Raw genomic sequence first — 161,589 nt, 5'->3', positions numbered from 1 at the left:
GGCAGCGGCCGCCGCACCGCGCTGGTGACTCCGTCGCTGGCACGGGCGGCGGCCGTCCGTTCACTCGACGGGCGGCCGTATCCGGTAGTGCGCTGCACGAGCGGTCGCCCGATCGGATCCACGATCGATTCGAGATCGCTGATCGTCTTGTAGGAACCGTTGTCCGCACCGGCCATCCGGCTGATCGTCTCCTCCATCAGCGTGCCGCCGATGTCGTTGACCCCGCCCTGCAGCACCGCGCGGCAGGTCTGCTCGCCGAGCTTGACCCAGGAGCACTGGATGTTGTCGATCAGGCCGTGCAGCAGCAGTCGCGCCAGGGCGTGCACCGCCCGGTTCTCCCGCGCGGTCGGGCCCGGCCGCGCCAGCCCGGCGAGGTAGATGGGCGAACTCTGGTGGATGAACGGGAGCAGCACGAATTCGGTGAACCCGCGTTTTCCGGTCTTCTCCAGGGCGCGGCGCTGCAGATCGGCGATCAGCTTGATGTGCCCGACCCAGTGTTCGGGGGTGTCCACGTGCCCGTACATCATCGTGGATGTCGTCGGGATACCCAGCTCGTGCGCGGTGGAGATGACCTCGATCCAGCTGGAGGCGGGCAGTTTGCCCTTGGTGAGCACCCAGCGGATGTCATCGTCCAGGATCTCCGCGGCGGTCCCGGGTAGCGAGTCCACGCCCGCCTCCTTGACTCGGCCGAGCCAGTCCCGGACGGACAAGTTGGTGCGCGAGGCACCGTTCACCACCTCCATCGGGCTGTACGCGTGCAGGTGGATGTCCGGGCGGCGGCGCTTGACCTCCTCGGCGAGGTCGAAGTACGCGGTGCCGGGCATGTCCGGGTGAATACCGCCCTGCATGCAGATCTCGGTCGCGCCCGCTTCCCACGCCTCGTCCACCCGGTCCCCCACCTGCGCAAGAGAAAGGGTGAACGCGTCGGCATCGGTACGCCGCTGAGCGAACGCACAGAACCGGCAACCGGTGTAGCAGACGTTGGTGAAGTTGATGTTGCGGGTCACCACGAAGGTGACGTCGTCCCCGCAGGTCTCGGCGCGCAATCCGTCCGCGAGCCCGGCAAGGGCCTCGAGTTCGTCCCCGTCCGCGTGCAGCAGGGCCAGCGCGTCGGCATCGGAGAGCCCGGCAGGGTCCTTCTCGGCGCGCCGCAGGGCTTCCGCGATCTCGCCGTCCATCCGGCTCGGCGCCGTGGCCGGCTTGACCTTGCCACGCAACTGTTCCCAGTCCCCGTAAACCGAATCGAAATCACTGCGCCGGTCGCTGCTGCGGCCCTGCGAGTCGACCTCGACGTGCAGTTCGGTGCGCCCGTACTCGGCGAGCCCACCGTCCGGTTCCTGCCACGGAATCCCGACCGGCGCGGCGTTCTCGCGCACCAGGCCGGTTTCCGGATCGGCGAGGGCATCCACGTGCCCGCGCAGCCGGGGATCCAGCCAGGGCTCGCCGAGGCGCACGTACTCCGGATAGATCGGCAGCCGTTCGCTCATCGTGTACCCGGCGGCCTCGGTGTGCTTGGTCAGCTCCTCGATCTGCGGCCAGGCCAGTTCCGGGTTGACGTGATCCGGGGTGACCGGGGAAACCCCGCCCCAGTCGTCGATTCCCGCGCGCAGCATCAACTCGTACTGCCTGCCGATCAGGTTCGGCGGGGCCTGAATGCGCATCTTCGGGCCGAGCACGAGCCGGGCGACCGCGATGGCCGCGGCCAGTTCCTCGAGTTCGGCATCCGGTACCGCGCGCATCTTGGTGTCCGGCTTCGCGCGGAAGTTCTGCATGATGACTTCCTGGATCCCGCCGTATTCACGGGATATCCGGCGGATCGCGAAGATCGACTCGGCGCGCTCGGTATGCGTCTCCCCGATCCCGATCAGCAGTCCGGTGGTGAACGGCACCGAGGTGCGGCCCGCGTCCTCGAGCACGCGCAGCCGGACATCCGGATCCTTGTCCGGGGAGCCGAAGTGCGGCCCGCCCTTCTCGGTGAACAGTCGGCGCGCGGTGGTCTCGAGCATCATCCCCATCGAGGCGGCGACCGGTTTGAGGCGCTGGAAATCCTGCCAGCCGAGCACTCCCGGGTTCAGATGCGGCAACAGGCCGGTTTCCTCCAGCACCCGGATCGACATGGCCCGCACATAGGAGAGCGTGTCGTCATAGCCGTGCGCATCCAGCCATTCCCGGGCCGCGCTCCACCGGTCCTCCGGACGGTCGCCGAGGGTGAACAGGGCCTCGGTGCACCCGGTGGCCGCGCCCTTGCGGGCGATGTCGAGCACCTCGTCCGGGGAAAGGTACGGGGATTCCAGCCGTCCCGGAACGGTGACGAACGTGCAGTAACCACACCGATCCCGGCACAACCTCGTCAGCGGGATGAACACCGAGCGGCTGTAGGTGATCACCTTCGGGCGGTCCAGCTCGGCGAGGCCCGCATCCCGCACCCGGCTCGCGTGCTCGGTGAGCGTCTCGAGTTCGGGCCCGCGCGCGTGCAGCAGCACCGCGGCCTCGTCCACGTCGATCGTCTTGCCGTCCCTGGCCCTGGCCAGCGCCCTGCGCACCGCGGACGCGTTCGGTTCCACCATGCCCACGACGCTAGGCCGCGGTGACCGCCCGCTTCCACCACCCGGCCGGGAGATCGTCCGCGGCGCGAGTGTTTGTGCTGCTCGCGGCTTGCCAATCGGGTGTTCCGCGCGTATTACCTAAAGTGTGTCCTCGATCATCGGCAAGCACATCGGCGGGCGCACCTACTACTATCTGGTGCGCTCCGAACGGGTGGACGGCAAACCCCGGATCACCGAGCAGCGCTACCTCGGCACGGGCGAGGACATCGCGGAGGCGGTGGCCGGGTCCGCGGGTGCCCCGCGTTCCACCCGGCATCTGCGGTTCGGGGATGTCGCCGCGACCTGGTCCACCCTGGGGAGGCTCGGTTTCGTGGACACCGTGGAGAAACTGGCCCCCGGACGCGGGATGGCGCTGGCGCTCGCGGTGCTGCACCGGGCCACCGCCCCCGGCCTCTCCCTGGAACAGTGGTGGCGGGATTCCGCGGCTGCCCGGTTCGTCCGGCCCCGGGTTCGGGCGGATTCGGTCAGCGACGCCGAATTCTGGCGGCTGGCGCGGCGCCTGTCCGCGAACCGGCTGGCCGCCATCGAACAGGCGCACGCCGCGCGGTTGCTGGAACACCTCGGCGCCGGGGAACCGGTGACCCTCGCGGTGGATGTGCCGAACTTCGACCTCGCCCTGCTCGTCACCAGGGACGGCGCGATTCCGCTTGTCTCGTACACCGAGGGGACGCAGGCGCGGCGCGGCGAACCGTTCGAGCAGACCGCGGCCCTGCTCGCCGGGCGACTCGGGGTGCGCAACCATCCGACGGTGGTGTTCGACGCCGAGCAGCGCGCCGGTCTGCACGGGCGTTTCCTCGGCGCGCTGCCGATCGGCGAGTATCCCGGGCTGCGCACCAGGCCCGCTTCCGCGCGGACTCCGGTGGATCCTTCCCGGTTCGCCGGTCTCACCGCGCTGGACACCAGGGAACTGGTCGACGGGGGCAACCGGCGCGTCGTGCTCACCCATTCCGAACGGCTGCACGCCGCCCAGTCCCGTGCCTTCGAGAAGTCCCTGCGCACCGCGACCCGCAGGCTGGACGGTCTGCGCGGACGCCCGCGTGAGCACATCCGCGCCGAGCTCGCCCGGATCACCCGGGATCGCTGGGTGGACCGGGTACTCAGCACCGCCGTCTCCGGGGATTCCGTCGAATGGCGCATCGACGAGTTCACCCGTGCCCGGGTGGACGAGGACTACTTCGGCAAGCAGCTGCTGGTCACCTCGCACGAGGACTGGTCGGTGGCCGAACTGGTCACCGCCTACCGCGCGCGCTATCACCTGGACGGCACCTTCCGGATGCTCCAGGGCCCGGCGAACCCGCCCTGGCGCTGGACCCCGCATCGCAGCGCCGTGCACGAACTCATCGGGGTGCTCGCCGCCGGTGTCGTGCACCTCATGCGGCACGAAGCGGCCGAGCACGGCATCGACCTCTCCGCCCGCGAACTGCTGGAAACCCTGGGCGGTATCGGGGAAACCGTGCTGAAATACCGCTCCACGGGCGGCCGTCCGCGCACCGAGCGGCTGCTCACCGAACTGGACGAGACCGCGCGCTCGCTGTTCGAGTTGTTCGAGCTCGACCGCTATGCGCCACGGCGGCCGTAGTGGCTACTCGCGCGCGGGCGACAGGTACAGGAATTCGGTGACCTTGGCGAGGGTGAGCACGACGCGAACGGGTGCCGGCACCGCGGCACGGTCGGGCTCCACGGTGAGCGCGGGCTCGGTCAGCCGGTGCCTCCGGCGACGGGTGACCAGTTCGCACTCCCCGGCGGCGAGCACATTGCGCACCCAGTCGGTGCGGGATCCGTAGGTCAGCGCCACCACGAATCCCGGGTGCCCGTCGCGACGGCGGAACACGCAGATCGGGTTGTGGTACTCCCGCCCGGAACGCCGTCCGCGGTGGTAGATCACCCCGAAGGCGGGACACCACGGCGCGAGGCGGCCTAGGATGGGGTTGGTGACGGTCCGGTTGAACCGGGCGAGCCGGGTGGACAGGGGCATCGCGGGCTCCCTTCGGAGGATCGATGGTCCGGTCAGGCGTGCGTGCGCTCGGCCGGTTCGGGGGTCCAGGGACGCAGCCGGGGCCGGAAGGCGGGCACCGCGCGCCGGTACTCCTCGTATTCGGCACCGAATCGGCGGGCCAGGGTCGGTTCCTCGTACCAGTGCACGAACGCCGCGGGGGCCGTGGCCGCCGCGGCCGCATAGATCAGCAGCCGGAAATTCCCGAACAGCAGCGCCTGGCCGAGGATGGCCAGCAGCAGCCCCACGTACATCGGATTGCGCACGTACCGGTTGAACCCCGTCACCACCAGGCGCTCGGTCGGGGCGGCCGGGATCGGGGTGCCCTCGGCCTTGACGAACTCGGCGAACGCCGAGGTCGCCGGGACCAGTCCGGCCGCGATCAGCACCGCGCCGGTGACCCGGGCGGCGCCCCAGCCCGGCAGCGGGCGACGGAACCGCCACCGGGTGATCAGCCAGGGGATCAGGCCGACGACGGTCCCCGGGGCCGCGATGTAGAACGCTCCGCTCAACAGCGCCGCCTTCGACTTCTGCATCAGCTTCCTCCTCGGGTGTTCCCGGACGGCGCCACCGCGCGCACGAACAGCTCGGCGAGCTCCACGCAGGCCTGGTCGAGCTCGGGACCTTCGGCTGCCGGACCGCTGCCGAGCAGCCGTCCGGACACCAGATACAACAGGATCGGTCCCAGAAGCTGGCTCAGCAGCGGCAGCAGTGGCCGCCTGCCGATCCGTCCCGCGCGCATCTCCTCCCGCAGCCAGTCGCCGATGCCCGCCATGGCCCGGGGGAAGTACTGCTCGATGAGCCGGCCCGCCGCCCCGTCCGGGCGGCTCAGCGCGTCGGCGAGCAGCGCGGGCGCCACCCGTGGCTGCCGGGTCAGACCGGTCACGAACGCCCGGTAGACCGCGCACACCGTCTGCCGCAGGTCTTCGCCGGAGCGCGCCAGAATGGCCTCGATGTCGAACAGCGGGGTGTAGCTCTCGTAGACTTCCGCGAGCAGGCCGTCCCGCCCGCGGAAGGTGACGTGCAGGCTGTGCACCGAACACTCGGCGGCCCGCGCCACCGCCTCCAGAGTGGTCGCGGCCAGGCCCTGTTCACCGATCAGCACGGCGGCGGCCCGGATCGCCCGCTCCCGCACGGGCTCGCGTCCCCCAGGATCCACTCCCGCGGCGCGCACCGCCGCGTCCAGTGCCCGGCGGGATCCACCAAGGCGGCGCACCAGCGTGCTCCGGGAGATCCCCGCCTCGGCGGCCACCGCGGGCAGCGAAACCTCGGCGACGTCCTGACCGCTCGCTTCGGCCGCGCGGATCGCCGCTCGCACGAGCTCGGCGGGCACCACATCGACATCTGACATGGTTACCAATGTAACCGCAACCCGAGTGTCACGCCAGTTCGATCCGCGCGGGCCGGATGCCGCCGTTGCTCAGCCGGTCAGCGTCGCGGCGAGCTCGGTGAGCAGGTCCGCCCGGTGCTCCTCCAGGTAGAAGTGGTCCCCCTGGTACTCCCGCAGCGCGAACGGGCCCGTGGTGTACTCCGCCCAGCCGCGCACCGAGTCCAGGCGCGTGCGGTCGTCCTCGGTACCGAGCAGCGCGGTGATCGGGCAGGAGAGCTTTCCGGAGTGCCCGTCCACATACCCCTCGGCGAGCTGCAGATCGCTGCGCAGCGCGGGCACCACGAGCTCCCGGATCTCCGGATCGGCGAGGATCTCGCTCGCCGAACCACCGAGCGAGGTGATGTTGCGGACCAGCACCTCGTCGTCGGGATCCAGCAGCGTGGGGAATCCCGAGCGCAGATGCGGGGCGTTCGCACCGGAGAGGAACAGGTGGGCGATCCCGCCGACGGTCTGCGCCGTCTCGTACGCGATGAAGGCCCCCATGCTGTGCCCGAACAGGGCGATCGGCTTGTCCCGCAGGGCTTCCAGTTCACCCGCGAGCTCGGCGACCATCAACGGGGCGTCCTCGACCAGCGGCTCGGTGAACCGCTCGGCCCTTCCCGGATACGCGACCGCGTGCACCTCGACGGACTCGCTGATCTCCTGCTGCCACGCCCGGAAGAACGGCGCGGAACCGCCCGCGTGCGGGAAGCACACCAGCCGGAGCTCGGCGCCGGGGCGCGGGAAATAGCACCGCAGCCAGGTCGAACGACGCGCGGTCCCCTGCTCGCTCACGAATCCTCCTCGCTGGCGCTCGTCAGGCCCGCGAGCGGCGCTGCTGTGCCCAATGGTTCGCTCGCAAGCTCGCTCGCCACGCCCTCCTCGCTGGCGCTCGTCAAGCCCGCGAGCGGCGCTGCTGTACCCAATGGTTCGCTCGCAAGCTCGCTCACGAATCCTCCATCGCCTGGATCAGGCTGTTCGGCCGCATGTCCGTCCAGTTGCGTTCGACGTACTCGAGGCAGGCGTCCCTGGTGTCCTCGCCGTGCACCACGGTCCAGCCCTCGGGCACATCCACGAAGTTCGGCCACAGGGAGTGCTGGCCTTCCTCGTTGACCAGAACGTAGTAGCTGCCGTCGGGGTCCTCGAACGGGTTGGTCATGCTCTTCCCTTCCTCTGCGCCAGCCGCGCGCCGATCACGGCGAGCGGTCCCTGCTCGGTCATCTCCGCATGCGTGCAGTCGACCTCGCACACCTCGATGTCCCCCGCGACGTACGGCTTCCAGTCCGTATGACTCGCCGGTACCTCCCCGGCCCGCCGTGCCGCGGCGAACAGCAGCATGTCCCCGTCATAGTACGGAGGCTCATGCGTGCGCGCGATGTGATTGAGATTCAGGTACGCGGCGTACATCCGCTCGATGTGCTCGGCCCGCAGCCCGGCGAACACCCCGCCCGCCCCGGTGAGCATCCGGGCCGCGCCCGCCGCGTCCAGCCCATCCCCGGCGGGGGTGAACCCCAGGTCCCTGGCGAGCCGCGCGATACCCACATCCGGATCACCGAGGGCCGCACCGTGGGCACGCATCGGGTAGGCGTCCATCAGCGCCAGCAGTTCCACCCGCTCGCCGAGCTCCCGCAACCGGGCGGCGATCGCGTGCGCGAGCAGTCCACCGACCGACCAGCCGAGCAAGCGGTACGGACCGGGTGCGAGCGCGCGCATCCGCTCCGCGTAGTCGTGCGCCGCCTCGGTGAGGGTGCCCGGCAACGGCTCCTGTTCGGCGATACCGCGCGCCTGCAGGCCGTACACCGGACCGTCGACGTGCCCGAGCAGTCCGCTGTAACACCAGGAGAGGGCCACCGCGGGATGCACGCAGAACAGCGGCTCCCCCGCCCCCTCGGTGCGCAGTTCCAGCACCGGCTCCAGCGGCGGTTCGGTCTCGCCCTGCTCGTCGAGCCGCGCGGCGAGCCGGGCCACGGTGGAGGCCTCGAACAGGGCGCGGATGGGTACCTCGATCCCCAGTTCGGTGCGGGCGCGGGCGGCGAGCCTGGTCGCGAGCAGCGAGGTGCCACCGAGCTCGAAGAACCCTTCCTCGGCGCCGACCTCCTCGATGCCCAGCAGTTCGGCGAACAACGCGGCCAGCCGGTGTTCGAGCGGGCTGCGCGGTGCCCTGCCCTTCGCCGCCGCACGCCCCGGTGCGGGCAGCCGTTCGCGATCCAGCTTGCCCTGCACGGTGCGCGGCAGCCGGTCCAACTCCACGAACGCCGCGGGCACCATGTAGTACGGCAGGCGCCGTTCGAGGTCACCGCGCAGCCGCTCGCTTCCCGGCATCCGGTCCACCGGAACCACGTAGCCGATCAGCTGCCCGCCGTGGGCACCCTCGTGTACCACGCAGGCCGCCCCGGCCACCCCGTCCTGTTCGGCGAGCACGGCCTCGATCTCGCCGAGTTCGATCCGGTGCCCGCGCAGCTTCACCTGGCCGTCCGCGCGCCCCAGGTACTCCAGCCGGCCCGCATCGTCGCGGCGCACCAGATCGCCGGTGCGGTACATCCGCCCGCCGGACGGACAGGCCACGAACCGGCTCGCGGTCAGGCCCGGGCGGCCCAGGTAGCCGCGGGCGATCCCGGCCCGCGCACCGGTCAGGTAGAGCTCCCCGGTCACGCCGTCGGGCACCGGTCGCAGCGCGCCGTCGAGCACGAGTGTTCCGGTCCCTGGAATGGGCTCGCCCAGATGCACCGGATCCCGCTCCGCGAGCGTGGCGGTGAGGCTGAACACCGTGGTCTCGGTCGGCCCGTACACGTTGAGCAGGCGGCGCCCGATCGCCCAGCGGCGCACCGCGTCGGCGCCGAGCGGCTCCCCGCCGAGCAGCAGGGTGCCGATGCCGAGTTCCGTGGCGGGCAGGCTGCTCAGCGCGGACGGGGTGAGGAAGGCCGCGTCCACCCGTTCCCGTTCGAGCAGTTCGGCCAGCCCCGGACCGCCGTAGAGCTCCGGCCCCGCGATCACCATGGTCGATCCGGTATGCGCGGCGAGCAGCAGTTCGAGCACCGAAGCGTCGAAGCTGGGCGAGGCGAACGCAAGGGTGCGGGATCCGGCACGAATCCCGGCGTGCTCCCGGATGTGCTCGGCGAGGGCGGCGAGCCCGGAATGCGTGACCAGCACGCCCTTGGGCATTCCGGTCGAGCCCGAGGTGTAGATGGCGTAGGCGGTGTTTTCCGGGCGTGCCACGGAAACCGGAGCTTCCGGCCGGGCGGGGAACACCGGGCCGAGCCAGGTGCCGTCCAGCCCGGCGGCGAGTGCGCCCTCGCTGATCCCGAGCACCGGCTGCGCCTCGGCGAGAATGCCGCGCACCCGTTCACGGGGCAGTTCCGGATCGATGGGCAGCACGGCGGCGCCCGCCTTGGCGATCGCCCACACCGCGGTCAGCTGCGCGGTTCCGCGTGGCAGCAGCACCGCGACCAGATCCTCCGGACCGGCTCCCCGCGCGGCGATTTCGTGCGCGAGCCCGTTCGCCCGCGCGTCCAGCTCCGCGTACCGCAGTTCGGTGCCGTTCTCGCGTACCGCGGGCACTTCCGGATTCCGCCGCGCCGCCGCGCTCAGCAGCTCGCCGAGCGTGCGCGGCTCCGCACCCGCGCGCGGCGGTGTGTGCGCCCGTTCGTGTTCGGCCGGGGTGAGAATGTCCAGGCGGGCCAAGGGGTCTCCCGGCCGGTTCGCCACCGCGTGCAGCAGCCGCTCGAGCCGATCGAACAGCGCATGGGCCGCCGCCTCCGGCACCACGTCCGGCCGATGATCCAGCCGTAGCCACAGCCGCTCCCCGACAGCCGCGACGAGGGTGACCGGATAGTGTGCGGCATCGGTGAGTTCCACCGCGCCCACCCGCAGTTCGCCGAGCGAGCCGGTGACGTTCGGCGCCGGGTAGTTCTCGAAAGCGGTGATCGTGTCGAACAGCCGCTCGGCGCCCGCCACCTGCTGGATGTCGGCCAGTCCGAGGAAATCCTTACCGAGCAGGCTGTTCCGCTCCCGGTGCACCCTGGCGAGCAGCGCGGTGAAGCTCTCCGCCTCGCGGATCCGCACCCGCATCGGGACAGTGTTGACGAACAGCCCGACCATGCGTTCCACCCCGGCCAGTTCCGCGGGCCGGCCGGAGTTCACCGAGCCGAACACCACATCCGTGCGGCCGGTGAGCCTGCCGAGCAGCACCGCCCAGCCCGTCTGCAGCACGGTCGCCATGGTCACCCCGCTGCGCCGGGCGAGCTCGGTGAACGGGGCCGCGTCCAGGGTCCGGGTCAGCTGCCGCGGCCGCTGCGTCCCGGAACCGGGGGCCAGCAGGGTCGGTCCGTCGAGCCCCGCGAGATGCTCCCGCCAGGCCGCACGCGCCGCCGCCGTGTCCTGATTCGCATACCAGGCAAGGAATTCCTTGTACGAAGGTGCAGGCGGCAGCCGGTCCGCGCCGAGGTAGTGCGCGAAGAACTCCTCGGCGAGCACCGGCATGGACCAGCCGTCCACCAGCAAGTGGTGGCAGGTGAGCACGAGCGCGTACCCGGGCCCGGTGCGGGCGAGCACGAACCGCAGTAGCGGCCCGTTACCGAGCGCGAATCCGGTCTCCCGCTCGGTCTCCGCGAGCGCGGTGAGGTCCGCGGTCTCGGTTTCCCGCCACGGGGCACGGCATTCGCGTGCGATCAGCTGCACCGGCTGGCCGGTCTTGCGGCGGCGGAAACTCGCCCGCAGCCCGGGATGTCTGGCCAGCACCGCGTCCGCGGCCGCGCGCATGGCGGGCGGGTCCACCCTCCCCTCCAGATGCACCACCAGCTGCGAGGTGTACACGTCCGCGCCGGGTGCGCTGTCCTCGGCGTGGAAGAACATTCCCTCCTGCAGCGGGGAAAGCGGCCAGATGTCCGCCAGCTTGCCGGTCATCGCGCTCGCTCCCTGGGCGAGCTCGGCGCGTCACGCGGGTGCTGTGTCGATGGTTCGCTCGCAAACTCGCTCATTGTTCCCCCTCGAGCACGTCCTCGAACTCCTCGATCTCGTCCTGGTCCATGGACAGCAACGTGATGTCCGAAGGGGTGTGCCCGCCGCGCACTCCCTCGGCGGCGTGTTCGGCGATCCCGCGCAGCGCCGCGCTCCACAGCCGCGTCAGCTCCTCGATCGCAGTGCGGTCGAAGTGCTCGCTCGCGTACCAGACGCTTGCCAGCAGCCGTGGGCCATCGGAACCTTCGTGCACCACCGCGTCGATCTGGATCCCGTGCGGGGCAGGCATTTCCGGATCGAGCCCGGACACCAGTGCGTCCGCTTCCCCGGCGAGCGACCAGCTTCCGCCCGTTCCCGGATCGACCCTGCCGAGGTAGTTGAACCCGAGCTGCGGGCTCGGTGCTTCGGCAAGCTCGGCCGCGGTCACCGGGTTCAGGTAGCGCAGCAGCCCGTAGCCGATCCCGTCCCCGGGCATCGCGCGCACCTGCTCCTTGACGTTCTTGAGCGCCCGCGAAACCAGCTCCCCGCCGTCCAGCACCTCCTGCCACGGTGGTTCGCCCGCGTTCAGCCGCACCGGATGGGTCGTGGTGAACCAGCCGACCGTGCGAGACAGGTCCAGCCCTTCGGCGAGTTCGCCACGCCCGTGCCCTTCGAGTTCCACGAGCACCTCACCCGCGCAGTCGTGCCACTGTCCCACCGCCAGGGCGAGCGCGGTCAGCAGCACATCGCTGGGTTTCGCGTGGTATGCCGCGGGAATCCGGTCCAGCAGCGGCGCGGTGTGCTCGGCTTCGAGCGCCACCTCGATCCTGCGCAGTCCGGCGGCGCTGCCCCGCGGACCGGCGAGCGGATCACCGCCGCGCAGTACCTCCCGCCAGCCGTCCAGTTCGGCGAGTCGTTCCGGGCTGGCCGCGGCCACGGCGAGCTGTTTTCCCCAGCGGCGCAGGGAAGTCCGCACCGGCGCGAGCGGACGGCCCTCCAGCGCGGCGAGCAGATCGGGAAGCAGGATCCGCCAGGACACCGCGTCCACCAGCAGATGGTGCGCGAGCAACAGCAGCCGTCCCTCCCGCGGCCCGGCGTCGATCCACACCGCCCGCAGCAGCGGACCGTCCAACCGCAGGGAATCCGCCGCGGCACGGGACTGTTCGGCCACCAGTTCCCGGAGCTCGCGTCCCTCGGCCGACACGGTGGACATCAGCGCGGCCGGTTCCACGCTTCCCGGTTCGGGGATCTCGTAGCCGCCCGCCTCGGTCCGGCGCATCCGCAGCGCGTCGTGCCGGTCGAGCACCACGCCGAGTGCCGCGGTCAGCCGTGCCGGATCGGTGCCCGCGGGCCCGCGCAGGAGCATCGACTGGTGGAATCCGCTCGGCTCGCCGAGTTCGGTGAACCACCGCATGATCGGGGTCGGCGTGAGCGCGCCGATACCCGCTCCCTCGGGCTCCCGGTTTTCCTCGCTGGTGCGGGCCAGGGCCGCGAGCGAGCGCGGATCCTGGGCGGTGAACACGTCCCGCGGGCTGATCACCAGGCCTGCTTCCCGTGCCCGTGCGACCAATTGGATCACCAGGATCGAGTCGCCGCCGAGATCGAAGAAGCCGTCGTCCACCCCGACCCGGTCCAGGCCGAGCACCTCGGCGAAGGCGGTCGTCATGGCCTGTTCCCGCGCGCCAGCCGGTGCGGTGCCGGTGCCCCGGAACTCGGGCGCGGGCAGGGCGTTCTCGTCGATCTTGCCGTTCGCGGTCAGCGGCAGCTCGGGCAGCCGCATGATCGCGGCGGGCACCATGTACTCGGGAAGGCTGCGTGCCAGATGTGCCCGCAGATCCGCCTCGCCGTCGCCGACCACATAGCCGACCAGGCGCGCCGGTCCATCCGGTCCGGCGGCACGCAGCACGACGGTCGCCGCGCGCACCTCCGGATGGCCACCGAGTACGGCCTCGATCTCGCCGAGTTCGATCCGGAACCCGCGCAGTTTCACCTGCCGGTCCGCCCGCCCGGCATAGTCGAGCTGGCCGTCCGGCCGGATCCGCACCAGGTCCCCGGTGCGATACATCCGTCTGCCGTCCGGGCAGGCCAGGAACCGTTCCGCGGTGCGGCCGGGGTTCCCGAGATAGCCGCGGGCCAGGCTTGGCCCCGCCACGTAAAGCTCTCCGGTCACCCCGGGCGGGACCGGGCACAGGTACCGGTCGAGTACGTACACCCGGGTTCCGGGTACCGGGTGCCCGACCGGCGGGCGCCGCGCCGCATCCGCCGGTCCGCCAAGGGGTTCCGAGACGGAGACGGCCACGGTGGTCTCGGTCGGCCCGTAACCGTTGAGCATCCGGCGCCCGGGTGACCAGTCCGCGACGACCGCGGGCGGGCAGGCCTCACCGGCCACGACCAGGGTTCGCAGGCCGGGGAGTTCGGCCTCGATGGCGGGCAGCGCGGCGGGCGGTAGCGTGGCGTGACTGACCCGCTGCTCGGTGATCAGCGCGGCGAGCACCGGCCCGGGAAGCAGCCGCTCGGCCGGAGCGAGCACCAGGGTGGCCCCGTGCAGCAGCGCGGCGAACTCCCAGAACATCGCGTCGAAGCTCGGCGAGGCGAACTGCAGCACCCGCGAGTCGCCCTCGATGCGGAGCTGCTCGCGCTGCACCGCGACCAGCCCGGCGATCCCGGTTCCGGTGATCACCACGCCCTTCGGGCGCCCGGTCGATCCGGAGGTGTAGATCAGGTAGGCGGGGGCGTCGATCCGGGCGCGGCGTCGTGGGGCGTGCTCCGGCTGCCCGGTGGCCGCATCCGGGGACAGCACCCGGATTCCGGCGGGAAGCAGTCCTTCGGTCGCGGGCTCGGCGATCGCCAGGCTCGGCCGGGCATCGGCGCACATATAGGCCAGCCGATCGGCGGGATAGTCCGGATCGAGCGGCAAATAGGCGCCACCGGCCTTGGCGACCGCGAGCATCGCGGTGATCAGCTCCGGGCCGCGCCGCAGGCACAGCGCCACATAGTGTTCCGGGCCGATACCGGACTCGGCGAGCAGGTGCGCGAGCCGGTTCGCCCGGGCGTCCAGTTCGGCATAGGACACCGATTCGCCGGTCGTGGCGAGGGCTTCCCGGTCCGGATGCGCGGCGACCGCCCGCTCGAACAGTTCGGCGATCCCGAGTTCCGGCAGCACCGTGCCCGTGGCCACGGGTTCGCGCTCCCGTTCGGTGCGCACATCGATCTCGTGCAGCCGGACGTGCGGCCGCGCGGTGACGGTGGCGAGCACGATGCCCAGCCGGGTGGCCATGGCCTGCACGGTCGGCTCGTCGAAGAGGTCGCACGCGTATTCGAACACCCCGCGCAGTCCCCCGGATTCGGCCAGATTGACCGCGAGGTCGAAGCGGGCGCTGGCGAACTCGAGTGGCTCGAGGCGCGCGGTGATCCCGTCCGCGTGCAGCTCGGGAAGTTCGGTCTGGCTCAGGGCGAGCATCACCTGCGCCAGGGGCGGGCGGCCGAGCGAGCGCTGCGGGGCGAGCTCCTCCACGAGCCGTTCGAACGGGACCGCCGCCTGGTCGAAGTCGGCGAGGTCGGCCGCGCGGACCCGGTCCAGCAGCTCCGCGAAACTCGGATCCCCGGACACATCCGTACGCAACACCACAGTGTTCACGAACATCCCGACGAGCTCGTCCAGCGCCGCATCCTCACGCCCCGCGATCGGCGAACCCAGCGGAATATCCGAACCCGCACCCAACTTCGCCAACAACACCGCAAGCCCCGCCTGAACCACCATGAACGTCGACACCCGATGCTCACGCGCCAGCGCACGGACTCCCGCGTAGGTGTCGCTATCCAGTTCGAACGGCACACTGGCGCCCGCATAGCTCGGGTTCGCCGGGCGGGAGCGGTCCGCCGGAAGTTCGAGCTCCGCCGGGGCACCCGCGAGCCGGTTGCGCCAATAGCCGAGCTGAGCTTCCAGTGCTTCCTCGGTGAGCTGTTCTCGTTGCCACAGCGCGTAATCCACGTACTGCACCGGCAGCGCGGCTTGTTCCGGCTCCCTGCCACGGGCCCGGGCACCGTATGCGGCGAGCAGGTCGCGGGCGAGTGGGCCGAGCGAGGTGCCGTCGGCCGCGATGTGGTGCACCACGAGCAGCAGCACGTGTTCCCGCTCGCCGGCGGGCAGCAGCCGGGCGCGCAGCGGCGGGTCCACGGCCAGATCGAACGGTTCGTTCGCCGCGGCGAGTAGTTCGTCCTTTGTGGACACCAAGGGCAGTTCCCGGCGCGCCTGCCGGGGATCCAGCACGAGCTGGTACGGCTCGCCCGCGTACTCACCGAACACCGTGCGCAGGCTCTCGTGCCTGGCCAGCACATCGTCCAGGGCGGCGCGCAACGCCTCGGGGTCGAGTTCTCCGGTCAACGCCAGGGCGAACGGCATGTTGTAGGTCGCCGAGGCGCCCTGCAAGCGGTCGAGCAACCAGAGCCGGTACTGGGCGGCGGACAGCGGCGGGCGGCTCGGCCGGTCCATCCGCCGCAGCGGGGCGAGGTGCCGGGTACCGGTGCGCGCGGCGAGTTCGGCCACGGTGGGTGCCTCGAACACCTCGCGCACCCCGATCCCCCCGCCGATCCGCGCGGCGACCCGCATCGCGAGCACCGAATTCCCGCCGAGCGCGAAGAAATCGTCGTGCACCCCGACCTTGGGCACACCGAGCAGCCCGGCGAAGGTCTCGGCGATCAGGCCCTCCCGCGCGGTGCGTGGCCCCTCGTCCCCGGAGCGCACCTCGGGCGCGGGAAGGGCTGCCCGGTCGATCTTCGCGTTCGGTGTGCGCGGCAGTTCGTCCAGGGCAACGACAACGGCGGGAACCAGCTGCCCGGGCAGGCGGACAGCGAGATCCGCCCGTACCGCCCCGGGATCCGCGGTGCCGACGAAATACCCGACGAGCCGGTTCGCGCGCACCGCTGCGACCGCCTCGGTCACCCCCGGGTATGCCCGCATCGCCGTCTCGACCTCGCCGAGCTCGATGCGGAATCCGCGCAGCTTCACCTGATCATCCGTGCGGCCGAGGTAGTCGAGCTGGCCCGATCGGGTCCAGCGCACCAGATCCCCGGTCCGGTACATCCGCTCGCCCCATGGACAGGCCACGAAGCGCTGCGCGGTCAGTCCGGGCCGCTCGTGGTAGCCGAGCGCGAGGCCCGCGCCGGCGAGGTAGAGCTCACCGGCAACCCCGGGTGGTACCGGCCGCAGTGCCGCGTCCAGGACATAGGCCCGGGTGTTCGCGATCGGTTCGCCGATCAGCGGGCGCGAACCGTCCACAGTGGACATCGTGGACCAGATGGTGGTCTCGGTCGGCCCGTACAGGTTCGTCACCCGGGAACAGCGCGCGTACAGGTGGGCGGCGAGATCTTCGGGCAGCGCCTCGCCGCCGACAAGGGCGTGCACCCCGCCCAGTTCCGCGTCCAGGAGTTCCCGCCACAGGGTCGGGGTCGCCTGCGCCACGGTCACGTTCTTCGTGGCGAGCCGTTCGACGGCGTTCGCCGCCTCGGCGAGGATCACCGTGCCCGAAGTACACAGTGGACCGAACAGCTCGAGCACCGAGATGTCGAAGCTCACCGTGGTGACCGCGAGCATCCGCGCCCCGGCGCACAACGGCAGCCGTTCGGTCATCGCGTCCAGGAAGTTCACCACGGATCGGTGCGCGACGGGCACGCCTTTGGGCCGCCCCGTGGATCCCGAGGTGTACAGCACGTAGGCGGGCGCCCCGGGCTGCCCGGCGATCTCCGGGACCGGCAGCCCCGGTTCCCGGTCCTCCACGAGTATCCGCGGTGTGTCGCCGGGTAGCTCCACTCCCGCAGTGCTGACCACCGCCGCTGGATGCTGGTCGGCGAGCAGGTACTCGATCCGCTCGGCCGGGAAGGCGGGATCGACCGGGAGATAGGCCGCACCGCCCCGGTGCACCGCGAGCAGCGTTATCACGAGTTCCCGGCACCGGGGCAACGCGACCGCGACCACATCGCCCTGCCGCACCCCGTCGCGCCCGAGCCGGCCCGCGAGTTCAGCCACCTCCTCGTCGAGTTCCCGGTAGGTCAGCGAGATTTCCCGGCCGTCCAGCCCGGGCGCATCCAGCGCCTCGGCCTCCGGGGTGGCCGCAACGCTGGCGGCGAACAACTCGGCGAGCGTGCTGTCACGCACCGGTGTCCCGGTCGCGTTCCACGCGTGCAGGATCGTGTCCCGTTCGGTCTCGTCCAGCACGTCGAGCGCGCCGATGGACCGGCCGGGCTCGGTGACCGCCGCGGTGAGCAATCGGCGCAGCCTGGTCAGCAGATCGTCCACAGTGGACTCGTCGAACAGGTCGGCAGAGTATTCGCAGACTCCCGTTATTCCCCCGCCGCCTTCGCGTTCGCCGAGCACGAAGTGCAGATCGAACTTCGCGGTCGTCGCCGGGGCGGGCAGGCCGGTGACCTCGAGGCCGGGCAGCTCGAACCGCGGCGCCGGGTTGTTCTGGTAGGAGATGGCCACCTGGAAAAGCGGATGCCTGGCGAGCGCCCGTTCCGGGTTCAGCTCCTCGACGAGCCGTTCGAACGGGAGCCGCGCATTGCCGTAGTCGGCGAGGTCGGCCGCGCGGACCCGGTCCAGCAGCTCCGCGAAACTCGGATCCCCGGACACATCCGTACGCAACACCACAGTGTTCACGAATACCCCGACGAGCTCGTCCAGCGCCGCATCCTCACGCCCCGCGATCGGCGAACCCAGCGGAATATCCGAACCCGCACCCAACTTCGCCAACAACACCGCAAGCCCCGCCTGAACCACCATGAACGTCGACACCCGATGCTCACGCGCCAGCACGCCGATCCGCGCGTGCACGTCCGGGGGCAGCTCGAACGGAAGGCTCGCACCCGCGTAGCTCGGAGCGGCCGGGCGTGGCCGGTCCGTGGGCAAGGCCAGTTCGACGGGGAGCCCGGCCAGGCGTTCCCGCCAGTACTCCAGCTGTGTCCGGACGACCTCACCCTCGAGCAGTTCCCGTTGCCACAGCGCATAATCCGCGTACTGCACGGCGAGCGGCGCCCAGCCGGGCCGTTCCCCGGCGCAGCGGGCCCGGTAGGCGGTGACCAGGTCACCGGCGAGCGGGGCGAGCGAGCCTCCGTCCGCGGCGATGTGCGCGAGAACGACCGCCAGCACGTGCTCCCGCGCGCCGAGCCGGACCAGTCGCGCCCGGATCGGTGGTTCGGCGCTCAGGTCGAAGCCGTGCGCCACGAAGCCGGTCAGTTCTGTCATGAGGTCGGTCGCGTCCACCGGTTCGCCGTCCAGGACCGGTTGCGCGGGAAGGATTCGCTGGTACGGTTCCCCTTCGGCCCGCTCCGGGTACACGGTGCGCAGAATCTCGTGGCGGGCGACGACATCCTCCAGCGCCGTGGCAAGTGCCCCGGTGTCGAGATCCCCGTCCAGACGGAGCACGAGCGGCATGTTGTAGGCGGCACCGCCCCGTTCGAACCGGTTGAGGAACCAGAACCGGTGCTGTGCGGTGGAAAGCGGCAGGTGTTCGGGGCGCGGTCCCGCGGTGAGCGGGGGCAGGGTGTGTTCGCCCGCACCGGTGACCCGCGCGGCGAGCCCGGCCACGGTCGGTGTCTCGAACACCGCCCGCACCCCGAGTTCGGCGTTCAGCGCGAGCCGTACCTTCGCGATCACCCGCATGGCGAGCAGCGAATCCCCACCTAGTTCGAAGAAGCTGTCCTCCGCGCCGACCTCGGGAACCCCGAGGACTTCGGCGAAGACTCCGGCGAGCACCGCCTCGGCCGGGCTGTGCGGAACGCGGCCCCGCTGCCCGCCGTAGTCCGGAGCGGGCAGCGCCGCGCGATCGAGTTTCCCGCTGGGGTTGAGCGGAAGTTCGGCGAGCACCACCATCGCCGAAGGCACCAGGTACCAGGGAAGCACATCCGCGAGCCGGGCCTGCACGGTCCGCGGATCGGGTTCGGCACCGGCTTCCGGGACCAGGTATCCGATGAGCCGCTTCTCGGTCTTCCCTTCGGCGATCACCACGGCCTCCGCCACACCGGGCTGGGCGCGCATAGCGGCGGCGATCTCCCCCGGTTCGATGCGGAACCCGCGCACCTTGACCTGTTCGTCGGCGCGGCCGAGGTATTCCAGCTGTCCGGATTCGGTCCACCGCACCACATCCCCGGTGCGATACATCCGGTCGCCCCAGGGGCAGGCCACGAACCGTTCCGCGGTGAGCGCGGGCCGTTCGTGGTAGCCGAGCGCGAGTCCGTTGCCCGCCAGGTACAGCTCTCCCGGGACACCGGGTGGAACCGGCCGCAGGCCCCGGTCGAGTACATAGGCATGGGCTCCGGAGACCGGCCGCCCGATCGGCGCGTGCCCGGACGGGTTCCCGTCGTCGAACCAGGCGCTCGCGTACACACAGGCCTCGGTCGGCCCGTAGATGTTGGCCAGGCGCGCTCCCGGTGCCGCCGCGCGCAGCCGCAGTACGAGTTCGGCGGGCAGGGCTTCACCGGCGAGGGCAAGGGTTTCCACCGGGAACCGCTCGGCTTTCGTCAGTACTCCGGACACCGCCGAGGGAACCGCGCACACCAGGCTCGCGGGGTGGGTGCGTTCGGCGAGTGCGAGCGCATCGGCCACCAGTTCGATGCCGCCACCGAGACAGAGCGGAACGAGCGTGTCGAACACCGAGACGTCGAAGTTCAGCGAGGTCGAGGCCAGCACCTCGGCGAACACCTCCGGTTCGAACGCCTCGGCGGCCCAGGAGACGAGATTGGCCACCGCCGCATGCGGTACGAGTACGCCCTTGGGGCGGCCGGTCGATCCCGAGGTGTAGATCAGGTAGGCGGGGTGCTCCGGGCGCAGCGGCCGCACCCGATCGGCATCGGTGACCGGTTCCACCGATCCGGTCCGGTCGGGGTGCAGTACCGGGATGTCCGGCCGGTGCGGCGATTCCCGTCCGGTGATCAGTGCCGCCGGGCGCGCGTCCTTGAGCAGATACGCCACCCGTTCGGCCGGATACCCCGGATCGATGGGCAGATAGGCGGCTCCTGCCTTCAGGATCCCGAGCAGCGCCACCAGCAGTTCCGGTTCCCGGCCCAGGGCGAGTGCCACCCGATCGCCGGGCCCGATACCCCGCGCGATCAGCGCCCACGCGAGCCCGTTCGAGCGTGCGTCGAGTTCGCCGTAGCTCAGTTCCCCGGACCCGCCGCGCACCGCGATCCGCCCGGTGTGCTCGGCCGCCGAACTGGCGAACAGCGCGGGTACCGTGGCGGTCGCCGGTTCCCTCGAGGGTCCGGCGAATTCCTCCAGCAGCCGGGCACGTTCGCCCTCCCCGAGGAGGTCCATGGCACCCACCGGCGAATCGGCGCGCACGTTCTCCAGCAGCGTCACGAACCGGTCGAGCAGTCGGTTCGCCCACCCCGGGGAGAACACCGAACGCCGGTATTCGAACCGCACTGTCATCGGATCCCCGGGAACCACCGCGAACACGAGCGGATAGTGCGTCGCGTCCACGTGGCGCACCCCCGCGACGCGCAGCTCCCCGGTCTGGTCCACAGTGGACGGATCGAAGGGGTAGTTCTCGAACACGGTGAGCGTATCGAAGAGCTGCTGGGTTCCCGCGGCCTGCTGGATCTCGGCGAGGCCGAGGTGCTCGCTGCCCAGCACCGAGGAATGCCCCGTATGACAGGAGGCGACCAGCTCACCGAAGGAGCCGCGTTCGGGCACCCGCACCCGGACCGGGATGGTGTTCACGAACAGCCCGATCATGCTCTCCACGCCCGCGAGCTCGGCCGGGCGCCCGGAGACCACAGTGCCGAACACGATGTCCGAGCCTCCGGTGAGCCGGGCCAGCAGCACCGCCCAGGCCGACTGCACGACCGCGTTGACGGTGGCGCCCGCGCCCTGGGCGATCGCGCGCAGCCGCGCATTCGCTTCGGCGCTGAGTTTCGCGCTGACCTCGGCGGGAAGTTCGGCGCCGCCCTCGGGCTCCGGACCGGCCACCAGGGTCGGTCCGGCGAGACCGGTCAGATACTCGCGCCACACCTGGAGAGCCATGGTGCGGTCGCTCTGCTTGAGCCAGGCCAGGAACTGCTTGTACGAGGGCGGTTGCGGGAGCGTGCCGCCGGAGTACAGGCCGAGCAGTTCCGCGCACAGCAAGGGAGTGGACCAGCCGTCGAGCAGGATGTGGTGATGGGTCAGGATCAGCCGCGCCCGCCCGGGAGCGGTGTGTGCGAGCACGAACCGCAGCAGCGGTGGCCGGGAGAGGTCGAACGGCGTGCCGCGCTCCGCCTCGGCGAGGGCGTCCGGGTCCGCGGTGTCGAGCTCCCGCCACGGTGTGCGCACCTCGCGGGCGATCACCTGCACCGGCTTGTCCAGACTCTCGTGCAGGAAACCGGCGCGCAGATTCGGGTGCCTGCGCAACAGTTCCCCGGCCGCTTCCTCCATGGCCGCGGTGTCCAGCGGTCCTTCGATATCGATCGCGATCTGCGTGGTGTACACGTCGGACCCGTACGCCGCGTGGAAGTACAGTCCTTCCTGAAGCGGGGAGAGCGGCCAGATGTCCTCGATCTGGGAGCGTTTCACAAATCCCTCCATACCGCTTCGAGCGCGTCGATTTCCGTCTGGTCAAGGGAAACGAGCGAGAGATCCGATGGGGTGTGCCCGCCACCGGAACCGGTTCCGGTGTATTCGGCGATCGCGGTCAGCGCCTCGCACCACCGATCGAGCAGGTCCGCCGCATCCCGCTCGGTGATGGTTCCGGCCTGCCAGGCGAGGGTGGCACGCAGTTCCCCGTCCACGGCCGCGATGTCGACGGCCAGGTCGTGTCCGGGGGGTGGCTGTGTGGCCAGTACCTCGTTCTCCTCGGCGAGACCCCAATCCCCTTCGGCGCCGGGTGCCTCGGCGCGCCCGAGGTAGTTGACGAGCACCCGCGCCGCGCTCAGCTCGCCGAGCCGCCGCGCGCCTTCCTCGGTCAGATAACGCAGCATTCCGTAACCGATGCCGTTGTCCGGTGCGGCGCGCAGCGCTTCCTTCACCGTCTTCACCGCGGTGTCGATCCCGTCCGTCCGGGCGCGCACCTCGGACCAGTCGAATCCGTCGAGATCGAGCGCGACCGGGTGCATGCTGGTGAACCAGCCGACGGTGCGGGACAGGTCCAGCCCATCGGCGATCTCCTCCCGGCCGTGTCCCTCCACATCGAACAGCACCCGGCCGCGCGCGGTCGTGCCGAGCCCGCATTCCCGCAGTGCCATCGTCAGGGCGGCGAACAGGATGTCCTCGGTTCCGGCGTGGAAGGCCAGCGGGATCTCGTCCAGCAGTGCCACGCTGAGCTCTCGGTCCACCCGGCGGCGCAGCTGACCGTGCCCGTCCCGGGTGCCGCGCATCGGTTGCGGTACCTCGGCGAGCACCTGCTCCCAGTGCTCCAGCTCGCCGATCCGTTCCGCGGCCTCGGTGCGCAGTTCCCGGGCCCACCGCCGGACCGAGGTGCCGACCTCGGCGAGCTCCGCACCGCCCAGTGCGGCGATCAGGTCGGGGACGAGGATCCGCCAGGACACCCCGTCCACGGCGAAGTGATGGGCGACCAGCAGCAGCCGCGCCCCTTCCGCCCCCGCGTCGAACCAGATCGCGCGCAGCAGCCCGGCCTGGCTCGGGGACAGGGCCGCCGCGGCGGTGTCCGCATTCGCCCGCACCGCGGCACGCAATCCGGCTTCGTCCATGGCGGACGCGTCCACGGTACGCAGGTTCGGGCCCACTGCCCCCGGTTCGAGCACGGTTGCGGCGAACCCGGCGCCGGTCCTGGTGACCCGCATGCGCAGCGCGTCGTGCCGGTCCAGCAGTGCGGTGAGCGCTGCCGTGATCCGCTCCGCACCGAGCCCGCCCGGAACCCGCAGCACGATCGCCTGGTGGAACCGCTCGGTATCGGTGTCCTGCGCGGCGAGCCAGCACATGATCGGGGTCGCGGGAACCTCGCCCAGATTCGCGCCCTCGGGTTCGTGCCGGATGACCGCGCCGGTCCGGGCAACCCCTGCCAGCTCGCGCGGCGCGGGATTGGTGAACACATCCTTCGGGGTCACCGTGTACCCGTGAGCGCGAAGTTTCGCCACCACCTGTATGGCCACGATGGAATCGCCGCCGAGTTCGAAGAAACCGTCCCCGGCCCCCACGGTCTCGCGGCCCAGTATCTCGGCGTACACCGCGCAGATGATCTCCTCGGCTGTGGTCGAGGGCGCGGTATAGGGACCGCTTGCCGTGAACTCCGGGTGCGGCAGGGCTTTGCGATCCAGCTTCCCGCTCGGGGTCAGCGGGAACTCGTCCAGCACGGTGAACACCGCGGGCACCATGTACTCCGGCAGTACCGAACGCAGCCCCTCGCGCAGCCTGCCCGCCTCGAACCCCGCCCCGGGCACCACATAGCCGGCCAGCACGGTCTCCCCCGCGGGCGAAGTGGTCGCCGCCGTCACCGCCTGGGCTACGCCCTCCTGCGCGGCCAGCACCGCGTCGATCTCGCCCAGCTCGATCCGCTGGCCGCGCACCTTCACCTGGAAGTCCGCGCGCCCCACATAGACGAGTTCCCCCGAACGGTTCCACCGGACCATGTCCCCGGTCCGGTACATCCGTTCCCCGGCACCGAAGGGACAGGCCACGAACCGCTCCGCGGACAATCCGGCCCGGCCGGAGTATCCCCGGGCCAACTGCACCCCGGCCAGATACAGCTCGCCCGCGACACCGGGTGCGACCGGACGCAGGAACTCGTCCAGCACGAAAACCCGCGTGTTCCACACCGGACGGCCGATCGGCACCACCGGATCGCCGCCACCGACGCCGAACCAGGTCACATCCACCGCGGCCTCGGTCGGACCGTACAGATTGAACAGACCGATCCCCGGCCACCGGTCCAGCGCCGCGTCCGCGACCGAGGCGGGCATCGCCTCCCCGGAGCAGAACACCAGCCGCGGCGAACCGACGGTTCCCGCGCCGTCCAGGAAGACCCGCAGCATGGACGGCACGAAGTGCGCCACCGTCACCCCTTCGCGGGCGAACCACTCGCCGAGATACTCGGCGTCCCGGTGCCCGCCGGGTGCCGCCAGCACCACCGAGGCACCGGTACTCAGTGCCCAGAACAGTTCCCACACCGAGACGTCGAACGAGATCGAGGTCTTCACCGCGACCCGGTCCGTTTCCCGGAGCGGGAATTCGGCCTGCATCCACCGCAACCGGTTCACCACGGCGGCATGCGAGACCACGACTCCCTTCGGGCGGCCCGTGGAACCCGAGGTGTAGATCACGTACGCCGCACAGTCCTCCGGTACCGCGAGCCCCAGCGGGGTGTCCGGGTAGCCGGACAGCTCGGTTTCGTCCAGCACGATCACCGGCACCGTTTCCGGCAGCACGCCCGCCAGCTCCCGGTCGGTCAGCACGCACACCGGCGCGGAATCCTCGGCCATGAACGCCAATCGCTCCGCGGGAAGCTCCGGATCGAGCGGGACATAAGCGCCGCCCGCCTGGTGCACCGCGTAGATCGCCACCATCAGCTCCGGCGACCGCGGCAGCAGCACCCCGACCCGGCCGTCCGGTCCGGCACCGCGTTCCCGCAGCAACCGGGCCAGTCGGCGCACCCTTGCGGCGAAGGCACCGTAGCTGAGTTCCGTGCCCGCGGACCGCAGCGCCACCGCGTCCGGTGTGCGCGATACCTGTGCCTCGAACAGTTCCGGCAGGGCTCCGTGGACGCCGGTGACCTCCGTGGCGTTCCACTCCCGCAGCACCTTGCTCCGCTCGTCCTCCTCGAGCAGCCCGAACTCGGTGACCGGCCGATCCGGTTCGACACCGAGCAGGGCGAGCAGCCGGGTGAACCGCTTGGTCAGCTCCGCGGCGGTCGCGTCCTCGAACAGGTCGATGGCGTATTCGAGCGCCCCGCTCATGCCACCCTGTTCGGTCTCCGTGAGCGACCACAGCAGATCCACCTTCGCGGTCCGGGTGTCGACCGGTTCCATCCGTGCCTCGAGCCCGGGAAGGGACAGCTGCGGCCGGTCGAAGTTCTGGAACGCCAGCATCACCTGGAAAAGCGGATTCCTAGCCATGGTCCGCTGCGCGGTGAGCTCGTCGACGAGGTGCTCGAACGGCACATCCGCGTGCGCGAAGGCCGCGATGTCCGTCTCCCGCACCCGGGCCAGCAGCTCACCGAAGGTGGGTTGCCCGGACACATCGGTGCGCAGCACCAGGGTGTTCATGAAGACACCGACCAGTTCGTCGAGCGCCGGATCCGGGCGGCCGGCCACCGGGGAACCGATCGGCACATCGCGCCCACAGCCCAGGCCCGACAAGAGCACCGCGAGCCCGGCCTGGACCACCATGAACAGGCTGACCCCGTGCTCGGCGGCGAGTTCGGTGAGCCGGGCATGCGTCGCGCCGTCGACCTCGAAGGGGACCGTGGCACCGCGGTAGCTCGGAGTTGCCGGGCGCGGCCGGTCGGCGGGCAGCGGCAGTTCCTCCGGCAGACCGGCCAGCTGCTTGCGCCAGAACCCGACCTCACGATCCAGGAACTCCCGGTTCTCCAGCAGATTCCGCTGCCATACGGCGAAATCGGCGTACTGCACGGGAAGCGGTGCCCACTCGGGTTCCCGGGATTCCAGCCGCGCGGCGTACGCGGTCATCACATCCCTGGCCAGCGGGGCGAGCGAGGAACCGTCGGCGGCGATGTGGTGCAGCACGAGCACCAGCACGTGTTCGGTTTCGGAGACCTGGAACAGGCGCGCCCGGATCGGCAGATCCACGGCGAGGTCGAATTCCTCGCGGGCGAACTCCCGGGCCGCGGTGCCGATTTCGACATCCTTCGCGCCCGGCATCGCCACCGTGCCGAGTGGCACGGTGACCGCCGAGGCACCGAGCACGACCTGGCGTGGTTTGCCGTCGTGCTCGCGGATTACCGTGCGCAGCACCTCATGCCTGCCGACCACATCCCCCAACGCCACACCGAGAACACCCCCATCCAACACACCACACAACCGCAAACCAACCACAATATGATAAACCGACCGCTCCCCCTCCAACCTCGACAAAAACCACAACCGCCGCTGACCCGCAGACAACGGCAACACCCCAGAACGACCAACACCCACCACCGCGGGAAGCACACCCGAACCCTTGGCCTCCAGAGCGGCAGCCGCGACTCCGCGGGCGGTCGGAGTTTCGAACAGGACCCGGATCGGCACCTCCGCGTCCAGTACGGTGCGCAGCCGCGCCACGATCCGGGTCGCGGAGAGCGAATTCCCGCCATGCTCGAAGAAGCTGTCGGTCACGCCGATATCGTGCAGGCCCAGCACATCCGCGAAAATCGAGCAGACGATCTCCTCGATCGGTGAGCGCGCCTCGGCCGATGCCTCGTGCGGTGCCTCGAATCGCGGTTCCGGCAGGGCCTTGCGATCGAGTTTCCCGCTCGGCGTCAGGGGGAACTCGTCCACGACGGTGAGCACCGCGGGAACCATGTACTCGGGAAGCGTAGCCCGCAGCCGCTCACGCAATCGCGCGGGCTCCACCGTGGTGTCCGGTGCCGCGACCAGGTATCCGGCGAGAACGGTCTCGCCACCCGGGCCCGCCGCGGTGGTCACCACGGTCTGCGCGACACCGTCCAGGCTTGCGAGGGCCAGTTCGATCTCCGCGAGCTCGATCCGCTGACCACGCACCTTCACCTGGAAATCGGTGCGGCCCAGATAGACCAGCGCACCGGAACGATCCCACCGCACCAGGTCACCGGTCCGGTACATCCGCTCCCCCGCCCCGAACGGGCAAGCCACGAACCGCTCCGCGGTCAGTCCGGGACGCCCGGTGTAACCGCGGGCGAGCTGCACCCCGGACAGGTACAGCTCGCCCGCGATCCCGGGTGGAACCGGGCGCAGAAACCGGTCCAGCACATAGAGCCGGGTGTTCCACAGCGGCCGCCCGATCGGGATGACCGGCTCTCCGCCGTCGACGCGATGCGCGGTCACATCCACGGCTGCCTCGGTCGGACCGTACAGATTGTGCAGCGCCACATCCGGGAATGCAGCCCGGAACTCCCGCGCCACGGCGGCGAGTAGTTCCTCGCCCGAACAGAACACCGAGCGCAGCCCACCCGTGCGTCCCCCGGCGGACAGGAAGGCACCGAGCATCGAGGGCACGAAATGCGCGACCGTGATCTTCTCGCGTTCGAACAATCCGCTCAGGTACTCGGGATCGCGGTGCCCGCCCGGTTCAGCGACCGTGAGCGAACTCCCGGCCAGCAGCGGCCAGAACAGTTCCCACACCGACACGTCAAAGGAAATGGGCGTCTTCTGCAGTACCCGGTCGGCGGCCGTCAACTCGTACGTGTCCTGCATCCACGCCAACCGGTTGACCACGGCGGCATGCGAGACCACCACACCTTTCGGGCGGCCGGTGGACCCGGATGTGTACAACACATAGGCCGCGTGATCCGGGTGCGGTTCCCGGTCCAGTGGCCCGTCCGGTATCCCGGCCAACTCTGCCTCGTCCGCGAGCACGGTGGTGACTCCGTCCGGCACCAGCGAGACCAGCGCGCGCGTCGTGACCACGCACACCGGTGCGGAATCGGCGATCAGGAACTCGAGCCGGTCCGCGGGAAGCTCCGGATCGAGCGGGACATAGGCGCTGCCCGCCTGGTGCACCGCGTATATCGCCACCATCAGTTCCAGTGAGCGCGGTAGCAGCACGCCGACCCGCGCCTCCGGTCCGGCGCCGAGCCCGCCAAGGTAGCGCCCGAGCCTGCGCGCCCGCGAACCGAATTCCCGGTAGGACAGCGCCGTTTCCGCGAAGCGCACCGCCTCGGCCTCCGGTGAACGCAGCACCTGTGCGTCGAACAGATCCGGCAGGGTTCCCGAGGCGGCCGCGGTTTCGGTGGCGTTCCACTCGTGCAGCACGAGTTCGCGCTCCGCCGCGGAGAGCACTTCGATCTCGGCGACCGCGATGTCCGGATCGGCGACCACGGCTTCCAGTACGCGCACGAAGCGCTCGGCAAGTTCCCGTGCCGTGGTCTCCTCGAACAGATCGGTGGAGTACTCGAGCGCCCCGGAAAGGCCACCGTCGGCGGCCTCGGCGAGGGAGAACAGCAGGTCGAACTTCGCGGTCCCGGTGTCCACCGGTTCGGCGGTGACCCGCAGCCCTTCCAGATCCAGTCGCGGTGGCGCGAAGTTCTGGAAGGCCAGCATCACCTGGAAAAGCGGGTGCCGAGCCATGGACCGCTGGGGGGCGAACTCGTCGACCAGGTGCTCGAACGGCACATCCGCGTGCGCGAACGCGTCCACATCGGTGCGGCGAACCCGGTCCAGCAGTTCGGTGAAACTCGGCCTCCCGGACAGATCCGTACGCAGCACCAGCGTGTTCAGGAAGACGCCGACCAGATCGTCCAGCACCGGATCGGGCCGTGCACCCGCGGGTGCTCCGATCGGCACATCCTCGGTACCGCCCAGCTTCGACAGCAGGACCGCCAAACCCGCCTGTACCACCATGAACACGCTGACCCCTCGCCAGCGGGCCAGCTCCGCGATCCCGGCGTGCAGTGCGGCGGGAAGCTCGATGGGCACGATCGCGCCGCGATAGCTCGGGTTCGCCGGGCGCGGCCGGTCGGCGGGCAGCGGCAGTTCCTCCGGAAGCTCGGCGAGCTGTTCGCGCCAGTACCCGATCTGACGCTCCACGAGATCCGCCCGCTCGAGCAGATCCCGCTGCCACACCGCGAAATCCCCGTACTGCACGGGAAGCGGTGCCCAGTCCGGTTCCCGGGAACGCAGCCGCGCCGCGTACGCGGTCATCACATCCCCGGCCAGTGGGGCGAGCGACCAGCCGTCCGCGGCGATGTGGTGCAGCACGAGCACAAGCACATGCTCGGTTTCGGAGAGCCGGAACAACCGCCCCCGGATCGGGATGTCGTTTGCCAGGTCGAATTCCTCCCTGGCGAATTCCCGCGCCGCCGGTTCGACGGAGTCGGCTGTGTGTTCCTCGACAGGGAGTGTGATCTCCGGCGGATCGAGCACGATCTGGCCCGGCACTCCGTCCTGTTCGCGGATTACCGTGCGCAGCACCTCATGCCTGCCGACCACATCCCCCAACGCCACACCGAGAACACCCCCATCCAACACACCACACAACCGCAAACCAACCACAATATGATAAACCGACCGCTCCCCCTCCAACCTCGACAAAAACCACAACCGCCGCTGACCCGCAGACAACGGCAACACCCCAGAACGACCAACACCCACCACCGCAGGAAGCACACCCGAACCCTTGGCCTTCTCCTCGACCACCGCGGCGGCGGCACCGGCGGGGTCTGGGCGCTCGAACAGGGCGCGCACCGGGAGATCGACACCGAGCGCACTGCGCAACCGGGCCAGCACCCGGGTCGCGGACAGCGAATTCCCGCCCAGTTCGAAGAAGTTCTCATTGCTGCCGACCCGGGCGACGCCGAGCACCGTGGCGAACACCGAGGACACGATCTCCTCGATCGGCCCGCGCGGCGGCTGCCAGTCCTGACCGGTTCCCGTCTCCGGTTCCGGAAGCGCGGCCCGATCGAGTTTCCCGTTTCCCGTCAACGGAAAACGGTCGAGCACCACGATCTTGGCGGGAACCAGGTGCGCCGGGAGCCGCCCGGCGACCGACCTGCGCAGCGCGTCCGCGTCGAGCGGGGTCCCCGCGGCGACCACATAGCCGACCAGCCGCGCGGCCTCGGTTCCCGCGTACCGCACCACCGCTGCCGCGCCCGCGACGTTCCGTTCCGCCGCCAGCGCGCTCTCCACCTCGCCGAGCTCGATACGGAATCCCCGTATCTTCACCTGGAAATCGCCGCGTCCCAGGTATTCCAGCCCGCCATCCAAACGGCGGCGGGCGAGGTCACCGGTGCGGTACATCCGCTGCCCGGGGGCGAACGGATCGGCCACGAACCGGCTCGCGCTCAGCCCGGCCTGTCCGTGATACCCACGCGCGAGGCCCGCGCCGACGACGTACATCTCCCCGCGCACCCCGTCCGGCACCGGACGCAGTCGGTCGTCGAGCAGGCGGATCCGCAGATCGCCGAGCGCCTCACCGATCAGCGAGCCGGTGCCCGGTACCGCCATCGCGGATCCGAGCTCCAGGTAGCTCACGTGCACCGTGGTCTCGGTGATGCCGTACATGTTCACCAGCACCGGGGCGGTCTCCCGGTGCCGGGCGTACCAGTCCGCGAGCCGCGGGATGTCCAGCGCTTCCCCGCCGAAGATCACGTACCGCAGCGCGAGCTCGGAGTGCGCGCGCTCCTGATCGGCCGCCGCCAGCTGATAGAACGCCGAAGGTGTCTGGCTGAGCACCGTGACCCGTTCGCGCTCGAGCAGCCGCAGCATCGCCTCCGGGGAACGGGAGGTCTCGTAGTCCACCACCACGAGCGCGCCACCGCTGCCGAGCGGCCCCCACAGCTCCCAGACGGAGAAATCGAAGGCGTAGGAGTGGAACAGCGTCCAGGTGTCCCGCTCGTCGAAGGCGCACCGGGCGGCGCAGGCGCGCAGCAGCCTCGCCACATTGGCGTGCGTGACGACCACGCCCTTGGGCGCACCGGTGGACCCCGAGGTGTGGATCAGGTACGCCGGATGCGCCGCCAGCAACCGGTTTCGGCGTTCGGTCGGCTCGATGTTCCGTTCCTCGGCGCGGTCATCGAGCACCACAACCGTGCCGTCGAGTTCGCCCGGCCGATCGGTCACCGTGGCCACCGGTCCGGCGTCCGCCAGCAGGAAGGCGATGCGTTCGCGCGGGTAGCCCGGATCGATCGGCAGATAGGCCGCCCCGGCCTTGAGCACACCCAGTACGCCGATCACCAGTTCCGCCGAGCGCGGCAACAGCAGGGCCACGAAACGCTCCGGACCGGCTCCGGCCGCGATCAGCCTGCGCGCCAGGGCGTTCGCCCGCGCGTTGAGTTCGCGGTAGCTCAGCCGCCGTCCCTCGGCGATCACGGCGGTCCGGTCCGGATGGGCGCGCACCGCCTGCTCGAAGAGCTCAACCAGTGTCCCGGTCGGGGCCGATTCCGCGAGCGGGCGCTCGATCGCGGCGCGTTCGGCCTCGGTGAGCAGCACCCGCGAATCGGGCGGTGTCCCCGGATCGGCAAGGACCGCATGCAACAACCGCAGGAACCGCTCACCGAACGCACGGGCACTGTCCGGTTCGAACAGTTCGCGCGCGTACTCGAGGGTGGCCGTCAGCCCATCGGACTCGGTTCCGGCGCGGAATCCGAGCGAGAGGTCGAACTTGGCCGTCCCGGAATCCAGCCGCCGGATCGTGGTGCTCGCCCCGGCGAACCGGATCCGCGGGTCTTCCTCGTGCTGGAAGCTGAGCGCCACTTGGAACAGCGGATGCCGTCCGACCGCGCGATCCGGGTTGAGTTCCTCGACGAGCCGCTCGAACGGGATGTCGGCATGGGCGAACGCTTCGAGGTCCGTGTGCCGCAGACGGTCCAGCAGTTCGAGGAAGCTCGGGTCACCGCTGGTGTCGGCGCGCAGTACGACCGTGTTGACGAACACTCCGATCAACCGCTCGAGTGCCGGATCCGCGCGGCCGGCCACCGGTGTTCCGATCGGGATGTCCTCGCCCGCGCCGAGCCGGGTCAGCAGCAGCGCGAGCGCACCGTGCAGCACCATGAACGGCGTGGTCCCGGTGCGCCGAGCCAGGTCCCGCACCTGCCGGTGGGTCGGCGCGTCTACGGTGAATTCGAGCGACCCGCCCGCCCCTGTCGGGTTCGGCCCGCGCTGATGATCGGCGGGCAGCTCCAGTTCGGCCGGGATCCCGCGCAGCTTCTCCGTCCAGTAGTCGCGCTGGCGCTCCAGTACCGCTCCGGTGAGCCGTTCCTGCTGACCCAGCGCATAGTCCGCGTACTGCACCGGAAGCGGGGACCACTGCGGTGTGTGCCCGGAAAGCCGTGCCGCGTAGGCGTATTCCAGGTCCGCGGCGAGTGGGCGCAGCGACCAGCCGTCCGCGGCGATGTGGTGCAGCACCACGGCGAGTACGTGTTCCCGCTCGCTGATCCGCAACAGCCTGGCGCGCACCGGTGGTTCCGTGGCGATATCGATGGCCTCGCGGGCGAATTCGGCGAGCTGACCCTCCACTTCGGACTGTTCGATGTGGACCACGTCCGGCCTGGCGCCCTCGGTGAGGATCTCCTGATACGGGCGGCCGTCGATCTCCGGGAACACCGTACGCAGGCTCTCGTGCCGCTGCGCGACATCCGCGAACGCGGCGAGCAGTGCGTCGAGGTCCACGGACCCGGTCAGCTGCACGGCGAACGGCATGTTGTAGGTACTCGCCGGTTCCATCCGGTTCAGGAACCACAGCCGGTACTGGGCGTCGGAAACCGGGATCCGTTCCGGGCGTGGCATCCGGCGCACCCCGGAATCGTCGGCCGCCCCCGCGTCGGCACAGGCCGCGGCGAGCCCGGCCGCGGTGGGAGTCTCGAACAGTTGCCGCACACCCAGGTCCGCGCCCAGTTCGGCGCGTGCCCTGGCGATCACCCTGGTCGCGGAGAGCGAGTCGCCGCCGATGTCGAAGAACCTCTCGGCCGGTCCCACCTCGGAGCGCCCCAGCACATCCGCGATGATGCCGCACAGGGTCGCTTCGATCCCGTCCCTCGGTTCGCGCGCGCCCGAGCCCGACTCTCGCGGCGGAGCGGGAAGCGCCGACCGATCGAGTTTCCCGCTCGCGCCGAGCGGGAAAGCCTCGACCACCAGGATCACCGCGGGAACCATGTAGTCCGGGAGCAGACCGGCCAGATAGCGCCGCAACAGGTCCGGATCGGCACCCACACCGGTCGCCGGGGTCACGTAGCCGACCAGCCGCTTCTCCCCCGGCCCGTCCTCGCGGGCGAGCACCGCCGCCTCGGTGACGCTCGGATGCTCGGCGAGCGACGATTCGATCTCCCCGGTCTCGATGCGGAAACCCCGCACCTTCACCTGGAAATCCGCCCTGCCGAGGTAGACGAGATCACCGGATTCGTTCCACCGCACCACATCCCCGGTGCGGTACATCCGCTCTCCCGGAGCACCGAACGGGCAGGCGACGAACCGTTCCGCGGAACGCCCCGCGCGGTTGAGGTAGCCACGGGCCAGTCCGGCGCCCGCGAGGTACAGCTCACCGGCCACTCCGGGCGGGACCGGGCGGCACCCGCGATCGAGTACATAGGCGCGCACGTTCGCCAGCGGGGCACCGATCGGGGCGGCCGCGTCCGCGCGACCGTCATCGAACCATGCGGTGGCGTACACGCAGGCCTCGGTCGGCCCGTAGATGTTCGCCAGCGCGGCGTCCGGGGCGAGCTCACGCAGCCTGCGCACCAGCCGCGGCGGGACTGCCTCCCCGGCGAGCGCGATCCGTTCGATTCCCTCCAGCGCACCGGAATCGGCGACCGCGGCGAGCGCAGAGGGAACCGCGCACAGCAGGCTCGCCCACCGCGGCCGGTCGGCCAGTTCGAGCACATCCTCGAGCACTTCGATACCGCCGCCGACCAGCAGCGGGATCAACGTGTCGAACACGGAGACGTCGAAGGTCAGCGGGGTCGTGGCGAGCACGTTCCGGAAGGCATCGGCGCCGAGCCGGTCCAGTGCCCAGTCGGCCAGGTTCGACACGTTGGCGTGGCTGACGAGCACTCCCTTGGGACGGCCGGTGGACCCCGAGGTGTAGATGACGTAGGCGGCATTGTCCGCTCGCGGGGCCGGGTCACCGAGGTCCGCGGCCGAGTACCGGTCGAGACCGCCGAGCTCGATCCTGGGCAGTGTGTCCCCGATCAGTTCGGCGCACTCCTCGTCGGTGATCGCGCACACCGGGGCGGCGTCCTTGAGCACCACCCGCGCCCGTTCCGGCGGGGAATGCCGGTCCAGCGGGACATAGGCCGCGCCGGTCTTGCTCACCCCGAGCAGTGCGACGACCGCGTCCGCCGAACGGCCCAGCGCCACCGCGACCCGCTGCTCCGCGCCCACCCCTTGTTCGATCAGCGCCCGGGCGAGCCGATTGGCCCGCGCGTTCAACTCGGCATAGCTCAGGCTGCCCGCGGCGGAGGTCACCGCCACCGCGTCCGGGTTCGCCCGCACCGCACGCGCGAACCGGTCCGGAATGGTGCGCGGGTTCCCCAACCGGGCCGTCTTGTTCCACCCGTGCAGCACCCGGTGGCGCTCGTCCTCGTCCAGCACGTCGATCGCCGAGACCCTGGCGTGCTCCCCCGCGTTCGCGAACACTCGCAGGAACCGCAGGAAGCGTTCGTGGTGCCCGCGCAGCTGCTCCGCCGAGTACAGCGCCGGATTGGCCTCGAAGTCCACCCGGAAGGCGTGCTCGGCGCTGCCGCCGTGATACATCGTGACCGAGAGGTCGTCCACGGTGCCCGCGGCGTGTACCCGCATGCTCGCGGGCGCGGAGCCGAAACGCAGCTCCGGGAAGAACGGCATCATGTTCACCATCGGCCCGAACCGCGCCTGCCTGCCGCCGGTCAGCCGCTCGCCCCGGAACCGCTCATGGCGCAGCACGGAGAACAGTTCGGCCCGCGCCCGTGCCACGCGCGCGCCGACCGTGTCCTGTTCGTCCAGCCGCAGCCGCAGCGGAAGCACGTTCGAGGCCATCCCGGCGACGCCCTTGATCCGGGTACCCCTGCGGGCCATCACCGGAACGCTCAGCACCACCTCGCGGCGGTCGGTCAGCCTGCCGAGGTAGGTGGCGAACGCGGCGAGAGCCAGCACCGGGACGGTGCCGTGCAGCAACCGAGCCGCCGCCTCGAGCCCCTCCGCCGCCGAGCTGGACAGCGCCCCGGGGGCGCGCACCGGGTCCATACTCGGCGCCGCCGTTCGCCCGGCGAGGCTCGCCGGTTCCGGAAGCTCGCCCGCGATCCGGCGCCAGAACTCTTCATCGGTCTCCGCACGGCCGGACTCCCGGTAGCGGGCATCCTCGGCGAGCAGGTCCTCGACCGTGCCGTAGTCCATCGCGGGCGGTGCCGAATCCCCCGCCATGGCGCTGTACACCTCGGCGAGCCGGGCCAGGACCCACGCGCCGGTCTGCCCGTCGCATACGATGTGGTGCGCCCGCAGCAGTACCTGCCAGTGATCCGCGGCGAGTGCGAGCAGCGCGACCGAGGCGAGCGGATCCCGCGCCAGGTCGACCTCGGCGGCGCAGTCCGCCCGGATCCACTCCTGCGCCCGCTGCGCAGGCTCGGATTCGGCGCTGAAATCAATCACCTGGATGGAGCAACGGGCTGCTCCATTTCGCCGCTGAACCGGCTCGCCCTCGCGTTCGGACACGGTGACGTGAAGATTTTCGAATTCGCCGAATGTGTGCTCGACGGCACGTTCGAACAAGGCGGGGTCGACAACACCGCGGATATCGATAACTTGCGCGATGTTGATCGGTGTCTTCGGGGACAGCAATTGCGCATACCACAAACCGCGCTGCGCGGAAGACAACGGCAAATACTGATCGTCCAACGAGACCATTCCCGCTCACTGTCTGTGCTCACTGAAGTTAGGACAACGTTTCGACGGCGTAATGTCCGAGGGAAACCTATCACTCACCGGAGCCGCTTACCAGCCAGTAGGCTTGCCGTCCGCGGCACTCCGGGTGGTGCCCGGGTGAGGACTTCGGACCCCGGACCTCCTTGCTACGACGGGAATAGGCGGATTTCGCTCCGCAGGAAGGACGACCGCGCTACTACCCGTGACGGCCGCGCCGACGTTCGGCGGATGTCGCCGATTTCAAGTTCCCCCTGCGAGGGGATCCCCATTGTGCGGCGCAGCGCGGACATGCGAGCGTGGAAGCCGATAAGAAGCCTTTGCACCTGCGACGATTCGCGAAACCGCCGAAAAACGGCGGAAATCGCCGATACTTCCTGGCGCATACGAATCGCTGACAAATCGCTGACGGAACCACGGAACGGAACTGTCGCACAACACACTTCGGTCGGCCAATGAACAATGAACGGTCGCCACGGCGGCTCGTTGACAACGACGAGAATACGAATCAGGATACGCAAAAGTTGGGCGAACCACTTTTGCGAATCCGATCGCTGTGCAAATCGTTTGGCGACACCCGTGCCGTCGACGGTGTGGACCTCAGCGTGCCGCGCGGATCGATCTTCGGCCTGCTCGGCCCGAACGGAGCGGGCAAGACGACGATCGTGCGCATGCTGGCCACGCTGCTGCGCCCGGACAGCGGCCGCATCACCGTCGGCGGGCACGACACCACCACCGAGCCCGAGGCGGTGCGCCGCTCGATCGGGCTCTCCGGCCAGTTCGCCTCGGTCGACGAGAAACTGACCGGCGCGGAGAACCTCTACCTCGTCGGCAGGCTCTACGGAATGTCGCGGCGCACGGCTCGCTCCCGCGCCACCGAGATGCTGGGCCGGTTCCGGCTGACCGAGGCGGCCGACCGGCGCGCACAGCACTATTCCGGCGGGATGCGGCGCAGGCTCGACCTCGCCGGTGCACTGCTGGCCAGACCCGAGCTGGTGGTGCTCGATGAACCCACGACCGGGCTCGATCCGCGCAGCAGGATGGACACCTGGGAGATCATCGGGGAGCTGGTGGCCGAGGGCGCGACCGTGCTGCTGACCACCCAGTATCTGGAGGAAGCCGATCGGCTCGCCGGCCGGATCGCGGTGCTGTCCGCGGGCCGGATCGTCGAACGAGGCACCCCGGATCAGCTCAAGGCACGCACCGGAGGACAACGGCTGGACGTGACCGTGCCCGTCGAGGAGCTCGAGGTCACCGCGAGGATCCTGGGCGCGCTCGCCCAGAGCACGCCCACGGTGGATCCGGTCAACCGGCGCGTCGAGGTCGCCGTGCCGCACGGACGCTCCGCCATGACCGAGGCGCTGCGGCGCTTCACCGAGGCGGGCATCGAGCCGCTGGACATGGCGCTGCGCCGGGCCACGCTGGACGACGTCTTCCTCGCGCTCACCGAGGAACCCGCGATGGAGCCGGACCGCACCGGGGAGCTCACCTCATGACGACCCTGCTCCGCGTCGGACGGGACGCGCACATCATCGCCTGGCGCAACCTGCTGAATCTGCGCCGGACACCGGGCACCCTGCTCACCTCCACCGCCCAGCCGATCATGTTCGTGCTGCTGCTCGCCTACGTGTTCGGCGGGAGCCTCGGCGGTGACGCCTATCGCGAGTTCCTGATGGGCGGGATCTTCGCGCAGACCATGGCCTTCAACGCCGCGTTCACCACCATCGGATTCGCCAATGACCTGCAGCGCGGGTTCGTGGACCGGCTGCGCGCGCTGCCCATGTCCCGCGTCGCGGTGATCATCGGGCGCACCACATCCGATCTCACCGCGAGCACGGTCTCACTCGTGGTCACCTCACTGTGCGGGCTGGCCATCGGCTGGCGGATCCGGGGCAGCGCACTGGACGCGGTGCTGGCCTACCTGCTGATCCTGCTGTTCGCCTTCGCGATGTCCTGGGTGGGCGCCTGGATCGGGCTCATCGCTCCTTCCGTGGAGGTCGCGATGAGCGCCGGGCTCATCTGGCTGTTCCCGGTCACCTTCATCTCCTCGGGGTTCGTCTCGGTGAGCGCGATGCCGAGCGGGCTCTCCGCGATCGCCGAGTGGAACCCGATCACCGCGGTCGCGGGCGCCACCCGCGTGCTGTTCGGTAACCCGACCCCGGCGAACCTCCCGCAACCGGTCGGCTGGCCCGCCGAGCACGCCGCGCTCTACACGGTGCTGTGCTCGGTGGCGATCATCGCGGTCTTCCTGCCGCTGGCCGCCGCACGCTACCGGCGGGTGGCCACCCGATAGCGGCTACGGGACGACGGTGACCGGCCAGCGCCCGGCACGCACCAGGCGCACCGCGATCGAGCCGATCACCCGGTGCCCGACGCTCTCCGAGGCCCCGACCACCACGGCGTCCGCGGTGAGTTCCTCGGCGGCCGCGACCAGCTCGCGGTACGGGTCCCCGGCACGCACCAGGAAGCGCCACCGCACCCCGTAGCCCTCGGTGCCGCCCCGCGACTCGACCGCCTCGGTGAGGTATTTCTCCAGGTCTTCGGCGATCGCCTCACCGGTCTTCACGGTCTCCGCGGCGAAGGTCGCCGTGCTCGACACGATCGGGCGCACGTACACGAGCGCCAGTTCCGCGCCCTGCCGTCGCGCCAGCCCGCCCGCGTAGGCGGCCGCGCGCATCGCCGAATCCGACTCGTCGATCCCGGCGAGGATCAGTTTCGGGCCGTCGGTACCGCGTTCGAAGTCGTTCGCCACGCCGCTCATTGTCTCCCACGCCGAATCAGATATTTATCTGATATCATTTAATCGAAGCCAGTTACCCCTGAGGGAGTGATCACCATGACGACCACCGAGCCGTCGAACGTCCGCCAGCGCACCCCAGCTATCCGGGAACGCCCGATCGACGCGGCCTCCGGATGGACCGCGATCGCGGTGTCCGTGCTGCTGATCCTGGTCGGCGCGGCGGGCATCGCGTTCGCCGCCGTGCTCGGTGCCGCACTCGGCATCGTGCTGCTCGTCCTCGGCATCCTGTTCGCCCTCCTCGGCCTGCTCGGGTTCGCCGGTCTCACCCCGGTCATCCCCGGTGAGGCCCGCGTACTGCAGCTGTTCGGGCGCTATCTCGGCACGATCCGCTCCCCCGGGCTGAAATGGGTCAACCCGTTCACCATCCGCCGCCCGGTCTCCACCCGGATCCGCAACCACGAGACCTCGACGCTCAAGGTCAACGATGCCGACGGCAACCCGATCGAGATCGCCGCGGTCGTCGTCTGGCACGTGCACGACACCGCGCAGGCGGTCTACGAGGTGGACAACTTCGTGCAGTTCGTCGCCATCCAGACCGAAACCGCGGTCCGGCACATCGCGAACAGCTACCCCTACGGCGCGCGGGACAGCGAGCGGCTCTCGCTGCTGGACAACACCGAGGAGATCACCCAGCAGCTGTCCGAGGAGATCACCGCGCGCATCAAGGCGGCCGGGGTGACCATCGTGGAATCCCGGATCACCGCCCTTGCCTATGCCCCGGAGATCGCCCAGGTCATGCTGCGCCGTCAGCAGGCGAGCGCGGTGGTCGCGGCGCGTCAGCAGATCGTGGACGGCGCGGTAGGTATGGTGCGTGAGGCACTTTCCCGGCTGGACGAGGAGAACGTGGTCGAACTGGACGAGGAACGTCGCGCGGCGATGGTGAGTAATCTGCTCGTCGTGTTGTGCAGCGAGCAGTCCACCCAGCCGGTCATCAACTCCGGATCGCTATACCAGTAACCGTGTCTGCTGAACGCAAGGGCATCCTGCTGCGGCTCGACCCCGCCGTGCACGATGCGCTCGCCCGCTGGGCCTCGGACGAACTGCGCAGCACCAACGCACAGATCGAGTTCCTGTTGCGGCGTGCGCTTTCCGACGCGGGCCGGCTACCCAAAGACGCCGGGGCGCTACCGAAACGCGGGAGGCCACCGAAGCGCGAACCGAAGTCCGAGGACGGTTAGGCTGACCGCCGTGCGCATCATGATCTCCGCCGATATGGAAGGCGTCACCGGAGTCACCTGTTCCGCGGATGTCACCGTCGGCAGCGAACAGTGGCAGCGATTCCGCCCGATCTTCACCGAGGATGTGAACGCCTGCGTCGCCGGGCTCTACGCGGGCGGGGCCGAGGAGGTGGTGATCAACGAGGCGCACTCCTCGCAGCGCAATCTCCTGCTCGAGCGGCTCGATCCGCGGGTGAGCATGCTGACCGGCAAGCACAAACCGCTCTCCATGATGGAGGGCATCGACACGGTGCCGGACGGTGTGGTGTTCCTCGGATATCACGCGGCAGCGGGCGCCGATGGGGTGCTCGCGCACACCTACCTGGAGAACCAGATCACCGGGGTCTGGCTGGACGGGGTCCGGGCGAGCGAGGGACGGCTCAACGCCGCGCTCGCCGCGGAATACGGGGTTCCGGTGATCCTGGTGACCGGGGACGACAAGTGCTGCGCGGACGCCGAGGACTACAGCCCGTCCGCTGCGAAGGCGATCGTGAAGACCTGCGTCTCCCGGTACGCGGCAGTCTGCCTGCCACCCGCCCGTTCCGCCGAGGTGATCACCGAAGCGGCGCGCACGGGAATGGCGGCCGCCGGGGCCGGTGCACGAACCAGCTCGGCGCACGAGATCGAGGTGGAGTTCGACGCGAGCCACCTCGCCGCCGCTGCCGCGCTCATCCCGACCGTGCAGCGCCGGGCCACGAACCGGATCGGCTTCGAGTCCGCCTCGATGACCGAGGCCATGCAGACCTTCAAGGTCGTCACCCAGGTCGCATCCGGTGCGGTGGACGGGATCTATGGCTGAGTCCATGCCCGACCGCACCCTTGAGCACGCCGCGAATCTGATCCGGTTCGACACCACCAACCACGGTGGCGGGGACGCCAAGGGCGAGCGCGAGGCCGCCGAATACGTCGCCGGGGTTCTCACCGAGGCCGGATACGCGCCCCGGATCCTGGAATCCGCGCCACGTCGGTCGAACGTGCTGCTGCGCATTCCCGGCAGTGATCCCGCACTGAGCGCCGTGCTCGCCCACGCACATCTGGATGTGGTTCCCGCGGCCGCCGGTGACTGGTCGGTCGACCCGTTCTCCGGCGAGGTCCGCGACGGCTATCTGTGGGGGCGCGGTGCCACGGACATGAAGGACATGTGCGCCATGCTGCTCAGCACCGCCGAGCGCTGGGCGCGCGAGGGAACCGGCCCGCGCCGGGATGTGGTACTCGCCTTCGTCGCCGACGAAGAGGACGCCGGTGAGTACGGGGCGCACTGGCTGACCGCGAACCACGCCGAAGAGTTCGCCGGATGTGCTTGTGCCATCAGCGAATCGGGTGGTTACACCTTCCCGGTCACCGCCCCGGACGGGCGCGAAGTCCGGCTCTACCCGATCGCGACCGCCGAGCGCGGCACCATGCACCTCGAGCTCACCGCACGGGGCCGCGCGGGGCACGGTTCCCGCCCGAACACGGACAACGCCGTCACCGCACTGGTGAACGCGGTCGCCCGGATCGCGGCGCACGACTGGCCGGTCGTGCTCACTCCCGCCGTGCGCGGCTATCTCGAAGGCGCCGCGGGAGCGCTCGGCATCGACGTCGATCTCACCGATGAGCGGGGTGTGCTCGCCGCGATCGAGGCGCTGGGCACGGCCGCCTCCCCGGTATTGCCGACGATCCGCAACTCCACGACCCCGACCGTGCTGGACGCGGGCTACAAGGTGAATGTGATCCCCTCCGAGGCCAGGGCGCGGCTGGATACCCGCTCACTTCCCGGAACCGAACCGGAACTGTTCGCCACCATCGACGAACTGCTCGGCACCGCGGTGGAACGCACCTCCCTGGTCCGCAATCCGGCGGTATCCGCGCCGGTCGACTCGGAGTGGTTCGCCGCGATGAGCGAAGCCCTGCGCGCCGAGGACCCGGGAGCCGTGCCGGTACCGTTCTGCATGGGCGGTGGCACCGACGCCAAGGCGTTCAGCGCGATCGGCATCGACTGCTACGGGTTCTCCCCGCTACGGCTTCCCGCCGAGTACCCGTATCGGGAGATGCCGCACGGGGTCGACGAGCGGGTTCCCGTGTCCGCGCTCGAATTCGGTGCGCGGGCCCTCTGGCGATTCCTGTCCCGCTAGCACCCATCACTTTTGACGTAACCCGGCCGATCGCCGTGAACCGAACAGCGGTTGACCGCGGGATAGCGGCATGTCAGCGGGAATCCGTCTGGTCAACGGTGAATGGCACGTTGTGGACATTCTCCCCACAACCGGCCGAATCTCGCTGGCATGAAGAAAAAACTCATTCCAGCCGTCATCACCATATCAGTCGCCGCCGTCCTCGCGGCGGGTGCCGACGCCGGCGCCGCTGCCACCGATCCCGGACCGGGAGTGAAGGCACCGGTGTCCACCGCAGCCTCGGCTGCCGGGGACATCGCCCGACAGCTCGGCCTCGGCAGCGCCGAGAAACCCATCGCCAGGGCGGCGATCGTGGACCGGGACGGAACCCGGCACCTGCGCTACGAACGCACGTATCACGGATTACCGGTACTCGGAGGCGACCTGGTGGTCACGACCGGACCGGACGGCAGACTCAGACAAGCGCGGTTGGCCAACCGCTCCCCGCTGACGCTGTCCACCGCCCCGAAGCTGAGCCCAGCACAAGCGGCCCGTGCCGCGCTCGCCGCCAGCCCCTCGGTGCGCTACACGGCGAACCAGCCGCGCAAGGTCGTCTACGCCGCCGACGGCGCCCCGGTTCTCGGCTACGAGACCGTGCTCACCGGGATCAAGGCCGACCGGACACCGAGCCGACTGCACGTGGTCACCGACGCGAACACCGGCAAGGTTCTCGCCAGTGACGACGAGATCAAACAGCTGACCGACGACACGAGCGGGCGGCCCGCCACGGCACAACGCGGCTCTGGTTCGCGCACCGCGCTCGCGGCGACCGGAACCGGGCGCACGGAGTACAGCGGGACGGTCAGCCTGCAGACCACCCAGTCCGGATCCGGCTACCAACTCACCGATGCCACACGCGGCGGGCAGAGCATCTACAACCTCAACCACGCAACCTCCGGCCGGGGAACCCTGATGACCGACGCGGACAACGTGTGGGGCGACGGAAACGGGGCCACCCCGCAGACCGCGGGTGCGGATGCCGCGTATGGCGGCGCGGCGACCTGGGACTTCTACAAGGAGGTGTTCAACCGCTCCGGCATCTGGGACACCGGAAAGGCCGCCTACAGCCGGGTGCATTACAGCACCAACTACGCGAACGCCTTCTGGGACGACAGCTGTGGCTGCATGACCTACGGCGACGGATCCAGCGGCACCCGGCCGCTGACCGAACTCGACGTGGCCGGGCACGAGATGTCGCACGGCGTCACCTCGGCCACGGCTGGCCTGGTCTACCGCGGCGAGTCCGGCGGACTGAACGAAGCCACCAGCGACATCTTCGGCACCATGGTCGAGTGGCACGCGAACAATGCCGTGGACAAGCCCGATTACCTCATCGGTGAACTACTGAATCTCCGTGGCGACGGGAAACCGTTGCGCTACATGGACAAGCCATCCAAGGACGGCCGTTCGCTGGACAGCTGGTCCTCCGGGGCGGGCAACACCGATGTGCACTATTCCTCGGGCATCGCCAACCACTTCTTCTATCTGCTCGCCGAGGGCAGCGGAAGCAAGGTCATCAACGGCGTGCAGTACGACAGCCCGACCGCGAACGGCTCCACCGTCACCGGAATCGGGCGCGACAAGGCCGCACAGATCTGGTACACGGCGCTGACCAAGTACTTCGTCTCCACCACGAACTACCGCAGCGCCCGCCAGGCCACGATCCAGGCCGCGTCCGATCTCTACGGTTCGGGAAGCGCCGAGGCCACCACCGTCGCCGCGGCATGGTCGGCGGTGAATGTGAACGGCTGAGCCCCGACAGCCGTGCGCCACGGCCGCCGTGTCCGGCGGCCGTGGCGTTCCCTGGTGCGGCCCCGTGATGCGACGTGAGGCCAGGGCGATGCGCGAACCCTGGCCCCACGTCTCGCGGATGAGAACTCAGTTCCCACCGAATCCGGGGATCCCTCCCCCACCGTTGCCACCGCCGAACGGGTTGCCGCCACCACCGCCGAACGGGTTCTCCTGCTGCGGGGAAACCGTCGTCTGCTTGGTGTCGGTCGTGCTGCCGAGCGTCACGTTGACCGTCTGCTCCGAACCGTCCGAGTGCTTCACGGTGACCGGAATCGTCTCGCCCGGCTGGTGCTTGAGCACCTGCGCCATCAGGTCCGCGTACGAACTGATCGGGGTGTTCCCGAGCTTGGTGACCACATCACCCTGCTTGATGCCCGCCTTCTCGGCCGCACCACCCGAGCTCACCTCACCGAGCGGGGCACCTCCCTCGCGGGCCGTGCCCTGCGAACCGACGGAACCGGTCACCCCGAGCTGGGGTTTGGTCGCCTTGCCGTTCTGCATGAGCTCGTTCGCGACCCGTTTCGCGGTGTCGATCGGGATCGAGTAGCCGATCCCCTGCGCACCGCCGTCCTCCTGGCCCTGGCCCTGGCCGCTCTGACCGTTGCCGGAGTACTTCGCCGAGTTCACCCCGACCACCTGGCCGTCCATGTTCACCAGCGGTCCTCCGGAGTTGCCGAAGTTGATCGAGGCATCGGTCTGCAGCGCGTTGTAGACCACCATCTGGCCGTCCTCGGACTGCGCGGTGACCGTGCGGGAAAGGGCACTGACGATGCCCGAGGTCACCGAGTCGGTGAAGCCGTACGGGCTGCCGACCGCCGCGACCTGCTGGCCGACCTTCAGGTTGCTCGACTGGCCGAGCTTGGCCGGGGTCAGTCCGCTCGCCCCGTCGAGTTTGATGACCGCGAGGTCGTAGGAGGGCGCGGTGCCCTTGATGCTCGCCGAGTACTTCTTGCCGTCCGGACCGGTCACCTGGATACGCCCGCCGTTGTCCGCGCCTGCGACCACGTGGTTGTTCGTCAGGATGTAGCCGTCCTGGGTCAGCACGATCCCGGTGCCCTCACCCTGCCCCTGCTGAGTGGCCGTCTTGATGTCCACCGTCGATTTCAGGGCCACCTCGGCCGCGTAGGACACCGAGCCCGGCTTGGTGCTCACGCTGCTCGAGGACTGCGGCTGCGAGGTCAGCAGCGGGGCATCCGAACCACTCGCGAACAGCGCACTGCCGCCGACTCCCACACCGCCACCGATCAGGCCCGCGATGAGCGCGGTGATCACGATCGGCCCGGTGACCTTGCGTTTCGGGCGCTCCGGTCCGGGAACGGTGCCGATCGGCATGGTGTACTGCGGCGCTCCGGGCTGCTGTTGCTGCTGCGCGGCGCCGTACGGCGGGGTCGCGCTGTGCTGCTGCCACCACGCCTGCCCCGGCTGGGGCTGCTGCGGTTGCGGTTGCGGTTCGTCCTGCGGCGGCGTGTTCTCGGTCATGGTTCAAGGATGAGACCAGAACCTGAGAATCCGCGCAGAACCACCCTAGAACCGTCGCTGAATTTCCCGAGTGCGCTGCTCAGTTTCCGGTGGAACCGCCCACGACCGCGTCCGAGGAGCCCCGCTTGCCCTTCGACTTCGCGGGTTTCGGCGCGACGATCCCGGACAGGTCCCCGCCGAGGTCGTTGCTGCGCACCACGAACGGCCGGGTCTCGGTGAACCGGACGACCGAGACCGATCCCGGATCGACCACGATCCGCTGGAACGAATCCAGATGCATCCCGAGCGCATCGGCGAGCACTGACTTGATGACATCACCGTGGCTGCAGGCCAGCCAGATCGCCTCGGAACCGTACTGTTCGCTGATCCGCGCGTCGTGCTCGCGGATCGCCGCGACCGACCGCGCCTGCATGGCCGCGAGCCCTTCCCCGCCGGGGAACACCGCCGCCGAGGGATGGGCCTGCACCACCCGCCACAGCGGTTCCTTGGTCAGTTTCTTCAGCTCGGCCCCGGTCCAGTCGCCGTAGTCCACCTCGGCGAGCCGCTTGTCGGTGCGGGCACGGAGCCCGCGCGCCTTCAGCAGCGGGGCGATCGTCTGCTTGCACCGCAACAGGGGCGAGCTGCACACCTCCGCGATCGGCACTCCCTCGAGCCGCTCGACCAGGCCCAGCGCCTGTTCGTGCCCGCGCTCGGCGAGCTCCACTCCGGGAGTGCGCCCGGCGAGCACACCGGCCCCGTTCGCGCTGGATTTCGTGTGCCGTAGCAGGATCACCGTCGCCACGCCTTCCACCCTACGGCACCGGCCGATACCGGGCGCATTACGCTTCAACAGGTGCAGATTCGGCGGCTCGGCAACTCCGGACTTCGCGTCTCCCGCATGGCGCTCGGCACCATGGGCTGGGCGCGCGATACCGACGCCGACGAGGCGGCGAGTCAGCTCGTCGCGTTCGTCGACGCGGGCGGAACACTCGTGGACACCGCCGACGTGTACGGCGAGGGCGAGACCGAGGAACTGCTCGGCGGACTTCTCGGCGACCTCGTCCCCCGCGAGGAGATCGTGCTCGCCACCAAGGCGGTCGCCAACCGCGGCACCGGTCCGTTCGGCGGCGGTGCCTCCCGCGGCTCGCTGCTCGGGGCACTGGACGGATCACTGCGCAGGCTCGGAGTGGACCACATCGACCTGTGGCAGCTGCACGCCTGGGATCCGAACGTGCCACTCGAGGAAACCCTGTCCGCGATGGACTACGCCCTGCGTTCGGGCAAGGTCCGCTACATCGGGGTGGCCAACTACACCGGATGGCAGCTGGCCACCGCCGCCTGTGCCACAGTGCCGATCGTGTCCACCCAGCACGAGTACTCGCTCGCCGAACGCGGAATCGAACGCGAGGTCATCCCGGCCGCCGAGTACCACGGGATCGGGCTGCTGCCCTGGGCCCCGCTCGGCAGGGGCGTGCTCACCGGCAAGTACCGCACCGGCACCCCGGCCGATTCGCGCGGCGCCGACCCCGAATACGCCGGATACGTCGACCGCCATCGCACCGAACGGGTCGCCCGCATCGTGGAGGCGATCACCACCGCCGCGGACGGCCTCGGTACCTCCCCGCTCGCCGTCGCCCTGGCCTGGGTGCGGGACCGTCCCGGCGTGGTCGCCCCGGTGGTCGGTGCCCGGGACACCGCCCAGCTGACCGGTTCCCTCGCCGCCGAAGACCTCACCCTGCCCGCCGCGATCCGGGCCGCGCTCGACGATGTGAGCGAACCGGGATCCGGCTACCCGGAAAGGTGGCCCCACTCGTGAAAACCGCCCGCCTCGCCGCGGCGCTGCTGGCCGGTGCGCTGCTCGCCGGATGCGGCAGCCAGGACAAGGACCCGTTGCAGGTCGCCAACAACGCCAGCGCCGCGAAACCGGCGAGCGTACCGATGAGCACACCGGCCAAGGGCGACCGCATCGACACCGGTGGCGCCGTGCTCGACACCCTCGTCGTGGACCGCACCCTGTTCCTCACCCGCGCCGACACCCTGCTGCTCTACAACCTCGACGACCTCACCGCCCAGCCGCGCACCGTGAAACTACCGGGCAAACCGGGCAAACTCAGCGCGGCACCGAGCGGCGCCCTCGTGCCCGTGCCCGGTTCGGTACTCACCGTGTCCACCTCCGGCCGGAGTGCCCCCACCGAGGTCGGCGGAAAGCCCAGTTCGGCCGTGCTCCTACGGGACGGACGGCTGGTCGTGGCCTTCCCCGACAAGGACAGCGTCGGCGTCTTCCGGGACGGCAAGCGCCTGGCGAACATCACCGGCAAGGTCCGCCCCGAGCAGCTCTTCGCCGTCGGCGAGGAAGTCCTCGCCCTCGATCCGGTGCGGACCGCCCTCTACGACGTGCAGCTCGACAAGCGCTCCTTCGGGACCGGCGTCCGCGCAGGTCAGGGCGCAGCACGCGGGGTCACCGACAGCTACGGCCGGGTGCTCGTCACCGATGCGCGCAGCAACCAGCTCCTCGCCTTCGCCACCGGCCCGGTGCTCATGCGCCAGCGTTTTCCGGTCGGCAAGACCCCATTCGGGATCGCTTTCGACCCCACTCGCAAGCTCATCTGGGTTACGGTTACGGGAACGAATGAGGTCGCCGGGTACGCGGTCGGGCACGGCGAGCCGGACCTGAAGTACCGGTTCCCCACCGTCGGATCGCCCGACTCGGTGGCCGTCGACCCGCGCAGCGGTGCCGTGCTCGTCGGTTCCGCTGCCACGGACGGATTGGCGGTGGTGCGGCCATGACCACAGAGGACGGCGACGGGGAGGGACATACCGTCGGCGACTGGGAATACCGGCCGCTACGCATTCCCGCGGGGATCTCCCGGCGCGCGGCGGCCATCCAGTTGTCCATCAACGCCGAGCTCGGCGGCTGGGAGCTGTGCCGCACCCTGCTGTTCGCCGACGGCAGCAGGCACATGTGGCTGCGCCGCAAGAGGCCGCGCCACCTCGTGCCCGGAATCATCGTCTGAGTACCGCGGCGAGGTGAGCTGTTCCCGGTGCGCGGAACACCGGGAACAGCCTCCGGTCAGCTCGCCCGGATGAACCGGTCCAGCACCCGGGTACCGAACTTCAGCGCCTCCACCGGCACCCGCTCATCGATACCGTGGAACAGCGCGCTGAAATCCAGGTCCGGGGGCAGTTGCAGCGGAGAGAACCCGAAATTGCGGATCCCCAGCCGCTGGAACGACTTCGCGTCCGTGCCCGCCGAAAGCAGATACGGCAGCGTGCGCGCACCCGGATCCTCCGCCACGATCGAGGCCTTCATCGCGTCCACGATCGCCCCGTCGAAACTCGTCTCCACCGGCGGCAGCGCCAGCCACTCCCGTTCCACATCCGGGCCGAGCAACGCGTCCAGCTCCGCCTCGAACGCCGCTTCCCGGCCCGGGAGGATCCGGCAGTCCACACTTGCCGTCGCCGTCGACGGGATCACGTTCGACTTGTAACCACCGTTGAACATCGTCACGTTCGCCGTGTCCCGGATCGTCGCCCCGACCATGCGCGCCAGATTGCCCAGCTTCCCGATCGAGCCCTCCAGATCGTCCTCCGGGAACTCCATGCCCGTCAGCTCCGAGACACCGTCCAGGAACTCCCGGAGCGAGTCCGTCAGCACGATCGGGAACTCGTGATTGCCCAGCCGGGTCACCGCCGCCGCCAGCTTCGCCACCGCGTTGTCCTTGTGCACCATCGAGCCATGTCCGGGGGCACCGTGCGCACGCAGCTTCAGCCAACGGATCCCCTTCTCCGCCGTCTCGATCAGATAGGCCCGGACACCGTCCCCGAACGTCACCGAGAAACCGCCGACCTCACTGATCGCCTCACTGACCCCCTCGAACAGTTCAGGACGGTGCTCCACCAGCCACGAGGCGCCATACTGACCGCCCGCCTCCTCGTCCGCCAGGAAAGCGAACACGATGTCCCGCGGCGGGACGATGTTGTGGCGCTTGTAATGCAACGCCAGCGCCAACATCATCCCGTCCATGTCCTTCATGTCCACCGCGCCACGGCCCCACACATAGCCGTCCTGGATTGCGCCCGAGAACGGATGCACCGACCACTCCGAAGGCTCCGCCGGGACCACATCCAGATGACCGTGGATCAGCAGACCCGGACGAGAGCGGTCACTGCCCTCCAGGCGAGTGATCACATTGTGCCGATCACGACCGCCCGACTCCACATACTCGATCGCGTAGCCGGCCTCCGTCAGCTTCGTCGCCACGAACTCCGCGGCCGACCGCTCACCGACCAACGTCTCCGGGTCACCCGTGTTCGTTGAATCGATCCGGATCAGCTCACTCGTCAGCGACACAGCCTCCTGCGCAGCCCGCTCGATCTCCGGACTCACGGCCGCCACCTGCTCAGACACGGTTCTCCCTCAGTTGCCGGGGGTGGGTTACAGGGTCCATTCAACATGCGCTACTGTAGTCCTTGTCCGCAGGGAGCGGGCAGGACAACTGAATAAGCCAAGTCGGAGTGGCGGAATGGCAGACGCGCTAGCTTGAGGTGCTAGTGTCCTAATAATGGACGTGGGGGTTCAAGTCCCCCCTCCGACACACTTAGAATCCCTACCAAGGGATTTCGCTTTCACAGCAACGGTTTTCTCTTTTTGATCGAAGATCAGCTCCAAGCCTAGTTTCTTGTAGAACTCCTGTAATCGTTCCGGTTTTCCTTGATCGAGTATCCGATCCACGTCTTCGAGATAATCGAGTGCCGCTTCAATCTGTACCCGATCGACCGTCCGCCCCGAAGGGATCCTTCGTAGCTCGGCCTTAGCCGCGTCCTTGTCCGCCTTGGCCCGGTTGAGTCCGTCAATCAGCGCGTCCGGGTCGGCCCCAGCCTCGATCGCGGCTTGTAAGCGGTGTCGGCGCTTCTCTGCGTCGGCAATGCTTGCCTTGACCTGTTTGGCGCGTACCGTATCCGGGTTCGCGAGGTCCACACCGAGCATCGCTTCCACCGTGGTCTGCCGTTGTTCGCGCCCGAACCACCGATCCAGCCACTCGTTCAGCGGCCCGATCACGTGTGCCTCGCGCAGGTAGACGTTCGTCGGGTGCGTCTCCAGCAGTGGGGAGCCAGGGCGCGGGCGATACGCGGGCTTGCGCGAGCGCACCACCGAGGACGCCGCAGCGCGCCGCGAACGCGTGACGTACCCGGCCGCAACGTCGTTCGGATCGAGCAGCGTTTCGTGGCCCGTCCAGCGCCCGAACACCGCATAGCCGGTATAGCGCGGGTTGTCGAGAATCGCGCGCACGGTGCTGGACTGCCACCCGTCACCATGCCGGTGCCGATTCTGCTCCGGCCGCGCCGCCGAGGGACACGGGATGCAGTCCCGGTTCAAGGCATTAGCAATCGCCCGGTGCCCGTTCCCCTCCAGGAGATCGGCTAGAAAGCGGCGCACCACCTCATCGCCGAGCGGTTCCACGAAGGTCGTGGCATTGCGCCACGCCGCCAGCCGCGCGATCCTGGTTGCCCTCCGTCGAGCAGCGCCCGTAGAACGCCACCGGCCCGATCTGTGCACGCCCGGCGGTGAGAGCTCGCGATTTGAGGTCCAGGCCCGAACGGCTGATTACCCCTCACGTCGCGAAGCCATGGAGTGCGGCGCGCAGGCATCCGCTAGTTGCGCACCTCGAGCTGCTCGGTCAGCCGTCCGAGGATCGGTAGCGCGGCCTCCAGGGTGTTCCGTTCGTTCGCTGATAACAGCCCGATCGAGTGGGCAAGTGTCGCCGTGCTCGTCCGGTCGTAGCGGTCGAGCAGATCACGCGCCTTTGCCGAGGCGGTGAGGTGCACCGTGCGCAGGTCGTTCGGTGCCGTCTCGCGCTCGATCAAACCGGTCGCGCTCATGGTCTTGACCAGGTTGCTCACCGTCGACGGTGCGATGCGCAGCCGCGCCGCGACGGTGCGCGGGTTGAGTGGGCCCTCGGCGATCAGCGTGCGCAGTAGTTCGATCTGTGCCTCGGGCAGGTCAGGCAGGTTCGCCGCGGTACGGGTCGCGCGTAGCACCGCACGACGCAGTGGGCCCAGTGTGCGGCTGAGTTCGGCGGCAGTGTCCATGCTGTCAGCTTGACCGAAAGCGCCTTTTGTCACAAACTAGTTTTGCAACAAAATGAACTGGAGGGAAGCTTTGAGCGCCGACACCATCGAGCAGGACCTGTCCGGTCTCGTCGGGCACCGCTTCGTCTACACCTACGACAACGGCTGGCAATACGAGATGTACGTCAAGAACGCGACGACCATCGACTACCGTATCCACTCCGGTATGGTCGGCGGCCGCTGGGTCAAGGACCAGGGAGTCGGCTTGGTCCGGCTCGGTGAGGACGACTACAAGGTCTTCTGGAACGAGCCCACTGGCACCTCGGTCGTGGTGAACGTGCTGCCCGCACGTCGCCGCCTGCACGGAGTGATCTTCTTCCCGCAGTGGGTGCGACAGCACGGGGAACGCACCGTCCTGTTCCAGAACGAACACCTCGAGCAGATGCGCGCCTACCGCGACCAGGGACCGACCTATCCGATCTACACCGTGCCCGAGTTCGCCGAGATCACCCTGTTCGAACACGTCGGCGCGGACGACGAGTCGATCATCTCGATCGCCCCCGACCAGCTGCCCGAAGGCTGGCCCAACCGCCGCAACTGAGCCCGGCGCCACGACCCGGTCGCCGACGATCTCGGCGCCCATCCGGTGTTCTTGCGGAGAGAGTCGGGCCAGGCCGCGGCGACGATGGCGGCCGGGGCACAGCACTGGCCCGCATCACAGGAGCAGGTCAGGCTCGCTCGGTGGCTCTGTACACGGCTTGGGGCCGCGATCCCGGCTTCGACGCTGGAGGTTGATCCACACTGGGCAGCATCAGCGTAGCGACGAACGCGACCCCGCACGCGATCATGAGATACACCGCGATCGCGATGGAGGACTGATAGGTCGCAACGAGTGCCGTGGCTATCAACGGTGCCGGGCCGCCGGAAGTGATCGATGTGAGCTGGTATCCGAGTGAGGCCCCGCTGTAGCGCACGTCGGCCGGGAAGCTCTCGGCGATGAAGGACCCCTGCGGCCCGTATTGCATGTCCTGGATGATCATCGACAACACAACTCCGACGAAGAGCAGCACGCTGCTTTCACTGTCGATGAGCACGTAGTATGGAATCGCGAAACAGAACATCACCGCGATGCCGATAAGAATCAGGCGTTTACGTCCGATCCGGTCGGATAATGCACCCCAGAAAAGGGTGCTCCCGAGCGAGATCATCGCGGCTACCAATACCGCTACGAGCATCGTGGAGCGTTCTCGGTGCAACGAGGTGACACCGTAGCTGAGAACGAAGGTCGTGAACAGGTAGAAGCCCGTATTCTGACCAGTACGCATGAGCGTCGTCTTGATGACGGTGCGCCAATGGTGCCGGATCAGGTAAGCCACGGGAGCTCGGCGCAGCGAACCGGTCTGCTTGGCCTCGGCGAACGAGGTCGTCTCCCGGACCCGCAGCCGCAGGAACAGGGTGAGCGCGGTGAGGAGCAGGCTGAACAGGAACGGGATGCGCCAGCCGATGCTCTCGTAGCTGTCGCTGGTGAACAGGCGGTTGCTAGCTTCGGTCACGATGGTCGCGGTGATCAATCCAAGCGGACTGCCGAACTGTGGCAGACTTCCGAGAAATCCGCGTTTGCCATCCGCTGAATTCCACTCGGTCGCCATGAGAACGGATCCACCCCAGTCCCCGCCGACGCCGATTCCCTGCACCACCCGTAAGGCGACCAGGATGACCGCGCCCCACATCCCTGCCACCGCGTGAGTCGGTGCGAGTCCGACGAAGAAGGTGCCCAGCCCCATCATCAGCGTAGTGGCCAGAAGAACGGTTCGGCGACCGAGCCGGTCCCCGAAATGACCGAAGAACATCGCACCCAGTGGGCGGGTCAGAAACCCAGCGAAAAACGTTGAAAGGGCAAGAAGTGTTCCCGAGTACGCATTGCTGCTCGGAAAGAACAGATGATTGAAGATCAATGCGGCCGACAGGCCGTAGACATAAAAATCGTACCACTCGATTGCGCTACCGACCGCCGAGGCCAGCATGGCTCGGCGGGCCATTCGAGAATCGGACACATTGTGTTTTGCGGGAGCATTATTCGACATCCGAGACCTCCTTGTTTCGGACAACGAGAGCTGTCGAGCAGGCGGATCAGCGGCGCCGCAGCAAGAGCGCGCCGCCCTGGCCTCCACCTCCGCAGATCGCGGCGACACCGGTTTCAGCTCCACGTCGCCGCATTTCGTAGGCAAGGCTCATGACGAGGCGCAGCCCAGAGGCGCCGAGCGGGTGCCCGATCGCGACGGCGCCGCCATTGACATTGACCCGGTCGAGATCGAGGCCAAGCTCGCGCGCCGTAGCCAGAACGACGGCCGCGAAGGCTTCGTTGATCTCCCAGAGATCCACGTCCGCCGGCGCCATACCGTGCTGTCGAAGAAGTTCACGTGCCGCGTTTGCAGGTTTGAGATGCAGCGTCGGATCGGGTCCCGTGACGGAGACATACCCGCGGATCTCGGCAAGTGGCTCAATTCCCAGCCCACTCGCGTGCCGGGCGGTCGTCACGACGCCTGCCGTACCGGCATCGGACATCTGCGAGGAGTTACCGGCGGTCAGTGTCCCGTCCGGGGTGAATGCCGGATGCAGCGTGGAGAGCCGTTCCACGGTCGTATCCTCCCGGACGCCTTCGTCGCAGGTGAGGCCGGGGACAACGGCTATTTCCTCGCCGAGCCGGTGCACGGCGTTGGCGGCGCGACGGTGACTGTCCAGCGCGAACAGGTCCTGGTCACGGCGGGAGATCCCGAGCTCGGCGGTGGCGGCATCGGACATCGGGCCCATGCCCTGGTCGCTGAGTGAGCACCACAGTCCGTCATTCACGAGGAGATCCACCGTTGTCGCATCACCGACTCTCGCCGCGCCACGGAGCCGGATCCCATGCGGCGCACGGCTCATCGATTCGAACCCGCCCACGACAACCGTTTCCGTTTCACCTGAGCGGATCATCGAGGCCGCCATACCCGCCGCCGTCATGGAGGCAAGGCACACGTTGTTGAGCGTGATCCCGGGGACCGTGGTGGCGATCCCGCCGCGGCTCGCGGCGACTCGGGCCGGATTCTGACCGTTACCGGCCTGCACCACGTTGCCCATCAGGATGTGATCGGGTGACGGAAACCCGGCACGGCTCACCGCGGCACGCACGGCATGGGCGCCGAGGTCCACCGCGTCCTCGCCACGCAGCGCACCGCCGAATCGGCCGATCGGTGTCCGGGCTGCGGACAGCAGTACCGGGATGCGATCAGCCATTTGTCGCTCCCTGCCAGTCACCCATCGCCATGGTGAAGCACACGGCGGTGCCCTCGAGGGCGACGGTCCCGTCCTCGCGGGTAACGCTGCAGTTGAGCTTCGTGATCGGCTTGTCCGCGCGGACATCGGTGACCTCGACTCGGCCGGTGATGGTGTCACCGGGGCGGGTCGGTGCCTTGAAGTTCCAGGACACGTTCAGGAAAACGGTGCCGGGGCCAGGCAGCTTCTCGGCAACGACGGCGTTGAGGATGGCGCTGGTGATGCCGCCTTGGACGACGATCTCCCCGAACCGTGATGCCTTTGCCGCCTGCTCGTCGTAATGCAGAGGGTTACGGTCGCCGGAGATCTCGGTGAACAGCGTGATGTCCTGGGGACCGATGGTGCGGGTCAGTTCCCCGCTCGCGCCCACCTCGGGCATCCCGAGCGGCCAGGTTTCGGTGACGGTCATGCGGGCTCCTTCGGTTGTGTGGTTGCGGTCGATGCTCCGAGGGCCCGCATCGCGAACGCCCCGAGCACCGGACCAGGAATCAGTAAGAGGAATGCGAAGCGCCAGCCGGTCAGACCGACGAGCAGCGGCACCAGCTGGATACTGACCACCGTCAGCGCGAAACCGAGCGCGGTCTGGGCGGTGAGCGCGGTACCCACGAAGCGCGGGTCGGCGGTCTCGGACAAGGCCGTGGAGAAGACCCCGGAGTCGGCGATGACGGCAGCTCCCCAAATCGCGCAGAACGCCGCGAGTATCACCGGGCCCGCGGTGAACACCACCGGGGAGAGCACACAGCATGCCCCGCTGATGATCAGAGCGGCGACCGCTGCTGGTGATCGCCCGTAACGGTCCGCGCCCCAGCCGCCGAGCAGACAGCCGAGGAAACCGGCGATGCCCATGGTGGCGAACACGACGATCTCGGTCGAGACGGAGAACCTCGCTGCCGCAGGCGTGGCGAGCAGAAAGCTGGGGATCCACGTCCACAGTGCGTACAACTCCCACATGTGGCCGAAATAGCCGAAGTTCGCCAGCCGCGGCCCGCGTTCGCGGAACATCCTCACTGCGTACCCGGCGTTGCGGACCGCTCCCGCGGCCGACAGATACGGCCCCGGCCGGACAACTGCCACCGCGACGACGGCACCGAGCAATCCGACCGCCGCCGCGGCTTCCAGTACAGTTCGCCACGGCAGGCTGGCGAGTCCGTCGATGAGGTGGGGCAAGGTGGACCCCAGAGTCAGCGCGCCGATGAACACACCCAGCGCCCGTCCCCGACCCGCCTGACCCGACCAGGAAGCCATCAACTTGATACCCACCGGGTAGACACCGGCGAGGAAGACACCGGTGAGGAAGCGCAAGGGCAGCGCCCAGACCATGCCGTCGACGGACCAGGCAAGTACGAACGTGCAGAGAGCCGCGAGTGCCGCGCTGGCGGCCAACAGCAAATGCGGTCGCAGGCGGTCCGGCAGGTTCAGTGCGGTGGAGCACAGCGCGCCCGCGACGAATCCCAATTGGACAGCCCCGGTCAGCCACACCGCAGACGCACTGGAGATCCCCCAATCCGCACGAAGGCTGGGCACGACGGCCGATACCGAGAACCAAACGGCGAGCCCGAGCACCTGAACCAGCGCGATAGCCCACCGTTGCACTCGCGAACTCACGACCCATCCCGGACGAAGAACGGGATCGGCCCAGCCGGATCGCCCCCGGAATCGGCGACGAACCGCACTCGAAGCCCGACCGCGACGTCGTAAGGGTCGGGACCGAGAATGCCCGCCAGCAGACAAGGTCCTTCGTCCAACTCGACGAGCGCGATGGCATAAGGAACCTCCGCGCGCCAAGCCGGGTGCCCTGGCACCTCGATCACGGTGAAGGTCTTGACCGCTCCCTCGCCCGCCGATTCCTGCCAACCGAGGTCTTCCGACCAACAGCGAACACAAAGCGTTCGCGGATACAGCTGCGTATGTCCACAGTGGAGGCACTGCTGAAGCAGCAATCGCCCCCTGGCCGCGGCCTGCCAGTATGGCGCGGTCGCCGGTGTGCTCAGGCGGCCAGGACGTGGTGTCTCGCTCATTGGTCCACCATTCCCTTCGCAGCCCTATGGTTCGGGGCTGTCGCCGCTCGCGTCCGGTTGGTGCACGGCCTGCTTCGCGTGCCACGTGATGGTCGGCACGAGCTTTGCCAGTTCCATCGGGCCCAGGTCCTACGACCGGCATCACGGACATGCCCCGTAGCGGGCCGATCAATGAGCTTCCAGCAGTCGTCCTCGCTTCCGACGAGGTAGTTGACCGACGTCGAAGGAGCAGGGCGTTCGCATTCGCCGGCTCGTACTGGGGCACCACTACTCACGACGGGACGCTGATCGATGCTGCCGGTGGCAAGATCGACCGCTTCGCTGTGGCACATACCGAGGTTGGCATTGTCCCGGCGTTGACACGACTGGTTCGTCACGGCCACCCCGCCGAGCTGCCGGTGAAGACCGAAACCACGTGTGGCTTGGTCGTGGATCGGCTGTTGCCCGCGAGGAATCGAGTCGTTCCCGTGCACCCCAACGCTTTTCGCGCTGCCCGGCTCAGCCGGGGTGTTGCAAGCGCGAAGGCCGGCCCAGGCAACTCGGGCGAACTGGCCGCGATGCTGGACACCCACCGGCCCGGCGGTAAGACGATCCTCACCAAGTCCCATTCCGGCATTGCCCTGACATTCCTGGATCGCTATCCCAACCCCGAGAGCGCCGTCACCCTCGCCCCAGCCGAAACCGAGGCATTCTGCCGACGCCACCGCTACGGCGGCCGACGTAGTGGCACCGAGCTGCTGACCCGTCTGAGCTTGGCTCCGGTGACCGCCAGCCGCCCGGGCCGGCCGGTCATCACCGGACTCCTCCGCCCCCAGATCGCTTTGGTGCACTCGATCCGGGCCGGTATCAACCAGGTGGCCGCCGCGATCGCCGAAACCGTCGCACGGCATCCCTACACACCGCTGCTGACCGTCGTGCCTCGCGTCGGACTGCTGAACCTGGCCGAGATCATCGGTGAAGTCGGCCCGGTCCTCGAACGCGCCACCAGCTTCGAGCAACTCGCCACCGAGACCGGCACAGCAGCCGTGAGCCGCGCATCCGGCAGAACCCACACCGTGGCCTTCCGGCACGCCACCACCAGCCGGCGCTACACCGCCGCACGCCAACGCGGTCAACGACATCCCCACGCCGTCCGCCCCTTCGGCCGCGCCTGAATACGCATCATCTGCGCATGCTGAACCAGCCAAACCCGCTACGGCCCCATCCGCCACGAACCGCCCGAACACGCCCATGCCGCATACCGGTTGACCCAGGGAAGTCATTCGACACTCCCCAGCACGACAGCGACCTCCTCGCCGAGCGTGGCACCGTTTCCGGTGACCAGCGCCAGTTCGGCATCGGGCACCTGCCTGGCATCGGCCGCACCACGGAGTTGTAGGACGGCCTCGACGAGGTGGCACATTCCGCCGGCCAGATCGGCCTGACCACAGGCGAGTTGCCCACCGTGCGGATTGACCGGAAGATTCCCACCGGCGGAGAAGTCCTGATCGGCCAGCCATGGCCCGACGTCACCTTTACGGCAAAGCCCGGCGTCCTCGAGCGTCAGGGCCAACATGATCGAATAGCAGTCATAGAGGGAGAACACATCGATATCGGTGGCCCGCACGCCGGCTCCGGCATAGGCGGACTCGACCGCGGCAGCCAGCGGTGTCGTGGTCAGATCCGGCGCCTGGCTCAAGGCACGGTGGGTCAGCTTCTCCCCCGCCCCGAGCAGCGCGACCGACCGGTGTGCACCGCCGCCCACCGAGCTCGCCCGTTGGACCAGGGCGGCGGCGCCACCACCGCACGGCATGACGACCTCGAGCTGGTGCAGCGGCCAGGCGATCATCGGCGATGCCAGCACATCCTCGACATCGATGCTTTTACCGTGGAACACGGCATCCGGGTTGAGACTGGCGTTTCGCCGTTCGAACACCGGAATGGACGCCAGTTGTCTCGCCGTCGTACCGAAATCGGCCATGTGCCGGGCCGCTGCCATGGCATACGCCTGGTTCGCGCCGCTTGCCCCGTACGGAACCTCGAACTCACGGATCGGGTTGCGATTCGGCGATCGAGGGACATTGTCCGGGTCACGTGTGTTGGCGAGTACGCAGAGCACGGTGTCGCACATACCGGCCTGGATCGCGGCCGCGGCACGCCAGATCATGCCCGGTCCACTCGCACCGCCCAGGTCGACCACGTCGCCGTAGCGCGGCGTCAGCCCGAGATACTCGGCAACGGTCGCCGGAACATGTTGCGGTGTCTCGCCGACCTGAGGTCCCACCAGCAGACCGTCGACGTCCGCGGGTTCGAGCCCGGCATCGGCCACCGTGGCGGCGGCCAGCCGTCCGATCAGGCCAAGAGTGGTCTGGCCAGGAGTCGTGCGGCGTGGAGCGATCTCGGCGACACCGGTGATAACGCAAGGATCCGTCTTGATCATCGTGCCGCCCGAATCGCCTCGATGGCATCGGCGTTCTCCAGCGCGGACACATTGGCGACGTCGTGCCCGAGATAGACGGCACGCACGACGCGCCGCATGATCTTCCCACTGCGCGTACGGGGCAGCTCGTCGACAACGAGGACCACTTTGGGTTTGAGAGGCTTACCGAGGCCGGCAACGATTCGTTCTCGCACCGCCAGGCGAACGGACTCCTCCACGGTGTCGGGTGCGAGCCGGAGAAACACCGCGATCGCCTCACCTTTCACCTCGTCCGGGATCCCGACCGCAGCCGATTCGAGGACCTCCTCCAGGCTGTTGGCGATGCCTTCCACCTCTGCCGGACCGAGGCGCTTCCCCGCTACCTTCAGGGTGTCGTCGCTGCGTCCGCGGATGTACCAGACCGGTTCGGTCCCCGTGATCTCGACCGAATCACCGTGCACCCACATGCCCGGCCATCGGTCCCAGTACGTGCGCCGGTAACGTTCGGGCTCTCCCCAGAAGGTCGTCGGCATCCCGGGCGAAGGAACACGCAGCACCAATTCCCCGGTTCCCTCACCGACCGGATTTCCGTCCTCATCGAGGATCTCCGCGGCCATGCCAGGCACCGGACCGGCGAACCCACAGGGATGGATCGGCTGTGCCACCGTGTTGGACAAGATCGCACCGGAAACCTCGGTGCCACCCGAATAATTGATGATCGGCACTTCGCGGCGACCGATCGTGTCGAACAACCAAGCGTAGGCATCCGGCGTCCACGGCTCGCCACTGGAAGCGAACACCCGCAGCACACCGAGATCCGGAGCCGCCATATCCGGATCAGCAGCGGCAAGGGTGCGCACGAGAGTCGGCGAGATCCCCAGCATGGTGATGCCGAGTCCCCGCACCGTCCGCCACAGCCGTCCGGGATCGGGATGATCGACCGAACCCGAGTACACGGCAACCGCGCTCCCGGCAAGCAAACCACCGAGTGTCGTGATCGGACACATGATCCAGCCCGGATCGGTGATCCAACAAGCGATATCGCCTGGGCCCACATCGAAACAGAACGCGGCATCGAACCCGGCCTTCACCGCGAAACCGCTCTGGCTGAGCACGACCCCTTTCGGTGCTCCCGTTGTTCCCGAGGTGTAGGCGATCATCAGCGGATGCTCGCTGGGCAGTTCGGCGGCCTCGACCGGCTCCGCCTCCTCGGGGCCGAGCAATTCCCGCCAGCTCAGCTCGCCCCGAAGCCGGGAGGCGGGTGTCGCGTCCTGCTCTCCGACAACGATGGTGGTGTGCACCTGAGGCGCTGCCGCAAGCGTCTCCGCGATCTGGGCTCGCAGATCCGTCGACCGGCCACGCCGGACGCTCGTATCCGCCACGACATGCACGATCGCTCCCGAAAGCCGCAGCCGTTCGGCGACCGCACCGGAACCGAAGCCGGAGAACACCGGCACCAGAACCGCACCGATCAACGCGCATCCCAGCTGGACCGCAACAGCCTCGACCGTCATACCGAGCTGCATGCCCACCCTGTCGCCGGGCTCGACGCCAACCGCACGCAGGCCACGCGCCACCCGGTCGACGAGGCCGGACAGTTCGGTGAACGTCAAGCTCGCCCGCTGCCCGGATTCGTCCTCGGACACCAACGCCAGTTCCGCACCGCGACCGGCCCGAATCCAGCGGCGCACGGCATTGTCGGCCAGATTGAATCGACCGCCGGGAAACCACCGCGTCCGATGTGGGACCTCCAGTTGATCGACGACGGTATCCGGCCTGCGCTGCCAGGAAAAGGCGAGCCAGCTGTCCACCGAGGTCCAGAACGAGGCTGGATCATCCCGCGTGATGGCGCGCAGCGCTGCGAGATCAGGCGCACCGGCGGCGAGACGGAAATGCTCGGCACGACAGCGAGCCAGATCCACCGGATCGGGACGCCAGATCAGATCGGCCTCTGCTGCATCGGCTCGATCGGCAGGCTCCATGCTGCCGGACTGGAGTGAGGTCAACGTTGGCCTCCACAGGCGACTTCGACGGCTCGGCGAGCGGACCGCTCTGGCTGAACGGGCCGGAATTTCAGCAACGCTAATGCGCAAAGCGATCTGTCTGCTATGCGTCGGACTGAGGAAACCGCGCCCGAACTTCGTAAGATCCACAAACGACGGATCCGCGCAACGGAACCGGGCCACTCGACGCCGACGACAAGCCTCGATACCGTGCGTCGAGTGCCGTAGACGCGAAGTAGTCACCTCATGGTGGGGTGGATACCGGATAGCCCCGGCTACCATCGGGTGCCATGAGCAACGAGCGTGATCGCCCGGACGAACGTGTCGTCGCGGCGATCGCGGCTCGCGTGGCGGTCGATGTCGAGGGGCTGGCCGAACGGTTCGCCGAGGCATACACCGCCGATATCGGCGACTATGCCCGTGTCCGAGCCGAAAACCGCCACGAGCTTGTCCGTTCCGCCCGCGCCAATCTCCATGCCCTGCTGGAGGATCTGCAGGGCACTGCTTCGCGTTTCGACCCGGAACCGTTCGAGGCATTCGGCGCAGACCGGGTTCGCATGGGGATAACGATCGGCGCGGTCATGCGCTCGTTCACCGTCTGGGGACAGCAAGCATGGGCGGCGTTCCTGAGCTATGTGGACTCCGGCAACCACGAGGAGGTCGCCGCCTCGCTGGCGATCGGCAATCGGATCTTCGCCCACCTCGAGCGCGCCAGCGCGGCCACCGCGGCCGGTTTCATACGCGAAGCCATGGCAGTGTGGAGCGATCGGGAGATCACCCGGAATGCGGTCCTCGAAGCCATGTTCACCGGCCACGTCGACGCCGACGAGCTACGCAGGACCGGGATCGAAGTCACCGAAGCATATGCCGTCACCGTGCTGATCCCACGGGAGACCACGGTCCGCCCCGAGGAACTCGTAGCCCCCGCGGTCGTCCTGACCGAACAGTTCCATCCCCGATCCCGCATCCTCGTCGGAGTACGCGAATCAGCTCTCGTCGCCGTCTGGGCCAGCGAGGACGCGGACTCCACGGTTGGCAGCCGCGCCGAGCGACTCGCCACCGAACTGCGAGCCGCGGCGGGAATCGCGGTAACCGATGACGGCCTGACCGGTGTACCGGAGGCCTACCAGCAGGCACGTCAAGCAGCCCGGATCGCCCACGCGCTGCACTCCCCGAACGCACTGTGGCACGAGGATGTCCTGCTCGAACGCGTCGTACTCGACAGCTCGATCAGCACCGAGCTGTGCAACGACGCCCTCGCACCGCTACTCGCCTACGACGCCCGCCGCGATGCCGACCTCGTACCGACCATCACCGCCTACATCGACACGTGCGAAAGCGTCACCGAAACCGCCCGAGCAGTCTCGGTACACCCCAACACCGTGATCTACCGGCTACGCCGAATCTCCTCCATCACCGGCTACAACCCCCGCGAACCACGTGGACTCCTCGCCCTCTCACTGTCCCTGTTGGCCTGGCGATTAGGCACAGAACCCATCGAGTCGAGGTGAACGGCGGCATCACGTGCCCCGCGAATCACCAGTCGATGAGGATATCCGCGAGAGATGAGCGGTCATCGAGCCAAGCGTGCCGAGTACACAACGGGAGCAGCCGAACCGCCAACTGGAACCGGAATGACACCTCCGGTGAAGTCGACGAGACACCGGAGCTCCTCGCTGCCTGACGCAATCGGTAGTCCAGCGTATTGGGGTGAATACCGAGCCTGGATGCCGCGGCTCGCCGGTTCATACCGAGGGTGAAATACACATACAGTGTCCGCACGAGGTCGATCTTTCCCCTACGGTCCCGGCCCAGCAGCTCACCGAGCACGGCTTCGACGAAAGTTTCCACGGCCTCGCCTTGACGGAAGAGATCGAAGAAACCGATCGACTCGTAGTCGTGTATCCACGCTTTGGGATGCAAGATCTCGCCGAGAGCCCGGGCCCGCTCGGCCTCCCGGACCGCAGCGGCGATTCCGGCGGCCGTCATGGCCGGTCTGCCGACACCGGCATTGATATCACCGGGGATTTCGGCGACTTGCTCCAGCGCCCGGGTGACGAGTTCGGCGACGGGCCCCGCTGCCGCGGTCGGCACGAGCACCACCGCGCCACGGCGCAGCAGCGCGGAGACCGCCTTGGGCAGCAGTCTGTGCGGGACACGCAGGATCTCACCGAGCGGACCATCGAAGGTGGTGCTGCTCCTGCTGGCAGCTCCTACGATCACCGCGACATGTGGTGTTTCCGGATCAAGACCGAGCGGACGCACCGCCGAATCCCGCTGTTCGTAGTCCGGAAAGTCGTCTTCGACCAAGCGGGACAACAAGAGTCTGGTCGTCGCGAGTCGCGAGTCCAGCAGTGCATCGCGCTCGGCGAGGTAGGCGCGCTCCGCCTCGCTGCTGACCCAGTCGATATAGCGCAGTGTCCAGTCCGTCAGCATATGAGGGTCCAGATCCGGGCGCAGGACCGGCGCATCGGTCCACCAGCGGTCGTGCTCACCGTCGCACGACCGCCACACAGGTGCTCGGTCACCCCGGAGGTGAGTGGCGGATCGCGGAACTGTTCGACTTCGGATGTTCGTCTCGCGATAATGGTGAAGTTTCTCCGCAATTTCGGCGGCGTGTCCGGAAAGGACAGTGGGCACCCGCGCGTGGAACCGGAATAGCCAGCGAAGGCTCCGCGCGCCGCCATGCGTCCGCGCTTCGGTCAGGACGCGGTGTCCACATCGGTGGCGTGCTGGGCAGCCGTATCAGCAATGTCCTGCAGGGCCGCGAGGTGTGCTGCCAGCGCCTCGCGGCCTTCGGGGGTCAACGCCAGCCACGTGCGCGGATACTTGCCGACGTATCCTTTCCGCACATCGACACAACCCTGCTTCTCCAGTATCGACACCTGCTTCGACAGTGCCGACTTCGACAGACCGCATTTCTCCTGTACCGCCTGGAAGGCAGCTTCCTCACAACTCGACAGGAACGCGCTGACACGTAGACGCGCGGTATTCTGGAACACTTCGCGCAGCCCTTCAGCGAATGGCCGCGGAGTGTCGTCTGCAGTGGCAGTCACCGACTCCTCCGATACAGCAGCACGCCCGCAACGGCTCCTGCCGCTATCCCCAGACCGGCAAAGACCATCCTGTCGTCCGAGGTGGCACTGAGCGCCACGACCAGGACGCCCAGGGCACCGATCAAGTGCCCGGCCCGCTCCTGAGCCGCCCGACCCCGAAGCCCCCGCAGTCCATGCCTGATTCGCATGCCACGGAGGATCACCACAGCCGCACCGGCCAACACGATCCCACCGCCGATGGCGGCCAGGCGCCACCCAAAGCTCGCAACTCCCCAGCCAGCCAACGTGATGGCACCCGCAACGAGCACCCCGAACACCACGGGCACCCAAACCGGCAACCGCGGGATCACGGCCATCTCGGCCGCTCGCCGCGCGTCCGCCAACTCCTCCCGCACTCTGTTCGCTCCATGGAAACATGATGGCACCTAGTTTCCAGAATGGCAACTAGGTGCCATCAGAGCCTCGCAGGTTCGGATCAGCGGTCATCAGCGGCGGGATCCGCAGCGAGCCGCATCGTGAAGGTGGTGCCGGTACCGACCTCGCTGCGCACCGCCAGCCCGCCGCCGTGCGCCTGGACCAGGTGGTGCGTGATGGCCAGGCCGAGTCCGCTTCCCCCGCCGCCGCGGTTGCGTGATTTCTCCGCTCGCCAGAAGCGATCGAAGATGTGCGGCAGTGCTTCCTCGTCGATGCCGGTTCCGGTGTCCGCGACGTCGATGAGCACCTCCTCGCCGTGCTCCCGCGCCCACAGCGTGACCTGGCCACCGGATGGCGTGTGGCGGACCGCGTTCGAGACCAGATTGCCCAGCGCCTGACGCAGCCGTGTCGGGTCCGCCGAGAGGTCCGGCTCACCGTCCACACGCATGGCCAGCTCCACCCCTTCCGCTTCGGCCGCGCCACGGTGCACGGCCACCACCTGATCCACAATGGACTTCACGTCCACGGGTTCCGGGTGCACGCGCAGTCTTCCGGCATCGGCGAGGGCGAGGTCCTGCAGGTCGTCGATGAGATGTTGCAGCAGTACCGTCTCCTCGAGCAGGGAGGTCACCAGGGGCGGGTCCAGCTCGGCGACGCCGTCCTCCACGGCCTCCAGCCACCCGCGCAGGTTCACCAGTGGTGTCCGCAATTCGTGCGCGATATCGCTGACCATGGTCTTGCGCTGCCCCTCCGCCATGGCGATCTGCGCCGACATCGTGTTGAACGCCGCCGCCAGTTCCCCGATCTCCCCGCGGGTGGCCGTTTCGACCCGCGCGGACCGGTCCCCGTCGCCCATCTTCCGCGCGGCGGCCGTGATCGCATGGATCGGGCGCACCAACCGGCTCGCGGCGAAGGCCGCCACGCCGATCGTCACCACGAGCACCGCGAGTGCCGTCCACACGATCCGGGCAACGCCCACCGTCGACAGGCTCGCCGTCGCGACATTGCCGTCCGGTCTGGTGATGAACAGTTGCGCGGCCGGGGAAACGTACGGGCCGAGCTGCTCACGTCGCGCCGCGTCGACGCACGACTTCGTCGCGGGCCCGGTAGTCAGTTCCTCGGGGGAGGTCAGTCCGCTCGGCTCGACCGGAAGCGGCCCTTTCCCTTGTCGCTGCAGGCACGAGTCGGCGAGCTGCAGCAGCGCCTCGCTGGCCTTGCGCTCGGTCTGCGTCGCCGGCTGTTGTCCCCCGCAGATCTCGGATCGCGCACTCGGGACCTTCGGCACGGGAGTCTCGGTGGCTGCGGACTTCGGCCGTTGCGCAGGCGCCGGGGTGGACACTGGTGCCGGGGTCACGTGCTCGACAACCGAACGCCCGTTCGGCTGCTCCACGATGGTCCCGTCCTCCCCGTACCGGCGCAGGCATTGCTGCTGCCGCCGCGCGGCACCGTGTAACCGGTCGTGCTCGGCCTTCGTCAGCCGGTACGGCCCCACGGCGCGCGCGTCGATTCCGGACGCCGACGCCTCGGGCTTGAGCACCGCGTCCACGGCGAGCGGGTCCACCACGGCGGACGGGGTTCGCGGCAGGGCCACGTCCTTCTTGGCCCCCGAGTCGGCGATCGGCGCGCGTGTCGTGGTCGTCAGGGTGATCCGGCGGCCGGTTTGTCCGGCGAGCTGGTCGACGCGGCGTTGCACCCCCGACCATCGCGGGTGTGTCGCGGCGTACCCGAGCAGCGAGTCGTAGATCTTCGCGTCATGGGCGAGGGTCTCGCCGAGCTCCCGGTTGATCGCGCCGCTCGTGCTCTGCGCGGCCAGCCACGCGGTGGCACCGATCGAGGCAACCGCCACGACGACCGCCATCACGAGCAGCCGGGTGAGCAGACCGTGCCGGTTATGCCGTAGTCGCATCGGCCGCGCCGTCCTGGAGTTTGTAGCCGACGCCGTACACGGTGAGCAGCCGAACGGGCTTGCGCGGGTCGGGTTCCAGCTTCCGCCGCAGGTTCATGATGTGCACGTCGACCGTGCGCTCGGTGACGAACCGGTCCATGCCCAGCGCCTGACTGAGCAGCTGGCCCCGGCTGAAGACGCGGCCCGGCTCCGCGGCGAGTGCGGCGAGCAACCGGAACTCGACAGGGGTGCAGTCCAGTGCGTTACCGGCGAGTGTGACCTCGTGCCGCTGCTCGTCGATGACCAGCTCGCCGACCACGATCGCGTGCGCCTCCCGGCGGGCTCCTGTCCCGGAACGCCGCAGGATCGCACGCACCCGCGCGGCGAGCTGGCGAGGGCTGTAGGGCTTGGTGATGTAGTCATCGGCGCCGAGATCGAAACCCAGCAGCACGTCGTCCTCGGTGGTGCGCGCGGTCAACAGTACGATCGGCACTTCGGACTCGGCTCGCACCACCCGGCAGACGTCGAGGCCGTCGATTTTCGGCATCATGATGTCCAGCACGGCGAGATCGGGCCGGCGCCGCCGCACCTCGTCGATCGCCGAGCGTCCATCATGGACGACCGTCACCGCGTGGTTGTCATGCTCCAGATAGCGCCGGATCAGCTCAGCCTGCTTGGGGTCGTCCTCCGCGACCAGCACCTGTGCGCACACACCGGAGACATTATCGCCTGCCCCGGCGGTGTTGCGCGATCACTCGGGGGCCATCCGAGAATCGAACGAGTTCTTCATAATCGGCAGACCGGTTCTTGAAAAGTCACCGCCAGGCTGTGCCTTGTTCGATAGTGAGAGCGAAAGGACACGATCGATGAAGCTTGGTCGAACCTGCGCGGCCGCCGCACTGCTGGGGATCTCGGCGCTACCGCTGACGGCGGCGATCAGTTGGGCGGACACCACACCATCGCCGCGGCCGGGAGCAAGTTCGCAGCCCGCTGAGCAGCAGCCGAAGGTAGCCGCACAACCGGACGTGCCAAAGACGAGCGCGGCGCCCGCCCCTGCGAAGACTCGGCAGGAGCCCGCACAGTCCCGGCAGGGAGCGCGCGTCGAGAAGCGTCAGGTCACCCAGCGCCCCGCCGGAGCCCCGGACACCGGAGGCGGCCCTGCCGAGTGGAATGCCACACCGGTGTACCTGGTCGGTGGTGCCGCGGCTGTCGCCGTGGCAGGGGTCGGCACGGTGCTCGTGCTGCGCCGCCGTCAGGTCCGCCAGCACTGAGGCGCGGCAGATGGACGTGCCTGCTCACGGACCGGGCACACGAGCAGACCGCGGCACCAGGCGGGTGACCGCGGTCTGCTCGATCCTGGTTGTCGTGCTCCTCTCGGGTGGCTGTTCCGTAGCGGGGCAACGGATCGACCTCGGCGCACAGCCGCCTTCCTCGGCACCGGCTCCTACCGGGCAGCCATGGCCCGGACTGAAGCACTCGACACCGGTCTGGGTCGACGTGCCGGACATCGATGCGCACTCCTCGCTCGTTCCCTTGGGACTCAACGAGGATCGTACGGTCGCCCTACCGTCGGTGCACCAGCCGGAACAAGCGGGCTGGTATCGCTACGGACCATCGCCGGGCGAACCGGGACCCGCGGTGATCCTCGGGCATGTCAACGGCGACGGCAAGGACGGTATCTTCGCGCGCCTGCGCGAACTACGACCCGGCAAGGAAATTCGCGTCGGACGCGCGGACGGCACCGTCGCGCGGTTCACGGTGACCCGCATGGCCCAGGTCTCGAAGAACCACTTCCCCGCCGCTCAGGTATACGGCAACACAGCCGATCCCGAGCTACGGCTGATCACCTGCGGAGGCACGTTCGACGAAACGGCCCACAGCTACCGCGACAACATCATCGCCTATGCGAGGTTCATCGGTGCTGCCGAGGACCACCGTTGATCCCGGCACTCCGGTGGTTTCCGGTTCAGCCGCAGCGCGATGGCACGTAACGGGTCCACTATGGACTCGGTGCCGAGTTCGGCGAGCGCCGAGGAGACGAGGTGGAACTCCGTGCAGCCGCCGATGAGTCCGGTGCATCCGTATCGCCGCCGAAGGGCACGCAGATCCCGGAGATTCCGCCGGTCCGCGCCGTGCTCCTTGAGGCGATAGATCATCCGGTGCACCAGGTCCTGATCGGCGGCTTCGGGGAAGACGACCCGGCCAGCGACGCCGGGCCAGTCCGGGGCGCCCTGGAAGATTCCCGCTTCCACGGTTCCCTGGGTGCACAGCATGAGGAATCGTCCGGGCCGGGCAGTGATCTCCTCGACGGCGATGTCGACCAGCGAGATGAGCCGAGAGCGCACCGCCGGATCGATGGACGGGAGGAAATGGTGGGCGGTGAAACAGGCGATCAGCAATCGGGTGGCGCCGAGCCGGAGCAAACCGTGCAGCCGGTCCTCGAGTTCAGCGGCCAGTTGTTCCCCGGCACCGCGCACGATGGCCGCGGTCCGGTCCGCGATGAGCGGATCCGAATGCAGTAGCAAGCGGGGCATCTGTTGTTCCGGGACCGCCTCGCTGAAGCGGTACACGGTCTGCACGAACTCCGCGGACGCCTTCGGTCCCATACCGCCGACGACTCCGAGAACCTCCTCGGCCGCAAGACTCGTCGGCGCCTGCGCGAACCCGGCCACGAGACCACCTACCTCCCGCGCTCCTGCCTGCTCCCGCTATCCGGCGGTTTCCCGCATGGCCTCGACAAGACTGCGCGGTCGCATATCGGTCCAGTGCCGTTCCACATGGTCCAGGCATTCGGCCCGGCCACCCGGCCCGAAGACCACGTCCCAGCCTTCCGGGACCTCCGCGAATTCGGGCCAGAGCGAATACTGCCCCTCCCCGTTGCACAGCACGAGGAAGCTGGCTTCGTCATCCTCGAACGGATTGGTCATCCGGGTACTCCTCGCCGCCGTCTCGGTAGTCGAAACGAGCCTATTCCGACGCGTTTTCGTCCCGGCATCATTGTCTTTTCCTTGCGATTCCGGGTTATACCCACCGGGCACGCGTTCGGATAACGAGCCGAAATAGCGAGCTCCTATCTTCTGGCCGTAGCGCCGCGTCCAGCGGCGGACCAGATGGTGCGAAGCGAGGTAGGGGTCGAATGCGCGGTCAGGATCGGCGTGCCCCGGAGCCACAACCGTCCCTTCCCGTTCTCCTCGAGCGACAGGCGGGCACGATTCCCGACCGGCTCGCCGTGGTCGCCGGTGCCGACCAGCTCAGCTACGCGCGGCTCAACCGCGAGGCCAACCAGCTGGCCAGAGAACTGGTCGCCAACGGTGCCGGTCCGGAACAGGTGGTCGCGGTCGCGGTGCCCCGGGGTGCCGAAGCGGTCACGGCGCTGCTCGCCGTGACGAAGACGGGCGCCGCCTATCTGCCGATCGACATGGACTATCCGGCAGGGCGGATCGAGTTCATGCTCACCGATGCCCAGCCCGCCGCAGTGCTGACGACACGGGACACCGCGGCCTCGCTTCCGGAACTCCGGGAAACCCCGCTGCTCGTGCTCGATGCTCCGCACACGCGCGCGCGGCTCGCCGAGCTCGACGGGGCCGACCTCACCGACCGGGACCGTCTCGCCGCCATGCACGAGCGAACGGCGGCCTATGTCATCTACACCTCGGGCTCCACGGGGCGACCGAAGGCCGTCGTCATCGAACACCGCTCGCTCGCCGACTACCTCGACTGGTCGATCCGGACGTATCCGAGCCTCACGGGCTCCTCACTCTGGCATTCCTCGCTTTCCTTCGACATGACCGTCACCTCGCTGTTCTCCGCATTGGCCGCCGGCGCGACAGTGCACGTGCTCTCGCTGGCCGACGCCGAGGGGCACCGCCCGCCGCGGTGCACCTTTCTCAAGGCCACGCCAAGCCATCTCCCGCTGCTCGACGCGCTCGGTGAAGGCTTCTCACCGAGCGGGGAACTGATGCTCGGTGGTGAAGCGCTGCTCGGGGCGAACCTGCGGCGCTGGCGGGAACGCAATCCCGGGGTACCGGTGCTCAACGTCTACGGCCCTACCGAAACCACGGTAAACTGTGTCGAATACCGGGTGGAGCCGGGCGCGGACATCCCCGATGGAGTACTCGCGCTCGGTACGCCGATGGATGGGGTGCGGGTATACGTGCTCGATGCGCAGCTTCGCGAGATCCCGTCCGGGGAGACCGGCGAACTCTACGTCAGTACGGTGGGCCTCGCCCGCGGCTACCTCAATCAACCCGGCCTGACCGCGCAACGTTTCCTCGCGAACCCCTTCGAACCGGGTACCCGGATGTATCGGACCGGCGATCTGGCCAGGTGGTCCGCGCATGGTCAGCTGGAATTCGCCGGTCGTGCGGACCAGCAGGTGAAGGTGCGCGGATTCCGCATCGAGCTCGGCGAGATCGATGCGGTGCTCGCCGCGCAGGACGGTGTCGCCGAGTCGGCCGTGGCGGTGCACGAGGACGCGACCGGGGATGCCCGGCTACTCGCCTATGTGGTGCCACGCCAAGCTCCGCCCGCCGACGCCCACGAGCAGGTGCTCGAGTGGTGTTCGGTGCACGACGCGGAATACGCGCAGGCGCCACCGGCCGAACCCGGGGAGAATTTTCACGGCTGGAACTCCAGCTACGACCGGATGCCGATCCCGCTCGAGCAGCTGCACGAATGGCGCGACAGCACCATCGCACGCATCCGCGACCTACAGCCACGCAGGGTGCTGGAGATCGGTGCGGGATCCGGGCTGCTGCTGCATCACCTCGCCCCGCACTGCGAGTCGTATGCGGCCACGGATCTGTCCCCGCATGCCGTGGAAACCCTGCGCGCGCAAGTGGCGGAAGCACCCTCCCTTCGCGAGCGGGTGAGCGTGCACTGTGTTCCCGCGCACGAGCTCGCGGGGTTCGCCGGGGACCGGTTCGACACGATCGTGCTGAACTCGGTCGTACAGTACTTCCCGAGCGGGGACTACCTCCGCTCGGTGCTGGAGAAACTGCGCGGGCTGCTCAGCCCGGGCGGTGCCGTGTTCCTCGGGGATGTCCGCGATGCGCGGCTGGACCGGATCCTGCACACCGACGTCCAGCTGCACCGGCGAAGTGGCGCGGCCGCCCCGGTGCTGCGTGGGGCGGTCGAACAGGCCGTGCTGCTGGACAAGGAACTGCGGCTGGCTCCAGGATTCTTCGCCGGGCTCGGCTACGCGGGGACCGAGTCCCGGCTGCGTTCCGGCGCGCACCACAACGAAATGAGCCGCTACCGCTACGACATCGTGCTGCACACCGAGCGTGCCGGGAAAACCGAGTTCACCGCGGCACCGGCGGTGGACTGGGGCAGCGAAGTATCCGGTACCGCGGGGCTGGAACGCTACCTGTGCGAGACACGGCCGAGGGCGCTGCGGGTGCGTGGAGTGCCCAACGCGCGGGTGGCAGGCCCGGCCGCCGCGGCAGGAGTCCTCGAACGCGGCGGCACGATCCCCGACGCGCTGCGCGCGGGCACCGATGCCCTCGCGGGCACCATGGAACCCGACGAGCTCGCCGCGACCGGTGACCGGTGCGGGTACCGGGCCGCGGTGGTACCCGGCTCCGATCCGGAGCGATTCGACGTGCTGCTCGGCCCGCGCACCGACACCGGTCACCTCGACGACGGGCCGTTCCCGGTGACGGCCGGGCACGTAGTCGGAGAGCCGGGCGACGCGCGGCTGCTCGGCGCGCTGCAGAGCACGCTGCGCGAACGGCTCGCCTACCGACTGCCGGACTACATGGTGCCTTCGGCCGTACTGCTGCTCGGCCGCCTTCCGCTGACCCCGAACGGAAAACTCGACCGCGCGCTGCTTCCGGCTCCCGACCTGCTCGCCGGCTCCGCTGGCCGTCCACCGCGCAATGCGGCCGAACGGCTGCTGTGCGAACTGTTCGCCGAGGTACTCGGCATTCCGTCGAGCACGATCGACGACGACTTCTTCGAACTCGGCGGGCACTCGATCTCCGCGACCCGGTTGCGCAGCCGCGTCCGCACCCAGCTGGGCGCGGAGCTGAGCATGCGCGATCTGTTCGACGCCCCGACCGTCGCGCGGCTGGCCGAATGGCTCACCACGGCGGGTGCCGTGCGTCCCGCGCTGACCCCGCGCGACCGGCCCGCCCGGCTGCCGCTGTCGTTCGCGCAGCGCAGGTTGTGGTTCCTCAGCTCGCTCGAGGGCGAACGGCCGACCTACAACGTGCCGCTCGCACTGCACCTGGACGGCAGGCTCGACCAGGAGGCGCTGCATTCCGCGCTCGAGGATGTGCTCACCAGGCACGAGAGCCTGCGCACCCGGTTCCCCGAATCCGACGGGGAGCCGTACCAGCTGGTCGTGGAACCGGACGAGGCCTCGGTAGAGCTGGAGGTTCTGGACACCGACGAAGCCGCGCTGCCCGGCCTGCTCCGCGAGACTGCGCGCCGCCCCTTCGACCTCGGCGCCGAACTGCCCTTGCGTGCCTGGCTGTTCCGCTGCTCACCCGAGCGGCACACGCTGCTGCTACTGGTGCACCACATCGCGGCGGACGGCTGGTCGCTTGCCCCGTTGACCAGGGACCTGTCCACCGCGTATCGGGCACGGGCCACCGGTCGGGCCCCCAGCTGGTCCCCGCTTCCCGTGCAGTACCCGGACTACGCACTGTGGCAGCGCACGCTGCTCGGCGACGAAGGTGATCCGGAAAGCGAATTCGCCAGGCAGCTGCGATTCTGGCGTTCGGCCCTCTCCGGTGCCCCGGAGCTGCTCGAGCTGCCCGCGGACCACCCCCGCCCCGCAGTGTCCAGTGCGCGGGGCGGCGTGGTCACCTACCACCTCGATGCCGCCGTGCACCGTGATCTCGTCGAGCTGGCCAAGGCGACCGGCGCCACGGTGTTCATGATCGTGCAGTCCGCGATCGCCGCGCTGCTGACCCGGCTCGGGGCCGGAACCGACATCCCGGTCGGGGCCGCGATCGCGGGGCGGGGCGAGGAGGCCCTCGACGGACTCGTCGGCTTCTTCGTGAACACCCTGGTGCTGCGGACCGACACCTCGGGCGACCCGAGTCTCGGCGAGCTGCTGCGCAGGGTGCGCAAGACGGACCTCGCCGCCTACGCCAATCAGGACGTGCCCTTCGAGCGACTGGTCGAGGAGCTCAACCCGAGCCGATCCCTCGCCCATCATCCGCTCTACCAGGTGATGCTCACCTTCCAGAACAACGCCGAAACCGAACTCGACCTCGGCGAGCTGAACTCCGAGCTGAGCATTCCGCCGACCGGGACCGCCCGGTTCGACCTCTCGTTTTTCGCGCAGGAGAACCAGGAAAGCGATGGGACACCCGCCGGGATGGACGGTCATCTCGAATACGCCGCGGATCTGTTCGAACCGGAAACCGCGCACGCCCTGGCCGAATACCTCGTCCGGCTGCTCGCCGCGGCGGTCGCGGAGCCGGACCTGCCGTTGAGCCGTATCGAGCTGCTCTCCGAGGCGCAGCGCCGACGGATCCTGTACGAGTGGAACGACACCGGTTCCGCGCCATCCCCGGTCATCCTGCCCGCGCAGGCCGAGGCACAGGCCGCGCGCACCCCGGACGCGATAGCGGTGCGCTGCTCCGGGCGCACGCTGACCTACGCCGAGCTCGACGCCGGAGCGAACCGCCTCGCGCGGTTGCTTCGCGAGCACGGTGCGCGCGAGGAACGATTCGTCGCCGTGCTGCTCGACCGCAGCATCGAGCTCGTCGTCGCGCTGCTGGCGATCAGCAAGTCCGGTGCCGCCTTCGTCCCGATCGATCCCGCCTACCCGAGCGCGCGGGTCGAGGCGATGCTCGCCGATACCGAACCGGTTCTCGCGCTCACCGAAGAGGCACACCGGGAACAGCTCCCGGCCGAGATCGCCGTCCTGAGCGTCGAGGACGCGGCCACGAGGTCGGCGGCGACACCCGACTGGCCGCGAGCCCGGCCCGGAAACACCGCTTTCGCCGTGTTCACCTCCGGTTCGACCGGGCGACCGAAGACCGTTGTGGTGCAACACGATTCCTTGCACACCTACCTGGCGTGGACTCGGCGGACCTATCCGAGCGTCGGCGGACGTGCCCTCGTGCACTCGCCGGTGTCCTTCGACCTGACCATGACCGGGCTGCTGGCCCCGCTGACCGCGGGCGGTGAGGTCCACCTGGTGGAGCTCGACGAATCGGCACGGTTGGACCTGCACCGGCCGACATTCGTCAAAGCCACCCCGAGCCACCTTCCGCTGCTGCTCGCGCTCCCGGACCGGTTCTCCCCCAGCGAGCAGCTGGTACTCGGCGGCGAATCACTGCTCGGCGAGATCCTCGACACCTGGCGGCGCAGGCATCCAGGGGTCACGGTGATCAACGAGTACGGGCCGAGCGAGACCACGGTCGGCTGTATGGAGTACCGGATCGAACCGGATGCCGCGGTTCCCTCGGGCGTGGTCACCATCGGCCGTCCGGTCTGGGGAACCCGGATGTACGTGCTCGACGACGCGCTGCGCCCGGTTCCCCCCGGAGTGACCGGGGAACTCTACATCGCGGGCGCGCTGGTGACCCGGGGCTATCTCGGCAGGCCGGGGCTGACCGCACAGCGTTTCCTCGCCGATCCGTTCGGCCCCGCGGGCACCCGCATGTACCGCTCCGGCGATCTGGCTCGCTGGCGATCCGACGCGACGCTGGAGTTCGCCGGGCGGGTCGACCGGCAGGTCAAGGTGCGCGGGTTCCGCATCGAACTCGCCGAGATCGAGGCCGCGTGCACCAGTCATCCCTCGGTGAGCGGCGCCGCCGTCGTGGTGCGCGAGGACCAGCCGGGAGACCGGAGGATCACCGCCTACCTGGTGCCGTCCGGCCCGCTGGATGTCGACGAGGTGCGCGCACACCTCGGGACGATCCTTCCCGGGTACATGCTGCCCTCGGCGATCCAGCCGCTGGAAAAACTGCCGCGCAGCGCCAACGGCAAGCTCGACCATGCCGCCTTGCCCGCCCCCGAGGATCGGCGAGCGGCGCAGCTGACGCCACCGGCCGATGAGCGCGAACACCTGCTGTGCCAGCTGTTCGCGGAGGCGCTCGGGGTCGGCTCGGTCGGGACCGGCGACGACTTCTTCGCACTCGGCGGGCATTCGCTGCTCGCCACCAAGCTGGTGAGCAGGATCCGCGCGCGGTTGGGTGTACAGCTGCCGCTTCGCTCGGTTTTCGAACATCCCACCGTCGCCGCTCTCGCCACGGCACTCGACGGGCCGAGCCGGGCTCGCCCCGCACTGCGCCGGATGCGCCGTACCGAGGAGGGCACACCGTGATTCCGCTGTCCAACGGGGCTCGGGGACTGTGGTTCCTGCACCGGCTCGAGGGGCCGAACGCGACCTACAACGTGCCGCTCGTCCTGCGCTGTACCGGTGAGCTCGACACCGCCGCGCTCGCCACCGCGGTCGTCGATCTCGTGGCACGGCACGAGATCCTGCGCACCAGGATGCCCGAGGTGGACGGCGAACCAGTGCAGCTCGTGCTCGATCCGGCCGAGGCGCCCGCGATGACGGTGCACGACTCGGATCCGGAGCAGGGTCCGGCGCTGCTGGAACGTCTTGCCCGCCACTGCTTCGACCTGGAGCACGAGCCCGCGTTCCGCGCCGAGCTCGTGCGCACCGGACCACGGGAGCACGCCCTGCTGCTGCTCGCCCACCACGTCGCCACCGACGGCTGGTCGACCACTCCCCTGGTGCACGATCTGCTCACCGCCTACACCGCACGCACCGCGGGGAGCGAACCCGGCTGGGCCGAGCTTCCCGTGCAGTACGGCGATTATGTGCTCTGGCAGCAGGAACTGCTCGGCGACCAGGATGACGAGCACAGCCTGCTCCGGGAACAGCTCGAGCACTGGCACCGGGTGCTCGACGGAGCCCCCGAACTGCTGGCACTGCCGACCGATCACCCCCGCCCTTCCCGGCCGAGCAGGCGCGGTGCGCGCACCCCGCTGCACGTGGACGCGTCCCTGCGCACCGCGATCGCCGCGCTGGCCGCGCGCACCAGGTGCACCGAGTTCATGGTGCTGCACGCCGCGCTCGCCGTTCTGCTCGACCGGCTCGGCGCGGGCACCGACCTGCCGATCGGCACCAGCGTCGCCGGGCGCACCGAGGAGGGGCTCGATCAGCTGGTCGGGTACTTCGTGAACACCCTCGTGCTGCGAACCGATACCTCGGGAGCCCCCTGCTTCACCGAGTTGCTCGCCAGGGTGCGCGAGACCGATCTGGCGGCCTACGCCAACCAGGATGTCCCGTTCGAACGCCTGATTCACTGGCTCAATCCGCGGCGCGGGCTGGGCCACCAGCCCTATTCCCAGATCGTGCTGACCATGGAGGACAACGCGACCGAACAGGTGCGGCTCGGCGAACTGACCGTGCGCACGGAGTTCCTCGGCACCGGGGCCGCCAAGTTCGACCTGCTTTTCCTGCTCGCCCCGGACGCCGAAACCGGTGAGATCGGCGGCTACCTGCAGTACGCGACCGAGCTGTTCGACGAGGAGACCGCGCGCTCGATCGCCGAGCGATATCAGCGACTGCTTGCCGGACTGGTGCACGCCCCGGACCGGGGAATCGACGAGGCCGCGGTGCTCTCCCCCGCCGAACGAGCGGTCGTGCTCGCCGCACCGCGCCCGCGCCGCGTGCCCGCCGAGGATGTGGCGAGCGCGTTCACCGAACGGGTACACGCACACCCGGACGCGATCGCCCTCGTGGCGGGCGCCGACGGCAGCGAATACACCTACGCGCGGCTCGATCGCGTCGCCGAGGCCCTCGCCGCGCGGCTGCGGGCCGAAGATGTCCGCGCCGAAGAACCCGTCGCGGTACGGCTGCGCCGCGGCCCACGGCTGGTCGTCGCGCTCCTCGCGGTGCTCAAGGCCGGTGCGGCCTATGTTCCGTTGCACGAGTCCTTCCCCCGGGCACGGGTCGAGACGATCCTGCGGGACACCGGGGCGCGGCTGCTGCTGCGCGATCCGGGCGGCGAAGGGCATGCGGGACTGCGCGCGCTCGACGTGCCCGCAATCGAGGACAGCGAGGGCAGTGGACAACCGGCGGCGCCTGCCCCGGTGCATCCCGAACGGCTCGCCTACGTCATGTACACCTCCGGCTCCACGGGCCGACCCAAAGGAGTCGCGGTCACCCACGCGGACATTCTGGCGCTGGTCTCGGACAGCGCATGGGACGGCGAGACCGCGCGGCGGGTGCTGCTGCACTCCTCGCACGCCTTCGACGCGTCCACCTTCGAACTGTGGCCACCGCTGCTGCGCGGCGGCCGGATCATCTGTGCCCCGGAAGGTGACCTCGATCCCGGCGTCTACCGAAGCCTGTTCGCCGAATACCGGCCGACCGCGGTTTTCCTCACCACGGCGCTTTTCGAACTGCTCGCCGAAGACCAGCCGGACTGTTTCGCCCCGGTCGGGCAGGTGTGGCAGGGCGGCGAGCAGGTCGGGGCCGACGGGCTGCGCCGGGTGCTCGCGCACTGCGCGGACACCAAACTCGTCCACGTCTACGGGCCGACCGAGACCACCACCTTCGCCACGTACCAAGCGATCGAGCGTGGCGCGGAACTCGGTGCCCCGGTTCCGATCGGGAGGCCCATGGACAACAGGCGAGCCAGCGTGCTCGACGCCCGGCTGCGCCCGGTACCGCCTGGCGTCCCCGGTGAGCTCTACCTCTCCGGTTCCGGGTTGGCCCGCGGCTACCTCGGCGATCCGCGGCGCACTGCCGAACGGTTCCTCGCCGATCCGTTCGGCCCGCCGGGTACCCGGATGTATCGCACCGGCGACCTGGTGCGGTGGACACGGCACGGACGCATCGAGTTCCTCGGCCGTGACGACAAGCAGGTGAAGCTGCGCGGATTCCGGATCGAGCTCGGCGAGATCGAGACCGTGCTCGCCGCGCAGGATTCGGTCGCCGCCGCACTGGTCACCGTGCACGAGGACGAGGCAGGGCAGCGGCGGCTCGCGGCGTATGTGGTTCCGCCCTCCGGGGTGAACCCGGATCACGCGGGGCTGCGGTCCGCGCTGGCCGGGGCGCTTCCGGAGTACATGGTCCCGGCGGCCATCACGGTGCTCGGGTCCTTCCCGTTGAACAGCAACGGCAAAATCGACCACGCACTGCTTCCCGCCCCGGAATTCGGCTCGGGTGACCGGACAGGGCGGCCGGTGACCACGGACGAGGAGATCCTCTGCGCGCTGTTCGCCGAGACACTCGGGCTCTCCGAGGTCGGTACCGAGGACGGGTTCTTCGCGCTCGGCGGGCATTCCCTGCTCGTGATGCGTCTCGTGGCGCGGATCGAGGAGGTGTTCTCGGTCCGGCTACCGCTCGCGGAGGTGTTCACCGCGCAAACGCCCTCGGCGGTCGCCGTGGCGGTGCGCGAGGCGAACGCGACCGAGCGGCCCGCACTGGTGGCCGGCCCCCGCCCCGAACGGCCGCCGTTGTCCATCGCGGCGAACCGGCTATGGTTCGTCGATCAGCTCGACAACGCGGGTCCCGCCTATCACGTCCCGTTCGTACTGCGCCTGGAAGGCGAACTGGATCGGGAGGCGCTGTGCGCGGCGGCCGATGACGTGCTCGCCAGGCACGAAAGCCTGCGCACCGCGTTTCCCGCCGAGGACGGGCAGCCCTATCAGCTGATCTCGCGCCCACGGCGGGGAAATCTCCCGGTCGAGGAGCTCGCCCCCGCCGCGGTGCGCGAACGAATCTCCGAACTGGTGCGCGCCCCGTTCGACATCGCCGCTTCCCCACCGCTACGGGCGGCCTTGCTCGCGATGTCCGCCCGCAGCCATGTGTTCGTACTCGTACTGCACCACATCCTCGCCGATGGTGAATCCCTTTCCGTGCTGCGTTCCGATCTCGCGCTCGCCTACAACGCCCGCCGCGCCGGACGAGCACCGGAGTTCGCGCCGCTTCCGGTGCAGTACGCCGATTACGCACTCTGGCAACGGGCGACCGGCACCGGCGGGGACGCCATGCTCGAACGGTGGTGCGCCAGGCTGCGCGGCGCACCACAGCAGCTGAACCTGCCGACCGACCATCCGCGCCCCGCCCACGCCGACTATCGGGGATCCTCGGTCACCGCGCACCTCGGCACCGAACTGCACACCGCGCTCGCCGGGCTTGCCGCGCGCACCGGTTCCACGCTGTTCATGGTGCTGCACGCGGGGCTGGCGATCCTGCTCGGCAAGCTCGGAGCGGGACACGATCTGCCGATCGGCACCCCGGTCTCCGGGCGCACCGAGCCCGCGACCGCCGCACTGGCCGGGTTCTTCGTCAATACCGTCGTACTGCGCACCGATGCGAGCGGGGATCCGCGGGGCACCGAACTGCTGGAACGGGTGCGCGAGCTGGACCGGCAGGCCCTGGCCGATCAGCAGGTTCCGTTCGAACGGCTGGTGGAGGCGCTGAACCCGGTCCGTTCGTTCGCCAGGCATCCCCTGTTCCAGGTGATGCTCGCCTTCCGGGCCGCCCCCGCACACCGAGCCGCGTTCGACGGGCTCACCGTCACCGAGCAGGAGGCGGAGACCGGGACCGCGAAATTCGATCTGTCCTTCGCTCTCTCCGAGGACCGCGACGAAACCGGTGCCCCCGCCGGATTGCACTGCACGCTGCGCTACGCCAGCGCGCTGTTCGAGGAACGGAGCGCGAAGGAGATCGCCGAGCGGTACCTGCGGGTGCTCACCCAGCTCGCCGCCGCACCCGAACGCCGGATCAGCACGATCGACGTGCTTTCCCAGGCGGAGCACCGGGAACTGCGCGTAGCGGCCGAACACACCACGCGCGCCGTGCCGGACACGACGCTGCCCGAACTGTTCCTCGACCAGGCCCGCCGAACCCCGGACGCGGTCGCGGTGCGCGCGGGTGACAGCGAACTGAGCTATGCCGGGCTCGCCGCGCGGGCCTCGGCACTCGCGCGATACCTGCGCGAGCATGGCGTGCGCGAGGGAGACCTGGTCGCGGTGGCCGTGTCCCGGCGAGCCGAGTTGCCGGTCGCGCTGCTCGGTACGCAACTGGCCGGGGCCGCCTATCTGCCGCTCGATCCGGCACATCCGGCGCGGCGGCTGCGGTTCATCCTCGCCGATGCCGCACCTGCCTTCCTGATCAGCACCGGCGAGCTCGACCTCGATTCGTCCATCCCCTGCCTGCGCATCGACGAGCACGAACCGGACGGAGCCGGGACGGCACCGGTACCGATCCGCGCGCTGGGCCCGGCCTACGTCATCTACACCTCGGGATCGACCGGGCGTCCGAAAGGGGTTCGGGTCAGCCAGCGCAATCTGGTGAACTTCCTGGGCGCGCTGGGCGAACTGGTGCCACTGGAAGCGGAGGAACGGTTGCTCGCGGTCACCACGGTGGCCTTCGATATCGCCGCGCTCGAGCTGTATCTTCCGCTGATCTCCGGGGCCACCGTGGTACTCGCCGACAGCGAGGATGTCCGCGACCCGGGTGCGCTCGCCCGGCTGATCCGGGCCGAACGGATCAGCACGCTCCAGGCCACCCCGGCGCTGTGGGAAGCCTTGCTGGACAACGATCAGCAGGTGGTGCGCGGGTTGCGGGCGCTCGTCGGCGGCGAGGCACTGCCCGCACCGCTTGCCGCGCGCCTGCTGGCGACCGGGAGCCCGGTACGCAACCTGTACGGGCCGACCGAGACCACGATCTGGTCCACGACCGCCCTGCTCGAACACGGCAACGACGGGCAAGCCCCACCGATCGGAACCCCGCTGTGGAACACCCGTGCCCACGTGCTCGACGCTGCGTTGCGCCCGGTTCCGCCCCGGGTTCCCGGCGAGCTCTACCTGGCCGGGGACGGGGTCGCGGACGGCTATCTCGGCAGGCCGGGCCTGACCGCCGGGCGGTTCCTCGCCGATCCGTTCGGCCCACCGGGAACGCGGATGTATCGCACCGGGGACCTCGCGCTGCGCGAACCCGATGGCACGCTGCACTATCTCGGCCGGACCGACCAGCAGGTGAAGATCCGCGGGTTCCGGATCGAGCTCGGCGAGATCGAGGCCGAACTGGTCGCGCATCCCAGTGTCGGCCGCGCCGCGGCGGCCGTCCACGAGGACGACCGGACCGGTACCCGCATCATCGCCTACCTCACCGGCGCGCCGGGAGTCCGCCCCGAACCCGACGCGGTACGCGATCACCTGCGCACCCGGTTGCCCGACTACATGCTGCCCGCGCAGTACACCGTGCTCGACGAACTGCCACTGAACCCGAACGGCAAGCTGGACCGGGGCGCGCTCCCCGCACCCGAACGTCGCGAAGGCACCGACAAGACCCCGCCACGTGGTCCCCGTGAGGCGCTGCTGTGCGGGCTGTTCGCGCAGGTGCTCGGCATCGAAGGGTGCGGTGTACACGAGGACTTCTTCGCGCTCGGCGGGCATTCCCTGCTGGTGACCACACTGGTCGGGCGGATCCGTGCCGAATGCGGCGAGATCGGTATCCGGGACGTGTTCGAAGCCCCCACCGTGGCCGGGCTCGCCGCGCGCGCGGGCCGGGCCGGGCCCCCGCGCGCGCCGCTGCGCACCGTCGCACCCGCCCTGCGCGGTACGCTTTCCTTTGCCCAGCAACGACTCTGGTTCCTGCACCAGTTCGAGGGCACGAGCGTGGCCTACAACATCCCGCTCGCGCTGCGGCTGGATGCCTGCCCGAACGAGGACGCCCTGCGCGCCGCGCTCGCCGATGTGGTGCTGCGGCACGAAAGCCTGCGCACAATCTTCCCGGACGTCGACGGCCGGCCCTATCAGCAGGTGGTGGACATCGAACAGGCCGAGGTCCCGTTCGAGAACCTCGACGGCCCGCCCGAGCGGCTCTGGGAGGCCGCGCGCTACGAGTTCGATCTGACCACCGAACTGCCGGTGCGGGCGAGCCTGCTTCGCGGGCCACGACCGATACTGCTCCTGGTGCTGCACCACATCGCGGCCGACGAGGCCTCCCTCGGGCCGCTGCTGCACGATCTGGGCATCGCCTACACGGCCCGCAACACGGGCTCGGCGCCATCCCTGCCGCCCCTGCCCGTGCAGTACGCCGATTACGCGCACTGGCAGCGGACCGTGCTCGGCGACCGAGCCGACACCGGCAGCGCGCTCGCCACCGAGCTGGCCTACTGGCGGGAAGCCCTGCGCGGCCTTTCCGATGAGCTCGCGCTGCCCACCGACCGGCCACGGCCCTCGGCGGCGACCCACCGGGGTGGTCTCGTCCACTTCACGGTCGGCGCGGAAACCCGCGACCGGATCACCGCGCTGGCCAGGGCCCATCGCGCCACCGGGTTCATGGTGGTGCATGCCGCCCTGGCCGCCTTGCTGACCAGGATCGGCGCGGGCACCGACATCGCGATCGGTACCGCGGTGGACGGCCGGAGCGATCCCGCACTCGCTCAGGTGGCGGGGTTCTTCGTGAACAGCATCGTGCTGCGCGCCGACACCTCGGGGCGGCCGCGGTTCACCGAGCTCATCGACCGGGTCCGCGAGGCCGATCTCGGCGCGTACGCCCATCAGGAGGTTCCGTTCGAGCAGCTGGTCGAGGAGCTCAACCCGGACCGTTCCGCGGCGCGCCATCCGCTCTTCCAGGTCACCCTGGCGGTCACCGCGGACGGGAACAGGCTGGAATTCGCCGCGGACGGGCTGCACGGCGAGGCGGAGTTTGTGCGCACCACCATGGCGAAGTTCGACCTGTCGTTCAGCCTTGCCGAGGACGAGAACGGGTTCGCGGGCACGCTCGAGTTCGCCACCGACCTGTTCGACACCGGCACCGCGAACTCGCTCGCCGAGCGGTTCTCCCGGCTGCTCGGCGAACTCACCGCGGCGCCACAGCGGCGGATCAGCGAGTTCGATCTGCTCAGCGCGGCGGAGCGCAACACGGTGCTGCACACGTGGAACACCACCGAGGACGACGCGCCGGTACTCGAGCTCCCCCGGTTGTTCGAGCGGCAGGTCGCCGAGACTCCCACCCTGCCCGCACTCTCCGGTCCGGAAGGGGAGCTCAGCTATGCCGGGCTCAACGGGCGCGCCAACCGCATCGCGCATCATCTGATCGGGCTCGGCTTCGGTCCGGGGGACGTCCTCGCCTGCTGCCTGCCCCGTGGCGCGCTCGCCCTCGCCGCGATACTCGGGATCGCCAAGGCCGGTGCCGCCTATCTGCCCGTGGACCCGGACTATCCGGCCGACCGGATCCGGCACATGCTCACCGATGCCGCGCCGGGACGAGTACTGACCACCCGAGCGCTCGCGCGGGCGGTACCCACCGGCACGGCCCGCGCGCTGGTACTCGACGATCTCGGGGTCGCGGCGGCCCTGGACCGGCTGCCCGGCACCGACCCGGACGATGACGACCGGGTCACCCCGCTGTCCAGCTCCGCGACCGCCTACGTCATCTACACCTCAGGGTCGAGCGGGAGACCGAAGGGGGTCGCGGTCAGCCATAGCGGGATCGGGAACTCCTTGCGGTCGCTGATCGCCCGTGCCGATGTGCGTGCGGGAGAACGCTACCTGCACTTCGTCTCGCTCAGCTTCGACGTCTCGCTCGCCGAGATCGGGATGGCGCTGGTCTCCGGTGCCTGCCTGGTGATCCCTCCCGAGCGGCTGGCAGGCGCCGAGCTCGCGGCCTTCCTCGAGCGGGAACACATCGCGCACGTGATGCTGCCGCCCTCGATGCTTTCCGCGCTCCCGGAAAGCGGGCTTCGCGGGCTGCGTTCGGTGATCACCGGCGGGGAAACCTTCGCCGGGGACCTCGTCGAACGCTGGGCCCCCGGCCGCCGGATGATCAACGCCTACGGGCCCACCGAGGCCACGATGTGCGCCACGCTCAGCCAACCCCTCCGACCGGGCGAGCCCGCCCCGATCGGCAGCCCGATCCCGAACACCCGCTGCTATGTGCTCGACGGCGACCTGCAACCGGTGCCGCCCGGTGGTACCGGCGAGCTCTACCTCGCCGGTACCGGACTGGCCATCGGCTACCTCAACCAGCCGGGCCAGACCGCCGACCGGTTCCTTGCCAACCCGTTCGGCGGGCCGGGTGAGCGGATGTACCGAACCGGGGACCTGGTCCGCTGGGAAGCGGGCGGGGCGCTGCGGTTCATCGGGCGCGCGGACGAGCAGGTCAAGATCCGCGGCTACCGGCTCGAACTCGGCGAGGTCGAAGCGGTACTGAGCGACCAGGACGGGGTCGGCATGGCCGCGGCCGCGGTGCTCGAGCGGGCCACCGGCGAGAAGCAGCTCGTCGGCTATGTGACACCTGGCCCCGGTGCCGAGCTCGATCCCGCCACGCTGCGGGCCGGCGCGCTCGCCACACTGCCCGACTACATGGTGCCGACCGAGTACCTCGTGCTCGACGCACTGCCGCTCACTCCGAACGGCAAGGTCGACCGCGCTGCCCTTCCCGCGCCTACGGAGATCCAGCAGCCCCACACCGCGCCACGTGACCAGCGCGAGGAACTGCTCTGCGGGATCTACACCGAACTGCTCGGACGCGCCGAGGTCGGCATCGACGAGGGATTCTTCGCGCTCGGCGGGGACAGCATCCTGTCCATCCAGCTGGTCTCCCGGGCCCGGAAGGCGGGTCTGCGGTTCAGCGCGGCGGACGTGTTCCAGCGCGGCACGGTCCGCGAACTCGCCGCCCTCGCCTCGGCGGGCGCACCACGCAGGGACACCGACGAGAACGGGACCGGACCGCTTCCCGCACTGCCCATCATGCGCTGGCTGCACGAGCTCGACGGGGTGAGTCCGCGGTTCAGCCAGTCGATGCTGCTTTCGGTGCCCGCGGGTCTCGACCGAGAACGGCTCACCTCGGCACTGGGCGCGCTGCTCGACACGCACGACGCGCTGCGGCTGCGCTGGCCCGAGGACGGCGAGCCGGTCGTGCTCCCGAAAGGGTCGATCGACCCGGCGAGCGTGCTGCACGTGGCCGATGCCCGCGAACACGGTAGGGAACCCGCCTGGCTCGGCGAGCAGGGCCACGCGGCGTGGCGGCAGCTGGACCCCGCTGCGGGGGTGATGCTGCGCTGTGTGTGGTTCGACCGGGGCTCCGCCGGGCCCGGTGCGTTGCTGCTCGTGCTGCATCACGCTGCGGTGGACGGGATTTCCTGGCGGATCCTGCTCCCGGACCTGCGCGCCGCCTACGAGGGCGCCGCACCCGAGGCCGTACCGACCTCGCTGCGCACTTGGTCGCTGTGGCTGCACGAGGAGGCGCTCCGTCCGGGCAGGACGGCCGAGCTGACCTTCTGGGAACGGGCCCTGACCGTGCCGACCGCGCCGATCGGGCGACGCCCCCTCGACCCGCGCACGGACACCGCGGGCCGTGCCGAGGAGTTCACCACGGTCCTGGGCGCCGAGCAGACCCGGGCGCTGCTGACCACGGTGGCGGCCCGATTCAACGCGGGAATCGAGGATGTGCTGCTGACCGCGTTCGCGGTGGCGCTCGGGAAGGCGGCACGCGGGCCGGTGCTCGTCGACGTGGAGGGGCACGGAAGACAGACCGGGCTGTTCGAGGATGTCGACCTCTCGCGCACCGTCGGCTGGTTCACCACAAGCTATCCATTGTTGCTCGAACCGGGGACCGCCGACCCCAAGCAGGGCACCGCGCTCGGTGCCGCGCTGAAGGCGGTGAAGGAACAGGTTCGCGCGGTCCCGGACCGGGGCATCGGCTACGGACTGCTTCGCTACCTCAACGAGGAGACCGCGGCGCGACTGCGCGCCCTGCCCGGCGCCGCGGCCGGATTCAACTATCTGGGTCGGATGGCGACGGCGGGCAGGAACCAGGACGAGCCAGGAGACTGGTCGGTGCTGCCCGGGGCGCCGGTTCCGCCGGGACAGGGACCGGACATGCCCGCCGTGCACGCCATCGACGTGAACGCGCTGACCGAGGACCGGGCCGACGGACCGTACCTGTCGGTGACCTGGATGTGGCAGCCAGGAGTGCTCGACGAGGCGGCCGTCACCCGGTTGGCCGCCGACTTCGACGAGGCACTGCGCACGCTCGTCGAGCACACGGCGCGCCCGGATTCCGGCGGCCTGACGCCCTCGGATCTCGGCATGACACTCGACCAGGACGAGATCCTCGACCTCGAAGCGGAACTGGGGAACCCCGAATGACGGCACCGGCACTGGAAGACGTACTCCCGCTCGCCCCACTGCAGGCGGGCATGGCCTTCCACACGCTCTACGACGAGGACACCGTCGACGTGTACGCGGCCCAGTTCGTGCTGCGGCTGGACGGACCGGTGCGCGCCGAGCTGTTGTCCGCGGCGCTGCACGCCCTCGTACACCGGCACCAGGCCCTGCGCGCGAGCTTCCGCCAACGCCCGAAGACCGGTGAGCTCATCCAGGTCATCCACCGCACGGTACGGGTGCCGTTCACCGAACGGGATCTGCGCGCCGAACCGGATCCGGAGCAGGCGCTCGGCGAATTGGCCGCCACTGAGCGGGTCACCCGGTTCACGCTCACCGATCCCCCGCTGCTGCGCTGTGTGCTCGCCCGCACCGGCGCCGAGCGGTACCGGCTGGTGCTCACCGGGCACCACATCATCGCGGACGGCTGGTCCTGGGCGCTGCTGGTGCGGGAACTGCGCGAACTCTACGGCCACGACGCGGACCCGGACTGCCTGCCTCCCGTTTCCCGGTACCGGGACTACTTCGACTGGCTCGCCGCCCGCACACCCGAGCGGGCCGAGCGCGCGTGGCGGGATGCGCTCGCCGACCTGGCGGGGCCGACACTCGTCGCCGCGGACCGGCGCCGTACTCCGGCGCTTCCCGCCTCGGTGACCGCGGAACTCGACCCGGCGGCCACCGCGCGGCTGGCCTCGGCCGCCGGGGAACTCGGGGTGACCCAGGCGAGCGTGGTGCAGCTGGCCTGGGCGATCCTGCTCGGTTCGCTCACCGGGAACGAGGACGTGGTGTTCGGCACGACCGTTGCCGGGCGCCCCGCGGAGGTTCCCGGGATGGAGTCCATGGTCGGGATGTTCATCAACGCGATCCCGCTGCGGATCCGGCTGGACAAGGAACAGACCCCGCGCACCGTCCTGGCCAGGTTCCAGCGGGAACAAGCCGCGCTGCTGGACGCCGCGCACGTGGATCTCGGTACGGTGCAACGGATCGCCGGATCCTCGGACCTGTTCGACACGATGACGGTGCTGGAGAACTTCCCTTCGCGGACCGGAGACGAACAGCCCGTCGCCGGGGTGCGGTTCGCCGAGATGGATATCCGGGACGCCGCGCACTACCCGCTGCGACTGGTCGCCGGGGTACTCGGCGATAACTTCACGCTACGGCTGGACTATCTGCCCGCACTGTTCGCCGAGCCCGACGCGCGGCTGATCGCGGACCGCTTCGTCACCACGCTCGGCGCGCTCGGCGACCACGCGGACACCGCGCTCGCCGAGCTGTCCCCGCTCAGCGAGGCCGAGGCCGCGCGGATCACCACGCGAGCGCGCGCGGAAGCCGCGGCCGAGTTCCCTGAACCCAGCGAACCCATCGAACCCGGCGGACCGCCCGTCGCACCGAGCGTGGAAATCCTGTGTGGACTGTTCGCCGAAGCGCTCGGAACCGACTCGTTCGGGGCCGATGAGGACTTCTTCGCGCGCGGCGGGCAGTCGCTCTCGGCGATCCGGCTACTCAGCCGCATCCGTTCGGTGCTCGGTGTCTCGCTTCCGGTGCGCGCCGTGTTCGACGCTCCCTCCCCCGCCGCGCTCGCCCCGCGGATCGGCTCCGGTTCCCGGCCACGGATCCCGATCACCGCGGGCACGCGCCCGGAACGCATCCCGCTGTCGTTCGCTCAACGCAGGCTCTGGTTCCAGTTCAGCCTCGAAGGCCCGAGCGCCACCTACAACATCCCGGTCGTGTTGCGGCTGCGCGGTGAGCTCGACCGGCACGCACTGCGCGCCGCGCTCGGCGATGTCCTCGCCAGGCACGAAAGCCTGCGCACCGTGTTCGCCGAACACGACGGCGAACCGGTGCAGCTGATCAAACCCGCGAACCAGTGCGGCGAACCGCTCGAGGAACGCGAAGCCGAGCGGCTCGACGAGCAACTGACCGAAGCGGCACGCTACCCGTTCGACCTGAGCACGGATATTCCGTTGCGGGCCACGCTTTTCCGGCTCAGCGAGCACGAACACGTGCTGCTGCTCGTGCTGCACCACATCGCGGGCGACGGCGCATCGGCCGCACCGCTCGGTGCCGATCTGGCCACGGCCTACACGGCCCGGCACGCGGGAGCCCCGCCTCGGTTCGCTCCGCTTCCGGTGCAGTACGCGGACTACGCACTGGGGCAACGCGCCCTGCTCGGCACCGAGCAGGATCCGGAAAGCGCGCTGAGTGTGCAGCTGCGCTACTGGCGTGACACCCTCGCGGGAACACCGGAACTGCTCGAGCTGCCCATCGACCGGCCGCGGCCCTCGGTGATCAGTCATCACGGCGACACCATCGCGATCGAGCTCGATGCCGCACTGCACACCGGTGTGCTCGCGCTCGCGCGGTCCAGCCACACCAGCGCGTTCATGGTGGCCCACGCCGCACTCACCGCGCTGCTGACCGGGTACGGGGCGGGCACCGACATCCCGATCGGTACCGCGGTCGCCGGACGTGACGAGGAATCGCTGACCGGGATGATCGGTTTCCTGGTGAACATGCTCGTACTGCGCACGGACACCGGAGGGGATCCGAGCTTCGCCGCGCTGCTCGAGCGGGTCCGCGCGGTCGACCTCGCCGCCTACGAGCACCAGGATCTGCCCTTCGAACGGCTCGTCGAGGTACTCAATCCGGCGCGCTCGCTTGCCTACCACCCGCTGTTCCAGGTGATGCTCACCTTCCAGGACAGCGCGGCGACCGAGCTCGCACTGCCGGGGATCGAGGCCAGCGCGGGTGGCCTGGGCACCGGGGTCGCGAAATTCGATCTCGCCCTCAGCCTCGCCGAGACCCACGACGAACACGGCGCGCCCGCCGGTATCAGGGGCGTGCTCGAATACTCGACTGATCTGTTCGATCCGGGTACGGCGGCCCGGCTCCGCGATGGTTTCGCCGCCCTGCTGCGCGCCGCCCTCGCGGCCCCGGACACCCCGATCAGCCGGTTGCCGGTGCTCGCCGAGCCCGACCGGAGGCTGTTCGCCGGGTACGAGTCCGGTCCGCGCGAGGACGTTGCGGAACCGAGCTGGACACGGCTGTTCGAGCGCCAGGTCGCGCGCGGCCCGCAGGCTCCGGCGGTCCGCGCGGAGGGGCGAACCCTGACCTACGCCGAGCTCAACAAGGCGGCCAACCGGCTCGCCCATCGGCTCATCGCGAACGGTGCCGGTCCGGAGCACACGGTCGCGGTCACCGTGCCGCGCGGCGCGGAGCTGATCATCGCGGTGCTCGCGGTGCTCAAATCCGGCGCGGCGTATCTCCCGGTGGATCCGGACTATCCCGCAGAACGAGCGCGCTACATGCTCGAGGACAGCGCACCGGCGGCGGTACTGACCACCTCCGCGCTCGCCGAACGCAGCGCGGGCCTGCCCCAGGTGTTCGTCGATCGCGCCGAGCCGGGCCCGGACACCGATCCGAGCGATGCCGACCGGGGCGCCCCGGTGCATCCGGACACCCCGGCGTACGTCATCTACACCTCGGGTTCGACCGGACAGCCCAAGGGGGTGATCGCCGTGCACCGCGGCCTGGTGAACTTCGCCGCACACCAGTGCCGTTCGTACGGCGCCGGTCCGGGGGCCACCGTACTGCAACTTGTCTCACCGAGCTTCGACGTGTTCATCTCCGAACTGAGTCTGAGCCTCGGCACCGGAGCCTGCCTCGTGGTGCCCGGGTCCACCCCGACCGGGCACGAGCTCGCCGCGCTGCTCGCCGCGGAATCCATCACCCATGTGCACATTCCGCCCTCGATCCTCTCCGGCGTCCCGCGCACCGAGCTGCCCGCGCTCACGACTCTGATCACCGGGGCCGAGCAGTGCCCTCCCGAACTGTTGCGCGCGTGGACCCGGCGGTGCACCGTGTTCAACGCCTACGGCCCGACCGAGGCGTGCGTGGATGTGAGCTTCGCCGACTGCGCGGAACGCTCGGGCATCGGGTATCCGGTACTCAACACGAGCGTCCGGCTGCTCGACGACCGGCTGCGCCCGGTCCCGCCCGGTGTCACCGGAGCGCTGTATGTCAGCGGCCCCGGACTCGCCCGCGGGTACGCGCGCAGGCCGGGCCTGACCGCGCAGCGGTTCGTCCCCGATCCGTTCGGCGAACCGGGAACGCGGATGTACCGCACCGGGGACCTGGCCCGCAGACGCGCGGACGGCGGCCTCGAGTTCGCCGGGCGCGCGGACCGCCAGGTCAAGGTGCGGGGACACCGGGTGGAGATCGGCGAGGTCGAATCGGCACTGCACCGGGTGACCGGGGTCCGCGCCTGTGCGGTGGAAGCGCGCGGCGACCGGCTCGTCGGCTATGTGGTCGCCGAGCACGCCGCGGTGCGCTCCGGAGAACTGCGTGCCGAGCTCGCCAAGGTCCTGCCCGGTTACCTGGTGCCCGAATCCTGGGTGTTGCTCGATCGGTTTCCCCTGACCGCGAACGGGAAACTCGATCGCACACGGCTCCCGGAACCGGACTACCGCGGCGGAACCGGCCGAGGGCCACATACCGCGCGGGAACGGCTGTTGTGTGAGCTGTTCGCCGAGGTGCTCGGGCTGGACTCGGTCGGCCCGGAGGACAACTTCTTCGAACTCGGCGGGCATTCCCTGCTCGCCGCGAACCTCGCCGGGACGGTACGGGAGGTGCTCGGCATCGAACTCGGTGTCCGCGCCGTCTTCGAGGCGCCGACACCGGAGGCACTGCTCGCCCACAGCACCCAGGGGAAGCGGTCGGAGGACGCCTTCGGCGTGGTCCTTCCGTTGCGTGCGAGCGGGACCAAAGCACCGTTGTTCTGCGTGCACCCGATCGGCGGTACCGGCTGGTGCTACACCGCGCTCGTACGGGCGCTCGACCCGAGCCATCCGGTGTACGCCGTGCAGGCGCGCGGCCTCGACGATGCCTCGGGCCTGCCGGCCAGCATCGCCGAACTCGCCGCCGACTACGCCGAACAGATCCGCGCGGTCCAGCCGCACGGCCCTTATCACGTGCTCGGCTGGTCGCTCGGCGGGAATCTGGCGCAGGCGGTTGCCGCCGAACTCGCCACCACCGAACAGGTGGCTCTGCTGGCGATCCTCGACGCGTATCCGCTGCCGCCCCGGCAGCGGGCCGTGCTGAGCACCCGCGAGGTGCTCGACCGGATGTACCAGGAGTATTCCGCCGCATACGCCGGAGCGGAGCCGGATTGCGTGGTGCCCGAGGACGAGCAGGCGGTGCGGGGCCGCATCGTGGAACTGCTCGGCAACGGAGAGCTCGCCGGTTTCGACGAACCGCAGCGCCACATACTGCTCGACGTCATGGCGAACACCGTGCGGATCAGCACGTCCGCGGAACCGGCCCGGTTCGCCGGGGACCTGCTGTTCTTCGAGGCGACCGAGGGGCAACGGGGAGCCGGGAACGTGACCCCCGGGGACTGGCAGCCCTATACCGAAGGGCGGATCGAGGTCACCGGAATCGGCTGTAGGCACGAACGGATGCTGGACAGGGAGCCCATCGGCCACATCGCGGCGATCCTGAGTGAGCGGATCGCCCAGCGCTGAACGGTTTCAGCGCGCGCGACAGTCGAGGACGACCTGATCGGTGCCCGCGGCCTCGTGCGTACCGCACAGCCGCAGCTGGGCCGCGCCGAGCAGCTCCCGCCACGCGGACAGGTTCCGTTCCCTGCCACCGCAGCTGGCCAGCATCAGCAGATCGTTGAACCTGGCCCGCGCGCCCGCCGGCTCGGCGAGTACCCGGTCCACGATCAGCACCGGCGTTTCCCGCGAACAGCGGGCGCGCACCGCACGCAGGATCCGCACCGCCTGTTCGTCCGGCCAGTTGTGCAGGACCGCGGCGAGCACATAGCTGTCCCCGTCCGGGAAGTCACCGGCGAGCAGATCACCAGGGGCGAACCGGATCCGCTCGGCGAGCTCGGCGTTCTCCCGCAACGGGGAGACCTCCAGCACGGCGGGATAGTCGTGCACCACCCCGCGCAGTTCCGGTCTGCCGCGCAACAACTGCTCGGCCAGTCCCCCGGTTCCCCCGCCGAGATCGACGAAGGTACCGGTTTCCGGCCACACACCGAGCCCGAGCAGCGGGCCGTACACCCGGTGGGCCCGCTCATGGGCGAAGGTATGGAACGCGCGCAGCCTCCCGGGTTCCGTGTTGAGCCGTTCATACAGCGCAGCGCCGAATACCTCCGGGTAACAGGCGCGGCCGGTGCGCACACTATGCTCGAAACCCGTCCACAGTGCGAAAACCTCGTGATTGGCCAGCTCCGCTCGCATGCTGCCCTCGGTGTCCGAGCACAGCAGCAGCCCGGCCGGGCGCAGCCGCCAGCCCAGACGATCGCCCTCGACCACGTCCAGTGCGGCCGCGGCGCTCAGCACCCGGCCGAGCGCGTCCGGGTCAGCCCCGACGCGCTCGGCGAGTTCCCCGGTCGGCATCTCCTTGTCCCGCAACTGATCGGGGATCCACAGCGCGGCGAGTACCGCGAGCACCCTGCCGGGAGCCGGATCGGCGAGCGCCTGCAGTCGCTCGCTTTCCCCGGCCAGATCCGGCGCGCTCACGTGCGGGGCCCTGCGGTGCGCGCCGAGGACGCCAGCTGCGCGCGTGCCTGCTGTTCGGCCTCGTCGAAACGCTCCGGCCACGGTCCCCCGCGCAGCTCGCTGAACACCTCGCGAAACATCCGCACATTGCGGATCCGTTGCTCCGCGGGGATATCGGGACTGGTGAAGAACGCGATGTCCCCGGGAACCATGAACCGCATGCCGAGCGCGGTCACCGGGCTCGCGAACGGGCGGAACGTCTCGCTGTGCAGCCCGCGGGACTCGTGATCCGGCCAGAAGTCCCCGAACATCATCCCGTGCTCACCCCATTCGAGCCGGTGAGCACTGTGCACCCGCTCCACCATCGCGCGGATCTCTGGGTCGGGAAGTCCGTACGGCACGATCAGATAGACGAGATAGGTCTTGTCCTGGCGCTCCCGCGCATCGGTACCGAACCGGTCCCGCAGTTCGCGCGCCCTGTCCAGCAGCGCCGTATCACCGAGCCGCGCGTCGAAATCGAACAGTTTCACCATGTCCAGCTGCAGCGCGCGGCCCATGAACGGACACACCGTCCCCGGCCTGCCGAGCCGCGGATGGCTGTTGACCGGGAACGTCGTGAGCCATTGCCAGAGCCGATCGGCGCGTTGCTCGTACATCTCGCCTCCCAAAGGACGCGGTCGTGTCCAGTCGTGGCCTCCGCCGAGCACGGTACGGCGCACCCGTATCGCCTCCTTATCGCATTTGTCCCCGCTCACCGGGCGCCAGGCGATAAGAGTTCGAAAACCGGAACGGCTACGTTGCGCCGTGGGGTGTTCCGGCTCGCCCGCCGCGCGCGGGCGCAAGACACGAAAAGGAGTTCGCCCGGTATGGACGAGGACGACCTGGGACCGGTCCCCGAGGTGGACGGCGGCCCTGCGCTGACCGACTGGCTCACGCGCATGCGCGCCGAACACCCGGTGTGGGAGGAACAGACCGGGATCGTGCACGTGTTCCGGTACTCCGACGTGCAGTCGGTGATCTCCGATCCGGACCGGTTCTCCAATGACGCGAGCAGGGTCGTCCCCGTGCTCGAACCCCTGACGAGGGGACACATCAACTCGACGGATCCGCCGCTGCACGCGAAACTGCGCAAGCTCGTCGCCCAGGCATTCTCCCCGCGCACGGTGAGCAGGCTCGAGCCGCGGATCCGCGCGATCGTCGATGAACTGCTCGAGCATGCCTCCGGGGACCGCATCGATCTCGTCGACACGCTGTCCTATCCGCTTCCGGTCATGGTGATCGCCGAGCTGCTCGGAGTCCCGGCCGGCGATCGCGAACTGTTCCGCAAGTGGGCGGATGGCTTGCTCAACCTCGAGGTCGACTACGCCGATCCCGATCTGTACGACCGCATCGATGAGCAGACCAGGGAGATGAACGATTATCTGCGTGCGCACTGCCGGGATCGCAGGCGCCGGCCGCGCGAGGATCTGATCACCCAGCTGACCCTGGCACAACTCGACGGGGAACGGCTCACCGATGAGGAGATCGTGAAGTTCTCCAACACGGTGCTGATGGTCGGGCACATCACCACGACACTGCTCGTCGGGAACACGATCACCTGCCTGAGCGAACACCAGGAGATTCAGCATGAGGTACGGGCCGATCGTGGTCTGATTCCCGCCACGATCAACGAGGTGCTCCGCTATCGGTCCCCGTTCACCACGGTGAGCAGGGTCAGCACGGCCGAGGTGGAGATCGCCGGGACGGTGGTCCCCGCCAACCGGATGATCTCGCCATGGATCATCTCGGCCAATCACGACGAACGCCAGTTCACCGATCCGCAGCGGTTCGACATCCACCGCACGGAAGGCAGGCCGATCGCCTTCGGCCACGGCATCCACTACTGCCTCGGCGCCGCGCTCGCCGGAACCGAGGCCCGGATCGCGCTGGATGCGCTTCTCGACCGCTACGCCGAGATCGGAATCGACACCGGCGGGCCGATCCGTTATCACCAGCGCGGCATGTACGGCGCACAGAACCTCCCTCTCCTCGTGCGCCCGGCCTGACACCGCCGAATCAGCGCCGACGATAGCGGCGCACGGACAGCGTGGCGAACACCGCGGTCAGCACCAGGATCCAGGCCAGCGACCCGACCACCGGCCAACCATAGGTTCCGGTGGTCAGCAGTCCGCGCGTGGCATCCACGATCACGGTCATCGGATTGACCTCGGCGACCGCGCGCAACCAGGTCGGCATCGTCGCCGAGGGGACGAACACCGAGCTCGCGAACTGCACCGGAACCATCCACAGCATGGTCAGGTTCTGCGCGGTCTGCATACCACGCGCGGCGATCCCGATCAGCGCCGAGATCCAGCACAACGCGATGCCATAACCGAGGAAAAGAGCCAGCGCCACCACGGTCGCCAGCGGACCAGCCGAGATACGGAACCCGATCGCGAAGCCGAATCCGAGGATCACCAGCACGCTGAGCAGCATCCGCAGGGCGTCCGAGATGACCCGCCCGGTCAGCACGGTCAGCGAAGCGATCGGCATGGCACGGAACCGGTCGACCACGCCGCTGGCGAAATCCACCGCGAGCGCGATTCCGGTACTGCGCGACATGATCGTCAGATTGAGCGCGACCATGCCGGGAATGAAGAACTGGGCGTACCGAGTGCTGTCCCCGGCGATCGCGCCGCCCAGCACGAACACGAACGCCACCGAGAGCACCAGCGGCATCACCGTGGCATCCAGCAACTGGCCGGGATCGCCGGCGACCTTCATCAGGTTGCGCCGCACGATCGCGGCGTGCTGGCGATAGCGATCGAGCAGGCCGTTTCTGGCCTCCCGCGCGGGAAACGGCGTGAGCGTGGGCCGGAGATCGGCGCTCATCGCTGTTCCCCGGTGCTCGTCGCCCGTGTCCCGGTCAGGGTCAGGAAAACCTCGTCCAGACTCGGGGTCTCGGTGCCGAAGTCGGCGAGCCGCACTCCGCTGGCACCGAGGGCGGACACCGCGTGTGACAGGTCGTCCTCCCCGCCGAGTGGCAATCGGACCAGGCCTGCCCGCTCATCGATCATGGCCGTGCCGAGCCCGGCATCCTGGAGTATCCGTGCGGTGTGCCCGCAGTCGGCGGCGTTCGCCGGGCACAGCCGAAGCCAGCGCTGCCCCACCACCTGGCCCAGCTCCGCCGCGGTCCCCTCGGCGACCGTCCTTCCGCTGTCGAGCACCGTCAGCCGGTCCGCCAGTGCCTCGGCCTCGTCCATGTACTGGGTGGTCAGCAGCACCGTCGTGCCGTTCTCGGTCAGGCCGCGCACCGTGCGCCACACCGTGTTGCGGCTGTGCGGATCGAGTCCGGTCGTCGGTTCGTCGAGGAACAGCACCGGGGGCCGACCGAGCACACTCGCGGCCAGGTCGAGCCGCCTGCGCATACCACCGGAGTATTTCCCCGCGGGCCGGTTCGCGGCCTCGGTCAGGCCGAACTGTTCGAGCAGCTCGTCTGCCCGCGCCCGGCCACGCCGCGCCGAGGAGCCGAACAACCGCGCGATCAGGTAAAGATTCTCCCGGCCGGAGATATCCTCGTCGACCGAGGCGTACTGGCCGGTGAGCCCGATCAGCGCGCGTACCCTGCCCGGCTCACGCACGACGTCGTAACCGCGTATCCCGGCATACCCGGAATCCGGCCGGATGAGCGTGGCGAGAATCCGCACCAGCGTCGTCTTCCCGGCACCGTTCGGTCCGAGCAGGCCGTGGATACCCGCCTCGGGCACCTCGAGGCCGATACCGTCGAGCGCGGTCATGGAACCGTATCGCTTTCTGATCCCTTCGACCCGGATCGCTGCAGACATCGCTGTCCCCTTACCGCCAGCCCGACCGTGGGACACCAGTGGATTACCGGACATCTCCGCAGCGGAGGCTACGTGTCCCGCTTATCAGTGGCATATCGATAACCGCGGACATCGCGGGGACGATGCCGGTATCGGCGAGATCGGAACAATACTTGCTCGAAAGGACACGGCGATACCGTCGCCACGAAACCGCTTTTGGCGGACGGAATCCTGCTCGTCCTACCCGAGGAAGGTACGCGATGTCCTTGTCTGTGAACATCGAGCCGGCACCCGCGGCGGTCACGCTCGAGACCGGTGACCGCGAGGAATTGAGCCGCTTGGCGCGCGAGCTCATCGCGAACGGGGACGGCCGGATCGACGATCCGGCTTGGATTCGCGCCGCGGCGCACGCATGGGAGCGACTGCCACATACCGTGCGCGCCACTATCCGGGAATTCCGCAGGGATTCCGGACGACGGGGCGCGCTGCTGCTTCGCGACCTTCCGGTACCCGAACTCCCCCCGACTCCCAACGAGCCCGGCTCGGTGCAGCACGAGGCCACCGAGAGCGCGGCGGCCTTGCTGATGTTCGCGGCGGGGCTCGGCGATCCGGCCGCGTTCCGTCCGGAAAAGGGCGGCGCCATGGTACAGAACGTGGTCCCCGTCCCCGGAAAAGAGGAGTTCCAGGGGAATGCCGGATCGGTGCTGCTGGAATTCCACAACGAGAACGCCTTCCATCCGCATCGCCCCGATTTCGTGATGCTGCTGTGCCTGCGCGCCGACCACGAGGGCATCGCCGGGCTGCGGACGGCATGCATCCGGGAGGCGTTCCCGCTGTTGAGCCAGGAATCCAGGGCCGCCCTGTTCGAGCCACGCTTTGTCACCAGCGCCCCGCCCTCCTTCGGTGCGGGCCGCGATGCCACCGAGCCGCATGCGGTGCTCACCGGGGCACCGGAGGATCCCGATCTGCGAGTCGACTTCGCCGCGACCGAGGCACTCACCCCGACGGGCACGGCCGCGCTCGACGAATTGCAGCAGCTTTTCGGGCGCCTCGCGCAGAATCACCTGCTGCGTCCCGGAGATCTGGCGATCGTGGACAACCGGGTCACCGTGCACGGGCGAACCGCGTTCACGCCCCGCTACGACGGTGCCGACCGATGGCTGCAGCGCACGTTCGCGCTGACGGACCTCCGGCGCAGCAGGGAACTCCGCGCGCTCGACGGGCACGTGCTCAGCTGAGCACGTGCCCTATCGCCAAGCGGCGAACCTGCGCTCGCCGTACAACAGAACCTGGCCCGCATGGTGCCGCACCGCGGCGACCTCGGCGAAGACCGCGGCGTGGTCGCCGACCTCGGTGACCTCGCTGACCTGACATTCGGCGAGGGCAAAGGCATCCTCGGTCAGCCAGGGCACACCGAGGACCGGGGCCGGCTGCCATGCCACGGCCGCGAACCGGTTCTGGTGCGCCGAGGAGAAGACCTCTGCGGCACGCTGACCCCGTACGTCGAGCAGATTCACCGCGAACCGGCCGGTCTCCAGCAGCGCACCGAGTGTCCCGCTTCCGGTGTTCAGGCACACCAGCATGGTCGGGGGCCGCATGGTCACGCTCGTCAGCGAGGTGCACGTCAGCCCGTGCGGCCGGGAATCCCCGGCGATGGCGGTCACGATCGAGACCCCGGTAGGAAAGGAGCTCATCAGCTCGCGGAACCCGGCCTCGGGTGCGGCATGGTCCTGTCGCACCCGGGCGGCCCCGACGGGGCTCGTTCCGAACATCGGCTACGCACCCCGCTGGATGCTCGCCACATACTCGTAACAGCTCGGCATTTCGGCCACGAGTGCGTCCGCCTCGGCCCGCAGCCTCGCGAACTCTTCCACGGCATTGCCCGGATCGGTGTGATCGAGCGCGGGCAGGTGTCCGCGCGGCCGGTGCCCGAGACCGAGCAGCATGGTGTTCCAGGAGTACATCTCGAAGCCGTGGTAATAGGGATAAACGGTCTCCTCGTCGAGCAACCGGGTCTGCGCGAGCTCCAGCTTCTCGGCGAGGCCATCCGGAATCGGCCGGAGGTTGGTCTCCTTCCAGTACGGCGTGTCGTCACGGGCCGCGGCGCGGTAGTGCAGTACGAGGAACTCCTTCACACCGTCGACCACGTGGGCCACCCGCTCGTTGTACGCCTTGATCTGGCGCGGATCCCATTCCTGTCCCGGGAAATGCTTCACCAGCTGTTCGATCCCGTGCTGGATGAAAAAGATCCCGGTCGATTCGAGCGGCTCGACGAACGCGCTGGAAAGGCCGATCGCCACGCAGTTTCGCACCCAGGAGTCCCGGTGGCGGCCGACCCTGATCCGGATATGGTTCGCATCGAGATCGTCCCGTCCCGGCGCGACCTTCGCGCGCAGCGTACGTTCCGCCTCCTCGGGAGTGCAGTAGGCATCGGAGTAGACGTAGCCGTTGCCATTGCGGCCGAACAGCGGAATGTCCCAGATCCAGCCCGAATCCATCGCCGTCGCGGTGGTGTACGGATTCATCTCCTCGCGTTCGCGCGGTACCCGCAACGCCACCGCCCGGTTGTTCGGCAGCACGTCCTCGAACGAGTCGAAGGGCTCCTCGAGGGTCTTGTTGATCAGCAGTCCCCGGAAGCCCGTGCAGTCGATGAACAGGTCGGCGGACAGCTTCCCGTGCTCGTTCGTCGCGATCCCACTGATCCAGCCCCGCGAGTCCTGTTCGACGCCCACGACATCGTCGATCACGTGGCGCACACCGCGCGAGACTCCGTAGTCGCGGAGGAATGCGGCGAGCAGACTCGCGTCGAAATGGAATGCGTACGGGAACTGCGCACGCTGCTCGGCGAGGGTGGAGCGGCCGAGCGAGCCATCGAGTTCCGCGGCGAACAGGCTGTTGTCGAGCTTCCTCGGGGACCGTTTCGCATCGCACATCGCCGCGGTCAGATAGCAGCTCTTGTCGAACGAACTGCCCTGGTCCCCGAGCTTGAGCCACCAGTCGGCGAGGTGGAACCCGTCCGCGGTACGCAGCCGCTCGAACGGGTGGTAAAAGTACTCCCCGGGGGCCGACCAGTTCTCGAACCGGATACCCAGCTTGTAGGAACCCGCGCAGTACGGCATCCAATCGGTCTCTTCGAGCCCCAGATAGTCGAAAAAATGCCGGACGGTGCTGAACGTCGCCTCACCGACACCGATCGTGGCGACCCGGTCCGATTCGACGAGTGTGACCTCTACCTTGCCACCGAACGCCGCCATCAGGTATGTCGCGCTCATCCAGCCGGCGGTTCCGCCACCGACGATCACCACTGATTTGACCATGAGAAGAAACTCCTGACACCGGTAGTTCGGCTATTTAGCGGAATGCTGACCCGAATTCTCGCCCACCCGTCTTTTCCCCTGTTATCGCCGACGCCGTGCGGGGTGACCCCGAACCGATAACAGGGGGAAAAGCCACGCCGATAACGTGCGCCACGGTGATCGAGGACGTGAGCGTGCGGAGGTAGTCCATTGTCGACCGCAGAGCCGGACGAGGACGCGGGCACCGACCTCGGTCCCCCGCGACCGGCCGGCACCGGAACACCCCTTCCGCGCTGGGCGGGGACACCTTGCGGTGTCGAGACCGTGTCGCTGCCGATCCCCGGTTCGCTGATCGCGGCACTGCACCGGGTCCGGGGACGGCTCGGGGTCTCCGTCGATACGCTGCTGTTCGCCGCGCACGCCAAGGTGGTTTCCGTGCTCTGCGGGGATGACGACGTGCTCGCCGCCATCCGTTCCGGTGCCGGGGTACTCGGCCGCCGCGTCGATTTCGGTGCGCACACGTGGTCCGAGCTCATCCGATCCATCGAGAACACACCAGGTGAACCGGGGACCGAGGTCGAGACCGCGGTCGGCGCGCACGGCCCCGCCTACGGCCCGCCCCTGCTGCTGGATCTGGGTTTCCTCCTCGACGAAGGGCGACTGGTCCTCCGTTACCGCACGGAGCTCGGGGATACCGAGTACGCGCACCGGATCGGTGGGTATCACCTCACCGCCCTCGCGCACCTGACCGAGGATCCCCGGGCACCACACCGGGAGGTGTGTCTTCCCAGCGACGCGGAATCGCACCGCCTGATCCACGGATTCGCCGGACCGGCGCGGGAGATCCCGGAGCGGGGATTCACCGAACTGTTCGAACAGCGGGCCGCGCGATTCCCGGACGCCGAGGCCGCCGCACACGGTACGACCCGCTGGACCTACCGCACGCTCAACGCCAAGGCGAACCAGCTGGCGCGGGCGCTGTGCAGCCGGGGGCTGCGCCGCGAGCAGGTGGTCGGTGTGCTCGCCGACCGGGGGCTCGACTGGATGGCCGCCGTGCTCGCCGTGTTCAAGGCAGGTGGCGCGTATCTGCCCATCGAGCCCGAACTGCCACGCGAGCGCATCGAGACCATGCTGCGGCGAAGCGGCTGCACCCTGATGCTCGTGGACGGCGCCGGTGCCGCCACCGCCCGGGAACTGCGGACCGAGGCCACGGTGCTCGATACCGCATCGGCATGGCGCGCCGGACATGCGGACACCGATCTCGGAATCAGCACCGAGCCCGATCAGCTCGCCTACCTGTACTTCACCTCGGGTTCCACCGGGGAGCCGAAAGGCGCGATGTGCGAGCAGGCTGGAATGCTCAACCATCTGTTCGCCAAGATCGACGACCTGGAAATCGGCGAAGGACAGGTGATCGCACAGACCGCGCCACAGTGCTTCGACATCTCGCTGTGGCAGCTGATCGCCGGTCTGCTCGTCGGCGCGCGGACGGTGATCGCCGGACAGGATGTGGTCAAGGACGTGGACCGCCTACTCGATCTGCTCGAGGCGGAGGGCGTCACCGTGGTGCAGCTCGTCCCCTCGTATCTGGAGGTGATGCTCACCAGGCTGGTCGAGCGGCATCGCGAACTCCCGGCGCTGCGCTACGTTTCGGTGACCGGGGAAGCGGTCAAGAAGGCCTTGGTACAGCGCTGGTTCAGCCTTTTCCCCGAGGTGGCCGTCGTCAACGCGTACGGATTGACCGAGACTTCCGACGACACCAACCACGAGGTGCTGCGGCAGACGCCGGACGGAGCTCGGGTTCCCCTCGGCAGGCCGGTCAACAACGTCTTCGTGTACGTGCTCGACGAAGCGCTACGGCCCGTTCCGCTCGGCGCTCCCGGCGAGATCGTCTTCTCCGGGGTGTGTGTCGGTCGCGGTTACATCAACGACCCGGAACGCACCGAACGGGCATTCCTGGCCGATCCGCACCGGCCCGGCGAGCGGCTCTACCGGTCCGGGGATCTGGGACGGTGGCGCCCGGACGGCAAGCTGGAGTTCCTCGGCCGCAGGGACACCCAGGTGAAGGTGCGCGGCAGGCGCATCGAACTCGGTGAGATCGAGAACCGCCTGCTCGAGCACGAGGGGGTGCGCGATGGCGCCGTCCTCGTCCTCGACCGGCGCGGGACGCAGCGGCTGCTCGGTTGCTACACCGCAGATGCCGAGATCGACCCGGCCGCGATTCGTGCCACGCTCACCGCCGTACTGCCCGGCTATATGGTCCCCGACGAGTTCCGGCGCCTCGAGGCGTTACCGCTGACCGCCAACGGAAAAATCGACAAGCGAGCACTCGCCGGGGCGCTCGCCGAGCCGGTCGGGCCGAACCTCTCCGGCCCTCCGCCGAACACGCCCGCCGAGCAGGGGCTCGCCGCGCACTGGGCAGCGGTGCTGAACATTCCGGTCGGTGCGGTCGGCCGCGGTGATCACTTCTTCGAGGCAGGCGGTACCTCCCTGTCCGCGATCCGGCTCGTGACGAAGCTCGACAAGCGGGTCTCGCTTCGCGATGTGATCGAGCACCCGGTGCTTTCCGCCCTTGCCGAACTGCTCGAACAGCGCTGACCGAGGAGAAGGCGATGGACACTGAACTGCTGCACAGCCTCTCGCGCGAGGACGGCGAACCGATCGGCTCGTTCACCGCGCGCGCTCGATCGTGGTTACCCGCCCACGTACGCGAGGCGGGCGCGGTGCTCATCCGTGGATCGGCGAGCTCGGTCGAGGAGTTCACCGAACTCGCCGGGAGCCTCACGACCGAGCTGATGCCCGAGCGCGAGGGTTTCGCGAGCAGAACCAGCCATGGCGCGGGAATCTGTTCCGCGAGCCGATGGCCCGCCGATCAGCCGATGTGCATGCACCACGAACGCAGCTATGGCCGGACGACGCCCGGCCTCGTGCTCATCGGCTGCCTCACCGCACCCGAACGCGGCGGGGAAACCGGGCTCGCGCATGCGGGCAGGGTCGCCCGGGCGCTGCCGCCGGACCTGGTGGACCGCTTCGGGCGCGAAGGATGGATCCTCGAACGCAATTACGGCGACCTGGTCGGGGTCACGCTCGCCGAGGCGTTCGGAACCGAGGACCGCGCGCGGATCGAACGCTACTGCGCGGACAATGACATCGAGTACACCTGGAAGGACGGCGAGACGCTGCACACGAGGCAGCACCGGCCCGCGTTGGTCCGGCATCCGGATACCGGGCAGCGCCACTGGTTCAACCAGATCGCCTTTTTCAACGAGTGGACCATGGAACCGGACGTGCGTGACTATCTGGTCGGTACGTTCGGCCCGGACGCGCTGCCGTTCAACACCCGCTACGGCGACGGCTCCCCCATCGGACCGGAGACCATCGCCGGGATCAATGAGGTCTACCAGGCGCACACCATCCGCCATACCTGGTCGTCGGGTGAGGTGCTGTGCGTGGACAACCTCGCGATGGCCACGAGCAGGGAACCCTACAGCGGAGCGCGGGAGCTGCTGCTCGCGCTCGGGGATCCGGTCCGCACCGAAAATCTGGCGCCGGCAACCGCATCGTGAAACGGAGAGGCTGATGCCGATCATCAGCGAACCACAGGATTACAACGAGGAAGACCTCTACATCGACCTGCGCCGAACCATCGGGACCCCACTGCTGCTCAAATGCGAGGGCTTCAACTTCGCGGGCTCGATCAAGCTCAAGGCTGCCGTCTCGATGATCGAGCACGCCGAACGCGGCGGACGGATCGATGCGGACAGCGTGCTCGTCGAATCCTCCTCGGGCAACCTCGGAGTCGCCCTCAGCATGATCTGCGCCCAGCGCGGCTACCGGTTCATCTGTGTCACCGACGCCCGCTGCAATCTCGCGACACGGCAGCTCATGGCGGCACTCGGCAGCGAGGTACGCACGATCGGCGAACCGGACTCCGATGGCGGTTATCTCGGCGCGCGCCTGCGCCACGTCCGGGAGCTCTGTGCGGCGGACCCCCGCTGCTTCTGGTTGAACCAGTACGCGAACCCGGCCAATTGGCTCGCCCACTATCACGGCACCGCACCGGCGATCGCCAGCCGCTTCCCGGAGCTGGATGTACTGTTCGTCGGGGCCGGAACGACGGGGACTCTGATGGGCTGTGCCCGCTACTTTCGCGAGCACCGGCCCCGGGTGCGCATCGTGGCCGTGGATGCGGTCGGATCGGTCACCTTCGGGACCCCACCGGGACCGAGGATGATCCCCGGCCTCGGCACCGGTGTCCGCCCGGACATCCTCTGCGAGTCCATTGTGGACGAAGTCCTGCACATCGACGAACCGGACACCATCAGGACGTGTCACCGGCTCGCGGCGGCCGGATTCCTGTTCGGCGGCTCCACCGGCGCGGTGGTCAGCGGGGCACAGCGGTGGCTCGCGGCGGCCGGGACCGAACCGACGGCCGTGGCCATCGCACCGGATCTCGGAGAACGCTATCTCGACTCGATCTACCGGTGCGGCTGGGTCGACGAAATCTACGGAGCTCGAACCGATGACAACCAGACGCTCGTCCGCGGGGTACCCGGATGAGCGCGCTCGGCTGCGAAGCGGAAAGCACGCAAGGGATGAATCAGTTCTCCTCGATCCTCATGCTGTTGATCCTGATGGTCGGCATCATCGTGATCGTCGCCCTGTTCGTGCGCAGGAGCCGTAACCAAACCGGATCACGGAGCCACGAACAGCTGTACGCGCTCGCCGTGCAGGCGGCACGGGACCGTGAACAGCTGGCCGCGCAGATCAGCGCCGTCGAACAGCGGGTCGCAGCGATCCAGCGATTGCTCGAGGATGTCGAATAGCGGGACAACGCGACGCTGCTGCGCCACCATCACCCGATGGCGCTCACGATCCGCTCGGTCAGCTCCGCATCCTGTTCCGGCGGTTCTTCGATCCGGCACCGTTCGCGGGCGTAGAGCCGATGGAACTCCGGGAACTCGTACACGAGATTGCCCGGCGTGCCGGCGTTCTTGATCCGCAGCAGCTGCGCATCGATGAGCCGTTCGGCCGCGTTCTCCGCCTCCTCGGCCCCGAGTTCGAGAATCGATGCCGCCATCGCCACGGTGAACTCGGACAGTTCGAGCATCCCGAGTCGGCGATAGAGCCGCGCCGCGATGTCGTCCAGCTGCCGATAGCTGTCCCGTAGCCGCGAGCGCAGGTCGAGACCACCATGGCTGAGCATGTTGAGCCGCTGCCCGGGATCGGCGAGACGATCCACCAGCCGCTGCACCGTCCAGTGCGGTTTGCTCGTGAGTTTCGCGGCCGCGATCCGCAACGCGAGTGGGAGACCACCGCAGAGCTTGGTGAGCCGGGCCGCGGCCTCCGGTTGTGCGCCGATCCGTTCCCGTCCGACGATCTTCGTGATGAGTGCCAGGGACTGCTGCTCGTCCAACCTGGCGAGCTCGATTCGCTCCGGCGCGTGGCTGCCGAGTACTTCGCCGATCGGATTGGTTCCGGTGATCAGGACGGCACAGCGCCCGCTCCCCGGAAGCAACGGGCGAATTTTGCTGTGCTGGCCGACATCGTCGAGCACGAGCAGCAACCGGCGTTCGGCGAGGATGCTGCGGTAGAGGTTGCCCCGCTCCCCTGGCTCGGCGGGAATCCGCTCATCCGCGACACCGAGGGCACGCAGGAACCCGTCGAGTATCCGGTACGGATCCCCCTTGTGCTCGGTGTCCCTGCCGCGCAGATCCGCGAACAGCTGACCGTCGGGGAAATGGTGCCCGACTCGGTGCGCCCACCAGGTGGCCAGCGAGGTCTTCCCGATACCGGCTTCGCCGATGAGATAACCGATGGCAGAACCTCCGTCGGCCTCCGCACCGGAGACGAGCTGATCGAGTACGGCGATCTCGGGCTCTCTCCCGGTGAACGCGGCGGTGTTCGCCGGAAGCTGCGCGGGCACCGAGCCGTGAGGCTCCGGTACGGCGGACCGGTTCCGCACGCTCAGCGCGGGATCGTCGTTGAGGATCGATTCGTGCAGTGCTTGCAGGTGCGGGCCGGGTTCGATGCCCAGTTCCTCGACGAACAGTCGTCGCGTCTCCCGGTAGAGTTCACACGCCTGCGCGCGGCGGCCGCACCGGTAGGTGGCGAGCATGAGGTAACCGCGAGCCTGCTCGCGCAGCGGATTTTCCTCGACGAGGTTCTGCAGCTCGGTGATCAGCGAGCCGTGCTCGCCGAGTTCCAGCCGCAGCCTGGCTCGTTCCTCGAGGGCGACCAGCCGCTGTTCGTCGAGCTGGGTGACCTGTGACTGGATCACCTGGCTCGTGATACCGGCGAGAGCGGGGCCGCGCCAGAGTTCGAGCGCGGCCTCGAACTCCTCCGCGCCCCGAGCGGCACCCTGCTTCCGGGTGGCTTCCCGCGCCGCAGCAAGCCGTTCGGCGAATTCCCTGAGGTCGAGCCGCTGGCCACGAGTGCGTATCAGGTATCCCGGGGCGCTGGTCGCGATGACTTCCTTCGTGCATCCGGCCGCCTTGAAAGTCTTGCGCAGCGCCGCGATGCAGATCGCGATCTGGGTCTTGCTCGTCGCGGGCGGAGAGCCCTCCCACAGGGCCTCGGTGATGCGCTCGATCGACACGACCCGGTCCGCGTTCAGCAACAGGGCCGCCAGCACGGTTCGTTGCCTCGGCCCGCCGAGAGAGACGGGGATTCCGTCGCAGTACGCTTCGATCGGCCCCAGTATTCGCAGGTCAAGTGACGTCGTCATCAATTGTTCCCCAGGAATTTACCTTGACTCTTATTTCGCAAATATTCATCAAGATATCGATGTTATGACGATACCCAGAACCAAGTGTTGCGGTCAATTGCCATCACACTTCTGCAGGACCCGGAACACGGTCTTGACAAGACGATCCGAAACCGACAAGAATGGCGTTTCTTTTCGTGTCCATTCCGGCACTTTCCGTACAGGGGCACCTCTCGCTTCTCACGGTGAGCGAGAAGCACACCAAGGAATCTCAACCGAACGGTCACCATCACACCGAACGGGCAGACCTCACCGAGGGTACCGGAGCAGCGTCACTCCCCCTCAGCGGGGGACCCGTCGAAGAAGGAAATTCGCAAACCGGCAATGTGTACCGTGCGACCGAATCGGCTCGGATCAACACTCGGGAAACCTGGTGAATGCCGCCGCATTTCAGCCATTGCGTGATCATTTTCGCAGCGACACCGGGCACGACGACAACAGGCCGTAGGACGCACGAATCGCTCCGGGACACCACCGCCGGGCGGCCATGGCGCATCGACCGAGGTCGGATGTACCGGATTCCGGTTGCTTGTAGCTTCCGTCATGGCAAACACGGCGGTGAACAGTCGCCGCCGGAAGGAGTTGCCGGAATGACGACCAGGTCCTGACCAAAGGAGCAACAATTGAAGAAACCATATTTCCGCGCACTCCTCGGCGCGACCGTGGTGAGCGCCTTCGCCGCGATGGCGACACCGGCCGTGGCGCAGACCGCCACCGGACCCGCGAACCCCGCTGCCGGACCACCGTCCGGCGCTGCCTGCTCCTTGAACGGCTGGGCGCAGGCATGTTTTGTACCCGCCGGCGATGTCGTCTGGGTCAGGGACGCGCGGAAGGACGGCCACCATGCCGACGTCCATTTCTGGTGGGGCAGTAAACCATGGAAGCCCGCACAGACTTGTCACGACCAGCTTGGCAAGAAGGCGGGATGGACATACTGCTCCGGGTTTCCCGGATGATTCCGGAGAATACCGAGATCACACTTTGGCCCATGGAGGTGAAGAGTAACGAGAGCGTCGTTTCCGGTAGTGGCGGATCACAAATCCATTCATCGACCAGTTGAATCCACGTGGCAGCGGAGGAATCCAGCATGTACAAGACCTTTGCAACGATCGGCTGCGCGGCCGCTTTGGCCCTGATCGCGCCAGGTACCGCCGTCGCGGGAACGGCTCCCGCCGTGTCCGAGCTCGGTGCCGTGAGCTCGGCAAGTGGCCCACCGGCCGGCGCTCCGTGCTCGGTCGGCGCGAGAGTGGTCACGTGCTACGTCGCCCATGGAGACATCTTCTGGGTGAAAGACAAGAAGGCGGACGGTTACCACGTCGACGCAGTCTGGTCGCTGAACGGAAGCGGCGGAACCCATTGTCACGACCGTCTCGGCGCCAGGGCCGGTTGGACCTACTGTGACTTTTCCAAGAAAATTCCGGAACACCGCCATCTGGTCTTTCGCGGACTCGTCATGGACGGCAAGGACGACCCCGTCGGCAATGGCACCTCGGGCCCGGAAGTCCAGGCTTCGACAAGCTGACCAGAACAGCTCGACGGCGTACTGGGCGAACCAGCCCTTGTTAACTCCTTGTTTGTGCCACCCGACGGTGCGTTGCCCTGATTGAACCAGCTGATTTAATCAGGGCAACGGAGCTCGCTGGCTGGACAGCCCGGAAGGGATCGACGTGGAAACAACGTCAAGCACTATGGCACCGTAGCGAGAACCGTTTACGTGCCCGTGGCCTGGCCGGCTGCTTGAAAAAGATTGATAACCGCGACAGGAACAAATACAAACGCCCACCACTTGACGGACTTCAAACAAGTGTCCCTCAGCCACTGCGCACTGCGCGAATAGATCCCTGCGCTCGTGGCCGCCCATGCAAGCACAAACCCCAGCGTCGACAGGTACTGCATCGTAGTTTGCACCATTCCGCCCGCCATGATCGACGCTATCGTCAATGCGATCGCCACAAATGCCGTAACCACAGCAAACCGGGTTGCTTGTACGGTTATATCCAAGCCTTTCGCAATCGGCGAATTCTCCGACACGACGGGAGCACTGGAGTCAGACTTGCCTGGATTCGCCAACCTGGCATCGCGAATTCTTTTCACCAGATCCCGAGCTGCATCTGGCAATAATTTCACAACATCGAAGAAAGGCCGTGCGAAACCTCGTTTATAGAGTACCGTAGCACCAGCAGGTCTTAACCGAATGGTACCCACTCCACGTTCCTGTCGATCGAATACCTCACCTTTCCGATTCACTGTTTGCCAGCGCCTCAGCTCGGGGTTCACATGATGGCCGAAGTTGTAATATACAGGCCGATTGTGATGATGACATCGCTTCCATTCACCCGCAACCAAGTTCCGGCACGCCACTCGTCGACTAGTTACCGGATAGTCACAATGAACCAGCCATACCCGACCTCGCCAGAACCAGAGCAAAACCGTTATAACAGTCACGTAAATCGGAAAAAGTCCACCCACCCATAATGGCCATGGAACTGCCGACACGGAATTCAATCGGTCAGCGATCCACTGTAAGGTCGACGGCAATAGCGACAAGTAATCATTCATATCAGCACCCCCTTGGGCCAATAACCAACCTAAGAGGACAGCGTCGCAACGAGGTATCCGCCATCAGGGCGAAAATAAACATACCCTGTCGGACGCTTTCGGTGCAGCCAGAGTCATGATAGCGCCCGGCTTCACCCGGCGTCGCAGTCACCGAACATTCAACACCGCGACACCGATGCCTGGACGATCAAGCTATCCACACTACCGCGTATTCTGTAACCGTCCCTAGCGATCGATCTGTTGCATCAGCATCGACTCCGGCCACGCAGCACCTGGCCCTGAATCTATACGCCGCCGGCACACCCGGTAAGACCACCGATACCCGCGTCGCGTCTTCTGCCTGCCGATCTCAGCCACCAACGGCTAGGTTCGCACCAGCGCGCAACGCCGAACATCGTTTGGTCGAGGCCATTGACCTTGAAGCGGCAGTAGCATTGAATCGTCAATTCTTCACCCACGTGGGCGATATGGTGTCGGTGGAATCCATTCCCATCCGTGGATTTCACCATGTCCCATAGTCGGCCGACCAAGCACGTTCGAGTCCACCCTGGGATCGTGCTCATCGATAGCCGCAGACAAAACGGTCACCCGGCCGACCCGATCACGTCCCGCTGCCGGATTGACGGGCTACTAGGCCTCCATCGTCAGGTGCGTTCGGAAGAATTCGCCGACCTTGCGCCAGAAATAGCCGTCGTGGACGGCGTCGTATCCGTGCATCTGCCCCGGCAGCACGACGAACTCGTGCGTTTTCCCGGCCCGGATCAGCGCCTCGCTCATCTTGATGCTGTCGGACCAGGTGGCATGGTCGATCGTCCCGCAGACGAGCATGAATTCCGCCGCCAGTTTCCCGGCAAGCGGGTACAGTTCAGCTTTTCGATACGCATCGGCCTCCTCCTGGGGAAAGCCGAGATAACACTCGTAGAGCACCGAGGAATACGGGTCGAATCCCGGCGCGGAAGACACCGCGGCGGCGTAGACATCGGGCCGTTCCGCGGCGAGCCGGAACGCGGAGTACCCGCCCCAGCTGTGCCCGATGACTCCGGCTTTCACCTCGGAGAGGAAGGCATGCCGCGATTTCAGCTGCTCGACAACGGCGGCGTGATCGGGCACCAGGCCGCCGGCCCAGTCGCGATACACCACGTCGTGGAACGCCTTCGAGCGCTCCGGAGTACCTCGTCCGTCGACCACGAACGTCACATATCCCAGTTGTGCCAGCGCCTGCGGGGTCCTGGCGAACGAATTGTCGAACGAATGCGGAGCAACCGCGATCTGCGGGCCGCCGTAAACGTATTCGACAAGCGGGTATTTCCCGTTCTCGTCGAAGTCGGCCGGGAAAAACAGGGTCCCCCACAGTTCGGTTTCCCCATCGGCGGCAGTGGCGGTGAATTCCTGCGGCGGGGTCCATTCCAGGCGCGAGGTGTCCGGCGCCGAGAGCTCGCACCGCAATGAACCGTCCGGTGCGCGCAGTACGCTGCGCGGAGCTTCGGCGGGCGTCGACCAGGTGTCCACGAAGGCTGCACCACCGGGTGCGAACATCATTTCGTGCACCCCTGGCTGGTCCGACAGCTCCTCGACCGGGCCTCCGGCCAGCGGTACCCGCGCGAGGTGCAGATCGTAGGGCCGTTCCTGGTCCGAGTGCGCGGTGAAGTAGGCGTACTCCCCGTCGATCCGGTGCACATAGTCGACCGGCCACTCCCCTTCGGTGAGCGGGCCGAGCGTGCCGGTCTCGAAATCGTAGCGATACAGGTGTTTCCAGCCGGAGCGCTCGGACAACCACAGCAGCCGGGTGCCGTCCGGAGTCAGGAAGAGGCCGATCTTCCTGCCGAAGTACACATCGTGGTGGATGCGCAGGAATGTCTCGGACTCCTCACTGAACAACGAGCGGGTCGCACCGGTTTTCGTGTCGGCGAGCAGCACCTCGGCCCGTCGGCAGTCCCGGCTCAGCTGGAACACCACCAGCTGGTCACCGCTGGGCAGCCAGGCCGCGTGCACCGGATAGGTGTCGGTGGTCTCGCCGAGATCCAGCCACACCGGTGCCCGGCCGTAGATGTCGAGCACCACCAAGGCGGTGCGCTCGAGTCGCCCGCCGGCCTGAGCGTGGTAGCGGTGCACCACTTCGTCTTCGCGTTTGAGGTTGTGCACCTGCGGCGAACGGTGCACGCCGCGGTTGTCGACCCGGTACGCGGCCAGGCGCGAGCCGTCCGGCGACCAGTTGCACACCGGGGTGGCCAGGCCCAGCGCCGCCAGCTGCGGATCCACCAGGTCGAAGCGGTACTCGCGTTCGGGGGTCCCGTCGGTGGTCAGCGCGGCCGTCCGATTGTCGGCCGCCGAGCGCAGGAGGATATTGCCTCCGGCGGCCGAGACGAACATGGTGCCGTCCGGGGATGCCAGTTCCCGCGCCTTGACCGGATCCACCAGCGGCATGCTGCGCAGGAATTCCTGTGGGGTCAGCCGGACGCTGTGCGCGAGTCCGTAGTAGCGATCCAGCGGGCGCTCCGCGGCCACCCGGGTGACCGCGCCGCTGTCCAGTTCGATGAGTACCGGAATCTCCCCGACGACCGTGGACACCGTGCGCGGACCGGCGAAACCGATGTGCTCGAACGGCAGTCCGCGCCCCGGCGGGGTCTGACCGGTCGCTTCCCGGATCGCTTCGCGCAATGCCTCGACATCGGCGAACAGCGGCCGGTTTTCGCCGGTGCGCAAGTCGACGAGACGGCCGGTACGATTCTGTGGAGTTCCCTCCAGAAACGCCAATGCCGTGCCGTCCGGCGACCAGGCAGGCAGTATCGCGCCGCCGGTGACCAGGTCCCCCAGCCCCTCGGCGAATCGATCGAATCCGGTATGGCCAGTAGTCATCGGAAATCGCTCCTCTGCGGTCGGATGATGCGCCGGGATCGGATCAGGCTGGGAAGGTGGCCGGAATGGTCGCGACCTTCCGGCCGAGCGCGAACTGCGGGCCGACGGCGGTCATGAAGGACTCGAGGTCACCATCGGCGGTCAGCCCGTCGTCCGCCTGTTCGCCGTTCTTGGTGCACGCGAAGGCCGTCAAGGCAACCCGCCAGTCGCCGCGGAGCCACACATCCGCGGCGGGCGCGGGAACGAGTGCGAACGCCAGGCCATCCGGACCGAGCCGCAACTGCCAGTACACGATCGCACCGTCGTCCGGGCCGTCGGTGAGTTCATAGGCGAGCACGTCATCCCGGGACAGTTCCCGTGCCGCCGCGAGCACTTCCTCGGAGCCGGCACGCAGGTCGTTCATCGCATCGACATGGTCCTGGGACATGAATTCCACGGCAGCCTCCGTTCGATCACGAGGTATTGTCGCCGTGCCCTCGGCCACAGCGCATCCGACGATTGCCGACCGTCCGATCCCGGGCAAGCGACAAACGTCGAAGGCGAACCGCGGCGGTTCAGGCGCTGGCGGCCATGCCTTCCGCGGCTCGTTGCCTGGCGGCCGCCCGTGCGGCCCGCGCGAACCCGGTCCGGGTCGTGCCAAGGCTGCGCGGATGCCAAGCGAGCACCAGCATGGTGCCGGGATCATCGGCTACGGGGACCGCGGTCACTCCCGGGCCGAGCCGGCGCATGATGCTTTCACCGACCACCGTGATGAGCTTGCCGAGTGCCACGAGGTCGACGGTCTCGTCGAGCGCGGGAGACGGCGGGCATTGCTGGTAGGTGGCTTCCCGGCGAAGTTCGCCGAGCTGCACGGCGGGATGCGCAGCCAGCCGGTGCCCGGACGCCAGCAGGGCGACCGAACGCTCGGGCGCCAAGTCCTCGCTGTGCAGCCCGCTGAGGTCATCGGTGCCGCACAGCAGTCCGATGTCGGCGGTCCCGTCGCGCAGCGCACCCGCCTGGTTGTCCGTGAACACGATCTCGGTCGGTACCGCCCCATTCTGCCCGGCGTAAACCTCCATGACATCGGCGAGCAGGCCCGTGGCCGTACCCGGCCGCACCGCCACGACGAGCCGATCGTCGCGCGCGGCTTGCCGGGCCCGCTGTGCGGCGACGTCGACCGCATCCAGAACGGCGCGCGCATCCGTCAGGAACACCGCACCGGCCGGGGTGAGCTCGACCCTGCGGCTGGTCCGGCGCAGGAGTTCCACCCCGAGACGACGTTCGAGCCGGGAAATCGCCCTGGACAAGGGCGGCTGGCTGATCCCGAGCCGCTCCGCGGCCTTACCGAAGTGCATCTCCTCGGCGAGGGTGACGAAGTAGTCCAACTCCCGGGTCTCCAAGCGATCCATACCTTCAGGGTAACGATCGAGAACAGAACGATCATGGCTCCGGCGCCGCGCCGGTGTTGGACTCGAAGAGTCACCGAAGCACACAGCGATGGAGAGAAGATGAGCACGATCCCCACGGCTGCCGGAACCATCGACTCCGGCCAGCTCGGCAACACTCTCGTGCACGAGCACGTGTTCAGCCTCGGCGAGGAGTACCGCCTCAACTACGACCGGGAATGGGACGAGGAGGAGAAGGTCGCCCAGGCGGTCTCGGACCTCAACGGGCTCAAGGCACTGGGCATCGACTCGATCCTGGACCCCACCGTTCTCGGGCTCGGCCGCTACATCCCGCGGATCCAGACCGTGGCACAGCAGACCGAGCTCAACATCGTCGTCGCGACCGGCCTGTACACCTTCAACGAACTGCCGCCCCAGTTCAGCTACCGCGGGCCCGGCGAGATCCTCGACGTGCCGGAACCTCTGACCGAACTGTTCATCAAGGACATCACCGAGGGCATCGGCGACACCGGGGTGCGCGCCGCCTTCCTCAAATGCGCCATCGACCAGCCAGGACTGACCTGGGGCGTGGAGCGCACGATGCGAGCGGTGGCCCAGGCCAGTGCCGAGACCGGGGCGCCGATCACCGTGCACACCCACGCCAGCTCCGAAACGGGCCTGGTGGCCCAGAAGCTGTTGCTCGAAGAGGGCGCCGACCCGGCCAGGATCGTCATCGGGCACTCCGGTGACACCACCGACCTCGACTACCTCACCAAACTCGCCGACAACGGTTCACTACTGGGTATGGACCGCTTCGGCATCGACAAGTTCCTCCCCTTCGAGCAGCGAGTCGCGACCGTGGTGGAACTGGTCCGCCGTGGCTACACCGACAGCATCGTGATCTCCCACGACGCCTCCTGCTACATCGACTTCTTCGAAGACCCGACGGTGTTCGGGGAGAACTGGAACTACCGGCACATCAGCGAGGATGTCCTGCCCGCACTGCGCGAGGCCGGTGTCGGCGAGGACGACATCGACACGATCCTGGTCAAGAACCCCCGCCGCTACTTCGAACAGGGAAGCTGACGACCATGACCGAGCTGCACGGCACCTCCGTGCCCCGTTTCGACGCCGTGCGTGCCGCATTCCGGCGAAACCTCGACTCCGGTGCGGAGCTTGGGGCCTCCCTGGTCGTCGACATCGACGGTGAGCGCCTTGTCGACCTCTGGGGCGGTTTCCGCGACTCCGCCCGCACGATCGCCTGGGACGAGCACACCATCACCAACGTGTGGTCGACGACGAAGACGGTCGCCAGCCTCGCCGCGCTCATCCTCGTGGACCGTGGTGAGCTCGATCTCTACGCGCCGGTCGCCCACTACTGGCCCGAGTTCGCCGCACACGGTAAGCACGACGTCGAGGTCCGCCACCTGCTCTCGCACACCTCCGGCGTCTCCGGCCTCGAGCAGCCGGCCGCGCTCGAGGACCTCTACGACACGCGGGAAGCAGCCGCGCGCATGGCTGCGCAAGCCCCTTGGTGGACGCCCGGCACGGCATCGGGCTACCACCTGCTCAACTTCGGGCACCTGGTCGGTGAACTCGTGCACCGCATCACCGGCCGCTCGCTGCGAGATTTCGTCGCCCAGGAGATCACCGGTCCGCTGGGCGCCGATTTCCAGATCGGGGCAGCCGAGCGGGACTGGCACCGGATCGCCGAGGTCGTCGCCCCTCCCCCGGCTCCGTTCGACTTGGAGGCAGCGGGGAAGGACAGTCCCGCCTACAAGACCCTGACCGGGCCCGCGCTCACCGCGGACACCGCCAACACCCCGGCTTGGCGCACCGCCGACCTCGGCGCGGCGAACGGCCACGGTAACGCCCGCTCCGTTGCCCGCATCCTCTCCGTGCTCACCCGTGGCGGCGAAGTGGACGGCATCCGGCTGTTCAGCGAGAAAACGATCGATCTGATCTTCGAGGTGCAGGCGGACGGCATCGATGTCGTGAACGGACTCGCGCTGCGCTGGGGCATCGGATACGCGCTGCCCCAGCCGGACACCATCCCCTGGATTCCGGACGGGCGTATCTGTTTCTGGGGTGGCTGGGGCGGCTCGATGATCATCATGGACCTCGACAGGCGGATGACCATCGCTTACATGATGAACAGAATGGCGCCCGGGCTCCTCGGTTCCGATCGCAGCGCCGCCTATGTGCGGGCCGTCTACGACGTTTTCGGTCGTGGCACGGCGTCCGGTACCGCCGAGCTCAGCGTCCGGGGGCGATCCCGGAGTCAGTGAACACGTCCTCGGGGTCGTACGCGTAGATCCATCCGTTCGCCACCAACGGATCCTGCTCGGCGAAGGCGGCATCGCGGGCGCGCTGCTCCGGACCGTCCGGCAGGTGGTTGACGTGCGAACGGCCGTGGCTGACGGCCTGTATCCGGGTGGTTCGCGGGATGCGGAGCTCCTCGTAACGCCGGAACGCGCCGGCAGGGTCCTGGAGGCCGCTGGCGAGGCAGCGCGCCAGCACCGCGCCGTCCTCGATCGACTGGGCCGCCCCCTGGGCGAAGAACGGAAACATCGGGTGCGCGGCATCGCCGAGCAGCGTCGCGCTGCCCGCGGACCATCGGTCCAGCGGAGCACGGTCGAGCAAGGCCCAGCGGCCCGGAGTGCCCGCGGCACGGATCAGCTCGATCACCCGATGGTCCCAGCCGTCGAACTCGCCGAGGAACCCTTCGACCGTCCCGGTCGCGGTCCAGGACTCGACCCGGTAGTCGCCCGCGGGGGCTATTCCGACCAGGTTGACGTAGTTCCCCGCCGAGATCGGGTAGTGCACCAGATGGTGCCCGGGGCCGATCCACAAGGTCTGGGCAGGCCGTCGAGCGAAAGCCGGCGCCCGGGCGTCCGGAACGAGCGCGCGGAAGGCACACAGACCGGAGTACGTCGCGGATCCGGCACCGACGAGAGCGCCCCGGACCACGGAGTGCACTCCGTCCGCCCCGATCACGACGTCGGCTTCGGTGACGCCGCCGTCCGCGAAGCGGATCCGCCAGCCGGCGCCCGCCGGTTCGAGGCCAGTGCACGTGTGCCCGAGTTCGATCAGATCGGCAGGCACCCGGGACCGGATCGCGGTGACCACGTCGGCCCGGTGCGCGGTGTAGGTGTGCTCGCCGTAGAGCCGCGCACAAGCATTCGCGAGGTTCTCCGAAGAGAGCACCGTCCCGTCCGCCCAGCGACGGAACTGCCAGCCGATCTCGAGCCGGACCAGCTGCGGGCGCAGCCGCTCGAACGCACCGAGCCTGCGCAGCAGCCGTCCGGCATTCGGCGCGATCACGAGACCGGCGCCGACATCGGTCAGTCGTGCGGCCTGCTCGTAGACAGTGGCCGGGATCCCCTCCCGGTGCAGGAAGGCCGCGACGGCGAGCCCGCCGATGCCGCCGCCCACGATCGCGATCCGGGGCAGTTCGCTCGTACGGGCAGTCATTCGTCTGTCCCTCCCACACCGCGCGGCTCATCCCGCCCCCAGGCGCGACCGGCGTTCGCCATGGTCCGCTCCCCCGGCCATGGTGTCCACCAGCTGCGCACTGACGGGTGACCGCGGCCGGAGCGGTCAGAACGTCGCGATCGGGTTGACCGGGCTACCGGATGTACCGGCGAAGCGGACCGGCGCCACCGCGAGGTGGAACTCCCACTGGCCGAGTTCCACGGCCGTTTGCGCACACGCTTCCAGGTCACAGTTGTCGAGCAGCCACAGCCCCATCGCGACCAGGCTCACGGCGTGCACCGGCATCAGCACATCGTCGTACCCGGACGGCTGGACATCCTGGGGCGTGTCGGCACCGATCAGCGCGACTTCCCTGTCGTGCAGCCACGGCAGGCAGGACGCGTGCCATCCGGCCTGGGTGACGCCACTGCTCGCCCCGGCCTCGTGCCGGAAGCGGCCGTAGCCGGTCCGCAGCAGTACCGCATCGCCGGATCGCACCCGCACGCCCTGGCGACGCTCGGCTTCCTCGAGATCCTCGGGGAACACGCCCTGCCCCGGTTCCAACCACGGGACCCCGCGGACGGCCGCGATGTCCAGCAGCACCCCACGGGTGACGATCCCGTTCGCCGCCGCCGTGACCGCTGCCCACGCCGACCCCGTCGTCGCGTCGACGAGCGAGTGCGACCGTCCGTTGTACATCTCGCCGTCCCAGAAGATATGGCACGGCGAGTCGATATGCGTGATGGTGTTGCCGTGGAACAGGATGCCGAGCCGCTCGTTCGAAAAGCCCCAGCGCCGATCGTTGCGGAATCCGGCCACCGGCATGTTCTCGGCTCCCGGCATGTCCGCGGCACACGGGCAGGCCGTCGTCGACCGCTCCATCTCCTCGGGAACGGCGATCTCCCACGCGCACGACACACTCCTGCCGTGCCGCACGGCCCGCGCCGCGGCCAGCCGAACCTCCTCGCTGACGTGGTTCAGTGTGCCGAGCTCATCGTCGCCACCCCACCGTCCCCAGTTCGACAACGTGCCGAAATAGCCGAGCACCTCGTCCTGTGTGGGCATCGGTCGCTCTGCTGTCATCCCAGCATCAACTCCTCCAGTCGCGCGGCCCGCGCAGCCACAGCCGGTCGGACCAGCACGACAGTATCCGGTCCCGGTCCGACGTGGCGGCTTTCACGGTGCCGGGGCGTCGAAGATCGCGCGTACCGCTGCTTCGTCGCCCTCGATCTCGACCGGCCGCGGGGCGCCGTCGAGATCGAGCACGCCCGCCGCCAGTCCGAGCACGACCGCGCCGTCAGCGCGCAGCACGGCGTCCAGCTCGCCGCCCTCGTGCGGGTGCACCTCGATGCCCGAACGCGTCGACCGCAGCTGGAAAAGGCGATCCTCGACCGCGATCCCCACCGATACCGACCGGCGAGGGGGCGGCCTGCCGTCGAGCAGCGCCCGCAGGGGCAGGACCAGCCACTCGGCGCGGAAGTGGTCCTCGCCCGGACCACACACCATCAGTGGGGTGGACCAGCGGATAAGGCCTTCGATCGGCTCGCGCAGCCCGGCACCCCACGTGGTGAGTGCGTACCGGACGGCGTTGTCGTCCTCGGCCAGTCGCCGCTCGATCACGCCCGCGGTCTCGAGCTCGCGGAGGCGATCGGTGAGCAGGTTCGTGGCTACGCCCGGAAGCCCGTCGAGCAGTTCGCGGTAGCGGGCGGGAGCGATCAGCAGCTGCCGGACGATGAGCAGATTCCACCTATCGCCGACGACATCCAGGGCCCGGGCGAGGCCACAGTACTGGCCATAGCTTCGACTCATGCCCACTACTTTACAATCTCAAGTCCACTTGATAAGCCTGTCATCGGCACAACCGTCACCTCGGACACGCCCGGAACGGGAGCGTATCGATGACCGAGACCTCGCCCTCCGGACAGGACACGGATTCCCTGGGCCGGGCTCGTGCGGCACTGCGCGAACTCGTCCCCGACCTCGTCACGCTCGTACGCGGCATACCGGACGCCGGTTCGGCCGCGGTCGGCACCTGGACGGTGAGCGATGTCGCGGCTCACCTGTCCCATTCCTTTCGTGCCGATGCCGACGCCATCGCGGGAAAGCCTGTCCCGCAAGCGATCGTGACGAAGAAGGGAATAGCCGAGGCCACCGCGAAGCTGCTCGCCGAGGACGGTGAACGGGACCCGGCCGTCCTCGCGGATCGCATCGGCACGCTGGCCGGGGAGTTCGACGAGATCGCGGCGCGTTCTCCGGCAGCCATCGTGGATTGGCTGCAGGGTACCCGTCTGCCACCGTCGGCAGTGGCCGGTCATCTGCTCACCGAATGCCTCATCCACGGCCATGACATCGCCACAGCCACCGGGCGCCCGTGGCGGATACGGCGGCACCAGGCACTGCTCGGGCTCGAGGTCTTCCTGTTGCCACTGATCGCGGCGCTGCCACCGACCGCTTTCGTGAATCAGGAGAAGGCCGGATCCTTCCGGGCGCGTGTCGAACTTCGCCTGCGCGGCGGAGCACGCACGACCATGGTTCTCGACCGCGGTTCGCTCACCCTCGAGCCCGGGTGCCGCCGGGAGGTCGACGCCCACATCTGCGCCGACCCTGCGGCGCTCATGCTCACGCTCATCGGCAGGCACGGCATCGGGAAACCAGTCCTCGAAGGGAAACTCGCCGCTTGGGGAATCCGGCCGTGGAAGCTCCGCCGCATGCTCGCCATCCTGAGCCTCCCGTGACCGCCCTCCCGTCGCGGAGCGGATGCGGGGCGCACTACGACACCGGGAACAGCTCCCGGTAGAAGTCGTCGCCGCGGAATCCGGCGGTGTGGTGCGGGGAATCCCACTCCAGTGCCACGGCCTCGCCTCCGTCGGCGGGCCGGAGTTCCCCGGACAGGCGGTAATCGGGGTGCACGCCGTCATCGCTGAGGGTCCAGGTGAAGGTCAGCGGGATACGGTCCCCGGGGTACACCGCGATCCCTTCCTGGGAGATCGGAGCATAGAGCGGCGGCCAGTTGGTGAGCTGCTTGACGGAGTCGATGGGCTCGCCGGTTTCGTCCACCCAGAGCCGCACGCCGAGCGCGAACCCGTGCAGCACGCCCTCCGAGGTCACCTCCAGTTCGAGGTGATCGGTGCCGGACCGGGCCAGCTCGCCGTTGAACTCGAGGGGTTCCACCTCCGCCTGACCGGAAAGCAGCGTCTCCTCGGTGATCCCGAAAATGCACATGCGTACGTCGAACGGCCGCCCGACATCGGTGAAGATGTTCTCCAGCCACCCTTCGCTGATCTCGACGAGCGCGGGCCGGCACGGACTGGGCAGCCGGTTCAGGTCCACCGCGGCGACCGTGCTCGCGCTGCGGTGCGGGATGAACAGGCCGCCGGGCTTGAGAAACCGCTTCCGGGCATCGTGCAGCACCTCTGCGACACCCTCGGAACTGCTGATCGTGCCGATGATCTCGGAGACGCACAGGTCCACCGGTTCGGGCAGGGACAGCTCGGTGGACAAGCCCTCCAGGATCGTCACGCGATCGGTGAATCCGGCCCGTTCCACGGCGGCCCGCGCCAGTTCCGCGGATTCCGGCATCACTTCCATCGCATAGACGTGCCGCGCACCGGACCGGACGCTCTCGATCGCCCAGATGGCGTCCGCGCCGGTACCGATGTCCAGCACTGTCTTTCCGGGAGCGAGCCGCTGCACGGCGGTCCGGTACCACTCGGTCCGGAGCTCGTCCTCGATCATGTACTCGTAGAGCGTGCTGTCGAAAACGGGGTATTCGCCGACCGAGGGGAACATGAAGAAGCCCGCTTCCTCCCAATCCCGGTAGACGGCGACACCGATTTCCTCGGCACCGGCTTTGAGGGTCCTGACGATCCTGTCCTGCATCGATTCCCCATTCCTCGGCCCGGATCTCGGAGGCGTTCCGGCGATGTGCTCCATCGTGCCCCGCGCGGTGCGCACCCGGGCTCCGGTCGAGCGGATTTCGGCAGGATGCTCGTTTTCCCGCCGCGGCCGGGGCCGCGGCGGGATCGTCAACGCGTGGAGGAGTCGTAACCACTCCGGTCTTCGCGGTCCTTGTTCGAATCCCCGCTCTTGGTCGAGCCGGGCCCGAAGAAGAACCACGCCACCACGACGATGGCCAGGATCACCAGTGCCGCCCAATACGGGTGCCCGAACGCCTCGCCGACGCTGGTCGGCACGAACCACCCCTGCAGCGCGATCATGACGAGCAGGCAGACCGCGGCGATGATCGCGGCGAACAGCAACCGGAACCATTCGGCCCACAGCGACTGGCTGTATTCCTTGGAGCCCTTGACCGGCTTGGTCGGCCTCGGGCCGTCCGCGAATCGGTACCGGAACCAGGCGTCGGCGCGCCGGATGATCGAGTGCCCGAACGCCACGGTGAAACCGAGATACATCGACGCCAGCGCGTGCGCCGCGGTGGGCGGTGCCCCGCGCACGACATCCACCGCTACCAGGATGACCAGACCGAGGTCGACGAGCGGGACACCGGCGAGGATGACCGAGCTCAGGCGCTGGGCCTTGACCAGATAGCGGACCGCGAGGCCGCCGACCAGGAGCACCCAGAAGGCGACCTCGGCCACCACGATCGCGGCGATCACGAGGTCACCTCCGGGGCCAGCAGCTCCAGCTGCCGATCGAGGATCTGCCGCATCTGTTCGTCACTCAGCAGTTCCGGGGCGGTCAGCCGCCGCAGTACGAGGCCGTCCATCACGACCGCCAGTTCGCGGGCGGCCGCACGGCGGTCGAAGTCCGCGCCGACCGCGCCCGCCTCCAGCAGATAGTCGAAGCAGTACACATAGAAGTCCTCCAGTTCCCGATGACCGCACCGCGCCGCCTCGCCGAGCGGCTGATGCACGACCGCCTTGACGATGAACTGCAGATGCGCGTGGAAATCCGCGGTGCTCTCCTCCGTGGTCGGCAGCACCTGCAGCAGCGCCGACCGGACCCGTTCCCGGGCCAGTGCCGGGGACAGGCCGGTGCCGGAACCGGTTTCCCCGGTGACGAGCACGTCCCCGACCCGCGCGGTGATCCGGCGGCCCAGCTCCTCCATGGCGAACACGTGCAGTTCGTCCTGCGTGGTGAAGAAGTGCCGCACGGAACCCGTGGACAGGCCAGCCTCGGCCGCCACCGCACGCACCGACGCCGCCTCGAGCCCGTCCTTGCGCAGCAACCGCCAAACCGCGTCGGCGAGCAGCTGCCGCCGCGCCTCACCATCGATCGTCCGAACCACGCTATTCAAATTAGCACAGGTGTGATAGTTTGGTTCGTGACGCGCCCCACCTGCACAACGCGCCGAGGGACCCACCCGGGAACTGACTGTCCACAACGAACACTCGAGCGGTCTCCGCTACCAGCGACACCGACCATCGTCAAGCCATCCGACGGTTTCTGGCACCGTCCTGGTCCGTAGTGGCAAGCAGCCACTCTCGGTCCGCAGACGTTGTCCCGGCGCCGTGGGACCCGGCATCGTGGAATCGTCTTCGCAGGCTGCAGGCAGGGCGGTATTCCATGCGCTTCGAACTTCTCGGTCCCTTCGACATCGTCCACAACGGGCGCCCGGTGGTGCTCAGAGGATCCACCCAGCGAGCCGTACTCGCCTACCTGCTGCTGCACCACAACGAAGTGGTGGCGACGAGCTCCCTGCTTTCCGCGCTCTGGCCGGAGCAGATCCCGGCCACGGCACGCAAGATGGTGCAGAACGCGGTCTCCGGGCTGCGCTCGACGCTCGCGGCGGGCACGAATCCCGGTGAGCAGGAACCGATGCTGCTCACCCACGCGCCCGGTTATCTGCTGCGGATCGACGACGAGCAGCTCGACCTCGCCCGGTTCCGCCGACTCTCGGCCGCGGGCCGTGGCGCGCGGGACAACGGGGACACCGAGGGCGCCGTCTCGGCCATGACCGAGGCGCTCGCGCTCTGGCGCGGCCGCATGCTGGCCGATCTCGCCGAGGCGGGCGTGAACTGGCCCGAGCTGGGCACGCTCGAGGATGAGCGGCTTGCGCTGCACGAAGACCTGTTCGCCCTGGAGCTCGACCGCGGCAGGCACCGCGAGGTGCTCAGCGCACTGCAGGAGCAGGCGACGGCGAACCCCAACCGCGAGCGGCTCAACGCCCAGCTGATGACCGCGCTCTACCGGTGCGGACGGGCGGTCGACGCGCTCGAGGTCTTCCGCGCCACCCGGGCGAGCCTCACCGATGAGCTCGGCCTCGAGCCGGGCCGCGAACTCCGGGAACTCGAACGCGCGATCCTGCAGCACGACGAGGCGGTGCTCGATCGCACTCCTCCGGCCGAAGCCGATCCGCAGCCGATGGCCGCGGTCGTCCCGGCATCCCCCATGGTCCCGGTGCCCGCGCCCGAACTCGCGGAGGAACCGGGCGATACCGGGGAGGAACGCCCCGACTTCTGGCTGCCGCGGGAAACCGAGGCCGAACGCAAACCGGTTGTCGCGGTCGGGATCGCCGCCGCGACCTCCGACGACCCCGAGGAGGCCGGCGAGGTGCTTGCCCGGCTCTGGGCCGTGGTCGAGGAAGAGGCCGCCACCGAGGACGCCCGGTTGCCCGGCATGCACGGCCCCGTTCTGCTCGCGGTGTACGGGCTTCCGCGCACCCGCGAGGATGACGCCGTCCGGGCGGTGCGCACCGCGCTGCGGATCCGGGACCGGCTCACCGAATCGGGAATCGCCGTGCAGGTGAGCGTCGAAACCGGGGACGTGCTCACCACGCCCTCGGCGATCGGTGAGGAATCGGTCACCGGTCCCGTGCTCGACCGGTGTGTCCGGTCCACGCTCAGCGCACCGGAGGGCCGGGTTCGCGTCGTGGAGGCGGTCCGTGAGGCAAGCGAACCCGAGGTCGGCTACACCGCCACCGAACAGGACGGCCGGTGGGAGGCCTGTCTGCTGCGGCCCCGTCCGGCGCCCGAACCACCGGACACCCTCACGTTCGCCGGTCGCGAGCACGAGCTCGAACTGCTGCACCAGTTCCTGGGTTTCGTCGAGCGCGGCGGCCATCCGCACCGGGTGACCCTGCGCGGCGAGCCCGGTATCGGCAAGACGCGCCTGCTCATCGAGTTCCGCCAGCTTCTCGAGGAATACCCGCGGATCCGGGTGCTCGACGTGGCCGGTGATCTGCTCGCCGCATTCGCCTCGGCCCCGGGCTTGCTGCCCGCTACGATGGCCGGGCTGCGCGGCGGAGACGGCGGACCCGCGCTCCGTGCCGCCGCGACCGAACTGACCGCCAACGGACCGCTGGTCGTGCTTGCCGACGATGTCCAGGACGCGGAGCTGCGCACGAGGCTGTCCTGGCTGGGCGAAGCCTGCGCGGGGCTCCCGGTCCTGATCCTCACCGCCGAACGCCCCGATCCACTCGACGTACCGCCGCAAACGGTCACCGGGCAGACGACCATCGTGCTGGCGCCCCTGGCCGACAAGGCGGTGGCCAAACTGCTCGACGTGCTGCTGCCGAACACGAACCGGCTGGCCCGGACCCGGCACGAGCTGATCACCCGGATCGGCGGCAATCCGCGGTTCGCGCAGGTGTACGCGCGAGCGGTGCACGACCGGACGACGCTGTCTCCGGCCCTCGGGCACACGGCACCTCCGACCCCGGCGGCCATCCGCCGCACACTCGCCGCGTTGCTGGACAGCCTGGCTCCCGCGGAGAAGAGCGTGCTCAAGGCGGCCACACTGACCGGCGAGTTCTTCGACGCGGACGAGGTGACCGAGGTCTGCGGCCGGGACCGGGCCGAGGTTGCCATGGCGCTGGGTTCCCTTGCCGCGCAAGGCCTTCTCGAACATGCCGGGCACGGATTCGCCTTCCGCTGGGCGCCGCTGCGCGAACTGGCCTATCAGCGAATCCCGCGTTCCGCGAGCACCGAACTGGTGCGGCGCTTCTCCGGCGGCCGCACCGCGCGCACCGAGATCCCCGCCTGAACACCCGAAACCGCCGGGGTGGGCGGTCCACCCCGGCGGCGATCAGTCCGGTTCAGCCTTCCTTGGCTTTCAACGTGTCCAGGCCGTACTTCGCCGGGGCGGCCTCGTGCCGGGAGGTGAACGGACACTTCCAGTCCGGCTCGGTCATCCGCCCGGCGTAGTGCCGGGAGGGCATCTCGTATTCGTAGGTCGTGAAACTCGGATTCACCGAACCGTTGTTGTTCCTCTCCCGCTTGCGGATGGCGTCCTGCATCGAGAAGAACTTCTCCCCGAGCAGCATGAACTGCATGAGGGAGTTGAACGCGATCGCCGGGCGCACGAACCGGCGGCTGGCTCTGGACGCTCCGGGGTGCATGCCCACCAGGAAGAAGGCGTGGCCCGCCACGTGGAAACCGAAATGCGGCTCGTCCGGATCCGAGGTGGCGCCGTCGTCGAGCCCGTAACTACGGCTGTCGATATCGTGCATCAGCTGCAGGTGCCGCCAGAGCAACCGCTCGAACTCGCGCTCCTCCAGCACCTGCCCGGGAGTCTCGAAGGTCGCCACGAAGGTGCGGAAGCTCTTGTCCGAAAGGGTCGGGCGGATATCCCGGGCATAACCGAGCAGTTCCCGGTAATTGGCGCGGGCCGAATCCGGCTCCCCCAGCGCCGGGTAGTGCCCGTGCTGGATCGTGCCTTTCTTGAGTGCCGAACGGGCACCGAGACAGCTGAATTCCTTGGTCTGGATGAATTCCTCGAGTTCGGCTCGGGCATCGGTGGTCATGAGGCAACCCCTTCGTCTCGGGCTCTGTTCGATGGCCGGTCGGAACGCGCACGTGGCGCCGTGGTGGGCTCGGGAAACGCCATCGTGCTCAGCGCCCCAACTTCAGCCGGACGGTGTGCAGCAATTCCGGAACCCTGTTCTCGAGGTAGAAATGCCCGCCGGGGTAGAGGAACAGTTCCGGATCGCTGCCCACTTCCAGCCACGCCGCGAGCTCCTCGGTGTCGGCGCGCGGATCGTGATCGCCACCGAACACGGTCAACGGCACCGGAAGCACCGCGCCCGGCCGGTGCCGATAGGTCTCGTTGACCGCGAGGTCGGCGCGCAGCAGTGGCAGGAACATCGAGAGCAGCGCCGGTTCCCGGCGCAGCACTTCCGGCAGCCCGCCGAGCGCGTCCAGTTCGGCGGTGAGCCGGTCGTCGGGAAGCGCGCGCAGCGGCGGACGGTTGTCCGGAAGCTGCGGTGCGGCCCTGCCCGACACGAACAGGTGCCGCGGCGGGCGGGCACCGCGTTCCACGAGCCGGCGGGTGATCAGGTAGGCGGCGAGGGCGCCCACACTGTGCCCGAAAAACGCGTAGTCTCCGGTGAACGCCTCAGCCAGGCCGTCCAGTGCATCGTCCGCCAAGGACTCGACGTTCTCGTGCGGGCGTTCCCGGCCGCGCTCGGCCCGGCCGGGCGGTTGCACCGGGAGCACGGCGAGCCCGTCCCCCGCCTCGGCCTGCCAGTCGCGGTACACCAGCGCGCTCCCGCCGGCATGCGGGAAGCAGAACAGTTTGGTCGCCCCGGTCTCCGGCAGCCCGCCCGGCAGCCAGGGGTGTTGCGGCGCGGCCGTCACCGCACGTCCACGGTCAGATAACCGGGAGGCGGCTGGATCCGGGTCAGATCCGACTCCAGTACCAGTCGGTCGCCGTCCCGGGAGAGTTCGCGGAATCCGGCGAACGCGTAGGTCACGTACATGACCCGATTGCGGCCGGTCTCCACGAAGTCGGCGCGCAGCGTGGCGCCGTCGGCCTTGGCCAGCCCCATGATGTGGTTGAGCAGCACGGTGCCGACCCCGCGGGACATCACCCGGCAGGACATCAGCATCATCCGCAGGTGCCAGGCCGGTGAGCCGCGCTCGACGAGGGCCAGCCCGATCTTGCCGTATCCGCCGTACTTGTCCGACAGCGATGCCACCAGCAACACATGATCGGGCGAGTCGCGCAGCTCGTCCAGCTCGTCGTAGGAGTAGACCCGCCCGGTCGAATTCAGCTGATTGGTGCGCACCGTCAGCTCTTCGGCCCGCTGCAGGTCCTCCCGCTGCGCCCGGCTGATCGTGAACGTCATGTCCAGTGTGGACAGGAATTCCTCGTCGGTGCCCTGGTACTCCTGCTCCACCCGGTCCCGTTCGGCGGCGGCGCGGTAGAGCTGGCGGCGGATCCGCGATTCGTCGGTGACGAACCGGGGCCGGAACTCCTCCCCCGCGAGTACCTGTTCGAACTCGGCGGCATCGACGGTCGTCACCGAGGGCAGCGCGTGCGCCACCTCGTCCAGCTCGAACTGCTGATCGTCGACGAACGCGATCGCGTCCAGGCCGAGATTGAGCGCTTCGGCAACCCGTTGCACAGAACCGGATTTGGGATTCCAGTTGATCTGCGGATACAGGAAGTACTCCGCGAGCCCCGCGGCCCGCAGTCGCTCCATCGCCGCGTCGTGGTCATTGCGGCTGGCCACCGAATGCAGCACGCCCAGCTCGTCGAGCCGCTTGATCTCGGCGACCACCTCCGGCCGGACGGTCACTTCCCCGTCCTCCAGCAGCGTGCCCTGCCACAGCGTGTTGTCCAGATCCCAGACGACGCATTTGATCCGGCCCCTGCCGGGTTTCCGCGACGTGCCGGGCTCGGTTTCCGTGCTCGTCATCGCGCCACCTCTCGATACGCTTCATCGGCGATGGTCAGCTCCTGGATCTGGGTGCTGCCCTCGATGATTTCCATGACCTTCGCGTCCCGGTACAGCCGCGCGACCGGATACTCCGGACCGCATCCGTTCGCACCGTGGATCTGCACGGCATCGGAGGCGGCCCGGGCCGCGGCGGTGGACGCGAAGTACTTGGCCACCCAGGTGGCCATGATCGTCGCCGGATCTCCGGCATCCTTGAGTCGCCCGGCCTCCGCGCACAACAGCCGCGCCGCGTTGCGCGCGGTGACCATCTCGCTGATCTTCGCCCGGATCTGCGGCTGCTCCCGCAACAGGCCACCGCCGGCGCGACGGTGCGAGGTGTAGGCGGCCGAGGCGTCCATGGCGGCCCGGATGATGCCGACCGAACCGCTGGCGACGCTGTACCGGCCGAGATCGAGGGCACCGGTCATCACCGTGCCCGCCGCCCAGCCGGGCGGGCCGAGCAGCGCGTCCGGGCCCAGCCGCACGTGGTCGAACTCGATCGCGGCGAGCATGCTCGCGGCGGTGCCCAGCACCTGCGCGACCGGGCTGATCCGTACACCGGGATGGTCGGCCGGTACGAGGAACGCGCTCATCCCGTTCTCCGTATCGGCGAACACCAGCAGCACCCCGGCCCGTTGCCCGCCGGTGATCCACTTCTTGGCGCCGCTGAGCACCCAGCCGTCGTTCTCGGCGACCGCCGTGGTGCCCGCCGCCGTGGCATCGCTGCCGCTGTACTCGGGTTCGGTCAGGCAGAACGCGCCCAGGGTCTCGCCGCTGGCGAGTGCGGGCAGCCAGCGCTCGCCCTGCTCGGCGGAACCCCAGCGCTGCACGCTCGCGGTGACCATGGTGTGCACCGTCAGCAGGCTGCGCAGCGAGGAGCAGCCGCGGCCGATCTCCTCGTGTATCCGGCCGAGGGTGACCATGTCCAGCCCGGCACCGCCGGACTCGGCGGGCAGAAACGGGCCCCACAGCCCGAGTCCGCCCAGCCGCTGCCGCACTTCCGCGGGAATCTCCTCGGCCCGCTCCCACTCGCCCGCGTACGGGGCGACCTCCTCGTCCACGAACCGCGCGACCGTGGCGAGTTCGGGTGCGGCCGCGCGGGTCCCGGCGGTCATGTCACCGCCCCGCTCTTGGCCGCCTCCGCACGGCGCTGCACGAGCTCGGCCATCAGCACCACGGTGCGGAAGTTCTCCAGCCGCAGCTCCTCGTTCGGGATCTTCGTGCCGAAGGTCTTCTCGATGAACATGACCAGTTCCATCGCGAACAGGGAATTCACGAAACCCAGCGCGAAAATGTCCTCGTCGTCGGTGAACGACATTCCGGGAAATTTCGCGGCGATGAAATCACGAATGTCGTCGCGCACATCCTGCGCCATGGGGAACCTCTTTCCTGTGGAATCGTCTGGCCGGTCTCAGGCGTGGGAGTAGCTGTGGAAACCCTTGCCGCTCTTGCGACCGTGCAGTCCCGCCGCGGTCATCTGTTTGAGCAGCGGGCAGGGCCGGTACTTGCTGTCGTTGAATTCCTCATAGAGCACCTCGACGCTGTAGAGGATCGTGTCGACGCCGATCAGGTCCGCGGTCTCCAGCGGACCCATGGGGTGCCCGAAACACTCGCGGAACACCTCGTCGACGGTGGCCGCGTCGGCGACCCCCTCGTGCACGAGGAACGCGGCCTCGTTGACGGTCAGCATGAGCACCCGATTGGACACGAACCCGGACGCGTCGTTGACCGGGATGGGTTTCTTGCCCATGGACTCCAGCAGCTCCCGCACGGTGTCCTTCGTGGCCTCGCTGGTGTGGTATCCGGGGATGAACTCGCAGGCGGATTTCATCGGGACCGGGTTCATGAAATGCACCCCCAGTACCCTGTCCGGGCGGCCGGTGCATGCGGCGAGCTTGGTGATCGGGATGGCCGAGGTGTTGACCACGAACACGGTGTCGTCCTTGCATGCCGCGTCGAGCCGCGGGTACAGCCGTGCCTTGAGATCCCAGTTCTCGGTGATGTTCTCGATCACCACCGCGGATTCGGCCAGTGCCTCCAGCTTTGTACCCGTGCTGATCCGGGCGAGCACCGCGTCGGCATCCAGTTCCGGCCCGCCGAGCATCCGGCTCATCCGGCACTCCAGCTCGATGCGGTCCAGGGCAGCGGAGACCGTGGCCCCGTCGACATCCACGAGCGTGACCTCGTGCCCGCTGGTCGCCAGGTTCTGCGCGACCCCGGTGCCCATCACCCCGGCACCGACCACTCCGACCTTTGTCATCGTTCCTCCTTGGCTGCGTTGCTCCCGGCGGCATTGCTCTCGACGGCATCGCTCATCGTCAGGTCCAGCACACCGTCCAGCCGCCCGTACTCGGTCCGCACCGCCTCGGTCCCGCCGGGGTGCTCCGCCGCGAACACCACCGTCGCCCCGAGCTCCGCACCGAGCCGGGTGGCCAGATCGCGGGCCGTTCGGTCCACCGGCCCGTCCACCAGGTAGACCGGCTGCGGGCGCGCCGCGTCCGCTTCGCGGGCGCCGAGGGCGACCTCGGTCGCGGACCGGGCCGCCGTCGGCTCGATCCAGTACCGCTCACCGCCGAACACGTAGCCCGGCACCGTGGTCTTCCGCGGTTTTCGCCCCTCGTGGTACGCGCGCCAGTCGAGCTCCACCCCGGACAGCCAGCACCGGCCGAGCGCCCCGGCAAGCACTTCGGTGTCCGGGCGGGGATCGGCCTCGCCGGGCAGGGTCGGCACGAGCAGCCGCCAGGACTGCTGCGGAAAAGCCGGATGACCGCGGAACATGGCCCCGAGCGACTGGCCCGCGCCGAGTTCCAGCAACACGGTGTCAGGCAGGGCACTGGCCGAATGCTCGATCATCGCCGCGAACTGCACCGGACGACACATGTGCTCGGCCCAGTAGCCCGGATCGCGGAGCTGCTTCCCGGTGATCGGCGCCCCGGTGAGGTTGGACAGGTACGGCACATCCGGTTCCTGTGGGTTCAGGTGCTGCCGCGCCCACGCGGTCAGTTCGGCCGCCACCGGGCGCAGGGTGCGCGAATGGAAGGCGTGCGTGGTACGCAGCGGACGCGCGGGGACACCGTGTTCGGCGAGCGCCTCGGTCAGCCCGGTCATCCCCTCGACCGTGCCGGAGACCACCACCAGCTGGGGGCCGTTGACCGCGGCGAGGTCCACCCCGAACGCCGCCGGATCACCCACCAGCGCGGTCAGCTCGGCCGCACCGAGCGGGACCGCGGACATTGCCCCGCGCGGCAGTTTCTCGATCAGCCGGGAGCGGAACGCGACGAGCTCGGTCGCCTCCTCCAGGGTCAGCGCGCCCGCGAGCGCCGCGGCCGCGAACTCGCCGACGCTGTACCCGGCCAGTACCGAGGGCTCGATTCCCCAGGCGCGCAGCAGCCTGCCGAGCGCGTAGCCGAGGGTGAACACGGCGGGCTGGGTGAGGGACGGACCGGCCTCCTCGGTATCGGCGGCGCGGCCGAGCAGCCGGGCGAGCTCGCCGCCGCCGTCCGACCGGGGCCCGCGCAGGCTCTCCGTCGGATCGCTGCCGAGCTGTCCGGTGAACAGGGCGGCGCACTCGTCGACCGCGGCTTTGAATTCCGGCTCGCTCTCGTAGAGGCCACCGGCCATACCGCGGTACTGCTCACCGACCCCGGGCAGCAGAAACCCGGCCTGGCGGGGAAAACTCCCGGCCTCGGCGAGGATCCTGGAGTCCTTTCCGGCAGCGGACTCGGTGAAGACCTCGGCCGCGTCCTCGAGCGAGGACACCACGGCCATCCGCCGGTGCGCGAACGCTTTGCGCCCGGTCTGCAGCGTGTACGCCACATCGGCGAGATCCGTCCAGTTCTCCCGATCGGCGGCGAGTCGTGCGCTCGCGGCCTCGGCGGCCTCGGCGGTCCGCGCCGACCAGACGAGCAGCTGGTGCGGGCGCGCCGCGGGACGCGGTTCCGGATCCGGCTCCGGGGCCTCCTCGAGCACCACGTGCGCATCGGTTCCGCCGAACCCGTTGGCGCTCACCCCGGCCAGCCGCGGGCGCTGCCCGCGCGGCCACGCGGTGCGTTCCCGCGGTACGACAAGTTTGTCCCCGCTGTGCGCGAACTGCGGATTCGGGCGTTCGAAGTTGATCGCGGGCGGCAGTTCCTCGTGGTACAGCGCGAGTGCGGCCTTGATCAGCCGGGCGATACCACCGGCCTGGTTGATGTGCCCGAGATTCGCGTCGATCGAGCCGAGCGTGACCTGCTCGACGTCCTCGACGTCGAAGATCCGCTGCAGCGCGGCGATCTCGGCCACATCGCCGAACGGAGTCCCCAGCGTGGACACTTCCACGTGGTCGATATCGCAGGGTTCGACATCCGCGGCGGCCATGGCCTCCGCGACGACGGCTGCCTGACCGGGAACGCCGGGGCGGTTGAACGACTGGCGGCCCTGCCTTCCCTCGTGGTGGATGGCCCAGCCGCGGATCACGGCGTAGACACGGTCCCCCTCGGCCTGCACGTCCTCCAACCGCCGCAACACGATCGCGCCGAGACCGTTACCGGGTACCTTGCCGGTGGCCTCGGCGTCCAGGATCCGGTTCACCCCGTCCGGAGCGAACCGGCTGTCCGCGCGGTAGAGATAGCCCGGTTCCTGGGGCACCACAACGGATACCGCGCCTGCGACGGCGAGATCGGATTCGCCGGTGAGCAGGCTGGAGCACGCCTGGGCGACCACGCTCAGCCCGGTCGAGCTGCAGCTCTGCACACTCACCGAGGGCCCGGTGAAATCGAGCGCGAACGACAGGCGCGAGGCGAGCAGATCCTTCTCGTTCTGCAGGATCAGCTGGTCCGGCCCCACGGTCAGCACCGTGCCGTCGTTCTGCAGCAGGTTCGACATCAGGTAGGTGCTCGGCGCGCCACCGGTGAACACCGCGGCCAGGCCATCGACCCCGTCCGGATCGATTCCCGCGTCCTCGAGCGCGTGCCACGCGCATTCCAGGAACAGCCGGTGCTGTGGGTCGAGCAGTTCGGCATCGGCCCGGTCGTAACCGAAGAAGTCCGCGTCGAAGCGGTCGATGTCGGGCAGCATCCCGGCCGCGGCGACGAACGCGGGATCGTCGGCCAGTTCCGCGGAAACCCCCGCCTCGAGCAATTCCTCGCGGGTCATCCGGGTGATGCCGTCCCGCCCGGCGCGCAGCTCGGCCCAGAACTTGTCCAGGGTGGGCGCACCGGGGAAATTCCCGGCCATGCCGACGATCGCGATGTCGTCGGCGGTGTCCCGTGGTTGCATGGCCATCGCGCGGTTCACCTTCCGGTCCGGCTCGGTCGTTTGCGGAGATTCGCGGCACGGGCGCGGCGGCGCTGCCCGCGTGCGGAGACGTCCTCGGTCACCCCGCCGGGCTCCGCGGGCGCCTCGGCGGACTGCGGCTCGCCGAGCAGGGTGACGAACTCGGCGATGGTCGGCTTCTCGAACAGGCTGGCCGGGGCAAGGTCGACACCGAACTCCTTGGCCACCCTGCCGATCAGCACGAGCCCGATCAGCGAGGTGCCGCCGAGGTCGAAGAACGGATCGTGCACCCCGACCTGTTCCAGGCCCAGGCATTCGCACCAGGCCGCGGCGACCCGTTCCTCCACTGGGGTGCGCGGGGCGAGGAACGCGGTGCGCAGTTCCGGGCGCGGGTACCGCTGTCCGGACGGCACCCCGGTCTCGGCACCACCGACCAGCGCGTCCACCGAGCCCATCCGGCCCAGCGCGCCGAGCACCTCGGTCAGCGGCAGGGGCAGCACGGTCACCTGTGGCTCACCCGAGGCGAGGATCCTGGTCAGCAGCTCGGTGCCTTCCTCGGCTCCGATGCCGAACTCCTCCCGGAACCGGCGCGCACCGTCCTGCAGCTCGGCCGATCCGGACAGCCCGGAGTTGGTCCAGGCATCCAGCTGCCACGGTCCCCACGCCACCGAGACCACCCGTTCGGCGGCGGTGCCGAGCGCGTTCTCCACCGCGGCGAACCCGTCGAGGAAGGCATTGGCCGCGGAGTAGTCCGTCTCGCCGACGCCGACGGTGAGGGTGACCGTGGAGGAGTACAGCACCAGCACCTCGACCGGTTCCGCGCGCAGTGCCTCGGCAAGGGCCAGGGTGCCGTCGATTTTCGGGGCCAGCACCGCGGCCGCCTGCTCTCGGGTCTTGTTCTGCAGCAGACCGCCCCCGGCGATACCGGCCGCGTGCACCACACCGTCCAGTGCGCCGAAGTGACCGCGCACCTCGGCCAGCAACGCCTTCGCCTCGCCGGGCATGCTCACATCGGCCCGCACCGTCAGTACCTCGGCACCGAGCGCGCGCAGATCCCGGATCGCCAGCAGCACCGAGCTGGTCCGGTCGTCCACTCCGTGCGCGCTGATCCAGTCGTCCCAGCTGTCCTCCGGTGGCAGCGTGCTGCGACCGGCGAGTGCGAGATTCACCCCGAGCGGGGCGAGCCGCCGCGCGAGCGCCAGGCCGAGCACCCCGAGCCCGCCGGTGATCAGATACGTGCCACCGGGTTTCCACGCCTGCTCCGCGGTGGCCTCCGGCAGCTCCACGACATCGAAATCCCGTAGCCAGCGACGGCCACCGCGCCAGGCGGCAACCGCGACGCCGTCCACCGTGTCCGAGGTGGATACCGGCGAGGCCGCGAGCAGATCGAGTTCGCTCAGCGCCTGGCCCGCGAGGTCCCCGGTTTCGGCGAGATCGGCGTACTGCGCGCGGACCAGCGGGTACTCCGCGGCGATCGCGTCACCGGCCGCGGCCAGTGTCGGGCTGAACGGATCGGTGGCGTCCGCACCGAGCACGTCGAAACCACAGCGGCCCAGTGTCAGCAGCTCGACGCGGCGCGCGGAACACTCGGCACCGATCGCCTGGCCGAGCCACATCAGGCTGTAGAAACCGGATTCCCGGTCGCTCGCGGTCAGCCCGTGCGCGTGCACCACCCGCAGCGGCCCCTCCCCGCCCGCGGCGGCCAACACCCGGCGGTAAGCGTCCACATCGGACGGATCCGCACCGGCCAGGGTGACCTGATGCCCCGCTTCCCTGGCTTGGCTGATGAACTCCTCGGCGAACGGGCCCGGCTCGGCGAACAGCAGCAGCTCCCCCGGTTCGGCGGGGATCCGCCGGGTGTTGTCCCTGCGCCAGGTCGGGACATGGGTGACCAGCCCGTCGCGCACCGGTGCCGGTTCCGCCGCGGTCTCGTTCCCGCTCATCTGGGACATGGACCAGCTGCTGCCCCGCGATTCGACCTCGGGCCAGTAGCGGGTGCGCTGGAACCGGTAGGACGGCAGCCGGACGAACTGGCGTCCCGGTCCGGCCCCGGCACTCCAGTCGATCCGCACGCCCAGTTCCCACAGCCTGCCGAGCGCGGTGAGCCAGCACCGCCGGTCGTCCCCCGGCGCGGGATCGGCGAGCAGGGACACCACCGGAGTCCGCGGCGCGCACTGGGCGGCGGTTTCCGCCCCGGCGGCACCGAGCCCGGCCTCGACGAGGATCTCGGCGTAGTCGGTGGCGGCCCGCAGCCCGTCGGTGAACCGGTCGGCCGATCCGGCCCAGTGCCCCGGGTCCGTGGCCTCGGCCGCGGTGAGCTGCTTGCCGGTGCGCGCGGAGATCACCGGGATCCCAGGCGTCTCGGCGGCCGGAATCGCCGTGCCCAGCGCGAGTTCGAGTCCCTCGGCGAGGCCGAACAGCCCGCCGGCCACAGCCGCGACGCACTCCCCGGTGCCACGGCCGAGCAGCACTGCGGGCTCCAGGCCCCAGGCGGTCAGCAACCGCCAATAGGCGTATTCGACGGCGAACACCACGGCGCGCTCATCGGCCTCGGCAGTCCCGGCCAGGGCGGCGAGCAGATCGACCACACCATCCGCATCGGCCCGCTCGGCCAGCACGGCGGCGCACTCCTCGATGGCGGCGCGGAAGGCGGGTTCGGTGCCGTAGAGCTCGTCGGTGACCTGCGACCAGGGCCGCACGGTCCCGGGAAGCACCAGCCCGAAGCGCCGGCGTTCGGTGCTCACCGTTTCCTCGGTGTCCGCGCCGTCCCGCAGACCGCGCAGCGCCGTGACGGCCTCGGCGGCGTCGCGTACCACCACCGCCCTGCGCCGGGGCAGCGCGCTGCGCCCTGCCTGGGTGGTGAAGGCGACGTCGGCGAATTCGAGATCCCGTTCCGCATCCAGGTGTTCGGCCAGCGCCTCGGCATTGGCGCGCAGCCCGGCCGCGCAGTGGCCGGAAACGGTCAGCAGCTGCCAGTTCGGGCCCGGCCGGGGCGCCGCTGCGGGCGCGGCCGCGTCGAGTACGAAGTGGACATTCGTCCCGGACCAGCCGAAGGAACTGACCCCCGCCCGCCGCAGTCCGTCGGTGTTGACCGGGAACGGCAGCACACCGGGTACCGGACGGACGGTGCCCTCCGGTGTGACGACCGAATTCGGCTCGGTCAGGTTCAGGTTGCCGGGCAGCGTCGAGTGTTCCAGCGCGAGCACGGTCTTGATCAGGCCCGCCATGCCCGCGGCCGCGAGGGTGTGCCCGACGTTCGTCTTGACCGCCCCGACATACAGCGGATCCGGTGCGGTGCGCTCGGCGAAGATCTCCTTGAGCGCGGTGAACTCGATGGCATCTCCCAGCTGGGTACCGGAGCCGTGCGCCTCGACGTAACCGATCTCGTCGGGCCGTGCCCCCGCATCGGCGAGGGCCGCGCGGATGACGGCGTGCTGCGCGGCCCGGTTCGGAGCGGTGAGACCGTTGCTGCGGCCGTCCTGGTTGGTCGCGGTACCCCGGATGACCGCGCGCGCCCGCCCGGCCGGGCCGATCTCGCCGGCGCGGCGCAGCACCACGACCCCGCCGCCCTCGCCGATCACGTAGCCGTCGGCCGACTCGTCGAAGGTCTTCGTACGGCCGTCGGCGGCGAGCATGCTCATCTTGCAGGACTGGATGAACACGTCCGGGTTGATCATCGCCGAGGTGGCCCCGACGATCGCGATATCGCACTCGCCGCGGCGCAGACTCTGCACCGCGAGATGCGCCGCGCTCAGTGCCGAGGAACAGGCCGTGTCCACGGTCAGGCAAGGTCCGCGCAGATCCAGCAGGTGCGCGATCCGGCCCGCCGCGGCGGACAGCGAACTCCCGAGGCCGAAGTAGGGATCATCGGCCGCGCCGACCCCGTCGGCCTCCAGCTGGCGCATGCTGTACTGCATGGTGTCGATCAGGCCCGCGAACACCCCGGTGCGGCTGCCGCGCAGCTCCTCCGCGGTCAGTCCGGCATCCTCGATCCCTTCCCAGACCAGTTCCATCAGCAGCCGGAAGGACGGGTCGAGGCGGCGCGCCTCCTGCGGTGCGAGGCCGAAGAACGAGGCATCCCAGCCGTCGAGTTCGGAGACGAACGCTCCCTGCTGGGTATAGGCCTTGCCCGCGGCGGTGCGGTCCGGGTCGTAGTAGTCGGCGGCACGCCAGCGCTCCGGTGGAACCTCGCGCACCAGATCCCGGCCCTCCACGAGGTTCGTCCAGAACTGCTCGGGTGTGTCGCTGCCACCGGCGAACCGGCAGGAGAGCCCGGCGACGGCGATGTCGAGGCCCGCGGAACCGGGTTCGGTCACGGTCGCGCCGGTCTCCGCCGCGGCCGCGGGCCCCAGCTCGGTCAGCAGCTGCGCGGCGAGCGCGGCGGGAGTGGCGTGGTCGAACACCATCGTCGGCGGCAGCGCGAGGCCCGTCTCGGTGTTGATCCGGCCGCGCAGTTCGATCGCGGTCAGCGAGTCGATGCCGAGTTTGGTGAACTGCTGCCCGGCCGGGACACCCTCGGCGTGCCCCAGCACGGCCGCGGTGTGCGTGCGAACCAGCTCGGTGAGGACACGTTCCCGCTCGGCCTCCGGCATTCCGGCGAGGCTGGCGCGCCAGGCTGCTGCGATCTCGGTCCCCTCCTGCGCGCGAGCGGCTTCGGCCTCCGCGATCGCACGGACCTCGGGTAGTTCGGCGAGCAGCGGGCTCGGCCGCAGCGCGGCGAACGGCGGCGCGAACTTGTCCCAGCTCAGTTCGGCGACGGTGAGCGCTATCGTGTCCCGGTCGAGCGCGTTGCCCAGGGCCGCCAGCCCGGTCTCCGGTGCCATCGCGGGCACCCCGAGGCCGCTCAACAGCTCGTCCAGTTCGGCGCCCATACCCATGCCGACCTCGCCCCAGCGCCCCCAGGCGATCGAGGTCGCGGGCAGGCCCGTGGCCCGGCGCCGTTGCGCGACCGCCTCCAGGTAGGCGTTCGCCGCCCCGTAGGCGCTCTGCACGGCGTTGCCGATGGATGCGGCGATCGAGGAGAACAGCACGAACGCGTCGAGTTCGAGGTCCGCGGTCAGTTCGTCGAGATTGCGCGTACCGGCGACCTTGGGACGCAGGACATCCGCGTAGCGCTTACGGTCCATGGACTCGACGAGGCCGAGATCGAGCACACCGGCCAGGTGGAACACCGCGCGCAGGTCTGCCCGGATCGGGTGCAGCACCGCGTCGAGAGCTTCCCGGTCGGCGACATCGCAGGCGAGCACGCTCACCCGAGCGCCGAGTTCGGCGATCAGTTCCGCCGCGCCCGGCGCCGCGGCCCCCTGCCGGGACACCAGCACCACCCGTTCGGCGCCGTGCTCCACCAGCCACCGCGCCAGAATTCCGCCCAGGCCACCGGTTCCACCGGTCACGAGCACCGTGCCGCGCGGCCGCCACGACCGCACCCGCTCGGCGGGTTCGGCGTGCGCGAGACGGCGGCCGAACGCTCCGGTGGCCCGGATCGCGACCTGATCCTCGGCGCGCGGACCGGTGAGCACCCCGCGCAGCAGGGCGACGGCGGACTCGCTCGCCTGAGCGGGAACATCGACCAGACCGCCCCACCCCTGCGGGTTCTCCAGCGCGGCTGCGCGGCCGAATCCCCACAGCTGGGCCTGTTCCGGTGCCTCCGGCGCGTCGTCCCCGGCCGCGCACACCGCTCCCCTCGTCACCGTCCACAGTGGACCTTGGGGTTCACGCGCGGACAGCTCCCTGACCAGTTCCATGCTTGCCTCGGCGCCGAACGAGAGCCCATCGGTCTCGGTCTGGTCGAGCGCGAGCAGTGAGACAATGCCGTCGTAGGGTTCGCCATCGGCCAGTTCGTCCAGGGACAGCTGATCGGGGCGGTCGAGCACCAGGCGACGCACCTCGGCTCCGGAGAGTGCCTGGAGCGTCGCCGCCGTCCAGGGGTGCTCCTCGGTGGCCCTGGAACTGACCAGCAGCCAGCGGCCACTGGCGGCGGTGTTCGCGGGCGTGCACGGCTGCCAGCGGATCTCGTAGCCGAGCGTGTCCGCCTCGGCCGCCACCGAACGGGCGCGCCGGTACCGGGTCAGCGCGGGCAGCACCGTACCGAGCGGGGCCGCGCTGTCGGAGAGGTTGAGCTCGGCGGCGAACTCGCCAACATCGCCTGCTTCGACGACCGACCAGAACCGGCTGTCCTCGGTTCCGCCGAGTACCCGGTCCGCGCCCGGGTCCTCGAGCCAGAACCGCTTGCGCTGGAAGGGATAGCTCGGCAGGGCCACGGTGCGGGCCCCGCTGCCCGCCAGGTACTCCGCCCAGTCCACCGCGACCCCGTTGCTGTGCACCATGCCGAGCGCGGCGAGCAGGGTCTGCGCCTCGTCCCGGTCCTTGCGCTGGCTCGCCGCGAACACCGCGTCATCGGGGCGCACCGACCGGCCCATCGGGGTCAGCGCCGCATCGGGCCCCAGTTCGAGAAACACCCTCGCACCGTTCGCGTGCAGGGTCTCGACGGCGTCGGCGAACCGGACGGTGCCCCGGACGTGCTCGGCCCAGTAATCGGGATCGGTGAGCCGATCGGCGAAGGCGCCGGTCAGCGTGGAGACGATCGGGATCGAGGGCTCGTGGTAGGTCAGTGTCCTCGCCACCGCGGTGAACTCGGCGAGCATCGGTTCCATCAGCGCCGAGTGGAAGGCGTGCGAGACCGTCAGCCGGGTCGAGCGGCGGTCCGGGAACCGCGCGGCCACCGCGAGGGTTGCTTCCTCCCTCCCGGAGAGCACCACCGCCCGCGGGCCGTTGACCGCCGCCAGCGCCACCTCCCCGGACAGGTGCTCCCGGACCTCGTCCTCGCTCGCTTCCAGGGCGATCATCGCGCCGCCCGGCGGCAGCGCCTGCATCAGCCGGCCGCGGGCGAGCACCAGCCTCGCCGCGTCCTCCAGGGAGAACACCCCGGCCACATGCGCGGCGGCGAGTTCCCCGACCGAGTGCCCCGCCAGGAAATCCGGGCGCACCCCCCACGCCGCGAGCAGCCGGTAGAGCGCCACCTCGAAGGCGAACAGCGCGGGCTGGGCGAATTCGGTGCGCTCGATCAGACCGGGATCCGTGCCGAAGGCCACCTCGCGGACCCCGGGCAGATGAGCGCACGCTTTGTCGAAAGCCTCGGCGAACACCGGGAAGCACTCGTAGAGCCGCTGGCCCATTCCGAGCCGCTGCGCCCCCTGCCCGGTGAACAGCGCCGCGAGCCGCCCGCCGGTGTCGTTGCCGGTCACGGTGCCCGCACCGCCATCGGCGAGCGCACGCAGCCCGGCGGCCAGCTCCTGCCGATCGGCCCCGGTGACCACCGCCCGATGGTCCAGCACCGTTCTCGTGGCCACGAGCGAATGCGCCACGTCGACCGGTTCGGCCGCCGATTCGTCCACTGTGGACAGCAACGCGGCCGCCTGGGCCCGGAGCGCGGACGCCGAGGCACCGGAGAGCGGATACGGGATCACCGGGGGCGCGAGGATCGTCCGCTCCGGTGCGGCTTCCTCGGCCGCCTGTTCGAGGACGACGTGCGCGTTGGTTCCGCTGATGCCGAACGCCGAGACCCCGGATCGGCGCGGCCGCCCCGTTTCCGGCCACGGCCGGGATTCGGTGAGCAGCTCCACCGCGCCACTCGTCCAGTCCACGTGCGAGGACGGTTCCCCGGCGTGCAGCGTCGCGGGAAGCACACCGTGCCGCATCGCCTCGACGGCCTTGACGATGCCCGCGATACCGGCCGCCGCCTGCGCGTGACCGATGTTGGACTTCACCGAACCCAGCCACAGCGGCGTTTCCCGCTCCCGGCCGTAGGTGGCCAGCAGGGCCTGGGCCTCGATCGGGTCCCCGAGCGCGGTCCCCGTCCCGTGCGCCTCCACCATGTCCACGCCCGCCGCATCGACCCCGGCATCGGCCAGCGCCGCCCGGATGACGCGCTGCTGCGCGGGCCCGTTCGGGGCGGTGAGCCCGCTGGAGGGCCCGTCCGAGTTGACCGCGCTCCCCCGGATCACGGCCAGCACCGGATGACCGTTGCGCCGGGCATCGGAAAGCCGTTCCAGTACCAGCATTCCGGCGCCCTCGGCCCAGTTGGTGCCATCGGCGGCCGCCGCGAAGGGCTTGCACCGCCCGTCCGGGGCCAGCCCGCGCTGCCGGGAGAACTCGACGAACGCTCCGGGGGTCGCCATCACCGTCACCCCGCCCGCCAGCGCCAGCGTGCATTCCCCGCTGCGCAGCGAACGAGCCGCCAGGTGCAGCGCGACAAGGGCGGAGGAACACGCCGTGTCCACCGAAACCGAAGGCCCCTCCAGACCGAGCACATAGGACACCCGGCCGGACACCACCGAACCGGAGGTGCCGATGCCGAGATAGCCCTCGTGTTCCTCGGGAAGTGTGCTCAGCCGCGAGGCGTAGTCGGTGAAGCCCACCCCGGCGAACACACCTGTGGCACTGCCCTTGAGCGAGTCCGGGGCGATCCCGGCCAATTCCACGGCCTCCCAGGCGGTCTCCAACAGCAGCCGCTGCTGCGGGTCCGTCGCCTCCGCTTCCCGCGGTGAGATGCCGAACAGTTCGTTGTCGAACTCGGCGGCGTCGTGCAGGAAACCGCCCTCGCGGACGTAGCTGGTTCCGGACTTCGACGCGTCCTTGTCGTGGATGGCCTCGATGTCCCAGCCGCGGTCGGTCGGCCAGGGCGAGATCGCGTCGACACCCTCGGCGACCACATCCCAGAGCTGCCCCGCGGTGCGGACGCCACCGGGGAACCGGCAGCTCATCGCGGTGATCGCGATAGGCTCACGCTCCCGTTTTCGCACGTCCGCGAGTTCGCGGCGAGTTTCACGCAGGTCGGCCGCCATCCGCTTGAGGTAGTCGACGTACTGCTCTTCCGAAGGCATGGGTCATGGCTCCCGGGGACTGGTGGTTGGGGTCAGCGCGAACCGAACTCGTCGTCGATCAGGGCGAGGAGATCCTCCGGCGAGGCGGCTTCCAGATCGGCGGTGGATTCCGGGACACGGTCCGGTTTCCTCGCCGACCAGGCGGTCAGCAGCCGCCGCAGCCGCACATCGATGTCCGGGTCAGCGGGATCGGCCTCGTCGAGAAGGGCTTCGAGACGGGTGATCTGCTCGGTCACCGGGGCTGCCGGGCCGGTCTCCGCGAGCAGTTCGGCTCGCAGGTACTTGGCCAGCGTGTCCGGTGCCGGGTAGTCGAACACCACCGTGGTGGGCAGTTGCAGACCGGTTTCGGCCGCCAGCGCGGAGCGGAACTCGACCGCGGTGAGCGAATCGAATCCCAGGTCCAGAAAGCCCCTTGCCGGGGCGATCGCGGCCGGTCCGGCATGCCCGAGCACGGTCGCGGCGTGCCCGCGGACCAGGTCCAGCAGGGTGCGCTCCTGCTCCGGGCCGGACTGACCGGCGAGCCTGCGCCGCAGTTCTCCGGCCTCGGCCGCGGCCGCTCGGCGGCGCACCGCGGGGACCAGGTCCCGCAGCACCGGCGGAAGCAGACCCGCTCCCGCGGCCGCGGCCAGCGCGCTCCGGTCGAGCCGCACCGGTACCGTCGCGGCCGGATCGGTGGCCAGCGCGCGGTCGAACAGTGCCAGACCGTCCGCTGTGGACAGTGCCGGGAAACCGGTGCGGTTGAGGCGTTGTGCGGCCGATGCGTCGAGCGCGCCGCCCATCCCCTCGGCCCAGCGGCCCCAGGCGAGCGAGCGCGCGGGCAGCCCGAGCGCCCGCCGATAGGTGGCCAGGCCGTCGAGGAACGCGTTCGCCGCCGCGTAGTTGCCCTGCCCGGCATTGCCGAGTACCCCGGCAGCCGAGGAGAACAGCACGAACGCGGCGAGGTCACGCTCCTTGGTCAGTTCGTGCAGCTGCCAGGCCGCGGCCGCCTTCGGTTCGAAGACCGCGGCGAGGCGCTCCGGAGTCTGGGCCTCGACCAGCCCGTCGTCGACGACACCCGCCGCGTGCACGACCGCGCTCAGCCTCGGGATTCCCTTCAGCAGACCGGAAAGCGCCTCGTGGTCGGCGACATCGCAGGGCTGTACCCGCACGTGCGCACCGAGCTCGTCCAGTTCGGCGGTGAGTTCGGCGGCGCCGGGAGCCTCCGGTCCGCGGCGGCTCGCCAGCACCAGATCGGTGACTCCGTGTGCCCGCACCAGATGCCGGACCACGTGGGCGCCGAGGCCGCCGGTGCCACCGGTGACGAGCACCGTGCCCTCGCCGAGTTCGGGCAGGCGCCCGGCGGGTTCGCGCACCGGTTCCAGCCGCGGTGTGTACGCCACACCATCCCGCAGCAGCAATTGCGGTTCGCCGGTGGCCAGCGCCCGGCCCAGCAGCGCGGTATCACCGTCCCCATCCACGAGCACGAACCGCCCAGGATGCTCGGACTGCGCGGACCGCACCAGGCCCCAGACCGCGGCGGCGACCGGATCGGCGCCGTCGTACTCGGACAGAGCCACCGCACCCGCGGTCAGCACGATCAGACGGCTCTCGGCGTACCGCGGTTCGGCCAGCCATTCCTGGAGAGCGGAGAGCACCCGCTCGGTCGTCTCCCGGGCCGCACCGAGGAGGTCACCGTCGGATTCGGACAGTTCGAGCACGACGGCGGGCGGAGCCTCGTTCCCCGGCTGCCCCCAGCGTGCCCAGTCCACCTCGGTGTCACCGAGCGCGGCCTGGTTCCAGGCCAGCCGATGCAGGTTCTGCTCCTCGCTCCCCGCAACGGCCGGGCGCTCACCGAAGGCCACCCCGGCGGAGAGCACCGGAGCACCCGAGACATCGAAGACGGTCAGCTCGCCCTCCTCGGTCAGCCGCGCCCGGACGGTCGTCGCTCCGGCGGCGTACAGGGTCACGTTGCGCCAGGCGACCGGCCAGCCGTGCGTGCCGAGCAGCGGCTCGAGCAGACCGGGCGGCAGTCCGTAGAGCTGCGCGGTGTCCTCCGCGGCGTCCGGGGCGATCAGCTCGGTGAGCGGACCCTCCGGTGCCTCCGGGGCCGGGGCGGGTGCGCTCATCAGGTGTCCGGTGGCATGCCGCTGCCAGTCCCGGCCTGCCCGGGAGTGAACGGACACCGCGCGCCTGCCGTCCTGTTCCGGTCCGACGGCGACCTGGACCTCGCGGTCCCCGGTCAGTGGGGCCTCGACGCGCAGTTCGGCCAGGTTGCCCCACCCCGCCTCGTCGCCCGCCCGGATCGCCAGCTCCACCAGCAGGGTGTCCGCCGGTTCTCCAGGCAGCATCCCGTTGCACAGCACCGAACCGTCACCGGCCGAGGTGACCGCGGTGGCCAGCACCGGGTGCCGCAGTTCGCCGGACGCGGCCGCCCGCGCGGGTTCGCGCAGCCAGAACCGCTCGTGCTGGAACGCGTAGGTCGGCAGTTCCACGGTGTTCGGCCGGGACGGGGCGAAGTAGGCGGACCAGTCGACCTCGACACCGCGCACATGCAGGCGGGCCAGGGCGGCCACGGCAGAGTCCGGTTCCTCGTGGCCGGCGCGCAGGGCCGGGACCGCAGTCCCGCTCTCGGCGGCCAGCGCGGACAGGACCGCGTCCGGGCCGATCTCCAGGAACGTGGTCACGCCCTCGGCGCGCAGCGTTTCGACGGCGTCGGCGAACCGCACCGGTTCCCGCACGTGGCGCACCCAGTGGTCCGGATCGCCGAGCTGTGTGCCCAATGCCCCGGTCCGGGTGGACACGATCGGGATCGACGGCTCGGCGTAGCTCAGCTTCCCGGCGATCTCGGCGAATTCGGCCAGCATCGGATCCATCAGCGCCGAATGGAAGGCGTGCGAGACCTCCAGGCGTTTCACCTTGCGTCCCCGGGCTTCCAGTGCGGCCGCGGCCGCGGTCACCGCCGTCTCGGTTCCGGAGAGCACCACCGACCGCGGACCGTTGACCGCCGCGAGACCCGCGCCGGCGGAGAGGAACTCGGCGATCTCGGCCTCACTCGCCTCGACGGCGATCATCGCGCCCCCTTCGGGCAGGGCCTCCATCAGCCGTCCACGCGCCTCGATCAGGGTGACCGCGTGCTCCAGGGACAGCACCCCGGCGACATGCGCCGCGGCGATTTCACCGATCGAGTGCCCGGCGAGGAACGCGGGCCGTACTCCCCAGGACTCGAAGAGCCGGTAGAGCGCGACCTCGAGAGCGAAGATCGCGGGCTGGGCGGTACCGGTCCGGCCGAGTGCGGCGTCGTCCACGTCCCGCACGGCGGGGAGCAGTTCGGCGATCTCGTCGTAGGCCGCCGCGAACGCGGGGAATGCGGCGTACAGCTCGCGCCCCATTCCGGCCCGCTGGGAACCCTGGCCGGTGAACAGGAACGCCGTGCGGCCCGGCACCGCCGCACCGGTGATCACGTTCGGCGCCGCCGTTCCCTTGGCCAGGGCGTCCAGCCCGGCGGCCGCATCACCCATGATCACGGCGCGGTGTTCGTGCTGGGTCCGGGTGGTTGCCAGGGAGAAGCCGACATCCGCCGCGGCGCCGAGTTCGTCCACAGTGGACATGAGCCGCGCGGCCTGCGCGGCCAGTGCCTCCGGGGTGCGCCCCGCGACCGGATAAACGGCGACCGGCAGTGACTCCGCGGGCCGCGGCTCGGATCGTTCGGGTGCCTGTTCCAGGATCACGTGCGCGTTGGTGCCGCTGATCCCGAACGAGGAGACACCGGCTCGCCGCGGGCGATCGGTCTCCGGCCACGCGCGTTCCTCGGCCAGCAGGGCGACCTTGCCGGATTCCCAGTCCACGTGCGGAGACGGCTCGTCCAGGTGCAAGGTCTTGGGCAGCATGCCGTGCTCGATCGCCTCGACCATCTTGATGATCCCGGCGACACCGGCAGCGGCTTGGGTGTGCCCGATGTTCGACTTGATCGAGCCCAGATACAGCGGTTCCGTGCGTCCCTGGCCGTAGGTGGACAGCAGCGCCTGTGCCTCGATCGGATCACCAAGAGCCGTACCGGTGCCATGCGCCTCGACGACGTCCACAGTGGACGCTTCCACTCCGGCATTGCCCAGTGCCGCACGGATGACCCGCTGTTGCGAGGGACCGTTCGGCGCGGTCAGCCCGTTCGAGGCACCGTCCTGATTGACCGCGGAACCCTTGACGAGCGCCAATACGCGATGCCCGTTGCGGCGTGCCTCGGAAAGCCGTTCCAGGACCAGGAATCCGACCCCCTCGGCCCAGTTCGTTCCGTCGGCGGCACCCGCGAACGGTTTGCACCGCCCGTCCGGGGCCAGCCCACGCTGCCGGGAGAATTCGATGAACATGTCCGGCGAGGCCATCACGTTGACGCCGCCGGCCAGCGCCAGGGTGCACTCGCCGGCACGCAGTGCCTGTGCCGCGAGGTGCACGGCGACCAGCGAGGAGGAACACGCCGTGTCCACCGACACCGCAGGGCCCTCCAGACCGAGCGCGTAGGCGACCCGGCCGGAGATGACGCTGCTGAACGAGGCCGTACCGAGGAAGCCCTGCACCTGCTCGGGAATCGCGCTCAGCCGGGAGACATAGTCATTGGACAGCGCCCCCGCGAACACCCCGGTGGTGCTGCCACGTAAGGAGGCCGGATCGATCCCGGCCCGCTCCACCGCTTCCCACACGGTCTCCAGCACCTGGCGCTGCTGCGGGTCCATGGCAAGGGCCTCGCGCGGCGAGATCCCGAAGAACTCCGGATCGAAATCGCCCGCATCGTAAAGGAATGCGCCTTCGGAGGCGTACGTCGTGCCGCGGTGATCGGGATCCGGGTGGAACAGCGAGTCCAGCGGCCAGTCGCGATCGGCGGGGAATTCGCCGACTCCGTCACCGCCCTCGGCGACCAGCTGCCACAGCTGCGCCGGTGAGCGGACCTCGCCCGGATAGCGGCAGCCCATGCCGACGATCGCGATCGGATCGGCCGTCGTGCCGGTTCCCGCCACTTCGGGAACCGCGGCGACCGGGACCGCCTCCTCGGAACCGAGGAGTTCGGTGCGCAGATAGCTGCTCAGCGCCGCGGGTGTCGGGTGGTCGAAGACGAGCGTGGCGGGCAGCCGCAGCCCGCTCGCGGCATTGAGGCGGTTGCGCAGTTCCACCGCGGTGAGCGAGTCGAAACCGATCTCGCTGAACGCCCGGCTCGCGGCGATCCCGCTCGGGTCACCGTGCCCGAGCACCAGCGCGACCTCGCGGCGCACCAGGTCGAGCAGCAGTTCCTCCTGTTCGGCCCCGGGCAGCGCGGCCAGGCTGCGGCGCAGTTCGCCCGCCTGCTCGGCGGTAGCCGTCCTGGCCTTCGCCCGTGCGGAGCCGCCGACGAGGGCACGGATCAACGGGGAGATCGGCGCCTCGCTGGCCCGCACCGTCGCGCGGTCGAGTTTCAGTCCGAGCAGCACCGCGTGGTCGAGGCCGACCGCGCGGTCGAACATCGCCAGGCCCTCCTCGCCCTCGATCGGCGGGAAACCGCTGCGCCGCATGCGTTCCTCGCCCGCATCACCGAGCTCTCCGCGCATCCCGCCGGACCACAGGCCCCAGGCGATCGACTGCGCGGCCCGCCCTTCGGCCCTGCGGTGAACCGCGAGACCGTCCAGGAAGGCGTTCGCGGCCGCGTAGTTGCCCTGCCCGGGATTGCCGAGCACCCCGGCGGCCGAGGAGAAGTTCACGAACCAGCGCAACGGAAGATCTGCGGTCAGCTCGTGCAGCTGCCAGGCGGCGTCCGCCTTCGGCGCGAAAACCCGCTCCATCCGTTCCGGGCTCAGCATCTCGATCGGGCCGTCGTCGAGCACACCGGCGGCGTGCACCACACCGGTGAGCGGATGCTCGGCCGGGATCCCGGCGAGCAGCGCGGCGACGGCCTCCCGGTCGGAGCTGTCGCAGGCGGCGACCCGGACCGAGGCGCCCAGCTCCGTCAGCTCCGCGGCCAGTTCCGCAGCGCCGGGGGCATCCGGTCCGCGACGGCTGGTCAGGATCAGATTGCCGACGCCGTGTTCGGTGATCAGGTGCCGGGCCAGCATCGCGCCGAGCCCGCCGGTGCCCCCGGTGATCAGCACGGTCTCGTGTGGCTGCGGTCCGCGCGGGATGGTCAGCACCAGCTTGCCGACGTGCTTCGCCTGGCTGAGCAAGCGAAACGCCTCGGGCGCGCGCCGCACGTCCCACACCCGGCGCGGCAGCGGAGCGAACGCGCCCGCCTCGAACAGTTCCAGGACCTCGGCCCACATCCGGGAGAACTGGTCCGGCCCCGCCTCGATCAGGTCGTAGGGCCGGTAGTGCACGCCCGGGTGTTCGGCGGCGACCTCCTCCGGATCGCGCAGACCGGCCTTGCCCATCTCGAGGAACCGGCCGCCGCCGGGCAGCAGCCGCAGGGACGCGTCCACGAACTCCCCGGTGAGCGCGTCGAGCACGACATCGACGCCGCGGCCCTGGCTGGTGGCCAGGAACTGCTGCTCGAAATCCAGGGTGCGGGAGTTGGCGATGTGCGCCTCGTCGAGCCCGGCCTCGCGCAGCAGGTGCTGCTTGGCCGGGCTGGCCGTGCTGTACACCTCGGCGCCGAGATGACGGGCGATCTGGATCGCGGCCATCCCGACCCCACCGGCCCCGGCGTGGATGAGCACACTCTCCCCGGCCCGCAGCCCGGCGAGCTCCTTGAGCCCGAAGTACGCGGTGAGGAAGACCAGTGGCACCGAGGCGGCCGCTTCGAACGTCCAGCCGTCCGGGATGCGCGCGCACATCGAGCGCTGCGCGGTGGTGACCGTGCCGATACCGCCGAGGGCGACGCCCATCACCGGATCGCCGGGAGCGAGATCGTCCACGTCGGCCCCGACCTCGGTGACGGTTCCGGCCACCTCGTTGCCGAGCGGTCCGGGTTCGCCGTCGAACATGCCGAGCACGTTCAGCGCGTCCCGGAAGTTCAGGCCCGCCGCCGATACCGCGATGCGGATGTCGCGCGGCGCAAGGGGGTCCAGCGCCTGTGGGCACGGCTCGATGCGCAGTTCCTCCAGCGTCCCGCGCGCGGCCATGCCGAGCCGCCAGGCCTGCTCCGCGGGCGGGGACAGGACATCGGGTCCCGGCACCGGGCCGAGGCGCGGCACGGAGAACTCGCCTTCGCACACCGCCAGCTGCGGTTCACCGCTCGCCAGCGCGGCGGCGACCTCCGCGCCGGTGAGGTCTCCGCTGTCGCTGTCCACGAGGACGAACCGGCCAGGGGATTCGCTCTGCGCGGACCGGACGAGGCCCCAGACCGCGGCCGCGGCCGGATCGACCCGCCCGCCGGTGGCGCCCGTGGTGAGGATGATCAGTCGTGCCTCGGCGAAGCGCTCCTGGCTCGACCACCGCTGCAGCACGCCGAGCACTTCCCGGGTGGCCAGCCGCGCACTGCCCGCCGCGTCCACCGGATCGGTCAGCACGGGCAGCACGACCACCGGTGGAACCGGGCCGTCACCGAGGCGTCCGTGGAAGGCCCACTCCACGGCTTCGGGCTCCCCGGGTACCGGAAGCGGGGCCCAGTCGAGCCGCCACAGTGCGTCCATCCCGGGCGCCGCGGGCGCGGTGAGCGGGCCCGCGGTGAGCTCCCGCAGGGTCAGCGAACCCACGGTGATCACCGGAGCGCCGGTGCCATCGGCCGCGTGCAGTGTGACCGCGCCGGATTCCTCGCGGCCGATCCGCAGCCGCAGCCGGTCGGCGCCACCGGCGTGCAGGGTGACCTGCTGCCAGAGGAACGGCAGCTGCGCACCCCCGCCCTCGCCGGTGAGCAGGCCGATCGCGTGCAGTCCGGCATCCAGCAGCGCGGGATGCAGACCGAAGTGTTCGGCACCGGATGTCACGGTGTCCTCGGGCAATACCGCTTCGGCGAAGATCTCGGTTCCCGCGCGCCAGGCCCGGGTCAGGCCACGGAAACTCGGCCCGTACTCCATACCGGCCGCGGCGAACGCCGGATAGACCTCGGTGAGATCGATCGGCTCCGCATCGCGCGGGGGCCATGCGGTCAGCTCGAACCCGGCATCGGGGGCCACCGGCGCGAGGGTTCCGGTGCCGTGCAGCGTCCACGCACCCTCTCCGGCGCGGGAGTAGACCGCGGCGGCACGGCGGCCGGTTTCGTCCGGACCGGCCACCGCGAGCTGCACGTCGATCGCCCCGTCGAGCAGCATCGGCTCCCGCAGGGTCAGTTCCTCCAGGTGCGCGCAACCGGTCTCGTCGCCCGCGCGCAACACCAGTTCGACCAGCGCGGTGCCCGGAACGACCACGGAGCCGCCGACCGCGTGATCGGCCAGCCAGGGCTGGATGGACGGGGAGATCCGGCCGGTGAGGACCACGCCGGAATCCTCGGCAAGATCCACGGACGCGCCGAGCAGCGGATGAGCGGCGTCGGCAAGACCGAGCCCACTCGGATCACCGGCTCCCCGGGTACCGCGCAGCCAGTAGGTGTCCCGTTGGAACGGATAGGTCGGCAGGTCCACGGTCCGGGCACCGGTGCCCGCGTAGAACCTCGTCCAGTCCACCGGGGCACCGCGCACGTGCAGCTCGGCGAGCACGGACAGCGCGGTCCCGGTCTCCGGCCGGTCCCGGCGCAGCACCGGCACCGTCAGGGTGTCCTCGTCGGGCAGCGACCTCGCCGCCATACCCGCCAGCACCGAGTCCGGCCCGATCTCGATGAACCGGGAGACGCCCTCCTGGCGCAGAAACCGGACACCGTCGGCGAACCGGACCGGCTGGCGCACGTGCCGCGGCCAGTATCCGGGCACCGTCACCTCGTCCGGGCCGGCGAGCCGTCCGGTCACATTGGACACCACCGGGATCGTCGGCTCGTGGTAGCTCACCTGCTCGGCGATCGCGCCGAATTCGGTCAGCATGCCGTCCATCCGCGCCGAGTGGGAGGCGTGCGAGATGTTGAGCCGTTTGGTCTTCCTGCCGCGCTCGGCGAACTTCGCCGCGAGCGCCTCGGCCGCCGCCTCCTCACCGGAGACCACGACCGAATCGGGCGCGTTGAGGGTGCCGATCGCCAGGCCCTCGGACAGTTCCGCGCCGACCTCTTCCTCGCTGGCCTGGATGCCGATCATGGCGCCACCGGGTGGCTGCGCTTCCATCAGCCGACCTCGGGCGGCCACCATCCGTGCCGCGTCGGCGAGGTCCCAGACCCCGGCGACATGCGCGGCGGCGAGCTCACCGGCGGAGTGCCCCACCACGTAATCGGTGCGCACTCCCCAGCTCTCCAGCAGCCGGAACAACGCCACCTGGAGGGCGAACAGGGCAGGCTGGGCATAGCCCATCCGGTCCAGTGGTGCCTGTTCGGTACCGAAGACCAGTTCGGCGAGCGGGCGGTCGAGGTGCTCGTCGAGCGCGGCACAGGCCTCGTCGAACGCTGCCCGGTACACCGGAAAGGCGTCGTAGAGCTCCCTTCCCATCCCGCAACGCTGCGATCCCATCCCGGAGAACAGGAACGCGGTCCGCCCGTGCGATGGTTCACCGGTGACCACCCCCGGAGCGGGGACGCCCTCGGCCAGCGCGGTCAGCCCGGCGACGAGATCCGGACGAGTGCTGCCGACCACCGCGGCGCGGGTTTCGAGCGCGGTGCGGGTGCTCGCCAGCGACCATCCCAGGTCGAGCGGGTCGATATCGTCCACTGTGGACAGCAGCTGGCGCGCGGTCGCCCGCAGCGCGGCCGGGCCACGGGCGGAGAGAACCCACGGCTGGGCTGCGGGCGGAGTCCGCGCACCGGCCTGCTCCTCGGCGGCGGGCGCCTGTTCCAGGATGATGTGCGCATTGGTCCCGCTCAGACCGAACGCCGAGACCCCGGCCCGGCGCGGCCGCTCGCCCGATGGCCAGGCGCGGCGCTCGGTGATCAGTTCCACGGCCCCCGCGGACCAGTCGACGTGCGGCGTGGGTTCGTCGATGTGCAGCGTCTCGGGCAGTACGCCGTGCCGCATCGCCTCGATCATCTTGATGATTCCGGCCGCGCCCGCCGCGGCCTGGGTGTGCCCGATGTTCGACTTGATCGAGCCGAGCCACAGCGGCTCCTCCCGGTTCTGGCCGTAGGTGGCCAGCAGGGCCTGCGCCTCGATCGGGTCGCCGAGCGCGGTACCGGTGCCGTGCGCCTCGACCGCGTCGATCTCGGCCGCGTCGAGTTTCGCGTTGGCCAGCGCCGCCCGGATCACCCGCTGCTGCGAAGGACCATTGGGTGCGGTCAGGCCGTTGGACGCGCCGTCGGAGTTGACCGCCGAGCCGCGGATCACCGCGAGGATCCGGTGCCCGTTGCGCCGGGCGTCGGACAGCTTCTCCAGCAACAGCATGCCCGCGCCCTCGGACCAGCCGGTGCCATCGGATGCCTTGGCGAACGCCTTGCAGCGACCGTCCGCGGCCATCCCGCGCTGCCGGGAGAACTCCACGAAGGTCTCCGGGGTGGCCATCACCGTGACCCCGCCGGCCAGGGCGAGCGAGCACTCCCCCGAACGCAGCGCGTGCGCGGCGAGGTGCACCGCGACGAGGGAGGACGAGCAGGCCGTGTCGATCGTGACGGCCGGGCCCTCCAGGCCGAGCGTGTAGGCGATCCGGCCGGAGAGCACACTGCTGGAGGCCCCGGTACCGAGAAACCCTTCGACCTCCTCGGTGGCACCGTCCGAGCCGGACACGTACTCGCTGCGCATCGCCCCGGCGAACACCCCGGTGTCGCTGCCCTTGAGCCGCGCGGTGTCCAGGCCGGCCCGTTCGAAGGTCTCCCAGGTGACCTCCAGCAACAGCCGCTGCTGTGGGTCCATGGCCAGCGCCTCCCGCGGCGAGATACCGAAGAAGCCCGCGTCGAATTCGGCCGCCTCGTGCAGGAACCCGCCCTGGTCGCAGTAGGTCGTGCCGCGGTGCTCCGGATCCGGGTGATACAGCGCCTCGAGGTCCCAGCCGCGGTCGGCCGGGAACGCCGAGATGCCGTCGCCGCCACCGGAAACCAAGTCCCACAGGCCTTCCGGGGAGCTCACCCCGCCCGGGTAACGGCAGGCCATGCCGACGACGGCCAGCGGTTCGGAATCACTCTCCTCGGCCTCCTGGAGCCGTCGCCGCGTCTCGCGCAGTTCGGCGGCCAGTCGCTTGAAATAGTCGAGCGTGCGCTCGTCGGTGGTCATAGCGGTGGTCCTCCTAGCGGCGACGGAGCCGTGGCGCCGGGCCCGGGTCAGAGTTCGTTGTCCAGCAGGGCGAACATGTCGTCGATGGTTTCCACGTCGAGGTCGGCGTCGTCCTCGCCGTCCGGCCTGGTCCGCTCCTGCCAGAGGGTGACCAGCTTCCGGAGTTTCGCCTCGATTTCCGCGCCCTCGGCAGCCGAGATGTCCACTGTGGACAATTCGGCGGCGAGCCGGTCGATTCCGGCGGTCACCCCGGTTTCCGGTTCGGGGGCCGCGGGGACCACCTCGGACTGCAGGAAGGCGGCCAGCGCGTTCGGGGTCGGATAGTCGAAGACGAGGGTCGCGGGCAGTCGCAGCCCGGTGGCCGCGTCGAGCCCGTTGCGCAGTTCGACGGCGGTCAGCGAGTCGAAGCCGAGTTCGGTGAACGCCCGGTCCGGTTCGATCGCGTCCGGGCCCGCGTGCCCGAGTGCGGCCGCGGCCTGACCGCGGACCACGCCGAGCAGTACCTGTTCCGCGTCCGGCCCGGACAGTCCGGCTAGCCTGCGCTTGAGCCCCTCGGCCGGTGCCGCCGCGGCAGCCGGTGCGGCACGGCGGGCGGACCCGCGCACGAGACCGCGCAGCAGCGGCGGAATCGGGCCCGGTTCGGTGCGCAGCCCGGCAAGGTCCAGTTTCACCGGAACCGGCACCGGTTCGGTGAGCCCGATCGCCCGGTCGAAGAGTTCCAGCCCCTCCGCGGGGGTGAAGCTGCCGACACCGTTACGGCCGATCCGGTCACTGTCCGCCGAGTCGCCCATGCCCTCGGCCCACAGACCGAAGGCGAGCGAGGTGGCGGGCAGGCCGAGGGCCCGCCGGTGCTGGGCGAGGCCGTCCAGGAAGGTGTTGGCCGCGGCGTAGTTCGCCTGCCCCGGCGCGCCGAGCACCCCGGCCGCCGAGGAGAACAGCGCGAACATCGTCAGGGCACGGTCCCGGGTGAGCTCGTGCAGGTTCCATGCCGCATCCACCTTGGGGCGCAACACGTTCAGCAACCGCTCGGTGGTCAGCCCGGTGAGCAGGCCGTCGTCCAGCACTCCGGCCGCGTGGATGACCCCGGTGAGGTCCGGGATCCGGTCCAGCACCGCGGCGAGTGCCCCGCGGTCGGCGGCGTCGCACGGCTCGATCCGCACGGTGGCGCCCAGCCCGGTCAGTTCCGTGGCCAGTTCGGCCGCGCCGGGCGCGTCCGGGCCGCGACGGCTGGTGAGCACCAGATCGGTGATGCCGTGCCGGGACACCAGATGCCTGGCCAGCATCCCGCCCAGTTCCCCGGTACCGCCGGTGATCAGCACGGTGCCGCCGCCCGGGTGACGCGGAACGGTCGGCAGCGGAGTGAGTACACCGGCCTCGAACAAGGCGCTCAGCTCCTCCCATATCCGCGTGATCCGGTCCCGGCCCGCGTCGAGCACATCGGCCGTCCGGTCGGTCACACCGGAATCCTGCCCGTCCGGGCCGCTGTCCGGACCGGTCTCCGCCTTGCGCATTTCCACGAGCCGCCCACCGTGCGGTAACAGGCGCCCGGCCGCCCCGGTGATCTCCTCCGGGGGCTCACCGAGCACCACGTCCGCGCCGCGCTCGTCTCCGGTGTCCCGCACCTCGGCGCCGAAGTGCTCCGCCAGCCGGGCGGCGGCCGTCCCGGCCCCGCCCGCCGCGGTGTGGATCAGTACCGACTCCCCTGCCCCGAGTTCCGCGAGGTCGATCAGGGCGTGGTAAGCGGACAGGAACGCCAGCGGCGCCGTGGCGGCCTGCTCGAACGTCCAGCCCTGCGGAACGCGGGCAAGCAGCTCGCGGTCGGTGCGGATGAGCGGCCCGAACCCACCGCGCACCAGGCCCATCACCGGGTCGCCGGGCGACAGATCGGTGACCGCCGAGCCGGTCTCCGCCACCACCCCGGCAGCCGCCCAGCCGATCCGATCCGGATCCGTGCCGAGCGCGGTGCGCGAGGAGCCGGTATCGGCCGCGCGGACCGCGATCCGGACCGAGCGGGGCTCGAGTGCGGCGGACGGGGCCACGGCGCACAGCCGGGCGGCGTGCACGACGCCGTGCCGCACGGCGAGCTGGGTCTCCTCGCCGAACACCGCGAGCGCGGTCTCCACCTCGGACTCCTCGGCATCCAGCAGCACCAGCCGCCCAGGGTTCTCGGACTGGGCGCTGCGCACCAGGCCCCAGACCGCCGCGGCGGCCGGATCCACGTCGTCGGCCGCGGACACCGCGACCGCGTTCTGCGTGCGCACCACCAGCGGCGCCGCCGGTTCCGCATCGGCCAGTTCCGCGTGCAGGCTCGCCAGCACCCTGGTCAGCAACTCGTGGGTGACCACCGGGGTGTCCGCACCATCCGGTACGGCGGAGAGCACCCGCACCTGCGGGACCGGTGCGGGCTCGTTCGCGATCGGGACCCAGTCCAGCCGGTACAGGTCGGCGGAACTCGATGGTCCCGGCTCGGTGATCTCGCGCAGCGCAAGCGATCCGACCGTCAGGACCGGGGCACCGGCCGCGTCGGTCAGCTGCACCCGGACCGTGTCCGTCCCGGCAGCACTGACCCGGACTCGGGCGGCCGTCGCCCCTACCGCGTGCAGCACCACATCCCGCCACTGGAACGGAAGCCGGGTGGCGTGTGGATCCGCCGAGGGCAGCAGGCCGATCGCGTGCAGCGCGGCGTCGAGCAGTGCCGGGTGCAGGCCGAACCGGGCAGCGTCCTGGTGCAGCGCGGCGGGCAGTTCGAGCTCGGCACAGACATCCTCGCCGATCCGCCAGGCGGCGCGCAGTCCCCGGAACGCCGGACCGTAATGCAGCCCGGCCTGGGCCAGCTCCGTGTACAGCTCGGAGATCTCGAGCGCCTCGGAACCGGGCGGTGGCCAGGCCCCGTCCCCGGCGACCGGATGGGTCTCCGCGCTGCCGAGCAGTCCGCTCGCGTGCGCTGTCCACGGTTCGCCGGCGAGCGCGTCCACGGGTCGCGTGTGGACCGAGACCGGGCGGCGGTCCTCGGCGTTCGGGGCGCCGACCACGACCTGCACCGCCAGGGCACCGCGCTCCGGCAGCACCACCGGCGCGGCCAAGGTCAGCTCGGCCAGCTGCCCGTAGCCCAGTTCCGCTCCGGCCCGCACGGTCAGTTCCACCAGGGCCGCCCCGGGCACCAGCACGGTGTCCCGCACCGCGTGGTCGGCCAGCCAGGGCGCCGCCGTGCGGGACAACCTTCCGTAGGCGATCAGTCCGTCATCGGCGGCGGTCGAGGACATCGCGGCGAGCAGCGGGTGCCCGGTGGAGGTCAGCCCGAGCCCGGCCGCGTCACCGGTGTCGGCTGGCGCCTCGAGCCAGAAACGCTCCCGCTGGAACGCATAGGTCGGCAGCGCGACCTCGCGGGCCCCGGTCCCCGCGAAGAACGCGGTCCAGTCGACCTCCGCGCCACCGGCCAGCAGCCGGGCGAAGGCGGTCTCCGCGGTCTCCGGTTCCTCGCGGTCCTTGCGCAGTACCGGAACGAACACGGCTTCCGGGGCGCTTTCGGTCCCGGCTGCCGAGAGCACCCCGTCGGGCCCCAGCTCGGCGAACCGGGTCACTCCGGCCGCGGCGAGTGTTCCGATGCCCTCGGCGAACCGCACCGGTTCCCGGACATGGCGCACCCAGTAGGCCGGATCGGTCAGCTGCTCGGCGAGCCGGCCGGTGACGTTGGAGACGACCGGGATGGACGGCTCGGCATAGTCGATCGAGCGCGCCACGGTTTCGAATTCCGCCAGCATCGGCTCCATCAGGACCGAGTGGAACGCGTGCGAGACGGCCAGTTCCTTCGTGCGGTGGCCGCGTTCGGCAAGGGCAGCGGCCGCGGCCCGCACCGCGGTGTCCACACCGGACAGGACAACGGATTCCGGTCCGTTGACCGCGGCCAGCCCGACCTCTGCGGAGCAGAACTCGGTGGCTTCGGCCTCGCTGGCCTGCACCGCGATCATCGCCCCACCGGCGGGCAGCGCCTGCATCAGCCGTCCACGGGCCGCCACCAGCTTCGCCGCGTCCGCGAGGGAGAACACCCCGGCCACGTGTGCCGCGGCGATCTCCCCGATCGAGTGCCCGGCAAGGAAATCCGGCCGGATACCCCAGGATTCCAGCAGCCGGAACAACGCCACCTCGACCGCGAACAGGGCGGGCTGGGCCGTTCCGGTGCCGTCGAGCGTTTCGGCATCCGGGATGGCGCGAACCTCCGGCAGCAGGGCGAGCACTTCGTCGTACGCGGCGGCGAACGCCGGGAAGGCTTCGTAGAGCCCGGATCCCATGCCCATCCGCTGCGATCCCTGCCCGGTGAACAGGAACGCCAGCTTCCCTTCCTTCGCCCGGCCGGTGACCATCCGGTCCGCACCGCGTCCCTCGGCGAGTGCGGTCAGCCCGGCGCGCAGCGTCTCGGTGTCCCCGGTGAGCACGGCGCGCCGCTCGAACGCGGTGCGCGTGGTCGCCAGCGAATACGCGATGTCGAGCCGGTCCGCGGAGTCGAGTGTGTCCAGCAACCGCCCGGCCTGGGCGGACAGCGCCTCCTCGGTCCGGGCGGAGAGCAGCCACGGCAGCAGCGCGGGCGTGGACACCGTGCGCGCGCTCTCCGGTCGTTCCGGTGCCTGTTCCAGGATCACGTGTGCGTTGGTGCCGCTGATCCCGAACGAGGACACCGCCGCCCGCCGCGGGCCATCGCCCCGTGGCCACGCGTGTTCCTCGGTCAACAGTGCGACGTTGCCGGATTCCCAGTCCACGTGCGGAGAAGGCTCGTCCACATGCAGCGTTCTGGGCAGCGTCCCGTGGCCGATCGCCTCGACCATCTTGATGATCCCGGCGATACCGGCGGCCGCCTGCGTATGCCCGATGTTCGACTTCACCGAACCCAGATACAGCGGATCCTCCCGGTCCTGACCGTAGGTCGCCAGCAAGGCCTGCGCCTCGATCGGATCCCCCAGGGCCGTGCCGGTGCCATGCGCCTCGACAGCGTCCACAGTGGACGGCTCAACACCCGCATTACCCAAGGCCGCACGAATCACCCGCTGCTGCGCGGGACCGTTCGGCGCGGTCAGTCCGTTCGAAGCGCCGTCGGAGTTGATCGCCGAGCCCTTGACCACCGCGAGCACCCGGTGCCCGTGGCGTTGCGCATCGGAAAGCCGCTCCAGCAACAGGAATCCCGCCCCCTCGGCCCAGCTCGTGCCATCGGCGGCACCCGCGAACGGCTTGCAGCGCCCGTCCGGAGCCAGACCACGCTGCCGGGAGAACTCGATGAACGGATTGGGACTGGACATCACCGCCGCACCGCCGACCAGGGCCAGACCGCATTCGCCCGAACGCAGCGCCTGCGCCGCCCAGTGCAACGCGACCAGCGAGGAGGAACATGCCGTGTCCACCGAGACCGCCGGCCCCTCGAGGCCGAAGGTGTAGGCGACCCGGCCGGACAACACGCTGCCCGCGCTTCCGGTGCCCAGCAGTCCTTCCATGCCTTCCGGGGTCGCGGAAAGCCGTGAGGCGTAGTCGTCGTACATCACCCCGGCGAACACCCCGGTGGCACTGCCACGCAGCGAGACCGGATCGATTCCCGCCCGCTCGAACGCTTCCTGTGCGGTCTCCAGCAGCAGCCGCTGTTGCGGGTCGAGGGTGAGCGCTTCGCGTGGCGAGATACCGAAGAACTCCGCGTCGAATTCGGCGGCCTCGTGCAGGAATCCGCCCGCACGGGTGTAGGAGGTCCCGGGATGATCCGGGTCGGGGTCGAACAGCCGGTCCAGATCCCAGCCACGGTCGGCGGGGAAGCCGGTGATGGCGTCGGTGCCCTCGGCGACGAGTCGCCACAGGTCCTCGGGCGAGCGGACCCCGCCGGGGAAGCGGCAACTCATCGACACGATCGCGATGGGTTCGTCCGGTTCGCTCCGGCGCTCCCGTGTCCCGGAAGTCCCGGTGTCCGCACCGACCAGTTCGGTGCGGACATGGGCGGCCAGTGCCGTCGGGCTCGGATGGTCGAACACCAGTGTCGCGGGCAGCCGCAGCCCGGTCGCCTCGCCGAGCCGGTTGCGCAGTTCCACCGCGGTGAGCGAGTCGAAACCCAGCTCGGTGAACGCGCGCCCGGCTTCGATCGATGCGGCGCTGTGCCCGAGAACGTTCGCCACCTGTCGCCGGACCAGTTCCAGGAGGTGGCTGTGCTGGTCCGCGGCGGACAGTCCGCGGAGTGTGGCCGCCAATCCCTCGGCGGCCGCCGCATTGGCCGCACCACGCCGGTTCGGCACCCGGACCAGTCCGCGCAGCACCGATGGTGGCTCCGCGGTGCGGGCCAGGGAACGCAGCACGGGCAGGTCGAGTTTGACCGGTACCGGTACCGGGGTCTCGACGGTCAGCGCCGCGTCGAAGAGCGCGAGCCCCTCGGCCTCGGTCAGCGCGCCGAACCCGGACCTGGCGAGCCGGTCCACATCGGACTGTCCGCCCATGCCGTCCGCCCACAGGCCATAGGCCACCGAGACCGCGGGCAGTCCCTCGGCGCGGCGGCGGCGGGCGAGGTCGTCGAGCAGCGCGTTGGCGGCGGCGTAGTTCGCCTGGCCGGGGCCGCCGAGAATGCCGGAGACCGAGGACAGCAGCACGAACCGGGTCAGCGAGCGTTCGCGGGTCAGCTCGTCCAGGATCCGGGCCGCGTCGGCCTTCGGCCGCAGGACGGTCTCGAACCGCTCGGGGGTCAGCTCGGTGAGCACGCCGTCGTCCAGAATCCCCGCGGCGTGCACGATTCCGGTCAGGTCCTCGATGCCGTCGAGTAGCTCGCGCATCGCGACCCGGTCGGTGACATCACAGGCCACGACCTCGGCGCCCAGTTCCTCGGCCAGCTCGGCGGCTCCGGGTGCCTCCGGGCCGCGGCGGCTGGTGAGCACCAGCCTGCCGACCCCGTGCACGGTGACCAGGTGGCGGGCGATCGCCGCACCGACGCCGCCGGTCCCGCCGGTGACGAGCACGGTGCCCGGGCCCCAGCCGGTGGGCTCGCCCGGCCGCGTCCGGGTCAGCCGGGGTACTTCGGCGTTCCCGTCCCGGATGCGGACCTCGGGTTCACCGGTGGCCAGCGCGGTGGCCACATCCTCGCCGTCCAGGATGACGAGGCGGTCCGGGTTCTCCGATACCGCGCTGCGGGCCATGCCGCGCACGGCCGCCCCGGCCGGGGAGTCCCCGGTGCGCAGCACGAGCCGGGACTGCGCGAACCGTGGGTCGGCCAGGAAGTCCTGCACGATCCGCAGAGTCGCGGCAAGTGCTTCGTGCGGTTCGGTCTCGGGGACGGTGTGCACGACGGCGGCGGGAGCCGCCGCGCCCGGGTCTTCGCGCAGCGCAGCCTCGATCGGGACGAACGCGGCGGGTTCGCCTGCCGGTTCTGCGTTGACCCAGTCCAGTTCGTACAGCGAGTCCGCATCCGATCGGGCCGGGAGCTGCGCGGTGCGCACCGTGACGGTGCCGAGCGTGGCCACCGGTGTTCCGCCGGCGTCGGTGGCGAGCACCGAAACGTTGTCGGTTCCCCGTTTCTCGGTCCGGACTCGCAGCGCGGTGGCTCCGGTGGCGTGCACGGCGACCCCGGCGAAACCGAACGGCAACCGGCCGCTTTCCCCTGCCAGCAGCGCGATCGTGTGCAGGGCGGCGTCCAGCAGCGCCGGGTGCAGCCCGAAGCCGTCGACCTCGGTGTGTTCCGGCAGGGCCACCTCCGCGAGGACGGTGTCCCCGTCCCGCCAGGCAGCGGTGAGCCCGCGGAACGGCGGCCCGTAGTCGAGCCCCGCGGCGGACATGTCCGCGTAGAAGCCGTCCAGCTCGATCGGTTCCGCGGCGGGTGGCCATTCGCGCAGCCCCTCCGGTGCGGCCCGGTCGGCGGCGAGGGTGCCGCTGGCGTGTTCGGTCCAGTCGCCTTCTTCGACGCGGGAGTGGATCGACACCGGGCGGTGTCCGGCCGTATCGGCCTCGCCCACCAGGACCTGGACCTCGATCGTGCCGCGCTCGGGTAGCACCAGGGGTGCGGCCAGGGTCAGTTCCCGGACCGTCGCGCAGCCCGCTTCGTCGCCGGCACGGATCGCGAGTTCGAGCAGTCCGGTCCCGGGAACCAGAACCTCGCCGAACGCGCGATGTCCGGCCAGCCACGGGTGGGTGGCCGCCGAGAGTCGTCCGGTGAGTACCCAGCCGTCCCGGTCGGCGAGGGGCACCGCGGCACCCAGCAAGGCGTGCCCGGCCGACCGCAGCCCGGCCGCGCGGACGTCCGCCGCTCCGGTTCCGGTGGCCAGCCAGAATCGTTGCCGCTCGAACACCGAGGTGGGCAGGTCGACCGTTCGGGCACCGGTGGGCCGCAACACCGCAGCCCAGTCGACCGGCACTCCGCGGGTGTGTGCGGCGGCCAGGGTGGTGACCGCGGAACCAGCCTCCTCGCGACCGTCGCGCAGGAAGGAGGCGGCGAAGACCTCGTCTCCGGTCAGCGCGGTGAGCACCGCGCTGGGCCCGATTTCCAGGTATTTCGAGACACCGGCCGCGGTGAGCCAGGACAGTCCGTCGGCGAACCGGACGGTGGCGCGGACATGCTCCACCCAGTAGTCCGGTTCGGCGATCCGCTCGGTCCGCTCTCCGTCCACGGTGGACACGAACGGGATCCGGGGGGCGGAAAACTTCAACTCCCCCACCGCCGCGGCGAATTCGGCGAGCATCGGCTCCATCAAGGCCGAATGAAACGCATGCGACACCTCCAGCCGCTTCGACCGGCGACCCGCGAACCGGTCCACCACAGCCGAAACCGCACCATCCACACCAGACAACACAACCGACTCGGGCCCGTTCACCGCCGCCAACGAAACCTCATCCGAGAGAAACCCGGCAACCTCAGCCTCGCTGGCCTGCAAAGCGACCATCGCCCCACCCTCGGGCAACGCCTGCATCAACCGACCACGCGCCTCCACCAGCGTGGCCGCATCCTCCAACGGCAGCACCCCGGCAACGTGGGCTGCCGCGATCTCACCAATCGAATGCCCAGCAACGAAATCCGGCCGAACACC

87 protein-coding genes and 1 tRNA gene are annotated in these 161,589 nt (G+C 69.4%); 32 read left to right on the top strand and 56 right to left on the bottom strand.

Annotated features, from left to right (window positions below; all coding sequences use genetic code 11):
- Nucleotides 1-2,567 (bottom strand): bifunctional FO biosynthesis protein CofGH (locus tag AD72_RS15730; protein WP_037346013.1); only part of this gene is annotated, 2,567 nt, incomplete at its 3' end.
- A gap of 124 nt (nt 2,568-2,691) precedes the next feature.
- Between AD72_RS15730 and AD72_RS15725 the strand changes: the two genes are divergently transcribed.
- Complete coding sequence (locus AD72_RS15725; protein ID WP_031467260.1) at nt 2,692-4,185, top strand: IS1634 family transposase; 1,494 nt, start codon at nt 2,692-2,694, stop codon at nt 4,183-4,185.
- Nucleotides 4,186-4,188: 3 nt separating this feature from the next.
- On the opposite strand, the gene AD72_RS15720 is transcribed toward AD72_RS15725, so the two are convergent.
- The 8 genes from AD72_RS15720 to AD72_RS15685 form a co-directional block, all read right to left on the bottom strand.
- Nucleotides 4,189-4,581 carry a PNPOx family protein gene (locus AD72_RS15720; RefSeq protein ID WP_031467259.1) on the bottom strand — a complete coding sequence of 131 codons (393 nt, stop codon included), beginning with the start codon at nt 4,579-4,581 and terminating at the stop codon, nt 4,189-4,191.
- Between the two features lie 32 nt (nt 4,582-4,613).
- Entirely contained in the window at nt 4,614-5,135 is a 522-nt protein-coding gene (locus AD72_RS15715; RefSeq protein ID WP_031467258.1) for a methyltransferase family protein, read from the bottom strand.
- Nucleotides 5,135-5,950, bottom strand: coding sequence for a TetR/AcrR family transcriptional regulator (locus AD72_RS15710; protein ID WP_031467257.1), 816 nt, complete (start codon nt 5,948-5,950; stop codon nt 5,135-5,137). Before AD72_RS15710 ends, AD72_RS15715 begins: the two co-directional genes overlap by 1 nt.
- A gap of 69 nt (nt 5,951-6,019) precedes the next feature.
- On the bottom strand, nt 6,020-6,763 hold the full coding sequence (locus tag AD72_RS15705) for a thioesterase II family protein (RefSeq protein ID WP_031467256.1): 744 nt from the start codon (nt 6,761-6,763) through the stop codon (nt 6,020-6,022).
- Nucleotides 6,764-6,914: 151 nt separating this feature from the next.
- Nucleotides 6,915-7,127, bottom strand: a complete 213-nt coding sequence (locus AD72_RS15700) for an MbtH family protein (RefSeq protein WP_020501849.1) — start codon at nt 7,125-7,127, stop codon at nt 6,915-6,917.
- Nucleotides 7,124-10,870 (bottom strand): amino acid adenylation domain-containing protein, encoded by a 3,747-nt coding sequence (locus tag AD72_RS15695; protein ID WP_031467255.1) that lies wholly within the window; start codon nt 10,868-10,870, stop codon nt 7,124-7,126. Before AD72_RS15695 ends, AD72_RS15700 begins: the two co-directional genes overlap by 4 nt.
- 70 nt (nt 10,871-10,940) lie before the next feature.
- Nucleotides 10,941-21,449: a non-ribosomal peptide synthetase gene (locus AD72_RS15690; RefSeq protein ID WP_051898658.1), complete on the bottom strand. Its 10,509-nt coding sequence runs from the start codon at nt 21,447-21,449 to the stop codon at nt 10,941-10,943.
- On the bottom strand, nt 21,446-35,332 hold the full coding sequence (locus AD72_RS15685) for a non-ribosomal peptide synthetase (protein WP_082468971.1): 13,887 nt from the start codon (nt 35,330-35,332) through the stop codon (nt 21,446-21,448). The genes AD72_RS15690 and AD72_RS15685 overlap by 4 nt, the downstream gene beginning before the upstream one ends.
- 539 nt (nt 35,333-35,871) lie before the next feature.
- Between AD72_RS15685 and AD72_RS15680 the strand changes: the two genes are divergently transcribed.
- Together AD72_RS15680 and AD72_RS15675 are read left to right on the top strand one after the other, a co-directional pair.
- Entirely contained in the window at nt 35,872-36,843 is a 972-nt protein-coding gene (locus AD72_RS15680) for a daunorubicin resistance protein DrrA family ABC transporter ATP-binding protein (protein WP_031467252.1), read from the top strand.
- The gene (locus AD72_RS15675) at nt 36,840-37,640 is read left to right on the top strand and encodes an ABC transporter permease (RefSeq protein WP_031467251.1); all 801 of its coding nucleotides are present in this window, start codon (nt 36,840-36,842) and stop codon (nt 37,638-37,640) included. The genes AD72_RS15680 and AD72_RS15675 overlap by 4 nt, the downstream gene beginning before the upstream one ends.
- A gap of 3 nt (nt 37,641-37,643) precedes the next feature.
- Here the strand turns inward: AD72_RS15675 and AD72_RS15670 are convergent, their stop codons facing one another.
- Nucleotides 37,644-38,108: a universal stress protein gene (locus AD72_RS15670; RefSeq protein ID WP_031467250.1), complete on the bottom strand. Its 465-nt coding sequence runs from the start codon at nt 38,106-38,108 to the stop codon at nt 37,644-37,646.
- A gap of 75 nt (nt 38,109-38,183) precedes the next feature.
- Here AD72_RS15670 and AD72_RS15665 point away from each other — a divergent pair, with 75 nt between their 5' ends.
- The 5 genes from AD72_RS15665 to AD72_RS15645 all read left to right on the top strand — a co-directional run bounded on the left by AD72_RS15665 (nt 38,184) and on the right by AD72_RS15645 (nt 43,269).
- Nucleotides 38,184-39,104, top strand: coding sequence for an SPFH domain-containing protein (locus AD72_RS15665; RefSeq protein ID WP_031467249.1), 921 nt, complete (start codon nt 38,184-38,186; stop codon nt 39,102-39,104).
- Between the two features lie 2 nt (nt 39,105-39,106).
- Nucleotides 39,107-39,325 carry a type II toxin-antitoxin system antitoxin gene (locus AD72_RS15660; RefSeq protein ID WP_020501841.1) on the top strand — a complete coding sequence of 73 codons (219 nt, stop codon included), beginning with the start codon at nt 39,107-39,109 and terminating at the stop codon, nt 39,323-39,325.
- Between the two features lie 10 nt (nt 39,326-39,335).
- Nucleotides 39,336-40,163, top strand: coding sequence for a M55 family metallopeptidase (locus AD72_RS15655; protein WP_031467248.1), 828 nt, complete (start codon nt 39,336-39,338; stop codon nt 40,161-40,163).
- Between the two features lie 4 nt (nt 40,164-40,167).
- On the top strand, nt 40,168-41,478 hold the full coding sequence (locus AD72_RS15650) for a M20/M25/M40 family metallo-hydrolase (RefSeq protein ID WP_156365218.1): 1,311 nt from the start codon (nt 40,168-40,170) through the stop codon (nt 41,476-41,478).
- Between the two features lie 150 nt (nt 41,479-41,628).
- Nucleotides 41,629-43,269, top strand: a complete 1,641-nt coding sequence (locus AD72_RS15645) for a M4 family metallopeptidase (protein WP_037346008.1) — start codon at nt 41,629-41,631, stop codon at nt 43,267-43,269.
- Nucleotides 43,270-43,395: 126 nt separating this feature from the next.
- Here AD72_RS15645 and AD72_RS15640 read toward each other — a convergent pair whose 3' ends face one another.
- Nucleotides 43,396-44,787 (bottom strand): S1C family serine protease, encoded by a 1,392-nt coding sequence (locus AD72_RS15640; protein WP_037346007.1) that lies wholly within the window; start codon nt 44,785-44,787, stop codon nt 43,396-43,398.
- 79 nt (nt 44,788-44,866) lie between these two features.
- The gene (locus tag AD72_RS15635; protein ID WP_031467244.1) at nt 44,867-45,568 is read right to left on the bottom strand and encodes a histidine phosphatase family protein; all 702 of its coding nucleotides are present in this window, start codon (nt 45,566-45,568) and stop codon (nt 44,867-44,869) included.
- 51 nt (nt 45,569-45,619) lie between these two features.
- Here AD72_RS15635 and AD72_RS15630 point away from each other — a divergent pair, with 51 nt between their 5' ends.
- Genes AD72_RS15630 through AD72_RS15620 form a run of 3 tightly spaced genes read left to right on the top strand, consistent with a single transcriptional unit; the run spans nt 45,620 to nt 47,780 of the window.
- Nucleotides 45,620-46,582, top strand: coding sequence for an aldo/keto reductase (locus tag AD72_RS15630; RefSeq protein ID WP_031467243.1), 963 nt, complete (start codon nt 45,620-45,622; stop codon nt 46,580-46,582).
- A complete protein-coding gene (locus AD72_RS15625) occupies nt 46,579-47,553 on the top strand; it encodes a YncE family protein (protein ID WP_031467242.1) in 975 nt (324 codons plus the stop codon). The genes AD72_RS15630 and AD72_RS15625 overlap by 4 nt, the downstream gene beginning before the upstream one ends.
- Nucleotides 47,550-47,780 carry a DUF5703 family protein gene (locus AD72_RS15620; RefSeq protein ID WP_031467241.1) on the top strand — a complete coding sequence of 77 codons (231 nt, stop codon included), beginning with the start codon at nt 47,550-47,552 and terminating at the stop codon, nt 47,778-47,780. The genes AD72_RS15625 and AD72_RS15620 overlap by 4 nt, the downstream gene beginning before the upstream one ends.
- A gap of 56 nt (nt 47,781-47,836) precedes the next feature.
- On the opposite strand, the gene AD72_RS15615 is transcribed toward AD72_RS15620, so the two are convergent.
- Nucleotides 47,837-49,174, bottom strand: a complete 1,338-nt coding sequence (locus AD72_RS15615; protein WP_231644850.1) for a M20/M25/M40 family metallo-hydrolase — start codon at nt 49,172-49,174, stop codon at nt 47,837-47,839.
- A gap of 101 nt (nt 49,175-49,275) precedes the next feature.
- Between AD72_RS15615 and AD72_RS15610 the strand changes: the two genes are divergently transcribed.
- Nucleotides 49,276-49,361 (top strand) — tRNA-Leu (locus AD72_RS15610).
- Here AD72_RS15610 and AD72_RS35640 read toward each other — a convergent pair.
- The gene (locus AD72_RS35640) at nt 49,343-50,227 is read right to left on the bottom strand and encodes a recombinase family protein (RefSeq protein ID WP_197284986.1); all 885 of its coding nucleotides are present in this window, start codon (nt 50,225-50,227) and stop codon (nt 49,343-49,345) included. The genes AD72_RS15610 and AD72_RS35640 overlap by 19 nt on opposite strands.
- 191 nt (nt 50,228-50,418) lie before the next feature.
- On the bottom strand, nt 50,419-50,856 hold the full coding sequence (locus AD72_RS15605; protein WP_031467239.1) for a MarR family winged helix-turn-helix transcriptional regulator: 438 nt from the start codon (nt 50,854-50,856) through the stop codon (nt 50,419-50,421).
- A 70-nt stretch (nt 50,857-50,926) separates the two neighbouring features.
- Between AD72_RS15605 and AD72_RS15600 the strand changes: the two genes are divergently transcribed.
- On the top strand, nt 50,927-51,436 hold the full coding sequence (locus AD72_RS15600) for a phenolic acid decarboxylase (RefSeq protein ID WP_031467238.1): 510 nt from the start codon (nt 50,927-50,929) through the stop codon (nt 51,434-51,436).
- Nucleotides 51,437-51,563: 127 nt separating this feature from the next.
- On the opposite strand, the gene AD72_RS15595 is transcribed toward AD72_RS15600, so the two are convergent.
- From AD72_RS15595 to AD72_RS15575, 5 genes are read right to left on the bottom strand one after another with little or no spacing between them, the layout of a single operon-like run.
- Nucleotides 51,564-52,919, bottom strand: a complete 1,356-nt coding sequence (locus AD72_RS15595) for an MFS transporter (RefSeq protein WP_231644849.1) — start codon at nt 52,917-52,919, stop codon at nt 51,564-51,566.
- A 46-nt stretch (nt 52,920-52,965) separates the two neighbouring features.
- The gene (locus AD72_RS15590) at nt 52,966-54,111 is read right to left on the bottom strand and encodes an acetyl-CoA C-acyltransferase (protein ID WP_031467236.1); all 1,146 of its coding nucleotides are present in this window, start codon (nt 54,109-54,111) and stop codon (nt 52,966-52,968) included.
- Nucleotides 54,104-54,559 (bottom strand): MaoC family dehydratase, encoded by a 456-nt coding sequence (locus AD72_RS15585; RefSeq protein ID WP_031467235.1) that lies wholly within the window; start codon nt 54,557-54,559, stop codon nt 54,104-54,106. The genes AD72_RS15590 and AD72_RS15585 overlap by 8 nt, the downstream gene beginning before the upstream one ends.
- Complete coding sequence (locus AD72_RS15580; protein WP_231644848.1) at nt 54,556-55,713, bottom strand: MFS transporter; 1,158 nt, start codon at nt 55,711-55,713, stop codon at nt 54,556-54,558. Before AD72_RS15580 ends, AD72_RS15585 begins: the two co-directional genes overlap by 4 nt.
- Nucleotides 55,714-55,751: 38 nt before the next feature.
- Nucleotides 55,752-56,168 (bottom strand): Zn-ribbon domain-containing OB-fold protein, encoded by a 417-nt coding sequence (locus AD72_RS15575; protein WP_031467233.1) that lies wholly within the window; start codon nt 56,166-56,168, stop codon nt 55,752-55,754.
- A 356-nt stretch (nt 56,169-56,524) separates the two neighbouring features.
- Between AD72_RS15575 and AD72_RS36620 the strand changes: the two genes are divergently transcribed.
- A complete protein-coding gene (locus AD72_RS36620; RefSeq protein WP_231644847.1) occupies nt 56,525-57,322 on the top strand; it encodes an IS110 family transposase in 798 nt (265 codons plus the stop codon).
- A 104-nt stretch (nt 57,323-57,426) separates the two neighbouring features.
- On the opposite strand, the gene AD72_RS15565 is transcribed toward AD72_RS36620, so the two are convergent.
- Both AD72_RS15565 and AD72_RS15560 read right to left on the bottom strand, forming a co-directional pair.
- The gene (locus AD72_RS15565) at nt 57,427-58,587 is read right to left on the bottom strand and encodes a thiolase family protein (protein WP_031467231.1); all 1,161 of its coding nucleotides are present in this window, start codon (nt 58,585-58,587) and stop codon (nt 57,427-57,429) included.
- Nucleotides 58,584-60,752 (bottom strand): AMP-binding protein, encoded by a 2,169-nt coding sequence (locus AD72_RS15560; RefSeq protein ID WP_231644846.1) that lies wholly within the window; start codon nt 60,750-60,752, stop codon nt 58,584-58,586. Before AD72_RS15560 ends, AD72_RS15565 begins: the two co-directional genes overlap by 4 nt.
- A 107-nt stretch (nt 60,753-60,859) precedes the next feature.
- Here AD72_RS15560 and AD72_RS15555 point away from each other — a divergent pair, with 107 nt between their 5' ends.
- Nucleotides 60,860-62,080, top strand: coding sequence for a PucR family transcriptional regulator (locus AD72_RS15555; protein WP_031467229.1), 1,221 nt, complete (start codon nt 60,860-60,862; stop codon nt 62,078-62,080).
- A gap of 25 nt (nt 62,081-62,105) precedes the next feature.
- On the opposite strand, the gene AD72_RS15550 is transcribed toward AD72_RS15555, so the two are convergent.
- The 5 genes from AD72_RS15550 to AD72_RS15525 all read right to left on the bottom strand — a co-directional run bounded on the left by AD72_RS15550 (nt 62,106) and on the right by AD72_RS15525 (nt 66,636).
- Nucleotides 62,106-63,005, bottom strand: coding sequence for a PucR family transcriptional regulator (locus AD72_RS15550; RefSeq protein ID WP_031467228.1), 900 nt, complete (start codon nt 63,003-63,005; stop codon nt 62,106-62,108).
- A gap of 266 nt (nt 63,006-63,271) precedes the next feature.
- A complete protein-coding gene (locus AD72_RS37605; RefSeq protein WP_231644845.1) occupies nt 63,272-63,625 on the bottom strand; it encodes a transcriptional regulator in 354 nt (117 codons plus the stop codon).
- The gene (locus AD72_RS37600; protein ID WP_031467225.1) at nt 63,622-64,020 is read right to left on the bottom strand and encodes a hypothetical protein; all 399 of its coding nucleotides are present in this window, start codon (nt 64,018-64,020) and stop codon (nt 63,622-63,624) included. Before AD72_RS37600 ends, AD72_RS37605 begins: the two co-directional genes overlap by 4 nt.
- Before the next feature lie 80 nt (nt 64,021-64,100).
- Entirely contained in the window at nt 64,101-65,945 is a 1,845-nt protein-coding gene (locus AD72_RS15530; RefSeq protein WP_031467224.1) for a sensor histidine kinase, read from the bottom strand.
- Nucleotides 65,929-66,636 (bottom strand): response regulator transcription factor, encoded by a 708-nt coding sequence (locus tag AD72_RS15525; RefSeq protein ID WP_031467223.1) that lies wholly within the window; start codon nt 66,634-66,636, stop codon nt 65,929-65,931. The genes AD72_RS15530 and AD72_RS15525 overlap by 17 nt, the downstream gene beginning before the upstream one ends.
- A gap of 154 nt (nt 66,637-66,790) precedes the next feature.
- Between AD72_RS15525 and AD72_RS36615 the strand changes: the two genes are divergently transcribed.
- Together AD72_RS36615 and AD72_RS15520 are read left to right on the top strand one after the other, a co-directional pair.
- On the top strand, nt 66,791-67,195 hold the full coding sequence (locus AD72_RS36615; protein WP_156365216.1) for a Tat pathway signal sequence domain protein: 405 nt from the start codon (nt 66,791-66,793) through the stop codon (nt 67,193-67,195).
- Between the two features lie 64 nt (nt 67,196-67,259).
- On the top strand, nt 67,260-67,865 hold the full coding sequence (locus AD72_RS15520) for a class F sortase (RefSeq protein ID WP_037345995.1): 606 nt from the start codon (nt 67,260-67,262) through the stop codon (nt 67,863-67,865).
- Here AD72_RS15520 and AD72_RS15515 read toward each other — a convergent pair.
- Together AD72_RS15515 and AD72_RS15510 are read right to left on the bottom strand one after the other, a co-directional pair.
- Nucleotides 67,826-68,596 carry an aspartate/glutamate racemase family protein gene (locus AD72_RS15515; RefSeq protein WP_051898653.1) on the bottom strand — a complete coding sequence of 257 codons (771 nt, stop codon included), beginning with the start codon at nt 68,594-68,596 and terminating at the stop codon, nt 67,826-67,828. The two genes, AD72_RS15520 and AD72_RS15515, sit on opposite strands and share 40 nt — an antisense overlap.
- 36 nt (nt 68,597-68,632) lie before the next feature.
- Entirely contained in the window at nt 68,633-68,851 is a 219-nt protein-coding gene (locus tag AD72_RS15510) for an MbtH family protein (protein WP_031467220.1), read from the bottom strand.
- A 209-nt stretch (nt 68,852-69,060) separates the two neighbouring features.
- Here AD72_RS15510 and AD72_RS15505 point away from each other — a divergent pair, with 209 nt between their 5' ends.
- Genes AD72_RS15505 through AD72_RS15495 form a run of 3 tightly spaced genes read left to right on the top strand, consistent with a single transcriptional unit; the run spans nt 69,061 to nt 91,555 of the window.
- On the top strand, nt 69,061-75,213 hold the full coding sequence (locus AD72_RS15505) for a non-ribosomal peptide synthetase (RefSeq protein ID WP_051898652.1): 6,153 nt from the start codon (nt 69,061-69,063) through the stop codon (nt 75,211-75,213).
- Entirely contained in the window at nt 75,210-86,018 is a 10,809-nt protein-coding gene (locus AD72_RS15500; protein WP_051898651.1) for a non-ribosomal peptide synthetase, read from the top strand. The genes AD72_RS15505 and AD72_RS15500 overlap by 4 nt, the downstream gene beginning before the upstream one ends.
- Nucleotides 86,015-91,555, top strand: a complete 5,541-nt coding sequence (locus AD72_RS15495) for a non-ribosomal peptide synthetase (RefSeq protein ID WP_037345992.1) — start codon at nt 86,015-86,017, stop codon at nt 91,553-91,555. Before AD72_RS15500 ends, AD72_RS15495 begins: the two co-directional genes overlap by 4 nt.
- A gap of 6 nt (nt 91,556-91,561) precedes the next feature.
- On the opposite strand, the gene AD72_RS15490 is transcribed toward AD72_RS15495, so the two are convergent.
- Together AD72_RS15490 and AD72_RS15485 are read right to left on the bottom strand one after the other, a co-directional pair.
- Nucleotides 91,562-92,563, bottom strand: a complete 1,002-nt coding sequence (locus AD72_RS15490; RefSeq protein WP_031467218.1) for a methyltransferase — start codon at nt 92,561-92,563, stop codon at nt 91,562-91,564.
- Nucleotides 92,560-93,198: a DUF6875 domain-containing protein gene (locus AD72_RS15485; protein ID WP_031467217.1), complete on the bottom strand. Its 639-nt coding sequence runs from the start codon at nt 93,196-93,198 to the stop codon at nt 92,560-92,562. The genes AD72_RS15490 and AD72_RS15485 overlap by 4 nt, the downstream gene beginning before the upstream one ends.
- 210 nt (nt 93,199-93,408) lie before the next feature.
- On the opposite strand from AD72_RS15485, the gene AD72_RS15480 reads away from it, so the two are divergent.
- On the top strand, nt 93,409-94,587 hold the full coding sequence (locus AD72_RS15480; RefSeq protein ID WP_051898650.1) for a cytochrome P450: 1,179 nt from the start codon (nt 93,409-93,411) through the stop codon (nt 94,585-94,587).
- A gap of 10 nt (nt 94,588-94,597) precedes the next feature.
- Here the strand turns inward: AD72_RS15480 and AD72_RS15475 are convergent, their stop codons facing one another.
- The gene (locus tag AD72_RS15475; RefSeq protein WP_037345990.1) at nt 94,598-95,413 is read right to left on the bottom strand and encodes an ABC transporter permease; all 816 of its coding nucleotides are present in this window, start codon (nt 95,411-95,413) and stop codon (nt 94,598-94,600) included.
- The gene (locus AD72_RS15470) at nt 95,410-96,366 is read right to left on the bottom strand and encodes a daunorubicin resistance protein DrrA family ABC transporter ATP-binding protein (protein WP_031467214.1); all 957 of its coding nucleotides are present in this window, start codon (nt 96,364-96,366) and stop codon (nt 95,410-95,412) included. Before AD72_RS15470 ends, AD72_RS15475 begins: the two co-directional genes overlap by 4 nt.
- Before the next feature lie 239 nt (nt 96,367-96,605).
- Between AD72_RS15470 and AD72_RS15465 the strand changes: the two genes are divergently transcribed.
- Nucleotides 96,606-97,583: a TauD/TfdA family dioxygenase gene (locus tag AD72_RS15465; RefSeq protein WP_031467213.1), complete on the top strand. Its 978-nt coding sequence runs from the start codon at nt 96,606-96,608 to the stop codon at nt 97,581-97,583.
- A gap of 9 nt (nt 97,584-97,592) precedes the next feature.
- On the opposite strand, the gene AD72_RS15460 is transcribed toward AD72_RS15465, so the two are convergent.
- Together AD72_RS15460 and AD72_RS15455 are read right to left on the bottom strand one after the other, a co-directional pair.
- Entirely contained in the window at nt 97,593-98,117 is a 525-nt protein-coding gene (locus tag AD72_RS15460) for a flavin reductase family protein (RefSeq protein ID WP_031467212.1), read from the bottom strand.
- A 3-nt stretch (nt 98,118-98,120) separates the two neighbouring features.
- Nucleotides 98,121-99,662 carry a tryptophan halogenase family protein gene (locus AD72_RS15455; RefSeq protein WP_031467211.1) on the bottom strand — a complete coding sequence of 514 codons (1,542 nt, stop codon included), beginning with the start codon at nt 99,660-99,662 and terminating at the stop codon, nt 98,121-98,123.
- A gap of 189 nt (nt 99,663-99,851) precedes the next feature.
- On the opposite strand from AD72_RS15455, the gene AD72_RS15450 reads away from it, so the two are divergent.
- The 4 genes from AD72_RS15450 to AD72_RS15435 are packed head-to-tail and all read left to right on the top strand — an operon-like array spanning nt 99,852 to nt 104,467.
- A complete protein-coding gene (locus tag AD72_RS15450; protein ID WP_051898649.1) occupies nt 99,852-102,239 on the top strand; it encodes a non-ribosomal peptide synthetase in 2,388 nt (795 codons plus the stop codon).
- Between the two features lie 14 nt (nt 102,240-102,253).
- A complete protein-coding gene (locus AD72_RS15445; RefSeq protein ID WP_051898648.1) occupies nt 102,254-103,207 on the top strand; it encodes a TauD/TfdA family dioxygenase in 954 nt (317 codons plus the stop codon).
- 13 nt (nt 103,208-103,220) lie between these two features.
- Nucleotides 103,221-104,201, top strand: coding sequence for a 2,3-diaminopropionate biosynthesis protein SbnA (gene sbnA / locus AD72_RS15440; protein ID WP_037345984.1), 981 nt, complete (start codon nt 103,221-103,223; stop codon nt 104,199-104,201).
- The gene (locus AD72_RS15435) at nt 104,198-104,467 is read left to right on the top strand and encodes a hypothetical protein (protein ID WP_031467207.1); all 270 of its coding nucleotides are present in this window, start codon (nt 104,198-104,200) and stop codon (nt 104,465-104,467) included. The genes sbnA and AD72_RS15435 overlap by 4 nt, the downstream gene beginning before the upstream one ends.
- Nucleotides 104,468-104,496: 29 nt before the next feature.
- Here the strand turns inward: AD72_RS15435 and AD72_RS15430 are convergent, their stop codons facing one another.
- On the bottom strand, nt 104,497-106,368 hold the full coding sequence (locus AD72_RS15430; RefSeq protein ID WP_082468967.1) for an AfsR/SARP family transcriptional regulator: 1,872 nt from the start codon (nt 106,366-106,368) through the stop codon (nt 104,497-104,499).
- Between the two features lie 662 nt (nt 106,369-107,030).
- Here AD72_RS15430 and AD72_RS36610 point away from each other — a divergent pair.
- Both AD72_RS36610 and AD72_RS15420 read left to right on the top strand, forming a co-directional pair.
- Nucleotides 107,031-107,363: a hypothetical protein gene (locus AD72_RS36610; protein WP_156365215.1), complete on the top strand. Its 333-nt coding sequence runs from the start codon at nt 107,031-107,033 to the stop codon at nt 107,361-107,363.
- A gap of 131 nt (nt 107,364-107,494) precedes the next feature.
- A complete protein-coding gene (locus AD72_RS15420; protein ID WP_051898646.1) occupies nt 107,495-107,929 on the top strand; it encodes a hypothetical protein in 435 nt (144 codons plus the stop codon).
- Between the two features lie 188 nt (nt 107,930-108,117).
- On the opposite strand, the gene AD72_RS36605 is transcribed toward AD72_RS15420, so the two are convergent.
- The 4 genes from AD72_RS36605 to AD72_RS15400 all read right to left on the bottom strand — a co-directional run bounded on the left by AD72_RS36605 (nt 108,118) and on the right by AD72_RS15400 (nt 113,210).
- On the bottom strand, nt 108,118-108,534 hold the full coding sequence (locus tag AD72_RS36605; protein WP_156365214.1) for a hypothetical protein: 417 nt from the start codon (nt 108,532-108,534) through the stop codon (nt 108,118-108,120).
- A gap of 1,062 nt (nt 108,535-109,596) precedes the next feature.
- A complete protein-coding gene (locus AD72_RS15410; protein WP_031467202.1) occupies nt 109,597-111,822 on the bottom strand; it encodes a S9 family peptidase in 2,226 nt (741 codons plus the stop codon).
- Between the two features lie 43 nt (nt 111,823-111,865).
- Nucleotides 111,866-112,249 (bottom strand): hypothetical protein, encoded by a 384-nt coding sequence (locus tag AD72_RS15405; RefSeq protein WP_231644852.1) that lies wholly within the window; start codon nt 112,247-112,249, stop codon nt 111,866-111,868.
- A 127-nt stretch (nt 112,250-112,376) separates the two neighbouring features.
- Complete coding sequence (locus AD72_RS15400) at nt 112,377-113,210, bottom strand: LysR family transcriptional regulator (protein WP_051898645.1); 834 nt, start codon at nt 113,208-113,210, stop codon at nt 112,377-112,379.
- Nucleotides 113,211-113,309: 99 nt separating this feature from the next.
- Here AD72_RS15400 and AD72_RS15395 point away from each other — a divergent pair, with 99 nt between their 5' ends.
- A complete protein-coding gene (locus AD72_RS15395; RefSeq protein ID WP_031467199.1) occupies nt 113,310-114,272 on the top strand; it encodes a phosphotriesterase family protein in 963 nt (320 codons plus the stop codon).
- Between the two features lie 5 nt (nt 114,273-114,277).
- Nucleotides 114,278-115,474: a serine hydrolase domain-containing protein gene (locus tag AD72_RS15390; protein WP_051898644.1), complete on the top strand. Its 1,197-nt coding sequence runs from the start codon at nt 114,278-114,280 to the stop codon at nt 115,472-115,474.
- On the opposite strand, the gene AD72_RS15385 is transcribed toward AD72_RS15390, so the two are convergent.
- The 3 genes from AD72_RS15385 to AD72_RS15375 form a co-directional block, all read right to left on the bottom strand.
- Nucleotides 115,443-116,660: an FAD-dependent monooxygenase gene (locus tag AD72_RS15385; RefSeq protein ID WP_037345980.1), complete on the bottom strand. Its 1,218-nt coding sequence runs from the start codon at nt 116,658-116,660 to the stop codon at nt 115,443-115,445. The genes AD72_RS15390 and AD72_RS15385 overlap by 32 nt on opposite strands.
- Nucleotides 116,661-116,786: 126 nt before the next feature.
- The gene (locus tag AD72_RS15380) at nt 116,787-117,743 is read right to left on the bottom strand and encodes a cyclase family protein (protein ID WP_231644844.1); all 957 of its coding nucleotides are present in this window, start codon (nt 117,741-117,743) and stop codon (nt 116,787-116,789) included.
- 93 nt (nt 117,744-117,836) lie between these two features.
- Entirely contained in the window at nt 117,837-118,469 is a 633-nt protein-coding gene (locus AD72_RS15375; protein WP_031467195.1) for a winged helix-turn-helix transcriptional regulator, read from the bottom strand.
- An 89-nt stretch (nt 118,470-118,558) separates the two neighbouring features.
- Between AD72_RS15375 and AD72_RS15370 the strand changes: the two genes are divergently transcribed.
- Nucleotides 118,559-119,395: a maleylpyruvate isomerase N-terminal domain-containing protein gene (locus AD72_RS15370; RefSeq protein WP_031467194.1), complete on the top strand. Its 837-nt coding sequence runs from the start codon at nt 118,559-118,561 to the stop codon at nt 119,393-119,395.
- 34 nt (nt 119,396-119,429) lie between these two features.
- On the opposite strand, the gene AD72_RS15365 is transcribed toward AD72_RS15370, so the two are convergent.
- The 3 genes from AD72_RS15365 to AD72_RS37185 form a co-directional block, all read right to left on the bottom strand.
- A complete protein-coding gene (locus tag AD72_RS15365) occupies nt 119,430-120,539 on the bottom strand; it encodes a 50S ribosomal protein L11 methyltransferase (RefSeq protein ID WP_051898660.1) in 1,110 nt (369 codons plus the stop codon).
- A gap of 146 nt (nt 120,540-120,685) precedes the next feature.
- A complete protein-coding gene (locus tag AD72_RS15360; RefSeq protein WP_051898643.1) occupies nt 120,686-121,276 on the bottom strand; it encodes a hypothetical protein in 591 nt (196 codons plus the stop codon).
- Entirely contained in the window at nt 121,273-121,908 is a 636-nt protein-coding gene (locus AD72_RS37185) for a TetR/AcrR family transcriptional regulator (RefSeq protein ID WP_051898642.1), read from the bottom strand. The genes AD72_RS15360 and AD72_RS37185 overlap by 4 nt, the downstream gene beginning before the upstream one ends.
- A gap of 278 nt (nt 121,909-122,186) precedes the next feature.
- On the opposite strand from AD72_RS37185, the gene AD72_RS15350 reads away from it, so the two are divergent.
- Entirely contained in the window at nt 122,187-124,604 is a 2,418-nt protein-coding gene (locus AD72_RS15350) for an ATP-binding protein (protein ID WP_037345977.1), read from the top strand.
- Between the two features lie 52 nt (nt 124,605-124,656).
- On the opposite strand, the gene gntA is transcribed toward AD72_RS15350, so the two are convergent.
- The 10 genes from gntA to AD72_RS15300 form a co-directional block, all read right to left on the bottom strand.
- Nucleotides 124,657-125,364: a guanitoxin biosynthesis heme-dependent pre-guanitoxin N-hydroxylase GntA gene (gntA, locus tag AD72_RS15345; RefSeq protein WP_031467189.1), complete on the bottom strand. Its 708-nt coding sequence runs from the start codon at nt 125,362-125,364 to the stop codon at nt 124,657-124,659.
- A gap of 88 nt (nt 125,365-125,452) precedes the next feature.
- Nucleotides 125,453-126,196 carry a thioesterase II family protein gene (locus AD72_RS15340; protein WP_037345973.1) on the bottom strand — a complete coding sequence of 248 codons (744 nt, stop codon included), beginning with the start codon at nt 126,194-126,196 and terminating at the stop codon, nt 125,453-125,455.
- The gene (locus AD72_RS15335; protein ID WP_031467187.1) at nt 126,193-127,260 is read right to left on the bottom strand and encodes an HAD-IIIC family phosphatase; all 1,068 of its coding nucleotides are present in this window, start codon (nt 127,258-127,260) and stop codon (nt 126,193-126,195) included. Before AD72_RS15335 ends, AD72_RS15340 begins: the two co-directional genes overlap by 4 nt.
- Nucleotides 127,257-128,396, bottom strand: a complete 1,140-nt coding sequence (locus tag AD72_RS15330) for an acyl-CoA dehydrogenase family protein (protein WP_031467186.1) — start codon at nt 128,394-128,396, stop codon at nt 127,257-127,259. Before AD72_RS15330 ends, AD72_RS15335 begins: the two co-directional genes overlap by 4 nt.
- The gene (locus AD72_RS15325; protein ID WP_031467185.1) at nt 128,393-128,656 is read right to left on the bottom strand and encodes an acyl carrier protein; all 264 of its coding nucleotides are present in this window, start codon (nt 128,654-128,656) and stop codon (nt 128,393-128,395) included. The genes AD72_RS15330 and AD72_RS15325 overlap by 4 nt, the downstream gene beginning before the upstream one ends.
- 36 nt (nt 128,657-128,692) lie before the next feature.
- A complete protein-coding gene (locus AD72_RS15320) occupies nt 128,693-129,541 on the bottom strand; it encodes a 3-hydroxyacyl-CoA dehydrogenase family protein (RefSeq protein WP_031467184.1) in 849 nt (282 codons plus the stop codon).
- The gene (locus tag AD72_RS15315; RefSeq protein ID WP_031467183.1) at nt 129,538-132,543 is read right to left on the bottom strand and encodes a type I polyketide synthase; all 3,006 of its coding nucleotides are present in this window, start codon (nt 132,541-132,543) and stop codon (nt 129,538-129,540) included. Before AD72_RS15315 ends, AD72_RS15320 begins: the two co-directional genes overlap by 4 nt.
- Nucleotides 132,544-132,551: 8 nt before the next feature.
- Entirely contained in the window at nt 132,552-141,416 is an 8,865-nt protein-coding gene (locus AD72_RS15310; protein ID WP_031467182.1) for a type I polyketide synthase, read from the bottom strand.
- A 32-nt stretch (nt 141,417-141,448) separates the two neighbouring features.
- On the bottom strand, nt 141,449-152,560 hold the full coding sequence (locus AD72_RS15305; RefSeq protein WP_031467181.1) for a type I polyketide synthase: 11,112 nt from the start codon (nt 152,558-152,560) through the stop codon (nt 141,449-141,451).
- A 47-nt stretch (nt 152,561-152,607) separates the two neighbouring features.
- Nucleotides 152,608-161,589 (bottom strand): type I polyketide synthase (locus tag AD72_RS15300; RefSeq protein WP_051898659.1); only part of this gene is annotated, 8,982 nt, incomplete at its 5' end.

This window comes from Sciscionella sediminilitoris (assembly GCF_000737195.2).
GTDB lineage: Bacteria > Actinomycetota > Actinomycetes > Mycobacteriales > Pseudonocardiaceae > Sciscionella > Sciscionella sediminilitoris.
This window is presented reverse-complemented; position numbering and strand designations above follow the sequence as displayed.

Excerpts from the sequence above, each read along its gene's own strand:
- AD72_RS15395 (WP_031467199.1), top strand. The coding sequence starts at position 113,310 with ATGAGCACGATCCCCACGGCTGCCGGAACCATCGACTCCGGCCAGCTC.
- AD72_RS15385 (WP_037345980.1), bottom strand. The coding sequence starts at position 116,660 with ATGACTGCCCGTACGAGCGAACTGCCCCGGATCGCGATCGTGGGCGGC.
- AD72_RS15370 (WP_031467194.1), top strand. The coding sequence starts at position 118,559 with ATGACCGAGACCTCGCCCTCCGGACAGGACACGGATTCCCTGGGCCGG.
- AD72_RS15320 (WP_031467184.1), bottom strand. The coding sequence starts at position 129,541 with ATGACAAAGGTCGGAGTGGTCGGTGCCGGGGTGATGGGCACCGGGGTC.
- AD72_RS15480 (WP_051898650.1), top strand. The coding sequence starts at position 93,409 with ATGGACGAGGACGACCTGGGACCGGTCCCCGAGGTGGACGGCGGCCCT.
- AD72_RS15465 (WP_031467213.1), top strand. The coding sequence starts at position 96,606 with ATGTCCTTGTCTGTGAACATCGAGCCGGCACCCGCGGCGGTCACGCTC.
- AD72_RS15390 (WP_051898644.1), top strand. The coding sequence starts at position 114,278 with ATGACCGAGCTGCACGGCACCTCCGTGCCCCGTTTCGACGCCGTGCGT.
- AD72_RS15350 (WP_037345977.1), top strand. The coding sequence starts at position 122,187 with ATGCGCTTCGAACTTCTCGGTCCCTTCGACATCGTCCACAACGGGCGC.
- AD72_RS15550 (WP_031467228.1), bottom strand. The coding sequence starts at position 63,005 with ATGCTGACGGACTGGACACTGCGCTATATCGACTGGGTCAGCAGCGAG.
- AD72_RS15475 (WP_037345990.1), bottom strand. The coding sequence starts at position 95,413 with ATGAGCGCCGATCTCCGGCCCACGCTCACGCCGTTTCCCGCGCGGGAG.
- AD72_RS15485 (WP_031467217.1), bottom strand. The coding sequence starts at position 93,198 with ATGTACGAGCAACGCGCCGATCGGCTCTGGCAATGGCTCACGACGTTC.
- AD72_RS15605 (WP_031467239.1), bottom strand. The coding sequence starts at position 50,856 with ATGGACACTGCCGCCGAACTCAGCCGCACACTGGGCCCACTGCGTCGT.
- AD72_RS15495 (WP_037345992.1), top strand. The coding sequence starts at position 86,015 with ATGACGGCACCGGCACTGGAAGACGTACTCCCGCTCGCCCCACTGCAG.
- AD72_RS15505 (WP_051898652.1), top strand. The coding sequence starts at position 69,061 with ATGCGCGGTCAGGATCGGCGTGCCCCGGAGCCACAACCGTCCCTTCCC.
- AD72_RS15530 (WP_031467224.1), bottom strand. The coding sequence starts at position 65,945 with ATGCGACTACGGCATAACCGGCACGGTCTGCTCACCCGGCTGCTCGTG.
- AD72_RS15665 (WP_031467249.1), top strand. The coding sequence starts at position 38,184 with ATGACGACCACCGAGCCGTCGAACGTCCGCCAGCGCACCCCAGCTATC.
- AD72_RS15710 (WP_031467257.1), bottom strand. The coding sequence starts at position 5,950 with ATGTCAGATGTCGATGTGGTGCCCGCCGAGCTCGTGCGAGCGGCGATC.
- AD72_RS15305 (WP_031467181.1), bottom strand. The coding sequence starts at position 152,560 with ATGACCACCGACGAGCGCACGCTCGACTATTTCAAGCGACTGGCCGCC.
- AD72_RS15460 (WP_031467212.1), bottom strand. The coding sequence starts at position 98,117 with ATGTTCGGAACGAGCCCCGTCGGGGCCGCCCGGGTGCGACAGGACCAT.
- AD72_RS15420 (WP_051898646.1), top strand. The coding sequence starts at position 107,495 with ATGTACAAGACCTTTGCAACGATCGGCTGCGCGGCCGCTTTGGCCCTG.
- AD72_RS15675 (WP_031467251.1), top strand. The coding sequence starts at position 36,840 with ATGACGACCCTGCTCCGCGTCGGACGGGACGCGCACATCATCGCCTGG.
- AD72_RS15565 (WP_031467231.1), bottom strand. The coding sequence starts at position 58,587 with ATGATCAAGACGGATCCTTGCGTTATCACCGGTGTCGCCGAGATCGCT.
- AD72_RS15400 (WP_051898645.1), bottom strand. The coding sequence starts at position 113,210 with ATGGATCGCTTGGAGACCCGGGAGTTGGACTACTTCGTCACCCTCGCC.
- sbnA (WP_037345984.1), top strand. The coding sequence starts at position 103,221 with ATGCCGATCATCAGCGAACCACAGGATTACAACGAGGAAGACCTCTAC.
- AD72_RS15720 (WP_031467259.1), bottom strand. The coding sequence starts at position 4,581 with ATGCCCCTGTCCACCCGGCTCGCCCGGTTCAACCGGACCGTCACCAAC.
- AD72_RS15430 (WP_082468967.1), bottom strand. The coding sequence starts at position 106,368 with ATGACGACGTCACTTGACCTGCGAATACTGGGGCCGATCGAAGCGTAC.
- AD72_RS15470 (WP_031467214.1), bottom strand. The coding sequence starts at position 96,366 with ATGTCTGCAGCGATCCGGGTCGAAGGGATCAGAAAGCGATACGGTTCC.
- AD72_RS15695 (WP_031467255.1), bottom strand. The coding sequence starts at position 10,870 with ATGACCGGCAAGCTGGCGGACATCTGGCCGCTTTCCCCGCTGCAGGAG.
- AD72_RS15575 (WP_031467233.1), bottom strand. The coding sequence starts at position 56,168 with ATGAGCGAGACACCACGTCCTGGCCGCCTGAGCACACCGGCGACCGCG.
- AD72_RS15325 (WP_031467185.1), bottom strand. The coding sequence starts at position 128,656 with ATGGCGCAGGATGTGCGCGACGACATTCGTGATTTCATCGCCGCGAAA.
- AD72_RS15435 (WP_031467207.1), top strand. The coding sequence starts at position 104,198 with ATGAGCGCGCTCGGCTGCGAAGCGGAAAGCACGCAAGGGATGAATCAG.
- AD72_RS15640 (WP_037346007.1), bottom strand. The coding sequence starts at position 44,787 with ATGACCGAGAACACGCCGCCGCAGGACGAACCGCAACCGCAACCGCAG.
- AD72_RS15330 (WP_031467186.1), bottom strand. The coding sequence starts at position 128,396 with ATGACCGCCGGGACCCGCGCGGCCGCACCCGAACTCGCCACGGTCGCG.
- AD72_RS15410 (WP_031467202.1), bottom strand. The coding sequence starts at position 111,822 with ATGACTACTGGCCATACCGGATTCGATCGATTCGCCGAGGGGCTGGGG.
- AD72_RS15510 (WP_031467220.1), bottom strand. The coding sequence starts at position 68,851 with ATGACCAATCCGTTCGAGGATGACGAAGCCAGCTTCCTCGTGCTGTGC.
- AD72_RS36615 (WP_156365216.1), top strand. The coding sequence starts at position 66,791 with ATGAAGCTTGGTCGAACCTGCGCGGCCGCCGCACTGCTGGGGATCTCG.
- AD72_RS15455 (WP_031467211.1), bottom strand. The coding sequence starts at position 99,662 with ATGGTCAAATCAGTGGTGATCGTCGGTGGCGGAACCGCCGGCTGGATG.
- AD72_RS15585 (WP_031467235.1), bottom strand. The coding sequence starts at position 54,559 with ATGACCGTCACCGAAACCTGGCCGCTCGGGATGCCCGAGGTGGGCGCG.
- AD72_RS15380 (WP_231644844.1), bottom strand. The coding sequence starts at position 117,743 with ATGACAGCAGAGCGACCGATGCCCACACAGGACGAGGTGCTCGGCTAT.
- AD72_RS15700 (WP_020501849.1), bottom strand. The coding sequence starts at position 7,127 with ATGACCAACCCGTTCGAGGACCCCGACGGCAGCTACTACGTTCTGGTC.
- AD72_RS15365 (WP_051898660.1), bottom strand. The coding sequence starts at position 120,539 with ATGCAGGACAGGATCGTCAGGACCCTCAAAGCCGGTGCCGAGGAAATC.
- AD72_RS15650 (WP_156365218.1), top strand. The coding sequence starts at position 40,168 with ATGCCCGACCGCACCCTTGAGCACGCCGCGAATCTGATCCGGTTCGAC.
- AD72_RS15595 (WP_231644849.1), bottom strand. The coding sequence starts at position 52,919 with ATGTCGAATAATGCTCCCGCAAAACACAATGTGTCCGATTCTCGAATG.
- AD72_RS15715 (WP_031467258.1), bottom strand. The coding sequence starts at position 5,135 with ATGCAGAAGTCGAAGGCGGCGCTGTTGAGCGGAGCGTTCTACATCGCG.
- AD72_RS15310 (WP_031467182.1), bottom strand. The coding sequence starts at position 141,416 with ATGCCTTCGGAAGAGCAGTACGTCGACTACCTCAAGCGGATGGCGGCC.
- AD72_RS15590 (WP_031467236.1), bottom strand. The coding sequence starts at position 54,111 with ATGGCTGATCGCATCCCGGTACTGCTGTCCGCAGCCCGGACACCGATC.
- gntA (WP_031467189.1), bottom strand. The coding sequence starts at position 125,364 with ATGACCACCGATGCCCGAGCCGAACTCGAGGAATTCATCCAGACCAAG.
- AD72_RS15620 (WP_031467241.1), top strand. The coding sequence starts at position 47,550 with ATGACCACAGAGGACGGCGACGGGGAGGGACATACCGTCGGCGACTGG.
- AD72_RS15445 (WP_051898648.1), top strand. The coding sequence starts at position 102,254 with ATGGACACTGAACTGCTGCACAGCCTCTCGCGCGAGGACGGCGAACCG.
- AD72_RS15405 (WP_231644852.1), bottom strand. The coding sequence starts at position 112,249 with ATGTCCCAGGACCATGTCGATGCGATGAACGACCTGCGTGCCGGCTCC.
- AD72_RS15315 (WP_031467183.1), bottom strand. The coding sequence starts at position 132,543 with ATGGCCATGCAACCACGGGACACCGCCGACGACATCGCGATCGTCGGC.
- AD72_RS15670 (WP_031467250.1), bottom strand. The coding sequence starts at position 38,108 with ATGAGCGGCGTGGCGAACGACTTCGAACGCGGTACCGACGGCCCGAAA.
- AD72_RS15375 (WP_031467195.1), bottom strand. The coding sequence starts at position 118,469 with ATGAGTCGAAGCTATGGCCAGTACTGTGGCCTCGCCCGGGCCCTGGAT.
- AD72_RS15555 (WP_031467229.1), top strand. The coding sequence starts at position 60,860 with ATGAGCAACGAGCGTGATCGCCCGGACGAACGTGTCGTCGCGGCGATC.
- AD72_RS15645 (WP_037346008.1), top strand. The coding sequence starts at position 41,629 with ATGAAGAAAAAACTCATTCCAGCCGTCATCACCATATCAGTCGCCGCC.
- AD72_RS15685 (WP_082468971.1), bottom strand. The coding sequence starts at position 35,332 with ATGGTCTCGTTGGACGATCAGTATTTGCCGTTGTCTTCCGCGCAGCGC.
- AD72_RS15335 (WP_031467187.1), bottom strand. The coding sequence starts at position 127,260 with ATGACGAGCACGGAAACCGAGCCCGGCACGTCGCGGAAACCCGGCAGG.